General features: G+C 42.6%; 168 protein-coding genes, 1 tRNA gene, 1 other RNA gene and 1 pseudogene (1 of these 171 only partly in view). 80 read left to right on the top strand and 91 right to left on the bottom strand.

The annotated features are described in order from the left end of the window. Window positions 1-404: 404 nt before the first annotated feature. From BLP85_RS07540 to ftsY, 4 genes are all read right to left on the bottom strand, one after another. Window positions 405-1,070, bottom strand: coding sequence for a DUF2057 family protein (locus BLP85_RS07540; RefSeq protein WP_092819495.1), 666 nt, complete (start codon window positions 1,068-1,070; stop codon window positions 405-407). Between the two features lie 211 nt (window positions 1,071-1,281). Beyond that, window positions 1,282-1,875, bottom strand: a complete 594-nt coding sequence (locus BLP85_RS07535) for a nitroreductase family protein (RefSeq protein WP_092819494.1) — start codon at window positions 1,873-1,875, stop codon at window positions 1,282-1,284. A 188-nt stretch (window positions 1,876-2,063) separates the two neighbouring features. Continuing rightward, window positions 2,064-2,750 (bottom strand): nitroreductase family protein, encoded by a 687-nt coding sequence (locus tag BLP85_RS07530; protein ID WP_092819493.1) that lies wholly within the window; start codon window positions 2,748-2,750, stop codon window positions 2,064-2,066. A 174-nt stretch (window positions 2,751-2,924) separates the two neighbouring features. Continuing rightward, window positions 2,925-4,040 (bottom strand): signal recognition particle-docking protein FtsY, encoded by a 1,116-nt coding sequence (ftsY, locus tag BLP85_RS07525; RefSeq protein ID WP_092819492.1) that lies wholly within the window; start codon window positions 4,038-4,040, stop codon window positions 2,925-2,927. 252 nt (window positions 4,041-4,292) lie between these two features. On the opposite strand from ftsY, the gene BLP85_RS07520 reads away from it, so the two are divergent. Together BLP85_RS07520 and BLP85_RS07515 are read left to right on the top strand one after the other, a co-directional pair. Further along, window positions 4,293-5,606: a M16 family metallopeptidase gene (locus tag BLP85_RS07520; protein ID WP_092819512.1), complete on the top strand. Its 1,314-nt coding sequence runs from the start codon at window positions 4,293-4,295 to the stop codon at window positions 5,604-5,606. 11 nt (window positions 5,607-5,617) lie between these two features. Next, the gene (locus BLP85_RS07515) at window positions 5,618-7,198 is read left to right on the top strand and encodes a M16 family metallopeptidase (RefSeq protein ID WP_092819491.1); all 1,581 of its coding nucleotides are present in this window, start codon (window positions 5,618-5,620) and stop codon (window positions 7,196-7,198) included. On the opposite strand, the gene BLP85_RS07510 is transcribed toward BLP85_RS07515, so the two are convergent. Next, window positions 7,125-7,445 (bottom strand): hypothetical protein, encoded by a 321-nt coding sequence (locus BLP85_RS07510; RefSeq protein WP_092819490.1) that lies wholly within the window; start codon window positions 7,443-7,445, stop codon window positions 7,125-7,127. The genes BLP85_RS07515 and BLP85_RS07510 overlap by 74 nt on opposite strands. Before the next feature lie 109 nt (window positions 7,446-7,554). After that, window positions 7,555-7,914 (bottom strand): hypothetical protein, encoded by a 360-nt coding sequence (locus BLP85_RS07505; RefSeq protein WP_092819489.1) that lies wholly within the window; start codon window positions 7,912-7,914, stop codon window positions 7,555-7,557. A 221-nt stretch (window positions 7,915-8,135) separates the two neighbouring features. Between BLP85_RS07505 and BLP85_RS07500 the strand changes: the two genes are divergently transcribed. The 3 genes from BLP85_RS07500 to BLP85_RS07490 all read left to right on the top strand — a co-directional run bounded on the left by BLP85_RS07500 (window position 8,136) and on the right by BLP85_RS07490 (window position 9,447). Then, window positions 8,136-8,369 carry an SEL1-like repeat protein gene (locus BLP85_RS07500; protein WP_086196293.1) on the top strand — a complete coding sequence of 78 codons (234 nt, stop codon included), beginning with the start codon at window positions 8,136-8,138 and terminating at the stop codon, window positions 8,367-8,369. Window positions 8,370-8,508: 139 nt separating this feature from the next. After that, the gene (locus BLP85_RS07495) at window positions 8,509-8,883 is read left to right on the top strand and encodes a DUF2750 domain-containing protein (protein WP_092819511.1); all 375 of its coding nucleotides are present in this window, start codon (window positions 8,509-8,511) and stop codon (window positions 8,881-8,883) included. Window positions 8,884-9,015: 132 nt separating this feature from the next. Further along, window positions 9,016-9,447, top strand: coding sequence for a CBS domain-containing protein (locus BLP85_RS07490; RefSeq protein ID WP_092819488.1), 432 nt, complete (start codon window positions 9,016-9,018; stop codon window positions 9,445-9,447). A 414-nt stretch (window positions 9,448-9,861) separates the two neighbouring features. Here BLP85_RS07490 and trpB read toward each other — a convergent pair whose 3' ends face one another. The 9 genes from trpB to BLP85_RS07445 all read right to left on the bottom strand — a co-directional run bounded on the left by trpB (window position 9,862) and on the right by BLP85_RS07445 (window position 17,582). Then, entirely contained in the window at window positions 9,862-11,070 is a 1,209-nt protein-coding gene (gene trpB / locus BLP85_RS07485; protein ID WP_092819487.1) for a tryptophan synthase subunit beta, read from the bottom strand. 57 nt (window positions 11,071-11,127) lie between these two features. Continuing rightward, the gene (locus BLP85_RS07480; protein WP_092819486.1) at window positions 11,128-12,315 is read right to left on the bottom strand and encodes a vWA domain-containing protein; all 1,188 of its coding nucleotides are present in this window, start codon (window positions 12,313-12,315) and stop codon (window positions 11,128-11,130) included. A 13-nt stretch (window positions 12,316-12,328) separates the two neighbouring features. Next, on the bottom strand, window positions 12,329-13,180 hold the full coding sequence (locus BLP85_RS07475) for an AAA family ATPase (RefSeq protein ID WP_092819485.1): 852 nt from the start codon (window positions 13,178-13,180) through the stop codon (window positions 12,329-12,331). Between the two features lie 21 nt (window positions 13,181-13,201). Next, window positions 13,202-13,585: a hypothetical protein gene (locus tag BLP85_RS07470; protein WP_092819484.1), complete on the bottom strand. Its 384-nt coding sequence runs from the start codon at window positions 13,583-13,585 to the stop codon at window positions 13,202-13,204. Between the two features lie 22 nt (window positions 13,586-13,607). Next, window positions 13,608-13,916, bottom strand: a complete 309-nt coding sequence (locus tag BLP85_RS07465; RefSeq protein ID WP_092819483.1) for a YcgL domain-containing protein — start codon at window positions 13,914-13,916, stop codon at window positions 13,608-13,610. Between the two features lie 129 nt (window positions 13,917-14,045). Beyond that, the gene (locus BLP85_RS07460) at window positions 14,046-15,188 is read right to left on the bottom strand and encodes a ribonuclease D (protein WP_092819482.1); all 1,143 of its coding nucleotides are present in this window, start codon (window positions 15,186-15,188) and stop codon (window positions 14,046-14,048) included. Between the two features lie 226 nt (window positions 15,189-15,414). Then, a complete protein-coding gene (gene recR / locus BLP85_RS07455; RefSeq protein WP_092819481.1) occupies window positions 15,415-16,011 on the bottom strand; it encodes a recombination mediator RecR in 597 nt (198 codons plus the stop codon). Window positions 16,012-16,023: 12 nt separating this feature from the next. Then, window positions 16,024-16,353 carry a YbaB/EbfC family nucleoid-associated protein gene (locus tag BLP85_RS07450; RefSeq protein WP_086196303.1) on the bottom strand — a complete coding sequence of 110 codons (330 nt, stop codon included), beginning with the start codon at window positions 16,351-16,353 and terminating at the stop codon, window positions 16,024-16,026. A 41-nt stretch (window positions 16,354-16,394) separates the two neighbouring features. Further along, complete coding sequence (locus BLP85_RS07445; protein WP_092819480.1) at window positions 16,395-17,582, bottom strand: O-succinylhomoserine sulfhydrylase; 1,188 nt, start codon at window positions 17,580-17,582, stop codon at window positions 16,395-16,397. Between the two features lie 135 nt (window positions 17,583-17,717). On the opposite strand from BLP85_RS07445, the gene BLP85_RS07440 reads away from it, so the two are divergent. The 10 genes from BLP85_RS07440 (at window position 17,718) to BLP85_RS07395 (ending at window position 25,715) form a co-directional block, all read left to right on the top strand. Beyond that, complete coding sequence (locus BLP85_RS07440) at window positions 17,718-18,809, top strand: alpha/beta fold hydrolase (protein WP_092819479.1); 1,092 nt, start codon at window positions 17,718-17,720, stop codon at window positions 18,807-18,809. Window positions 18,810-18,819: 10 nt separating this feature from the next. Further along, entirely contained in the window at window positions 18,820-19,692 is an 873-nt protein-coding gene (locus BLP85_RS07435) for an NAD(P)-dependent oxidoreductase (protein WP_092819478.1), read from the top strand. A gap of 81 nt (window positions 19,693-19,773) precedes the next feature. Beyond that, on the top strand, window positions 19,774-20,043 hold the full coding sequence (locus BLP85_RS07430; RefSeq protein ID WP_092819477.1) for a YARHG domain-containing protein: 270 nt from the start codon (window positions 19,774-19,776) through the stop codon (window positions 20,041-20,043). A gap of 32 nt (window positions 20,044-20,075) precedes the next feature. Further along, complete coding sequence (locus BLP85_RS07425; protein WP_092819476.1) at window positions 20,076-20,489, top strand: HIT family protein; 414 nt, start codon at window positions 20,076-20,078, stop codon at window positions 20,487-20,489. Between the two features lie 303 nt (window positions 20,490-20,792). Next, on the top strand, window positions 20,793-21,890 hold the full coding sequence (locus BLP85_RS07420) for a porin (protein ID WP_092819475.1): 1,098 nt from the start codon (window positions 20,793-20,795) through the stop codon (window positions 21,888-21,890). Window positions 21,891-22,348: 458 nt separating this feature from the next. Next, window positions 22,349-22,540, top strand: a complete 192-nt coding sequence (gene cydP / locus BLP85_RS07415) for a cytochrome oxidase putative small subunit CydP (RefSeq protein ID WP_092819474.1) — start codon at window positions 22,349-22,351, stop codon at window positions 22,538-22,540. Further along, complete coding sequence (locus tag BLP85_RS07410; RefSeq protein WP_092819473.1) at window positions 22,540-24,144, top strand: cytochrome ubiquinol oxidase subunit I; 1,605 nt, start codon at window positions 22,540-22,542, stop codon at window positions 24,142-24,144. Before cydP ends, BLP85_RS07410 begins: the two co-directional genes overlap by 1 nt. Then, window positions 24,144-25,289 (top strand): cytochrome d ubiquinol oxidase subunit II, encoded by a 1,146-nt coding sequence (gene cydB, locus BLP85_RS07405; protein ID WP_092819472.1) that lies wholly within the window; start codon window positions 24,144-24,146, stop codon window positions 25,287-25,289. Before BLP85_RS07410 ends, cydB begins: the two co-directional genes overlap by 1 nt. A gap of 24 nt (window positions 25,290-25,313) precedes the next feature. Further along, window positions 25,314-25,415, top strand: a complete 102-nt coding sequence (gene cydX / locus BLP85_RS07400; RefSeq protein WP_002120988.1) for a cytochrome bd-I oxidase subunit CydX — start codon at window positions 25,314-25,316, stop codon at window positions 25,413-25,415. 3 nt (window positions 25,416-25,418) lie between these two features. Beyond that, entirely contained in the window at window positions 25,419-25,715 is a 297-nt protein-coding gene (locus BLP85_RS07395) for a cyd operon YbgE family protein (protein ID WP_092819471.1), read from the top strand. Between the two features lie 40 nt (window positions 25,716-25,755). Here BLP85_RS07395 and BLP85_RS07390 read toward each other — a convergent pair whose 3' ends face one another. The 7 genes from BLP85_RS07390 to BLP85_RS07360 all read right to left on the bottom strand — a co-directional run bounded on the left by BLP85_RS07390 (window position 25,756) and on the right by BLP85_RS07360 (window position 32,701). Beyond that, window positions 25,756-26,418 (bottom strand): DUF6988 family protein, encoded by a 663-nt coding sequence (locus BLP85_RS07390; RefSeq protein ID WP_092819470.1) that lies wholly within the window; start codon window positions 26,416-26,418, stop codon window positions 25,756-25,758. A gap of 62 nt (window positions 26,419-26,480) precedes the next feature. Continuing rightward, window positions 26,481-27,617 (bottom strand): rod shape-determining protein RodA, encoded by a 1,137-nt coding sequence (rodA, locus tag BLP85_RS07385; RefSeq protein WP_092819469.1) that lies wholly within the window; start codon window positions 27,615-27,617, stop codon window positions 26,481-26,483. Between the two features lie 101 nt (window positions 27,618-27,718). Continuing rightward, on the bottom strand, window positions 27,719-28,417 hold the full coding sequence (gene ispD / locus BLP85_RS07380; RefSeq protein ID WP_228143264.1) for a 2-C-methyl-D-erythritol 4-phosphate cytidylyltransferase: 699 nt from the start codon (window positions 28,415-28,417) through the stop codon (window positions 27,719-27,721). Continuing rightward, window positions 28,407-28,811 carry a septum formation initiator family protein gene (locus tag BLP85_RS07375; protein WP_092819468.1) on the bottom strand — a complete coding sequence of 135 codons (405 nt, stop codon included), beginning with the start codon at window positions 28,809-28,811 and terminating at the stop codon, window positions 28,407-28,409. Before BLP85_RS07375 ends, ispD begins: the two co-directional genes overlap by 11 nt. Window positions 28,812-28,820: 9 nt before the next feature. Further along, the gene (eno, locus tag BLP85_RS07370) at window positions 28,821-30,110 is read right to left on the bottom strand and encodes a phosphopyruvate hydratase (protein WP_092819467.1); all 1,290 of its coding nucleotides are present in this window, start codon (window positions 30,108-30,110) and stop codon (window positions 28,821-28,823) included. 60 nt (window positions 30,111-30,170) lie between these two features. After that, window positions 30,171-31,028: a 3-deoxy-8-phosphooctulonate synthase gene (gene kdsA / locus BLP85_RS07365; RefSeq protein WP_092819466.1), complete on the bottom strand. Its 858-nt coding sequence runs from the start codon at window positions 31,026-31,028 to the stop codon at window positions 30,171-30,173. Between the two features lie 32 nt (window positions 31,029-31,060). After that, the gene (locus BLP85_RS07360) at window positions 31,061-32,701 is read right to left on the bottom strand and encodes a CTP synthase (protein ID WP_092819465.1); all 1,641 of its coding nucleotides are present in this window, start codon (window positions 32,699-32,701) and stop codon (window positions 31,061-31,063) included. Between the two features lie 226 nt (window positions 32,702-32,927). On the opposite strand from BLP85_RS07360, the gene BLP85_RS07355 reads away from it, so the two are divergent. The 3 genes from BLP85_RS07355 to BLP85_RS07345 all read left to right on the top strand — a co-directional run bounded on the left by BLP85_RS07355 (window position 32,928) and on the right by BLP85_RS07345 (window position 34,700). Beyond that, window positions 32,928-33,344 carry an internalin gene (locus BLP85_RS07355; RefSeq protein ID WP_092819464.1) on the top strand — a complete coding sequence of 139 codons (417 nt, stop codon included), beginning with the start codon at window positions 32,928-32,930 and terminating at the stop codon, window positions 33,342-33,344. Between the two features lie 253 nt (window positions 33,345-33,597). Continuing rightward, on the top strand, window positions 33,598-34,074 hold the full coding sequence (locus BLP85_RS07350) for a CinA family protein (protein ID WP_092819463.1): 477 nt from the start codon (window positions 33,598-33,600) through the stop codon (window positions 34,072-34,074). A gap of 2 nt (window positions 34,075-34,076) precedes the next feature. Further along, window positions 34,077-34,700 carry an aminotransferase gene (locus BLP85_RS07345; RefSeq protein WP_092819462.1) on the top strand — a complete coding sequence of 208 codons (624 nt, stop codon included), beginning with the start codon at window positions 34,077-34,079 and terminating at the stop codon, window positions 34,698-34,700. A gap of 33 nt (window positions 34,701-34,733) precedes the next feature. Here BLP85_RS07345 and prpC read toward each other — a convergent pair whose 3' ends face one another. After that, on the bottom strand, window positions 34,734-35,870 hold the full coding sequence (gene prpC / locus BLP85_RS07340; RefSeq protein WP_092819461.1) for a bifunctional 2-methylcitrate synthase/citrate synthase: 1,137 nt from the start codon (window positions 35,868-35,870) through the stop codon (window positions 34,734-34,736). 37 nt (window positions 35,871-35,907) lie between these two features. After that, window positions 35,908-36,783 carry a methylisocitrate lyase gene (gene prpB, locus BLP85_RS07335; protein ID WP_092819460.1) on the bottom strand — a complete coding sequence of 292 codons (876 nt, stop codon included), beginning with the start codon at window positions 36,781-36,783 and terminating at the stop codon, window positions 35,908-35,910. A 246-nt stretch (window positions 36,784-37,029) separates the two neighbouring features. On the opposite strand from prpB, the gene BLP85_RS07330 reads away from it, so the two are divergent. The 3 genes from BLP85_RS07330 to BLP85_RS07320 all read left to right on the top strand — a co-directional run bounded on the left by BLP85_RS07330 (window position 37,030) and on the right by BLP85_RS07320 (window position 39,284). Then, a complete protein-coding gene (locus tag BLP85_RS07330) occupies window positions 37,030-37,680 on the top strand; it encodes a TetR/AcrR family transcriptional regulator (RefSeq protein ID WP_092819459.1) in 651 nt (216 codons plus the stop codon). A gap of 112 nt (window positions 37,681-37,792) precedes the next feature. Then, the gene (argF, locus tag BLP85_RS07325) at window positions 37,793-38,713 is read left to right on the top strand and encodes an ornithine carbamoyltransferase (protein ID WP_092819458.1); all 921 of its coding nucleotides are present in this window, start codon (window positions 37,793-37,795) and stop codon (window positions 38,711-38,713) included. A 100-nt stretch (window positions 38,714-38,813) separates the two neighbouring features. Then, window positions 38,814-39,284, top strand: a complete 471-nt coding sequence (locus tag BLP85_RS07320; RefSeq protein WP_228143263.1) for a hypothetical protein — start codon at window positions 38,814-38,816, stop codon at window positions 39,282-39,284. Between the two features lie 25 nt (window positions 39,285-39,309). On the opposite strand, the gene BLP85_RS07315 is transcribed toward BLP85_RS07320, so the two are convergent. The 8 genes from BLP85_RS07315 to rpiA form a co-directional block, all read right to left on the bottom strand. Next, entirely contained in the window at window positions 39,310-39,663 is a 354-nt protein-coding gene (locus BLP85_RS07315) for a YnfA family protein (protein ID WP_092819457.1), read from the bottom strand. Window positions 39,664-39,767: 104 nt separating this feature from the next. Then, a complete protein-coding gene (gene clpA / locus BLP85_RS07310; RefSeq protein WP_092819456.1) occupies window positions 39,768-42,044 on the bottom strand; it encodes an ATP-dependent Clp protease ATP-binding subunit ClpA in 2,277 nt (758 codons plus the stop codon). A 9-nt stretch (window positions 42,045-42,053) separates the two neighbouring features. Then, complete coding sequence (clpS, locus tag BLP85_RS07305; RefSeq protein WP_092819455.1) at window positions 42,054-42,476, bottom strand: ATP-dependent Clp protease adapter ClpS; 423 nt, start codon at window positions 42,474-42,476, stop codon at window positions 42,054-42,056. An 18-nt stretch (window positions 42,477-42,494) separates the two neighbouring features. Further along, window positions 42,495-43,256, bottom strand: coding sequence for a DUF6776 family protein (locus BLP85_RS07300; protein ID WP_171259681.1), 762 nt, complete (start codon window positions 43,254-43,256; stop codon window positions 42,495-42,497). A gap of 72 nt (window positions 43,257-43,328) precedes the next feature. Next, window positions 43,329-44,384 (bottom strand): N-acetyl-gamma-glutamyl-phosphate reductase, encoded by a 1,056-nt coding sequence (gene argC / locus BLP85_RS07295; protein WP_171259673.1) that lies wholly within the window; start codon window positions 44,382-44,384, stop codon window positions 43,329-43,331. A 189-nt stretch (window positions 44,385-44,573) separates the two neighbouring features. Next, window positions 44,574-45,356 carry a hypothetical protein gene (locus tag BLP85_RS07290; RefSeq protein WP_092819453.1) on the bottom strand — a complete coding sequence of 261 codons (783 nt, stop codon included), beginning with the start codon at window positions 45,354-45,356 and terminating at the stop codon, window positions 44,574-44,576. Window positions 45,357-45,442: 86 nt separating this feature from the next. Next, window positions 45,443-46,111, bottom strand: coding sequence for a M48 family metallopeptidase (locus BLP85_RS07285; protein WP_092819452.1), 669 nt, complete (start codon window positions 46,109-46,111; stop codon window positions 45,443-45,445). A gap of 107 nt (window positions 46,112-46,218) precedes the next feature. Beyond that, window positions 46,219-46,890, bottom strand: coding sequence for a ribose-5-phosphate isomerase RpiA (gene rpiA, locus BLP85_RS07280; RefSeq protein WP_092819451.1), 672 nt, complete (start codon window positions 46,888-46,890; stop codon window positions 46,219-46,221). A gap of 107 nt (window positions 46,891-46,997) precedes the next feature. Between rpiA and ilvA the strand changes: the two genes are divergently transcribed. After that, window positions 46,998-48,536 carry a threonine ammonia-lyase, biosynthetic gene (gene ilvA / locus BLP85_RS07275; RefSeq protein ID WP_092819450.1) on the top strand — a complete coding sequence of 513 codons (1,539 nt, stop codon included), beginning with the start codon at window positions 46,998-47,000 and terminating at the stop codon, window positions 48,534-48,536. 57 nt (window positions 48,537-48,593) lie between these two features. Here ilvA and BLP85_RS07270 read toward each other — a convergent pair whose 3' ends face one another. Then, window positions 48,594-49,139: a hypothetical protein gene (locus BLP85_RS07270; RefSeq protein ID WP_092819449.1), complete on the bottom strand. Its 546-nt coding sequence runs from the start codon at window positions 49,137-49,139 to the stop codon at window positions 48,594-48,596. 292 nt (window positions 49,140-49,431) lie between these two features. On the opposite strand from BLP85_RS07270, the gene BLP85_RS07265 reads away from it, so the two are divergent. Further along, on the top strand, window positions 49,432-50,082 hold the full coding sequence (locus BLP85_RS07265) for a potassium channel family protein (protein WP_092819448.1): 651 nt from the start codon (window positions 49,432-49,434) through the stop codon (window positions 50,080-50,082). Between the two features lie 3 nt (window positions 50,083-50,085). Beyond that, window positions 50,086-51,426 (top strand): TrkH family potassium uptake protein, encoded by a 1,341-nt coding sequence (locus BLP85_RS07260; RefSeq protein WP_092819447.1) that lies wholly within the window; start codon window positions 50,086-50,088, stop codon window positions 51,424-51,426. 54 nt (window positions 51,427-51,480) lie between these two features. On the opposite strand, the gene BLP85_RS07255 is transcribed toward BLP85_RS07260, so the two are convergent. From BLP85_RS07255 to BLP85_RS07245, 3 genes are all read right to left on the bottom strand, one after another. After that, window positions 51,481-52,635: a phospholipase A gene (locus BLP85_RS07255; RefSeq protein ID WP_092819446.1), complete on the bottom strand. Its 1,155-nt coding sequence runs from the start codon at window positions 52,633-52,635 to the stop codon at window positions 51,481-51,483. Between the two features lie 29 nt (window positions 52,636-52,664). Then, on the bottom strand, window positions 52,665-55,604 hold the full coding sequence (locus tag BLP85_RS07250; RefSeq protein WP_092819445.1) for an insulinase family protein: 2,940 nt from the start codon (window positions 55,602-55,604) through the stop codon (window positions 52,665-52,667). Between the two features lie 372 nt (window positions 55,605-55,976). Further along, entirely contained in the window at window positions 55,977-56,426 is a 450-nt protein-coding gene (locus BLP85_RS07245) for a GNAT family N-acetyltransferase (protein WP_092819444.1), read from the bottom strand. 136 nt (window positions 56,427-56,562) lie between these two features. Here BLP85_RS07245 and BLP85_RS07240 point away from each other — a divergent pair, with 136 nt between their 5' ends. From BLP85_RS07240 to BLP85_RS07230, 3 genes are read left to right on the top strand one after another with little or no spacing between them, the layout of a single operon-like run. Next, window positions 56,563-57,567, top strand: a complete 1,005-nt coding sequence (locus tag BLP85_RS07240) for an adenosine kinase (RefSeq protein WP_092819443.1) — start codon at window positions 56,563-56,565, stop codon at window positions 57,565-57,567. A gap of 14 nt (window positions 57,568-57,581) precedes the next feature. Beyond that, a complete protein-coding gene (locus BLP85_RS07235; protein ID WP_171259680.1) occupies window positions 57,582-57,893 on the top strand; it encodes a Rieske (2Fe-2S) protein in 312 nt (103 codons plus the stop codon). A gap of 17 nt (window positions 57,894-57,910) precedes the next feature. After that, window positions 57,911-58,528: an OB-fold-containig protein gene (locus BLP85_RS07230; protein WP_092819507.1), complete on the top strand. Its 618-nt coding sequence runs from the start codon at window positions 57,911-57,913 to the stop codon at window positions 58,526-58,528. 75 nt (window positions 58,529-58,603) lie between these two features. On the opposite strand, the gene BLP85_RS07225 is transcribed toward BLP85_RS07230, so the two are convergent. Beyond that, window positions 58,604-59,248, bottom strand: a complete 645-nt coding sequence (locus tag BLP85_RS07225; protein WP_092819441.1) for a YidB family protein — start codon at window positions 59,246-59,248, stop codon at window positions 58,604-58,606. Window positions 59,249-59,345: 97 nt separating this feature from the next. Beyond that, entirely contained in the window at window positions 59,346-59,816 is a 471-nt protein-coding gene (locus tag BLP85_RS07220; RefSeq protein ID WP_092819440.1) for a DUF6231 family protein, read from the bottom strand. 34 nt (window positions 59,817-59,850) lie between these two features. Between BLP85_RS07220 and BLP85_RS07215 the strand changes: the two genes are divergently transcribed. Beyond that, entirely contained in the window at window positions 59,851-60,723 is an 873-nt protein-coding gene (locus BLP85_RS07215; protein ID WP_092819439.1) for a DUF2797 domain-containing protein, read from the top strand. Between the two features lie 60 nt (window positions 60,724-60,783). Here BLP85_RS07215 and BLP85_RS07210 read toward each other — a convergent pair whose 3' ends face one another. The 3 genes from BLP85_RS07210 to BLP85_RS07200 all read right to left on the bottom strand — a co-directional run bounded on the left by BLP85_RS07210 (window position 60,784) and on the right by BLP85_RS07200 (window position 63,683). Beyond that, window positions 60,784-62,652: a SurA N-terminal domain-containing protein gene (locus BLP85_RS07210; RefSeq protein WP_092819438.1), complete on the bottom strand. Its 1,869-nt coding sequence runs from the start codon at window positions 62,650-62,652 to the stop codon at window positions 60,784-60,786. A 131-nt stretch (window positions 62,653-62,783) separates the two neighbouring features. Next, the gene (locus BLP85_RS07205) at window positions 62,784-63,056 is read right to left on the bottom strand and encodes an HU family DNA-binding protein (RefSeq protein ID WP_004651791.1); all 273 of its coding nucleotides are present in this window, start codon (window positions 63,054-63,056) and stop codon (window positions 62,784-62,786) included. A 159-nt stretch (window positions 63,057-63,215) separates the two neighbouring features. After that, window positions 63,216-63,683 carry a phasin family protein gene (locus BLP85_RS07200; protein WP_092819437.1) on the bottom strand — a complete coding sequence of 156 codons (468 nt, stop codon included), beginning with the start codon at window positions 63,681-63,683 and terminating at the stop codon, window positions 63,216-63,218. A gap of 190 nt (window positions 63,684-63,873) precedes the next feature. On the opposite strand from BLP85_RS07200, the gene BLP85_RS07195 reads away from it, so the two are divergent. The 8 genes from BLP85_RS07195 (at window position 63,874) to fdx (ending at window position 70,054) form a co-directional block, all read left to right on the top strand. Then, window positions 63,874-64,521, top strand: a complete 648-nt coding sequence (locus BLP85_RS07195; RefSeq protein WP_092819436.1) for a hypothetical protein — start codon at window positions 63,874-63,876, stop codon at window positions 64,519-64,521. A 112-nt stretch (window positions 64,522-64,633) separates the two neighbouring features. Further along, the gene (locus BLP85_RS07190) at window positions 64,634-65,107 is read left to right on the top strand and encodes an Rrf2 family transcriptional regulator (RefSeq protein WP_086197843.1); all 474 of its coding nucleotides are present in this window, start codon (window positions 64,634-64,636) and stop codon (window positions 65,105-65,107) included. Between the two features lies 1 nt (window position 65,108). After that, the gene (locus BLP85_RS07185) at window positions 65,109-66,326 is read left to right on the top strand and encodes an IscS subfamily cysteine desulfurase (protein WP_092819435.1); all 1,218 of its coding nucleotides are present in this window, start codon (window positions 65,109-65,111) and stop codon (window positions 66,324-66,326) included. 105 nt (window positions 66,327-66,431) lie between these two features. Continuing rightward, the gene (gene iscU / locus BLP85_RS07180) at window positions 66,432-66,818 is read left to right on the top strand and encodes a Fe-S cluster assembly scaffold IscU (RefSeq protein WP_092819434.1); all 387 of its coding nucleotides are present in this window, start codon (window positions 66,432-66,434) and stop codon (window positions 66,816-66,818) included. A 38-nt stretch (window positions 66,819-66,856) separates the two neighbouring features. After that, window positions 66,857-67,177 carry an iron-sulfur cluster assembly protein IscA gene (iscA, locus tag BLP85_RS07175; protein ID WP_086196349.1) on the top strand — a complete coding sequence of 107 codons (321 nt, stop codon included), beginning with the start codon at window positions 66,857-66,859 and terminating at the stop codon, window positions 67,175-67,177. A 105-nt stretch (window positions 67,178-67,282) separates the two neighbouring features. Then, complete coding sequence (gene hscB / locus BLP85_RS07170) at window positions 67,283-67,798, top strand: Fe-S protein assembly co-chaperone HscB (RefSeq protein WP_092819433.1); 516 nt, start codon at window positions 67,283-67,285, stop codon at window positions 67,796-67,798. Between the two features lie 41 nt (window positions 67,799-67,839). Next, a complete protein-coding gene (hscA, locus tag BLP85_RS07165) occupies window positions 67,840-69,702 on the top strand; it encodes a Fe-S protein assembly chaperone HscA (RefSeq protein ID WP_092819432.1) in 1,863 nt (620 codons plus the stop codon). Window positions 69,703-69,715: 13 nt separating this feature from the next. After that, window positions 69,716-70,054: an ISC system 2Fe-2S type ferredoxin gene (gene fdx, locus BLP85_RS07160; RefSeq protein ID WP_092819431.1), complete on the top strand. Its 339-nt coding sequence runs from the start codon at window positions 69,716-69,718 to the stop codon at window positions 70,052-70,054. A gap of 70 nt (window positions 70,055-70,124) precedes the next feature. Here fdx and BLP85_RS07155 read toward each other — a convergent pair whose 3' ends face one another. The 5 genes from BLP85_RS07155 to aspA form a co-directional block, all read right to left on the bottom strand. Then, a complete protein-coding gene (locus BLP85_RS07155) occupies window positions 70,125-71,585 on the bottom strand; it encodes an adenylate/guanylate cyclase domain-containing protein (protein WP_092819430.1) in 1,461 nt (486 codons plus the stop codon). A 65-nt stretch (window positions 71,586-71,650) separates the two neighbouring features. Then, on the bottom strand, window positions 71,651-72,085 hold the full coding sequence (locus tag BLP85_RS07150) for an HIT domain-containing protein (protein ID WP_092819429.1): 435 nt from the start codon (window positions 72,083-72,085) through the stop codon (window positions 71,651-71,653). Window positions 72,086-72,318: 233 nt separating this feature from the next. Further along, window positions 72,319-75,777, bottom strand: a complete 3,459-nt coding sequence (gene mfd / locus BLP85_RS07145) for a transcription-repair coupling factor (RefSeq protein WP_092819428.1) — start codon at window positions 75,775-75,777, stop codon at window positions 72,319-72,321. Between the two features lie 133 nt (window positions 75,778-75,910). Further along, a complete protein-coding gene (locus BLP85_RS07140) occupies window positions 75,911-76,282 on the bottom strand; it encodes a hypothetical protein (protein ID WP_092819506.1) in 372 nt (123 codons plus the stop codon). Window positions 76,283-76,422: 140 nt separating this feature from the next. Continuing rightward, entirely contained in the window at window positions 76,423-77,871 is a 1,449-nt protein-coding gene (gene aspA / locus BLP85_RS07135) for an aspartate ammonia-lyase (protein WP_092819427.1), read from the bottom strand. A 474-nt stretch (window positions 77,872-78,345) separates the two neighbouring features. Between aspA and putP the strand changes: the two genes are divergently transcribed. After that, the gene (gene putP, locus BLP85_RS07130) at window positions 78,346-79,884 is read left to right on the top strand and encodes a sodium/proline symporter PutP (RefSeq protein ID WP_092819426.1); all 1,539 of its coding nucleotides are present in this window, start codon (window positions 78,346-78,348) and stop codon (window positions 79,882-79,884) included. 66 nt (window positions 79,885-79,950) lie between these two features. Here putP and BLP85_RS07125 read toward each other — a convergent pair whose 3' ends face one another. Next, window positions 79,951-80,436: an Lrp/AsnC ligand binding domain-containing protein gene (locus BLP85_RS07125; protein ID WP_092819505.1), complete on the bottom strand. Its 486-nt coding sequence runs from the start codon at window positions 80,434-80,436 to the stop codon at window positions 79,951-79,953. Window positions 80,437-80,554: 118 nt separating this feature from the next. Here BLP85_RS07125 and putA point away from each other — a divergent pair, with 118 nt between their 5' ends. The 3 genes from putA to BLP85_RS07110 all read left to right on the top strand — a co-directional run bounded on the left by putA (window position 80,555) and on the right by BLP85_RS07110 (window position 86,207). Further along, window positions 80,555-84,325 carry a trifunctional transcriptional regulator/proline dehydrogenase/L-glutamate gamma-semialdehyde dehydrogenase gene (gene putA, locus BLP85_RS07120; protein WP_092819425.1) on the top strand — a complete coding sequence of 1,257 codons (3,771 nt, stop codon included), beginning with the start codon at window positions 80,555-80,557 and terminating at the stop codon, window positions 84,323-84,325. A gap of 325 nt (window positions 84,326-84,650) precedes the next feature. Continuing rightward, window positions 84,651-85,733: a tRNA (uridine(54)-C5)-methyltransferase TrmA gene (gene trmA / locus BLP85_RS07115; RefSeq protein ID WP_092819424.1), complete on the top strand. Its 1,083-nt coding sequence runs from the start codon at window positions 84,651-84,653 to the stop codon at window positions 85,731-85,733. Window positions 85,734-85,976: 243 nt separating this feature from the next. Then, window positions 85,977-86,207: a hypothetical protein gene (locus BLP85_RS07110; RefSeq protein WP_092819423.1), complete on the top strand. Its 231-nt coding sequence runs from the start codon at window positions 85,977-85,979 to the stop codon at window positions 86,205-86,207. Between the two features lie 80 nt (window positions 86,208-86,287). Here BLP85_RS07110 and BLP85_RS07105 read toward each other — a convergent pair whose 3' ends face one another. Then, on the bottom strand, window positions 86,288-87,046 hold the full coding sequence (locus BLP85_RS07105; protein ID WP_092819422.1) for a phosphodiester glycosidase family protein: 759 nt from the start codon (window positions 87,044-87,046) through the stop codon (window positions 86,288-86,290). Window positions 87,047-87,208: 162 nt separating this feature from the next. Here BLP85_RS07105 and BLP85_RS07100 point away from each other — a divergent pair, with 162 nt between their 5' ends. Then, complete coding sequence (locus BLP85_RS07100; protein ID WP_092819421.1) at window positions 87,209-87,742, top strand: lecithin retinol acyltransferase family protein; 534 nt, start codon at window positions 87,209-87,211, stop codon at window positions 87,740-87,742. Between the two features lie 162 nt (window positions 87,743-87,904). Here BLP85_RS07100 and BLP85_RS07095 read toward each other — a convergent pair whose 3' ends face one another. Then, window positions 87,905-88,366: an SRPBCC domain-containing protein gene (locus BLP85_RS07095; RefSeq protein ID WP_092819420.1), complete on the bottom strand. Its 462-nt coding sequence runs from the start codon at window positions 88,364-88,366 to the stop codon at window positions 87,905-87,907. Window positions 88,367-88,656: 290 nt separating this feature from the next. Further along, window positions 88,657-90,375 (bottom strand): glutamine--tRNA ligase/YqeY domain fusion protein, encoded by a 1,719-nt coding sequence (locus tag BLP85_RS07090; RefSeq protein WP_092819419.1) that lies wholly within the window; start codon window positions 90,373-90,375, stop codon window positions 88,657-88,659. 165 nt (window positions 90,376-90,540) lie between these two features. On the opposite strand from BLP85_RS07090, the gene BLP85_RS07085 reads away from it, so the two are divergent. Continuing rightward, window positions 90,541-91,050 (top strand): peptidylprolyl isomerase, encoded by a 510-nt coding sequence (locus tag BLP85_RS07085; RefSeq protein ID WP_092819418.1) that lies wholly within the window; start codon window positions 90,541-90,543, stop codon window positions 91,048-91,050. 186 nt (window positions 91,051-91,236) lie between these two features. Then, window positions 91,237-91,956: a UDP-2,3-diacylglucosamine diphosphatase gene (locus tag BLP85_RS07080; protein ID WP_092819417.1), complete on the top strand. Its 720-nt coding sequence runs from the start codon at window positions 91,237-91,239 to the stop codon at window positions 91,954-91,956. A 264-nt stretch (window positions 91,957-92,220) separates the two neighbouring features. On the opposite strand, the gene hpaI is transcribed toward BLP85_RS07080, so the two are convergent. Then, window positions 92,221-93,018: a 4-hydroxy-2-oxoheptanedioate aldolase gene (hpaI, locus tag BLP85_RS07075; protein ID WP_171259672.1), complete on the bottom strand. Its 798-nt coding sequence runs from the start codon at window positions 93,016-93,018 to the stop codon at window positions 92,221-92,223. A 250-nt stretch (window positions 93,019-93,268) separates the two neighbouring features. On the opposite strand from hpaI, the gene nfsB reads away from it, so the two are divergent. Beyond that, window positions 93,269-93,922, top strand: coding sequence for an oxygen-insensitive NAD(P)H nitroreductase (nfsB, locus tag BLP85_RS07070; RefSeq protein WP_092819416.1), 654 nt, complete (start codon window positions 93,269-93,271; stop codon window positions 93,920-93,922). A gap of 878 nt (window positions 93,923-94,800) precedes the next feature. Here nfsB and BLP85_RS07055 read toward each other — a convergent pair. The 4 genes from BLP85_RS07055 to BLP85_RS07040 all read right to left on the bottom strand — a co-directional run bounded on the left by BLP85_RS07055 (window position 94,801) and on the right by BLP85_RS07040 (window position 98,529). Further along, window positions 94,801-95,664: a DMT family transporter gene (locus BLP85_RS07055; RefSeq protein ID WP_092819413.1), complete on the bottom strand. Its 864-nt coding sequence runs from the start codon at window positions 95,662-95,664 to the stop codon at window positions 94,801-94,803. 97 nt (window positions 95,665-95,761) lie between these two features. Continuing rightward, on the bottom strand, window positions 95,762-96,799 hold the full coding sequence (fba, locus tag BLP85_RS07050) for a class II fructose-bisphosphate aldolase (protein ID WP_092819412.1): 1,038 nt from the start codon (window positions 96,797-96,799) through the stop codon (window positions 95,762-95,764). A 122-nt stretch (window positions 96,800-96,921) separates the two neighbouring features. Beyond that, window positions 96,922-97,194 carry a hypothetical protein gene (locus BLP85_RS07045; RefSeq protein WP_092819411.1) on the bottom strand — a complete coding sequence of 91 codons (273 nt, stop codon included), beginning with the start codon at window positions 97,192-97,194 and terminating at the stop codon, window positions 96,922-96,924. A 147-nt stretch (window positions 97,195-97,341) separates the two neighbouring features. After that, complete coding sequence (locus BLP85_RS07040; RefSeq protein ID WP_092819410.1) at window positions 97,342-98,529, bottom strand: phosphoglycerate kinase; 1,188 nt, start codon at window positions 98,527-98,529, stop codon at window positions 97,342-97,344. 141 nt (window positions 98,530-98,670) lie between these two features. Here BLP85_RS07040 and BLP85_RS07035 point away from each other — a divergent pair, with 141 nt between their 5' ends. The 3 genes from BLP85_RS07035 (at window position 98,671) to BLP85_RS07025 (ending at window position 101,063) form a co-directional block, all read left to right on the top strand. After that, window positions 98,671-99,054, top strand: a complete 384-nt coding sequence (locus BLP85_RS07035; RefSeq protein WP_092819409.1) for a DUF2237 family protein — start codon at window positions 98,671-98,673, stop codon at window positions 99,052-99,054. Beyond that, a complete protein-coding gene (locus tag BLP85_RS07030) occupies window positions 99,054-99,647 on the top strand; it encodes a Maf family protein (protein ID WP_092819408.1) in 594 nt (197 codons plus the stop codon). The genes BLP85_RS07035 and BLP85_RS07030 overlap by 1 nt, the downstream gene beginning before the upstream one ends. Before the next feature lie 246 nt (window positions 99,648-99,893). Beyond that, entirely contained in the window at window positions 99,894-101,063 is a 1,170-nt protein-coding gene (locus BLP85_RS07025; RefSeq protein WP_092819407.1) for a ribosomal protein uL16 3-hydroxylase, read from the top strand. Window positions 101,064-101,300: 237 nt separating this feature from the next. On the opposite strand, the gene BLP85_RS07020 is transcribed toward BLP85_RS07025, so the two are convergent. The 5 genes from BLP85_RS07020 to BLP85_RS07000 form a co-directional block, all read right to left on the bottom strand. Continuing rightward, a complete protein-coding gene (locus BLP85_RS07020; protein WP_092819406.1) occupies window positions 101,301-103,181 on the bottom strand; it encodes a sensor histidine kinase in 1,881 nt (626 codons plus the stop codon). After that, window positions 103,178-103,867, bottom strand: a complete 690-nt coding sequence (locus BLP85_RS07015) for a response regulator (protein ID WP_092819405.1) — start codon at window positions 103,865-103,867, stop codon at window positions 103,178-103,180. The genes BLP85_RS07020 and BLP85_RS07015 overlap by 4 nt, the downstream gene beginning before the upstream one ends. A gap of 311 nt (window positions 103,868-104,178) precedes the next feature. Beyond that, window positions 104,179-104,958 (bottom strand): glutathione S-transferase N-terminal domain-containing protein, encoded by a 780-nt coding sequence (locus BLP85_RS07010; protein WP_092819404.1) that lies wholly within the window; start codon window positions 104,956-104,958, stop codon window positions 104,179-104,181. A 23-nt stretch (window positions 104,959-104,981) separates the two neighbouring features. Continuing rightward, window positions 104,982-105,494, bottom strand: a complete 513-nt coding sequence (rraA, locus tag BLP85_RS07005; RefSeq protein WP_092819403.1) for a ribonuclease E activity regulator RraA — start codon at window positions 105,492-105,494, stop codon at window positions 104,982-104,984. Window positions 105,495-105,497: 3 nt separating this feature from the next. Further along, complete coding sequence (locus BLP85_RS07000; RefSeq protein WP_092819402.1) at window positions 105,498-106,172, bottom strand: NAD(P)H-binding protein; 675 nt, start codon at window positions 106,170-106,172, stop codon at window positions 105,498-105,500. A gap of 215 nt (window positions 106,173-106,387) precedes the next feature. On the opposite strand from BLP85_RS07000, the gene rpsT reads away from it, so the two are divergent. Next, window positions 106,388-106,654: a 30S ribosomal protein S20 gene (gene rpsT, locus BLP85_RS06995; RefSeq protein WP_039622003.1), complete on the top strand. Its 267-nt coding sequence runs from the start codon at window positions 106,388-106,390 to the stop codon at window positions 106,652-106,654. A gap of 180 nt (window positions 106,655-106,834) precedes the next feature. Here rpsT and BLP85_RS06990 read toward each other — a convergent pair whose 3' ends face one another. Together BLP85_RS06990 and BLP85_RS06985 are read right to left on the bottom strand one after the other, a co-directional pair. After that, window positions 106,835-107,572, bottom strand: a complete 738-nt coding sequence (locus tag BLP85_RS06990; RefSeq protein WP_092819401.1) for a histidine phosphatase family protein — start codon at window positions 107,570-107,572, stop codon at window positions 106,835-106,837. A 58-nt stretch (window positions 107,573-107,630) separates the two neighbouring features. After that, entirely contained in the window at window positions 107,631-108,485 is an 855-nt protein-coding gene (locus tag BLP85_RS06985) for a 3'(2'),5'-bisphosphate nucleotidase CysQ family protein (RefSeq protein WP_092819400.1), read from the bottom strand. 13 nt (window positions 108,486-108,498) lie between these two features. Here BLP85_RS06985 and BLP85_RS06980 point away from each other — a divergent pair, with 13 nt between their 5' ends. The 4 genes from BLP85_RS06980 to BLP85_RS06965 all read left to right on the top strand — a co-directional run bounded on the left by BLP85_RS06980 (window position 108,499) and on the right by BLP85_RS06965 (window position 111,487). After that, window positions 108,499-109,185: an HAD-IA family hydrolase gene (locus BLP85_RS06980; protein ID WP_092819399.1), complete on the top strand. Its 687-nt coding sequence runs from the start codon at window positions 108,499-108,501 to the stop codon at window positions 109,183-109,185. Next, window positions 109,178-109,615, top strand: coding sequence for an RNA-binding S4 domain-containing protein (locus tag BLP85_RS06975; protein WP_092819398.1), 438 nt, complete (start codon window positions 109,178-109,180; stop codon window positions 109,613-109,615). Before BLP85_RS06980 ends, BLP85_RS06975 begins: the two co-directional genes overlap by 8 nt. Before the next feature lie 156 nt (window positions 109,616-109,771). Next, window positions 109,772-110,815: a recombinase RecA gene (recA, locus tag BLP85_RS06970; protein ID WP_092819397.1), complete on the top strand. Its 1,044-nt coding sequence runs from the start codon at window positions 109,772-109,774 to the stop codon at window positions 110,813-110,815. 75 nt (window positions 110,816-110,890) lie between these two features. Then, a complete protein-coding gene (locus BLP85_RS06965; RefSeq protein ID WP_092819396.1) occupies window positions 110,891-111,487 on the top strand; it encodes a regulatory protein RecX in 597 nt (198 codons plus the stop codon). A gap of 397 nt (window positions 111,488-111,884) precedes the next feature. On the opposite strand, the gene ffs is transcribed toward BLP85_RS06965, so the two are convergent. Further along, window positions 111,885-111,981: signal recognition particle sRNA small type (ffs, locus tag BLP85_RS06960), an RNA gene on the bottom strand. A gap of 294 nt (window positions 111,982-112,275) precedes the next feature. Between ffs and BLP85_RS06955 the strand changes: the two genes are divergently transcribed. Continuing rightward, window positions 112,276-113,136 carry a YbgF trimerization domain-containing protein gene (locus BLP85_RS06955; RefSeq protein WP_092819503.1) on the top strand — a complete coding sequence of 287 codons (861 nt, stop codon included), beginning with the start codon at window positions 112,276-112,278 and terminating at the stop codon, window positions 113,134-113,136. Between the two features lie 47 nt (window positions 113,137-113,183). On the opposite strand, the gene lpxA is transcribed toward BLP85_RS06955, so the two are convergent. From lpxA to rimO, 12 genes are all read right to left on the bottom strand, one after another. Continuing rightward, on the bottom strand, window positions 113,184-113,972 hold the full coding sequence (lpxA, locus tag BLP85_RS06950) for an acyl-ACP--UDP-N-acetylglucosamine O-acyltransferase (RefSeq protein WP_092819395.1): 789 nt from the start codon (window positions 113,970-113,972) through the stop codon (window positions 113,184-113,186). Next, window positions 113,969-114,454, bottom strand: a complete 486-nt coding sequence (gene fabZ / locus BLP85_RS06945; protein WP_171259679.1) for a 3-hydroxyacyl-ACP dehydratase FabZ — start codon at window positions 114,452-114,454, stop codon at window positions 113,969-113,971. The genes lpxA and fabZ overlap by 4 nt, the downstream gene beginning before the upstream one ends. A gap of 6 nt (window positions 114,455-114,460) precedes the next feature. Then, on the bottom strand, window positions 114,461-115,528 hold the full coding sequence (lpxD, locus tag BLP85_RS06940) for a UDP-3-O-(3-hydroxymyristoyl)glucosamine N-acyltransferase (RefSeq protein WP_092819393.1): 1,068 nt from the start codon (window positions 115,526-115,528) through the stop codon (window positions 114,461-114,463). A 3-nt stretch (window positions 115,529-115,531) separates the two neighbouring features. Next, window positions 115,532-116,029 carry an OmpH/Skp family outer membrane protein gene (locus tag BLP85_RS06935; protein WP_092819392.1) on the bottom strand — a complete coding sequence of 166 codons (498 nt, stop codon included), beginning with the start codon at window positions 116,027-116,029 and terminating at the stop codon, window positions 115,532-115,534. A 36-nt stretch (window positions 116,030-116,065) separates the two neighbouring features. Next, window positions 116,066-118,549 carry an outer membrane protein assembly factor BamA gene (gene bamA, locus BLP85_RS06930; RefSeq protein WP_409449181.1) on the bottom strand — a complete coding sequence of 828 codons (2,484 nt, stop codon included), beginning with the start codon at window positions 118,547-118,549 and terminating at the stop codon, window positions 116,066-116,068. An 86-nt stretch (window positions 118,550-118,635) separates the two neighbouring features. Next, window positions 118,636-119,991 carry an RIP metalloprotease RseP gene (rseP, locus tag BLP85_RS06925; protein WP_092819390.1) on the bottom strand — a complete coding sequence of 452 codons (1,356 nt, stop codon included), beginning with the start codon at window positions 119,989-119,991 and terminating at the stop codon, window positions 118,636-118,638. A gap of 3 nt (window positions 119,992-119,994) precedes the next feature. Continuing rightward, complete coding sequence (ispC, locus tag BLP85_RS06920) at window positions 119,995-121,191, bottom strand: 1-deoxy-D-xylulose-5-phosphate reductoisomerase (protein WP_092819389.1); 1,197 nt, start codon at window positions 121,189-121,191, stop codon at window positions 119,995-119,997. Beyond that, window positions 121,192-122,016, bottom strand: coding sequence for a phosphatidate cytidylyltransferase (locus BLP85_RS06915; protein ID WP_092819388.1), 825 nt, complete (start codon window positions 122,014-122,016; stop codon window positions 121,192-121,194). It abuts the gene before it with no gap. A gap of 3 nt (window positions 122,017-122,019) precedes the next feature. Then, entirely contained in the window at window positions 122,020-122,772 is a 753-nt protein-coding gene (gene uppS / locus BLP85_RS06910; protein ID WP_092819387.1) for a polyprenyl diphosphate synthase, read from the bottom strand. 6 nt (window positions 122,773-122,778) lie between these two features. Continuing rightward, window positions 122,779-123,333 (bottom strand): ribosome recycling factor, encoded by a 555-nt coding sequence (frr, locus tag BLP85_RS06905; protein WP_092819386.1) that lies wholly within the window; start codon window positions 123,331-123,333, stop codon window positions 122,779-122,781. A 78-nt stretch (window positions 123,334-123,411) separates the two neighbouring features. After that, window positions 123,412-124,140: a UMP kinase gene (gene pyrH, locus BLP85_RS06900; protein ID WP_092819385.1), complete on the bottom strand. Its 729-nt coding sequence runs from the start codon at window positions 124,138-124,140 to the stop codon at window positions 123,412-123,414. Window positions 124,141-124,198: 58 nt separating this feature from the next. After that, window positions 124,199-125,542, bottom strand: a complete 1,344-nt coding sequence (gene rimO / locus BLP85_RS06895; RefSeq protein WP_092819384.1) for a 30S ribosomal protein S12 methylthiotransferase RimO — start codon at window positions 125,540-125,542, stop codon at window positions 124,199-124,201. 361 nt (window positions 125,543-125,903) lie between these two features. Between rimO and glnL the strand changes: the two genes are divergently transcribed. Beyond that, window positions 125,904-127,013, top strand: a complete 1,110-nt coding sequence (gene glnL, locus BLP85_RS06885; RefSeq protein WP_092819382.1) for a nitrogen regulation protein NR(II) — start codon at window positions 125,904-125,906, stop codon at window positions 127,011-127,013. After that, window positions 127,000-128,478: a nitrogen regulation protein NR(I) gene (glnG, locus tag BLP85_RS06880; protein WP_092819381.1), complete on the top strand. Its 1,479-nt coding sequence runs from the start codon at window positions 127,000-127,002 to the stop codon at window positions 128,476-128,478. The genes glnL and glnG overlap by 14 nt, the downstream gene beginning before the upstream one ends. 69 nt (window positions 128,479-128,547) lie before the next feature. On the opposite strand, the gene BLP85_RS06875 is transcribed toward glnG, so the two are convergent. From BLP85_RS06875 to mnmG, 3 genes are all read right to left on the bottom strand, one after another. Next, complete coding sequence (locus tag BLP85_RS06875; RefSeq protein WP_092819380.1) at window positions 128,548-128,874, bottom strand: hypothetical protein; 327 nt, start codon at window positions 128,872-128,874, stop codon at window positions 128,548-128,550. A gap of 115 nt (window positions 128,875-128,989) precedes the next feature. Continuing rightward, window positions 128,990-130,195, bottom strand: a complete 1,206-nt coding sequence (mhpT, locus tag BLP85_RS06870) for a 3-(3-hydroxy-phenyl)propionate transporter MhpT (protein WP_092819379.1) — start codon at window positions 130,193-130,195, stop codon at window positions 128,990-128,992. A gap of 319 nt (window positions 130,196-130,514) precedes the next feature. Further along, window positions 130,515-132,395 carry a tRNA uridine-5-carboxymethylaminomethyl(34) synthesis enzyme MnmG gene (mnmG, locus tag BLP85_RS06865; protein WP_092819378.1) on the bottom strand — a complete coding sequence of 627 codons (1,881 nt, stop codon included), beginning with the start codon at window positions 132,393-132,395 and terminating at the stop codon, window positions 130,515-130,517. A 254-nt stretch (window positions 132,396-132,649) separates the two neighbouring features. Between mnmG and BLP85_RS15150 the strand changes: the two are divergent. The 20 genes and pseudogenes from BLP85_RS15150 to BLP85_RS06765 all read left to right on the top strand — a co-directional run. Continuing rightward, a pseudogene (locus BLP85_RS15150) lies at window positions 132,650-132,994 on the top strand (hypothetical protein); the annotation flags it as partial. Window positions 132,995-133,278: 284 nt separating this feature from the next. Next, complete coding sequence (locus BLP85_RS06855) at window positions 133,279-134,169, top strand: bile acid:sodium symporter family protein (RefSeq protein ID WP_092819376.1); 891 nt, start codon at window positions 133,279-133,281, stop codon at window positions 134,167-134,169. A gap of 297 nt (window positions 134,170-134,466) precedes the next feature. Beyond that, window positions 134,467-135,342 (top strand): bile acid:sodium symporter family protein, encoded by an 876-nt coding sequence (locus BLP85_RS06850; protein ID WP_092819375.1) that lies wholly within the window; start codon window positions 134,467-134,469, stop codon window positions 135,340-135,342. A gap of 127 nt (window positions 135,343-135,469) precedes the next feature. Continuing rightward, window positions 135,470-136,375 carry a 50S ribosomal protein L11 methyltransferase gene (gene prmA / locus BLP85_RS06845; protein WP_092819374.1) on the top strand — a complete coding sequence of 302 codons (906 nt, stop codon included), beginning with the start codon at window positions 135,470-135,472 and terminating at the stop codon, window positions 136,373-136,375. Between the two features lie 16 nt (window positions 136,376-136,391). Beyond that, window positions 136,392-137,267 carry a DUF3426 domain-containing protein gene (locus BLP85_RS06840; protein WP_092819373.1) on the top strand — a complete coding sequence of 292 codons (876 nt, stop codon included), beginning with the start codon at window positions 136,392-136,394 and terminating at the stop codon, window positions 137,265-137,267. Between the two features lie 390 nt (window positions 137,268-137,657). Beyond that, on the top strand, window positions 137,658-137,927 hold the full coding sequence (gene fis, locus BLP85_RS06835; RefSeq protein WP_001086304.1) for a DNA-binding transcriptional regulator Fis: 270 nt from the start codon (window positions 137,658-137,660) through the stop codon (window positions 137,925-137,927). A gap of 88 nt (window positions 137,928-138,015) precedes the next feature. Next, complete coding sequence (gene purH / locus BLP85_RS06830) at window positions 138,016-139,590, top strand: bifunctional phosphoribosylaminoimidazolecarboxamide formyltransferase/IMP cyclohydrolase (RefSeq protein WP_092819372.1); 1,575 nt, start codon at window positions 138,016-138,018, stop codon at window positions 139,588-139,590. A gap of 130 nt (window positions 139,591-139,720) precedes the next feature. Further along, complete coding sequence (gene purD / locus BLP85_RS06825; protein ID WP_092819371.1) at window positions 139,721-141,004, top strand: phosphoribosylamine--glycine ligase; 1,284 nt, start codon at window positions 139,721-139,723, stop codon at window positions 141,002-141,004. Between the two features lie 957 nt (window positions 141,005-141,961). After that, window positions 141,962-142,834 (top strand): MetQ/NlpA family ABC transporter substrate-binding protein, encoded by an 873-nt coding sequence (locus BLP85_RS06820; protein WP_092819370.1) that lies wholly within the window; start codon window positions 141,962-141,964, stop codon window positions 142,832-142,834. A 73-nt stretch (window positions 142,835-142,907) separates the two neighbouring features. Further along, a complete protein-coding gene (locus BLP85_RS06815) occupies window positions 142,908-143,933 on the top strand; it encodes a methionine ABC transporter ATP-binding protein (RefSeq protein WP_092819369.1) in 1,026 nt (341 codons plus the stop codon). Further along, window positions 143,930-144,625 (top strand): methionine ABC transporter permease, encoded by a 696-nt coding sequence (locus tag BLP85_RS06810; RefSeq protein WP_092819368.1) that lies wholly within the window; start codon window positions 143,930-143,932, stop codon window positions 144,623-144,625. Before BLP85_RS06815 ends, BLP85_RS06810 begins: the two co-directional genes overlap by 4 nt. 407 nt (window positions 144,626-145,032) lie before the next feature. After that, window positions 145,033-148,602, top strand: a complete 3,570-nt coding sequence (dnaE, locus tag BLP85_RS06805; protein ID WP_092819367.1) for a DNA polymerase III subunit alpha — start codon at window positions 145,033-145,035, stop codon at window positions 148,600-148,602. A 34-nt stretch (window positions 148,603-148,636) separates the two neighbouring features. Next, window positions 148,637-149,494, top strand: coding sequence for an RNA methyltransferase (locus BLP85_RS06800; RefSeq protein ID WP_092819366.1), 858 nt, complete (start codon window positions 148,637-148,639; stop codon window positions 149,492-149,494). Further along, a complete protein-coding gene (cysE, locus tag BLP85_RS06795) occupies window positions 149,487-150,296 on the top strand; it encodes a serine O-acetyltransferase (RefSeq protein ID WP_092819365.1) in 810 nt (269 codons plus the stop codon). The genes BLP85_RS06800 and cysE overlap by 8 nt, the downstream gene beginning before the upstream one ends. A 111-nt stretch (window positions 150,297-150,407) precedes the next feature. Continuing rightward, entirely contained in the window at window positions 150,408-151,322 is a 915-nt protein-coding gene (locus BLP85_RS06790; protein ID WP_092819364.1) for an ABUW_2363 family tetratricopeptide repeat lipoprotein, read from the top strand. A 131-nt stretch (window positions 151,323-151,453) separates the two neighbouring features. Further along, on the top strand, window positions 151,454-153,463 hold the full coding sequence (locus tag BLP85_RS06785; protein WP_092819363.1) for an esterase/lipase family protein: 2,010 nt from the start codon (window positions 151,454-151,456) through the stop codon (window positions 153,461-153,463). 327 nt (window positions 153,464-153,790) lie between these two features. Continuing rightward, window positions 153,791-156,427: a DNA mismatch repair protein MutS gene (gene mutS / locus BLP85_RS06780; protein WP_092819362.1), complete on the top strand. Its 2,637-nt coding sequence runs from the start codon at window positions 153,791-153,793 to the stop codon at window positions 156,425-156,427. A gap of 200 nt (window positions 156,428-156,627) precedes the next feature. After that, window positions 156,628-156,951: a ferredoxin FdxA gene (gene fdxA, locus BLP85_RS06775; RefSeq protein ID WP_067729501.1), complete on the top strand. Its 324-nt coding sequence runs from the start codon at window positions 156,628-156,630 to the stop codon at window positions 156,949-156,951. Between the two features lie 143 nt (window positions 156,952-157,094). Then, window positions 157,095-157,808, top strand: a complete 714-nt coding sequence (locus BLP85_RS06770; protein WP_092819361.1) for a D-Ala-D-Ala carboxypeptidase family metallohydrolase — start codon at window positions 157,095-157,097, stop codon at window positions 157,806-157,808. A gap of 134 nt (window positions 157,809-157,942) precedes the next feature. Next, entirely contained in the window at window positions 157,943-158,608 is a 666-nt protein-coding gene (locus BLP85_RS06765; protein ID WP_092819502.1) for an O-methyltransferase, read from the top strand. A gap of 142 nt (window positions 158,609-158,750) precedes the next feature. Here the strand turns inward: BLP85_RS06765 and BLP85_RS06760 are convergent, their stop codons facing one another. The 8 genes from BLP85_RS06760 to BLP85_RS06725 all read right to left on the bottom strand — a co-directional run bounded on the left by BLP85_RS06760 (window position 158,751) and on the right by BLP85_RS06725 (window position 164,504). Beyond that, a complete protein-coding gene (locus BLP85_RS06760) occupies window positions 158,751-159,593 on the bottom strand; it encodes a universal stress protein (RefSeq protein ID WP_092819360.1) in 843 nt (280 codons plus the stop codon). Window positions 159,594-159,726: 133 nt separating this feature from the next. Then, window positions 159,727-160,344: an acyltransferase gene (locus tag BLP85_RS06755; RefSeq protein WP_092819359.1), complete on the bottom strand. Its 618-nt coding sequence runs from the start codon at window positions 160,342-160,344 to the stop codon at window positions 159,727-159,729. After that, window positions 160,337-160,936 (bottom strand): IMPACT family protein, encoded by a 600-nt coding sequence (locus BLP85_RS06750; protein ID WP_092819358.1) that lies wholly within the window; start codon window positions 160,934-160,936, stop codon window positions 160,337-160,339. The genes BLP85_RS06755 and BLP85_RS06750 overlap by 8 nt, the downstream gene beginning before the upstream one ends. A gap of 161 nt (window positions 160,937-161,097) precedes the next feature. Beyond that, complete coding sequence (lptB, locus tag BLP85_RS06745; protein WP_092819357.1) at window positions 161,098-161,844, bottom strand: LPS export ABC transporter ATP-binding protein; 747 nt, start codon at window positions 161,842-161,844, stop codon at window positions 161,098-161,100. Then, window positions 161,844-162,410 (bottom strand): lipopolysaccharide transport periplasmic protein LptA, encoded by a 567-nt coding sequence (gene lptA / locus BLP85_RS06740; protein WP_092819356.1) that lies wholly within the window; start codon window positions 162,408-162,410, stop codon window positions 161,844-161,846. The genes lptB and lptA overlap by 1 nt, the downstream gene beginning before the upstream one ends. Further along, complete coding sequence (gene lptC, locus BLP85_RS06735; protein ID WP_092819355.1) at window positions 162,394-162,942, bottom strand: LPS export ABC transporter periplasmic protein LptC; 549 nt, start codon at window positions 162,940-162,942, stop codon at window positions 162,394-162,396. The genes lptA and lptC overlap by 17 nt, the downstream gene beginning before the upstream one ends. 41 nt (window positions 162,943-162,983) lie before the next feature. Further along, the gene (locus BLP85_RS06730; RefSeq protein WP_092819354.1) at window positions 162,984-163,523 is read right to left on the bottom strand and encodes a KdsC family phosphatase; all 540 of its coding nucleotides are present in this window, start codon (window positions 163,521-163,523) and stop codon (window positions 162,984-162,986) included. 3 nt (window positions 163,524-163,526) lie between these two features. Beyond that, window positions 163,527-164,504: a KpsF/GutQ family sugar-phosphate isomerase gene (locus tag BLP85_RS06725; RefSeq protein WP_092819353.1), complete on the bottom strand. Its 978-nt coding sequence runs from the start codon at window positions 164,502-164,504 to the stop codon at window positions 163,527-163,529. A 270-nt stretch (window positions 164,505-164,774) separates the two neighbouring features. Here BLP85_RS06725 and BLP85_RS06720 point away from each other — a divergent pair, with 270 nt between their 5' ends. The 5 genes from BLP85_RS06720 (at window position 164,775) to BLP85_RS06700 (ending at window position 168,793) form a co-directional block, all read left to right on the top strand. Continuing rightward, window positions 164,775-165,470: a DUF1826 domain-containing protein gene (locus tag BLP85_RS06720; RefSeq protein ID WP_092819352.1), complete on the top strand. Its 696-nt coding sequence runs from the start codon at window positions 164,775-164,777 to the stop codon at window positions 165,468-165,470. 341 nt (window positions 165,471-165,811) lie between these two features. Then, a complete protein-coding gene (gene cysS, locus BLP85_RS06715; RefSeq protein ID WP_092819351.1) occupies window positions 165,812-167,233 on the top strand; it encodes a cysteine--tRNA ligase in 1,422 nt (473 codons plus the stop codon). 65 nt (window positions 167,234-167,298) lie between these two features. Next, window positions 167,299-167,374 (top strand) — tRNA-Gly (locus tag BLP85_RS06710). Window positions 167,375-167,661: 287 nt separating this feature from the next. Next, a complete protein-coding gene (locus BLP85_RS06705) occupies window positions 167,662-168,114 on the top strand; it encodes a universal stress protein (RefSeq protein ID WP_092819350.1) in 453 nt (150 codons plus the stop codon). Between the two features lie 292 nt (window positions 168,115-168,406). Further along, window positions 168,407-168,793, top strand: a complete 387-nt coding sequence (locus BLP85_RS06700) for a carboxymuconolactone decarboxylase family protein (protein WP_092819349.1) — start codon at window positions 168,407-168,409, stop codon at window positions 168,791-168,793. 81 nt (window positions 168,794-168,874) lie between these two features. Here BLP85_RS06700 and BLP85_RS06695 read toward each other — a convergent pair whose 3' ends face one another. The 5 genes in view from BLP85_RS06695 to moaCB are tightly spaced (at most 33 nt apart) and all read right to left on the bottom strand, a layout consistent with a single transcriptional unit that may run on beyond the window. Then, window positions 168,875-169,531 (bottom strand): ATP-binding cassette domain-containing protein, encoded by a 657-nt coding sequence (locus BLP85_RS06695; protein ID WP_092819348.1) that lies wholly within the window; start codon window positions 169,529-169,531, stop codon window positions 168,875-168,877. Window position 169,532: 1 nt separating this feature from the next. Continuing rightward, entirely contained in the window at window positions 169,533-170,216 is a 684-nt protein-coding gene (gene modB, locus BLP85_RS06690) for a molybdate ABC transporter permease subunit (protein ID WP_092819347.1), read from the bottom strand. 33 nt (window positions 170,217-170,249) lie between these two features. Beyond that, entirely contained in the window at window positions 170,250-171,008 is a 759-nt protein-coding gene (gene modA / locus BLP85_RS06685; RefSeq protein ID WP_092819346.1) for a molybdate ABC transporter substrate-binding protein, read from the bottom strand. A 14-nt stretch (window positions 171,009-171,022) separates the two neighbouring features. After that, complete coding sequence (locus tag BLP85_RS06680) at window positions 171,023-172,252, bottom strand: molybdopterin molybdotransferase MoeA (RefSeq protein WP_092819501.1); 1,230 nt, start codon at window positions 172,250-172,252, stop codon at window positions 171,023-171,025. Between the two features lie 8 nt (window positions 172,253-172,260). After that, window positions 172,261-172,805: the 3' portion of a bifunctional molybdenum cofactor biosynthesis protein MoaC/MoaB gene (gene moaCB, locus BLP85_RS06675; protein WP_092819345.1), read on the bottom strand. Its footprint extends 379 nt past the window's final position; 545 of the gene's 924 nt are visible here — the last part of the coding sequence; its start codon lies beyond the right edge, outside the window; the stop codon is at window positions 172,261-172,263.

The following is a 172,805-nucleotide window of genomic DNA, read 5'->3' as shown; positions in this document are numbered from 1 at the left end:
TCGAGTAATTTCTACCATCAATCAATGAAAATAATTTCGATCGATCAACCAGTAAAAATCCACACAAGTTGTTCTTCATAATCTCTTAATGATCTTACTTAAAACCTCGTCAGTTTTAAGTTTAACGCTCAACACAACGCTTCGTTTCTTGTGTCTCGTCGGGATGAAGCGTATTCTATAGAGTTTTTAAACCAACGCAACCCCCATTATAGAATTTTCTATAATTTTGCATTCGAGTGTTTGTTTTTTAACCCAAGAAGTTATTTTTAACATGTTTCAAGACTGTTTTGCGTGTTTTTTACACATTGCAACATTCATTTTTTAGATCATTTTTCTCATTTTAATTTTGATTATTTTGCCTTAAGACAATAAAACCAGCTTTATGCTAGTTTTATTTGAATTTATTAATTAGCCTGCTCTGCCAGCCATGACATAAACTTCTGACGTTCTGCCTTATTTGCTTTTTGCCATAATTGAATCAGTTGCTGATCAGCAGTTACTCCTGAAGGTGACTCACTAGAAGGAACTGCCACCACTTTTGATTGCACTGCTGCTGGTGTATATACAGGTGCTGGCTGATTTTGCAAAGCTGTTTTCTTTTGAGTCAAATCTGTAGTTTTTGAGAATATGCCTTGTGCCAACCATGGTTTTGGCTCAGTGTTTGCACCCACCTGCTGCACCAACATCTCATTATTTTTATCAAACAATGCCACTATAGGTTGTTCAGCATATTTTTTGGCAGCTTCAAAATTTGCCGGTGCATTGACCAACTCCAGTCGATATTCTCCACCCTCTTGTAAAATGGGCGTGCGTATAGTTACTACCGATGATTTTACAATATCGTGTTCACCATTTAAATGTTCAAAATACTGAGTGTAACGCACACTAATATTGCTAGTACCTGCATCCACCTTGTATTGATTGTTCTTGGCACGGAATAATCCCGTATTAACTTCCTGATCATTCACCGCTAGAATTTTAATTTCTTCTGGTGCTGAAATAGTGACTGCTGAAAATGCAGCACCACTTACCATCAATGCAGCTGCAGCAAAAGTTAATTTTAGACTCATTCCACCATCTCTTCTTTGAATATTAAACATAAATTGCACTATGCAATTAACAAATGACAATTTTATGACAAAGCTATTTTTAATACAGCTGTATTTTCAAGACTTTGTTGAGATAAGCTTTGCAGCTTAATTGATTTATCTATCATTCGCTTTATCAATAAAAAGAGTGCCGTTTCAGCACTCTCTTAACCTCACTTAAATGAAACATACATTAGTCAAATCTTTTGAAACGAATATTATCATCAAGAAATGTTTTTTCTCCCGCTGGGGCTTCAATTGAACCAAACACCAGTTCAGCACGTAATTTCCAGTTTTTAGGAATATCGAAGGTGGCTGCCACTTCCTCATCAATCACAGGATTGTAATGCTGCAATGAGGCACCGATATGCTGCTCTGCCAATGATGACCATACTGCAAATTGTGCAATGCCGGTAGAATGCTCTGACCATGCTGGAAAATGCTCAGCATATAAGGGAAATTGTTCTTGTAGCGATTTTACCACGTCTTGATCTTCATAAAACAATACCGTGCCATAACCTGCTGCAAAACCGTTAATCTTTGCATTGGTATTTTCAAATGCTTCTTCTGGCACAAGTTTACGTAATGTTTCACGTACAATATTCCAGAATTTCGCATGTGAATCACCATATAAAGTCACGACACGTGAAGTTTGTGAATTGAAAGCAGAGGGACTATTTCGTACCGCATCTTTAATGACCTCTTCTATTTGATCAGCTGTGATTGGAACGTTTTGACCAATTGCATAAATAGTACGGCGCTGTTTCATATGGGCTAAAAATGACATGATTTCACCTTTTTTAAATTTTATTAAGCATGATTGGAATAAATTGATCTTACTTTCATTTTAGGAGCATTACATGATTATAAAAGTGACATTGTGTTTTATTTATAGAACAGTTTGATAGCTGATTTTCAATAGATATAAAATAAAAAAGCACCCCTCAAAGGTGCTTCATTGATACGATGATCTGATTAATTCAAAATTCTAAACCGTTCAGCGGTCTGAGATTCCTGTTTGATGTCTGCTTCTTGTTCAATGGAACCGAATACCAGTTGTGCCCGTAACAACCAGGATTCATCAATATGAAAATGTTCCGAAACTGCCTTATCTATACTCGGATTATAATGCTGCAAACAGGCACCAATACCTGAATCCGCCAAGGCCGTCCACACTGCATATTGCGCCATACCCGACGTCTGTTCTGACCAAACGGGAAAATCATCCGCATTAAAAGGAATTTTCTTTTGCAATTTTTGAATAATGTTCTGATCTTCATAGAACAGTACCGTTCCATACCCTGCCACGCATTGATCAATTTTCATTGCTGCACCGGCAAATACATGTACAGCAACTAATTTACGTTGCACCTCTTTGACAATTTCCCAAAATTGCTGATGGGAATCCCCAAATAACACCACAATTCTTGAGCTCTGAGAATTTAATGCGGAGGGACAGCTTCGCACAGCTTCTTGAATCAATTCTGCCAAATAGGCTTGACTAAAAGGAACCTTTTTGCCGAGAACATAAATGCTGCGACGTTTTTTCAATTGATCGACAAATGTTAATTCATTTACCTCTTCAGCAGCTCTTTTTTTAAATTTTAGTTCTTTCGTAATATCTGCCGTAAGGACATGACCAATTTTCTCTAATAATGCCACAACAGTACTCCCCAATAAGAATGCTAAAGCTTTTAAGATTTTTTCATATTCTAGCGGTTTTATAAGGAGGTTCTTTAGATACGGGATTCTTGAATGTTGGTTTTTAAATCAAACAATTCTCACTAAAACAACAAACTCCGCATTTAGCGGAGTTTGTGTGAAATATCATGCATTTTACTTTTCAGTTTCAAATAAGGCTGCAACAAATGATTTTGCCGAAAATGGACGCAGATCATCAATTTTCTCGCCCACACCAATAAAGCGAATAGGTACATGGGTACGACTGGCGATATTAAATAACACCCCCCCTTTAGCAGTTCCATCCAGCTTGGTAATGGTGAGTCCGGTCAAGCCAACGGCTTCATCAAACATTTCAACCTGATTAATTGCATTTTGACCAGTACCCGCATCTACCACCAGCATAATTTCATGCGGTGCTGTGGCATCAATTTTTTGCATCACGCGTTTTACTTTGGTCAACTCTTGCATTAAGTGACCTTTGTTATGCAAACGGCCTGCTGTATCTGCAATCAGGACATCCACGCCTTTGGCACGTGCACTTTCGAAGGCATCAAAAATAACGGATGCACTATCTGCCCCATGCCCCTGGGCAACCACTGCAATATTGTTGCGTTCGCCCCAAATTTGTAATTGTTCTGTTGCTGCCGCACGGAAAGTATCGCCCGCAGCCAGCATGACTTTTTTGCCTTCGCCTTGCAAACGTTTTGCCAACTTGCCAATTGTGGTGGTTTTACCCACGCCATTGACACCAACCACCAAAATCACAAATGGTTTTTTATTGGGATCAATATGTAAAGGTTTAACACGCGGAGCCAGCAATGCGACCAATTCTTCTTGCAACGCTTTGTACAGCGAATGTGAATAAATCAGATCACCACGTGCAGTACGTTCAGTTAAATTGGCAATAATGGTTTTGGTTGCATCGACACCAATATCTGCAACCAGTAATTGCTCTTCCACCTCTTCAAGCAATTCATCATCGATTTCTTTACCACCAATGAGAATGTTGACCATACCGTCGGCAAGGTTTTTACGGGTTTTGGTTAACCCTTCTTTCATGCGGCTAAAAAAGCCACCTTTAGGCGTATGGTCTTGCTCTATTTCTGTTTGCTCTGTTTCTGTGGCTACAGGCGCAGAAACAGCAACTTGTTCATTTTGAGTTTCAACAATAGGGATATTTACCGCGGGTAAATTCGGTAAAGTGACATCGTCATCCCCGATATCAGCATCAATCAAAAATTTATTTTGCCCATTAGATTGCTGTTGCATGCCGAATCCTTGAAAAGCATAGCGTTAAAAAACAAGGATTCTAGCATAGTTTTGTCCTGCGTTTTCCAATAGACACTGAACACACCAAAAACCAACAACTTAACCTTTGCTTTCAGGCAGCAGTTTCTGAAAAATGATCATAAATATAATTTATGACTGGGGGTAAATCTTGTGCTCAAAAGCAGCTACCCACTTTTTTTAAAACCGTCTTTTTTTAAAAATCATATTTTAACGCTCACGCTGGCTTTATTGATGCTTCAAAGTGGCTGGGTACATGCAGAAACTCGCAGCAAATTGGCACGTACGACCTTTGAAACTACGCTCAAAAACGGTCTAAAAGTGATTATTCGGGAAGATCACCGTTCTCCCATGGTCATGACGCAAATCTGGTACCGGGTGGGCAGTAGTGATGAATCGGGGAATTTATTAGGCATTTCGCATGTACTGGAACATATGATGTTTAAAGGTACGCAAAAAGTTCCCAATGATGAATTTACCCGCTTAAGCCGTATGTATGGCGGACGCATCAATGCCTCAACTTTTACCAATTACACCAATTATTACCAGCTCTACCCTAAAACCTATCTACCCATGGCTTTAGAACTTGAAGCAGACCGGATGAGCAACCTGCTGTTACGCCAGCAGGATTTTGATCCTGAAATTAAGGTGGTGATGGAAGAACGGCGCTTACGCACAGATGACAATCCCAGATCCCTGGCTTTCGAACGATTCAAATGGATCACCTATCCAACCAGCCATTATCGCCAACCGGTGATCGGCCACATGAAAAATCTGCAAAACCTTCAGCTTGAAGATGTCAAAAAATGGTATCGCGACTGGTATAGTCCCAATAATGCCCTTCTGGTGATTGTCGGTGATGTCGATGCTGAACAGACCGTATTGCAAGTGCAAAAGTATTTTGCTGATATTCCTGCCAGAAAAACCCCGCCACGCAATGACGTATTAGAATTTGACCGTATTGGCTATCGCCATATGGAACTGAATTTTCCTGTGAAAGTACCCAACCTGTTTATGGCATGGAACGTGCGCTCACTGGTCACAGCCAAAAATCCGCAAGATGCTTATGCCTTAACAATTATCAGGAACATACTGGACAGTGGAATTTCTTCACGGCTGCAAGATCGCCTGGTTCGGGACAAAAAAATATTGACTGCAGTGAGTGTGTCTTATGATCCTTATAGCCGTGGTGACAGCTTATTGAGCATTTCTGCCCTGCCCGTTGATGGGAAGAGTTTATCGGAAGCTGAACAGGCCATTCAGACCGAAATCGAGCTTCTCAAAACCGAATTGATTCAACCCGAAGAAGTCGAGCGGGTGACGGCTAAATATGTCTCCAATTTAATCTATAGCCAGGATGACATTGCCGGACAGGCACGGATGATCGGCAATCTGGAAATTAACGGCTTAAGTTTTCGCTTGATGGACGGACTGCCCAAACATTTTGAAACGGTCACCCCACAAGATATACAACGCGTGGCGAATGCTTATTTTAGTCGTGACAATCTGAGCACCTTATATCTTTCTCCTGAAAATAAAGCCCCATAGTGGAATTTGTTATGTTCAAGCTGCATTCTTTTTTTATTTTTGGTTCTATGCTCTGGACCCAAGCCGCATTGGCGGACATTGACTTAAATAACCTACATGATGACAACCCGGCACAGCTCAAATCTATTCCCCTGTTACAAAGCTTGCAAATCTCCCATGCACAAACTCAATTCAACGCCCCCTATGTACATGAGCTGAAAAACAGATATCAAGTTCGTACGCTGTTTGTCGAATCACAGGATTTACCCATGGTCGATATTCAACTGACCTTTAATGCAGGTTCGGCACGGGATGAAGAAATCGCGCCAGGTCTATATGGTATTGCCAATATGGCAGCAAAACTGATTGATGAAGGAACAGAAAAATATACAGCTAATGAAATTGCCAGTACTTTTGAACGTGTAGGCGCTCAATTTAGTGCCGGTGCTTATCGGGACATGTTTATCGTTAAATTACGGGTATTGTCTGACCCCAATAAACTTGAACCTGCTTTAGGCATGCTGCTGGAAGTGCTAAACCATTCAACCTTTAAAAAATTCAGTATCGATCTGGTATTAAATAATACTCAAGTCGGCCAGAAACAGATCCAGGAAAGTCCTGGCCGCATGATGAATATCCTGTTTTACCGTGCTTTATATGGAAAACATGCCTATGCCGAACCCATTACCGGGACTCAGCGCAGTATTAGCAAAATCACACCGGCACAATTGCAGCAGTTTAGTGACCAATTTTTGGTGGCACAAAACCTGAACATTGCCATTACCGGTCAACTCAGTCCCAAACAGGCGCAGCAACTTTCTGAACGTATCGCGGGCAACCTAAAACAGGGAAAAAAGGCCCTACCCTTGGCTCAACCCGTCGATAAATCAGGTTTCGATATTCGCCACATCAAGTTTAACTCCAGTCAGGCGCATGTCATGATGGGACAATTGGGTCCTACACGCTTTGATCCGGATCGGCTCGCTTTAGAAGTGGCTAACCAGATGTTTGGTGGAAGTGGTTTTAATTCTATTTTAATGAAAGAACTACGGGTTAAGCGCGGTTTTACCTATGGCGCTTATAGTTCATTTACATTTAGCCAGGCACCAGGAACGTTCAGTTTTAGTTATTCCACCCGACAAGACCAGTTGCTCGACAGCATACAGGTTGCTCATCTGGCCTTGGTTAATTTTGTCAGCCAGCCCATTAACCAGAAACAGCTGGAAGAAACCAAGGCTGGCATGTTGCGCGCTTTTCCAAACAACTATAGTAGCAATGCCAATATCAATGCACAGTTAGGTTCTATGGGATTTTACAATCAACCTGCTGATTACCTGAGAAATTATCCAAAATTATTAGAAAAAATTACTGTACAAGATGTTCAGAAGGCCCTTCAAAAAAATTTGCACCCTGAACGTCTCACGATCATTGTAGTCAATGACAAATTAGACAAACCCGCGTTGGAGGCAGTATTAAAACAAGATTTAAATCCACCCGCTCCCGCATACACGCCTTCAGTTAAACCAGCTCCCAAAACAATTATTGCTCCGCTTGTAAAGGAGGCAATTGATGAGCCTGTGTCATCTCCAGATGATGCGCCTGCATCAATTTAAAATATTGGGCATAAGGAATCTGAGGTTGCTGCATCAGCAGCAGAGCCATTTCCTGAGTCGCTGGGTAATTGGCTTGAGCTGAAAGCTGTACGACATTTTCAAATTGTTTGACCGTAATGGGTCGGTGCAGCGCAATGAAAGCAAGAATCAAGATAATAGCAATGATGGTAACGACAAATCCGTTATAAATATCTTCCAGCTTTATTTTAGATTTTAAGTGAACAATTTTTTGTAAAGCAATATGCATAACCTACCTCGAATTCAAGGTAGTGTAGGATGCAGCATAAAGAAGCACAAGCAGATTTGCTCAATTTCACTGTATTTGTAACAGAAATTGAGCAAATCAAAATCGGCGATTAGACAATGACATTCCGGATTACTGCAAAGTAAAGCACAAATGCGATAATCCCCAATACCAATAGAATTGCGAAAGCTCCCACCCCTCTTTCAGCATGCACGGGATGCAGCTCATCATCGTCCGCTATGCGCAGCAACTCACCATTATAGACATTATAAAAATCCTCACGTTGCTGTATATCCAGCTGGCGAGTAAAATCATAAACTCTCTTACGCTGGGCTAAACAATAATTACCCAGGTGAATTTCTTGATGAAAAATAGCTTCGTCTAAATTTTTACGGTGCTGATGTGCAAGTTCAATGATTTGGTCTGTAGTGGGAGGCAAATCAAACGTAAAACCATCTAATGTTTTTGTCATGTTATTCTCCTTATATGTCAAGTTCCTCTATTAACATACTAAGCAAAAATCATTTTGTACATTGTTTAATCATGTAACCTTGATTTTAACAATACAGCCCATAGATATTGTTTGACAATTTAGGTTCGATGTAATATTACTTTAACAAAGCCTAGTTAAATTAGTATCAAGACAAACTTAATAGTCTATCTAGCAATCATAATTACAATAAGGAGTTTAATATGATTCAACAAATCTCTCATCAAGACCTAGAACATGCATATGCAGATGCAGTGAATACAATTCAGTCTCAAATGAATTTTGCAGATGCGGTTCAAAAACTGGAAGAAGTCGCTCGTGCCGGACATGGTAAAGCAGCCTTGTTTTTAGCAGAACTTTACTATCAGGGTTTCCGCGTAGAACGCGACTCACTCAAAGCCCAATACTGGCAGAAGCTGGCCACCATGCAAGCTTAATCAAACGTCACCAAGGTGGCGTTTTTTAATGCCTTCTCTTTTTAAATACATATTCATTTACATTATTTCTCAAAGCTTACACTGAACTTTCATCTTGCTTCCTTACAATAACTGCTGAATTCACTACATGTATTCTGGTATGAATCAAATTAATTCATTACAGCCTATTCCTAAAGATTTATTTTTTAAGATCACGATTTTAAAATCTATGATGTACTGTGGTGTACTTTGGGGTTTATATCATCAGCAGGGTTGGGCCATGATGTCCGATCATGAAGATTTTATTTTCCCATTCTGGTTAAACGGTATGCAGGCTCAAAAATATGCTGAACGTCATTGGCCAAATTATACGCCGCGTAAAATTACCTCTGCAGATTTTCAGGAATCGTTGCTGCCCACATTAACCCGTTTAAGTGTAACCCCCGCACTGTGTAATTCATCTAGTCAAAAATTTAAATTGACCACACAACAGATGCGGCATTTCTTTTTTGCCGAATCTTTACAACCCGCTTAAAGGGTTGTTCACAGAGTTAAAAATGAAATATTGAAAAATGTAAATTTTTATTAATGACCTGAAAAGTATTTGCATTTTTCTTTTTTCGCGCTAAGTTTAAAGTCAAATAAAGAACAAGAAGGATGATAATAAATGACCAACGTTGCACAAGTCATTCACGACAAAATTGAGAAAACGATTTTTACGATTCGTCCAGAATCAACGGTACTTGAAGCAATTACACTTATGGCGGATAAAGGCATTGGTGCGCTCGTGGTCACGCAAGATGAAAAAGTTGTGGGTATATTTTCTGAACGTGATTACACTCGTAAAGTCATGCTGATGGAGCGAACCTCTAAAGAAACCACAGTCAGCGAAATCATGACTGCCAAAGTACTGACCGTGACGAAATCTACCAGTGTTGAAGACTGTTTGGATTTAATGACCGATCGCCATTTACGTCATCTTCCTGTGGTTGAAAATGAAAAACTGGTGGGTTTGATCTCTATTGGTGATTTGGTTAAAGCCGTGATGGATGACCAACGCAAACTCATTGATCAATTACAACAATATATTGCCAGTTAAGACTGAAAATACATAAAAAAACCTCTCGATATGAGTAATGCGGATCAGTTAAGGAGTTTAGAAATAAACTCCTTAATTTTTTAGTGATTCATGGCGGAGTCTTACCGTTTTAAATCAAACTCTTGTAGCTCATTTGTTACTTTGGTTTCGCCCAAAGTAACCAAAGGCATTTGTAATCCGCAAAACTCGTCAGCCACTATCAACTAGCAAATCTGTCGCAGAAACAATCATTTTTTAATGTAGTCCTGCCTCAAACAGTTGCGGATGACTTTCCCACATATTAAATACAATCATAAATTTAAAAAAGAAAATGCCAGTCAGTTTGTTAACTGACTGGCATTTTCTCGATATGAGAGGTTTTTTAATTTTTCCAGCCAGAAATTAACCCTTATCTTAAAAAATAGGGACATATCTTTAGTTCAAGCCTAATTTCTCTGCCACATAATCCGAGTCTTTATCGCCACGCCCCGAAACGTTCACGACAATTTTCACATCTTTCGCCATTTTGGGTGCTTCACGTAAAGCCCAGGCAACTGCATGTGAACTTTCCAGTGCAGGGACAATCCCCTCTACCCGTGAAAGTGTCATAAAGGCATCCAGACATTCCTGATCCGTTGCCGTGGTATATTCCACACGGCCCAAGTCTTTAAGCAAGCTATGCTGTGGACCTACACCCGGGTAATCCAGACCCGAAGCAATCGAGTGTACCGGTAAAGGCTCGCCTTGCTCATCTTCAAGGACATAACATGCCATCCCGTGAAGCTGGCTTGGTTTACCCAAAGTCAAGGTTGCCGAGTGCATCGTGGTATCTAAACCATGGCCCGCAGGTTCCACACCGACCAGCTTGACATCAGCATCATTCAAGAAGGCTGTGAAAGCGCCCATGGCATTTGAGCCACCACCGACACAAGCTACGATGTAATCCGGATTTGAACCAAAACGGTCATTGGTCTGAACTTTGATTTCATCGCCAATAATCGCCTGAAAGTCACGAACCATTTTCGGGAAAGGATGTGGACCAACCACTGAACCAATGGCATAAATGAAGCTTTTCGGATCTTTCAAGTATTCTTCAAATGCGCTGTCCACGGCATCTTTTAAGGTCGCTGTGCCGCGTGTGACAGAAATCAGGTTGGCACCCAGAATTTTCATTTTGACCACATTCGGATGTTCTTTTTCAATATCCACTTGTCCCATGTGAATTTCACAGGGAATACCCACTAGAGCACACGCTGTTGCCAATGCCACACCATGCTGCCCTGCGCCTGTTTCCGCGATTACTTTCTTTTTGCCCATATATTTGGCAAGTAAAGCTTCACCAAGACAGTGGTTAATCTTATGTGCACCGGTGTGGTTTAAATCCTCTCGTTTCAGGTAAATTTGCGCTCCACCCAATTGGTCAGATAAACGCTTGGCATGAAACAGTGGACTTGGACGACCAACATAATTGGCAAATAAATCTGCCAATTCATTCTGGAATTCAGCAGTATGGCGAATTTGCTCATACGCCACATTAATTTCGTCCATCGCCTCTTTTAAATGAGGTGGAATAAACTGACCGCCATATGCGCCAAAGAAACCTTCTTCATTCGGTAATGGGATGCCATTAATTTGATGCGTCATATTGAATTCCTTCATTTAAAACAAGCACTTTGCTTTATGATGCTGTGATCAAGCAATTTATCGAGCCAAATATTTTGTCATATCTTCCACGCCTTTCAAGGTCATGGGATACATATGATCTTCAAAAATCTGCTTAATTTGACCAATAGTGTGGGTGTAATGCCAATAACGGTCTTCTTCAGGATTCAGCCAGGCCGTTTTTTCAAAATGTTGGCGCAGGCGCTGCAACCAGACAATACCGGATTCATCATTCATGTATTCAACCGAGCCGCCCACCGAGTTCAGCTCATAAGGTGCCATACTGGCATCTCCTACCACAATTACCCGATAGTCGCGCCCATAGGTATTGAATAGATCCCAGGTATTCATGCGGGTACTGGAACGGCGGATATTGTCTTTCCAGACATAATCATAAAGACAATTATGGAAATAAAAATATTCCAGGGTTTTGAATTCGGTCTTGGCTGCACTGAACAGTTTTTCACATTGCGCAATGTACGAATCCATCGATCCACCGACATCAAACAGCATCAACACTTTAATACGGTTGCGACGCTCCGGCACCAGCTGCACATCCAGAATGCCCTGCTTGGCGGTTTCACGAATCGTGCCGTTAATATCCAGCTCTTCAGCTGCACCCTGACGGGCAAACTTGCGTAAACGGCGGAGTGCCATCTGCATTTGCCGGGTACCCAAAATCTGTTCGTCATCGAGGTTTTGGTATTTGCGCTGTTCCCAGACTTTAACGGCGGAGCGTTTACGTCCCGGCCCACCAATCCGCACACCTTCAGGATGATCACCATAGGCACCAAAGGGCGATGTGCCACCGGTACCGATCATCTTGTTCCCGCCTTGATGCTTCTTGTGCTGCTCACGAAGACGCTCTTCCAGCATCTTCATCAGCTCTTCCAGTGAACCGGCTTTTTTCAGTTCTTCCCGCTGTTCAGGCGTGAGATGCTTTTCCAGAAGTTCCAGATCAAACCAGTCTTTTGGTAACTTATGCACCTGATTAAGCAAATCATCCAGATCAAAAGTGGAGATGCCATCAAAGTAATCTTTCATGGCTCGGTCAAACTTGTCAAAGAAACGCTCATCTTTAACCATAATCGTTTTTGCGAGTCCATAGAACTCTTCCTGATTGGCAAACACCAGCCCTGAAGCCACGGCTTCATTCAGATCAATCAGTTCACGCGTGGATACCGGCACACCGTATTTGCGTAAGGTATAAAACAATCGCACAAACATGCGTGTTTCTCCCCTAGCGACGTGACATAAAGGCTAAACGTTCAAGCAGCTGTACATCTTGCTCGTTTTTAATCAGCGCACCGTACAAGGGTGGAATCGCTTTGGATTTGTCATGATTGCGCAGAATATCTTCCGGCATGTCATCAGCCATCAGCAGACTGAGCCAGTCAATCAGTTCAGAGGTTGATGGCGGTTTCTTTAAGCCCGGTACCTGGCGAAGCTTGAAGAACACCTGTAAGGCTTCGTTGACCAAAGCGGCAGACACTTGCGGAAAATGCACATCAATAATTTCGCGCATGGTCGCTTCATCCGGGAATTCAATATAATGGAAGAAACAGCGGCGCAAGAACGCATCCGGCAATTCTTTTTCATTATTTGAAGTAATAATCACGATTGGACGTTGTGTCGCCGTGATGGTTTCCCCGGTTTCATAAACAAAAAACGACATTTTGTCGAGTTCATGCAATAAGTCATTCGGAAACTCGATGTCTGCCTTGTCAATTTCATCAATCAACAATACACAGCGTTGTTCACTGGTGAAGGCTTCCCACAATTTTCCAGGTTTGATGTAGTTTTTAATATCATAAACACGATCGTCGCCTAGCTGGCTATCACGCAAACGCGATACAGCATCGTATTCATACAAGCCTTGCTGTGCTTTGGTGGTCGACTTGATATGCCAGGTGAGCAGCTTAAGTCCCAGGCTTTCCGCAACTTGCTCGGCAAGTAACGTTTTACCCGTTCCCGGCTCACCTTTAACTAAAAGCGGCTTTTGCAAGCTACGTGCTGCCTTGACAGCAAGTTTCAAACTATCAGTCGCAATGTACTGATCTGTACCTAGAAATTGTTGAGTATCCACAGACATGATCTAACCTTATTGTTTTACTTAAAGCGGTGAACTATTTTTGTTTGCGGCAAATCTTGCCTTGTTGGCCATATATTTTGACCATAATGCTCCAATCACCAAGCCCAGCCCGACCACAAAGAGAATCAGAGAGGCATTTGACCAGATCAAGGCTTTTTCTTTGGTTAAAATGCCAAATAGCAGTCCAAAAAAAGCTGGGGCAATAGAAGCATTATTTCCTTCAGAAACTGTAGGCGTCAGTAGAATGGCAAAGCCGATGAGCCATGTCATTCCACCTAGCGGCTTAGGCAAACGTCTGGCAATCAGGTACCAAGCCCAGAGAATAATCACACTTCCTACCAGATATACCGTGACAGCAATGCTATCTTCAGGAATTGAATCCAGTAGTGAAAGAAAACTATTCATCGTTACAACTCCCGATTAACCATTAAGCACCGCGCAGCCCTTCAGGTGCAACAGCATTTGGATTGATTAATCCTTCTGGAGGAACTTGAATAAAGAAACCTTTCGTTTCAATAGAGTCAATCACATGCAATACATTTACACGCGCCAGTTTACGGCTTTCGGTTAACTCCAAATCCATGACAAAAGTTGCACGTCCAAATGCGACGCGCATCGCTTCCGGTAAAACTTCCAGCGGATTGACTGCCTCTGCTTCATTTTCAGTGGCTTCCGGACGGGCGATGTAAAGATACATTTCATCTTTTTTGCTAGATTTAAAAATTGAACAATGCATAGTTGAAACAGTACTCATAAAACTCAGGACAAAGCATACAGCAAAAAAAAGACTGAGACATTAATGATTATTAACGCATCAGTCGTGATTGTGTATAAATGTTAATTCTTTCAACAGAATGTTTAAAAATTAATCTGTTACTTTCATTTGCGTAGACAGATACTTTTCATCTGCATGCAGAACGTCAATCAGTGGCTTGGTCAGGACCTCATAACGCCAGCCAAGCAGATAAGCAGGCAAATCCTGCTCATCATTATGAAAAACCACATGCTGGTACAGTGCATTCAGCCATTTTTTACGCATCAGCACTTCTTTGGGTACGGTAGTTTCCTGCGCCACAGACTGAATGAAATGATCCACTTTTTCACCAATCTCTTTGGATGAGTGACGAATTGGACGTGCCATACGCAGTGGCCATTCTGCCTGTTCAGGCAAAAACTTAAGTAGGTCCAGAATGGTTTTACCATACTCACGCACAATATTTTGACGAATATCTTTAATACTAGACAACTGGAAATGATTACGCGGATTTTTTTCCACCAGATCAATCAGGGTGGAATTTTTCAGAATAAAGCTGCGAGGATAATTCAAGGCTTTGACCATCTGTTCGCGCCACACAGCCAGTTGTTGCAACTGCATCAATTGACGGCGTGAATGCCGGTAGTTTCCAATATCGTGATAAAGCAACTCTAGAGGTGTTTCCTGACCAATTTCATGGGTCAGATGACGGCAATCTTCCAGGGCAAAATCCAGTAAGTGCTTATCGCCTAATTCCTGCTGGATCTTATTCGATAGATTCATCAGATATAGTACGTCATTCGCCGCATAGGTGAGTTGCTCAGAGCTTAACGGACGCGCCAACCAGTCAGATCGGGTCTGGTCTTTATCAATGTCCACATCCAGCATGTGCTTTAACGCATTTTGATAGCTTACCTGTAGCCCATGACCTAAAAAAGACATGCCAATCTGGGTATCAAAAACATTGCTTAGGCTTTTTTGCTGTGAGTAATGATAAATTAAATCAATATCTTCACTGCAGGCATGGAAAATATTCTGCTGGGCCTGAAACAATTTTTTCCAGAATGCCGACAAATCCAGACTTGTGCCATCGAGTAAAAAAACCTGACCTGCAACATTAATTTGAAATACACCGAGTTTAGGCCAAAGAGTATCCACCTTGATGAATTCGGTATCCAATCCATAAATGGATGTCTGCCCCATCAAGTGCAGAATATCTTCTAAATCTTTTTGTTGATGAATGAACTGAAACATATTACCGAGTCTAAAAGCAGATTCTCTTGAAAAGTATATTAACCGATATATAACATTTAGATATAACAAAATCTACATCTAGCGTATATATTCACCATATTTTAATATTTAAATAAAAAATCAACATTTTTTTATATTTTTTTTGTATAAGTTTAAGACTATTTTTCTCGTAAATGCCACCCAGTTCTTATTCTTGTCAAAAATAATGAAATAAGCACCTGGGTACTTATTTCATACGCATACGATTATGCACCGCCTGACTTAAAGTATGACTATCCACATATTCAAGTTCTCCCCCTTGAGGAACACCTTGAGCTATGCGGGTCATTTGAATCGGTAAATGCTTGGTTGCTTCAACCAGATAATGTGCTGTCGCCTGACCTTCTACAGTAGCATTGGTTGCCAATATAACTTCTGAAACCGTGCCCTGACTCAGGCGCTGAATCAGATAGGGAATCCCGATTTCTTCCGGCCCAATTCCGTCCAGTGGAGACAAATGTCCACCCAACACATGGTATTTACCCCGAAAACTGCCACTTTGTTCAATCGCCATCACATCTGCTGGTGATTCCACCACACAGAGCAGCTGATCATCACGTTCATGCGAAAGACAGATATCGCAGACTTCATTTTCAGTGAGCGAATGACAAACGCTACATTCCTGAATATAGGTAGCTGCTTCATTTAAAGCATGTGCCAGCCCGACTGCACCTTCCCTGTTTTTCATGATCAGGTGTAATGCCATGCGCTGAGCCGATTTCGGCCCAACACTTGGCAAAATCCGTAAGGCTTGAACCAGTTGATCAAATCGATCACTAAACACTGGACGTATTCCTTAGAATAAACCTGAAAGACCTGGTGGCAAGCCCATACCAGAATTTGCCGCTTTCATTTTTTCCTCAGAAATCGCTTCAGCCTGACGTGCAGCATCATTCATTGCAGCCGCGATTAAATCTTCAATCATGTCAGCATCATCTTGCAGCAATTCAGGGCTGATTTCGATACGTTTTACCACGTTGCGGCAAGTCATAGTAACTTTCACCAGACCGCCGCCTGCTTCAGCATGAACTTCAGTTTGCGCAAGCTGTTCTTTGGCCTTTTTAACATTGGCTTCCATATCTTTTTGCATGCGCTGTGCTTGCTGCATCAACATGTTAATGTTCATAAAATACTCCGAACACAAAACTTAAAAAATAAGACAAAAAATTAAATTAAATCTAAACCACGACTAATGTCACGAATAATATCATCAATATCTTCCAAACCAACAGATACACGGATTAATCCTTCACGAATCCCTGCAGCTTCTTTGGCTTCTGCTGAAAGCTTACCGTGAGTTGTAGTTGCTGGATGAGTAATAGTTGATTTCACATCGCCCAGGTTACCGGTAATGGAAATAAACTGGGTATTGTCGATAACTTTCCAAGCCCCTTCACGCCCACCTTTGACTTCAAAGGACACAATACCGCCGAAACCGCTTTGCTGTTTGGCTGCAAGCTCATGACCAATATGTGAAGGCAAACCAGCGTAATACACTTTTTCTACTTTGTCGTGCTGATTTAAGAATTCAGCCAGTTTTTGTGCATTTGCTGAATGTTCACGCATACGTAAACGCAGAGTTTCCAGACCTTTCAAAAAAACCCAGGCATTAAATGGACTCATTGACGGGCCAGTGGTGCGGACATAACCAAATACTTCTTCAAGCAGTGTGTGATTACCTACCACAGCACCACCCAAAGCGCGACCTTGACCATCCAGATATTTGGTTGCTGAATAGACAACCAGGTCAGCCCCTAATTTAATTGGCTGTTGCAATGCCGGCGTACAGAAGCTGTTGTCAATCGCCAGTAATGCACCATTGGCATGAGCCAGATCAGCCAAAGCCTGAATATCGGCAATTTCAGCCAGTGGATTGGATGGAGATTCGACAAAGAGTAATTTTGTTTCAGGTTTGATGGCATTTTTCCAGGCTTGCACATCTGTCAAATCAACAAAATCGACGCTTACACCAAATTTAGCCACATACTTTTCAAATAACGAAACCGTTGAACCAAACACCGCACGTGAACAGATAACATGATCACCCATTTTCAGATATGACATGGCAACAGCCATAATCGCAGCCATACCAGAACTGGTTGCCACCGCACGTTCTGCACCTTCCAAGGCAGCCAAACGCTTTTCAAACATCGCCACGGTCGGATTGGTAAAGCGCGAATAAATGTTGCCAGGTTCCTGACCAGAAAACTTGGCTGCAGCTTCTGCTGCATTTTCATAGACAAATGAAGATGTCAGGAAGATTGGCTCGCCATGCTCACCTTCAAAGCTACGTGTATGACCTGTACGAATGGCTAAAGTATCTAATTGGTATTCAAGGTCGTCTTGTTGGCTCATCGTTGCTACCCAGTCCTGATGCCTTTGCTAATAATTGCCAACATTTTGAGCGCCTATGGCATTTAAGGTCAAGGTATAATGCATAAATATCGCCTACACTTCGATCAATTCACCTAGATATTCGTACTCACAGCAATGATTCAAGTTAAAAATAAAATTGCAAAACACAAAAGCAAACTCAAAAACCTATCGACGACTTTGTTCAATTCCAAATCACTGGTTTTATCGCAAACCACACCCTATGAAGTCATTGCAGAGTACAAACAGACCCGGGTGCGCTATTACGCCTCACCAGATAAGCAATATCAAGAACCCCTGGTTTTTGTTGCCCCCCTTGCAATCAACATGGCCATTTACGACCTGTATCCTTACCGCTCATTAGTCAAACACTTTCAGCATAGTGGCTTTGATGTCTATTTAATGGAATGGGGTCGATATAACTATAAAGATCGCTTTCTCAATTTCATGTCATTTATTGACGATGCCATTCCGCATTGTATAGACCAGATCCGGACTCACTCACATAGTGATCAGATTTCACTGCATGGCTGGAGCATGGCCGGTGTATTTGTCATGCTCTATTGCGCATTGCACAAACCGAACCACGTCAAGAATTTAATGGTATTGGGCAGTCCGGTAGACAGTCATGCCTCGGGTCGTACCGGTAAACTTTTTCAAAAGGCCAATCAACTGATTGCAAAAAATAAGACCCTGCAAAACAAGATTTATTCGGGCACCGTACCTAAGCATCTAATTCATAGCCCGGGTATACTTAACTCGCTCGGATTTAAAATGATTGATCCTGTGGGGTGGATACAAAGCCAAAAGCAGCTTTTAGCCAACCTCGATAACCCGCAAGCTTTGTACGAACATGCCACCATGGGCAATTTCCTGAACCAGATGATTGACTACCCTGGCGGTATCAATCAGGACATGATTTTCAATGTCTGGCTACAAAATCCGCTTAAAAACGGTGTTATTACCTTACAAGATAAACATATCGAATTAAAAAATATAGAGTGCTCTTTACTGGTGGGTGCGGGTCGTAGCGATCAGATTGTTTCTGAAGATGCTGTTAAGCCTTTAATTGGATTGACAAATAGCAAGGATGTCACGTTTACTCTTATTCCCGGCGGTCATCTGGGACTTATGTCTAGCCAGTCCAGTGCCAACGAGTTCTGGCCTTTCATGACCACCTGGTTAAAACAGAGATCGAGCAAAATATAAAGGAAACATCATGATTCAGTCAGTTGCATTTATCGGCTTGGGCGCAATGGGTTACCGCATGGCAGCACATTTACCTCAACATTTTGATACGGTCTATGTATGGAACCGTAATTTCGAAAAAGCCAAGCAGCATGCAACTGAATATGGCACGCAAGCCGTAGAACTCGAGCAAGCCGTTCAGGCCGATATCATTTTTTCATGCCTGCCAACCAGCCAGGAAGTCGAAGACCTCATTGCAACGGTTCAGATTAAATCGGGCGCGGTATGGGTCGACTGCACCAGTGGTGTTCCTGAATCTGCCAAAAAGCTGAGCCAGCAATTAAAAGCCTCAGAGGTTGATTTTCTTGATGCTCCAGTGAGCGGACAAACCATTGGTGCAGAAAATGGCACTTTAACCGTGATGATTGGGGGTGAAGCTGCTGCTTTTGAAAAAGCCCTGCCTGCAATTCAAGCCTTTGGGAAACTGATTAAACATGTTGGCGACTCAGGTGCAGGTTTCGCAGTCAAAGCTGTCAACAATATGCTCCTGGCCGTCAACCTCTGCTCAGTGGCTGAAGGTTTTACCACATTAAAAGCGCATGGCGTAAATCTGCATGAAGCTTTAGACTGCATTAATGCCTCCAGCGGTAAAAGTGGCGTGACTGAAACCGTGTTGCCGCAGCGGGTACTAAACCGCGAATTCCCGCTGACCTTTGCCCTGCCGCTATTAGCCAAAGATACAGGGATTGCATTAGACCTGGTACGTGATGCTAAACTGTCAGCGCCAGTGATTGCCTTAACCCAAAGCCTGATTCAGGCAGCCAGCAATTTAGCAGAAAAAGACAGTGACTTTTCTAGTGCTGTGAAAATGTATGAGTCTTGGAGTAAAATTACACTTGAGTAATTACTCGCCATTGAATAATAATAAATAAACCTAATATTGTGTAGAAACGTTCTACACAATGTTCTCACAGAGGAAACCCTCATGACCAAGCTTAGTGTTGCAGTTTTGGCTAGTTTTATCACTTTCTTTGGGGCGAATGCTTTTGCAGCGACAGCAGAGCAAGAGTGCCAACAATTAAAAAATGACCACGATGTCATTTATGCCTCTAAAGGTTTTTGCTTTAAAGACCCTGAAGCCAAGGCCAAGTTTGGCAATGACAATTGCTATACAACCAAGCCAAAATTTTCAGAAAAAGAGCAACAACGACTTGACGCCATCAAAGATCGTCAGAAAGAATTGAACTGTAAATAATTACAGTACCCAATCACTTTCAAGGACTCGACATGCTTTACGATGATCAAAATATTTTTGCACGAATTATCCGTAATGAACTTCCTGCAATAAAAGTGTATGAGGACGAACAGGTTCTGGCTTTTATGGACATTATGCCCCAGGCAGAAGGTCATACATTGGTCATCCCGAAAACACCTGCAATTACATTACTTGATCTGCCCCCTGACGCTGCTGCCTATACCATTCAGATTGTGCAAAAAATTGCACAGGCTATGAAAGTAGCACTGGATGTTCAAGGTATCGTACTGATGCAACTTTCAGGCGCATCTGCTGGTCAAACGGTTCCACATGTACATTTTCACCTCATTCCAAGTTCGGTTCATGAGCTCGGAAAACACGCATTGTGTATGGGTGACCAGGAAAGAATTAAAGCCCTGGCTGAAAAAATTAAAGCTGAACTTTAAAATTCACTAGAATTTTAACTTGTCAAAAATGGAGCTTCTGCTCCATTTTTTATGTCCGGGAATGCATTAATCTATCTTTCAAATTATAAGTAAAAATTAAATTACTGAAAAATAATAAAAAATATTAAATTTATCAATATCTCCCGTCATCAAAATGTCATATAGCTTTCACTTCTCTGTCACAAAGTTTGCAGATACTGCTTAGCAAGTTGGTGAGCTTTTGTAAGTTTTTGTACACAAGCAAACTATAAAAAGAGTCAACAGGGCAACCGCCCCATAAAAGTGTTTTTTGGAGAAACTTCAATGAAAAAATTGCTTCTCGCTGCTACAGTAGCAACCTTAAGCATCAGTGCAGCGCAAGCAGCACCAACATTGTACGGCAAGCTCAATGTATCTTTAGACCAAATTGACAATAATGGTTTCAAGGATGAAAACGTAACCAAATTAAACTCTAATTCTTCACGTATAGGCATTAAGGGTGAAGAAAAACTAACTGATAAATTATCTGCTGTTTATTTAGCTGAATGGGCAATTGCAACTGATGGTTCAGGTTCAGATGTAGACTTGAATGCACGTAACCGTTATATCGGGATCAAATCAGATGGTATCGCTACTTTAAAAGTAGGTAAATTCGATTCTTACTTTAAAACTGCTGCGGGTAATAACCAGGATATTTTCAACGACCACACTGAACTGGATATGACTTCAGTTTTAGCCGGTGAAGATCGTTTGAACAACGTCATTGGTGTTGAAATCGACAAAAAATTATTAGGTGGTTTAGGCTTCAACATCATGTTCCAGCAAGGTGAAGAATCTTCGGCTGCAAACAGTGCGACAACAGGTTATGAAGGCAGCCGTGATGGTTTTGGCGACGGTGTTTCAACATCGCTTACGTATGACAACAAAAACCTAGGCTTGGCTGCTGCTGTAGCTGGTAACTTTGGTGTTGCTTCTAAATATAGCGCTTATAGCCTATCCAACATTTATTCAGATGCCATCCGTGTGACTGGCTCTGTAGATCTAACTAAAGCCGGTGTTGATGGCCTGGTTTTTGGTGCGCTTTGGCAGACAGCTCAACCAACTGACGATACAGTAACAACAACGGCGGGCACACCTGCTGTCGTAACTTCCTATAAAGGCCTTCAAGAAGATGCTTATGGCCTGACTGCTGCTTACGTCATCCCATCTACACCAATTAAGTTGAAAGCAGAATATATTTCTGCAACCACTCAATCTGATGGTCGTGATGATCGTAAACAAGACCTTTATGGTTTAGGCGCTGATTATCAAATTAATAAACAAGCCCGTGTCTATGGTGTTGTTGGTCAACAAAAGCGTGATTGGTTAGCAAAAGATGATACGAAAACTGTGATTGGTTTAGGTATGGAATATAACTTCTAATCTAGATATCCATTAAGAGACCGCTATAACAGCGGTCTTTTTTGTATGTTTGGATTGCAAACATGTTTATCTCAACATCTGGTCACAGCCACTTTATAATCATTCGTTAATGATATTCGACTCGCAAATATAAATAAAAATTAATCTCATTTATTAATTCAAGTGCATTAGATACAAATATAACTTTTTAGGAATTTTAAAATTAAATATAAGTATTTTAGTCAGAATTAACAATTTAAATATAAGCATTTTAGTCAGGATTAAAAATAGAATACAAAGCAATTTACTCAACTTAAAAATCATAAAAATTTAGTTTATTTTTTAACATTTAACCACAATATCTTATTGTTTTTCATCAATTAAATAATATATTTTTATTTTAACTGTTCAATCTATTTATTTTTAGTTATTTTTTGTTTAATAATACATATTAAGTTTAAAAAAATAGGCTTATTTGTATGAGCTTAATACCCAAAGATTTCAACCAGCGATTAGTCCGAGAGATTGCAATCATATTAATAATCAAGATTGTGCTCTTAATGATGATTAAACAAATCTGGTTCGACGCCCCGACTATCCCTCAAAATTTTGACAATCAAGTTGCCGAGCGTATTGCTGGCAGCCCTTCCCCAATCAAGGAGACACGTTGATGATTTCTGAAAGCGTGGTCGATCTTTCGCGGTTCCAATTTGCAATGACCGCGTTGTATCACTTTATATTTGTACCTCTTACTCTTGGTCTGGCTTTTATTCTTGCCATTATGGAAACCACCTATGTGATTTCTGGCAAAGAAATTTATAAGGACATGACCAAATTCTGGGGAAAACTTTTTGGTATTAACTTTGCCTTAGGTGTAACCACAGGCTTAACCATGGAGTTCCAGTTTGGTACAAACTGGGCGTACTATTCACATTATGTCGGTGACATTTTTGGTGCGCCACTCGCTATTGAAGGATTAATGGCGTTTTTCCTGGAGTCGACTTTTATTGGTCTATTCTTCTTCGGCTGGGACAGGCTTTCTAAAGTTCAGCATTTGGGCGTGACCTGGCTGGTTGCACTTGGCTCCAACATGTCGGCACTTTGGATTTTAGTCGCCAATGGCTGGATGCAAAACCCAGTAGGTGCAGCGTTCAACTTTGAAACCATGCGTATGGAGCTGGTTGACTTCGGTGCACTGATCTTCAACCCGGTGGCTCAGGTTAAATTTGTTCATACCGTATCTTCAGGTTATGTGACTGGCGCAGTGTTCGTTTTGGCCATTTCAAGCTACTACTTGCTCAAAAAACGTGACTTGCCTTTTGCACGCCGTTCTTTCGCAATTGCTGCAATCTTTGGTCTGGCTTCTACACTTTCAGTAATTCTGCTTGGCGATGAGTCAGGTTATGAACTGGGTGATGTACAAAAAACCAAATTGGCTGCAATTGAAGCAGAATGGGAAACTCACCCGGCACCTGCTCCATTTACATTGTTTGGTATTCCAAATCAGGAAGAACAACGTACTGACTACGCCATCAAAATTCCATATGTGATGGGTATTATTGCAACACGTTCTCTTGATAAAGAAGTAACAGGCCTGAAAGATCTGATGGTGCAACATGAGCTTCGTATCCGTAATGGTATGACTGCATATGCCGAACTTGAAAAACTTCGTGCAGGCGACCGCTCTCCAGAACTTATGGCTTCATTCAAAGAAAACCAGAAAGACCTGGGGTATGGCTTGCTTCTTAAAAAATACACACCAAATGTCGTAGATGCTTCTGAAGAACACATCAAAGCAGCAACCAAGGATACCATTCCTAATGTGACTGCCCTGTTCTTCTCGTTCCGTGCCATGGTCGCTTCAGGTTTCTTGATGCTGCTTCTGTTTATCCTTGCTACTTATGCAGTAGCTAAACGCAATGCAGAAAACAAGCCTTGGTTGCTTAAGTTTGCACTTTTCGGCCTGCCATTACCGTGGATTGCTACACAAACTGGCTGGTATGTGGCTGAAGGTGGCCGTCAACCGTGGACCATTGGTGAGGTTTTACCTACACACCTCTCTGCTTCAAGCTTGAGCACTGGTGATATTTGGGGTTCAATCCTGGCACTTGCAGCGTTCTATACAGTACTTCTGATTATCGAAATGTACTTGATGGTTAAATTTGCTCGCTTAGGTCCAAGTTCTTTACATACTGGCAAATATCATTTTGAAAAATCAAATGCCGGACAAGACGACATTGTTCTTCCACAACGCGTATCTGGAGAGGCTCAATAATGATTGAATACGAACTCCTCAAAATAATCTGGTGGGTCTTGGTGGGCGTATTGCTCATTGGCTTTGCCCTCACCGATGGCTTCGATATGGGCTCTATGGCAATCATGCCATTCGTGGGCAAAAACGATGAAGAACGTCGTGCGGCAATCAATACTATTGCTCCGCACTGGGACGGTAACCAGGTCTGGTTCATTACGGCTGGTGGCGCACTGTTTGCTGCATGGCCAATGGTTTATGCAACCGCTTTCTCCGGCATGTACTGGGCACTCTTACTGGTACTGTTCGCCCTGTTCTTAAGACCGGTAGGTTTTGACTATCGCTCTAAACTTGAGAACAAAAAATGGCGTAACTCTTGGGACTGGGGTTTAGCTGTGGGTGGTGCAGTTCCTGCTTTAGTCTTCGGTGTTGCCTTCGGCAATATGTTCCTGGGTGTACCGTTTACCTTAGATGAAACCGTACGTTCAACTTATACGGGTAGCTTCTTTGCCCTACTTAACCCATTTGCCCTGGTTTGCGGTATCGTCAGCTTATCCATGCTGAGTGCGCATGGCGGTGCCTGGTTGATGCTTCGTACCGATGGCGATTTGCATGCGCGTTCTGCCAAAGCAACTCAATTGATGGGTGTGGTATTCCTGGTCTGCTTCCTAGGCGCTGGTGCATGGTTATACTTCGGTAATATTGAAGGCTATACTTTAGCTCAACCATTTGACACTAACGCTGTAGCCAACCCTCTTGCCAAAGAAGTCATTACCAATGGCAACCATGGCTGGATGAATAACTACTCGACTTATCCAATCACCATGATTGCACCGATCATGGCAATCCTGGGTAGCCTGATTGTGATTGCAGCTGCTGCGAAAGCCAAAGCCGGTTTAAGCTTCCTGGGCACATCGCTCATGGTCATTGGGGCAATTTTAACTGCAGGTTTTGCGTTGTTCCCATTCCTTATGCCTTCAAGTATCAATCCTGTTGCCAGCTTGACCATGTGGGATGCGGTATCAAGTAAAAATACACTGACTGTAATGACTGTTGCGGCCTGTATTTTTGTTCCAATCATTTTGAGCTACACCACTTGGTGTTACTATAAGATGTGGGGCGTGATTACCAAGAAACATATTCAAGAGAATTCACACAGCCTGTACTAAGGCTGTGTTTTAGGAGATAAAATTATGTGGTACTTCGCATGGATTCTCGGGATTTTAATGGCGTGCTTTGCAGGCGTATTAAGTGCCCTCTATATCGAACATCATCAAGATTTGGATGAGGAATAAACAATGACGGAAATCGCAATGACAGCAGAAGAAAGCAAGCCAAATAAATTTGTAATGGCCATTTCATTTTTGATGGCATTGCCACTTGCTACCGTGCTATTAATTCACCCTGCCCTCATGCTGGATGCCAATGGTCACTATAACCACAGTGCATTAATGATGATCATGATTGGCATTTCAGGTGGATTTATTTACGGCGTAGGATTTCTGCCAAAGTTCTGGCTGTGGAAATGGCTATTTAGTCCATATATCGCATGGCCATTGATGATCTGGGGTTATTACACCTGGCTCCTCACCTAATGACCAAGAAGTGATAAAAAGCCCGCAATTGCGGGTTTTTTTAATCATGCCTTTTATACATTGCATCAATTCTCTGCTTCTCTTCTGGCCTAATGTCTTCTTCCATTTGAAAGCATTCCCGGTATTTAGCATGAAGCATATGAATCCATTTTTCCTTTCCTGCGTGCCGCAATAATATCTGTGCTACCATCGAAACAAATCCATTTGATTGTTTCATGACATCAGAAGATTGTTTTTGAGTCAAACCAACTGCGTTTCTTATAATCGAATGTTTCCCCGTATGAACGATAGAGTTGAGATGCGTTAATGAATAAAATTTGAACTCTTCAAATTGCAAAGCTATAGTTTTTATTTCCTCTATATTTTTCAACTGTTCAATCATTTCGGAAACCATTGGCATTTTTTCATTTTTAAAAAGCTCACTCACATTTAAAGTCTGCATTTTCAAAATTTGGTCATTGGATGCCCTAAGTAATACCCAGTATGCCCGCACAACAGACTCAAATTGAATACGAAACAATGCAAGTGCTGATGTATAAAGTTTTTCTTTTAATAATGACTGAACAGCCACACCATGTTCCATTGAAATATAACAGCACTGATAAACCAGATCTAATCGAATAAGCCCATCCATTAATTCAGAATTTTCCAGTTCCCTATTTAGCTCATCCATCATCAACAAAGATTGTTCAAATAAATCCATTCATTCCCTCGAAAAACAAAAAAAGCCAGATCAAATCTAGCTTTTCAATATTAATATCATCATCAACGATGGGTATGAATCGACATCACAATCCCCATACTCGCCAGCAAGGAAATGACGGCTGAGCCCCCATAACTCATCAGTGGCAATGGATCTCCAGTCACAGGTAAAATTCCGCTGGCCATCCCTGAGTTTAAAAACACGAAGAAGAAGAACGTCAGTCCTATCGCACCCGCATACAATCGTCCAAAATTATGGAAGCTGTTCAAGCCAATCATCAAGCAACGAATAATAATGGCAGCAAACAGGCTAAATAATAAAAACACCCCGATAAAGCCATATTCTTCAGCATAGGCCGACATAATGAAGTCGGTATGGTGTTCGGGTAAGTAGCCTAAATGCGACTGAGTGCCGGTCAAATATCCCTTCCCGGTTAAACCGCCAGAACCAATGGCAATTTTGGACTGGATGATGTTCCAGCCAGCACCCAAGGCATCCGACTCAGGATCAAACAAGGTCAAGATACGTTTCTTTTGATAGGTTTGTAGTACAAACATCCACAAAACCGGTGCTGCAACCGCCAAAGCCGTGAGTGCACCCAAAATCAAACGCCAGGACATGCCACACAGGAACAAGACAAAAACACCGGGAATAATCAAACCAATATTCAAGTCGGGTTGTAGTGCCACCAGTACAAACGGAATCATCATCAAAATGAGTCCAGTCACAATTTGCAGGAATGTAGGTGGAAATGCACGACGCGAGAAATACCATGCCATCATCAGCGGCATGGCAAATTTCATGATTTCACTGGGCTGCATACTGCCAATGCCCGGAACGGTCAGCCAGCGCTTTGCCCCTAAACGCGTATCGCCAATCACCAGAACCAATGCCAAGAGCACCATGCCCAGCACATAGAAATATGGACTCACCGCCTGGTAAACTTTTGGCGGAACCTGGGCGCAAAGAAACATGATGATAAAGCCTACACCAAAACTGGTCGCCTGGCGGATCACCATACTGCTATCCTGCATGGTGGCACTATAAACCACCATCAATCCCAGCATTGAATTCAATAACAGAAATGCAAGCAGCCACGGATCCAGGTGCAGTTTGGCCCATCTGGATGAGTCATGTTTAATGCTTCTACCATCACGTAATGAGTGACGTAAAAAACGATACTGGGGGGATGGTATCATTTGAAATATTTGAACAAGCTAGAGACAGCGCAAATTATAAGTTTAAAGTGTTTAAATAACATCATTAAGTCCCATATTTCTGCATTTTTATCTTGTAGACTTTAAACTGCTTGCTGGGAAACCAAGATTAAACGTGCCAGTTCCAGATCATCGGCATAAGTAATTTTAATATTATCTGATCGGCCCTGTACCACTTTCACCTGCTCCCCCACGTATTCCAAAGCACTGGCTTCATCGGTAATGGTCATGCCATCCTGCAAGGCTTTTTCAATCGCATGCTTTAAGATGCCTAATCTTGAAATTTGGGGGGTCTGCGCTTGCCATAAATGGTCGCGGCTGACCGTCTTCGCAATCGCATTGTCCTGTGTCACATATTTTAAAGTGTCACGCACGGGAATTGCCAAAATCGCACTGCAATTGTCCTGAATGGCCGTATTGACCAAACGCTGCAAGCAGTCTTGGGTTACACAAGGACGTGCGGCATCATGGACAAACACCCAATCCTCTGCAGCTGCAAATGCTTCAAGATAGCTTAAAGCATTGAGAACCGAATTCACCCGCTCTGCGCCGCCCGGACAAAAATGGGCCTTTTCAGGATGGGAGAATGTTAAGGTTTTTGCCACATCGTCCTGTGCCCCAATAGCAAGAACATAACCTGCCAGCGGCAACTGGTTCAGACGTGCAACGGTATGTTCAAGGACGGTTCGACCTTGAATCTGCTGATATTGTTTAAGTTCAGTTTTAGAAAAACGGCTTCCGGAACCAGCGGCAGGAATCACTGCCCAAATTTTATGGTCCACTTTCTACGGGTGCTCCAGTGTCATTTTCATTGGTTCTTAAATCAACTTTGGCATTGGGGTCAATATAAATCGGTTTATAGTGAGTACCAATGGTGCTCATTTGCACAAAAGTTTCATGTGGCTTAATCAAGCCCAAGTCTAAACGCGCATGCTCTTCAATGGCTTCAATACCATTTTTCAAGTCATAGACTTCAGCAGCCAGAACCCGGTTACGTTCTTTGAGCTCCGTATTTAATTCTGTTTGTTGTTGAATTTTTTGGGCCAGTTTTTGATGGTCATGGTAACCACCTTCACCAAACCAGAATAAGTACTGAAACCCTGCGATCAAAATGATCGCAAGGCCCAATAATGCTTTACTCACTTTGGAGTCAAATACATTGAATAGAGATAGCATGATATGTGCTTAGTTCAAACCTTTGAACTCAGCTTTACCGCGATATGCAGCATTCGTCAATTCTTCGATACGAAGTAATTGGTTATATTTTGCTACACGGTCAGAACGACAAAGTGAACCTGTCTTGATTTGACCCGCTGCTGTACCTACAGCAAGATCCGCAATAGTCGAATCTTCAGTTTCGCCTGAACGGTGAGAAATTACTGTAGAGTAACCATTTGCCTTAGCAAGGTAGATGGCATCTAGAGTTTCAGTCAAGGTACCGATCTGGTTGTATTTGATCAGGATTGAGTTAGCAACTTTCTCGTTGATACCTCGTTGTAGAATCTTAGGATTGGTTACGAACAAGTCATCACCCACCAACTGGATTTTGTCGCCAAGGATAGAAGTCAGGTAAGACCAGCCTTCCCAGTCAGATTCGTCCAGACCATCTTCAATCGAGATGATTGGATATTGGTTTACAAGACCAGCCAGGTAGTCAGAGAACTGGTTGCTTGTGAATGCTTTGTTGCCTTCGCCAGCAAGGATGTATTGACCATTTTTGTAGAATTCTGAAGATGCACAGTCAAGCGCAAGCATAATGTCAGAACCCGCTTTGTAGCCAGTTTTTTCAATTGCTTCAAGAATAACCGTGATCGCTTCTTCGTTTGAGCGAAGGTTTGGCGCGAAACCGCCTTCATCACCTACTGCAGTGTTTAAACCTTGTTTCTTTAAAACTGATTTTAAAGAATGGAAAATTTCAGCACCCGCGCGAAGCGCTTCAGAGAATGAAGTAAAGCCCACTGGCTCAATCATGAACTCTTGAATATCAACGTTATTGTCCGCGTGTGAACCACCGTTCAGGATGTTCATCATTGGAACAGGCATGGTTAAAATGCTGTTGTTACGAAGGTCTGCGATATATTGGAAAAGAGGAATTTTCTTTTCGTCAGCAGCAGCGCGTGCAGCAGCCAAAGATACCGCTAGAGTTGCGTTAGCACCTAGTTTTTCTTTGTTTTCCGTACCGTCAAGCGCGATCATGGTGTTATCAATATCTTTTTGTTCAAAGACTGATTTACCCAATAATGCATCACGAATTACTGTGTTAACGTTGTTAACAGCAGTTCTAACGCCTTTACCCAAGTAACGTGATTTATCACCGTCACGAAGTTCTAAAGCTTCACGAGAACCAGTTGAAGCACCCGATGGTGCACATGCACGGCCAACTACGCCAGATGCCAAGATTACGTCTGCTTCGATGGTTGGGTTACCACGAGAGTCCAAAATTTCACGTGCACGAATGTCAACGATTTGACTCATGAACAATTCCTCAGTTGATGAATAACGCGATGCTTTAGAAGGCATCAAGGTGTATATAATTTAGTGTGTATCCAGCTTTTTGAAACCTTTGACCAAGGTATCCAATTCTTTCAGCTGTGCCAGGAATGGCTCAAGTTGCGACATACGAAGTGCGCAAGGACCATCACATTTGGCATGTTCAGGATCTGGATGAGCTTCCAGGAATAAACCGGCAAGACCAGTGGCCATACCCGCACGAGCCAGAGTGGTAATTTGCGCACGGCGACCGCCCGCAGAATCCGCACGACCGCCCGGCGTTTGCAGCGCGTGGGTGACATCGAAGAATACCGGCACATTCATTTCTTTCATGATGTCGAAGCCCAGCATGTCTACAACCAGGTTGTTATAGCCAAATGCCGAACCGCGTTCACAAAGAATCAGCTTGTCATTTCCGGCTTCCAGACACTTATGCAGAATATGACGCATTTCGTGTGGCGCCAGGAACTGGGCTTTTTTGATGTTAATGATGGCTTGGGTTTTTGCCATGGCTTCAACCAGGTCAGTCTGACGGCTCAAGAATGCCGGAAGCTGGATAATGTCCGCCACTTCAGCCACAGGCGCGGCCTGGTAAGGTTCATGTACATCGGTAATGATGGGTACATTGAAGTGTTTTTTAATGTCCGCTAACCACTCGATCCCTTTTTCCAAGCCTGGGCCACGGAAAGAGTTCAAGCTTGAACGGTTGGCTTTATCAAAACTTGCCTTAAACACGTAAGGAATTTCCAGACGCTTGCAGATATCCACATAAGTTTCTGCAATTTCAAAAGCAAGGTCTTTTGACTCAAGTACATTCATTCCGCCGAATAATACAAATGGCAAGTGATTTGCCATTTGTATATCGCCTAAACGTACAATTTCTTGTGGTTTTAATTGCGACATTTAAACTTTCCTAGTTTAGTCTTGCCCAGCCATTATTTGGTTTTTTGGTACTGTTTTTTCGCAGCATCAATAAAGCTGGCAAATAACGGATGCCCATCACGTGGTGAACTTGTAAATTCCGGGTGGAATTGTACAGCAATAAACCAAGGATGTTGAGGAATTTCAACTGTTTCTACCAAATGTTGTACTGGTGAATAACCTGAAATCTTCATGCCTTTCTCTTCTAGAGCAGGAATGAAACGGTTGTTCATTTCGTAACGGTGACGGTGACGTTCGATAATTTCATTCGAACCATACACTTCTGCAGTTTTTGTACCTGCAACCAGTTCAGATTTTTGCGCACCTAGACGCATGGTGCCGCCAAGATCAGAATCTACAGAACGCTGTTGAACTTCACCGCGCTCATCCAGCCATTCAGTGATCAGACCAATCAACGGTGATTTGGTTGAACGGTTGAATTCTGTTGAAGACGCATCAGTGATACCTGCTACGTTACGCGCGTATTCGATTACTGCCAACTGCATACCTAAACAGATACCCAGGAATGGTACACCGTTTTCACGTGCATATTTGATTGCCAGCATTTTGCCTTCAGTGCCACGCTCACCAAAACCGCCTGGAACCAGAATGGCATCTGCATCTTTAAGCGCTTCATTTACATCTTGGCTTTCAAGATCTTCAGCATTGACATAGTCAATTTGGACTTTGACGCGGTTTTTAATGCCCGCATGAAGCAGCGCTTCGTTTACAGATTTATATGCATCTGGAAGCTCAACATATTTACCAACCATTGCAACACGAACTGTGTATTCAGGGTTTAATAAAGCTTCTACGACATTGTCCCAGTCTGAAAGATCCGCTTCAGGCAGGTCGTTATAACCAAAACGTTCACAAATTAAATCGTCAACATCCTGTTCATAGAAAGTGCGCGGGATTTGATAAATAGTACGTGCATCTTTACAGACCACAACCGCACGCGCTTCCACGTTAGTGAATAGTGCAATTTTACGGGTTGTATCTGCATCTACATCATGCTCGGTACGGCAGATCAAGATGTCAGGTTGAATACCAATAGACAACAGCTCTTTCACAGAGTGCTGGGTCGGCTTGGTTTTGAGTTCTGCTGCTGACTTGATGTATGGAAGCAAAGTCAAGTGCATCAGCATGGTGCGTTTATGACCAAGTTCTACCATTAACTGACGTACAGATTCCATGAATGGGAGAGATTCGATGTCACCTACTGTTCCGCCAATTTCCACAATTGCAACGTCATAGCCTTCACCAGCGCGAAGAACACGTTCTTTAATATTATCGGTAATATGTGGAATAACCTGAACTGTACCACCCAGATAGTCACCACGACGTTCTTTATTTAAAACGTCCTGATAAACACGACCTGATGTGAAGTTGTTCAGTTTGGTCATTTTCGCACGACGTAAGAAACGTTCGTAATAACCCAAGTCTAAGTCAGTTTCAGCACCATCCTCTGTGACAAAAACTTCACCATGTTGGAACGGACTCATCGTCCCTGGATCGACATTAATGTATGGATCCATTTTGACCATGGTCACTTTTAAACCACGGGCTTCTAAAAGCGCAGCCACAGATGCAGCTGAAATACCTTTACCTAGTGATGATACAACACCACCAGTAACGAAAATAAAATGGGTCATTAAGTTTCTCGTACAATGGAGCCTAAATTGGCCTACAATGTTGTGCGATTTTACTTTACTCTGTACCAATAAAGCAAAGTCATTCCGCATCAATTCATAGAACAATAAACAATTGGTTATTCTATCAGCATTTCCGATAAAAAATTAGGGTAAGCTGATAGGATTTTTAAATTCGTATTTGCTGTTATAATGGCGACATCCAATTAATGCTTTATTTTGTGCGATTATGAATAACAAACTTTTACTTTGTGGTGCTATTGCAGCAAGTTTACTTTTAACAGCGTGTGTAAAAAAAGAAAGCCCTGAAGATGAGCAAGAACAGGTTGAAACAACTCAACAAACCGAGCAAGTGAATCAGCCTGCACAAGCTGTACCTTTGGAAGCTGTTGAAGATAATGACACCCAGGTTCCAGCACAAGTAGAAGTTGAACGTGAAGAAACGCCAAATACGACGACAACCATTCGTCGTGAAGTGCGTGAAGCCCCTCAACCAACTGCGGCTGAAACGGCTAAACCTGAAGCACCAAAAGCTGAACCAAAACCTGCTTCAGAAGCCCCGGCCAAATCAAATAATGAAGCTCAGACTGAGGATGATGCTGTTGCTGCTGCAATTGCTGCTGCAACACCTGCACTGGATCAATAATCCAGTCAGTTTCAACAACCCGTCTTTATGGCGGGTTTTTTATTGTGGTGTATGAGAGATCAATAATAATTTATAGATTCTAAATAAATTTTTTATTTAAAAATAATCGAGATAAAGTTAAACACAAAATAAGATGGTTTAAAAAGTACGATCCAAAAATGAAAAATTGGTTTCTGTCTTTAGTCCATGTAAGGGATGTTTCCCCAAGACTAAAAAGCAGAACGAATAACCATTTATCTTGAGACATAAACCCATGCTAAAACAATGTTGTGATTTACTCGAAACACGTCAGTTAAAAATTGCTTTTATCGAAAGTGCCAGCTCGGGCTATCTTTCCAGTCAGTTTTCTATTTGCAAAAACAGTGGCGCCGAGATTTTACTGGGTGGACTGGTCAGTTATGACCCCTCAATCAAGATTGATATCCTGCATATTGATGCTGAGCTGATAGAAAAATACACCGCCGAGTCTGCTGAAGTCACAGAAGCAATGGCAAGGCAAGGAAAAAATCTGTTTACTCAAGCCGATATTATTGTGGCTTGCACGGGTTTACTCAAACCTGGCGGTAGCGCAACACAAAGTAAACCTGAAGGCACATTTTTCACCTCAATTTTATATTTAAATAAAATACACAATTTTCAATATTTTATTGAGGGTACGCCTTTAAAACGTCTTGAGGTTTTAACTCAATATATTGCAGATGAAGTCACCCAACTCATTCAGGGAATTTAAGCATGTTTAACAGTAAAACTTTCGCATTGAGTCTGATACTGCTGCCCTGCACCTGTTTTGCAACCGTAGGTGGCCCTCAAAATCTTGAAGTGTTGGGCTATGAAAGCAAAGAGCAAAAAGTCTATCTGCTTAAACATTATCTGGATGGTCGTGGTCGCCTGCCGCAGCTTTATTATTATCAGTTTAAAAACACCAAATACCCAGAAAAGCTGATTCAGGTGAATTCGCTGTATATCAATCCTAAAACCAGGAAAATTGATTATGACCAAGATAGTCGGCAGTTCGATAAGGAAATAGCAAAAATTAAAACGCGGCTTAACCCTCTTGCCCCACTCCCTCAATCGGGCATCAAAATTCAGGTATTAAAGAAAATCACCTCTAAAGAGAAATCCTGGTATGACCCGAAACAATATATTCCGAAATATACTTATACATACCAACTCAGCAGTCAAAACTTGAAAAGCCAGATCCATCAGGCAATCATTTATCGCTACGGATTAAGCATATCCCAAGCCTACAAGATTCCCCAACAACAGAAGATTCTAGCGGTAGTTAAATACCTGGGCATTCCTTTTGAAACAGGTTACACCATTGAAGATCCGGTTTTACTGACTGTAAAAAAATAAAGCCTCTTACGAGGCTTTATTCATGCTTTTATCTTAAGCTGCAGTTCGCTCTGCAATTGGAACCACTTTACGCAGTTCAGGACCAGTATAATCCGCGCTTGGACGGATAATACGGTTGTCTGCACGCTGTTCCATCACATGTGCTGCCCAGCCTGTTACACGACTCATCACAAAGATTGGCGTGAACAGTTTGGTTGCAATCCCCATGAAGTGGTAAGCAGATGCATGGAAGAAGTCCGCATTACAGAACAGTTTCTTCTCGCGCCACATCACTTCTTCACAGCGTACTGATACCGGATAAAGTACGGTATCACCTACATCTTTAGCCAGACGCTCAGACCAGATCTTGATGATGCCATTACGTGGATCATTGTCTTTATAGATGGCATGACCAAAGCCCATGATCTTTTCTTTACGCTCCAGCTTGCCCAGCATTTCGCGTTCAGCTTCTTCTGGAGATGTCCAGTTTTCAATCATTTCCATCGCTGCTTCATTGGCACCGCCGTGTAATGGACCACGCAGTGAACCAATGGCACCGGTAATACATGAGTGCATATCAGACAAGGTCGATGCACACACGCGCGCAGTAAATGTAGATGCGTTGAATTCATGCTCTGCATAAAGAATCAGCGATACATTCATCACCTGCTCATGCAGTTCATTCGGTTTTTCACCACGAAGTAAGTGCAGGAATTGTGCACCGATTGAATCATCATCAGTATTTTCTTCAATGCGCACGCCATCGTGGCTATAACGATACCAATAGCAGATGATTGCAGGTAAAGTCGCCAAAATACGGTCGGCAACATCTTGCTGCTCATCAAAAGATTTTTCAGTTTCCAGATTGCCTAGCATGGACACACCGGTACGCATCACATCCATCGGATGCGAATCTGCCGGAATGCGCTCCAATACTTCTTTCAATGCTTGTGGAAGCTGACGTAAAGATTTCAATTTGGCCTTATAAGCCGCAAGCTGTTCAGTCGTTGGCAATTCACCAAAGAAGATAAGATAAGCCACTTCTTCAAATTGGCAATTTTCCGCCAGATCCTGCACATCATAACCACGATAGGTTAAGCCTGCGCCACTCTTACCAACAGTAGAAAGTGCGGTTTTACCTGCAACCTGTCCACGTAATCCTGCACCTGTCAGTACTTTTCCTTCAGCCATTTTTAATTCTCCATTTTGAATTATTTATTTAAAAAACTTATTTAAACAGTTTATCTAAAGTGTTCTCAAACGTATGATAATCAAGAAACTCGTAAAGCTCTTTACGCTGTTGCATCTTGTCCAGTACATTCACTTGCGTACCGTTTTCACGGATAGAACGCATCACTTCCAGTGCCGCTTTCTGCATTGCACGTGTCGCAGACAGTGGATACAGCACCATACGAATGCCTTGCTCACCCAATTCGTCTACAGTGTAATAAGGCGTATCACCAAATTCGGTAATATTTGCCAATACCGGCACGCCTACTGCATCGCAGACAGTTTTATACATGGTAATGTCGGTCATTGCCTCAGCAAAAATCGCATCTGCACCCGCTTCCACACATGCACATGCACGGTCAATTACCGCTTGCAAACCTTCTTTTTGCAAGGCATCGGTACGTGCCATCACCACAAAGTTCGAATCGGTTTTGGCATCCACTGCCGCCTTAATACGGTCGACCATTTCCTGCTGTGACACGATTTCCTTGTTTGGACGGTGACCACAACGCTTTTGTGCAACCTGATCTTCGATATGAACTGCTGCTGCACCAGCCGCAATCATCTGTTTAATGGTACGGGCAATGTTAAATGCGCCCCCCCATCCTGTATCAATATCTACAAGAAGCGGTGTGTCTACACGTTCGGTAATACGACGTACATCTTCAAGAACATTGTCTAAACTGGTCATACCCAGGTCAGGCAGGCCATAAGAATAGTTGGCAACGCCTGCGCCCGATACATAAATGGCTTTATAACCTACTTCTTTTGCCATCATGGCTGCATAGGCATTCACTGTGCCGATAATTTGTAATGGCTTTTCCACTTCCAGTGCTTGTCTAAATCTTAAGCCTGCAGACATTTGTTGTGTCATCTTCCTTTCCACAGTTTCACTTTATTTATCGAAGTTTGAGTATATCCATAAACCCCTGTGTGACCATGACTATTTAGAATCTTTACTCTATAACTTTAGTCAAATATTCAGCAAAACTATAGTAATATTTCGTTTCTTCATAATTGTTTCAAAATAAGACAACGCCTTTATTTCAAGAAATGTGTGCATATTTTTGCTATGATTGCAATTGATTTCATTTTTTAATTATTGAAGCCAATACGCCCTATGCAAGAACTCGCTCAATTAGAACCACTCGCTCGTGATACACCGCAAACAAAACGTGGTCATGAACGATGTCTGGCGCTTTTACTCAGTGCCAATGAGCTATTTTTGAAACATGGTTATGATGCTGTGTCTCTGGATGATATTGTCAATCATGCAGGCGGTTCCAAAGCTTCAATTTATAAATTTTTCGGCAATAAAGAAGGCCTATTCACCGCGATTTGCGATTATCGTCGGGAACAGTTTTTTAAAGACATTTGCATCCCGTTTGAACACGGCAAAGATGATCTTCGTGCCTATTTAATTCAAACCCTGATGAATGTTAAACAGCACTTGATGCTTCCAGAGAATGCTGCCTTCCTTCGCTTAATCATTGAACAGACACAGCGCAGCCCACAACTCGCCCTCTACATTCACGAACAGGGTCCAAAGCATATTCAAATTGCTATAGCCAATGCGCTAACCAAAGCAGATGAAATCGGGATGATTCACTGCAAACAACCGATTTATTCTGCTCAACTGTATTTTGGCATTATCCGTAATATTGAATGGTGCGTGCTCATGGGTGTTCCAATCGGTGAAAATGATCAAGAAACCATCAATTACATCACTTATTGTGTAGATCGCTTCCTGGAAGGTCATCAACCTCATTAGATTTTTTGCAATTTGTCTCGCATATAGTATATTAGCCGATTCCGTATTTTTTCTTAACCAACCAGCAACTAATTGCTGATGATTTTTTTCAGCGGTTATTGTGGAGTAAATGATGGCTCTCCGTCACTTTCTGACTTTACGTGATTTATCGACTTTAGAACTTAACCAGATTTTGCAACGCGGGATTGAACTCAAGCGTAAGCAGCATAACAATGAAGTTTTCCAACCTTTCGTTGGTAAAGTCATGGGTATGATTTTTGAAAAATCCAGTACTCGTACACGCGTTTCGTTTGAAGCTGGCATGAGTCAATTCGGTGGTAGCGCAATTTTCCTTTCTTCACGCGACTCCCAACTTGGTCGCGGTGAGCCAGTTGAAGATTCGGCACGCGTGATATCGAGCATGCTGGATATCGTGATGATCCGTACTTTTGGCCATGACATCGTTGAGCGTTTTGCTTCTTATTCAAAAGTACCTGTAATCAATGCATTAACAGATGATCACCATCCTTGCCAATTATTGGCTGACATGCAAACTTACCTCGAACATCGTGGTTCAATTGAAGGTAAAACCGTTGCCTGGATTGGTGATGGCAATAACATGTGCAACTCTTATATTGAAGCTGCGCACATGTGGGGCTTTAAACTTAAAATTGCAGCGCCTAAAGGCTATGAGCCGCAAGAAAAATTCCTGACCGAATTTGCGCATTGTGTCGAACTTGTCGATTCGGCTGAAGATGCAGCGGTAAATGCCGACCTGATCGTGACTGATGTCTGGGCGAGCATGGGCCAGGAAGAAGAGCAAAAAATCCGTGAAAAAGCCTTTGCTGATTATCAGGTCAATGAGCGTTTAATGGATCTTGCACACCCGGATTGCCTGTTCATGCACTGCTTACCCGCTCACCGCGGCGAAGAAATTTCAGAAAACATGCTCGACCACAAAAATGCCGTGGTTTGGGATGAAGCTGAAAACCGCCTGCATGCACAAAAAGCGCTGGTTGAATTCTTGTTAAACGAGAATTTAAAACAAGATTAAATTTTCGAACTAAAGTTTTCTAAAAAAGTACCTTCGGGTGCTTTTTTTATGCCTATAAATTGTTTAATTTAGATCATAAACATTTTAAGTGATGATGATCATGCCATTTAAAACAATATTTTTTTGTTTCAGTACTTTTCTCATATTCAATACCGCACATGCCAAAGCCACCGAACTTGATCAATATTTTGTTAAAAAGCAGATTCTGGATTCATCTTATAAAATTAAAGACCGCAAAGCCCTAAATGAAATTTTAGATGTAATCAGTGATGAAGATTCGCGCACCCTGCCTTTCCAGATCGATCAAAACATGTTGATGGAAAAGTACCAAATGAGCGCGAATGAAGTAAAGATTGAAAGCATTATCACCACGCCTGATTTTGCCCAGTTTGCTCAGGATGTGGGGGATAAGGAAGTCAAAAAACTGCTGAGAAAAAATATCCTGCAAAACTGCAGCTTATTGTTTGAAAACGAATTTCAGCGTGTCAATCCCTACCATGTTGAATTAAAGTTGTCATCAGAAAGTAAAAACTATGACTTTAAAATTAAAAATAGTGAATGTTCTTTTTAAGAGAGTATCTTGATACGTTAGTTGACTAACGTATCAAACCTTGCGGCTGTAAAATAATAAGCATCGCACCCAGTATGACCACCAATCCTCCTAGCATATCCCAACGTGTCAGAGTGACATGATCAACAAAACGTAGCCACATTAAAGCGGTAAAAATATAAATGCCGCCATAGGCTGCATAAATTCGCCCCGAGGCAGCAGGATGCAAAGTCAGCAACCAGACAAATACCGCCAAAGCCAAAGCCGTAGGCAACCATAACCAATGGGATTTTCCTTGATTCAGAATCAGATAAGGGAAATAACAGCCTAAAATCTCCATCACAGCAGTGACTAAAAATAATAGGCATGTGGTAATAACCTTATTCAGTTGAATATCCATAATTTTAAATTTTCAGTTTTTCTATCTTCAGGAAAGGATCAGAATGCGAGCAAGTAAAATAAAATAACCCGTGCAAACACGGGTTATTTTATTCATTGGCTTGATTAAGCAGGTTCCGCTGTTTGATCTTCAAACACTTCCAGTTTCAGGCCGACCGCTTTACCATTTTCTTTCTTCACAGAAACCGCAACATTACCGCCATGTTCTGCCAATTCACCAAATAGAATCATTTCAGCAAGCGGTTTTTTCAGGTGTTCCTGAATCAGGCGTTGCATTGGACGAGCACCCATCAAACGATCATAGCCATTTTCAGCCATCCATTCACGTGCACTCTTATCCACTTCAAGAATGACTTTTTTGTCATCCAGCTGTGCTTGAAGTTCAGTCAGGAATTTATCCACGACATTTTCAATAATTGTGGTTGGCAATGCCTTGAATTGGATCACCCCATCCAGACGGTTACGGAATTCTGGAGAGAATGCGCGTTTCATCGCTTCCTGATTGTCATTGCTGTTGTCTTGCTCTCTAAAACCGATGCTGACGCGTGAAATGCTCTCCGCACCGATATTGGTGGTGAGCACCAGAATCACATTACGGAAATCTGACTTGCGACCATTATTATCTGTTAAGGAGCCATGATCCATAATTTGCAACAATAAGTTGAATACATCCGGATGTGCTTTTTCAATTTCATCCAGCAGCAATACACAATGTGGACTCTTATGAATCGCATCGGTCAGCAAACCACCCTGATCGAAACCCACATATCCCGGAGGTGCACCAATTAAACGCGAAACTGCATGACGCTCCATATATTCCGACATATCGAAACGGACCAGTTCTACGCCCAACAGTTTTGCCAATTGCTTGGTTACTTCAGTTTTACCTACCCCGGTTGGACCTGCAAAAACAAAGCTACCAACCGGTTTATCCGGTGATTTCAAGCCGGCACGTGATAATTTAATCGCTGAAGACAATGCCTCAATCGCTTCATCCTGACCAAACACCACACGTTTAAGATCACGCTCAAGATTGGAAAGCACCGTTTTGTCATCTTTGGATACGGTTTTCGGTGGAATACGCGCAATCTTGGAGATTATATCTTCAATGTTTTCAACCGTGATTAACGTATCGTCTTGCTCAGCTTTCAAACGGCGCTGAGCCCCTGCCTCATCAATCACATCAATAGCTTTGTCTGGCAAGAAACGGTCATTAATAAACTTGGCTGATAACTCCACTGCAGAAACCAAAGCTTTATCTTCATACTGCACGTGATGAAAATCTTCAAACTTGGATTTTAAGCCACGCAAGATATCAATGGTTTCTGGAATAGAAGGTTCATTGACATCAATTTTCTGGAAACGGCGAGACAATGCATGATCTTTTTCAAACACCTGACGGTATTCCTGAAAAGTGGTTGAACCGATGCAACGTAAAGTTCCATTCGATAATGCCGGCTTGATTAAATTTGATGCATCCATGGTGCTGCCCATACTTGAGCCAGCGCCAATAATCATGTGAATTTCATCAATAAATAGCACCGCTTCCGGTTTCTTTTTTAACGCATTCAGCAATTGTTTCAGGCGCTTTTCAAAGTCACCGCGATATTTGGTTCCTGCAACCAAGGCACCAATATCCAGACTATATACTTCTGCATTTGCAAGTGGCTTAGGTGCTTTACCGTTAACGATCAACCAAGCCAAGCCTTCTGCAATTGAGGTCTTACCCACACCCGGATCACCGACCAGCAAGGGATTGTTTTTACGGCGACGGCATAAAATTTGTGCCGTACGTTCGATTTCTTTTTCGCGCCCGATCAAAGGATCTGTTTTGCCTTTTTGCGCTTCCACATTCAAATTGGTGGTGTATAAATCCAGTGGACCTGCATTTGACGAACTTGATGTTTCTCCATCCAGCTCTTCCACTTCCTCTTCAGCCTGTACGTCTTCTTTACGTGTACCGTGAGATAAATATTGAGTTAATGTTAAACGGTTAATTTGATGGCGTTTAAGCAAGTAAACCGCAAAAGAATCACGTTCAGAATACATTGCAACAAGAATGTCTGCACCTTCAACCGTACGATCACCACCGCTGGATTGCACATGGAAAATTGCACGTTGCAGAATACGGTCAAAACTTTCAGTCGGATGTGGCGCCTGATCGCTATGTTCGCCTAATTTAGGGGTGTGTTGCTCAACATATTCTTCCAGTTCTTTACGAAGAACGATAATGTCTGCTCCACATGCTTTCAGCGCATTTACCGCAGAGTCATTATCCAGTAAAGCCAACAATAAATGTTCAACCGTGAGAAACTCATGTCTCTTTTGACGAGCCATGCTGACAGCCAAACGTAAGGATACTTCTAATTGACGACTGAGCATGTAATCCCCTTAATCTTTTGGCTCAATCTGGCAAAGTAATGGATGACCTTGAGACCGAGCATAATTATTGACTTGGTTCGCTTTCGTTTCCGCAATGTCTCGTGGATAAACGCCTGCAACACCTTTCCCTTCATAATGTACAGTTAGCATTACTTGGGTCGCTTGGTCAAGATTCAAAGCAAAGTATTGTTGTAAAATTTCAATTACAAAGTCCATAGGGGTGTAATCGTCATTCATTAAGACGACAGCATACAAGGGTGGACGTTTTAATTCAGGGGGAGCGGTTTGTACCGCAATATCCCCGTCAGTCCCTTCTGAATCATCCTGCGAGTCATTACTTAAGCGTGGACTAATATGCCAGTCGACATATCCCGATTGATGAAAAGAATTCTTGAGGGTGTTTAAACAATGATGACGCTTATTCATTCGCATAGGATTTTTAATTCACATTTATTGTGCATTTGCTTCTGCTTGAGGAATTTCAGAAATAAATGCCGATTGACTCTCTATCGGTTTGCCACGACCCCAACTAAAACGTTTAATCACTGGTGTACTTGTTGCACCGCTTAAACGCACTTCAATGAATTGTGGCGTAAAGCCTTTAGGCATGGTCCAGCGTCCGGTTAAGCGTTCATAATCTTCAAAGTTAAAGTTTTTGTCTTCCATAGGAACCACTAAAACTTCAGTGCCTTGAATCAAGCGCAACTCTACAGTTCCGGAAATCCCCCGTCGATTCGGACTGACTTGAACCAGATCAAGTTGATATTCATAAGCATTTTCCGGCAAGGGCTTAATGCCGATATTTTGTATGGTCAGGCTTAAACCACCACGCTGGCGTAACACTTCCCGGTAGATTGCAGCCAAACCTTCAGACTGGGCCTTATCTTCACGAGCCTGATTCAAAGCAACAAACAAATCATTTGAATTGCTGACTGCAACATCACGTTCCTGTACAGCCAGATTCAAATTCTTGTTCAGTGTTTGCAAACTGCTCTTTTGCTTTTGTACCACTTCGACCAGCTGTTCTGCATCTGCTTCATAGCCCACTGCAGTCAAACCTTGCCGATGCCCAACCGAATAACCCAATAAACCACTGCCTGCTACCAAAATGGCAGCACCAATTGCCAACGGCAAATTCCCTTTTAAAAAAGGTTTTTTACTCAGGAAAGACAGCTGTGACGGAGTATTTGATTCAGTATTCGGCATCGTCATCTCTAATTTTGATTCATTCAAAGCACACATTTAAATCCAAATCCAAATGTGTGTGAAGTCGAAAAACGTTTTTTATGGTAATAAACCAATTCCAGCAAGACCTGCATTTTCAGCAAAGCCAAACATCAGGTTCATATTTTGTACCGCCTGTCCTGCCGCACCTTTCACCAGATTGTCCTGTACAGATAACACAATCAGTTTTTTCGGTTGCGGTTTATACAAGGCAATTCGGAGCTGGTTCGCACCACGCACCGAACGTGTTTCTGGCGAGCTGTTGGCAGGCATTACATCCACAAACTGTTCATTGGCATAAAACTGTTCATACAGGCTTTGCAAGTCCGCAGCATCCCCTGCATCTGTCAAATCAATATAGATCGTGCTGAGCATGCCACGGATCATCGGCACCAAATGCGGTACAAAGACGATGTGATCGAACACGCCCTTTTGACCGGAAATATTTTCCAGTGCTTCCACAATTTCAGGATGATGACGGTGACCTGCAACGCCATAGGCCTTAAAGTTATCGGCATTTTCAGAATAAATCATGCCCAGGCTGGCTTTACGACCTGCACCAGACACCCCGGATTTCGCATCAATAATAATGCTTTCCGGTTTCACCAATGCTTCAGTTTGTTTAAATAATGGTGCAAGACCAAGTTGCACAGTGGTTGGATAGCAACCCGGGTTACCAATCACCTTGGCATTTTTAATTTTGTCACGGTTCAGTTCTGACAGACCGTAAACGGAATCTTTTAAAATATCTGGGCAGGAATGCTCAAGACCATACCATTTTTCAAATTGTGCCAAGTCCTGTAAGCGGAAATCTGCCGCCAAGTCGATGACTTTAGTATTCGCTGCCACCAGTTCTTCCGCATGTTTCATGGCTACACCATGTGGGGTTGCAAAGAAAACCACATCGCATTTTTTCAGCTCATCAATGTTCAAATCTGAATACTGAAGGTCGGTATGACCACGCAAGCTTGGGAACATGTCATCGACACGGCGACCATTTTCGGTACGTGATGTCAGTACATTTACCTGTACATTTGGGTGTCGTAGTAAAAGACGCAACAATTCAACGCCTGTATAACCTGTACCACCGACAATACCAACAGTAATCACGATCACTACCTCAAATCAAAAGTTTCCATTTCGTAACTGCGTAGTATGACAGGAAGTTCACGTTTTCTAAACTGTTTTGCTCGGTGTTGGTGGTTTTTTATCATGTTATCTTCATATAATTTTTTTTGCGTTAAGTTTGCAAACACACTTCAAGGTTAACTATTTTGATTAGAAAAAAATGGACTGTACTACCCTTCATCTAATGGATAATTCAGAAACCTTATTAGCAGTAGAAGAAAAAACCAAATCATATGATCTGCAATCATATTTATAAATATTATAAGAAGTAAAAAGTTCCGCATATTTACAATCGATTAAAAATTTATTTATGATTTTCTCATCGAGTTTAAAATCTACAGGAATACCAATTTTATTATAATCAAATGACCAATCATTCTCTAAAAATCCAGATTCATGTATAAATGTCGTATGCACTTTATCTTCAAATCTGTATATAAGTACATAGCTAAAATTGCCTGAATGAACAATACCATTAAACTTTGAAATAGATTTCATTATTCTTCTAAAATCGCTATTTAGCAAATTTCTATTATAAAAATGAGATTTACACTTTATTAAACCATTTACAGACTCAATTAATATTTCAGCATCAATATATTCAGGATAATATGCATCAGCCCCAATAAATAAATTACTATAAGCTTCAGTATTAACAGCAATAGACTCATAAGGTTTAAGAATTAATGGTGGATTACATTCACACAATGTCAACAACAACTCTTTATCAAAAACGGCATGAATTGCATATATAGGTACTGGCTTATCTTTTTTGTTTGTTAAGACAAGATCATCAATTCTAGTAGAAGATAATCTATCACTGCTCACCTTAAAACTACATACAATATTATTTCCTATTTTTTTCCAATAAAAAAATAGCGCCAATAAAGTACTTATCAAAACAATTAATGGACGAAAGTTAGTATCTATGTAACTAATAAATTGCTGAAATATTTCCATTTTATCTTTAATTCTTTAAGGTTTATCAGTATATTAATCGAAAATATAAACATAAAATATCAATTTTCATATCTTAACTTATTAACTCACCACCAATACGGCATTGGAGTACTTTTTAAAATTTTGCGATGTTGCTGATAATTGGCATCATGTTTCCCCACCTCTGCCCAAAACCTTGGACTATGGTCAAAATGCCGGGTATGTGCCAGCTCATGCACACAGACATAACGGATCACCTGTTCAGGAAACAACACCAACCCACCATTCAACATAATGTCATGTTTGGCCGAGCAACTCCCCCAGCGCGTTTTCGGTTGTCGGATTGAACATTTTCCAAAATTCAGCTGACATTCCTGGCTGGTTTGCTCTAAGTAAATGGGCAAATGCTGCTTGGCATAAGCAATTACGAAAGCTTTTAAATATTGTTCAGGCTGACGGTCACTAATGAATAGCTGTAAATTCTGATCATCGAAAATAAATGAGTGTTTTTGAACTTGATAAATAATCTGTAAAGGTTGCTCTAAATTAAAAAGCTTTAGTTCATTCGGCAATATCTGCTGCTGTATATGCTGTGCTTGCTGTTGCCAGGTTTTCAGCAACCATTCTTCAGCCTGATCCAGAAAGTTTTGAATTTTTTGCTTGCTGCACAGTAACGGCACAGTTAAACGAATTTGGGCCGAGTCAACACGCAAGCGCAAACGTTTCGCTCGCGCATGACGGATAATCTGGATTTCAGGTAGATTGTTTAGGGTCATTTGTTTTTTTAATCTCCCCCCAACCCCTCTTTTTCAAAGAGGGGCTTTTAAAAGTCCCCCTTTAGCAAAGAGGGATTTAGGGGGATTCTATCTATTGAATTAATGGATTAAACCGCAGTACGCTCTTCAATGCCGTTGTCTGTGGCAACTACAGCAATATCGGCTTTATTCAACGCAAAAATACCGTTACACACCACACCTGGAATGTTGTTAATGGTTTTTTCAAGTTCAAGCGCATTCAAGATATTCAGGTTGTGCACATCTAGAATCACATTGCCGTTATCTGTCACTACACCTTCACGGTAAACCGGGTCACCGCCGAGTGAAACAATTTTACGGGCTACCGCAGAACGCGCCATTGGAATGACCTCTACAGGAAGCGGGAAATCACGGCCCAATTGCTCAACCCATTTTGAATCATCCACGATACAGACAAATTTCTTTGCAATCGATGCCACGATTTTTTCACGGGTCAGTGCAGCGCCGCCGCCTTTAATCATATGCATGTGACGGTCAATTTCGTCAGCGCCATCTACATAGGCATCCAGACCACCTACAGAGTTCATGTCGACCACTTCAATGCCCAATTTTTTCAGACGCTCGGCAGTCGCTTCAGAACTTGCAACCGCAGCTTCCAGTTGCAATTCTGGCAATAATTCAATGAGGAAGTTCACTGTACTTCCTGTACCTACTCCCAAAATCCCGCCTTTAGGCAAGTGTTTTAAAGCGGCTTTTGCAGCAGCTTGTTTCTTTTCATCTTGGGTAGCATACAGACTCATAACTTGGCTCAACTATTTTTTGACATTTGTTGCTGATTTAACAGCCCAAATGTACAGGGGTTTGTTACAATAAAGGCCTATTTTAAACTGTTAGATGGAAAATTAACATGCTGTCTCGTTTGGTTCGACAAATATTACAAGCAACGGTGTATGACGTTGCAATCGAAACTCCACTCGAAGCAGCGCCACGAATTAGTGAAAAGCTAAACAACAACATTCGCTTTAAACGCGAAGATTTGCAACCTGTCTTTTCCTTTAAACTACGCGGTGCCTACAACCGTATTAGTCAATTACCGAAATCTCAGTTGGAACGTGGCGTTATTACGGCTTCAGCAGGTAACCATGCACAAGGTGTGGCCCTATCTGGTAAAAAACTGGGAATTCGCGCCATTATTGTCATGCCAAAAACCACGCCTGACATTAAAGTCCAGGCAGTAAAACGTTTGGGTGGTGAAGTGGTCTTGCACGGCGATTCTTTCGATGTGGCCAACAGATATGCGATTCAACGCGCTACCGAAGATGGCATGACCTTTATTCCACCTTATGACGATGAACTGGTGATGGCCGGTCAAGGCACCATTGCCAATGAAATTTTGCGTCAATGGCGTGATGTGGAATATGTATTTGTTGCCGTTGGCGGTGGCGGTTTGATTGCCGGTGTTGCAGCTTACCTGGGCGATGTTGCGCCACACGTAAAAGTCATTCCGGTGGAATATGATGAATCGGCATGTTTAAAAGCTGCATTTGAAGCCAATGAACGTGTGATTTTACCTTCGGTAGGTTTATTTGCTGATGGTACTGCGGTCGCTCAAATTGGTGAAAAACCGTTTGATGTGATTCGCATGCAAAAATCAGACAATTCGGGTCCAATTGTTGAACCTGATGTAGTACTGGTGAACACAGACGAGATCTGTGCTGCAATTAAAGATACCTATGACGAATGCCGCAGCATTGTAGAACCTTCAGGTGCCATGGCACTGGCGGGAATCAAGAAATATGTAGCTGAACATAAACTTGAAGGCAAAAACATGGTGTCGATCGTTTGCGGTGCCAACATGAACTTCGACCGCCTGCGCTATATTGCCGAACGTACAGAGCTCGGTGAACGCAAAGAAGCCATTTTTGCCGTGACCATTCCAGAAGAAAAAGGTTCATTCCTGAATTTCTGCCGTGCCCTGCAAGGCCGTAATATCACGGAATTTAACTATCGCGCCAGTGATGCCAGTGCTGCACAGGTTTTTGTCGGCATCAGCTTGAAAGGTGGTGAAAAAGAACGTCACGACATTTATGAAACCTTGAAAGTTCAATACGATGTAGATGACCTGTCTGATGATGAAGTGGCAAAACTGCATATCCGCTATCTGGTCGGTGGTCATGCAGACATTGAAAATGAACGTCTGTTCCGTGTGGAATTTCCAGAACGCCCAGGTGCCTTACTCACCTTCCTGGAACGTTTAGGACCTACCCACAACATTACCCTGTTCCACTACCGTAACCACGGTGCAGCCGAAGGTCGTGTACTTGTAGGACTTGAAGCAGAAGATGCTCAACAAAATCCAGATGGTTTAATCGAAACCTTGGAAAGTATCACCTATCCATATGCAGAAATTACCAACAACCTCGGTTATCAGCGTTTCTTGAAATAAGCCCACTCATTAAAAAAGAGCCATTCATTGGCTCTTTTTTTAGAATTCAAATGGTTTTCAAGTCGATCTTAAGCAGTCCAGTTTTATATAATGTTCTATACAAATCCCTTCATGCTTAAATTGTTTTGAGAAGGACTTACAGAATTTATGGATTCTGACATCTTCATCGGGCACGGCCATCCAATAGGCCGTTTCGGCATAAATAATCAACAATTCAAAATTTTGCAACTTTAAAAAAGTATAAATTTCCTCAAAAACAATATCAAAAACATGGGCATTTACATTGTAGTATTTTCCAATGACCTCTTTATGCTTCTGATAATGCTGATATAAAGGCGTGGCCCTGTTACGAATGCTTTGCTGGATTAACCCCATATCAATATTTTTATGCTGCAACATTGCGCATCGTTCCAATCCATTTTCATAAGGATTTTCAACGTCTATGGACATTAAATAGGCATGCTCATGCTGGCCTGCCTGTTCAGTGGAAAGCCATGTCCGAAATTGCTGAAAATCACCTCTATATTTTTTCTTTGGAATTTCCTGATGTTTCAGCAATGGATACCATCCCTGTAATATCTTAAAAATCTTTTTATCATCCATTTTCATTCCCTATAAAAATAGAATTATGCCTATAAAGATATAGCAGTTTTTTGACCATCTCATGACATACTGCAATTCACACTCTTCACAATTAATCACAATTCACCAATTTATAGATTTATGCCTAAAAACATTCGGGTCATACAGGTCAATGCTTTTCAAAATAAGCCTTTGTTATTAATAATTTTGTAAGCTGGATAGCTGAACGAACCATAAAATTATAAAATTAGTGTATAGATCCATAACACCTCATGAATCAAAACCATATAAAAATGGATAAGGAATACGTTGCATGGCATTATTTGCAGTCATTGGTTTAGGTAGCTTTGGTTCCACCATTGCAACCCAGCTGGTCAGCTTAAATCACGATGTGATTGGTATCGATAACAACAAAAGAAATGTTGAGAGCATTTCAGATCAAATCACCCATGCTGTCATTGCAGATGCCACTGATGAACATGTACTCAGAGAACTGAATATTCAAAACTGTGAAGCCGTGGTAGTAGCGATTGGCGAAGACATTGAAGCCAGTATTCTATGTGTGCTGCATCTGAAAAACATGGGCATGAACAAAATTTGGGCCAAAGCCAAATCCAAAGCGCATCACATGATTTTGACCCATCTGGGCGTCAGTAAAATTATTCACCCGGAAGAAGATATGGGTACCCGCGTAGCCCAGTCATTAAGCTACCCGATGGTCAGCCGTTATATGGGTCTGGAAGACAATCACTTCATTGTCAAAATCGAGATTAAAGCCAGCTTGAAGGGTGAGCGCTTCAATCACCTGATGGGCAATATTCCGGCAATTAAAACCATTCTGCACAAACGCGGCAAGGAAATTTTATATAACATTGATCCTAATTTAATCCTGCAAGAAGGTGATATCTTAGTCGTGGAGGGTGAACTTGAACCCTTAAGAAAACTGTCTGCCCGGTTTAAATAAAATATGAATCAAGCGCAAAACAAAAGCCCTAACACGATTAACCTGAGCCCTCCAAGCTTACTGGCGCTGGGTTTCTTGAGCTTTATTATAGTCGGAACCTTATTGCTCAAACTCCCCATTTCGCATCATGGTGAATTAAGCTGGCTCAATGCCCTGTTCACTTCAACCTCTGCCGTGACCATTACCGGGCTGTCTGTGGTCAATGTTGGAGAAGCCTATACCACCTTTGGCAAGATCGTCATTATGCTGTTACTGCAAAGTGGCGGCCTGGGTTTTATGACCTTTGCCATACTGGCTGCGCTGAGTCTTTCCTCTAATATCAGGCTCAAACAGCAAATGATGGCACAGGAAACCATCGGCCAGACCAGCCTGGCCAAAGTGTCATTCACCATTAAAGGCGTGCTGTTATATTCTCTGTTTTTTGAGGCGATTGGCACATTTATTTTAACCATTGCCTGGATGCAGGAATACGATTTTTCCCGTGCCTTTTTTTATGCGGCTTTTTATAGTGTTTCCGCGTTTAATAACGGCGGGTTTTCCCTGTTTCCCAACAGTTTGATGAGTTTTGCGGATCATTACCTGATTACCTTTACCATCAGTATGCTTTACATTATTGGCGGTATTGGCTTTGTGGTGCTGATGGATATCAAGCGTGCCCGACGCTGGAAAACATTAAGCCCCAATAGCAAACTGATGCTCTCCACCATTGCAGGCTTGAACCTGTTTGCTTTTATTGTGATTTGGGCTTTGGAAGCCAATAATCCGCTCACCCTATCCAGCATGAGCCTGGGGGATCAAGCCTTGAATGCCTGGTTCCATGCCACCGTACCACGCTCATCCGGGTTTAACAGTTTAGATGTAGCCAGCATGACAGATGCCTCTACACTGGTGACCATGATTTTGATGTTTATTGGGGGTGGTTCTTTAAGTACCGCTGGGGGTATTAAAGTCGGGACTTTTATTATTGTGATTTTAAGCGTGATTACCTTCTTACGCCGTTCTGAAGAATTACGGGTATTTAATCATTCTGTTTCAAAAGCGACTTCATTTAAGGCGTTTGCCGTCCTGTCCATTACGGCGATCTTGATATTTTTAGGATCGTTTACACTTCTTATTCTGGAGCCGAACAAAGACTTTCTGGATTTACTCTTCGAAGCGGTTTCAGCCGCCTGTACAGTCGGACTATCACGGGGCATCACCAGTGAATTACAGCCTGCTAGTCTGTTTGCTTTAATTTTGCTGATGTTCGCGGGTCGTTTGGGACCTCTGACGCTGGCCTACCTGATTGCCACCCCGAAAAAGAGCCGTTTGAAACATCCACCAGCAGATATTCAAATCGGTTAAACCCGATTCAATAAAAAACCACTCATAAAGAGTGGTTTTTTAAGCATCAGTGATTTAGTACCAATTCATCAAGGACACACCCAAACCGACATACGTCGCACGATGGTTATAATCAATCAGGCTTTCACCATAGCCATCAAACAACTGGAAATGACCACGCAATTTACCGCTAATCGGGAATGCCCAGTCAAACTGCGCTGCCCCATGCGCATCATTACCGCCTTTCAGCGAGTGACGCAGCATCAGCGAAAACTCATGATCATTCTTGCGGTAGAATGCAGTTAAATCACCACGCCCCATATAGTTTTTAATATCCGGGTTATTATCGTCTTTTGCATTTTCTTCAATGCGATACCAGGGACGTAACATCAATGCAAAGTTGTCCCGCTCCAAACCGATATTAAAGATCATGCGGTTCCAGCTACGCGATAAAGGATCGGCACGACCATTGGACTGATGGTTAAAGGTCACACCCAGCAAACGTGCATTTAAGCCCAAAATTTCATAATTGGTACGAAAAACCAGACTGGCTTCAGGTTCATAGTTGGTTTCACGGAAAGGACGCGAAGCATCTGCATTATAGACCTGCCAGCGTGATGACTGGGTATAACCCAGCCAGACATCACCATTATCCCCAAACAGGTTTTCTACTGCTTTGGTTTTTAAAGACAGCTGGAACTTGGCTTCCATCGATTTCAGGTTTTGCTCATCACCTAGCTGTACCGTGTTGTTTTCATTCGGACTGGAAGGACGTTCATTTTTGTCCGAAGTCCAGAATCCTGGCAGTAAATAAACCGGCTGGTGCGCACGAATATTCCAGGTTCCAAGCTTGCTTTCAGGTGACAGCTCCCAACGCTTGTCCAGCAAGGACGTATTGGGATCAATTTTTGGCCCCTCAACCGCAAATATGTTACTTACACCATGACTGATTTTATCTTTTATCGTTTCCGGTTCAGTCGGTGCAGGTGCGATTTGATTGGCTGCCTGACGTTCAGACACCAGTGCCATTTTTTCTGTCTCCGGCACTTTGAACAAGGTGTCATAACAGGCCAGACGATCCGCATTGGATTCTAAGGCGACACATGCTTCCGGACTTGCGGGAGTAATCAATGATTGTGGGGTTTGTGCATGAATATTCGTCACATACAAAGAACTGAGCATGATCATGCTCAGTTGCAGCGTAGTGCGTTCAAACATTTTGAACGCCATAGGGTCTTACCTCAAATGATGTTTTTTTATTAGTTCACTTGTTTAATATCAAAACCAAGTTCAAGCAGCGCTTCACGTTTTGCCACAGGTGCAACCACCGCTTTCACCGGTTTTTGCTGAACCAGATATTGTTCTGCAACCCGTTTCAGATCATCCAGAGTTACAGCAAGTAAACGTGCACGTAATTGCTTGCGCACCGCAGGTGTACGTGCATGCAATAATGCATAGCAGGCAGTAATCGCCTCACCGGCAGGAGAACCCGGTTTATCCATGCTCGCAATTAAGCCCAAAATTGCTTCTTCAAGTTGATGCGGTTTGTGTTCACTATTCAACAACCACTGGATACTGGCATCAAAGTCCTTAAAAGTCTCTGCCAGGCGCGGATCACGATAGCTATAGAAACGGAACGAGCAGGCATTGCCGTCGTAGCTTGCGCCACCGCCGTAAGCCCCACCTTTTTCACGAATTGCACTGTGCAAAAAGCCATTGCGTAAATAAGCTGCCAACACCATAAGAGGTGCAGCATCGGGATGAGACATTTCTACCGCAGGATAAGCCGCCGCACAGAATTGGACATTGGCCTGAATCAGCCATGCTTCGTCAAGATTGCTATTTTCTGTGATGATTTGCGTTAATTCTACTGGAGTTTGATCCACACTCAATTTATCCCAAACCGTCTGGATTTCTTCAATCAGACGATCGGACTGCTGTTCTTCACACACCAGCAGGAATTGTTTGGGTGCCTGTAACAGCAGACGATGAATGGCTTTTAATTCCGCGATTAACGCCTCATAAGCAGCTTCATCAGTTTCAATTTTATTCACCAGATTACCTAACCAGTTCAGCGCTCCCAAACCGGTATTCTGATAGTCACGTTGTGCCAAGGCACTGTGGTTACGTCCTGCAATTTGCATGGCATAACTATGCCCCGAACCAGAAATACGTGAAGTCCAGCGTGTTTTACGTTGCTGCAATAATTCAATAATGCGATCTTTCTCATCAAAACGCAGCTGTTCAAATGCCAGTTTCAACAGGCGGATGGCTTCAAAATTATTTACCAGCGATTTGGTGGTCAAGGTGAGCCAAGCACTAATCTTGTTTTTATCATCAATTTTTGAACGTAAAGATGCACCCATCCCCACGCCACCACTCACTGCAGTTTGCAGTTGTTGCAGTTCCAGATAGTCGTACTCGCCCGCACCGACTTCACCCAGCAAAATTGACAGTAAATTGAAATATGGCGACTGAACCACCTGATTCGGAATTTTGACCAGCACCTGCTGATAGTAAATGCCATTGGTCCCGGCATGATACAAATTCAAAGGCGTATCCAGGTTATTGCTGATAATTTCACGCAATTGACCTTGTACGATGTGCAAATCTGCAGGAACGTCTTCCAGACCGACTTTTGGCAACAGGTTCAAATCATCCGGCGAATCTTGACGTTCTTTTAAGGCTTCGGTTTGCTTGATAATTTCCGCTTTTTGCTCATCCGTCAGTTTGGCACCAATGGCAGCCAGACGCGCTTTTTCCGCTTCAGCTTCTCTTGCCGACTTGGTTGCATCAGGCACCAAAGTCATTTGTACACGATGGGGATTATCCAGCAGATATTCTTGAATCAGGTTCGACAACCACATTGGGTCTTTGAGTTCTTCTTTCACCTGTTCAATGGCTGTATCGACATCCCAGACCTGAATTGGATCGCTATGATGAATCACGCTGCTTAATCCATTTAAAATCAAGCTTAAACCGTAAGGCATGCCATCGCCATTGATTTCACGCTGATGCAATTCAATCTGATGCAAAATGGCATCGACCATTTCAGTGTCGACCGGTTTGGAAGCCACTTCTTCAAGCACCTTAAACACACCGTCTTTAAATTCCTGGGCATGTTCAGGATTTGAACCTTGTACACCACAGAAGAAAGTCATTTCAAAGTTGGAATCATCCACGCCCATAATTGGACCGGTCGACTGGGCATAACCACAGGTTTCCAGATAATGACGCAAAGGCGAAGCTGAATCTTCCAGCAAAATTCCTTCAACCAGGCGCATCCCCAAGCGTAATTTAATATCGCTGGCTTGCGGCAACAGCCATGCAATCACGTGATAGGTTTTATCCTTCAAGTCTTCCGCATCTACCGCATAGGTTTCTGTGACTGCAAGCGGTGCAGTTAAACGGGTTTCGGGCGTTGAATGCAGGGTTTGGCCTTTTTCAAATTTAGACAAGGCTAAAGTTTCAAACTGTTCCTGCAAGTAATAAGCCGACTCATTGCCAAAAGTCATAAATACCGCATTACTTGGATGGTAATGTGATTTATAGAAATTAACTAACTCTGGGTAAGTTAAGTCCGGAATATCCTTGGGATCCCCACCAGAATTGTAATGATAGGTGGTATGCGGAAATAAATGGTGCGCCAGTTGATGATAGAGCTGATCTGAAGGAGAACTCATGGCCCCTTTCATTTCATTAAACACCACGCCTTTATAGACCGGTTCGCCATTTTCCAGCTCAATGCGAATCCCTTCCTGGGCAAAATCCAGTTCATTCAAGTTCGCAGCAAAAGCGGCATCCAGATACACTTCCAGCAGGTTCTGAAAATCTTTTTTGTTTTGCGTCGCGAAAGGATAAGCGGTCCAGTCCGCTGAAGTGAACGCGTTCATAAAGGTATTGAGTGAACGGCGAATCATCAGGAAGAATGGGTCACGAACCGGAAATTTTTCAGAACCGCAGAGTGCGGTATGTTCTAAAATATGCGCCTCGCCTTTTGAATCCATCGGCTGGGTACGAAACGCCACCAGAAAGACATTTTCATCCAGATCGCTGGCCAGATGATAATGTATGGCCCCCGTGACTTTATGCTGATATTCTGACACCCGAATATCTAGGGCTTCAACATGGTGTTGACGTATCAACTGAAACGCAGGATGAACAGTTTGAGAAATGGTTTCAGTGACATCTACAGTCATGTGATCTCCAACATTTACATATTTATAAGATGGTTTTGATTATACCTGAATATTGCACCATTTGAATTTGTACTGTTACGAAATTCCAAGCATTTTAGTCCAGTTTTAAGAACGTCATAGTTTAAGCAAAGAAGCACAATTTTTTAATGTAACCTGATTAAAAATGAATTCTGGCTAGGACTCATTCCGTATTTAAAATCAGTGCAAAACAAAGCTATCCACACAATCAACAAGAGATTGAATTGAAATAATTTTTAATTATTTTTGTAGACTGGTATCAGCAAAATAAAAAGCTTTTAAATTAATAAATTGCTTCAGCATGACACCATCAAGCCCACCTGGACTAAACAGTGTCATAGTCAAAGACCAAAACTAGATCAGATATTTGAAATAACTATAGTTGGGATGATTCTCTACAAACACATAGTTTTGTTTTTGATAGAAATGTGCTGCATTTTTGGTGTCGGTATTCAGGCACAGGGCTGAAAAGTTGGCACGAGCCTCTTTTTCCAGCTGTTGTAACAGTTGTTTGCCTACACCATGCTTGCGATATTCAGGCAAGACATAAAAACGACGTACCCGGCCAATCCGGCTATCTATTTCGTTTTCATTCCATTGCTGGTTTAAACCGCCACAAGCCACAAGCTTGTCATCATGATAGCCCAACAACAGGAATTCACCCGGTTGATCAAACCTGTTCTTGCCACTTTCAAACTCTTCAATCAATCGATCAACAAACTGAAATCCTTCTTGCTGTGCCTGCTTGGCTAATTCCTTGATTTGTTCAGGTAATTGTTCAGCTTTATCAATCGTGATATTCATCTAACCTTCCTTATTCTGTCCTATAGGGTATTTTGAACGAATAAATTGACTATATATTGAATTTTATTCATCAATCTACAGCAATCATGAGCATTGGTGTAAACTTAGCGTTTTAATTTAAATGTGAATGAAAGACATGACAACTGTTGATCTTTTTGCAATTGGTAATGCATTAATCGACCAAGAATTTAAAGTCTCTGACGATTTCCTGATTCAACAAAATTTGCAAAAAGGCACTATGCAGTTGACTGATGGTGAAACGCAAGCAAATTTATATAATAATTTAAAAGAAACACAACTATACAAAGGTCAAGCCTCGGGTGGGTCTGCCGCAAATACCACCGTTGCTTTTAGTGCCTTGGGCAGCACTGCATTTTATGCTTGCCGCGTAGGCAACGACGAACTTGGTCAGATTTATCTGAAAGGTTTAAACGAAGCAGGTATTCAAACCGCCGAGCAATCCGTCAGTGAAGGTGTGACAGGTACCTGTATGGTTCTGGTGAGTCCGGACTCTGAACGCACCATGCAAACTTACCTCGGCATTACCGCTGAACTGAGTGAAGCTCAAATTAATTTTGAACCTTTAAAAACCGCAAAATGGCTGTATATTGAAGGCTATTTGTCCACCAGCGATACTGCACGTCAAGCGGTTAAACAGGCCCGTGCAATTGCAAAAGCACATGGGGTAAAAATTGCCTTAACCCTTTCTGATCCTGCAATGGTGCAGTATGCACGTCAAGGTCTGGATGAGCTTTTGGATGATGGCGTGGATTTATTGCTGTGCAATTATCATGAAGCTTTAATGTACACAGAAACCGATTCAATTGAAGCAGCACTGGCTAAATTGCAACTAAAAAGCAAATACACTGTCATTACATTGTCAGCTGAAGGTGCCTTAATTTCCGATTCTGAACAAACCTTGAAAGTTCCAGGCCGTAAAGTGACTGCGGTAGATGCCAATGGTGCCGGTGATGCCTTTGCAGGCGCATTCCTGTATGCATTGAATGCAGGCTTAAGCCTTAAACTGGCTGCTGAACTTTCAATCCTGATTTCAAGTGAAGTGGTTTCACAGTTTGGCCCGCGCCTGAGTGTAGAAAGTTACGCAGAATTATTAAATAACTTTCAGAAGGAATGTGCATAATGATTAAAATTGCCATGATGGAAGAGATTCCTGAACGTGAAGCACGTTCATACGAAACGCCAAATGGTGACAATATTTTCATTACCCAGCGTGACGGCTCATTCTATGCCTATCAGAATCTCTGTCCTCACTTGCAGGTCGAGCTGGAATTTCTGGAAAACCAGTTTCTAGACCGTGATCAGGAATATATTGAATGCTCCACGCATGGAGCCCTGTTTCTGGTTGAAACCGGTGAATGTGTTTCTGGTCCCTGCCAGGGGCAATCACTTGAAAAAGTTGAAATTACCGTGCATTCTGATGGTGGAATTTACCTGAAAGAAGAATAAACCCAATGGAATTTGCCATGCTTGAGTTTCTACAAGACTATAACTTGATCCCGTTTCATTTAAGTTTATTGGCCTTAATTGTACTCAGCATGGCAGAAACCATTGGCTATTATTTTAACATTCGCCCGACCGAGTTTCTAAAAACGCTTTCACCAAAGAAACTGACTGACTCACCACTGCTCAACGTCAAATTCTCCAAAACACTGATTGTGGTGTTTTTACTCATGAACTTCAGTTTTGCAGGCTATTTTCTGCAACTTTGCGTATTTGCACAACAGAAGGCATTCTTGCCTGCTTATTATCTGATGATCCCGGCGCTGATCATTGCGGTGTTTTTCACTGTATTTATGATTCATTGCCTTGACCAGGTCATCAAGCCGACACTGACCAAGCAACAGGTCAGTCTACTGGGACGTTTGGCGACCATTTCCAGTGGCAATGCCCGTCCGGGATTTTCCGCACAGGCACGGGTACGGGACAGTTTTGGACAATTACATTATGTACAGGTTGAGCCTGAATTTGGTGAACTGGAATTTCAATCGCAGATTATTTTGATTCGCCTAAAAAAGTCCCACTATATTGCTAAAAAAATTTCCAAATCCAATAATTTATTTAACATGGAAAATCATCAGTAGCATTTATTTAGCATAGGCTATTTTATTTTAAATGCTTAACAACCAGCTGAGCCAGCCACTCAGCCGGTTAAAATCTTAACGTTTCAAAAAGCCGGACACCAGGTTCATCACCTGCTGAATATCAGCATTGGCTTCCTGCTTATTGGTTTGTTCGCCTTGAGGCGTCAGTGAATCAATAATTTGCGGCAAGACTTTTGAAATCGCAGCGTAAATATCCTGTTTGGGTACGTGGGTTTCCTGTGCGACCTGCTCGACTTCCTGATCATCAAACAGACCCTGTACCTGCTGCTGGTCCACACTGGCATTTTCACCTGGACCTGTAGAAACCCAATCATCCACCTGGCGACTGAGTCCCATACCTTTTAGTTTATCCAGCGCACCCTGCAAACCGCCTTGCTTCTGAATCCAGGCAAGCACCAAAGGAAGCACCGCAATCAATAAGGTCTTACCTACATTACTTCGCTGTTGGTTGTACTGAGGTTGCTGATTTTGTTGACCACTCAAATGTCCCAGCACTGATCCCAAAATTCCGCCCAACCCACCTTGTTGTCTTTGCTGGTTCTGCTGGTTTTGTTGTTGACTTTGCTGAGTATCATTCGCACTCATCTGGCCAAATACCGAAGCTAAAATATCTCCTAAACCACCCTGCCGTGATTGTTGCTGATTGCCACCTAAAGCCTGTTTAGCCAGCATTTCAACAATATTACTAAGATTCGTCATCGCACTATCCTTTTATGAGCCTAATAAAAGAATACGATGCTTTGAACGTAATAAATAAATCGCTATTGTTAAAATTTGCAATGACAACAAACAATTATTACCAGCGAAATTTATTCCAGTTTTCAGGGTTTGCCCAGAATTTGGAGTTAAACCAGTCAGGCACATGTTTATAGGTTAAAATATTGAATTGCCACAGTGCAAAATCACTGTCATGACGGGTTTTATCAATCAGCTGGGTAAAACCCAAGGCACGCAACAATTTTTCATCCTGTAATCGACTGACCACAACAATTCGTTTTGCCATCAGGTCACGTAATCTCACTAACAGCTGAGACTTCTGCACATCAGAAAGTAGCGCCAACTCTTGTGCATCCATCACCACAAAACCCAGATCATATCGCTGGGTAAAAGGCAGATTTAAAAACTCAGTTACGTTAAAATAGTGCCATTGAATTGATTGATTATTGTCGTATTGTGCAAGATTTTGACCAATACATAATGCAGTTTGGATAGGCTGTTCCTGAGATAAATCGTCTAGCATTGAAGTAATGACATTTTGTTCAGCCATAACTGCATCCTTATTATTGAAGAGAGTATTCTGTATGGAACTACAAGGCATTTGCCATAAAATGCATGCAGGTCTTAAGGACCTTAGTGTAACTGATCAACATACACACAAGGCAAATGTTGAATATAAATTTATTCTAGATCGTTCAGAAGTTGACCTGCCATTCAATTTAGGCCAGGAAATTGAAATCGAATGGACCGGCAATATCTACTGTGTATCCTGTGGTAGCAAAACCAGTAAATCCTTTTCACAGGGTCACTGCTTTAAATGTTTCAAAACCAAAGCATCCTGTGACATGTGCATTATGAAACCGGAAACCTGTCATTATCATCTCGGGACTTGCCGCGAAGATAGCTTTGCTCATGATGTGTGCTTCCAGCCGCATATTGTTTATCTGGCCAATTCAAGTGCATTAAAAGTCGGCATCACCCGTCTTGGACAAATGCCAACGCGCTGGCTGGACCAGGGTGCAACCCAGGCTTTGCCGATTATGAAAGTAGGTTCCCGCCGTCTCTCAGGCCAACTGGAAATTATGTTTGGCACTCAGGTTGCAGACAAGACGGATTGGCGCAAACTACTCAAAGGCGAAGCTGAACCGCTCAATTTAATAGAAGTGCGTGAACAGCTGATAGAAGAATTTGCACCGAAAATTCAAACCATTCGGGATGAATTTAGCCAGAACCTCGAATTTAACGAAACAATTGAAGTCATGGAAAATGAGCTGCCACGCGAGTTTGTTTATCCGGTCGAGCAATATCCCGAAAAAATCAAGTCACACAATCTGGATAAAACACCGATTATTCGTGGCAAATTACTGGGTATTAAAGGACAATATCTAATCTTGGATACCGGTGTCATTAATATCCGCAAATATTCAGGCTATGAACTGAAAATACGTGCTGAATAAGCTTCAATTCAGCCATAAAAAAACCTGCGTTAACGCAGGTTTTTTTTATTTCACTTAAGATTACTTAATCTTCGCATGTGACTTTAGATATTGCGTGTAATCATCCAGTTCCTGCTGACCACGAAGCTGTTGATACAACTTGGACAATTCACCCAACTGTTCATTGGTTAAGGCATTCGAAGTTGTCTTGTTCACATTTGATACAGCAACCACCACCAATTCATTAGGCAAAGAAGCAGTCGTGACTGACCACATGCCTGCTTTCGGTGCCGGAACACTGAATGCCGCACGTTCAATCTCACGTTTTAGGCCTTGTGAACGGGTAAATACACCAGCATTTTCAAAAGTAATCTGACTTTGTGCCACAACGCTAACAGCTGGTTGTGATTTAAAGTTATTCAATGCGGTCTGGATTTTCGCTTTCGCTGCATCACTTGCTTTCTGTTCGATGAGTTTTGCTTTTACACGTGGTGTTGCTTCAGCCAAAGTCTGCACACCAGCCGCATGATAATTACGTACTTTTACCCAAACAGTATTGCCATTTGCCATTTGAATGCTGCTAGATGCATTGCGATCGCCATTTTTCACATCATCATTAAACAGCTTGACCTTGACATTGGCATCGCTCAGTACAGGATGCTGTGTAGCCAGGGTCATACCTTTCACAGACTGAACCGTTACACCTTTAACTTCCTGCGCCACCACATCTAGCGCATCGCTCCCTACAACCAGCTCATTCAGGCTATTTACAGCATCCGAGAATGAATTTGCGGCTTTATTCTTTTGCAACTCAGCCAGCAAGCGCGGTTTTTCAGTCTCAAATGAAGGCAACTTCATTGCAGCGGCTTCGGTTTCAATTAAATGATAACCATACTGGGTTTTAACCGGTGCTGAAACTTGTGCGGGTTTTAAAGAAGCTACGCTTTGATCAAATGCATCACCAAACACGCCTTTTGCATAGGCTTCTACCACACCACCCTTAGATTTCGATTCAGTATCATCCGAATACTGTGCTGCAGCTTGGGCAAAAGACATGCCTGCTTTAATTTTTGCAGCGACCTCATTGGCTAATTTTTTCGCCTCAGCGTCCGAACGGGTGTCTGCCGTAATTAAAATATGTTTGACCAATGGCTTAACATTCTGCTTTTGCGCATCAACAAATGCATTATAAGCTTGCTGCAATTCAGCATCTGTCACTTGAGTATTGGCAGGTGCAACATCAGCAGGCGTAAGCACAACGTAGTCCACATCTACACTTGCAACCTGCTTAAACGCATTTTGATGCTTGTTGTAATAAGCTGCTATTTCTTGCGGTGTGACTTTGATATTTTTCTTGTATTCATCCAGTTTAATGCTGGCAAGATGCAAGGTGCGTTGTTCAGTTTGCAAGTTGGCAATTTGCTGAATATCAAGCTTGCTCACCAATGCATAGTCCATAAATGTTGAAGTCAACATTTTCAAGGCATGGTCTTTACGCAAGTTGGCAATCAAAGCCTGACTGGTCATGCCAACTGAACGCAAATAATTTGAGTATAAGGCTTCAGAAAATTTACCGTTTTCCTGGAAGCTTGGTTGCTGGGCAACCATCTGTTCAATTTGTGCATCACTTAATGAAATGCCCAGCTCTTCTGCCTGCTGTAACAACAAGGTTCGAGCGACCAGACTATCCATCGCCTTGTTTTCAATGAAAGATTGATTCAGTAAAGTTTCGTCGCCGTTGGCATAAGCCAAATATTGTTCTTTAAATGTTTGGGTCAGCGACTCCAATTCTTTTTTAGAAATTTCCTGGCCATTCACCAGTTTTGCTGTGTCTTCTGACTTACCACCACTAAAATATCCTTCAATACCTACAAGTGCTAAAGGGGTCAAAAACAAAATGAGCAACACTTTGCCCAACCAGCCCTTAATAACTTTACGAAAAGATTCCATAAGTATTCCAATATTTTATTTCTGGGGGATTTTACCCGAAAACCTCAGCTGAATGAATGTGTTCACACTGTAAATCGGCATTATTAATAAAAAACGCGCCTATAGGGCGCGTTTATCGGCTTTAAGAAAGATTAAGCTACAGAATCTTTTAAACCTTTACCTGCTTTAAAGCTTGGTACTTTGCTTGCTTTAATTTCTAAAGCTGCGCCAGTTTGCGGGTTACGACCTGTACGTGCCGCACGTTCTTTAACGTTGAATGTACCAAAACCAACAAGTGTAACAGTATCACCAGATTTAAGTGCTTCAGTAATTGAAGCAATTGTTGCATCTAAGGCTTTACCTGCATCAGTCTTAGACAATCCCCCTTTCTCTGCAATTGCATCGATTAATTCTGATTTATTCATGAAGATTACGTCCTCTTAATATCGTTTATTTAAGGTCTAAGGATTCCATAACACCTTTATATCAATGCTTTGGGGCAAAACGCAATACTCTCAATCAGCTTTTCTATAAAATAATTGCGAAAAAAATTGTTGAAAAATGCAGAAAAACTAAAAAAAGTTTCATTTTTGTAACATTTGTGCCTTTAACTGCTTATTTTCTTCAATCAAAAAATCGACTTTATTATGGAGTTGTAACATGAGACTTTCTAAATGTTGAATATCTTTTACGGTAACCAGACCAATTCTGTTTAAAGAGTGGTTAACACTATGGTCAATGAGTTTTTCGACCTTGTCTTTAGTATCGCTCACCGATTCTTTGGCTTTTACCGAAACTTTTTCTACGGTTTGATCGGCAATTTCAGACGTCTTGGATTCCAGTTCTTCACCGACCTTGACTAAAGAGTCAAAGAGTTTGTTGCCTTCCTCTTCCGCACGCGAAAAAGCCCCCAGGCCAGCAAGCCATATCTGCTGAGTATATTTACGAAAATCCAGACCCGATTTACGACCTGAACGTGATTTATTCTTTGTTTTATCAGTATTTTCATTTTTTAGTTGATCAATCTCTTGATCTTTTATTGATTTATCCATTCAGCCAATCTCCTGCTTATTTTCCATACAACTTAAATATAATTACTCAAAAAATACAGCTATAATAACAAATTAAATACTTGATCGATTTGCTAAACTGTTCTACAAAGCAAGATTAATATATTTGTTGATAAGTCCTGAAACACATTTTCGAGCATGGGATGCTCCTTTCAGGTAAGGATTAAGTTTTATGAGTGAATCGCAACAAGGTCAAAAACAACCGCATTTGTTGCTCACAATGACCATGATTGTTTTAGAGACAATCTTTACCTTCATCTTAAAACATGATCGGGTCGTTGGCTTGCAGGCTAAAAAATTTATAGATCAAAAAATAACCATTAAAATTAATAGCTATTTACCTTATTTTGATTTTTATGTGGTTTTTACTGAACACGGCATACTCTTTGACACCAAGGCACCAGCAAAAGTAGTCGATTTGGATATTCGCACCACGCTTATGGATTTAATCAAAGTATTTGTCTTTGGCAATCGACGCAGCATCAAAAAAATGCGTATTGATGGTGACAGTACCTTAAAGGATGAGTTTCGCGATTTAGCCTTGCTGTTCAGCTTTCCAAAAGTTTTATCTGACTGGAAACAGTGGCTTAGCGAACCCACTGATGAACAGGAGATTATTGCTTCCAAAAAACGTATTGCTCCCCTATTAGAAAAAATTGATCAACAACGTTCAAAGATCAATACCTTAGAGGTAGAAGTTAAACAATACAAGAATCGTATTCGTCGCATGCAGCAAAAACAAAAAAGAATGAATATCGCTTTTAGTCTAACTATCGTGCTATTAGTTGCGTTATTAGTGTATAATTGGTGGATTGTATAAATATATAATTTTCCTATAAAACAAAATAAGTTAAAGCCCCACAAAAAAACTTGACTATTTTAGTCAGGATTCATAAAATCGACACATCTAGTCTTAATATGTGTATCGAATCATGCGTCTTACTACTCGCGGTCGTTACGCAGTGACTGCTCTACTTGATTTAGCTTTGCAGCCAACTGAACAAACGATCACGCTTGCTGAAATTGCAGCTCGTCAAACTATTTCTGTGGCTTATCTTGAGCAGTTATTTGCGAAATTAAAGCGCCACGGCTTAGTTTCTAGTGTTCGTGGAGCCAACGGTGGTTATCATCTGGCACGTAACGCTGAAGAAATCACAGTATTAGAAATTATTGAAGCTGTAAACGAAACAGTTGACGCAACGCGTTGTGACCATAAAGGTAACTGCCAAAATGGTGCAATGTGCTTGACTCATGATTTATGGCAAGAACTCTCCCACCACATTGCCGATTATTTAGCAAAAATCACCCTTGCTGACCTGGTAGCACGCGACAACGTTCAAACCGTTGCAATTCGCCAAAATACAGCATCATTTGATTCAGCCCTTTTATCGGTTACAGGTATTTGACATGAAACGTCCGATTTATCTTGATTATGCAGCAACCACTCCTGTAGACCCACAAGTTGCAGAACGCATGATGGAGTGCTTAACTTTCGACGGTACTTTCGGTAATGCTGCATCTCGTTCTCATGCTTACGGTTGGCAGGCTGAAGAAAAAGTAGAATATGCACGTGAACAAGTTGCGAACTTGGTCAAAGCAGATCCACGCGAGATCGTTTGGACTTCAGGTGCTACGGAATCTGATAACCTGGCACTGAAAGGTGTGGCTCAATTTTATGCCTCTAAAGGCAAACACATCATTACAAGTAAAATTGAACATAAAGCAATTTTAGATACTTGCCGTGAATTAGAAGCAGAAGGTTTCGAAATTACTTATCTTGAACCACTGCCTCAAACAGGTTTAATTACTCCGGAAATGGTTGAAGCAGCAATTCGTCCAGATACCATTCTTGTGTCCCTGATGATGGTGAACAACGAAATTGGTACCATCACTGACGTTGCAGCGATTGGTGAAATTACTCGTGCCAAGAAAATTTTCTTCCATGTGGATGCGGCTCAGGCTGCAGGTAAGGTAGAAATTGATCTTTCAACTTTAAAAGTTGATTTAATGAGTTTCTCTGCGCACAAGATTTATGGCCCTAAAGGTATCGGCGCATTATTTGTTCGCCGTTCACCACGTGTCCGCCTTAAAGCACAAATGCATGGTGGCGGTCATGAACGCGGCATGCGCTCAGGTACACTTGCAACTCACCAAATTGTAGGTATGGGTGAAGCATTTGAACTTGCAGGCAAAAACCTTGAAGCCGAACAAAAACGTCTACGTGTACTGCGTGACAAATTATGGAATGGTCTACAAGGTTTAGAACAAGTGTTCTTAAACGGCCATCCAACTCAAAACGTTGCAAACTATCTCAATGTCAGCTTTAACTTCGTTGAAGGCGAATCATTGATGATGGCCCTGAAAGATGCAGCTGTATCTTCTGGTTCAGCATGTACTTCTGCAACGCTTGAACCGTCTTATGTACTTCGTGCACTTGGTCTTTCTGACGAGCTTGCCCACAGTTCAATCCGTTTCAGCTTCGGTAAATACACCACTGAAGAAGATATCGATCATGTTCTTGAAATCACTAAAGCTGCTGTTGAGAAATTGCGTGAACTTTCTCCGCTTTGGGATATGTATAAAGAAGGTATCGACCTTTCAACAGTTGAATGGGCTGAACACTGATTCATGTCCTGGAGATAGCTTTAAAATTTAAAGCTATCTCGTTGATAAACGTAATTTCACCCCCATATTAATCTTAAGGCTGACCCCGAGGTTTGGAGAAGCATCATGGCTTATAGCGAAAAAGTAATTGATCATTACGAAAACCCTCGTAATGTTGGCGTTTTAGACAAAAATGCTGAAAATGTTGGTACAGGTATGGTCGGTGCACCGGCTTGTGGTGATGTCATGCGTCTTCAAATTCAAGTGAATGATGAAGGTGTGATTGAAGAAGCACGTTTTAAAACTTATGGTTGTGGTTCTGCGATTGCCTCTAGCTCGCTTGTAACTGAATGGCTAAAAGGTAAAACCCTGGACGAAGCTCAAGCGATCAAGAATATCGATATCGCGAACGAACTGGCTCTTCCTCCAGTAAAAGTACACTGCTCTGTACTGGCTGAAGATGCAATTAAAGCTGCTGTTGAAGATTACCGCAGTAAAAAAACAAAAGCTTAAGTGTTTCAAGTTTTTGATGAAAAATTAACGGAGTTTTCATGATCCATTTAACTGAAAATGCTGCAACTCATATCAGCAATTACCTAAAGAATCGTGGTAAGGGTGAAGGCATTCGCGTTGGTGTGAAAACTTCAGGCTGCTCTGGTTTGGCTTATGTACTCGAATTCGTGGATGAAGTCGATACACATGACCAGATGTTTGAGCAGTTTGGTGTTAAGGTTTTCGTTGACCCGAAAAGCCTGGTTTATCTTGAAGGTATGGAGATGGACTACGTGAAAAACGGTCTCAATGAAGGCTTCGAATTTAACAACCCCAATAAAAAAGGCGAATGTGGCTGTGGTGAATCTTTCACCGTTTAAACACTCCATTGTCTCTCTTTTGGTGATTAAAACAGTGTAAAATGCACTGTTTTAATTGCATTTATAGCAGTCACTTTTGCATATCTATCGTGGATCCTGTCTCCCATGAATCATTTTGAGCTGTTCAACCTCCCTGTAGCACTCGATATTGATTTAGCAGCCTTAAAAACTGAATTTTTGAAGTTGCAGCAACAATATCATCCAGATAAAGCCGAAGAAAAAGATCAGGCCCTGATTAAATCGAGCGAGATCAATCAGGCATTCAAAGCTTTATCCAATGTTGATAGCCGCGCTGCCTATCTCTTGAGTCTAAAAAAACAGGATTATCACCTGGATCAGTCGATCAGTGATTTTGAATTTCTTCAGGATGCGCTGGAAATTCGTGAACAGCTCGACGATGCTGCATCTGCCGACGACCTGCAATCTTTAAAAGTTGAAGTCCAGCAATGGATTGACGGTTTAGTCCGTGAATTCAAAATCGACTATGACGATGAGGACTGGGGCGAAGCCCGTGATACCGTGCGTAAATTGCGTTTCTTTGTGAAAGTGATGGCTGACATCGACAAAGCTGAAGATCGTTTCCTGGATGACGACAGCTTTGATTTAGATGATGATTTTTAATTTGATTTTATTTTTAATTTTAGTTCTAAGGATGTAACACAATGGCTCTCTTGCAAATTGCAGAACCCGGTCAATCAAGTGCACCGCATGAACACCGCATTGCCATTGGTATCGACCTGGGTACGACGCATTCATTGGTTGCCACGGTACTTTCAGGTCAAGCCAAAGTCCTCAACGACGAACAAGGTCGCGTGTTACTTCCGTCCATTGTTCACTATAGCCATAACAACACGCATTATGGTGATGAAGCCAAGCCTTTTATTACCACAGATCCCAAAAATACCATTGTTTCAGTAAAACGTTTTATGGGGCGTTCCAAAGCGGACATTAAATTTCAACACCCTTATACCTTGGTGGGTGAAGACAACCAGATGCCTGCTTTTGAAACTGCACAAGGCCGTAAAACACCTGTGGAGATTTCAGCAGAAATTTTAAAACAGCTGAAAGACCGTGCAGAAGAAAGTTTAAAAAATGAAGTGAATGGTGCCGTGATTACGGTTCCAGCCTATTTTGATGAGGCACAACGTCAGGCAACACGGGATGCTGCACAACTGGCGGGTCTGAATGTTTTACGTCTACTCAATGAACCCACTGCCGCGGCTGTAGCTTATGGTCTGGATCAGGAAACCAATTTAGCTCACGATCAAAACTATGTGATCTATGACCTGGGTGGCGGTACTTTTGACGTATCAATCCTGCGTTTCTCACAAGGTGTTTTTGAAGTTTTGGCGACTGGCGGACATACTGCTTTAGGTGGTGATGACCTGGATCGCCTGATTGTGAAATGGGCTAAAAAACAGCTGAATATTGAAACCCTAGATGATGCCGAATATGCACATTTTATTGTTTCTGCACGTAAAGCCAAAGAAGCCTTGTCAGATGCCGACTCAGTTGAGCTGAAAGTATTAGATCAGGTTCTGAGTTTAGACCGTGCTACATTTGAGGACATCATTAAAGTGGCTTTGGATAAAACCATCAGCGTATGTAAGCGTGTGATGCGTGATGCCAAACTTGAGCTGGATGATATTAAAAATGTCGTGCTTGTGGGCGGGTCTACCCGTTCTTATGCAGTGCAAAAAGCGGTTCGTGAAGTCTTCAATCAGGAACCGCTATGCACAATTAACCCGGATGAAGTGGTTGCGATTGGTGCATCAATTACAGCGAATCAACTGATTGGCAATTCCAAAGATGGTTCTTTGTTATTGGACGTTACTCCGCTTTCTCTTGGTCTGGAAACCATGGGTGGTCTGGTTGAACGTTTAATCTCACGCAACACTGCCATTCCAGTCGCGCGTCGCCAGGAATTTACCACCTATCAGGATGGCCAGACCGCCATGCTGATTCATGTGGTACAAGGTGAACGTGATCTGGTGGAACATTGCCGTAGCTTGGGTCGCTTTGTCTTGCATGGCATTCCACCAATGACGGCTGGTCAGGCACGTATTGAAGTCACTTTCCAGGTTGATGCCGATGGCTTGTTGACTGTTTCGGCTAAAGAAACCACGTCTGGTGTACATGCGCAAATCGACATTAAACCTTCTTATGGTTTATCCGATGCCGATACCGAACGCTTACTGATTGACGGTTTCAAATATGCTGAAGAAGATAAGAACCTTCGTCATTTACAGGAAACCAAGGTTGAGGCAAAACGTGAACTGGAAGCGTTGGAACAAGCCCTGAAAGTGGATGCCCAGCTATTAACTGCTGAACAGTTAGCCTCATTGAATCAAGCCAAGGCTCAACTTGAGGCTCAACTCGAAACTACCGATATCAAAGCGATTGAACAGGCTGTAGAACAGCTTAAAATACACAGTGATGCTTTTGCTGCTGCACGTATGAATCAACATATTGATGCAGCCCTGAAAGGCACTAAACTTGATGACTGGTCAAACTCGGACAACTAAACAGGAAAAAATTATGCCACGTATTAAAGTTCTTCCACATGCGCAAATTTGCCCGAATGGTGCCGAGTTTGAAGTCGAACAGAATGCCAACCTGTGCGAAAGCCTGTTAAAAAATGGCATTAAGATTGAACATGCATGCGATATGTCCTGCGCATGTACCACGTGCCATGTCGTGGTTCGAAAAGGTTTTGACAGCCTTGAAGAAATGTCTGATGTTGAAGCAGATTTACTGGATCGTGCCTGGGGCTTGGAACCGGATTCACGTCTTTCATGCCAGGTAAAAATCGTGGATGAAGATCTAGAAGTGGAAATTCCAAAATATACCATTAACCATGCTTCAGAAAATCATTAAGATTTTAAACCATAAAAAACCACGCAATTGCGTGGTTTTTTCATCTTTAGACTGCATCTAAATTACGTTTTTAGTGATACTGCTCGTCTTTCTCATCTTCAACTACATCTTCCAGATTTAGCCGGACTATACCTTCTGAATTGGTCATTTTTTGCTGCTTTTCAATACGCTTGATCATCTTCTCCAGCACTTGAATCAATTCCGGATATTCATAGTTTTGAACTTCATCCAGATTCAGCAATAAATGGAAACCCTTGTACTCATAATCAAACCAGCGCTGATAATCCGATTTGCGCGAAGTATATTTTTCCATGACTTGCCAGGTCTTCACCGGACCTTGAATGCCTTTAAGCCGAATCGGTGCTTTAGGCGCACATAAATAATCATTTTTAATTAAATTATAGGTCTCATCAGAAATCAGGATTTCGTCGACTGCTGCTGCACTTTGCAGACGCGCGGCCAAATTGGCATCACGCCCCACAATGGTATATGCCATACGATGTGCTGCGCCATAGTTCCCTACGTGACAATATCCGGTACTGATCCCCATACGGATATGTAAGGCCGGATAGCCCATCTTGATCCAGCGCTCACGCAGCAGCTTCATTTGCTGACGCATATCGATCGCCATGTCCAGACAGGTTTTTGCATCTTGCTCCACACCTTGCGAGATAGGGTCACCAAAGAAAATCAGAATGGCATCCCCCATGAACTTGTCGACAGTCGCTTCATACTGCCTGGCAATTTCAGTCATATGACTTAAATAGTCATTCAGCAGGAAGGCTAAATCGTCTGGAATCAGGGTTTCTGAAAGCTCGGTAAAACCTTGAATATCTGAAAAGAAAATGGTCATTTTCTTACGTTTGTATTCAATTTTGGCTTCCGATTCCCCTTTCATGATTGACTGCCACAACTGCACTGGTGCATAGCGGCTCAGCTGATTTGCGAATTCCATATAACGATTCATTTGATCGTAATAATAGGTCCGGCGATTACTGATATGTTGAATCTGGCTGCTTTGGTAAAAACTGCCTACACCAAAAAAGGTGATTAAACAGATAAAACCTAATACGGTTAACTCACCGGTGGTTTGTTCAAAATACTCACCAAAACCAAAAATCAGAATATTACACAGATAAAAATTTGCGATTCCAATCAGGCTTGCCAATGACACCGCTAAAAATGAAATCTTGTTGGTAATTGCGGTATATAAAATGACAAATAGTGAAATAAAAGTCAGAACCAGGTTTAAATGAATGGCAGATAAAATAACCGAAATAACAACGACATCGGTAATAAACAACACACTGCGTTTTATATTGGAATTAAAGCGATACTGGAGCCAGTTCGATAATCTCGGTGTAACCAGAAAAACCAGCAGCAGGAAAAAAGGAATATAAATCTGATATTGGGTGTCAGAAGCCGTGTAATGGTAGACAATCACAAGTAAAGACAACATCATATATCCCATCAAGCGATGGAAATATTCAAATTGTCTGGGTTCTTTTCTAATCCAGTCGTCTAATGACACTCAATCACTCCTGATCCGAGTCTTTACACCATAAATTCCATACTATGGCTTTCAATAGGCAGGAATTAATCCATACGCCAGTCAAATGGCATATCACCCTGACCACGTAGTGCCAGCATCAAGGTTTGACGCATATGTGCAAGAACTTCATTGGTATAAGGAACTGCTGGAGTACCCCAGACCGGTTTTGGCCAAGCCACGTCATTCTGGTAACGCACGACATGATGAAAATGCAATTGTGGAACCATATTTCCAAGGGCTGCCACGTTCATTTTGTCTGCGCGAAATACGCGTGAAAGCTGACTCGATAACCAGCTAGATTCACGCAGGAACTGTTCCTGGTCAGCCTGACTTAATTCATATAACTCGCTCACGCCTGGTACGCGTGGAATTAATATGAGCCACGGAAATTGCATATCATTCATTAAACGACATGTTGACAGTGGAAAGTCGCCTACAAAAAAAGTATCTTGAGCAAGTTGTGGATGCAAACTAAACATATCTTTATAAATTATGCAAAATTAGAATGATGGCTAATACTATCACATACAATGGGACGTGAATATTCTATGCAATGTGTTTCATTACAAATAAACCACTATTTACAGCGAATACGTGAACATTCACGAATTTAATAAATTTCTTTAAAAAATCAAGCGCTTCATCGCACTATCTTTTAAAATCCGATCAAATTGCAAAGGGAATGCGTAAATATTATGCACTCCCTGTCAAATCAATGAATGTCTTTTAACAAACTGTCCATTAAATCGACAATAAACTGAATACGTTTTTGGTAATCTTCCAGCATAACCATGATTTTCAGGCGTTGCCCGCCATCCATACGGAAAAAGGTCGGATGTTTTTGCATCATTTGAATAATACTGATGGCTTGTACCGGTGTTTCGGGTGAAAATTCGATATGTCCACCATGAGAACCAATATCAATCTTGGTGATGCCCAGCTGCTCCGCTTTTAAACGGATTTGATGCACAGCAAACAGCTGCTTCACTGGCTGCGGCGGCACGCCAAACCGGTCAATCAGTTCCATCCGGATATTGTCGAGTTTTTCCTGGGTATCGGTATTACTGATGCGTTTATAGAACAATAAACGCTGATGCACATCCCCGAGATATTCATCTGGTATCAGGGCTGGCATATGCAGGTTGATTTCCGCAATGAGGGACAAGGGTGCATCGAAATTCGGGGTTTTGCCTTTTTGAATGGCTTTGGTGGCTTTTTCCAGCATTTCCATATACAGGCTATAACCAATGGCCTGCATCGAACCACTTTGCTGTTCGCCCAACAATTCACCCGCTCCGCGAATTTCCAGATCTTCGGTTGCCAACATGAAACCTGCGCCTAAATTGGATGCGCGCTGAATCGCATCCAGACGTTTTTCCGCATCCCCTTTTAGACCTTTAATGGAAGGTACCAGTAAATAGGCATAGGCTTGATGATGTGACCGACCAACACGCCCACGCAACTGATGCAACTGTGCCAGACCCAACTTGTCTGCACGCTCAATCAGAATGGTATTGGCATTGGGAACGTCAATCCCGGTTTCAATAATGGTGGAACAGACCAGCACATTGTATTCTTTGTGATAGAACTGCTGCATGACCTGTTCCAGTTCACGCTCCCGCATTTGTCCATGTGCCACTGCAACACGTGCTTCTGGCACCAGTTCACGGATATTTTCTGCGGTGCGTTCAATGGTATCCACTTCATTATGCAGGAAATACACCTGCCCACCACGCAGCAATTCACGCAAAATGGCTTCTTTAATCGATTCGCCAGTCTGCTCCTGCACAAAGGTTTTCACGGCCAGACGACGTGCAGGCGGTGTGGCAATAATCGATAAATCGCGCATCCCGCTAAAGGCCATATTCAGGGTTCGGGGAATAGGAGTCGCGGTCAGGGTGAGCATATCAACATCTGCACGCATGGCCTTAATCCGCTCCTTGTCACGCACGCCAAAACGGTGCTCTTCATCGACAATCATCAGCCCCAAATTTTTAAACTGGACATTTTCCTGCAAAATTTTATGGGTACCAATCACAATATCCACTTTACCTTCTGCCAGATCTTCAATGGTTTTCGTGTGTGATTTACTCGAACCAAAACGTGACAACACTTCTATGCGCACAGGCCAGTCAGCAAAACGGTCTTTAAATGATTCATAGTGCTGCTGTGCCAACAGTGTGGTCGGAACAAGAACCGCCACCTGTTTATTGTTCTGTACCGCCACGAATGCCGCGCGCATCGCAACCTCAGTCTTACCAAAACCGACATCGCCACACACCAGACGATCCATGGGTTTTGCCATTTGCATGTCGTGCAAAGTCGCTTCAATGGCATTGGCCTGATCCAGGGTTTCTTCATAGGCAAAGCCGCTGGCAAACTGCATATAAGGACTTTGTTCCAGTTCAAAGCTAAAGCCCGGTTTAGACTGGCGACGCGCCTGAATATGCAACAGTTCTGCTGCCACATCATGAATCTGTTCCAGCGCTTTACGTTTGGCCTTGTTCCAGGCATCGGTGCCCAATTTATGTAATGGCGCCAGATCAGGATCACCACCACTATAACGGCTGATCAGATGCAAGTTGGTGACCGGAACATAGACCTTGGCAGCGTCGGCATAATCCAGCTGTAAAAACTCATGTTCCTGATCATCAATATTCAGGGTAATCAGACCAGCATAACGCCCCACACCGTAATCGATATGGACCACCGGCGCACCAATACTGAGTTCAGTAAGGCTACGGATCAGGAACTCTTCTGAAACTTCCTGCTGACGCTTGCGGCGGCGCTGTACCACACGATGTTCATAAAGCTGGGTTTCCGAAATGACGCTGAGATGACCGGGAATCACCAGACCACGATCAAGTGGTGCACTGGTAATCGCGATTACATATAAGGATTTTCTAAACTCTGCAAAATTTTCTATATTCGGAATATCACCCAAAGCTGGACGTAAAGCATCTTTTAAGGTTTCACGCCGACCTGCACTTTCAGCGACCAGCAGGACTGGATGATTGGCAGCCTCAATATACTTTTTGACAGCAGAAAAAGGCTTTTCCTGTTTAGGCTCAACCGGTAAACGAGGAGGTGCTTCGGTATTGAGATTAATCACCCCGGCTTTTTCGACAAACTCTTCAGATGAAGCGATTATTCGTGCAAAGTGATTCAGCTGTTCCAATACCTGATTGGGCATCAGGAAAAGGTCTTCCGGCGGTAAAATGGGGTGGTCGACATTATGACGACGATCTTCATAACGGCGCAGTACATCATTCCAAAAATTGCTTAAACCTTCATCCAGATGCTTGTCTGTAATGACAATGCCATTCTTGGGTAAGTACGCCATGAGCGTGCTTTGGGTTTGCATCGCTTCTTTGCTGAAGAATAAAGGGAAATAAAACTCCAGTCCCGGCGATGCAATGCCTTCAAGTACATCCTGATAAAGCGGATTCTTTTTGGGATTTGCATGAGGAAAACTTTCAGCATAGCGGTCACGGAAGGTTGCCCGTCCTTCTTTAAGCGGAAATTCCTTGGCGGGCAATACAGAAAACTGTGGTAAGTTTTGAGTGGTTCTTTGGGTTTCAGGATCAAAAAATTTTAAGCTTTCAATTTCATCATCAAATAAATCGATACGGATGGGCGCGCTTTGACCAGACGCGTAAATATCCATAATGCTGCCACGCATGGCAAATTCACCATGATCATAAACGGTATCGACCAGATGATAACCGGCCTGAACCAAACGCAGTTTCTGCTGTTCCAGTTCAAATTTCTGTCCCACCTGAATATCAAAATGTTCACCCAGCAGCCATGAAGTCGGTGCGACACGCTGTACTAAAGTGGACGCAGATACAAGCAGCACCCCCTGCTTCGGCATATTGGATAAAATGGAAAGCCGTTCAGACACGATATCCTGATGCGGAGATAAACGGTCATAAGGCAGAATTTCCCAATCGGGGAAAATGGTGGGTTTAATCCCGTAAAATTCCAGTTCACTTTCCAACTGTCCCAAATGCTGATTATTTCTGGCAACAACAATGAACAATTGCTTACTTTGTGTGGCAATTTCTTTGAACAATAAAGCGGCCGAAGAGCCTTGCAAATTGCCGACCCAGCGTTTTTCGCCTGCCTTAAACTGTTGCAGATTTAATTGGGAAATTTCTTGTTGGAACATGTATATAGCTTTTGGTCTAAATGACATGGACCGTATATTAACATGGGTTTTTTCTTGGTTGAGTTATTTTTATATACAGCACAGGATTGCACCTAAATCCTTTTAGATGCCGAATATGCAGCTGATGATACGATTATTTTTCACGCAGAAAATTGCGATAATAGTCATTCAGTTTCTGAATGATCTGCTTGAACTGTAACAGGTTTTCTTCGGTGTTGCCCAAACGTGCAACAAAACGCTGACTGGCTATTTCCAGGTCAATTTTTTCATTAATCAGGATGGCAGTAAAATATAAAGTTTTTAAATCATCAAAGTTGTTCAGTTTACGATTGGAAAAATAAGCCAAACGTTCAGACAGCTGATTGACCACAATTCCGTCCACGATATAACCCTGCTCCAGATCAAACTGGATATTGTTTTCTTGAAGATACAGCTGTTCAGGAGAAGGTTTTGAACTTTTAAGCAGTCCTGAACCTGTAAATAGTCCGGCAAGTTTGTTCAGCATGGGCATGACACATCGAAAAAAATCCTGAACATTTTAACCCTGTGCTGCAGCATATTCACGACTATTTTTCATATAAAAAGCGAGCCGTTTAAACAGCTCCCTTTTCTATTGCTGTCATGATTAAATTGTTGTAGCAGCAGTTAGCCGACCTGTGCCAAAGCTTCATGCTGTAAAGTGACTTCTGAAACCAGATTGCTAAAAGCAAAAATTTCATCCAGCTGTTCTTGGGTCAGTAATTCCTGCTCTAAAACCACCTGCTGAATGGTTTTATTTTCAGCAATGCACTGTTTCCCAATTTCATCGCATTTGGCGTGTCCCAAAATCGGATCCAGCAAAGTGACAATGCCGACACTGCGCATTACAGCGTCGTAACACACCTGCTCATTGGCCTGAATACCTTGAATGCATTTACGGTCAAGGCTGACAACCGCTTGGGTGAGCAGTTCAATCGACTCATTAATTGCAACCGCAATTACCGGCTCCATGACATTGAGTTGCAATTGTCCCGCTTCTGCTGCCATGGTCACGGTTAAATCGTTGCCAATGACCTTAAAGGCAATCTGGTTCACCACTTCAGGAATCACCGGGTTGATTTTGGCCGGCATAATGGACGAACCCGCCTGTAATTCAGGTAAGCGAATTTCGGCCAGACCGGTACGCGGTCCCGAACTTAAGAGGCGTAAATCGTTACAGATTTTTGAAAGCTTGACTGCCAGCCGTTTCAAGGTGCTGGATAAAATAATGAATACGCCGCAATCGCTGGTGGCTTCGACATAGTCTTCTGCACCCGTTAAATTCAGCCCGGTAATTTTATTTAAAGACTGAATTGCAGCATGCGCATAACCTTGAGGAGTATTTACCCCGGTACCAATGGCTGTGGCACCTAAATTCACTTCCAGCAAAAGCTCACGGGTACGCTGAATTAGACGTATATCCTCCTTTAATAAGGTAGCAAATGCACGGAACTCTTGCCCCAAAGTCATCGGTACGGCATCTTGCAGCTGGGTACGTCCCATTTTTAACACAAATTGAAATTCGGCAGCTTTGATATGCAGGCTATCCACCAGTTTCTGGATCGGAAGCAATAAATCATCCAGACTATAATATGTGGCTAAACGTAAAGCCGTGGGATAGACATCATTGGTGGATTGCGACTTATTGACATGATCGTTGGGATGGATATGTTCATATTGCCCCTTATGAAAACCTAAATGTTCCAGGGCAATATTGGCCAGGACTTCATTGGTGTTCATATTGATGGAAGTGCCTGCTCCGCCCTGATAGACATCTAAGGGAAAAGCCTGACTCCATTTTTCAGGTTCTGCAATTAAGCTATTGCAGGCATGCTGAATAGCCAGACTGACCTGTTCTGAAATTGTATTAAATTTAAGATTGGTTTGTGCTGAGGCTTTTTTGACTTGAGCCAGGGCCCGAATAAAATGGGACTGACTTCCCACTTTCTGATTCGAGATCTGAAAATTCTCCAGAGCACGTAAAGTATGAATACCGTAATAAGATGCGGCCGGAACTTCCTTTGCTCCCAGCAAATCACGTTCTATTCTTGTATTGTCGGGTTGAACTGTTGTCACTTTAAATATACTCACATGTATGCACCAGAATTGTGCGATTGAAAAAGTATTAAGGCTTTGCCTTATTTTAAATATTGTAAAAAGATATTTATTTGGCAATGCTCTTTAACCAAATACATCGACTCTGTAGCGAGTGTAAGCACTTGTAACTATCTCATGAAACTATCTTAGCGCTTCCAATTTGCATCATTAAAAAATCAGGCATAAAAATCTTTCAGCGTCATTTTCAATTCACAGTAGACAATTATCCGAACAAGATGAATGACATTAAGTACCATGCTTATAAATTATTTATTTTCTTAAATTTTTATCAATTGTATCTAAAAATACATTCCGCTACATAACACGTCATGAAATCCCTTAGAAATGTTACAGAAGGTAATTTCAATTTTATGTTTGAATCAGCGCCTGACTGAACCTGCACAAAAATTCATCTCGGAAAGATGGTATTCATAAGGACATAAGGATGCGCCCATGAGTCAACTGAACCCCACCCTCATCACATTTATTTTTTATATTATTGCCATGGTCGGTATAGGACTGTATGCCTATAAAGCCACCTCCGACTTTTCAGATTACATTCTGGGCGGACGCAGTCTGGGCAGCGTGGTCACCGCCCTTTCCGCAGGCGCTTCCGATATGAGTGGATGGCTGCTCATGGGCTTACCCGGTGCAATCTATCTTTCAGGCTTGTCGGAAGCCTGGATTGCAATTGGCCTGATTATTGGCGCATGGCTGAACTGGCTGCTGGTCGCCGGCCGCTTACGGGTGCATACCGAAGTACAGAACAATGCCTTAACCCTGCCGGACTATTTCACCAGTCGTTTTGGGGATCGCAAGCGTATATTACGGATGATCTCGGCTCTGGTGATTCTGGTGTTTTTCTCCATTTACTGCGCGTCAGGCATGGTGGCAGGTGCACGATTATTCGAAAGTATTTTTGGCATGTCTTACACGACGGCACTCTGGATCAGTGCAATTGCCACCATCAGCTATGTATGTATCGGCGGTTTTTTAGCGATTAGCTGGACCGATACCTTTCAGGCAGGACTGATGATTTTCGCGCTGCTGCTGACGCCGATCATGGCCTATATGGCCATCGGTGATCATAGCCAGCAGTTTGCCACAATGATTGAAACGGCTCGCCCGCATGCCACCAATATGCTTTCAGGATTAAGTACGGTCGCCATTTTATCATCACTGGCGTGGGGCTTAGGCTATTTTGGACAGCCGCATATTCTGGTGCGTTTTATGGCAGCAGATTCAGTCAAGACCATTCCGGCAGCACGTCGTATTGGCATGAGCTGGATGATTCTATGTCTAGGGGGTGCAGTCGGAGCCGGTTTTATTGGCATTGCCTACTTCCAGCATCATGCAGAACTTGCAGGCGTGGTTTCCCAGAATCCTGAAACCATCTTTATGGAACTGACCAAAATTCTGTTTAATCCCTGGATTGCAGGCGTGATTTTGGCCGCCATTTTAGCTGCGGTGATGAGTACCCTGAGCTGTCAGCTTCTGGTCTGCTCCAGCACCCTGACGGAAGATTTGTATAAAGCATTCTTACGCAAAAATGCTTCGCAAAAGGAACTGGTTTGGGTTGGACGCTTGATGGTACTGGCGATTGCCATACTTGCCATTATTCTGGCAAGCAATCCAAACAGTAAGGTTCTAGGTCTGGTTGCCTATGCCTGGGCCGGTTTCGGTGCTGCATTTGGCCCGCTGATTATCCTGTCCTTGTTCTGGAAACGCATGACCTTAAACGGCGCGATTATGGGGATTATTGTCGGTGCAATTACCGTGATTGTGTGGAAAAACACCATGGCCAGCACCGGTTTGTATGAAATTATTCCCGGTTTTATTCTGTCATTTACAAGCATTGTCGTGGTCAGCTTATTAGAAAAAGCACCTTCGCAAGAAGTGATTCAGCGTTTTGAACAGGCAGACGAATTGTACAAGAAAGAAATGGCAGAATTGCAAAATGAGCTGCCTACCCAGTCCGAGAATGCTAGATAAGTATTGCAGGATAATTTCTTTCACCGGATAAACATCAAGGGGCATTAAGCCCCTTTGTTTTATTTTTTATCCTTTGGTTTTCAGATAAATTTTGGAACTTTCCTTAATCACTTCCATCACCGGATAGCTTCGTGTTTCCTTAATTCCGGGAAGCTGCCACAGTACCTGCCCTGAAATTTTCCGAAATTCTTCCATATTGGCACAGCGGATTTTCACCACAAAGTCGAATCCGCCACTGATCATGTGACATTCCACAATTTCAGGATATTGCATGATCGCATCAGAAAATTCTTCCAAAACATTGGGGGTGGTTTTGTCCAGTAAAATCTCGACAAAAACCACAAAACTGGCATTCAGCATGTCAGGATTCAGCTTGGCTTCATAGCCCAGAATAAACCCATCTTTGGCCAGTTTCTGTACCCTGGCCAAGGCCGCAGTCGGGGACAAATTCACCGCTTCGGCCAGTTTGATATTCGAAATCCGACCATCATTTTGCAGAATATCTAAAATTTTGATATCTGTTCGATCCAGGGTAAAAATCGGGCTGCGCATCAGCATTATTCTCTAAAATAAACCAAAATTATAGTGAGTTATTCGGCATTCTTTCTGTAATCATAAATTATATAAAGCATTTTACTCAACAAAAATTTGGCAGTCACAGGATGTTGGCATGAATATGATGGACACTGAAACCCGCTTTGACCAGGCAAAACCTCACTTTGGATATATTACCGAATTCAAAGAAAAAAATGATTATGAAGTTGAGGTAAATACTGCCTGGCGCCGTGCTGAACCTGACTGTATTGAACATTTACTCGAACATAGCCAGATTTCTGAACAGCTGAACCAGCGCATTTATGATCTGGCATTCGACCTTGCCCACACCCTGCGCGAACGCAAAAGCTCGAATGGTAAAGCCGGGATCGTACAGGGATTATTGCAGGAGTTTTCACTTTCCTCTCAGGAAGGCATTGCCCTGATGTGTCTGGCGGAAGCCTTGCTGCGAATTCCGGACAGTGCCACTCGTGACTTGCTGATTCGTGACAAAATCAATCAGGGTAACTGGAAAGAGCATGTGGGGCAAAGCAGCCTGATGTTTGTCAATGCGGCTGCCTGGGGCCTCATGCTGACCGGCAAACTGATGGAAACGCCTAAACAAAAAAGTTTATCTGGCATCCTGACCGGTCTTTTGGCACGTAGTGGCCGCGGGATTATCCGCAAGGCTGTGGATGTCGCCATGCGTATGATGGGCGAGCAGTTTGTTACCGGTGAAACCATTCAGGAAGCGCTAGAACATGCAGAACCTTTAGAAGATAAAGGTTTCCGCTATTCCTATGACATGCTCGGTGAAGCCGCGCTGACCGAACATGATGCTGAACGTTATTTTCAGGATTATAGCAATGCCATCCATGCCATTGGTCAGGCTTCCAAAGACAAAGATGTTTATGATGGCCCGGGCATTTCCATCAAGCTTTCCGCCTTGCATCCACGTTATCAGCGCGCGCAGATAGACCGTGTGCATGATGAGCTGTATCCAAAAGTGCTGCAATTGGCAGAACTGGCAAAACGCTACAATATTGGCCTGAATATTGATGCCGAAGAATCCGAACGTCTGGAAATTTCTTTAGAATTACTGGAGCGACTGTGTTTTGAGCCTGGCCTTGCCGAATGGAAAGGCATTGGCTTTGTAATTCAGGCCTATCAGAAACGCTGCTTCTACGTGGTGGACTATGTAGTGGACTTAGCCAAACGCAGTCAAAAACGCCTGATGATCCGTCTGGTCAAAGGTGCTTACTGGGATAGTGAAATCAAAAAAGCCCAAATTGAGGGCATGACCGATTATCCGGTATTTACCCGTAAAGTGCATACCGATCTTTCCTATATTGCCTGTGCGAAAAAACTGTTGGCTGCGCCAGAGCAGATTTACCCGCAGTTTGCGACGCATAATGCCCAGACTCTGGCAACCATTTACCATCTGGCCAATCCGGACCAATATTACAACGGTCAATATGAATTCCAGTGCCTGCATGGCATGGGCGAACCGCTGTATGAACAGGTGGTGGGCAATAAAACGGATAACAAGCTGGGGGTGCCGTGCCGTATCTATGCCCCTGTAGGCAATCATGAAACCTTACTGGCTTATCTGGTGCGACGTTTACTGGAAAATGGCGCCAATACCTCTTTCGTGAATCGCATTGCCGACAAAAGCCTAAAAATTGAAGATCTGATTGAAAATCCGCATGCAGAAATTTTGAAAAATGCAGCCAAAGAATCACAGGTGGGTCAGAAGCACCCTGCTATTCCCCTGGCCCCTGATTTATACGGCGATAAACGTCCAAACTCGGCGGGTCTGGATTTAGCCAATGATCATGACCTGACCGACCTTAACCAGACTGCACACAACCTGAGTCAGCATCAATGGCAGGCCAAAGCCTTGGGGAAAAACCTCGGTCTTGAAAATGGCTCAACTGAGACAAGCTCACAGTCACTTCTTATTGTGAATCCTGCCGATCATCTAGATATTGTGGGTCATGTACAGGAAGCAAGCGCTGATCAGGTCAATCAGGCCCTGGATCAGGCCGTGAATGCACAAGCTGAATGGAGCAATCTACCGAAAGACATGCGTGCTGCTTGCTTACAGCGTGCAGCGGATATCATGCAATCGCGTTTGCAGAAATTGATGATTTTACTCTGCCGTGAAAGTGGTAAAACCTATGCCAATGCCATTGCAGAGGTTCGCGAAGCAATCGACTTCATGCGTTATTACGCCGCTCAAATCATCGATCTGGATGATGACGCCCTGATTCAGCCCCTAGGCACGGTGTTATGCATCAGTCCTTGGAATTTCCCTTTGGCGATTTTCACCGGGCAAATCTCAGCGGCACTGGTGGCCGGAAATACCGTGATTGCCAAGCCGGCTGAGCAAACCCCTCTTATTGCTGCTCAAGCGGTTCAAATTTTGTGGCAAGCCGGCGTTCCTCAAGATGTGCTGCAACTTCTTCCGGGTCAGGGTGAAACCGTTGGTGCGCAATTAAGTTCAGATAAGCGTATTCAAGGCATCATGTTTACCGGTTCTACCGAGGTTGCCAAAATTTTGCAAAAAACCCTGGCTCAACGACTCAGTACGTCGGGCCAGCCTATTCCACTCATTGCGGAAACAGGCGGTCAAAATGCCATGATCGTGGACTCGTCCGCATTGACCGAACAGGTGATTCTGGATGTGGTCAGCTCGGCTTATGACAGTGCCGGTCAGCGCTGTTCAGCCCTGCGTGTGCTTTGTGTGCAGGAAGACAATGCCGATAGTGTCATTCAGATGCTGAAAGGCGCGATGCAGCAACTGCGCGTAGGCAATCCGTTGCTGTTAAAAACCGATATCGGCCCGGTGATCGATCTTGAGGCACAAAGCAATATTCAGAAACATATTGATCAAATGCGGAGTAAAGGTCATGCCGTACATCAGCTGATGTTGAATCCCGGACAGGATCAAGCTCTGGCACAAGGGACTTTCATTCCGCCTACCCTGATTGAATTGCCGAATCTGGACGATTTGCAGCGTGAAGTATTTGGTCCGGTTTTACATGTCATCCGCTACAAATACGGTCAACTGGAACAGCTGCTTGAACAGGTCAATGCCAAAGGTTATGGCCTGACCATGGGACTGCATACCCGTATTGATGAAACCATTCAGACCGTGATTGCACATGCAGAAGTCGGCAATTTATACATCAACCGCAATATTGTCGGTGCGGTGGTCGGTGTTCAGCCTTTTGGCGGTGAAGGCTTGTCCGGTACGGGTCCTAAGGCCGGCGGCCCAATTTACCTGTATCGTTTGATGCAGCACTGCTCTGCGAAAAAACTGGTTCAACCATTTGCGACTCAGACACAGGTTACACAGCCAGCGCATCAGCCTTTATATGACGTGTTTTACACCTGGGCAGAAAAAACCTTCCCGCAATATCAATTGCAACCGTGCCCTGCATTCTGTTCTGGCCATCATTATGAATTGCAAGGCCCGACTGGTGAAAGCAATCAATATGTGGTGTTGCCAAGAAAACGTGTGCTGTCTCTGGCAGAGCAGGAACAGGATCAGATTCAGCAACTGGCGGCAATTTTTGCGGTTGGCAGTCAACCAGTGGTGCTGGCCGAGAATACCTTTGTGCTCAAATATCTTTCTAAAATGCCCAAAGAAATTGCACAGCGTTTTGCCGTAATCCGGAACATCGAAAGCGGCGATTTTGATGCGGTACTGCATCACGGCACCCAAGCCCAACTGCAACATTTGCAAACTCAAATTGCTGGCCGTTCCGGGGCAATTATCGGCGTCACGCATTTAAAACCGCTGGATCATGATATTCCTTTAGAACGATTGGTGATTGAGCGCGCGATCAGCATCAATACCGCAGCTGCAGGAGGCAATGCCAGCCTGATGACCTTAAATTAAAAGTTTAAATTAAAAGCTCTACTTCAACTTAAATTTAAATAGCTTTAGCGCTGGACAACAGATCCAGCTGTCGTTTCCTCTTTGCCAAGTCAACTTCTCCCTGGTCTGGTTGACTTGGTTTCTTTTTGATTCCGGAACCGTTCCAATACTGCTGATTTTTGTCTTTTAATCAACCTCCGCCTTGATCATACGCAAGATCAAAAAACATATTTGAATTTAAGTTCAAACTGTATATTTGTGCTGCTTATTAGGGAATAAGTTTAGTCATCTGATGCAAACTTTGTTACCATCCCTGTTTTCAATGTGTTTGTGATTTTTACTGCATATGACTTCAGCTTATCAGTTACAACTTGATGCCAAGATTGCACGTATTTCTGCTCAATTTGCCGAGTTTAATCCTCCTTCTTTAGAAGTATTTCCGTCGCCTGAACAAAACTTCCGTATGCGTGCAGAATTCCGTATTTGGCATACTGAGGACGATATGTTTTATGCGATGTTTGAACGCAGTGAAGATCAGCAAAAACAGGTCATTCGCATTGACGAATTTCCGATTGCAGATAAAAGCATTAATCAGCTGATGCCAATTTTGCTGCAAGAACTGAAAAGCAATGCGGTATTGTCTAAACGCTTGTTTGAAGTTCACTTTTTGGCGACATTAAAAGGCGAAATGCTGGTTTCATTGGTTTATCGCTGTCCCCTGGATGCCGAATGGGAAAGCTTGGCAAAACAGCTGGCTGAAAAACTGAAAATCAAAATTATTGGCCGTAGCCGCGGTCAAAAAGTGGTCTTAAGTGATGAGTTTGTCGTAGAAGAACTGCAAGTATTGGGTCGTACCTATCAATACAAGCAAATCGAAAGCAGCTTTACCCAGCCCAATGCTCAAGTCTGTCAAAAGATGCTGGAATGGGCTTGTAACGCGGCCAAACAGTCAGATAAAGACTTACTGGAATTGTACTGCGGTAACGGTAATTTCACCCTGCCACTATCCACCAGGTTCAATCGCGTACTGGCAACCGAACTGGCCAAATCATCGGTCTATGCGGCACAGTGGAATATTGAACACAACCAGATTGACAATATTCAGGTAGCCCGTTTGTCGGCTGAAGAATTTACCGAGGCCTATAATGGAGAACGTGAATTCCGCCGCTTGCAGGAAGCGGAAATCGACATCACCAGCTATGACTTCGATACGGTATTTGTTGATCCGCCACGTGCCGGCATTGACAATGAAACATTAAAACTGCTGCAGCGTTTTGAACGGATCATTTATATCTCATGTAATCCGGATACTTTAGAGGACAATTTAAAGACCTTATCGCATACGCATAAAGTGACCAAATTTGCGATGTTTGACCAGTTCCCCTACACCCATCACGTCGAGTCGGGTGTGTTGCTGGAAAAGATTTAAACAATTTATTTCATTTTTAGTTTTATATACAAATGAAGCTCAACTGAGCTTCATTTTTTATGATATTGAAAATTAAATGTTTACAAACCTTCATCTGGCAGTAACTGTCATAATCCCGTTAAATTATTGTGTCAGAATCGGAAAAATTTGTGTCTAATTGCTGCTTTTATCACTGTTATAGGCTTGTATTCCTCAAAAAACTGGATATATTTCGATCTATGTTAGGTTGCATATGAAGGCTCTATGAGTTTTTGGCAAAAGCTGTTTTCTGCTAATCAACAGCACAACGAACACAAGAATCAGATTTCCTGTGTCGAAAATGATTGCTCTTGTAAATCGAATGAACAATTGATCGAAGCTTTAACGAAAGCAACAGATGAAAAAGTCATCATTGGAATTAAGAAAGTCTTAATTTCAAGAGGTTATAGCCGTAAAGAGTTAAATGAATTACAGCATCTACCACTTCAACAATAGAGTCTAAACCCTCTAAATAAAGGCATTTAGTTCACTGAATGCCTTTTTATTTGCCCTTTTTTAATGGCTGGCGAATTTCATTATTCAGTAGAACAGTTCTGTTGATCGATATAGGCCACCATCGGCCCTAAATGAAACAATGAGTCTGAACGCTTTAACTGCGGAATATAGGCACTTGAGATTGAACCATCCAGATACAAGGCATTTTGCACCTTAAGCTGTTGTTGAAAAAATTGTGCAAATTGATAAAAACTGACTGCATTGCGACTGATCACAAAATATAAGCTTTGATCTTTAATCCCGACAGCGTTACGGATTTTTAACGAGTCTGAATCTTTTAGAAAATTGGGATTTATCTGCCCGTCAATCACCAGCATCGGTCCCGATTGCGTCGCATATTCGGCATTAAAATTGAGCTTTTGATAATCTTCGGTCTTGGTAATCAGGCTGTGATGTCGATTCCATGCCAATACCCCATTGGGTTGCAGATGAAAATTGCCATATGCCTGCTTTACCGTGTTGAGTTTTTGCTGTTGCCGAGCTGCTTCAATATATAAGCCGACCGGAGAATAGTCCGCATGATACATCCCGGCATTCATGGCAAAGAGCAGCTTTTCACATCGCTTCAGCTGCTTTGCCACAGCCTGGAATTTAGCTAACGGTTGATGGGTCTGGTTATCATTTAAAAACAGGCGCAAGTTTTGTGGCTGATCTATTTTGACCACATCAACATCTACCCCTTCATTTTGCCAGCGCTGGATATGAAGGTCGGCATAAGTGAGGTTGCTAAAACTGAGTAAAGCGACAACTGCACATTTTATTAACAATACTTTCTTCATGTTGCTGTGGCTCATGAGGTATGCTGAGTCCTGACATTGTATACTGCGATGTAATGGATATATAAAAGTCTGTCAGCTTGGTGAAATAGTCGATTCTTTTATAAAGAAGCAGTAAACTACATCAACAAAACATATTTGTAACTTTATTGGCTAAACGTCAACATGCAACAGCAGAAAATACGATTTCCTTTAGGGGCACATCTTATCGTTAAACACTTTGGATATTCTCATCACGGCATTTATGCAGGTCGTGGCCGGGTTATTCACTATTCCGGTTTTGCTCATTTATTTAAGAAACGCCCCATTGAAATCACCTCACTGGAAAAATTCAGTTTTGGTAAAACCATTATTATCCAGCAATATAACAATCCTAAATTTCGCGGCCGTAAAGTGGTACGGCGTATGCGTTCTCGCATGAACGAAAACCAGTATCATCTGATTATTAACAATTGCGAACACTTGTGTACCTGGGCCATTACCGGTGTAGAAAGCAGTCCTCAAGTCATCCGCATGATGAACCGTTTAACCACCATCGGTTATGTCAGCTCACTCATGAGTTTTATGAACAGCATGTTGCTGACCCTCACCACCACCTGTTTTGCATTGGTGCTGTACATCAAGAAAAAGTTACGTGATAAGGCAAAAAAACGGATTCCGCATTATCTCTGGCTAAAAGAACAGAATCCCAAGCAGTGATTGCACCGGCTCGTTTCTCATTGCAGGATAAAATTTAAATTACCCATAGACATGCAGATCTTTTAGCTGGTTTTAACTTCAAGGAGATGACTTCTCCATATACTCCATATACCCCATCTGCATAGCAACGAATCACCAATCCATAACAGTTGATTAGTAGGTTTAGATCACCCCCATTTCGACAAAGGGCGGAAACTTGTCATTGACCAGATTTAACTGCGCTCCATATTCCAGATAAGCTTTGCAGCCATCCAGCACAGTGGTGAAACCGCCTGTTTGCTCAATCACAAAAGCAATTAAGTCTGAGCCTTGCAAGGGAATATCATAATTGCGAATGCGAAGATAAGTTTCTTGTACGGTTAATTTCTCAAAAATAAAGTCTACCGTACTCTTGGGCTCTCCCCAGATCATCTGGATCAGTTCATTGTTAATCAGCTGTTCGACATACACACTGCTGGTCACTTCATATTTTTCCCAATACCAGTCTACTGTTGTGTTTTCAATCAAGGGTCCTGTAGATGAAGTAAACCAGAACTTGCTGGTGATTTCGGGATCAGCAAAGGCATTAAACACCTCTGCAACGGGTTTACGAATTAACATTTGGGTTTCTATGACAACGCTCATTTTTATTCCCCTCAGCCTGTTGTTTTAGTGATCGCCATGCTTACGTTCTTATTGAATATTATTTTTCCCAGAATAAACAGTCCTGGTTAATAAGATCACACAATAAAGTGACTACCGTCAGGACTGGTCATTTTATGCTTACGAAAAAGCCCAACCGAAGTTGAGCTTTTAGCATATTTATTTCAATTCATTTTTAACTGTATCACAGATAGCTTGTTAGTCACAGCTTCATCTCTTGCGGCCGGCAAATGCGCCTTATCTGGCGCAAGATGAAAGGGTGTAACTTATCCTTACTTAGGCTTAAAGCTGTCTTTTAAGTCCAGAATACGGTTAAACACTGGTTTCACTGCTGTGTGATCATATTGATCTGCTACGAAGTAACCTTCACGTTCAAACTGGAAACGGTCTTCAGGCTTCGCTTCAGCCAGTGCAGGTTCAATCACCGCTTGAACTGTCTGTAATGAGTCAGGATTCAAGTTGGCAAGGAAGTCATCGCCCACTTCCGGATCAGATTCATTGAATAAACGGTCGTAGATACGGACCTCAGCAGGCACACCCTTGGTTGCAGAAACCCAGTGAATTACGCCTTTCACCTTACGGCCTTCCGGGTTCTTGCCTAAAGTTTCCGGATCGATTGAACATTTCAGTTCAACCACTTCACCGTTTTCATCCTTAATCACTTCATTGCATTTGATCACGTAAGCATGACGTAAACGTACTTCACCATCTGGAATCAAGCGTTTAAAGCCTTTAGGCGGTGCTTCTTCAAAGTCTTTACGGTCAATGTAAATTTCAGACGTTAATGGAATGATACGGTCACCCATGTCGACGTTCGGATGACGTGCATGAGTCAAATCCATATCTTCAGGCAAGTTGGTTAAAGTCACTTTCAGCGGATTCAACACTGCCATGCCGCGTGCAGCGGTATTTTCCAAAGACTGACGAATGCAGTATTCCAGCATTGCCACATCGACAATACCGTCAGACTTCGACACCCCCACACGTTTACAGAAATCACGCAGACCTTCAGGCGTGAAACCGCGGCGGCGCATACCGACTACGGTTGGCATACGTGGATCGTCCCAACCATGTACAAAGCCGCCTTCTACCAGTTTACGCAGCTTACGCTTCGAGGTAATGGTGTAATCGACATTTAAACGGCTCGATTCGTACTGGTGTGGAACGGCTGGAGATTTCACCTTCTCCACAATCCAGTCATAGAATGGACGGTGATCCTGGAATTCCAAGGTACATAAAGAGTGAGTCACACCTTCAATGGCATCGGATAATGGATGCGCATAGTCATACATCGGGTACATTTTCCATTTATCACCCGTCTGATGATGTTCAGAGTGCAATACCCGATACATGATTGGATCACGCATATGTACGTTTGGAGATGCCATATCAATTTTGGCACGCAGTACTGCCTGACCTTCGCCCAGCTCGCCATTACGCATTTGTTCAAAACGCGCCAGGTTTTCTTCTACAGTCGCGTCACGGAATGGAGAGTTTTTGCCCGGTTCTACAAATGAACCGCGGTTTAACTTGATTTCTTCAGGTGTTTGCAAATCTACATAGGCATCGCCCTGTTCAATCAGTTGCACTGCCCATGTGTACAGTTGATCGAAATAGCTTGATGCATAGCGAGGTTCACCATTCCAGTTAAAACCGAGCCATTTTACGTCGTTGGCAATACCATCCACATATTCTTGTTCTTCTGCGTCCGGGTTGGTATCGTCAAAACGCAAGTTACATAAACCGTCAAATTCTTGCGCAATACCGAAGTTCAAACAAATCGCTTTCACATGACCAATATGCAGATAACCATTCGGTTCCGGTGGAAAACGCGTGATCACTTGCTGGGTACGGCCTGCTGCCAAATCGTCAGTAATGACCTGGCGTACAAAATCTAAGCCAGGCTGTTGTTCTTGCTGCGCAGCATCGACAGGTTGAGTACTTGTTGTCGGGTTATTTGGCAGGGATGAAACAACATCATTCGGCTTCATAGTTGATAAATCACTTCTATAAGATAAAATAGGATAATTAAAACGCTTTTCTCCATTTTTAACAAAGAAAATAACGTTTTTGCTTGCCTTGTAGTTTACAGTTTGCTTATGCTTCTCTCAACCAAAAACCCATGGCTTTTTTGTCCATGATCAGGAGATTATAGAATGAGTTTTCCTCAAGTCGAATTAAACACCAATAAAGGACGCATTGTTCTTGAACTTAACTCAGAAAAAGCACCTAAAACTGTTGCTAACTTTTTGGAATATGTTCGTGATGGTTTTTATGATGGCGTAATTTTCCACCGTGTTATTGACGGTTTCATGATCCAGGGCGGTGGCATGGATGAAAATTTCAAAGAAAAAGCAACGCGTGATTCAATTGAAAACGAAGCAGACAATGGTCTAAGCAATGACGAAGGTACAATCGCTATGGCGCGTACCCAAGCTCCTCACTCTGCTTCTGCTCAGTTCTTCATTAACGTGAAAAACAACGCTTTCCTTAATCACACGGGTAAAACAGCTCAAGGTTGGGGTTATGCCGTATTTGGTAAAGTGGTTGAAGGTATGGATGTCGTGAATGAAATCAAAGGCGTTCGCACAGGTAACCGTGGCTACCACGCTGACGTTCCTCTAGAGAACGTTGTGATTGAATCTGCAAAAATCATTGCTGAATAAAAATCCCTCCTAACCTCCCTGAGCGAGTTTTAAAGCACTGCTTTTAAATCGAAGCGCAAGAAAGGGAGGAACTTTCCTCCATAAAATAAAGGTTTATTCCTTTATTATAAAAGTTGGGAAGTCCCTCTTTATCAAAGATGGGTGAGGAGCATTGCTCCGCAAGGGAGATTACAAAAAGGAATATACGTGACCTATCTGTTTATCTCTGATTTACATTTGTCACCTGAACACCCTCGACTCGTTCGGGGGTTTTTGGATTTATTGGACAGTTATAAAGATAAAAATACCCAGCTCTATATTTTGGGTGACTGGTTTAATGCCTGGATTGGCGATGACTACACTGCGCCCTGGCTGGATGACATTGTCCATGCCCTGCAAAAGTTTCATCAGGCCGGCAATCAGGTATATTTTCAGGCTGGCAACCGTGATTTCGCACTCGGCAAAAAATTCTTAAAACAATTCCAGGGCACATTGCTGTCTGAACCCGCCATTTTAAAAATATCCGACACCACATACCGTTTAGAACATGGCGACCTACTCTGCACCGATGATGTGTCTTACCAAAAATTCCGCAAGATCATTCGCAATCCATTGCTGTTAGGTTTTTTAAAACGTATGCCTTTAAGTTTTCGGCAAAAACTGGCCAATGGTTTCCGTAAAAAAAGTGCTGAAACCAAGCAAGTCAAATCTTATGACATTATGGATGTAAATCAGTTCGCGGTGAACGTTGCCTTAGAACATGTTGACGTATTAATTCATGGTCATACACATCGCCCCGCGATACATGATATTCAGGCTAAAAAAAGGATTGTACTGGGGGACTGGCGCGAACATTCGGCACAGATTTTAGAGATCAATCCTGAACAAAAAAATGTAAAATTAGAATTAAAGACCTGGGCTTATTAAATATAAATTTCCATTATCAGCTTTTATCCCTCGACTATGTCATTCACAATCTGTCGGGAACTACGCTGTAATGTTTCTGCGATGAAAAAAATTTAGCTGACCAAAAGTAAAACCGGTTTTGTGAATGACAAATGCCTTGGGTTTCAAGCGGCCATACTTTTCAAGGCAAAACCAAAAAAGCACCCACAGAACTCCTGACTCTATAATTACAGTTGCTGGGAGTCCCTCAGGTACAATTTAGAAGCCGATATAAAATATTAAAAATTAATAGCCACCTTCAGATTTAACCACTTCAGTACCATCTTTGTATTTGGCTAAAAGTTCACGCAGAGAGTTCATCAAGACACTGGTATCTACACCCACCGCAACAAACTCGGTACCCAAATCAATATATTTTTGCGTCACTTCATGCGCAGTCGATAGAATTCCCGCTGCTTTACCTGATGCCCGAATGCGTTGAATGGCATCTATTACGGCTTTTTGTACTTCCGGATGATTCGGATTACCCTGATAACCCATGGTCGCAGACAAATCTACAGCGCCAATAAACACGCCATCAATGCCATCCACTTTTAAAATCTCGTCCAGATTTTCTAAGCCTGTCACTGATTCAATCTGAATCAGCAGGCAAATATTTTCATGCGCTTTGGCATAATAGTCAGGAATGCTGTTCCAGCGCGTCGCACGTGCCAGTGCCGCTCCCACGCCACGAATCCCCTCTGGCGGATAACGTACCGCTTTCACCATCAGCTCAGCCTGCTCAACCGTTTCCACCATGGGAATCAATAAAGTTTGTGCCCCAATATCCAAAAGCTGCTTAATCAGCTGTACGCTGCCAATGGGTGGACGCACCACGGCTTGTGAAGGATAAGCCGCTATACTTTGCAATTGAGAGAGTGTGGTTCTTAAATCGCTCGGTGCATGTTCACCGTCAATCAGCAACCAGTCATAACCGGCATTGGCCGCAATTTCAGTTCCATAAGCATCGGCCAAACCCACCCATAAGCCAATCTGCTGTTGGGTTTTTAATTTTCTTTTAAAATGGTTTGTATCATCTATCATTGTCTGACTCGGTCTACAGGCGATGTAATTATTCGATTAAACGTGATTTAACAAAAAGTACCAATATAGATTTCGTATTTTATCATTGTATATAGCTATTAATAATTCATTTTATTAAGTTTTTATTCTATACCAACCTCAATACCGACATTCTTTATCTTAGGATATAAATTATCTAAAAATTCTTCCAAGCCATTTCAGCCAAGAATCAGGTAAAATCATTAAAAATTTAATAGTGGAAATGTCACTCATGGATTTATTAAACATTTCAAAAACACGTTACACCACCAAAGCATATGATGCTTCCAAAAAAATTCCACAGGAACAATTTGAACGTTTACTGGAAATTCTGCGTCTCACGCCATCCTCCATCAATATTCAACCCTGGCATTTTTTTATTGCCGATCATCAAGCTGCCAAAGAGCGCATTGCCAAGGCTTTAGTGGGTAAATATGCTTATAATGCCCCTAAAGTCTTAGATTCTTCTCACACCATTCTGTTCTGTACCAAAGCAGATATCAGTGAACAGCATTTAGATACCCTGCTTACTCAGGATGATGTCAGTGGCCGTTTTAAAGATGAAAAAGCCAAACAGGGTCAGAAAGACAGCCGCAGCGGATATGTGGATTATTACCGTAATGAAAAAGGTGATATTCAGCGCTGGGCAGAAAATCAGACCTTTATTGCGTTAGGTCAACTACTGCTGGCCGCAGGTATTGAAGGAGTTGATGCCACGCCTATTGGCGGATTTGATGAACAGATCATCCGCCAGGAACTGGAATTAGATGAAAAAGGTTTAATTCTGTCGGTGATTATGACCCTGGGTTACCGTAGTGAAAATGATTTCAACGCTCAATTACCCAAGTCACGTCTGAGCCGTGAAGAAATTTTCACCAAGCTGTGATTAAAAAAAATTACAATAAAAGGGGCTTATGAGCCCCTTCCATGTCATTTCGGGACTTATTTTTGCAACAGGACTCAGGTATATTGGCAAAAAAATAAACGGTAGTCCCTATCATGCTTTCAGCTATTAAAATGCCGATAAAATTTGAATGTCCCTCTTGCCAAACGGTTTACATGCACAAATACAGCCCAGATGCTATTTTGACCTCTTATCCTACATGCCCTGATTGTCAGCAACCCGGTCAACTTCAGGGCACAATTGAAATGCAAGATCTATTCAAACATCCTGTTGTTCTGGTCAACTACTATTGGAAAGATACCTTACAGCGCTTTCAACGCTCGTGATTGATTCGATAGATCTCTTTCATAAATCAAAAAATGTTCAATATTGGATTTTTTAAATCAGCACGGCCTCATTTGAATGATTTAATTTTTTGTACCTTCTCGTAGGCAATCTCTCTACTTTTGAAAGGTCAAAAGTAGACAAAAACCTTTTGTTTCCCATACACGACTTCCTTGTCGTGATGGGAAACGTGTGGCATCCATGCCACACTCATGAATCTAATACCAACTAAAATCTATTTTAAATTTTAGCTTTACGAACAATTTTCATTTATTTGCTGACGATTTTATGGTCTGCTTTTTGCTTCAAACCTATTTATAACGATTAAAATTTTTAAGAGATTCCGCATGTCTTTATTTATTCCATGCCAATGAAATTTGAGTGTCCTCATTGCCAGCAATATTATCTTCAGCTTTATCAGCAAGAAAATCATCACTATCCTGCCTGCCCTGTCTGTCATCAAAATGGCTTATTATTGGGTATGGCAGAAAAGCAAGATTTTCTGCAGCACCCTTTCATTTTTGTATCGAGCTATATCAGACAGACATGGTATAAGCTAAGCAAATAACGCTTACCAAACCTAAAGCCAGACCGAATGCTGTTGCAGGTTTCAATTTTTCTTTAAACAGCATTAAGCCACTGAAAGTACCCAAGATCACCACCAGAATATTCATGCCTGCAAACACAATTGCAGGCGTGTCTTTTAACAACATATGCGCCTTGACATACAGGGCTATATTGGCAAAATTTAAGATTCCCAGCCCCAATCCAGCCAGAATATTTTGACTACTTCCTGCTGTTTTCGTGGTCATGGCAATATACGCCAATGACAGAATGAAGGCACAGATAAACATCAAGTTTAGTGCCACGGCAAACTGCACACCCAAGCCAGTAGTATACTTGAGCAGCACATCAATCAGCGCATAGCCACACCAGACCAAAGCCAGATAGAGCAAGCCTTGCTTTGAAAATGGCTGCCCTTGCGCTGCCGTTTGATGTGAAAATAAAATACTGAGTACAGCCGAAATTCCCAATCCGATCCCGATGATTTTCAAGCCATTAAACTGTTCCTGAAAAATAAAGAATGCTGCCAGCAGGGATAACACCACCGATAAGCGCTGGGCAATTTCCGTTTTGATAATACCGGCATATTGCAGTGATTTCGCCAAGCACAGGAAAATACTCGGCAATAGCATACCCAGCACCACAATCAGCCACCACGGCGTATCAATGACTGATATATGCTGTAAATCGGGCTTAAACCATAAAAAACAGAGTACACTTGCAGACGCATAGTTCCAGACAATCATCTGCAAGACATCAAAACCTTTGGCCTTGCATAATTTCAACAAAATTGAGATGACGACACTACAGCATGCTGCAGCCAATATAAGTTCCATCTTTTGCCTTATTTCCCCTATTTATCATGCTTTAGCAATTAGATACAGAAAAGCCCACAATTGATGTGGGCTTTTGATTATAGATAATCTTTATGGATTATTTATAACGACTGACCATTTTCTCCAAAGAAATTGGACGAATCTTGTCTGCATGACCTGCAGTACCAAACGCTGTATAACGATCTACACAGATTTGTTTCATTGCAACAATAGTTTCTGCAAAGAATTTACGTGGATCGAATTCGCTTGGTTTTTCAGCCATCATACGGCGCATTGCACCAGTCGATGCCAAACGCAAGTCCGTATCGATATTGATTTTACGAACACCGTGTTTGATTGCTTCAACCAGTTGTTCAACAGGCACACCATAAGTTTCTTTGATGTCGCCGCCAAATTCATTGATTACAGCCAACCATTCTTGTGGCACAGAGCTTGAACCGTGCATGACAAGGTGGGTATTTGGTAATGCCGCATGAATTTCTTTAATACGGTCAATCGCCAGGATGTCGCCTGTAGGTGGACGCGTGAATTTGTAAGCACCGTGTGAAGTACCTACCGCAATCGCCAACGCATCTACATCGGTATCGGCAACAAAGGAACGTGCTTCTTCTACAGAAGTCAGCAGTTGAGAATGGTCAAGTACGCCTTCTGCGCCTACGCCATCTTCTTCACCCGCCATACCGGTTTCAAGGCTACCCAGGCAGCCAATTTCACCTTCAACCGAAACGCCACAAGCGTGCGCCATTTGAACAGTACGGCGAGTCACGTCTACGTTGTATTCGTATGAAGTTGGGGTTTTGCCATCTTCACCCAAAGAACCGTCCATCATGACAGATGAGAAGCCCAACTGGATAGAACGTTGACATACGTCAGGACTTGTACCGTGGTCTTGATGCATTACCACTGGAATGTGTGGCCATTCTTCAATCGCAGCTAAAATCAGGTGACGTAAGAATGGAGCACCTGCATATTTACGGGCACCCGCGGATGCTTGCACAATGACAGGTGAATTTGTTTCGTCTGCGGCCAACATAATTGCACGCATTTGTTCTAAATTGTTTACGTTGAACGCTGGTACGCCGTAGTTGTGTTCTGCAGCGTGATCCAAGAGCTGGCGCATTGAGATTAGAGCCATAATATCCTCCCAGGTAATGCGCCATATTCTACATGGACTCAGGTTTCAATTCAGCAACTAAACACACTATTTCAAAAAAAATCCCTGCTTATGCAGGGACTTTTAGATCAAAAAACACAAACTTACTGTGCAGTTGCTGTAGAAGCAGCCTCATCGGTAGCGGCAGTCGCTTCATCTGCTGGTGCATTTGCCACTTCAGCAGGTACATCGGTATTTTTTTCATCCAGGACAGGCTTATCCAAGGCATCAATCGCTTTTTGCTGTTCTGGTGTGGTTTGCTCATCTACTGCTGCAGAAGCGGCAGTTTCAGTTTTAGGTGCTTCATCTTTCTTGGCACAGGCAGTCAAAGCCAAAGGTAAAATCACAAGTGCTGCAAGTGTTAATTTTAGGTTCATCACATTTTCCTACCACAGGAGATTTAATGACCGGAATTTTATTGCAGTTATATTGCATTTTTATGACTAAAAAATGAATCACTGAAATGAAAGAGGAATGAAAAAAGGCTGACCGCAGTCAACCTTTTTTACTTTTAAAAGAATGTATTAAGCACGTTCTAAAAGCACAGCAACCGCTGGAAGTGTTTTACCTTCAACAAATTCAAGGAATGCACCACCACCAGTAGAGATATAGCCAATCTGGTCTGCAACGTTGTATTTATCGATTGCCGCTAAAGTATCGCCACCACCTGCAATAGAGAAACCGTCAGATTCAGCAATCGCCAGTGACAAGGCTTTAGTGCCTTCACCAAACTGATCTACTTCAAATACGCCAACAGGACCATTCCAGAGAATCGTTTTAGAGGTTTTCAGGATTTCAGCAAATGCTTTTGCAGTTTCCGGACCCACGTCTAAAATCATGTCGTTGTCTGCAACATCTTCAACTTTTTTCACAACGGCTTTAGCCGCAGCCAATGAACCCAGGAAGTCGTCGAAGTTGATTTCAGAAGCATCTGCAACCACAACGTCAGTTGGAAGCGGGATAGATACTTTTGCTGCAATGGCTTTTGCAGTATCAATCAAATCATTTTCGCACAGTGATTTACCCACGTTGTAACCAGCCGCAGCCAGGAAGGTATTGGCAATACCACCACCTACGATAATTTGATCGCAAATGTCTGAAAGTGAAGTGAGTACGTCAAGCTTAGTTGATACTTTAGAACCCGCAACAATGGCAACCATTGGTTTTTCAGGGGTTTTAAGTGCACGGCCTAAAGCATCCAGTTCTGCTGCAAGTAAAGGACCCGCTGCTGCGACTTTTGCAAAACGTGCCACGCCTTCAGTTGAAGCTTCTGCACGGTGTGCAGTACCGAAGGCATCCATCACAAATACATCGCAAAGTGCTGCATATTTTTGTGCAAGTTCAGGGTTGTTTTTCTTTTCACCTACATTGAAACGGCAGTTTTCAAGCAATACCACTTGACCTGCTGCAACTTCAACACCATCTAAATAATCAGTGAAAAGTTTGACTTCCTGGCCCAAAGCTTCAGTTAAGTACGCTGCAACTGGCGCCAAAGACTGTTCAGGTTTTGGTTCACCTTCAACTGGACGACCAAGGTGTGAATAAACCATTACTGCTGCACCTTTTTCCACGGCCGCTTTAATGGTTGGTAATGCTGCGCGTAAACGTGCATCACTGGTAATTACACCGTTTTTAACAGGAACGTTTAAATCTTCACGAATTAGTACACGCTTACCTGCCAAATCCAGGTCAGTCATACGCTGAAAGTTCATGTATAGCTCACTTTATAGATATAAAAAACGCCCCGATTTTAAATGATTATGTAGAAAAAGGTTAGCATCTTTTGCAGAAAAGCTGTCGAAAGACAAAGTTTTGATTATCATAGTCAAAAGCCACACAATGATTTAGAACTTATGTCTATTCACCCAGATCCAAATATCAATCGCCTGAATGTATTAGGCGAACCCTTGGCAAGCTGTTGCTACTCTCCTATTACCGGCTATTTTCGTAACGGCTTTTGTCATACGTCCACCACAGATCTCGGACAGCATACAATGTGTGCACAAATGACCGCTGAGTTTCTGAATTTTTCGCAAAAAGTAGGGAATGACCTGATCACACCTCTTCCGGAGGTTGATTTTCCAGGTCTAGAACCGGGGGATTTCTGGTGTATTTGTGTGACCCGTTGGGTTGAAGCGTATCAGGCTGGTATTGCTCCGCCTATTAAAATACAAGCTTGCCATCAGGCTGTGCTCTCCTATGTTCCGCTTGATGTGCTTATGGAATATGCAGTGTAATGAGTACTCCCAAAATTATTTTGGCTTCAAGCAGTCAAACCCGTAAAGACTTGATGAATCGTCTTCGTATTGATTATCAATGTATGGTGCCGGATATTGATGAATCCCCTCGTGGTGAAGATCATGCCGATCATTTGGCCCAGCGACTGGCTTTTGAGAAGGCCAAAACGATTGCAGAACAGTATCCCGAAGCAATCGTGATTGGTTCCGATCAGGTGGCCTGGCGTGAAGGTGCTCCCGATATCTTTATTGGCAAACCATTGACCGTGGAAAAAGCGATCAAGCAGTTACAGGCCAATTCGGACAAAATCGTTTATTTCAGTACCGCATTAAGTGTGCAACAGCAGTCCACTGGCTTTGAAAAAACACTGGTTGAACACTATAAGGTCAAGTTCCGTAAACTCGGTCATGCTGAAATTGAACGTTATATTGAAGTCGATCAACCTTTAATGTGCGCAGGCAGTTTTAAGTGTGAAAGCCTCGGCATTAGTCTGTTCGAACAGATGACCGGGCAAGATCAAACCACTTTGATGGGTATGCCGATGATTCAGTTGTGTCATATCCTGCGTCAGTTGAATGTGCTGGTGCCTTAACCCTAATTCTGCTTAGGCCAATCTTTCCATGACTTGAAAGGTTGGCTTATTTGAGGGTTCCACCCTCCTTGTTCAAACTTTTCCTGTCCAGGATTCATGCCTAGCATTGCGCTATTATCAATAAAAAATTCCCCCATGATTTCACTCCCGTAACACAGTACAAGAAGTCTTGCCAACTGATTTACAACTTGCTCTCACCTGCAACTCCATAGACAATAAGCATAAATTTATAGGTGCTTTTATCTTATGTCCCAGCCTCTAGATGTACTCGGCGGCATCACTGCCGAACAATTCCTTGCCGAATATTGGCAAAAAAAACCTCTCCTTGTTCGTAACGCACTTCCTGAAATTGAAAATATTTTAGTCCCTGATGATGTCATGGAACTGGCGTTAGATGAAAACATTACCGCACGCCTCATCAAGCAAAAAGATAAAGATCCAAACCAATGGTCAGTCAAATCTTCACCTTTGATTAAGGCAGACTTCCAGAAGATGCCAAAACTCTGGACCCTACTGGTTCAGGCGGTAGATCATTATTCATTTGATCTGGCAGAACTGTGGAAGAAATTTCCTTTTATCCCGCAGTGGCGTCGCGATGACATCATGGTGTCATATGCACAAAAAGGAGGTTCTGTCGGTAAACACTTCGATTTTTATGATGTGTTCCTTGTACAGGGTTACGGCCACCGTCGTTGGCAACTGGGACAAATGTGTGATGCCGAAACTGAATTCGTTGAAGGGCAACCTTTAAAGTTACTCCCGGACATGGACGTCAATTTTGATGAGGTGCTTGCCCCGGGTGATTTGCTATACGTACCACCGGGTTTATCGCACTACGGCGTAGCGGAAGATGACTGCCTGACCTTCTCTTTCGGTTTCCGCATGCCGAACGTGGCAGAAATGATGGATCGTGTCAGTGATAAATTTGCTGCTGATCAATTGCTCAAGAACCCGTTAAAAGACATTCTGCGTGACAAAATCAGCCCGATTGGTCAAATCACACAGAATGAACTTGAGTACTTAAAAACTGAACTTTTGGCGCAATTGCAAAATCCGGCCGTGCTTGAAGATGCCCTGATGAGCCTGATGTCAGAACCAAAATATCCTGAAAATATTCCAGAGGCGGAAGCCATTGGTACAGGTGACCTGGAAGAAGCGTTGGATCAGGGCTATTCACTCATGCTCGAGCCGGCATCTCGCCTGCTCTATACTGAAGCTGAAGGTGAACTGCTGTTCTGGGCCAATGGTGAAGGCATTTGTATTTCTGAAGCTTTTTCCCCAATTTTAAAACAGTTGGCGGATGGCGGTTCAGTATTGCTGGATGAAAATCTGTATGATCCAGACATGCTGGAAGACATTGTGAATTTGCTCAATGAATCCATTCTGATGCTGTTACCTGCCGCAGAAGAAGAGTAAACAGCACATAAGGGGGGAAATTCATTTCCCCCCTTATTTTATATTGCAGCATTTCAGATATACAGATTAAAATTTCTCACCGTTCCCAAAAGAAAAATCATTATTCATATTCCCGTTTTTTAATTTAATTTGGGAAAAATCAAAAGTAAAAGCGCTGAAAAAATTCTAATTTTTTGCCGATTTTATAAAATGATGGCATAGCGAATGCTATCTAAAAATCAAGGAAAATTGAATTGCTTATTTCAGCTGAACAATCGCCTGAATGATGGTGCAACCCGGCTCAGAAGATAACTTCAATTCCGCCCCTATGCGCTCCAAACGCATTTTCATACTGCGCATGCCAATACTTAATCCCTGTTGCGCTACACTATCCGCATCAAAACCGACACCGTCATCTTCTATACTCAAAATAAACTGGTTTTCCCGAATATAGACCATCACTATTTTTACCTGCTTGGCCTGACTATGTTTAATAATATTGGTCAGGCTTTCTTCCAGTACCCGTATTAAAGTGAGACACTGCAAAGCACTCGGCACGGCTTGCCATTCATGCGGGAAAATCCATTTAGAACGGATATCCAGCTCATCCATAAGCTGACTAAAACGATGCCTAACGGGTGCCACCCACAATACCGGACTGACTGGAATTTTATTATCCGCAGATGAACCACTATCGATAATTTGTCGGAGATCATCCCTTAATAATTTAAGCATCGATAAAAATTGCTTGTTAGAAATATTATGCGTACTTTGATCCACTAAAATCATCGAGCGAACCAATGATGCACCCAAACCATCATGCAAATCATGGGATAAATTGATTCTTTCTTGCAGCTTGACATTTTTAAGCTCTAATTGATGTTTTTCATTTAAACTGGAGCTTAAATCATTACTGACCTGCTGAACTTTCATTTCCAACTGGGCATTAAAAGTTTCAATTTTTTTAACATTACGGGCCAATCTTGAACCTAATATAATCACCATAAAAAAGGTAATCACCGGTCCAGTATAGGGAGATAATGGTCGAATATCCGTTACAATCTCACCGGATAATAATAAAAGGTCAAAAATCATAAAAATGACAATAGCGCTTAGGCAAATGGCCAAAAAGATATAATCTGTTCTTTTCGATTGAATGGCTTGGTAACAGACATATAAATAACCACTCAGAAGTACGCCAACATAGATTAAAAATATCAGTCCAAAAACCCAGGAAACGGACTGCTGTGGGGTGAGGAAAATACCTGCAATAATCAGTCCCGTCATTCCCCCAAAAAACGTCTCAACTTTAATAAAGCACTTCTGGATAAACCTGAATAAATAAATACAGAAACTTAAGACATAAAGAACAAAAAAAGCCAAATTGGCCTGTGCTGCAATTAATACATTGGGATAGGGAAATGTTTCTGTGCTTAGTATATTGGAAATAAAGAGCACCCATAAAAAGGAACTTAAGGCAAACCACCCAAAAGTGCTCTCTTTTCGACGCAAGAGCCAAATCACAAAACAGATCACGCCAAAGGTAATGGATAAAATGAGATTAATTAAAAATAAAGTTCGACGATTCCATACCTGACTTTGATATGACTCGTAAATGTTTTGTACATTATTAAAAGAAATCTGGCCAATACCCGGAGACTGGAAAGCCAAGCCATTCACATAAATTAAAATTTCATTTTCGCCGCTGTTTAATCCTGCTATCGGTAAAACCCAGTAACGCGGCATATTCCAGCTTTTTGACAGCGGCTCCTGTAAATGCTTATCTTTCCAGAGTAAATCGCCGTTTAAATAAACTGCACCCGCAGAATTAATATAATGAATGAGAAAAGCAATCGGCTCGGCAAGTCTGGCCTGATTCTGACATGACCAGCTCCATTGAATCTTATACCAGACTCCGCCATTATAATTTGGCCACCGCTTATTCCATTGATCGGGTAAATCCACAGACTCCCAGCCTTGCTTGGGTAAAATGCTGACAGAACTGGTTTTAACGGTATCAATAGAATGAATGTGCACTGCACATTGCGCATTGATATTTTCAGTTCTTTCCGCATGACTGACTTGACTCAGCAGGCTAAGAACAAAAATTAAAAAATAATGCACAATCAACCGCTTCATAAAATCCCTAAGGATCGTGCTGCACTGACGGCTTTTGTTCTTTTGCTCACCGACAATTTCCGGTAAATATGCTTGATATGACTTTCAACCGTATATTTAGAAACAAAGAGCTGTTCGGCAATTTCCCGGTTACTCATACCTAGAGCCACCAGATTCAAAATCTCAGTTTCCCGGCTGGTTAACAGTTCCGTATCGGCATCCATGATTTTCTGATCATCCGCTGGCGGTATGATCGCAGCCGATATCTGTTTTAAAATTTCTTGGGCAATAAAAGGGTCAATTGGCGCACCGCCGCGTAAAATACTGCGAATAGACAACAGTACTTCTGCATCATCACGTTCTTTCAGGACATAACCTGTCGCACCTGCCTTGATTGCTGAAAATAAACTTTCCTGAGTACTCCAGGCCGATATCACCAAGATCATGGCATTGGCATTGCTATCCAGTGCACGCAGCTTTTCAATCAGCTCTATGCCATTGCCGTCAGGAAGCCCCAGATCTACCAAAGCCAGGGAAACAGGTTGCTGCTCTATTTCGGTAAACGCCTGCTGCAAGTTTTTGGCAAAAATGAGCATCTCTTTGCTATAGCCCAGTTCTGTCAATATATTTTTTAACCGTTCTTGAATCAGTCCTTCATCTTCAACAATTAAAACTGGAACGGGTAAAATCGTTTCTAATTCTGACACACACCACCCCCCTGTTATAACCGCTGACTATAACGAAAAAAACAATCTCAACGATATCCCTAAAACTAGGTAATTTAATGACTTTTATATTAATAATTCATCAATTTTATTTACAATGCTACTGTCTAGCGGTTTAAATAAACACCATAGAATAAAAACTTTAAAGTTTCAATCGATGATTGATCCATCATTGATTCATTCAATATTCTGACTATATTACAGCGTATAACTTACTTTAAATTTAGCTTAACTTAATCAGCTGTAGGGCAAAAATAAACCGCTGCTTGAGCGGTTTATTATTTCGGGCTGGATTAGTGACCATATTGCTGGTTTAAGTATTTCACAATTTGTGCCGACTCAAACATTTTCACCCCGGTATTCGGATCAATCAAATAAGGAACCTGAATATCTCGCCCCATAATTTCAACAGTCTTTTCACGTTTACCACCGGCTAAGGGTTGATATTTTCCGGGTTTTAAACGCAGTACTGCCGGTCCCATATCCTGCCAGCGCTCTTTAGCCACATTATGGTAAACATACGGCAGCTCGAGCTCGGTTAATACCGCTCGTACCACACGGGTAAAAGGACTGGCTTCAAAGCCCCATAACTCCAACAATTGCTCAGGTGCTGCACGATCTTTAATTTTCCGGTTAATCCAGACGCCGCGTGCACCATTAATAATGGTTCCAGCTAAAGCTACGACAGGAATTTTAGGATAATGGGCAAATTTTTTCGGTGTGGTTCCCGTTCGGCCATAATGCTTAAACAGATAATGGATAATGTCCTGAGATTCATACATCTGAACCCCGGTATTTTCATCGATAAAAAATGGAAACCGGTTTTTTCCACCTTTTTCTTTGACAATTTTCCGGTATTTCTGTCCACCCTTCGGGCAAGGATAAACCTCATAATCCAGATTTAACAAAGTTAAAACTTCACGCACACGACGGCAAAATGGCGAACCTTCAAACTCATAAAGTTTCAGCGATTTTTCTGGCTGCTTGGGAAAAGCAGTACCGCTCACGCCACGTCCACCTTCAGTCAAAGATGAAGCTAAAGCCTGTATCACTTTCATTTGATGATTCACCATTTTTTATCCTTGTATCTCTATCTTTATAAATCGACTAATTTTTCTTTTGCCACCACAATGCCATTGTTGTCAGCATAGATGTAATCGCCAGAACTGATGCTTACACCACCAAAATACAAAGTTAAATCCACTTCGCCTATGCCTTTGCGATTGCTTTTTTGTGGAATTGCAGCCAATGCATGCACACCCAGATCCAGTTCGGCAATGGCATCCACATCCCGTACACAGCCATAGATCACCACCCCATTCCAGTGATTCTTAACCGCTGATTCAGCAATCATATCGCCCATCAAGGCACAGCGCATGGATGCTCCACCGTCTACCACAAGCACTTTACCGGTACCATCGGTTGCGAGGAGTTCTTTGACACGTGAATTATCTTCAAAACATTTTACGGTGACTGCCTGACCACCAAAGCTTTTACGTGCGCCATAACTTTTAAAGAATTTTCCATCCATTGATGGGGCGACTACCTGAATTTCTTTTTCTGGATTGTCATCAAGTAAATCACAGGTTACGAATGCTGGATTAGACACTTTTTATTTCCCTCGTTTGGAATTTTGTATGCATAAATTATCATAAATTTCAAACTTTTCAGTTTGAGTTTGTGCAGCCTCGACCATAGTATGAGCCACTTGCGCTGCTGTCACTGGCTTATATTTAAATGTATCAGGAACCCAATGCGAGAGTTTTTGATACAACTTTTGCGTCATATCTTCCAATAGGCGTCGTTCTGGTCGTTCACCCAGTAATAATGACGGGCGCAGAATGGACACATATTCCAGATTTAAGCCCTGGATATGCTGTTCCAGCTCACCTTTGACTTTATTGTAAAAAATTCTGGATTTTGCATTTGCGCCTAGCGCACTAATCAATAAATAGTGGGTCTGGGCCGATTCAAATAAATCGGCAAAATGTGCATTGATTTCATAATCAATAATATAAAAATTCTGTTTTGAACCGGCCTTTTTTAGTGTCGTGCCTAAACAACTGAAGGCATGGCTATAGCCATTTACATCTTCATCGTTCAGTAACAGAAAATCTTCCAGTATAAACTGCTGTACTTTTTTCAGGCTGTTAAGCTTTGGATCTTCATGCCGAACCACAGCGGTAATTTTTTCACAGTCTTGTATCTGGTTAAGCTGCTGCAAAAGTTCCCGTCCCACCAAACCTGTTGCACCAATCACAATTGCACTTTTAATCGATTTAGTCATTTTTTAAGCAATCTCTTTAGGTTATTACTAATGTAACGGTTTCTTTATACTTTTTATGCATCTAAAATGTTGCCGAATCAAGTCAAGACTTGACTTAACGCCATAGTTTAATCACAATATGGCACTTGTTTACGGGCTGGTGATAATTCTTCTGATGAAGGTTTTCAGTTGCAATTTCAGCCCGCCCAGACCAATCTAATTCAAGGAGTGCACGAGTGGCAAACTCTGCTCAAGCTAAAAAACGTGCTCGTCAAAACGTTAAAGCACGTAAACACAACGCAAGCTTACGTTCTATGGTTCGTACTTATCTTAAACGCACAGTAGCTGCAATCGCTGCTGGTGATTATGCTGCTGCTACAGAAGCATACAAAACTGCGGTTCCTGTAATTGACCGTATGGCTGATAAAGGTATCATCCATAAAAACAAAGCTGCTCGTCATAAGAGCCGTTTGAATGCACAAGTTAAAGCTTTAGCTAACTAAGTTGTTGCATTGAAAAAAGCCCGTTTAGGGCTTTTTTTTACGCTTATAAAAAATTATTCAGTCTAAAAATAGCACATTATAAAAATATAAAGTGCTTCAAAACTCTTATTAAAAACTGTTTTTAGGATTATTTCTTCAGGAAGAGAATCCAGACGGCATTTCTTTAAAGCCAATGCTATTTTATTTTTCCAGGTTCTGGAACTCCCGGATTGACAGCTCATTCACTTGGCCACGCCAAATCCATTTCAGTTTGGATTCTAGAAATACATCACCTTCAAACCAGACAAACAGGCCTTCCATCATTTTTGGCCAGTCTTCCCGGCTAACAGTATTACGACCGGAAATCACCGCAATAATGGCTGCCAAAATAGTATCGTGACTCACGGCCAGACTTAAACCAAAATGATCTTGCGGATGGGTATTATAAATCAGCTCCAGCACATCGACCACACCGGTAATCGGATGTTTCATTCCAGGCAAGGCATTATTGACAAAACTGTTAATAAAGCCCAAAGCACCCTGTTTCTGAAAATAAGGCCCCGCCTGTTTAATATCCAGCACAAAACTTCCCGGCTCGACCAGCAAGCCTTGCTGGACAATTTCAATATGATGGGTATTTTGTGCCAGCGTACTCGTATCGGCACCCTGAATCATTAAAGCAGCAGTATCGACACAGCGCTGGATCGGACTTGAAATGCAGTGCTGGATGCTACGGTCCGTATTATCGATTAAATAGCTTCCCCACGCCTGTGCCAAGTCACGGCCTTGTTCGGTTAACTGCAAATCATAGCCAGCCAGACCCTGCCCTGTAACGACCTCACGAATAGAATGACGGGTAAACAGGGTAACAGGGGTTTTGGCATCAGGCAGCAAATCGAGTGCCTTCAGCATACTTGTAGGGAGTAGATTTAACGCCATGAAGCAGCCAAAATTAAACATGGGTACATAGCACACTATAGCATGTTAATGCATCAGCTCAATGTATGTTCGCCATAAGTCCTAGGGTCTGGAATGCCAATTTTTTCATCTCGACATTACGAAATGCGATAAAACCACCGTTCAGCAAACTCTCCCGTTGATTATATACAAAGGGTCTGCCCTTAAAATCGACTAGACCGCCCCCGATACGCTCAATTAGACATTGTCCTGCACTGGTATCCCACTCGCTGGTCGGATGGAAACGCGGATACATATCGACTTTCCCCTCCAGCATCATGCAAAACTTATAGGCGCTTCCCGCCCTAAACTCTACAATATCGACCTGCTGTTTCAGGATGTCCAGATATTCGGCATATCTGGGCTTGTTCTGGCTACTTTGACTTAAACCCACCTGAACAGTTTTAGACGGCAAATCATCGACATAGTGCAGCCATTGCCGGGTTTGGATTTCAAATTTTAAAGGTACGCCCTGCTTGGGACAAAAATATATGCTTTGCTCACCCGGTATAGCCAATAGCGCAAAGGTGGTATTGGCACCCTCTACCAGGCTCAGGTTGATGGTAAATTCAGGACGCTTATGCAGAAATTCTTTGGTGCCATCCAGGGGATCGAGCAACCAGAAGTTCTGCCATTGCTTGCGTTGACTATTGTCGCCTTCTTCCGACAATAAAGGGATGAGCGGAAAAGTCTGTTTTAATGCATGGGTGATAAATTCATTGACCCGATAATCCGCTTGGGTGACTGGAGACTGGTCCTGCTTATGCTCCACATCAAAATTTTTACCCGCACAGTAGGCCTGATATTCTGCTCGCAAAATTTCACATGCCTGTGTCACAATGGGAACCAACTGTAAAATCAAGGCATCTTGCGGTGCCGTGGTCGCTTTAAACATAGATTACCTTCATATGCCGAATTATTCAGAAAAACCCACCATCATCTTTGATATGGATGGTACCCTTCTTGATCTTGCTTACGATGATTTTATCTGGAATCATCAGCTTCCTATTCGCTATGCAGAACAGCATAACTGTACACTCGAACAGAGTACCCAAGCGTTATTTCAGTTTTACCAGCAACACAATCATACCTTAAATTGGTATTCCACACGCTTCTGGAGTGCAAAGGTAGGGGTGGATACATTGGCGCTGCAACAGGAATTTAAGCACAAGGTGGCTTTACGTCCAGGGTGTATTGAACTGCTGGAATATCTTAAAGCCCACGGCTATGCCTGCTGGATAGCGACCAATGCCGATTGTGAAGGTTTAAAATTCAAACTCGAACAGACCCGGATTGCACATTACTTTGATGTCATTATCAGCAGTGAAACCATCGGTTATGCCAAAGAGTGCGTCGAATTCTGGCAAAAACTCCATTCACTGCACCCCTTTCAGGTCGAACACACCTATTTTATTGATGACACTGAAAAAGTGCTCAAAGGTGCAGAAAAATTTGGTATCCAGCATTTAATTACCATTGCCCAGCCCTCATCTCAAAAAGAAATAAGGACTGAAAGTTCCTATCCTATTTTACAAGAGCTGACCGATTTAATGGTGATCTTAAAACAAGCTGAGGATCTGAAAAAATATGCCTAATTCTTCTCAACAGAACCATGTTGAAAGTATGCGTGTTGACAAATGGTTATGGGCAGCACGTTTTTTTAAAACACGTTCAATATCCAAAGCTGCCATTGAAGGCGGCAAGGTGCATCATAATGGTGAACGGGTTAAAGTCTCCAAAGATGTTCGGGTTGGGATGGAACTCACCATTCAGCAGGGTTTTGACCGTAAAACTGTCGTCATCAAGGCCTTATCTGCAGTTCGTGGTGCCGCACCGATTGCCCAGCAGCTTTACGAAGAAACCGAAGTGAGCGTTGCAAGACGAGAGTTGATTGCCACCCAAAGAAAGTTGCATAATCTAGCGCGACCTGAACATCGGCCGAGTAAAAAAGATCGAAGACAAATCAGTAAATTCAAACAAGATAATGATCAGCAGTTCGATCAGCACTGGTCATATCATGATTAGAAGCTGTTGATATTTAAGCGTCACATTCTGTCGCATTCGACTGAATTGATATAGTACATAAAGAATGAATCTGTCACTATACTTGGGTGGAACACGTTTGAAAGCAACACATCCACTTAAGTGAATATTTTGGTGACATCGTTTTGAGGTTGTGAGATGGATGATAATAAAAGCAAGGCGCTGAATGCTGCCCTAAGCCAGATTGAAAAACAGTTTGGTAAAAATACAGTAATGCGTCTTGGTGACAACACTGTACAAGCCGTTGAAGCGGTCTCTACAGGTTCTTTAACCCTGGATATCGCACTGGGTATCGGCGGTCTGCCTAAAGGCCGTATCGTTGAAATTTACGGTCCTGAATCTTCAGGTAAAACCACCATGACGTTACAGGCGATTGCAGAATGTCAAAAAGCGGGCGGTACATGTGCCTTCATCGATGCCGAACATGCGCTTGATCCGCAATATGCCCGCAAGTTAGGGGTAGATATCGACAACCTGTTGGTATCACAGCCTGACAATGGTGAACAGGCCCTGGAAATTGCCGACATGCTGGTACGCTCTGGCGCGATTGACCTGATCGTCGTCGACTCCGTTGCAGCCTTAACACCACGCGCGGAAATTGAAGGTGAAATGGGTGACTCGCACATGGGTCTGCAAGCCCGTTTAATGAGCCAGGCACTGCGTAAAATCACCGGTAATGCAAAACGTTCTAACTGCATGGTAATCTTCATTAACCAGATCCGTATGAAGATTGGCGTGATGTTTGGTAGCCCTGAAACCACTACGGGTGGTAATGCGCTTAAATTCTACGCTTCTGTACGTCTGGATATCCGCCGTATTGGCCAGGTGAAAGAAGGTGATGAAATCATCGGTTCCGAAACCCGCGTAAAAGTCGTGAAGAACAAGATGGCTCCTCCATTTAAAGAAGCCGTGTTCCAGATTTTGTATGGTAAAGGCGTGAACCATTTAGGCGAATTGATCGACCTGGCAGTACAGCAAGAGATCATCCAGAAAGCGGGTGCATGGTATTCTTATCAGGGCGATAAAATCGGCCAAGGTAAAAACAACGTCATTCGCCATCTGGAAGAAAATCCACAAATTGCAGTGGAAGTTGAAAAACTGATCCGTGAACAGCTCCTCACTACCGGTACAGCACCGGCAGAAGACCATGACGAAGCTGAACCAGACTTTTTAGATGCTTAATTTCCAGCACAATAAAAGTTAAACTGTAAAACGCCCTACGGGGCGTTTTATATTTGATTCGATATAGACCACCTTATGAGCAATCCCAAATTTCCCAACATGCTGGATTACGCAGCACTCAAGCAACAATTTGATGAGTCGCCTGGCGAATTGCCCGTCTGTTCGAATCCATCTCAAGACTCAGATGCTTTGCACTTTGAAACTGAAACCCAGCCCAAACCTCAAGGCCTGACGGGCACACGCTTACGCTCCTACGCTTTTGCTGTATTGACCCGTAAGGAATACTCAAAGGCAGATTTGATCGAGAAACTTGCACTTTATGCCCTGGATCGCGGTGAAGTGCTAAAACTGGTGGATGAACTGGCAAAAGAAAATTATCAGAGTGACCAGCGTGTCGCTGAAATGATGCTGTCGAGCCAGAAACGTAAAGGTAAAGGTCCAAACCGCATCAAGATGGCGTTAAAATCAAAAAAAATTGATAGCAGTCTGATTCAGGACGAATTGAAAGAAACTGACTGGAATGAACAGGCCTATCAACTGAAAGTGAAAAAGTTTGGTCTGGAGGTTGAAAAAGAGCCAAAACTGAAAGCCAAACAAATACGCTTTTTGATGTATCGCGGGTTTGAAATGGATGCGATTATGCAAGCGATTAGCCGCAAAGCTGAGGATTAATCCCCTGCATTCATAAAATTCGAAATTTTGGTCAATCCCGCTCACGATATGAATAGTTCGCTAGAAAATAACGACGAAGCTCATCATATTGCGCTAAGTCAATGATTATCGTTTTTTAAGCTACGAACCGTTAAATGTTGATCATCTAAAAGATGCCTATAACGCCATAAATGAATGATATAGACGGAAGATAGACGGCAAATTATACTGACAATAATACAATGAAGATTTTAATCTTAAGTGGTTGAAATTTAATAAATAACAATCTTATTAAGATAGAGACAAGCAAAGTCATCACATAGAACATTCGATGTGTAATTTTAAAATATATAGAATGATAGATTAGACAAAAGGAAGGCAGGTTAAATTATTTTTTTAATTATAAATATGGTGGCAACCCTACCAGCAAAGCTTCGGCACATCATAGTTCTAGTACCGTTGCTACCTTCCGGTCCTGGCGGGGTTCGTAGAGTACAATTGCGAAGTAACCGGCAGGGCTACCATTGCAAGAACAGAGTATAGAGATTTTTAGTTAACTTGCAAGTACCCCAAGCTGTTTTCCAGCAACATTGCTTTTATTTGATTATTAAAAAAACAATATTAATTAAAAACAGCATTTTTGGATGTTTTTTATCTGCACAATCAATTACTTTAAAACTATGACAAGATTGTAAACACATATTGCATTTCATGGGCCGGACGTTTTTAATGTCGTCATGTCTTTTAAATGGTTACGCTCTAAAATCTTGCGTTTAGAAAGTACCGAAAAATACAAAATGGATGTTTTTATGATGCTCAAACAGCATGCTTTATGTGTACTCACCCTGTTGGGTTCCGCTTCACTTTATGCCAATGTCCCGATTGAATCACGCGGCTTGAGTCAAAACAACAGCATTGACCTCAGCGCCAATAATGTCGCCATCAATTCAGGTGCAGCAGTTGCCAATGTACCCACCAATCTGAATTGGCAACTCATGCAGAAAAACCAGCAATTAGAAAATGACCTTCGCACATTGCGAGGAAAAATTGAAGAACAGGACAACGAAATTGAACAGCTGAAACACGAGCTGACCAATCGCTATACCGATCTGGATCAGCGACTCGAACTGCTGCAACAGAAAGTGGATCCGGAAAGTGCAGCTCCAGAGGAGGATAACCAACAGGATACTTCTCCCAGCAGCACAAACAGCCCAGCCCCAGTAGCCTCTAATACAACCGTCAAGCAAGCGGCTTCTGTCCCCGCAAAACAGGCCGCTCCTACCAGTGCTCAACCCTCTTCAGCTGAACTGGATAAAGCCGCCTATACTGTAGCGCTGGATGCTTATAAACAAGGTGGTGCCAAAAAAGCCATTGCTCCAATGCAAAACTTTATCAAGAATAATCCCAATAGTGTCTACATCAGTAATGCTTATTTCTGGCTCGCTGAATTTAATCTGGCCATTGAACCGACCAATTATGCAGAAGCGAAAAAGAACTACAATATTGTGGTCAATCAATATCCCAATTCTGCAAAGGCATCACGCTCTTTATATCAACTCTACAATATAGCCAAAGATGTCGATCACAATACAACGCTTGCCAACCAGCTTAAAACCAAACTGCAAAAAAATTATCCCAAATCTGAAGAAGTGGGATATTTAAAACAATAAAAAAAAGACACCTTAACAGGTGTCTTTTTTTATTGTAATAGATTCGATTAACGAACAATACCGCGTTTGGATTGCTCTAAAGAATCAATCAACAGCTGTGCTTCTGGCGCTTCTGGCAAAATATCTTCACGAATCTGCTGAATTGCCTGTTCAGTGGTTAAACCTTCTTTATAAATCAATTTAAAGGCTTGACGTAATGCCTGGATGACATTTTTAGACCAGCCTTTACGACGCATGCCTTCAACATTCATTGCAAAAGCATGCGCTGGATTACCAGATACCATGACATAAGCAGGCACATCTTTTAAAATTAAAGAAGCACCACCAATCATGCTATAAGAATCGATTTTACAGAATTGATGAATACCCGAGTTTCCACCAACCACCACATAATCGCCAATACGTACATGTCCAGCAATACCGACATTATTGGCAAAAATATTATGATCGCCCACCACACAGTCATGTGCAATGTGAGTATTGACCATCAATAAATTATGGCTACCAATTTTGGTAAGTCCATGATCTTGAACCGTACCACGATGCAAGCTGCTATGCTCGCGAATTGAGTTATGATCGCCGATTTCAAGCCAGGTTTCTTCGCCAGCATATTTTAAATCCTGACAAACTTCACCCACACTCGCAAACTGGAATATTTCGTTGTTCTTCCCAATACGAGTATAGCCACCAACCACTACATGTGAATGCAGCTTGGTGCCCTCACCAATGGTGACTTGTGGCCCAATAATACAATAAGGACCAATTTGTACATCTGCAGCAATGACTGCAGATGAGTCAATAATGGCGGTTGGGTGAATTAAATCGTTATTACTCATGCCTGCTCTATTTTCTGATGCGAAACCATAATTTCCGCGGTTGTTGCTACAACGCCATCCACTGTGGCTATACAATTATATTTGTAAATGCCACGTTTGTGCATAACCAATTCTGCTTTTAATACCAATTGGTCACCAGCAACGACTTGCTTTTTAAAACGGACTTTTTCTGCGCCCGCAAAAAGAAACAATGAACCTGGACCCGGTTTTTCATTATTCATGATAAAGCCAAGTATACCAGAGACTTGAGCTAATGCTTCAACAATCAAAACACCTGGCATAATCGGATAATCCGGAAAATGTCCCTGTAAAAACTCTTCGTTGATTGAAACATTCTTATAGCCCACAATGCCATTATCAGTCACTTCAACAATACGGTCGACCAATAAGAAAGGATAGCGGTGAGGTAAATATTCACGAATTTGTTGAATGTACATTGGCAATTCAGGCTTCGTAAATGCAGCAGTATTCGACTCAGTCATCATAATCTATTTACGCTTAAAAGTTGATTCAAGGGACTCGATTTGAGCCTGTATATGATCAAGCCGTTTGAGTAATTGGGTCAATGGCACATCTGCTAATTGTTTAAAGCGTACCGCAGCCCGTTTCCAGTGCAAACTTTCCAGCATTGGTGTACCTGAAGAATAGCTTCCCGCCTCAGAAATACTTTTTGTGACCATTGACATCCCGGTAATCGTCACGTTATCAGCGATATTAATATGGCCTACTACCCCAACGGCTCCAGCCAATACACAGTTTTTGCCAATTGTGGTACTTCCAGCAATACCACATTTTGCAGCCAGCGCTGTATTTGCACCAATTTTTACGTTGTGGGCAATTTGCACAAGATTATCAATAATAACCCCATCTTCCAGAATGGTGTCATCGAGTGCACCGCGGTCTATGCTGCAATTTGACCCAATTCGGACATCATTACCGATTTTAACTGAACCCAATTGTGCAATACGATGCCATTTACCTTGGTAAGGCGCAAAACCGAAGCCTTCTCCGCCAATCACGGTATTGGCATGAATACGGACACGGTCACCGATTTTTGTATCACCGGTTAAAGTGACATGTGAATCAATAAAGCAGTGCTGACCAATTTCAATATCATGATCAATTTTAACGTGTGACTGAATAATGGTGTGATCACCCACTACGCAATGCTCACCAATAACAACATAATGCCCGATATAGGCACTATCAGCGATCATGGCTGAAGGATGAATTTGTGCTGTGCTTTCTATTCCCTGATGCTGATTTTTCTTTTCAAATACATGGGTCAGGATGGCAAAAGCAAGATAAGGATTATCCACTACAATAAAATTATTGTGCGTATCTAACTGATTTTTTAGAGTTGGAGTAACAATCAAGGCACCCGCTTTTGAAGCACGTGCCTGATCCAGATATTTATCAGCGTTTACAAATGCAATATGTTTCGCTTGAGCCGCATCTAAGCTGGCCAATCCTTCCAAAATTAAATCAGATTGACCTACGTGCTCGCCTTGTACTAAACGGGCGAGATATTCTAAGCGAAATTGTTTAGGATTCATTGATTACTTAATAACGTTAACCTTTTGAATCATTTTATCAGTTAAATCATATTTAGGGTCATACGCAAGCGCGGAATTTTTATTCAAAACAATATCCAAGTTGTTTTCTTTACGCAATTGTTCTGCCACCTGCTTGACTCGATCCCCTAAAGTCTTGTTCATCAGCTGAATCGTAGATTGAACGGTTGACTGTACACTTTGCTGCAGCGTATTAAACTCTTTTAGCTGCGTCTGAAATTGTGCAGACATTTTCTGCTTTTCAGCATCGGATAAATTAGGTGTTTGCTGAGCACGTTGCTGTAGAGCTTCCAGCTCTTTAGCCAACTGTTCCAGCTTGGTGGTTTGCGGCTTGACCTTTTGCTGTAAAGAAACGTTCTGCTGTTTTAAATACATGCTGTTTTCGACCACTCTTTCCAGATCAACCACGCCATAACCCGCAGCATGTACCACTGAGGTACTCGCCAAACCAGCAAAAACCAGGCTCATTAATATTTTTTTCATGCAAATATCCTTTTTTAAACCCATTGAAGGTCGTACTTAGAAAGTACGACCAATTTCAAACTGGATATTTTTAGTATCATCACCGTCTTTTTCATTTAACGGATAAGCATAGCTGAGAGATAATGGACCAATCATGGTAATCCAGGTAAAACCTGCACCTACGCTATAACGCATATTGCCTGCATCAAAGCCGAAGTTATCTTCACAATACTGTTTCGCATTGACTTGAGTATTACTCGAATTCAGGTATAAGTTTCCTTTTGGAATATCACACTGAGTATCAAATACCTGTGCACCTTCAGCAAACAGCACTGGACGAACCTGACGTGTCCAATCCCCTTTAAATGGTAAAGGGAGTGCAAGCTCGGCACCAAATTGAACTAGAGCATTACCACCGACTTCTTCAGGACCATAATCTTGGGTTTGAGTTTCATTAAACGTCACCCCAGGATATTTAGGACCTAAAGTACTATTGTCATAACCACGAACCGAGCCAAAACCGCCGGCATAGAAGTTTTTATAGAATGGCAGGTCATTACCATAACCCAGCTTACCATAACCACGCAGTACAAAGCCCTTGCCTAAAGGCTGGAAGGCTTGGGCATCATAAGTCACTTTTTGATATTCCACATCACTGCCTGGCAATGCAATTTCACCATTCACACGATGTGACATACCTGATGTCGGGAAGACAGGTCGGTTTAAGGTATTGTAAGACCAACCTAAATTAAGATTATAGGTTAAGAAATCACCATTAAATTTATTATCAAAATCGACTGTTTGTCCGTTACAAGTATAGCTTGTTACTTTAGTTGGATTAGCCGGATCACCATATTGTGCGACTTGCTCACCAATACAAACATCTGTAGCACGTCCAGTCGCTTTACCACCATTCGCTAACAAATAATCGCGAACGTAAGTCGAAACGTATGGACCAGTCGTCACTTCTGTCTGGTCGATATTTAAACCTGCACTCACACTCTGGTTTTCATCAATTGGATAACCAAAGTTGATCCCACCCCCAAAACTGTCCGTCACATAGTTATTGACGTTATAATCACTATCCAGCTTGGTTTTACGGTAGTACATGTTATAACCGCGACGCACACCATCAATGGTGAAGTACGGATCGGTTACACTTAAATTATAATAATCTTGTGTTTCTGAACGGGATAAATCAATCGAAACACTATTACCCGTACCCAGGAAGTTGGTTTGACTTAAGCCCGCCTGGAAGGTTACACCACCACTTTGCGAGAAACCGACTGCCAGTGTACTGGTCCCTGAATGCTGCTCTTCAACATTGACGTTCAGATCTACCTGATCAGGGACATTCGGAATACGTGCCGGTTTAATATCAACCGTTTTAAAGAAACCTGTACGCTCCAGACGAACTTTAGATAAATCAATTTTTTCATTGCTCGCCAATGCACCTTCCATCTGGCGCATTTCACGACGCAATACTTCATCGGCAGTTTTGGTATTACCGGTAAAATTGATACGACGCACCGTAACTTGTTGACCCGGATTAATATAATAATTCAAATCAACCAGTTTAGTTTCTTTATTAATTTCAGGAACAATATTGACTTCAGCATAGTAATAACCGGCATTACCATACTTGCGCAGTAAGAGCTGTTTAACTGCATTGACTTTTTCTTGCGAATAAATCTCGCCATCTTTATAAATTTGCAGCGCTTTTAATTCTTCAGGCTGGTAAAGCGCATCACCCAAGAACTTGCTTTGGCCAAATTTGAATTGCTCGCCTTCATCTACAGACACTTCAACAAAGATATTCTTTTTATCTTCACTCAAGTTTAAACTTGAGTTGGTGATATTGAAATTGATATAACCCTTGTTTAAATATAAAGCACGCAAAGCTTCAAGGCTGGCTGCCATCTTTTCACGCGCATAACGGTCATTTCGGGTAACAATTGAACTCCAGCCGCTTTCTTTAACCGCAAAAGCCTGCTTGATTTCGCTTTCTTTAAAAACAGTATTGCCAATAATGTTGATATCAACAACTTTGGCTGCCTTACCTTCAACAAAATCAATGGTTAAATCAACACGGTTATTCGGTCTGGCAGTCGTGATTACCTTAACATCGGCATCGTAACGACCTTGCTGCATATACTGCTGTTCAAGTTCAGTTTCGATGGTTTGCAAAGCAGATTTTTTCAAAACCTCGCCTTCTGCAATCCCCATCTTTTTAAGCCCTTCTTCCAGGGCTTCTTTAGGAATAAGTTTATTTCCCTTAAACTCGACCTTGGAAATAACCGGACGTTCTACCACGGTAAAAACAAGCGTATCTGCTTGTTGTGATGCCTTGATATCATCAAACAGGCCTGTGGCATACAAAGCACGAATGGCATTTGCAATGGTCGCATCATTGACACGATCGCCAGCATTGACAGGCAACATCCCATAAACATTTTCTGGCGTTAAGCGAACAAGTCCGTCAATTTTGATATCGCGGACAATGAATTCATCTGCTGCATATACTTGTTGTACTGCTGCCATTGCACTAACGAGTGCCAAAGGCATAAATAAATGTGTGTGCTGCATGCCAGTCTTTTCCGATGTTAATTTATTACATATCTACGTTGTTATAAACGCATGAAGTCATTGAATAATGCAAGGAGCATCATGCTACCGAGCAGTACCATACCAATTTTTAAACCAACCAATTGTATTTGTTCAGAAACAGGTTTACCACGAATTAACTCAATCACATAGTAAACCAAATGTCCACCATCCAGCATTGGTATAGGCAATAAATTTAAAATACCCAAACTCACGCTCATTAAAGCCATAAATGAGATAAAGGTTTGCCAACCCATTTCCGCACTTTGCCCTGCGACTTTAGCAATAGTGATTGGTCCAGATAAATTGTCCAGCCCAATTAAACCACGTACCATTTTGACGATCGAATTCAAGATCATACCTGAAATTTGACCCGTTTTATCAACAGCCATCACCAGTGCTTCAGTCGGGCTGTATTGAATGGTTTGCTTATATTCTTCCGGAATGGTTATTTTTCCAGGGGCATTTTGTACACCAAGCATACCTGAAACATTACCCATGCTGTCACGTTTGGCTTGTGGCATCACCTGTAAATGTACCAGTTGATTTTGACGTAATACATCTATTTTTAATAATTTTTCCGGGGAAGCCTGGACAACATTCACAACATCGAACCAGTCATTCATTTTCACGCCATCAATGGCCACTATTTTATCGCCTTCTTTCATTCCTTGACGAATGGCCGCACCATCTTCACTCAGCTTACTGACCACGGGAGCAATATATGGACGGTATGGCAAGAAGCCTAAACTGTCTAATGCAGACTGGTTCTGATTTTTGAGGAAGTTCTGGATAGGCAAGTGAAAGGTTTGCAACTGACCATGACGGTCTGCCTGAATTTCAATTGAACCGGTTTCACCAACGCGGTCCACCAAAGCAAAATTTAACTTTTCCCAGGTTGTAACTGGCGTTCGGTCAACTGTTGTAATTTTGTCACCAACCTGCATTTGAACTATCGCAGCCGGTGTATCCGGTAACACTTTACCTACACGAGTGTTCAATTGTTCTTGCGATGGAATAAACAAAACCCAGAACAATAACACTGCAAAAACCAGATTGATTAGCGGCCCTGCAGCAACAATCGCAATCCGTTTCCAAGGATGCTGACGGTTGAATGCCTTGGGTAAATCCTCTTCAGCAACACTGCCTTCCCGTTCATCTAGCATTTTCACGTAGCCACCTAATGGCAAGGCTGAAAGCTGATATTGAATGCCCGATTTTTTTGAGGTCCACTTGAGCAATGTAGGACCAAAGCCAATGGAATAAACTAAAACTTTAACACCCAGTTTACGCGCAACAATATAATGTCCAAACTCGTGAATCGCAATGAGCGGTCCCAGGAGTAAAATTGCTGCCACAATAATAAACAAGGCACTCATATTTTAGCTTCCTTTATTGATGACAATTTGCTGGGCAGCAGAACGGGCCATTTGATCGACCTGTAAAATACGTTCAATCGATTCTGCAGCGCCACCTTCAACCTGATTTAGAGTCTGTTCCACCACTTGAGAAATTTCTGTAAAGCCAATGTCATTTTTCAAGAAGGCAGCCACAGCAATCTCATTGGCAGCGTTTAGAATTGCAGGAGCCAAACCACCCGTTTGCATGGCTTGACGCGCAAGCTTTAATGCCGGAAAACGCAGTGTATCAGGTTCCTGAAAATCCAGTTGCTGATTGGCAAACAGGTTGAGTGCAGGCACATGCGTTTGAATACGCTCTGGCCATGCAAGTGCATGCGCAATTGGCGTACACATATCAGGATTGCCCATCTGTGCCAAAGTCGACCCATCCACATATTGAACCATAGAATGAATGATACTCTGTGGATGTACCACCACTGTTACAAACTGTTCTGAAATTGCAAAAAGATGACAGGCTTCAATCAGCTCCAAGCCTTTATTCATTAAAGTTGCTGAATCAACAGAAATTTTCTGCCCCATAGACCAGTTCGGATGCTTGCAGGCCTGTGCAGGCGTCACGCTTTGCAGTTGCTCCAGACTATGGTTTAAAAATGGCCCGCCAGATGCAGTCAGCAGAATGCGCGACACACCCTGTTTCGGCTGTCCATTGCGCTCTGCCTGAAAATAACCCACAGGCAAGCACTGAAAAATCGCATTATGCTCGGAATCGACCGGAAGCAATTCAGCGTGATAATCATGTGCTGCCTGCATCATGATGTCACCCGACATTACCAGGGCTTCTTTATTGGCCAGCAAAACACGCTTACCGGCTTTAACCGCAGCCAAGGTCGGCAATAAGCCTGCAGCACCGACGATTGCCGCCATCACCACGTCCACATCTGCATGTTCGGCAACAGCAATCAAGCCTGCTTCATCGGTTAAAATTTCAATATCAGTTAAGCACTGATCATGAAAATATTGCTGTAATTCCTTAACCTGACTGGAAGGAACAACCACGACTTTTGGTCGGTACTGTTTGCATATTTCAACAAGCTCTAAAATTCGGCTATGCGCCGTGACTGCAAAAACAGAATACTTTTCAGGATGCTGTTGCAGAACTTTTAAGGTACTTTGACCAATTGAACCCGTTACACCTAATATACAAACAGATTGTGACATCTATAGATCTACACCAATAAATTTTAAAATATACATGCCTGCGGCAAAAATTGGAGCAGCAGCAAGCAATGAATCAATACGGTCAAGCACCCCACCATGCCCTGGCAGAATACGACCTGAATCTTTAATTCCAGCACGACGTTTGATCATGGATTCGAACAGGTCGCCCAGAACCGAACTGAATACCGTAATCACAGATAAAATTAAAAATAAAATATGTTGTGCCAGGGTTAAATCCAAATATAGGATTTCTACTGCCACGACAATCAGCATGGCGGTAAAAATACCCCCGTACAAACCTTCTACCGATTTATTGGGACTGACATCCGGAGCAAGTTTTTTCCTGCCCAGTTTACGCCCAACAAAATAGGCACCGCTGTCTGCCCCCCATACCAGTAAAAACAGGTACATGAGCCACCATGGCGAGCTATGCCATACAGAGAAAATTGCAGTGACTGCAGCAGAAACCAGAATAAATCCAATAATCTTTAAGCTGGGATTGTACCACCCATCATAGTCTGGATATGATTTAACCCAAAAGATACTGCAGATCCAGCAAAGAATGGAAGCAGCCCAAAGCAGCAGAGCGATATCATTAAAATACAATGCTAAAGTTGCTAAAGCAGCAGTGGCAAGTCCATAAACCCACGCTAGCGGTTTAACAAGATTTTTATTTTTTCTTGGCATAAGCTTAAACCACTCATACCCTGCAACCCCTGCTGCAACAATCATCAGCATAAACATTGGATACTGAGACTGTGTAGCAAACATACAACTCAGTACGACTGCTACCAATACCAATGCGGTTATAATCCGCTCTAACATTTATTAATTCTCAAGTTTCTCTTGTTGGATTTGCTCTGAAGTTTTACCAAAACGACGTTCACGCCCAGCAAAGACCGCGAATGCATCATCTAATTCTTCTACGGTAAATTCAGGCCACAAGGTTGGGGTAAAATATAGTTCAGCATATGCCGCTTGCCACAGCAAGAAATTCGACAAGCGATAATCACCCCCTGTACGGATCAGTAAATCCACAGCAGGTAAATCGGCCATGCAGACATGCTGCCCAAACAGTTCAGCATCAATATCTTCAAGCGCAATTTTTTTCGCCAACACGTCTGCCGCAATCTGTTTTGCAGCCTGAGCCATATCCCACATACCACCATAACTGATGGCAATGGTTAAAGTCATGCTGTCGAACTTAGCAGTCCTTTGTTCAGCTTGCAACATTAACTCGCGTAAACGGTCAGACAAACGTGAACGGTCGCCAATAAAACGTAAGGCGATATTGAATTTTTCCATCCGTGGCAATTGCTCATGTATGGTTTCTTCCAACAATGCCATGAGTAAATCGACCTCAAACTGAGGACGATTCCAGTTTTCACTGGAAAATGCAAAAACGGTTAATGCTTGAATGTGATTTTTTCTACAGTGCTCAACAATCGGATCCAGGACATTCTTCCCTTCACGATGGCCTGCACCTTTTTGCATTTGCTTTTTTTTTGCAAAACGATTGTTGCCATCCATGATGATGGCAACATGTTTTGGAAGAAGCATACTGTCTTCTGATACGGTCATTAAATCTTAGACCTTCATCAATTCAGCTTCTTTAGCAGCCAGACGCTTTTCAACTTCAGCAACAAATTTATCGGTGATTTTTTGGATGTCATCACCTGCACGGCGCTCATCATCTTCAGAAATTTCTTTTTCTTTCAACAATGCCTTGATGTCACCCAATACGTCACGACGAATGTTACGGATGGCGACTTTGGCATTTTCCGCTTCATTACGTGCCACTTTCTGCATGTCACGACGTGTTTCTTCAGTCAGCGCCGCCATCGGTACACGAATCGCGTCAGCGGTAATCGGGTTAAGACCCAAGTCCGATTCACGGATCGCTTTATCAATTGCAGAGACCATTGAACGCTCAAATGGCTGAACAAGCAATGTACGCGAGTCTTCAACACCCACGTTCGCCACCTGGTTTAATGGCACATCCGAGCCATAGTAAGGAACCATAACACCGTTTAAGATTGATGGATGCGCGCGTCCTGTACGAACCTTGGCAAAACCATGCTCCAAAGACTCAAGCGTCTTGTTCATACGGTCTTCAGCGTCTTTTTTAAGATCGTTAATCATGTGATCTTCCTTACTTAATTCTAAGAGATGTAATAACTAAATAGCGTGTAGTATAAAGAGCTTTCAGGCTCACGTACATTAATTCGTAACGTGAGTCCCTTCTTTTTCACCCATCACGACTGAAAGCAATGAACCTGCTTTGTTCATGTCGAAAACTTGAAGTGGCACATTATGGTCACGGCACAGACAGATTGCAGTCAAGTCCATCACACCTAATTTTTCATCAAGTACCTGATCGAAAGTCAGGGTTTCGTATTTCACCGCATCATCGTATTTGCTTGGGTCTTTATTATAAACACCGTCCACTTTGGTTGCTTTCAAGATCAGGTTGGCTTCAATTTCAATACCTCGCAAGCAGGCTGCTGTATCTGTGGTAAAGAACGGATTACCTGTACCCGCAACAAATACGCAGACTTCACCTTGAGTCAGATGACGAATCGCATCACGGCTAGAGTAAGACTCAACCACAGCACCAATCGGTAATGCAGACATTAAACGGGTTTTAATGTTACGGCGCACCAAAGCATCACGTAATGCCAGACCATTCATTACCGTAGCCAGCATACCCATCTGGTCACCGGTTACACGGCCAACCAGACCATCTTTTTGCAATTGGCTACCGCGGTAAAGGTTGCCGCCGCCAACCACAATACCCACCTGCACACCCAAACCGACCAAGTGCGCAATCGCTAGGGACATTTGATCAAGCACGGTTGCATCAATGCCCATATCTTTATTTCCAGCCAGTGCTTCACCAGAAAGTTTCAATAAAATACGTGCATAGCGGGGCTTTTTTGAGTCCAACATCAGGAAATCTCCGAATCTTTCAATATCTAAAATTTTATTCGTGTCGTTAAATTAAAAATCAGGCTGATTTAATCCGAATTAACTTTGCATATAAATCATATTCATCTGCATCGGTAATTTCGACTTCAAGCAAATCACCTGCTTTAATCTGACTTTTATCAATATCTTCAACAAAGACATTGCCATCAATTTCAGGCGCATCGGCATAAGAACGTGCAACGGCTACCGGGAATTCTTCTTCCAGATCATCCACCAGTACAGTCATGGTTTGGCCAATGCGTTTTTGCAGTTTGGCTGCAGAAATTTCCTGCTGAACCTGCATGAAACGTTCATAGCGGTCTTGCTTGATTTCTTCCGGCACATGATCCGGCAAGTCATTTGCTGTCGCGCCCTCAACTGGTGAATAAGTAAAGCATCCGACGCGATCAAGCTGGGCTTCTTTGAGCCACTCTAACAAAATTTGGAAATCTTCTTCGGTTTCCCCCGGGAAACCCACCACGAAGGTTGAACGAATCACCAGATCCGGACATTTTTCACGCCACAATTTTAAACGCTCCAGTGTATTTTCACTGTGCGCAGGACGTTTCATCAATTTTAAGATACGCGGACTGGCATGCTGGAATGGAATATCCAGATAAGGCAGGATTTTACCTTGTGCCATCAAGTCAATCACGGCATCTACATGCGGATAGGGATAGACATAGTGTAAGCGTACCCAAATACCGAGTTGACCCAATGCTTCACACATGTCATAGAATTTGGTTTTAACCGGCTGGCCGTTCCAGAAGTCCAGCTTGTATTTGGTATCCACGCCATAAGCAGAAGTATCCTGGGAAATCACCAGCACTTCTTTTACCCCGGCACGTTTCAGCGCTGCAGCTTCCTCAAGCACAGAACCGACCGGACGTGAAACCAGATCACCCCGCATGCTTGGAATAATACAGAAAGTACAACGATGATTACAGCCTTCTGATATTTTTAGATAGGCATAATGTTTAGGGGTTAAACGAATACCCTGTTCAGGTACAAGGTCAATAAACGGATTATGTTTTGGTGGTTCAGGCACGTACTGGTGTACGGCTTCCATCACTTCCTGATATGCCGCAGCACCTGTCACTTTGAGGACATTCGGGTGCATCTGGCGAATTTTGTCTTCATCTTTACCCAAACAGCCAGTCACAATCACACGACCGTTTGCGCTCATGGCTTCGCCAATCGCATCTAAAGATTCTTGTACTGCAGATTCAATAAAACCACAGGTATTCACAACAACTAAATCGGCACCGTCATAATCCGATGCCACATCATAACCTTCAGTCTTTAACTGAGTTAAAATTCGTTCGGAATCTACCAATGCCTTAGGACAACCTAAAGAAACAAAACCGACTTTGGGGGATTTCATGAATCTGCGCTCCACTATAATGCGCGTATTGTATGTCTTTTCGAATCATAAAAACAGGTGGAATCCGGACTCTTTACATTGCGCACCAAAATACGGCTATATTTTTAGCAAATAATTCAAACGCACCATTTTGGTTCACTAATAATTCCATTTCTATTACTATGGAATTGAAATTCTGTTATCAAAAACAAAAAAAGCACACTTTTATAGCGACAGAATTTATATTTATACCCATGCTCAAAGTTGGCGTGCATTTTGCTTTATTTCGACAACGTTTAACTCGTTGAATGTCCCATAACAGGGAGAAATGACAAGAAGTGCAGATGCCATTGCGCTATTTTAACACAGGATACTTTCGCTAATGGATCAACCCGTCGCTATCGACTACCGCCTTTTAGTGGACAATTTAACCACCGCAATTTTATTGGTCGACAGTAACCTTAATATTTTTTATTTAAATTCTTCTTGTGAATCTTTGTTCGACATTAGTTTACTGCGTGCGGCGGGACAACCGGTTTTAAATTTGCTGCATATGCCCGATGATGAGTTTAATACCGAAGAAGCCCTATTAAATACCTTTAAAACCGGACAGCCTTATACCCGTCGTGAAGCGACCATTAGCGTCAATTTTAAAGATATTCATGTGGATTATACGGTTTCGCAAATCAACTCGGAAAAACCCTATCACCCGCTTCTATTGATTGAATTGAACCAGATCGACCGGATGCTGAAAATATCCAAAGAAGAAAACCTGATTCAGCAGCATCAGGTGGCCCGGCAACTGATTCGTGGTGTCGCACATGAAATCAAGAATCCTTTAGGCGGCATCCGTGGTGCCACCCAGTTACTGGCGCGCAGCCTGAACGATCCACAATATGAAGAATTTACCGACATCATTATTAGTGAAGTAGACCGTTTACGCAATCTGGCCGACACCATGCTGGGTTCCCGCCAGCTACCAAGTTATGAACTGGTCAATGTGCATGAACCTTTAGAACGTGTGCGTTCACTGATTACCAATCAAACCAAGAAAAAAATCAAAATTACCCGGGATTATGATCTGTCCTTGCCCGAAGTGCTGGCGGATCGTGACCAGCTCATTCAAGTCATGCTCAATATCAGCGTCAATGCCGTACAAGCCATGATGGAAAACAAGGAATTCTTTGTTGATCATCAGCCGGAACTGATTTTAAGAACCCGGATTCAACGCCTGGTCACCATTAATGGTGTATTAAAACGCTCTGCGGTACGAATTGATATTGAAGATAACGGTCCGGGTGTACCGGAAGAAATTTTAGAATCGGTGTTTTATCCCTTAGTCACAGGGCGTGCCAAAGGCACCGGGCTCGGTTTGAGCATTGCACAAAACATCATGCATCAACATAGCGGAATGATTGAATGCCAATCCGTTCCAGGAAAAACAGTATTTAGCTTATATTTACCTTGGGAGTCTAACCATGTCGCGAAATAAAATATGGGTCATTGATGATGATCGTGCCATGCGCTGGGTTTTGGAAAAAACCTTTAAAGAAGAAGGTTTCGACGTTACCAGTTTTGAAGAGGCACAGTCTGCACTGGATCAGCTCAGCATAGATGCCCCCGATGTGATTTTAACGGACATTCGCATGCCAGGCATCGATGGTCTGACTTTCCTGGGCAAAGTCAAAGGCACGCATCCTGATCTACCTGTCATTATCATGACTGCACATTCAGATCTGGAATCTGCTGTTTCCAGCTACCAAACCGGTGCTTTTGAATATTTACCTAAACCGTTTGATATTGATGAAGCCCTGGCACTGGTCAACCGCGCCATCCTGCATATTGCCAAATTGCAGCAGCAGGAATCTGCCAAAGCCACCCCGGCCATTCAGTCGACTGAAATTATTGGCGAATCGCCTGCCATGCAGGAAGTATTCCGTGCCATTGGGCGTTTATCCCAGTCGCACATTACCGTACTGATCAACGGTGAATCGGGCACAGGTAAAGAGCTGGTGGCACATGCGCTGCACCGTCATTCGCCACGCAGCAGCAAACCTTTTATTGCTTTAAATATGGCAGCCATTCCGAAAGACCTGATTGAAACCGAACTTTTCGGTCATGAAAAAGGTGCTTTTACTGGTGCCAACTCGCAGCGTCAAGGCCGTTTTGAACAGGCCAATGGCGGTACGTTATTTCTAGATGAAATTGGTGACATGCCCTTTGAAACCCAGACCCGTTTACTGCGTGTTCTGGCAGATGGCGAGTTTTACCGTGTCGGTGGACATATCCCGGTTAAGGTCGATGTGCGTATTGTCGCGGCAACGCATCAGGATCTGGAAAAACTGGTGCATGACGGACGCTTCCGCGAAGACTTGTATCATCGCCTGAATGTGATCCGTATCCATATTCCCAAACTGGCCCATCGCAGTGAAGACATCCCTATGCTGGCGCAGCACTTCCTGGCCCGTGCGGGTAAAGAACTGGGCGTAAATCCTAAAATCTTGCGTCCAGAAACCCAGGAATACATGCAACAGCTACCGTGGCAAGGCAACGTGCGTCAGCTCGAAAATACCTGTCGCTGGCTTACGGTGATGATTACCGGCCGTGAAGTTTATCCTGAAGATCTGCCTTCGGAACTGAAACAGATTCCAATTCAGCGTTCAGCCGAAGATACACAACCACACAACACCTTTGACCGTATTTCCCTACATCATTGGGATGAGTTATTGGGTCAATGGGCCATCCAGAAACTGAAAAATGGTGAAATGAAGATTCTGGACATTGCCACACCAATGTTTGAACGCACGCTAATTACTGCCGCTTTGCAGCAAACCCGCGGGCGTAAACGTCATGCAGCTGAATTACTGGGCTGGGGACGCAATACCCTGACCCGCAAACTGAAAGAACTAGGCATGGATACTGCCGATGATGATGTAGAAGAAGAAATAGAAAACTAAACTTTTCTGTCCATAAAAAAGCGCCTCAGGGCGCTTTTTCATTATGGTGTTTTCAAGGGGTCAATATACTTATGCGGTAAAACCCACGTAGCGGAAATATCCCTCAATCCCCAGATCAGATTTAAAAATCAGATAATCCGGATAAGTGGATTTGACAATTTCTGCAAACATATTCACCTGATCATCATGGGCATGCAGATCATCCACAGAACGCGGCATAGTCTGCTCAAATTCATCAGTCATATATTCAAAGCCAATATCCATAGCGATAAACAATACATGCTCACAGGGTTGTATATATTGCTCTTCCGCCCAATTGATCACGTGCTGCTGACAGTGTAGACATTGGATATTATCTGTGGCTTGAATATCGAGTTCGATCAGTTGATAGCTCATAACATTTTAAATTCAGTTTTCTATCCGACTATATTAACAAACTCAAAAGTGAATCCTTAAAAATAATCAACAAAAAAGGGAATCCTCAAGATTCCCTTTTTAAAGCGTTATACTTTTATTTATGTGCGGCTTTATAACGCGAGAGTGCAGTTACTGCTACTGCCGAGACAGCCACGGCAGGTAAACTTGCCATTAAAATCCCCGTGGTTCCCAAACCAATCGCCAAGATTTTTCCTGTCAGTAATGGTCCTGTCATTGCACCTAATCGACCTAAAGAAATCGCACTGCCTACGCCTGTAACTTTACCTGTACCCGAATAGAAAATTGGGGAAATACCATATAGAATTGATTGTCCGCCTGTCGAGAAAATCCCGCCCATAAACCCTGCAAGAATAAGTACTGGAATAGAGGTAGAGGTAAATAACAATACAAGGGCAATAAATAAGCCAGTATAGATAATTGCCGCCATCTGCCACAATTTTAAACGGTCCAGCAAATAACCCAAAGCCAGTGTACCAATGACAGCACCTACCTGGAATACCAGCATCACCATGAAAGCCTGTGGCTTTTCCAAACCTTGTTCCATCAGCAGATTAGGTAACCAGCTAATCAAGATATAATTGATCATCAGGGTAAAGAAGAAACCCACCCAAAGCGGCATCGTATATTTATATTGCTGATGCTTAAATAATACCTGCACCATAGATGGAACAGCTTCAGTCGCAGCTTGCTCAACAGCGACTTTCTTAGGCTTGTCTTTAAGAATAATCGCCATAAATGGCAACAGAACCAAAGGGGTTAAACCACCAATTAAAAACAAGGTATGCCCAGAAATATCTTTAAATAAGATGGCCAAGCCCGCAACAAAGATAGCCCCTACCGGTAATCCGCAATACATCAAGCTGTTCAGCTTGCCGCGGTTGGCTTCTGTCGCCTCATCTCCCACCACGGAAATCATAGTTGGCATTGCCGCACCCAGACCTAAGCCGGTAAAGAAACGTGCTGCGTATAAAATTTCAACGCTCGGTGCGATTGCGGTAAGCGACATAAATAGGCCGAAAATTGCAATTGAAAGCATTAAAACTTTCTTCTGTCCCAAATAGTCGGCAACACGTCCACCAAAGAACGCACCAAACAACATCCCAAAAACACCCAAACTAAATACATAGCCCATTTGCACCTGGTCGAGAGCAAATGTTTCAGCAATTCCTTTTGCTGCAATACCCGGGGCTTGGAGATCAAAACCCTCAAAAAATGCGACCCAAAAACACAAGAACACTGTTAAGAATTTTTGCATTTTACCTGTTTGTATTTGTGCCATGATTGAACTCCGTCCATAGTAAGCAAATTAGCCAGCAGCAATTTGCTTCACTATTTTCAGATCAATCTGTTGAAATAAATACCACTACAATGGTCGGGTTTATTGAGCATCCGCCTGGCAAACAGCGATTGAATTAGACGTAAAAGATTACATAAATAGACTTTTTAAATCTTACAAATATAAATTAAATAATATTTTCAAAAACTTATATTTTCGGTAGTTATTTATGATTAAACCATAGTCAAAAGCAATGGTTTAAAATTAAACGATAAAAAAGCCCGCATTTAGCGGGCTTTTTACCAACTTAACTCACATTGTATTAAGCAGATTTTTTCGCCTGATTATTCTTACGAATCGTAATCATCACCAGTTGAACTGCTGCTGGCGTTACACCCGGAATACGACTTGCCTGAGCAAGCGTTTCAGGACGAACATCTTTCAGTTTAAGCGTAATTTCACGCGATAAGCCTGAAACCACATCATAATCAAAGTCTGCAGGAATACGGGTTTCTTCCAGACGCTTCATTTGCGCCACATCTTCTTGTTGACGGTTGATATAACCTTCGTATTTCACCGCAATTTCAATTTGTTCACCAACAAATGCAGAAACTTCTGAACCCGTAAGTTCAGCAATTTGCGCGAAGCTGATGTTAGGACGTTTGAGCAAATCAATAGCAGAACATTCTTTAGACAGATCTGCACCGGTCATTTCAACGAATTTTTTGCCCATTGGATTGTTTGGCGCAGCCCAAAGGTGTTGCAAGCGGCCTTTCTCAGTTTCTACTGCTTCCATTTTTTCACAGTAAGATGCCCAGCGCGCATCATCCACCAGACCCATTTCACGGCCAATTGGAGTTAAACGTTGATCCGCATTATCTTCACGCAGCATCAAACGGTATTCCGCACGTGAGGTAAACATGCGGTACGGTTCTTTGGTCCCCAAAGTAATCAGGTCATCAACCAGTACACCCATGTACGCTTCATCACGTTTCGGTGTCCATTGTTCCTGATCCCATGCACGGCGCGCAGCATTCAAACCTGCCAATAAACCTTGTGCGCCAGCTTCTTCATAACCGGTGGTACCGTTAATCTGACCTGCAAAGTACAGGTTATTAATGGCCTTGGTTTCCAAAGAGAATTTCAACGCCTGCGGGTTGAAATAGTCATATTCAATGGCATAACCCGGACGCAGAATGTGTGCATTCTCCATACCGCGGATTGAGCGAACCAGTTCAAACTGCACATCGAAAGGTAATGAAGTCGAAATACCGTTTGGATAAAGCTCATGTGTATCCAGACCTTCAGGCTCAAGGAATACCTGGTGCGAATCTTTATCGGCAAATTTGTGAATTTTATCTTCAATTGACGGGCAGTAACGTGGACCTACACCTTCAATCACACCAGTATACATTGGGGAACGGTCGAGTCCGCCGCGGATAATGTCGTGGGTTTTTTCATTGGTATGCGTGATATAGCAGTTGATCTGTTCCGGATGCATGGATGCATCACCCATGAATGACATGGTCGGAGACGGGAAATCACCGGGCTGCGGAGTCATGACAGAAAAATCCACTGAACGTGCATCAATACGCGGTGGTGTCCCTGTTTTTAAACGGCCTACAGGAAGTTTCAGTTCACGAAGGCGCGCAGCCAGTGAAATTGAAGGCGGATCACCGGCACGACCACCAGAGGCATTATTCAAGCCGATGTGAATCACACCGCCCAAGAAGGTACCGGTCGTCAACACGACAGTTTTCGCGTCAAAGCGGATGCCCATCTGGGTGACTACACCTTTAACGGTATCGCCTTCAACAATCAGGTCGTCTGCCGCCTGCTGGAAAATATCCAGATTCGCCTGGTTTTCCAGGGTATGACGAATTGCTGCCTTAAAGCGTACACGGTCAGCCTGGGCACGTGTTGCACGTACTGCTGCACCTTTACGCGAATTCAGGATACGAAACTGAATACCGCCCTTATCGGCAGCCAATGCCATTGCACCACCTAGGGCATCAATTTCACGGACCAGATGTGATTTCCCAATACCACCAATGGCCGGGTTACAGCTCATCTGCCCTAAAGTCTCAATGTTGTGAGTCAAGAGCAGAGTCTGTCGACCCATACGCGCTGCAGCAAGGGCTGCTTCGGTACCTGCGTGACCGCCACCGATAACAATGACATCGTAAACTTTAGGATAATGCATAATGGTTTGAGAGATAAAAAATGATGACGGAGCATTATATCAAAATTAAGCAAAATAAGTTGACAAAATGAGTCGAATTTCATGAGGAAGATTGAAACGATTTTCAGCGTTTTAATGTTGCAATGTAATCCGGCTTTTCAGACTCGCTATAGAAATTAAACATTTAAGTAAATTTTTTTACTTGATTAGCATTGTTTAAATTTGATTACTTTTTAAGCTATAGGTTGGGTACATTACGAACAAAGGTATAAAAGATGAATAAGAATATTTTCCTCTCATCCATGCTCTGCGGTTTATGTTTCGCACCATTTGCAGCTTCCGCAAATGATAAGGTCGAAAAAGTATATGATTCTCAAAGGTACCAAAAGGTGTGTAAAGGTAAAAGTCAGGGTGCACCGGTCAGTTTTGCATATCGAGGCATTATCTGGAATGGTACCTGCGAACCTCAATTCTTTCCTTCAGCAAAAAACTCATCCATTGCCGGAGATGAACCCGAGTTAACCAGTGCATGCAGTGGAGATACTGGCGCGACATCTGTAAACATCAACGGGACTGAAGTTAAAGGTAAATGTGCTTTAGGTTTTATGGCTCCTCGTCCTTCTCAATCACAAATGCAACAATCCCAACCACAAATGCAACCACAAAATCAAATGCAACCACAACATCAAATGCACATGCAGCAGTCTCAACCGGAAATGCAAACCCAGCCTCAAATGCGGCCCCAACCTGAGATGCAGCCACAACAATCTCCATAAAAAGTTAATTTTATTCAAATAATTAACGGGTAAAATACTTGGTTTTTACCCGTTTCATATATTGCTTATTTAAAAATCTTGTTTAAACTCTAAGAATATCAAAGGATAAAAACAATAAAGGATATTCCATGGATTCAGGACTCTTTACCCTTTTTTTACCTCTTATACTTGCTTTTATGATGATTGGTTTAGGGCTTGAACTTACAGTTAAAGATTTTCTTCGTATCCGTCATCATCCTAAAGCCATTTTTTTAGCTTTATTTTCACAACAAGTCATTTTGGTGGGTGTCGCATTTTTTATTTGCATTTTATTTAAGCCTTCTCCACTTTTAGCGGTTGGCTTAATGTTGCTTGCCGCTTCTCCTGGTGGCCCTACAGCAAATTTGATTAGCTATATTTTTAAGGGAGATGTGGTCTTAAACCTTACCCTTACAGCCCTTAATTCTATTATTTGCACTTTTACCCTGCCTTTTATTGTCAATTTATCCATGCTTTATTTTTTAGGCGAGTCGCAAAGCATTACCATGCCTGTTGAAAAAATCATTCAGGTGTTTTTAATTATTTTGGTTCCGGTGGGTTTAGGGATGCTGATTCGTTCGATTGTCCCACAAATAGCATTGCAGCTGAACAGACCTATGCGGTTATTTTCTGTGATTTTTTTAGTTGCGCTTTTCTCGTACGCCCTCTATAGAGAACGATTTAATGTTACCGAATACTTTGCCGAGATTGGCGTTGCCATAGCACTGTTTTGCTTCATCAGTTTTTTAGTGGGTTATCTGGTTCCACATTTATCTGGAATTTCCGATCGGCAGGCTCGTGCATGCACATTTGAAGTCGGCATTCACAATACAGGCATTGCACTGACTATTGCGCTTTCCGTGTTATCGAATACCACAATTGCCATTCCCGCAGGAATTTATACTATTTTTATGTATATTTTTGCCTTTGCATTTGGTTATATCCTGAACAAAAATCCACAACTGCTCCATAAAGACAAGGTACGCACGCTAAATGGCTAAGATACAACTGCCCTGTTGAGAACATACTTATACAAAAATAGTTATATAAAAAGCAGTTATACAAAAAAAATCTCATGCATAAGTCACAAAGTGATCATTAAGTGTCAATAAACTTGGGATTAAAAGCTCCTTCTCTCTTTGAAAGAAGAAAAGGATAAAGGGATTTTCACGATTGATTCACTGTTTAAAAAATGACTGCTGAAAAAAGTCTATTCATACATCTATATTGCCAGTAAAGTTGCATAGAAAAAATCACTAAAAACTCAGCTCAACAAGAATAAATATAGGAGACTTGAAATGAATTCAGGAATCATTACCATTTTACTGCCTTCGGCACTTGCTATTATTATGGTGGGCCTGGGTCTGGAGTTAACCCCCAAAGATTTTGCCAGAGTCACCAAACACCCTAAAGCCGTTTTAATTGCGTTATTTTGCCAATTGGTACTTTTAGTAGGGATTGCATTTATTCTATCTAAGGTTTTAGCCTTATCTCCCTTATTAGCCGTTGGTTTAATGTTACTTGCGGCTTCTCCGGGTGGCAGTACAGCCAACCTGTTTAGCTATCTGTTTAAGGGCGATCTGGCTCTGAATATTACCCTTACTGCAATGAATTCCGTGATTGCAGCCATAACACTGCCTTTAATTGTCAATTTTTCTATTGCACATTTCATGCAAGACGCGCAGCAGATCCATCTACAATTCGGTAAAACTGTCCAGGTTTTTGCCATTATTATTATCCCGGTCAGTATAGGCATGCTGATTCGGCATTATTCCCCGCTTTTCACGGAAAAACTGAATAAACCGCTACGCATATTCGCTGTCATATTCTTAATCGCAATTATTATTGGTGCGATTGCCAGTGAACGTCAAAATATTGCTGAATACCTGACTCAGGTGGGCATTGCGACTGCTTTGTTTTGTATGTTCAGTCTGTGTATTGGCTACTTCATACCCAGGCTGTTCGGCATCAACAGTACCCAGGCGCGTGCCTGCGCATTTGAAATTGGTATTCACAATAGTGTGCTGGCCATGACCATTGCACTGACCGTTCTGGCAAACTCCACTATTGCCATGCCTGCTGCGGTATATTCCATTTTTATGTATATCTTTGCCACACTATTTGGCATGCTTTTAAATAAATTCGCCGCTCACCCAGCAGCCATAGCCACCTGATACAGCTTAAATAAATAGAGGACGGGGCTGCACGTCCTTTTTCAAGATAGTTTTTATCAATATGTAGTGGTTTCCACCTGAGTTCCGTTACAATGGCGTTTTTATAAAACAAATTTAGGTTATCTCCGTGAAGTGGTTACAAATTCATATTACTGTCGAGCAGGCTCAAGTCGATTTTACTGAAACACTCTTAAATTCATTAGGTGCAGTGAGCGTAACTTTAGATGATGCTGAAAATCAGGACTTGCTTGAACCGCTTCCAGGTGAAACTCCGCTGTGGAATAAAGTCATTGTGACAGGTATCTATGCGCAGGAAGATGAAGAAGAAATTGATGTAGATGCGTTAATTACCTTTATTACTGCACAAATGCCTGAAGCACCATTACGTTATGAATTTCTTGAAGACCAGGAATGGGAACGCACCTGGATGGATGCCTACGAGCCCATTCAAATTGCTGAAAAATATTGGATTGTCCCTGAATGGATGGAGGCTCCCGAAGCCGATGCGGTCAATATCAAGCTTGATCCAGGCCTAGCTTTTGGTACCGGCAACCATGCTTCAACTTTCCTTTGCCTGCAATGGCTCGGCAAAACCGATCTCAAAGATAAAATTGTGATCGACTACGGTTGTGGTTCAGGCATTTTAGGGGTTGCCGCTTTATTGCTGGGCGCAAAAAAAGTTTATGCCACGGATATCGATCCGCAAGCTGTGTTGGCGACCCAACAAAATGCTGAACTGAATGGTGTGCTTGAAAATCTGTACGTAGGTCTACCAGATGAGTTCAATGAAGAGCTGAAAAACCAGAAAGCCGATGTATTTGTCGCAAACATTCTGGCAGGCCCTTTAATGGCACTTGCGCCGGAATTCGCAACTTTGGTCAAATCTGAGGGTGAGTTCGCACTTGCTGGTATTTTAGAAGAGCAAGTTGCTGATGTTTCTAGTGTTTATTCTGAATTTTTTGATATACTGCAAATCGAAAAACGTGACGAACATTGGTGTCGAATTTCGGGTAAACGCCAAACTACCCCCTAAAAATCTTGAATAGACTATGAGCGAAAAACAAACCTACTGCCCTAACTGTTTGACCAAGTACAAAGTCTCTGTGGCTCAACTTACAGTTGCTCGCGGTATGGTTTGTTGTGCAAAATGCTCAACCAATTTTAATGCATTGACCCATCTGGTCGTAGAGAAAGAAGAAACTTTCTCTCCCGCTCAAACGGCTTCTTCTTCAGATCCATCCCAGCAAACTTTTGTATCCAATGCACTCGTTAAAGAGCAGTTGATTACGGAACAGAAACCGGTACAACATTTATTGGAGATTTTCGACCGTAAAGTTGAAAACTCGAATATCGATTTAAAGACCTATCTCAATAACCTGAATTATTTTAGTACAGAACCCATTGGCAACTACCCTGCACTGAACTGGTCAGAAAAAGCTGAACAAGAGAAAACATATGGTACGCGGCATTATGTTTTATGGGGAACCATTAACTTATGTCTGGCCAGCTTGCTGATTTTGCAATTTTTTTGGTTTAACCCGAAAATTTTAAATAACAGTCCGGTATTCAGTGCTTTATTTAATACGGCATGTCAGGCCTTTAATTGTTCGGTGATGGAAGAAAATTATCGCCTGATCTCCACCAACAAGTTAAAGGTTAAACAGATTTCCAGACAAGAAACCCAGTTTACTGGAGAACTGATTAACTATCATACCGAAAGCCTGGCTCTTCCAATGATCAAGGTAAATCTGAAAGCAAATGGGGAAACCGTATCAACTTATTTATTTAAACCTTCTGAATATTTGATTACCAGTCTCCAAGGAATTCAACGAATCCCTCAGAATAGTCCTTTTAAATTCAAATTTAGCGTTCCTATGCCACGCAAAAGCTTTGACACTTATAGTTTAGAAATAATTCGTCCGTAATATTGAAAAAAACTATTAAAAAATACAAAAAAATGTAAAAAAAATGCAGTTTTCTTGCTCACTTTTTCTTAGACAATGCTATGATACGCGCCACAAAAGCTTAGTGCTGCAAACTCCTCGAAAATTTTTACAACAAAATCGTCTAATTGAAATGCGCTTTATTAAATATAGCGTATAGAGTAGATTTTTTTGTTTTGATTTTGGGTGGTAACAAATATTAATCTATTGTTACGCTTAAATTTCGATCAGAAACGTCGAGTTGTGGCAAGCTAAATGATCAAGTTTTAGAACTTCCGTTTTAGGATCTAAAACGGGGTTCATTGAATTTCTATAGACCACTTTTATATATCTCTTTACCCAAGTGATATTTGATTTTTCGGATTAATTCGCATGAATAGCAAGTCTCCTATTTTTACTGCACAATCTGATGTCGCTCTTCGTATTCACGTAGATCGCGCAGTTCGCCACTACTTTGCACAATTGCAAGGCGAGCAACCCTCTCAGGTGTATGACATGGTGCTGGCAGAAATGGAGAAACCTCTTTTATCTGTTGTTTTAGAATACACTCGTGGCAACCAGACCCGCGCTGCTGAAATTCTAGGCCTTAACCGCGGTACTTTGCGCAAAAAGTTAAAAGCTCACGGTTTAATGAGTGAATAAGTGATAAAATGCTTGCGGTTTCCGCAGGCATTTTTTTTGGCCTGCTATTTAGCTTTTTGATTTAATTCTTGATAACTGTGACGACATCATGACTATTAAACGCGCTTTAATCTCTGTTTCTGACAAAACTGGCATTGTCGAATTTGCACAAGACCTTGCTGCTCTTGGGGTAGAAATTTTATCTACTGGTGGTACTTACAAGTTGTTAAAAGACAACAATATCGCTGTAGTTGAAGTTTCAGAGCACACCGGTTTCCCAGAGATGATGGACGGACGTGTAAAAACACTTCACCCGAAAATCCATGGTGGTATCCTGGCTCGTCGTGGTCTAGACGAAGCTGTCATGGCTGAACACAACATCGATGCAATCGATCTGGTTGTGGTTAACCTTTACCCATTTGCTGCTACTGTTGCAAAACCGAACTGTTCACTTGCTGATGCAATTGAAAATATTGACATTGGTGGTCCGACAATGGTTCGTGCTGCGGCGAAAAACCATGCGTCTGTAGGTATCGTTGTGAATGCTTCTGATTATGCCACTGTAATTGCCGAGCTTAAAGCTGAAGGCGGCTTGTCTTATGCAACACGTTTTGACCTGGCGGTTAAAGCATTTGAACACACTGCACAATACGACGGCATGATCGCATCTTATTTAGGCGCTCGCGTAGGTAAGGAAGAAGGCCAAGCAGACAAATTTGCACGTACCTTCAATACGCAATTGAACAAAGCGCAAGACCTTCGTTACGGTGAAAATCCGCATCAATCTGCTGCATTCTATGTAGAAGCTGATGCAACCGAAGCATCTGTTTCAACTGCTAAACAGCTTCAAGGTAAAGAGCTTTCTTATAACAATATCGCAGATACTGATGCAGCACTTGAATGTGTGAAATCATTTGCGAAGCCTGCTTGTGTCATCGTAAAACATGCCAACCCTTGTGGCGTTGCAGTATCTTTAGACGGCATTAAAGCTGCTTATGACCTTGCTTATGCAACTGACCCTGAATCTGCGTTCGGTGGCATCATTGCATTCAACCGTGAATTGGACGTTGCAACTGCACAAGCGATTGTTAACCGTCAGTTCGTTGAAGTAATCATTGCACCAAGCGTTGCTGAAGGCGTGCTTGAAGTGACTGGCGCGAAGAAAAACGTTCGTGTTCTTGTATGTGGCGAATTGCCAGCAATTGATGAGCGTAAAGCACAGCTTGACTACAAACGTGTAAACGGTGGTTTACTGGTTCAAGATCAAGACTTGGGCATGATCACTAAAGATGACCTTAAAGTTGTGACTAAACGTGCTCCAACTGAACAGGAAATCGACGACATGATCTTTGCCTGGAAAGTTGCGAAATATGTGAAGTCTAACGCGATTGTTTATGCGAAAAACCGTCAAACCATTGGTGTCGGTGCAGGTCAAATGAGCCGCGTGAACTCTGCTCGTATTGCTGCGATCAAAGCTGAACATGCAGGTTTAGTGGTTGAAGGTGCAGTCATGGCATCTGATGCATTCTTCCCATTCCGTGACGGTATTGATAACGCTGCGAAAGCGGGTATCAAGTGCATTATCCAGCCGGGCGGTTCTATGCGCGATGAAGAAACCATTGCTGCTGCTGATGAAGCCGGTATTGCAATGGTGTTCACTGGCATGCGTCACTTCCGTCACTAAGTGATTGGATATTAATGTAATGACAAAGTCATCTACATTTAGACAAATAGATTTCTAATCTTGCATAAAGTCCTCTCCTATTTTTAGGCTGAGGACTTTATGTCATTTTCGATTCATGGAGTATGAACCGATGAATATTTTAGTTTTGGGTAATGGCGGTCGTGAACATGCACTTGCATGGAAAATCGCACAAGATGACAAAGTCGCAAAAGTATTTGTAGCACCGGGTAATGCAGGTACTGCAACAGAAAATAAATGCGAAAATGTTGCCTTAAATATTTTAGATAATGCGGCAATTATCGACTTTGCAAAAAACAATGCAGTTGACTTGATCGTGGTTGGTCCAGAAGCACCCCTGGTTAATGGTGTGGTTGATGCATGCCGCGCGGCTGATCTTAAAATCTGGGGTCCAACCCAATTTGCTGCACAGCTTGAAGGTTCTAAAGCCTTTGCCAAGCACTTCTTAAAACGCCATAACATTCCAACAGCTTTCTATGACGTATTTACTGAAGTCGATGCAGCCAAAGCTTTTGTTGAGAAAAACGGCGCACCGATCGTCATTAAGGCCGACGGTCTTGCTGCGGGTAAAGGCGTAATCGTTGCCATGACCAATCAAGAAGCTTTCGACGCCATTGATGACATGCTTGCAGGCAACAAATTTGGTGATGCCGGTTCTCGCGTGGTGATTGAAGAATTCCTTGCTGGTGAAGAAGCATCATTCATTTGTATGATTGATGGCAACAACATTCTACCAATGGCAACTTCACAAGATCACAAACGCATCTTTGAAGGTGACCAAGGTCCAAACACTGGCGGTATGGGTGCTTACTCTCCTGCTCCGGTGGTAACTGCCGATGTCTTTGACAAAGTCATGAAAGAAGTGATGCGTCCTACCGTTGACGGCATGAAAGCGGATGGTCATGTCTATACAGGTTTCTTGTATGCAGGCTTGATGATTGATGAACAAGGTCAACCTAAAGTGATCGAGTTCAACTGCCGTTTTGGTGATCCTGAAACCCAGCCGATCATGATGCGTTTAAAATCATCACTGGTTGATTTAGTTGAAGCAGGTATTGCGGGTAACTTGCCTGCGGAAGCTGAATGGGATGAGCGTAAGACTGTAGGCATCGTGCTTGCATCGAAAGGCTACCCTGAAACGTCTAGCAATGGTGATGTAATTTCTGGCCTAGACACTGAAATGACAGATACCAAAGTATTCCATGCAGGCACAAAAGCCAATGAAAATGGCGAGATTGTGACTGCTGGCGGTCGTGTACTTTGTGTGACTGCACTCGGTAATACCATTGGTGAAGCACAAGCCAAAGCTTTGGAACTTTGCCAAAAAGTGACTTTTGATGGTGTTCAATACCGTAAGGATATTGGTTACCGCGCGATTGCACGTGAAAATGCTTGATTGATTTAATTCAGCAAAAAACCCGCCGAGTGCGTAATGCCAGTCAGTTAAGAAATTGACTGGCATTTTCTTTTTTAAATTCATGCCTGTATTTGATATGTGGGAAAGTCATCCGCAACTGTTTGAGGCCGGACTCCATTAAAAAATGATTGTTTTTGCGATAAATTTGCTAGTTGATAGTGGCTGACGAGTTTTGCGGATGACAAATGCCTTTGGTTACTTTGGGCGAAACCAAAGTAACAAATGAGCTACAAGAGTTTGATTTAAAACGGTAAGCCTCCGCCATGAATCACTAAAAAATTAAGGAGTTTATTTCTAAACTCCTTAACTGATCAGCATTACGCCGAGTGCGGGTTTTTTGCTTGCTATAGGACGCTTGTTCACCAACATTTTTACAGCATATAGAAATGAACGTGCACATGGAGAAATCAATAAACAATATAAAAAGCAAATACGAGAATTTATGTTAATTAATGAACTTTATCTTTTAGAAAATGAATCAATACCAAACAATTAAAATTTTTTTATCATTATCCCTTTTTCAGCTTTGTATTTTCAAAAAATTTATATAGAAACAAAATTCTTTTAATTATCCCTTTTATTCATTTCAATAAATTTAATCTATTGTTTTATGAGTTAATTTATAAAAACAGCTCACTTTCTTATGCAAAATTAAGCTAAATATCAGATTTATAATCACTATTATGTATAAAAAAAAATTGTTATGATGTGTCCAATTTTTAGGAATAAGTCATCATGAAAATTGTTTGATTACAGCAATTTGCCTTATTCAAACATAAAAGCTCTTCATGATGCTACCGATCTCTAATTGCATTGATGAGCGGGACATTTTAAAGTCATCTGCATCAATCAGTTGATCTGATTCACACTTGATTTAATCTCTCCAATGACATATTCGTAAATTTATCGCCAAATTAAATTTACTAGGACATATACATGAAAAAGCTCCTTGGTCTTGTTTTAGGTCTTTCAGTTGGCTTGTCTGGCTGTGGTAAACAAGAAGCGCCTGCAAATGATGCAGCTCAAACAAAAGATGCCAACGGTCTGCAGACGGTCACTATGGCTTCAACAGGTTCGGATGCTGAAGTCTGGCGTTATATTGCCACGCTTCCAGAAACCAAAGCTGCCGGCATTAAGCTTGAAGTGAAAAACTTCACCGATTATGTGTCTATGAACACAGCGGTAGCGAATAAAGAAATTGATGTGAATGCATTCCAGTCTTATGCCTATCTGGTTGCTTTCAATGAATCCAATAAAGACAAGATTGCTCCGCTTTCTACCACTTACCTGGAACCAATGGGTATTTACTCAAGTAAAGTGAAGAAACTGGATGAGTTCAAAACCGGTGCAACCATTGCCATTCCTAATGATGGCGCAAATGAATCACGTGCGCTATTGCTGCTTCAATCTGCCGGTCTGCTCAAATTAAAACCTAATTTTGACAACGTAAAAGGCACCCCTGCCGATGTTGTTGAAAACAACAAAAAAATTGTAATCAAACCGATTCAGATGGCCACTGCTGTACGTGTTAAAGACGAAGTCGATGCGATTGTCCTGGGCAATACCCTGGCAATGGAAGGCGGCTTGAATGTGCTTAAAGATTCTATTTATTATGAGCCAATCGACCAAAGCACCAAAATGAATGTCAACATTCTTGCAGTTGCAGAAGGTCGCCAAAATGACCCGGTGTTGAAAAAAGTCGGTGCGCTGTACCACACTGAAGCCGTGAACAAATTTGTTCAGGAAAAATTTGGCGGTACTAAAGTTGACGTAAATAAACCGATTAGCTATCTCACTGAAGCAAAATAGTAATATAATTGGTTCATCTAAACAGGCAAAGTCTCTTTGCCTGTTTTTCTTTTTATAGATAGTTTTTGACCATATGATTGAATTTAAAAATATTTCAAAACACTATCAGCTTAAAGGTCAAACAATTCGTGCCCTGGATCAGATTAATTTACAGATTCCAGATGGCAGTATTTTTGGCATTATTGGCTATAGTGGTGCAGGTAAAAGTACCTTAATCCGCCTGATTAATTTGCTCGAACGGCCAAATGATGGTCAAGTCATCATTCATCAAAAAGATTTTACTGCATTGGATGCACGCTCGTTACGTCAGGAACGTGCCAACATCGGGATGATCTTTCAGCATTTTAATTTGTTGCAGAGCAAAACTGTCGCAGCCAATATCGAAATGCCAATGAAATTATTGGGCTGGAGCAAAGCCGAGCGTGAAAAACGTTTGGCGGAATTGCTCGAGTTTATTGATCTTAAGCATAAAAAAGACGCTTTTCCGGATGAACTGTCTGGCGGGCAAAAACAGCGTGTGGGAATTGCCCGTGCCCTCGCCAATCATCCTAAAATTTTACTCTGTGATGAAGCGACCTCGGCACTGGATCCGCAAACCACCAAGTCTGTGTTAGATTTGCTTAAAAAGATTAATAAAGAACAAGGCATTACCATTGTCATGGTGACCCATGAAATGGACGTAATTGAATCTGTGTGTGATTATGTTGCGGTAATGGAACAGGGTAAAGTGATCGAAACCGGTTCGACGCTGGAAATTTTCAGTCAGCCCCAGCATCCTACCACCAAAAGCTTTATTCAAACCGTGCTGCAACAACAGTTACCGGTGAATATTTTAAATAGCCTGGAAAACAAAAATCATAACAGCATTTATAGTCTGCAATTCCTGGGTACTTCTGCACAAGAGACTGTGGTACAGGCGGCCATTAAGCAGTTTGATATCAGCCTGAATATTCTGTTTGCCAATATGACTGAAATTAATGGCTCTGTGATTGGACAAATGTTTGTCCAGCTGCTAGGTGACCCTGCAGTGATTGAGCAAACCGTTGCGTTTTTCAAGCAAAACGGCGTCAAAGTTGAACAGTCTGGAGTCAGTGCATGAGAGATTTAATTGTTCAATGGCTGACAGAAATCACGGCACCTTACTGGAAAAGCTCACTGTCGATTGACCAGTTTGTTACCGCGCTGCAAGAAACCATGCATATGGTGTTTTTTGCCCTGCTGTTCGGTTGTATCTGGGGCTTTATCCAGGCCATCATTTTATTGGTGACCCGTCCTGAGGGCATTTTGCCGAACCGGGTGATTTATCATGGCTTAAACCCGATTGTAAATGCGCTGCGTTCATTGCCGTTTATTATCTTGCTGATTGCCTTTATTCCTCTGACGAAATTACTCGTAGGGACATCAATTGGTACATGGGCGGCAATTGTGCCACTAACCATTTATATTGGTCCGTATATGGGCCGATTGATTGAGACTTCATTGCTTGAAGTGAATGAAGGCATTATTGAATCAGCACAAGCGATGGGTGCTTCGCCCATGCAAATCATTTTCAGGTTTATTTTGCCTGAAGCACGCAGTTCTCTCATTTTAAACCTGACCACTGCCACCATTAGCCTGATTGGTGCAACGGCGATGGCAGGTGCTGTGGGTGCAGGCGGTATTGGTGACCTCGCCATTTCTTATGGTTATCAGCGTTTTGACACCAGTGTAGTCATTTTGACCGTGATTGTGCTGTTATTGCTGGTGCAATTTGTTCAGACCTTTGGCGAATGGCTGTCACGATTAAGATAAAAATACACTTAAACCCTCTTCGGAGGGTTTTATTTTAGTGAATAAAGAAAAGATTCGAAATTTACGGATTTTTCCAGAAAGCTTCCCATAGAATCCATCTTGTCATGCGCTATACAGAATGACATCTGGATGTCATCCGTTGGCTTGTCTTGCCTTCAGCTGTAACGCTGTGCCTAAAGTTTTTTCAGGATCTATCATCAAGCCAATAAAAGATTTTTGTTGCCTTGCACAGCAGTACGGCTCATCTTTTAAAAGTAAAAGACCCTGTCTCCTCACTTATAGCCAAATGATCAGTCCAAAAAATCAAATCCAGACTTGACCTAAAAGTTAGCCATTTCCCCTCAATTTCAAACTGAAACAATAAATCCCGTGCTAAACTATCCAGTGGTTTTTGCAGGGACTCATTTATGCACTTTGTTCATCTTGGTATACATACAGAATTTTCAATTACAGAATCTATCGTACGTGTATCTGATCTTATTAAAGCTGCTGCAAATGACGAAATGCCAGCATTGGCCATTACCGACTTGTCCAACCTGCATGCTGCGGTAAAATTCTATAAAAAATGTCTGGATAAAGGCATTAAACCGATTTTTGGTTCTACCCTGCGTCTGAATGATGCAGAGCACAAAGTTACTTTGCTTGCCATGAGCAAAAAGGGATGGCGCAGCTTAACCGAACTGGTTTCTGAAGGCTATATCAGCGGGCAACAGCTGGATATTCCCTGTGTGCAAAAAGAATGGATTTTAAATCAGCAGGAAGATTTAATCGTTCTACTCGGCCAGCACAGTGATGTCGGCAAAATGCTGCTGACTTCCAACCCGCAAAAAGCAGAACCGCTATTGCAGGAATGGATTGAGAAATTCGGCAACCGTGTTTATTTGGCCTTAACCCGTACCAACCGCCCAGGTGAAGAAGACTTCATTCAGGAAGCGGTCAAACTTGCGAAAAAATACAATATAGGCGTGGTGGCGCATAACGACGTGCACTTCATTACACGGGATGATTTTGAAGCGCATGAAGCCCGGGTCTGTATTGCCGATGGTTATGTATTAGGCGATGACCGTCGCCCGAAAAATTACAGTCCTGAACAGTACTTTAAAACTGCCGCAGAAATGACGGAACTATTTTCAGATATTCCGACCGCCATTGAAAATACCTACCATATTGCCAAACGCTGCAACGTCAGCCTGCGTTTAGGCTTTAATGACTTGCCGGACTACCCGATTCCGGAAGGTCATACCATTGATACCTACTTTGCGCATTTGTCCGAACAAGGTCTGGAAGAACGACTCAACTTCCTGTATCCGCCCGAAAAGCGCGGTGAAGACTGGCCTGAAATTCGCAAACCCTATGACGAGCGTTTAGCCTTCGAAGTGAAGATTATTCTCGACATGGGCTTCCCGGGTTACTTCCTGATCGTGATGGACTTTATTCAGTGGTCCAAAGGCAACGGTGTCCCGGTCGGTCCGGGCCGTGGTTCAGGTGCCGGCTCACTGGTGGCGTATAGCTTGAAGATTACCGATCTGGATCCCCTGCGTTACGACCTGCTATTCGAACGTTTCTTGAACCCGGAACGTGTGTCGATGCCAGACTTTGACGTCGATTTCTGTATTGCCGGCCGTGACCGCGTAATTGACTATGTGGCACGGACTTATGGCCGGGATGCGGTATCGCAGATTGCCACTTTCGGGACCATGGCGGCCAAAGGTGCAATTCGGGACGTGGCACGTGTTTTAGGCAAATCTTATGGTCTGGCGGACCGTATTTCCAAAATGATTCCAACCAAGCCCTTGGGTTTGAGCCTGGAAGAATCGCTGGAAGCTGAGCCACAGCTCAAGGATATTGTCACCAATCCGTCCAACCCGGACAATGACGATGCCGCTGAAATCTGGGAAATGGCACTCAAACTTGAAGGCATTACTCGAAATACCGGTAAGCATGCCGGTGGTGTGGTAATTGCACCGACCAAGCTGACCGACTACTCAGCCGTGATGTGTGATGCCGACGGAACGAACCGTGTTGCCCAGTTCGATAAGGACGATGTCGAAGCGGCCGGTCTGGTCAAGTTCGACTTCCTGGGTCTGCGTAACCTGACCGTAATTGAAGATGCAATTAAGCATATCAACGCACGTGCGGATGTCACTGAACCGGTCAATATTTCCTATATTCCGCTGGACGATAAACCGGCCTACGAAATCTTTGCCAACGCCAACACCACTGCGGTATTCCAGTTTGAATCCGTCGGCATGAAAAAGATGCTGAAAGAGGCACGTCCAAGCAAGTTTGAAGAAATTATTGCCTTCGTGTCCCTGTACCGTCCGGGTCCAATGGATCTGATTCCTGACTTTATTCATCGTATGCATGGCGGTGAGTTTGAATACCTGCATCCCTTACTGGAAAAAGTTCTGGAACCGACCTACGGGATTATGGTGTACCAGGAACAGGTAATGCAGGCTGCACAGTTCTGTGCCGGTTACAGTCTGGGCGGTGCGGATTTGCTGCGCCGTGCCATGGGCAAGAAAAAACCTGAGGAAATGGTCAAACAGCGCCAGATCTTTATTAAAGGTGCTGCTGAAAAAGATATTGATGAAGCAACCGCCAACCATATCTTCGACTATATGGAAAAATTTGCCGGTTATGGTTTCAACAAATCGCATGCTGCCGCCTATGCCCTGGTTGCTTATCAGACGGCATGGCTAAAAGCGCATTATCCTGCAGAATTTATGTCCGCGGTGATGACCTCGGAAATGCAGAACACCGACAACATCGTGTTCCTGATTGATGACTGCCGTATTAATGGTCTGGAAGTTCTTCCCCCATCCATCAATATGTCCTTGTATAACTTCCATGCCAGCAGTCCGAATACCATTGTCTATGGTTTAGGCGCGATCAAAGGCGTGGGTGAAGCAGCAATGCAGTCGGTAATTGATTCACGCATGCAGGATGGTCCTTATAAAGACTTGTTTGATTTCTGCCACCGCGTAGACTTGAAAAAAATCAATAAACGCACCCTTGAAGCACTCATCCGTGCAGGTGCGATGGACTGTTTGGGCATTGAACGTGCCAGCCTGATGGCACAACTGCCTGAAGCGGTTCAAGCCGCAGAACAGGCTCGCTCTAACCGTGAAACCGGCATGATGGACCTGTTTGGTGAAGTTGAGGAAGTTCAGCGCAAACCCGCCAAACCGGTCAAACCGTGGTCAGATGAAGTTCGCCTCAAAGGTGAAAAAGACACCTTGGGACTGTATTTAACCGGACATCCGATTGATGTGTATCGCCCGGAACTCAAGTCTTTTATTCCTGCACGGATTAATGAACTCACGCCTACACGCCGTGGCGTAACTACCGTATTTGCCGGTCTGGTGGTGGATGTCGCCAACTTCCCGAACCGCATGATGGTGACTCTGGATGACGGCACTGCACGTATAGAAGTATCGGCCAATCACGAGCGTTTCCAGCGCTTTAAAGACATCATTCAAAATGAAAAAGTGGTGGTGATTGAAGGCGAGATTTACGAACGTGAAGGTTTTGACCGCCCTATGGGACGACTGACCAAAGCCTTTAGCCTGAATGAAATCCGTCAGAAACGTGCCAACAGCATTCAAATCAAGCTGAATGCGGAACACCTGAATGCTTCACTCAGTCAGGATTTACGCAAAATCTTAACGCCATTCTGCAATGTCGATATGTGCAATCATATCCCGATGCAATTACACATTGATTATCCTTATGCCTCTGCCGATATCAACCTGGGCTTAAACTGGAACGTGGCTCCACTGGATGAATTGCTGGCGAAACTACGTGACTATTTTGGTAAAGACGTGATTCACATTGAATATCAGGTCAAATCCAAAGCAGCCAAGGCCGTCAGTTACGAGCAGGCCATGCCTGCGAATGTCCCGCCGCCGCCAGCCAATGTGAGCATGGATGAAGCAATGGACATGTATCAGGCTGAAGCCACCCAATATTCCTAATTTTTTAAATATTTAAATTCAAATCGGACACCTTATGAGTCAAGTTGACAATGCTGTGGTTTCCGCACATCTCTCTCATGTGCGTATTGTCATGGTCAATACTACCTTGCCTGCCAATATCGGCAGTGCATTACGCGCCATGAAAACCATGGGCCTATCCAGGCTGGTACTGGTGCAGCCTAAAACCTATCCGCATCCGGATATTGATGCCCTGGCTGCAGGTGCAACCGATCTGATTGAACAGATTGAAATTGTACCGACGTTGCAAGAAGCGATTAAGGATTGCCATCTGGTGTTTGGCACCAGTGCACGTAGCCGCACCATTCCCTGGCCTTTACTGGATGCCCGTCCGGCTGCGGAAAAATCATTGCAGGCTGTAGTACAAAACCAGCAGGAAGTTGCGGTGATTTTTGGCCGTGAGGATCGTGGCCTGACCAATGAAGAACTGGCAATGGCCAACTATCATGTGACCATTCCGGTCAATAGCGATTATGGCGTACTGAATGTCGCCCAAGCCATTCAGGTGATTTGCTATGAAATGCGCATGGCTGCCATGGCATTGACTGAACAGAAGAAAGATCCGGAAGCCGCCATGCATGTCACCGATGAAATTGACATGCAGTGGGATGAGCCTTTGGTCACCCATGAACAGATGGAACAGTTTTACCCGCATATTGAAAAAATGCTGGCCGAAATTGAGTTTATGGACCCGAAAAACCCACGATTATTGCCTTTACGCTTGCGTCGTTTATTTGGACGTATACAATTAGATCGTATGGAATATCATTTACTGCGTGGCATCTTTAGCCGTGTACAGGCATTGAACAATGGTACATGGAAAAAATCTACAGACAAAACAACCGGTTCCTCAGAGGATCAATCTAATGCTTAAACAGCTCAAAGAAGACATCCAAGCTGTATTCGCGCGCGATCCTGCAGCACGAAACACTTTAGAAGTTCTCACTACCTATCCCGGCATTCATGCGCTGATCATGCACCGTATTGCCCATGAACTTTGGCAAAAAGAGTGTAAAGGCTCTGCCCGCCTGCTGTCTTCTTTTAGCCGTTTTGCCACCGGCATTGAAATCCATCCGGGTGCCAAAATCGGTCGCCGTTTCTTTATCGATCATGGCATGGGTGTGGTGATTGGCGAAACGGCTGAAATTGGTGATGATGTTACGCTTTATCACGGCGTTACCCTGGGCGGTACCACCTGGAACAAGGGCAAACGTCATCCTACCCTGGAAGATGGCGTGGTGGTGGGTGCAGGTGCCAAAATTCTGGGTCCCTTTACTGTCGGTAAAAATGCCAAAGTCGGTTCCAATGCCGTTGTCACCAAGGCAGTGCCTCCAAATACAACTGCTGTAGGAAACCCGGCCCGCTTCATTACCAAAGACCAGCCGAAAGATGCAGAAGAAGCCCGCCGTCGTGATTATGCAGAAAGTATTGGCTTCCAGCCGTATGCAGCCACACAGGACCAGTCAGACCCGATTCTGGATGGCATGCGTGTGCTGCTTGACCGGATTCAGCTCAATGAAAAACGCATGAACACCTTATGTCAGCGTTTATCCCTGCTCGATCCGACCTTTAAAAAACAGCAGCAAAAAGAACAGCCTTATAGTGTTGAAGAACTTAAAATTATTGAAGATGTGCGCCGTGAATGCGAAGCGCAAAGCAGCCAATCCAAAGCCTAATTGGCTGTTCTGAATATTAACAAGCCCTTACTTGTATGTTCCTGAGAGTTTTTTTAGACTGAGGAACATACCTATTTCCCAATTTTAAAATTAAATGAACGGATGATCTCTATGACCCTTAAGCCTTTGGCATGTACATTAATTGCTGTTGCTTTACTCTCAGCGTGTAGCTCGACACCGACAAAAGATAAAAAATCGAATGCACCAATCGTTTTCACTGAACCTGAATTAACCGCTCCATTTTATGCGCTAAATCCATTTAACTATGATGCACCGCCTCCATTTGAAATTGCCTTACAAAAAGCTGCTGCACAGCCTGTAACCAAAATGGAAGTCACACTTCCAGGTGACCCGAGTAAAAAAGTGACCCTGGATGTCAACAAGCTGATTATTCCTACCGTCAACAGCAAGCAGCGTAATGTAAAATATGCAGTCATGGCGGGTGAAAATGAATTTGATGTCACCGAAATTGATGATTTCTTGCAGTTGGTCGAAGGCAAGGCACGCCATTACCCGCCTCGTTTTACTGAACGTCAGGAACGTAAAGGCTTTGAAGCCAAGCTCAAACAAGTGACTCAGCAGCTTGATACCCTGGCTGCTAGAGACAATGCTTCTTTTGATGTATTGATTCGCGCATTTAAAGCCAGTGTTATGGCGCGTAACCTGGACCTGGGTTCAGTCTATACCACCAAGTCTTTAACTTACGCACAGCGCATTTTAAAAATTAACAAAGAAGATGCCGAGGCAAACTTCTGGTTCGGTTTTGGCCTGTCTGAAGGCGGTGGTCAACGTGAAGCCATTCCTTATTTGGACAAAGCCATGAAGGCAGGTGTGCAGGAAGCGTATTTATCTGCGGCAAACAATTACATTGCCATGGAGCAGAAGAAAAATGCGATTCAAGTCTTGAAAAATTACAAGGTGAAATATCCGCAGGAAGCTGAAGTTGCTGACCGTTTAATTGCTGAAATTGAAAAGCAAGGTCGCTGGAATGTATGGCAGGTACTTAACTCGGCTAAAGCACCTTAATTTTTGCTTTTTTAATGAGCTTTTTAAATAGACCGTTCAGAACGGTCTATTTTTTATGCACGAATTGAAAATTAAAACAAATATCGTATGATGAAGAAAAACTCAAACAAATACTCACGTAGACCATCTTTATGCCAAAACAAATATATAAAGTTTTATTTGCCTCGCTGCTGAGTAGTTATCTGCTCACTGGGTGTCAAATTGTCAGCGTCAAAAGCCAAGGCATTAATGTCACGATTGCCAATGAACGTGAAAGTATTCTTACCCGCAATAAATTGAGTGAAGCCAGTTTAAATGTACTGTCCATGACCGGTCGTGAAGCTAAAATCTGTTCCGACCAACCCGACCAGTGTATTCAGGAACTGCAACAGATTCCGCAAATTCAGGACGAACAGCTGCTCTCTACCTCCAGCGAAATCTACCTGGCCAAAGCCTTGGAATTTGAAAATTCTTCTGAGTGTAAAACCAGTACCTTAACCAGTACCCGATCCGAAGAAAAACAGAAACAGCAACAACTGACCTATGATAAATGTCTGGATCAGCAACTGTATATGCTGGATAAAAGCATCCGCTACAGCTATGCCTACATGTTTAAAACCAAACGTCAGCCCAAAGACCGGATTTTTGACAACCGGCAGGTGCAAATACGTGATTTTTATAATCTGGCACTGGCCAAACTGGTAACTGCTTATGCCTTGCGGCATAAACCTACTGTAGTTGAGCCGCAGGTCAAGGTCGGCAAAAGTATTTATCAGATCAACTTTGATTACTATCCACAGCTCAAAAATCAGAAAATCGAGCAGCTGCTTTCCAGTTATAACCTGAATTTTTCAGGTTTACGCTCCATTAACCGTCGTGATGGTTTTGGTTCAGAATTTGTCCTGGTTCTACCGCAGGTCAAGGATGATATCGGCGAAGGGAAAAATAAATATATTATCGACCCGATGAATTTCAGCTACAAAAACGGCGTCAATCCGAATATTCATCAGGCCCGCTATTTGGCTGCAACCCTGACCGCACAGCCCAAAGCGGCCAGCAATGTAGAAGACATTTTAAACAATGCAGAATTTGAAATAAAAGCCTTTGATCCGTACAAATATGATCAGGTCAATATGGCAGGCAAGACCTATCCGCTGGCTGGAAACTTTTCTACGCCTTATGGCTTATGGCTGGCACAGAACAATCTCGGCCGGGCAGCCTATTTAACCCTGATTGACCGAGATGACCATCTCACCATGCCGCATTTATATATGCTGGAACCGTATAATCCGAATAAAAAAGTGATTGTCTTAATCCACGGTCTGGCCAGTAGTCCCGAAGCATGGATTCGTCTGACGAACGACATTATGGGTGACACGGTACTGCGGGAAAATTTTCAGGTCTGGCAGGTGTTCTATTCAACCAATATGCCGATTATGGAAAGCCGCTTCCAGATTTATGCCCTATTGACCCAAGCCTTTGCGCAGGTCGATGCCAATGCCCCGGCCAAAAAAGATGCAGTGCTGGTTGGACATAGCATGGGCGGCATTATTGCCCGGCTTTTGGTCAGTGATGCAGACGTGACCAAAAAAGCGTTATCGATGATGAATAATCGTCAGTTAAACAAGTTTCAGAAATTACCGATTATTTCGCAGCGTCTGGTCATCAAGGACATTCCTAATTTCTCCCGTGCGATTTTTTTGGCCACTCCGCATCGGGGAACCGATTACGCCGATCGCTGGTTTACCAAGGCGGCACGTAAAATCATCCGTATTCCCGGTGCTTTCCTCTCTGCGATTAGCGATAGCATACAAACTCAGGATCTGGATTTGAAAGAGCTGTTACAGCAGATCGATCATGGCCTGATTCAAAATGGGCCGAGTGATTTAAGTTATCAGTCCAAGTTTATTGAACTGAGCAAAGACATTAGCCCGCGTAAAGGATTAGCCTTTCATTCCATTATTGGCAATATCACCGATAGTCGCGATATCAATGTGATCACGGATGACGTGGTGCGTTATAAGAGTGCCCATCTGGAGGGTGCCGTTTCGGAAAAAATTATTAAGGGGGGGCATTCCATTCAGGAAACACCGGAAGCCGTTTTAGAATTGCGCCGTATCTTGCGTCTGCATCTGACCAGGCTGGGCCTGCATCAGCCCTAATGTCCGCTTGAGTTTTCCAGCCACATCGACCGGCAGCGTCATGTTCATTGCCGGTCCGATGCCCCTGCTATGCCCGCATAACACTGTTCTTCTAATTTTTATCCATTTACTGCAAAGCATTTTTCGCAATTCATGCAAATTTGATAAGATGTCTGAGCGACTGAAACGCCGTTTTTTCATAGCTCGGTTTGGCTTGAAAATAACAATAATGCTCAAGCCAGCGTCTAGGATTTTACGATGAGCGTTTCATGCATAAATTTGAAATTGGTGAGACAGCCAAGTTTTTTAAAGATTCGATGTATTTAAATATTTAAGGATTTTACCTCAATGAGTTACCCGGAAATCATGGCTGATCTTTCCACTTTAACCCCGATGATGCAGCAGTACATGAGCGTCAAAATGCAGCATCCGCACTCCCTGATGTTCTATCGTATGGGTGACTTTTATGAACTGTTTTTTGACGATGCCCATAAAGCCGCCAAATTATTGGGGATTACCTTAACCCACCGCGGAAAGGCCAATGGTGAACCGATTCCCATGGCAGGCGTTCCCTATCATGCCGCTGAAGGCTATTTGGCCCGCCTGGTGAAAAAAGGCGAAACCGTGGTCATTTGCGAGCAGCTGGGCGAAGTGACTGGTAAAGGTCCGGTTGAACGCGGTGTGGTACGTATCATTACGCCTGGCACCCTGACCGATGATGCGTTATTGAACAGTCATCAGTCTTCCAATCTGGTTGCACTTTGCTTACATCAGGGGCAGATTGGTATCGCACTGCTGGATTTGAGTGCCGGTATTTTCAAGGTGCAGCAACAGGAATTTCAACAAGAGCAACTGGCAATTGAACTTTCACGCTTAATGCCAAGTGAAATTGTGGTAGATGAAGATATTGTCGATCCGAATATTATCGAGCAGATAAAAAAGCAGCTCGACTGCCCTGTGACCCGTCGTCCCAATGTCGACTTCAACTTAAATAATGCGCAAAAAACCTTATGTGACCAGTTTGCAGTCGCTACCCTTTCCGGTTTTGGAATTGATCATTTACCACTGGCCAAGGCTGCGGCAGCGGCACTGATTCATTATGCCAAAGAAACCCAGAAAACCGCTTTACCGCATATCCGCTCCATTCAGCTGGAACAAAGCAGTGACTTTATTGCTTTAGATCCGGTCACACGACGTAATCTGGAACTGGTGGAACCGTTATTCGAACATGGAACCTCCCTGTTCCAGCTCATTAATGACTGCCAGACTGCCATGGGCGCTCGACTGCTGAGCCGTACCCTGATGCAGCCCTTGCGTGATACCAAAATACTGGATGCCCGTCTGGATGCCATTGCCGCCATGTTGGGTGGTTATCATGAAGCACCGATTCGTCTGGTCCTTAAAGAGATCAGTGATATTGAACGTGTGCTGAGTCGCGTGGCTTTAGGCAGTGCACGTCCACGTGATCTGGTACAGTTACGTCAGGCCTGTGCGCAAATTCCTTTCTTGCGTCATGCCCTTCAGCCAATGGTACAAGCCAAGCAATCTGGTCTGATTCAGCAACTGACGGATGAACTGGGGGATTTTCATGGCCTGCATCAACGCCTGATGTCGGCCATTGTTGAAAATCCGCCGGTATTACTCCGTGATGGCAATGTCATTGCCGAAGGCTTTGACAGTGAACTGGATGAGCTGCGTAAAATCCGCGATCATGCAGGCCAGTTCCTGATTGATCTGGAAACTCAGGAGCGCGCCAACACCGGCATTTCAACCCTGAAAATTGGCTATAACCGGGTCAGTGGCTACTATATTGAACTGACCCGTGCCCAAGCCGAGCAGGCACCGGATCATTACATCCGTCGCCAGACTTTGAAAAATGCCGAACGCTATATCACGCCCGAACTAAAATCTTTTGAAGATAAAGTCTTGTCGAGTGAATCACGTGCCCTTGCGCGTGAAAAAATGCTGTTTGAAATGCTGCTGGATGAATTACGTCAGGACATCGGCAATTTACAAATGATGAGCAGCGCGATTGCACAGATAGACATGCTGGCCAATTTTGCCCATCAGGCCCGTTTACGCAACTGGTCCCGTCCAGAATTCAGCCCTGAAATTGGGGTCAAAATTGTGGCAGGCCGTCACCCGGTGGTGGAAGCCTTAAGCAAAACCACCTTTACTCCGAATGACACCAGCTTAGATTACAATCACCGCATGGCCATTGTGACCGGGCCGAATATGGGCGGTAAATCGACCTTTATGCGCCAAACCGCGTTGATCAGTTTACTGGCCTATTGCGGTTCCTATGTGCCTGCCAAGTCCGCAGTATTAGGGCCTATTGATCGGGTGTTTACCCGTATCGGTTCAGCAGATGACTTATCCACCGGAAAATCGACCTTTATGGTGGAAATGACCGAAACTTCGCAAATTCTGCATCATGCCACCAACCAGTCTTTAGTGCTAATGGATGAGGTCGGACGCGGAACCAGTACTTACGATGGCCTGTCGTTGGCCTGGGCCTGTGTAATTGACCTGAGCAAACGGATTAAATGCCTGTGCTTGTTTGCCACGCATTATTTTGAACTCACTGAACTGGGCAAGGAATCGGGAATTGATAACTATCATGTCACGGCCAAGGAACTGAACGGTAATTTAATCCTGCTGCACAAGGTTCAGCATGGCCCTGCCAGTCAAAGTCATGGCTTACAGGTGGCAAAACTGGCCGGTATTCCTGCCAGCGTAATCAAAGAGGCGCAAAACCGCTTGAAGATTCTGGAAAAGCAGCAGCAGCAACAGGTCAATAAAGTGATACAGAATGATCTGTTTAGCGCAATCGATGAACCAGCTGTAGAAGTTATTGAACGTGTAGTGGAAATTGAAAAAGATGTGCCTGCACTGAATCTGTTAAGGTCGCTGGATGTGGATAATCTTTCTCCTCGCGAAGCCTTGCAACAGATTTATGCCTTAAAAGATGCCCTGGAAAGCTAATTTAAATCTGTGCCAGAAAAAGACTTCTAAATAGAAGTCTTTTTCATTTACTACATATATTTAAATAAATATTCAATTTTTATTAAAATTAACAGCCTTATATATAATAAATATCAATAAAAGCAATTGTTACTTAGCCGCATTTTTGCCTAAAATACAGCAAGAGTAACTAGAACCATATTTTTTAGGTAGCTGTCGCCATGACCTTTGTTGTCACTGAAAATTGTATTAAATGTAAATACCAAGACTGCGTAGAAGTTTGTCCGGTAGATTGTTTCTACGAAGGTCCAAATTTCCTCGTGATTAATCCAGATGAATGTATTGACTGTGCATTATGCGAACCTGAATGCCCGGCAAATGCTATTTTCTCGGAAGATGAGTTACCTGAAGGTCAGGAAGTCTTTATTGAACTGAATGCTGAACTGTCGCAAAAATGGCCAAATATCACTCAAATTGGTGACCAGCCTGCCGATCGTGAAGAATGGAACGGTAAAACAGACAAGTTACAGTATCTGGAAAAATAAGACTGTTCCTGGACTTGCAAAAAAAGATCAGCATTTGCTGATCTTTTTTTATACTTAAAAAAACATTTGATTGCAATATTTTCAAATTTTATCCTTCAAATTGGATTAAAATAGCTCGTATTTATAAATATTTGATTTCTATAATGAAGCATGTTTTAAAGGGCTTACTGGGCTTAAGCCTAGTCCCACTTGTCATGATTGGATGTAGCACATCTCCTCATAAACAAGGGCAAATACCCGATGGAAAACGGATCTTCATTCCTCAAGAACGTATTAGCCTTGAGCGCCCAATTCCACCTAAAACAGTACCTTATGTTTATAATTCATGGATTGCCATCGGCGATAATTTACATCGTGTCCGTGAATATGAAAGTTTTCTGGAACGCAATGGGGTCGGCAATATTATTCCGAGTTTCGAATTGTTGCGTTCTGCTCGTGACTGGCAAAAATGTGGCCGTGCCCAATACATGATTCCAAATCGTGAATTGTGGAACAATCAAATTGCAACCTTACGCGTCTTTAAATATCTGGTTGCCGCCAAAGTGCTTACCGACTTTGAAGTGACCTCCGTTTATCGTGATTTGCCGCTTAACCAGTGTGCCGGTGGTGCAAATTCATCACGTCACTTATTCAATTCGGCAATCGATTTTCGCATTGGACCTGCAGTTCCCCAAGCTGAAGATTTTGCTTTTATTGAAAACACCAAATTTAAATTGTGCCAGTTTTGGGCCCAGTACGGACAAAGCCTGAATATGGGGTTGGGCTTGTATGCTTCTGGTCAAATTCATATTGATACCCAAGGTTACCGTACCTGGGGACCAGACCTGTCACGCCACAGCTCGATGTGTAATTTTTAAAACCGTGTATTGCAGTAAAAAAGAGATCTTGCTGATCTCTTTTTTATTTCCTCTTTTCAATAAATCAAAACGATAAATTGCACTCTGAAAGGAAAGGTTTAAAATGCATGCATCGCAACACAGGTGACCAGACTATGCAACAAATGTGGACAGAGATTGATGCTTACATCGATGCACATTTAATTCCAGAAGACCCCATTCTGCTACAGACATTAAAAAACACTGAAGATAAAGGTTTTCCAGATCACCTCGCCGTCGCGCCCAATCAGGGCATGCTGCTGCAAATGCTGATTCAGATGAACAAATGCAAGCGCGTGCTTGAACTGGGTACTTTTGCTGCCTACAGCACCATGTGGCTGGCTCGTGCCCTGCCTGATGATGGCTACATTCTGACCATTGAAGGTCGTGATACCCATGCAGCTTTGGGTCAGGAAAACATTGATCGTGCCAAACTTCCGCAGACCATTGATCTTAAAGTCGGTCGTGCTGCAGATGTATTAAAGGCATTACCTGCCGATTTTGAGCCCTTTGACTTTGTGTTTATTGATGCCGACAAACAAAGCTATGCAGAGTATCTAGAACTCAGCTTAAACCTGTCCCATTCAGGAACCATTATTGTGCTGGATAATGTGATTCGCGCCGGTGAGATCATTAATCCGGACAATCACAAACCAAGTATTGAGGGCATTCGCGATATGTTTGCGGCCTTGCAAGACCATCCTCGAATTCTCTCGTGTACCGCATTACAAACCGTTGGCAGCAAAGGCCATGATGGATTTGCCCTGGCCATAGTGAAATAATATGACACAAAGGTTAAAAAACAGTCTTTTTGTTTTTCTATTTTTTTATTAATAACTTACAAATACTGTCCATATAGTTATCCACAAGTTATGCGGATAACTATGTACAATTATTCTTCACAATGATCAAGTGCGGATGAACTTATTTCACCACCAGTAAGGGTACGGTTGAATTTCGGAAGATACTGGTTGCCACGCTTCCCAAAAAGAACTGGCGAATTTTACTGTGACTAAATGCACCGAGCAATATCAGTTGTATGCCATGTTCGCTTTGGTATTCCAGTATATTTTCCGAGACATCGCCATAACGGTATTCAGTCACCACATCCATTCCGGCATCACGTAAATACTGTGAAGGCTCATTCAGTATTTCCGGATGATCACCTACATATAACAGGTGACATTGCAATAATCTGAGTAAATCACTTTGTGCGACACGTTTCATCAGATTGACGCAGGTCGGTGAATATTCATAGGCAAAAATAAATCGTGTGGGTGGCTTAAACTGTTCCCCCACGGTCATGATGGTACATTTTGCGCCACGGATAAAATTTTCCACATTACTGCCTATCGGTTTGTTACGTTCCGCAGAACGCTCTCCGACCCGGCCAATAATGGCAATGTCATCTTCTTTAAGCACATGAAAACTTTGTTCCAGGAAATCGCCTTTTTCCTGAAGATGCGAGGCGCTAATCTGATACTTCTGCTGAATCATGTCAGAAATATGATTTAAAAGATTGTTGCTGTAATCCAGTGCCAGTTCACTTTGTTTCTGTTCAAGTTCTGCCAGTTCTTTCAGTAACATTGCATTACTTTCAAACCCAATCACCCCACTGATTTCACCCAAATGATAACTTGCTGGGTAATAGTCTAAAACCTGTAATAATACCAATTCACGTTGTGTCTGCTTTGCGACCCATGCTGCAGCTTCGGCAACTGCATTTACGCATGGAGAAGAATCAATACAAGCGATTACACGTTTCATTTTCGCCTCGCTTTTCGCCTATACAGGCTTTAAGTCTAATTGTTATTTTTAACTTAGCATAACTCTTCACGACTGTGCATGCTTTTATGTAATTAAACTTACTGGCTGATTCATATTCATTTTATTGGATTTTTTAATCCCGATGACGAATAAACTTCGCCGGATTCCCGGCAACAATAGTCGCCTTTTCAACATTTTTTGTGACCATGCTATTCATGCCCACAATGGCATGAGCATCAATCTTTACCCCATCTTTGACACCGACATGCGCGCCCAGCCACACATCCTGCCCAATCTCGATGCCCTGAGAACGTACCGGTTGCTGGTAAATGGGCTGTGCAAGCTCCATGCCGTGGTCAAAGGCATACAAATGACAGTATGCCGCCATACGCACCTGGTCATGCAGCTTAATGCCCATACGTCCACCATCCAGAATGCAGTGATGGTTGATGGCCACTTCATTGCCAATTTCTAAAGGGCCATGCAAGGTACAGTCTGCGGCAATAAAGGCATTATCGCCAATCGTTATTTTCCGGCCCGGCTCGGCAAAAATATGGGCCAGCGGTGAAATAAAACAATTTTCACCAATTTCGACGGTTTCCATTTCCATCAAATAAGCTTGATATTCTTTTTGCCATTGCTCTGCCCAGCCGCGATTTTTCGGTTTTAATGACCAGTACAGCCAGGGCATGTAATTCAAACGGTGCTTATGCTGTTCACGATATTTTAAAAGCGGGTCTTGCTCAGTCATGTTCAGACTCTTCTATAATTTTGAGTTGTTCGCGCCCGCGGGTCACATCCTGTATTTTCAGTGTCAAAGGCTGAATCTGATGGACTTGTAATAGGGCTTCGACCTGTACGCCTGTGGCGGTATATTGTTCCTGAAATTCGATGTGTTGCTGGTTCAGCTCATATTGAAAAATAGCCCACTCATTAAACTGGCAGGCAAAACTGATTTTTTTCTTTTCAATCAGCTCAATTTTTTCCGCCAGTAACAGGCACTGCCCGGCACAACCGCCATAGGCGCGAACCAGACCGCCAGTTCCCAGTTTAATACCACCATACCAGCGGTTGACCAGAACAATGACATTGGTCAATTCATTGCCTTCAATCGTGGCCAGAATCGGTCGGCCTGCTGTGCCGGACGGCTCTCCAGCATCATTAAAACGGACATTGTGACCAATTTTCCATGCCCAGCACTGATGTGTCGTGGTGATATCTTTATGCAGTTCTAAAAAATCTTTTACTGCCTGTTCATTTTCTACAGGAGCAGCAATCGCCTGAAAGCGACTTTTCTTAATGTCTTCTTCAAAAGTAACGGATGAGGCTATGGTAAATGGCATAAATCTGGAATAAATAACAACACAACGGCAGTATAGCCTGTTTTGAACGGCTTGCAGATACAAAAAACCTCCTAAGCTCAGGAGGTTTTAAATTAAAAAAAGTATTTTAAGTTATATGATTCTGTAATTTATAAGATTAGATCATTCTGATTAAACTTTAATTAAACGGTAAAGTCTTCACCCAGATAGACTTTACGCACAGTGTCATTTGCAAGCACTTCTTGCGGTGTACCCTCTGCAATGACCGCACCTTCACTGACAATATAGGCATGCTCACAAATCGCCAAAGTTTCACGGACGTTATGATCGGTAATCAGCACCCCAATTCCACGGTCTTTAAGATCACGAATAATATCCTTGATGTCTCCGACAGAAATAGGATCGACCCCGGCGAAAGGTTCATCCAGCAGCATAAACTTGGGATCGGCAGCCAAAGCACGGGCAATTTCGGCACGGCGGCGTTCACCACCGGACACACTCATCCCCAGTGAATCCTTGATATGACTGATTTTAAAGTCAGCCAGCAATTCATTTAAACGCTGTTGACGCTGCTGTTTGTTCAAATCCTTACGGGTTTCAAGAATCGCCATAATATTTTCAGAAATCGTCAGTTTTCTAAAAATGGAAGCTTCTTGCGGCAAGTAACCAATGCCCTTACGCGCACGCTCATGCATGGCCAAGTCGGACAAATCAAGATCATCCAAGTGAATCTCGCCCTTGTCCATTCGAACCAAACCCACCACCATATAGAAACTTGTGGTTTTACCTGCACCATTTGGACCAAGCAGGCCTACAATCTGCCCACTCTGCATCTGGAAAGAAACATCCTTGACGACCCATCTTTTACTATAGTTTTTTGCCAGATGTTTAATACACAAGGTTTGGGGTTGATTTAGCGATTGATCCATTAATCACGTGCTCCCGGGAATGATTTTGAGCTAGATGGCGGAATAACAATTTGTACGCGACCTGAAGATGAACCGGTACTGTTTGGTGTGCCCGTTGCCTCAACATCACCCTTATTCATGCTGTATTTCAAAGTATTACCGCGGATACTTGCCCCATCCTGCTGTAAAAATGCATTGCCAGACAAGGTGATAATGCCAGTTTGGGCATTATAAACAATTTTCTGCGCCTGACCTTTTGCCAAACCCTTATTCACCTCGGTTTGTTGTTGAAAACGTGCCGGACCGCCTGTCGCCGTAATGCTACTGATCTGTTTTTGACTGTTCAGATTGGCAACAATAGAGTTGGCTTGCAATCTCATGGTGCCCTGTTCGATGATGACATTTCCGCTATAGGTCGTCACCCCGGATTTTTCATTATAGGTAGCACGGTCAGCAACCAGTGAAATAGGCTGATTTCGGTCAGATGGAATGGCAAACGCCGCTGCCGACGAGAATACAACCAAACCGGCTAAAGCTGCCTGTTTAAGCAAAGTTTTAGACAATGTAAGCTTAAGATTGTGGTTCATATTTTCCTCGAATATTAAAAAATTCGTATTGACCGTCATTTAGATTGGCTTTCAGACCCTGGCTTACAAATTCAGCTTGCGGAGATTGCACATTGACCTGTTTATCTGTCTCAATTTCCCGGGTTTCGGGATATCCGGTTAATTCCTGGGTCTGAAACTGCATTTTGCCCTGTGGCATCAACTTGGTCGCCACGACATTTCCCGACAGAACCACCCGTTGATTGTCATCATAACTGTTCGCCACTTTGGCATAAAAAGTGGCATCAACTGCGCCATTTTTATACAGCGAGGCATTCAGGTTTTCCAGTTTGGCCGTTTCTTTTTGCATGTCCTGTTCCATACGGTCGACCTGAGCACGGGCATACAAATTACCGTTGTCATCGGTTTGAGTCAGGTTAATTTTTTCAGCGGAATAGGTCATGCTTCTGGCTGAATCAACCTCGAGCTTGTTGCCCTTACCACTGTAATAGTAGTAACCACCACTTATAGCTGCAATTGCTATAGCAGTCAGGTATAAAACTTTTGTATCCATAAGTGTGGCACTTAACTCAAATTCAATGAATTGTTTAACAATTAATGTGGGGCAGCGGTATAGGTTTCAAGCAGCTGTTCATAAGCCCCTTTGGCCGTCAGAATCATGTCACAGATTTCACGCACTGCACCACGACCACCCATGGCCTGAGTGACAAGGTCAGCACGGCGTCGAACTTCGACATGACCATTCGGAACAGTCACTTTCATACCGGCAATGGCAAATGCCGAAAGGTCAGGCCAGTCATCGCCCATATATAAACAGTCTTCTGGAGCAACATTCAATTGGGCACAGGCTTCGCGTAATGCGGTGCCTTTATCTTCACGGCCCTGGAAAACCAGGTCTACGCCCAGGTCAGACATGCGCTTTTCTACAATATTGCTTTTACGTCCAGTAATAATAATGACTTTTACACCAGCTTTCTGTACGAGTTTCATACCTAAGCCATCACGGATATCAAAGGACTTGATTTCATCCCCGGTATTGGTCAGGGTGACAAAACCATCACTCAGAATTCCATCGACATCAAGAACCAAAGCTTCAACATGGCGCGCCTGTTCCAATAAAATATAAGATGCCATTTATTAATTTACCCCGGCTTGAATCAGGTCATGCATGCTAATCACGCCAATGACCTTGTTTGCACTATCTACTACAACAAATTGATTAATTTTCTTTTCGTTCATGCGCTCTAGGGCTTCAACGGCACGTGCCTCTTGCGAAATGGTTAATGGATTTTTTGTCATAACCTCAGAAACCGGCAAGTTCACATCAAAGCCTTGTTGTTTATCAATTAAACGACGTAAATCACCATCGGTAAAAATACCCAATAGAACGTCATTTTGATCGACAATTGTGGTTAAACCTAGGCGTTTATTTGAAATTTCGTATAAAACCTGGTTCATTGGTGTATCTGGAGACACTTTTGGCAATTCTGCACCTGTGTGCATGAGGTGTTCGACATGCAACAACAAGCGTTTACCCAAGGCACCAGCAGGATGAGACAGCGCAAAATCATCGGCAGTAAAGCCACGTGCATCTAGCAAGGCAACCGCCAAGGCATCGCCTAAAGCCAGAGTTGCCGTGGTGCTTGAGGTCGGTGCCAGACCCAGTGGACAGGCTTCCTGAATATTCCCCAAAGTTAAGGCCACATCGGCATTTTGCGGCATAGGGCCTTTGTTGTCGCCACTAATGGTAATTAGAGGAATTTCCAGACGCTTGATTAATGGCATAAGCATCATGATTTCATCACTCTTGCCCGAGTTAGAAATGGCAATCAGCACATCGCCAGGAACCAGCATGCCTAAATCGCCATGTCCCGCTTCACCTGGATGCATAAAGAATGACGGTGTACCTGTAGAAGCAAAGGTTGCTGCCATTTTACGGCCGATATGCCCTGACTTCCCCATACCGGTAATGACTAAACGCCCTCGACACTTCAAGATGATTTCACAGGCACAACTAAAACGATCATCAATTTGTGTCGCCAATATTTCCAGTGCTTGTTCTTCTATACGCAAAGTTTCTAATGCAACTTTTTGAAAGTCTATTTGATTTGGCATATTTGGTGGGTTCAAAATAGGTTTACCTTTACTCTATACAGAGTTGATTCAATCAAGCAAAAAATAATTTTCGCAATTTTATCATATCTATGCAAATGTCACGTTTCTAAATTACAAGATTTCAATAATTGTGCAGAAATTATGGTGAGTGAACCTAGGTTTATCGCGAACTTCATCCTTACTCTCTTCAGGTCATGTGTCATGAATCATTCTGCATTTATGTAAAGCTGAGTGTATATTATTAGACTTGGTTGATTATTTAATTCTCATATGAAAAATACGCTTTCTGATCACAAGCAAATTGGTGTGGTTGCCACTTTTCCTGAACTGGTCAATTCCAAGTTTCAAGGAAATATAAATGCCATGTGCTGGTATAGAAATCTGGCTGGTGATTTTAAAGAAATCGTGACTAAACTTGAATTAAAAGAGAATATTACAGAAGTTTCTGTGGAAGATCTTTTAGCGCTGCAACTTTCAGAACAAGGTCATCTGGCTCGGGAAGTGATCTTAAAAGATATCCAGCTATTAACCGATTTCGGAGCCTCCCCATCTCTTAACTTACTTAAAAGTTATGAACGGGATGAAGAGCTGGATTTCATTGCAACAGATGTGTATTCCTATCACGTGGACCGCTCACCCATAGAAACCGATACTTTTTTATGTACTTATGCTGGTTGTGCCAGTGATATTTTGCCAAATGATCAGGTTGAGCAAAAGATTTTGATTCCCGAAATAAGAGCAAAGCTGAAAGACTTACATGATGGTCCAGAAGCCGAGTTCGAAAATTTCCTGGAAGAATATTTCTTTGATTTGCATTATGCACCCAAAGCGGATGCAACACCGATCAATTTAGGCCAGGGACATCTTTGGCGTTTGGCTGTCGATCATCCAACGCAGCCCGTTTTGCCTTGTGTGCATAGAGCGCCTGCTGAAGCAGGTGAATATAGACTTCTCTTGATCTGTTAAATATTGATGAGATAGAGAGCTCACTTGAGCTATAAAATCTGGATGTTACATCTATCTATTCAATGCTCTTCTTAAATGCTCTAGAGGAACGGGACAGATCGGTCCGTATGAACTCACATTCCCGCTATACAACCGTTTTGCTTGCTCAATTGTTATTTCTCAGGTATCACTGATTATTTTCATGAGCAGTGAGCTTTCTTAAGCCATAAGTAATGACATTAAATTTTCATATCGAGTTTTATATTCCCTAAAAAACTTCTGCATTTTTTCGTTTTAACTTTATGAAAAAAAATGCTTAGGTTAAGATGAGCCATCTTTTGTAAAAGCATCTTAGAAGACCTATGCAGCCATTTGTTCTATATAACTCAGAGCAACGTAAAAAAGTAGAATTCGTACCTCGTAAAGAAGGTCATATCGACATGTATGTCTGCGGTATGACCGTATATGACTACTGTCATATTGGGCATGCTCGAGTGATGGTTGCATTTGACTACATTATCCGTTTCCTGCGCAGTCAGGGCTGGAATGTAAAATACGTACGTAACATTACCGATATTGACGACAAAATTATTAAACGTGCCAATGAAAATGGGGAAAGCATTACAGCTTTAACGGATCGTTTCATTCAAGCGATGAATGAAGATGCTGAAAACTTGGGTTGCCTACATCCAGATGAAGCTCCACGTGCGACAGATTACATTGACCAGATGCAAAGCATGATTGGTAACCTGGTCAATAAAGGTACTGCTTATCCATCATCAAATGGCGATGTCTATTTTGAAGTTGAAAAATTTGCCAAATATGGCCGTCTTTCAGGCCGTAAACTGGAAGATATGCAGGCCGGTGCTTCTGAACGCGTTGATGTTGAAGTAGAGAAAAAACATCCATTTGACTTTGTGCTGTGGAAACATGCCAAAGAAAATGAACCGTCTTGGGCTTCACCTTGGGGCAATGGCCGTCCAGGCTGGCATATCGAATGTTCGGCAATGTCAACTTGCTGCCTAGGCAATCATTTTGACATTCACGGTGGCGGTTCAGACCTGATGTTCCCGCACCATGAAAATGAAATTGCACAGTCTGAAGCATCTACGGATGAACAGTATGTAAATTACTGGATGCATGTCGGTTTCATTAATGTTGATGGCGAGAAAATGTCGAAGTCTTTAGGCAATTTCTTTACCATCCGTGATGTGATGGAAAAATTCCACCCTGAAGTGATCCGTTACTTTATTGTGTCTTCACATTACCGTAGTCCGGTGAACTTCTCGGATGTGGCATTAAAAGAAGCCAAAACAGCCCTTTCTCGTTTCTACCATTCATTTAAGGCTTATCAGCAGGTCTACTGTGAAAAAACCGTAGAAACTCTGGATGAAGCATTGGTTGAACGTTTTAATACTGCTATGCGTGATGACTTCAATACAGCAGAAGCCATTGCTGTACTGTTTGAAATCAACAAAGAACTCAACCGTGCAGTGAAAGACGAAAACCAGGAGCAGGCAGCGGTTTATTATTCAACTTTACGTCACCTTACCAATATTCTGGGTCTGGTTCAGCACAATGTTGATGACTTCTTGAAGTCTGATATTGGTCAGGAAGCATTAGGTTTATCTGAAGAACAGATTGAAGATTTGATTCAGCAGCGTAAAGATGCGAAAAAGGCCAAAGAATTTGCCAAGGCTGATGAAATTCGCCAGTCTTTACTGAACCAAGGTGTGGTTCTGGAAGATACACGTCAAGGCACTATTTGGCGTCGTGCTGATTAATTAATCATTTGGAAGCATAAAGAGTTGACAGTTAAAAGAAACTCTCTATAATTCACTTCCATATTGCGGGAATAGCTCAGTTGGTAGAGCATAACCTTGCCAAGGTTGGGGTCGGGAGTTCGAGTCTCCTTTCCCGCTCCAGAATATGAAAAGCCCAGATCAATTGATCTGGGCTTTTTTTATCTATGAATCTCATTAAATTTTAAGCTGAATATACGCCAAACCTATAATGATAGTTCCACTTAAACTTCTTAGTAAAATACACAAGATCGTTTGCCCTCGCATAGAGGGTTTAGAAAATTAATTAAAATAATTTACAGGCTCAATAACAAATCATAAAAGATACATTTTTATCCTTTTTCCTTTCCACATTCCGGCTATGTTAAGCTTTGAACAAATAATAAATATTGAAACAAGAGGACAGCATCATGGAGTATTACCAGCACATTCTAGTTTCTGTCGATGACTCGCCCATTGCTGTAGCCGCAGCTGATCAGGCCATGGTGTTAGCCAAAGTTTTTGGCAGTAAAGTGACCATTGTGAGCGTGGTGATTATTGATCCTTTAACCAGTGTCAGTTTTTATAAAAATGTCCCCGGCGTCACTGATTATTTTATGGAAGCTCAAGCTCATGCTAAAAATATATTGGCCGAGCTAGGTGCCAGATTTTCCGAAGCAGGCATTCCAGCAGAAACCAAGCTTTTAGCCAAACAATCCCCTAGTGAGGCCATTGCTGAACTTGCCGATGAACTAAAGGCCGATTTGATTGTGGTTGGATCGCATGGCCGAACCGGTTTGAAAAAAACCTTCATTGGCAGTATTGCCCAAGATATTCTGACCGCCAGTCATGTTCCTGTGCTTGTGGTTAAACATACCCAATAACCCTTTTACTCTGCTTTTTTATGCCATTAACCTATCACTTCTGAGTTAATGGCTTTCACGCAATTGGGCTTAAAAACTGTCTTTTAAGGATTTGTGTTCTGCTCAGCTGACCTTATTACTGCTCTCTCTTTTAAACACTTAGATTAGCATTTAAAAACATAGACATGAGCCAAGCAATCATCTCGCAGATTCTATAAAAAACATCAAACTACGACCATAAACCTATACGCATAAACGTGATTAAGACATAAACTTTGTTCACAATTTTTTATAGACATTCAAAGAGCAAAACATGTCACAACAAGATTTTGAAAATGGTTTAAAAGTTCGCACCGAAGTCATGGGCGAAGCTTTCGTAAAACGTGCACAGGACAATACGGTACCCTTTACCCAGCCTTTACAGGACTGGATTAATGAACATGCCTGGGGTTCAACCTGGCAACGCGAAGGCGTTCTTCCACGTAAATATCGTTCACTGATCACCATTGCTTTTTTAACCGCACAAAAAAGCCCCACAGAACTTAAGGGACATGTTCGTGGTGCACTCAATAACGGTGCAACAGTAGAAGAAATTCAGGAAGTGTTATTACACAGTTTGCCCTACTGTGGCGCTCCTGCCACCCAGGAAGCCTTTCGTGCTGCACTTGAAGTCATCAATGAATATCAAAAAACTGAATAATATAATTTGATATTTATAGAAATGGTTTAAGCAGTTTAGCATTTAAATTGCTTAGGCTATTTTTATTGTTGACGATCTGATTCAACCGCAATCCATTGAATTGCGCTGTAATTGACCTTGACTTAACTGCAAAGTTTCCGCTTCCAGATATTCCAGTTCTTCGGGATGATGTGTGACATAAATCACTGGCAAATCCAGCTCCTCTTTTATCCGTTTAAAAAACGGTAAAATTTGCTGTTTTAAGCTACGGTCCAGTCCCGTTAAGGGTTCATCCAGAAGCAATAAATGGGGGGAAGATAGCAGTGCCCGCCCAATCGAGACCCGCTGTGCTTCCCCACCAGAAAGCTGATGGGCCTTACGTTGTATCAAGGTGGTCAAATCCAGCAATTCGACAATGTCATCAAACTGGAACTTTCGTTCTGACTTATCTACTAATTTCTCTGCATAGCGTAGATTCTGCTGCACATTCATATGTGGAAACAGCAAAGCATGCTGGAAAATTAAAGCGATTTTGCGCTGATACATCGGGATATGAATATTCTGCCGGGTATCCATTAACAGCTGTTCATTCAACTGGATATAGCCTTGCTGTGGCTTGAGCAAACCCACAATATTTTTTAGCAAGGTACTCTTGCCACTCCCCGATGCTCCGACAATGCCTAACAGTTGCTGCTGCATCTCCAGTTCAACGTTCAGGCTGAAATCACCCTGCTGATAGAGAAAATCACATTTCAACATTTCAGGCTCCCAATTTCCGTTGATACTTTTGCAAAATGAAATAGTTCGCAATCAGGGCTGAAAATGCCAGAAATAAAGATAAGACCACCACCCGCATGGCAAATTCTTCGCCATTGGGTTGTTGCAGCAAGGAATAAATCGCGATTGGAATGGTGCGGGTCTCATCTGGAATATTACCGACAAAGGTAATGGTGGCACCAAACTCTCCCAGACTTCGGCTAAAACACAGAATGCTCCCGATCAGCATGCCCGGCAGTGCCAAAGGCAGGCTAATACTGCAAAACACCCTGAACGGGCTTGCCCCCAACGAGCCGGCCACCTGTTCCAATTGCCGGTTAATCAATTGAAAAGACAGGCGAATCGGCTGCACCATCAAGGGAAATGCCACAATCATTGATGCCAGTACCGCCCCTTTCCAGTTAAAGGCCAGTTCAATCCCGAGCGCATTCAGATATTGTCCAATCCAGCCTTTATTGCCAAACAGCAGCAACAGTAAATAGCCCAAAACCACAGGCGGCAGCACCATCGGTAATTGCAAACATGCTTCAAACAAAAATTTCAGCCTGAATTCATGGCGTGCCAATGTCCAGGCCAAAGCTACTGCAAACGGTAAACAGATGACCGTTGCCCATAAGGCGACTTTTGCCGAAAGATATAAGGCACTCAGTTCTTCGGGACTGAACATTGCGTGGCGATCTCCCTATGGTTGATTCATGGATTAATTCATGCGAAATCCGTATTTTTGAAAGATGCTTTTTGCCTGTGGACTGCTTTTCACAAATTGTTCGAACTGGATTGCCTCTGCATTTTTCTCGCCCTGTTTGGTCAAGGCAATCGGATAAATAATGGGATGATGTGAATCTGCCGGGAAGGCTCCGATTATTTTCACTTTCTGGCTAATCAATGCATCCGTTCTATAAACAATGCCTAGCTCACACTCGCCCCGTTCTACAAAAGCCAAGGCTGAACGAACATCATCGGTCCCTACAATGCGGCCTTTGAGCTGAGCCAGCCAATTCAGCTTGGTCAAACTCTGTTTGGCATATTTACCCGCAGGTACAGACTCCATTTGTCCTGTGCATAAATGCCCTTTAAAAGCCTGGGCAACATTAAAATCGGACTGTGGCTTAAATGTAATATTTAAATTTTTCGGGCTAATGACCACCAGCTGATTGAACAATACGGGCTTGGCCCTGTTGTGATGAATGAATTGCTTTTTAATCAGATAATTCATCCAGTCCAGATCTGCAGAGAAAAAGAGGTCACTGCTGGCACCAGCTTCAATCTGTTTGGCCAGCGCTGAGGATGCACCAAATACCGCTACAACATCCGTTTTCGGATGCTGCTTTGCATACAATTTTTTAATGTCGTTAAGGGCATTACTCAGACTCGCTGCTGCGTAGATTTTTACCGTGCCTGCATAGGTAGAGGAAAATGTAACTGACAAGCACGCTGCTAAAAACAGGGATTTTTTCATCGGCATTTTCCTTCTCAGTGAATAAACAGACCTTGCACGATTTGCCCTTTAGATAAAGCAGCTCCCGCAGGAATCCTGACCAGACAATTGGCCTGCATTAAATTGCTCAGCATATGTGACTGCTGTTTGGACAAGCTCCAGACTTTGAGCAGTCCCTGATCAAAACTGGCCGACATTCTTAAAAAACGTTCTCGGCTATCCATTTTTAGCTCATGGGTCAACACGGCGCTAAACCAGTCCGGTTGCTGTTTCTGTCCTTGCAAAGCCCTTAACAGGGTTGAAGTATAAATTTGCATGCCTACATAAACTGCTGCCGGATTGCCCGGCAGTCCAAGCAGATAACAACGTGTGCGATCAGGGCGTGTTAATTCTGCAAAGAACATCGGCTTGCCCGGCTTTTGTTTCACTTTCCAGAACAGCTGTTCAAACCCCAAATCGAGGGCTACCGGTCGAATAAAATCATAATCTCCAACGGATACGCCACCGGTGGTTAAAATCACATCATGGCTGTCCGATAATTCCTGGATTAAGGCTTTCACGGCATCTTCTGTATCAGCCACATGGAACACTTCAACCTGCTGTCCTGCATTTTGAAACCAGGCCTGAATCAAGGGAGCATTGGCATCAAAAATTTTTCCTGCTGCAAAATCCTCGATGCTGCTCGCGACTTCATCTCCCGTAATGACCACTGCAACTTGGGGATAGCGAAAAACTTCAACGTTTTGGATGCCTGCCATACTTAAGGATGCAATTGCGCCGACTGAAAGGAACTGTCCTTTGTGGGCCAATAATTGTCCAACCGAAATTTCTTCACCCACATTGCGAATATCGACATTGGCATGTAAGTGTTCAGTGATTGCAATTCGGGTTGAATCAAGAACATTGACCATTTCCTGACGTGCCACCGTAGTGGTGCCAAACGGAATCTTGGCCCCGGTAAAAATCCGTACGGCTTGCCCTGCCTTGAGCTGTAATTCGGACGAATGTCCAGCTTGAATTTCACCGATCAGTTTAAATTCGCTATGCGGCTCAATGGCAGATTGGGCGCAAATTGCATAGCCATCTACAGCGCTTTGCGAAAATAAGGGCAGATTAATGGCAGAATAAACCTCTTGCGCCAAATAGCGGTTCAAAGCTCCATTTAACTCCAGACTTTCCGTGGCCAGTCCCTGAGTATGCTGCAAAATTAAATCCAGGGCCTGATCTACCGTAATCAGGCCATGCTCTGCTCCACATCCAGACATGATGCTATTCATTGGTACCCCCCTGGATGGGGAATATTTTTCTGCACATCAAATAAATGTACCAATGCCGGCAAGACTGCAATCAAAGATTCTTTCGCCCCCTGACGGCTACCCGGCAAAGTCATCACCAGACTGTTATCAATATAACCGGCTACACCGCGACTTAAAGCCGCATAAGGCGTTCGTTTTTGGCCAAAACTGCGCGACGCTTCCATCAGTCCGGGAATTTCACGTTTTAATAAAGGCTGCAGGGTTTCCACGGTTAAATCTTTTGGTCCCAGACCCGTTCCCCCAACGGTTAAAATTAGCGGATAGTCATTTTTTTGCTGTTCAATCAAGGCCAGTAATTGTTCCGGACTGTCAGGAATGACATGGTAAGCAATATCGCTAAAATTGGCTTCCTGCAAAATTTCCCGCACATTCTGTCCGGCCGTATCCGGTTTCTTTCCTGCAGCCACGGTATCCGACAGCACAATGATAGACGCAGGCAGCGCTTCTTTTAATACACGGGTAAAATGGGATTTGCCGCCTTTTTTCTTTTGTAACTTGACCT

The organism is Acinetobacter kookii, assembly GCF_900096895.1.
Lineage (GTDB): Bacteria > Pseudomonadota > Gammaproteobacteria > Pseudomonadales > Moraxellaceae > Acinetobacter > Acinetobacter kookii.
Note: the sequence above shows the minus strand (reverse complement) of the source record. Positions and strands in the feature narration are given on the sequence as shown.

What these genes read in the sequence shown, in the direction of transcription:
- BLP85_RS07540 (WP_092819495.1), bottom strand. Translation starts at nt 1,070, where the DNA reads ATGAGTCTAAAATTAACTTTTGCTGCAGCTGCATTGATGGTAAGTGGT.
- BLP85_RS07535 (WP_092819494.1), bottom strand. Translation starts at nt 1,875, where the DNA reads ATGTCATTTTTAGCCCATATGAAACAGCGCCGTACTATTTATGCAATT.
- ftsY (WP_092819492.1), bottom strand. Translation starts at nt 4,040, where the DNA reads ATGCAACAGCAATCTAATGGGCAAAATAAATTTTTGATTGATGCTGAT.
- BLP85_RS07520 (WP_092819512.1), top strand. Translation starts at nt 4,293, where the DNA reads ATGCTTCAAAGTGGCTGGGTACATGCAGAAACTCGCAGCAAATTGGCA.
- BLP85_RS07515 (WP_092819491.1), top strand. Translation starts at nt 5,618, where the DNA reads ATGTTCAAGCTGCATTCTTTTTTTATTTTTGGTTCTATGCTCTGGACC.
- BLP85_RS07510 (WP_092819490.1), bottom strand. Translation starts at nt 7,445, where the DNA reads ATGCATATTGCTTTACAAAAAATTGTTCACTTAAAATCTAAAATAAAG.
- BLP85_RS07505 (WP_092819489.1), bottom strand. Translation starts at nt 7,914, where the DNA reads ATGACAAAAACATTAGATGGTTTTACGTTTGATTTGCCTCCCACTACA.
- BLP85_RS07500 (WP_086196293.1), top strand. Translation starts at nt 8,136, where the DNA reads ATGATTCAACAAATCTCTCATCAAGACCTAGAACATGCATATGCAGAT.
- BLP85_RS07495 (WP_092819511.1), top strand. Translation starts at nt 8,509, where the DNA reads ATGAATCAAATTAATTCATTACAGCCTATTCCTAAAGATTTATTTTTT.
- BLP85_RS07490 (WP_092819488.1), top strand. Translation starts at nt 9,016, where the DNA reads ATGACCAACGTTGCACAAGTCATTCACGACAAAATTGAGAAAACGATT.
- trpB (WP_092819487.1), bottom strand. Translation starts at nt 11,070, where the DNA reads ATGACGCATCAAATTAATGGCATCCCATTACCGAATGAAGAAGGTTTC.
- BLP85_RS07480 (WP_092819486.1), bottom strand. Translation starts at nt 12,315, where the DNA reads ATGTTTGTGCGATTGTTTTATACCTTACGCAAATACGGTGTGCCGGTA.
- BLP85_RS07475 (WP_092819485.1), bottom strand. Translation starts at nt 13,180, where the DNA reads ATGTCTGTGGATACTCAACAATTTCTAGGTACAGATCAGTACATTGCG.
- BLP85_RS07470 (WP_092819484.1), bottom strand. Translation starts at nt 13,585, where the DNA reads ATGAATAGTTTTCTTTCACTACTGGATTCAATTCCTGAAGATAGCATT.
- BLP85_RS07465 (WP_092819483.1), bottom strand. Translation starts at nt 13,916, where the DNA reads ATGCATTGTTCAATTTTTAAATCTAGCAAAAAAGATGAAATGTATCTT.
- BLP85_RS07460 (WP_092819482.1), bottom strand. Translation starts at nt 15,188, where the DNA reads ATGTTTCAGTTCATTCATCAACAAAAAGATTTAGAAGATATTCTGCAC.
- BLP85_RS07450 (WP_086196303.1), bottom strand. Translation starts at nt 16,353, where the DNA reads ATGAACATTAACATGTTGATGCAGCAAGCACAGCGCATGCAAAAAGAT.
- BLP85_RS07445 (WP_092819480.1), bottom strand. Translation starts at nt 17,582, where the DNA reads ATGAGCCAACAAGACGACCTTGAATACCAATTAGATACTTTAGCCATT.
- BLP85_RS07440 (WP_092819479.1), top strand. Translation starts at nt 17,718, where the DNA reads ATGATTCAAGTTAAAAATAAAATTGCAAAACACAAAAGCAAACTCAAA.
- BLP85_RS07435 (WP_092819478.1), top strand. Translation starts at nt 18,820, where the DNA reads ATGATTCAGTCAGTTGCATTTATCGGCTTGGGCGCAATGGGTTACCGC.
- BLP85_RS07430 (WP_092819477.1), top strand. Translation starts at nt 19,774, where the DNA reads ATGACCAAGCTTAGTGTTGCAGTTTTGGCTAGTTTTATCACTTTCTTT.
- BLP85_RS07425 (WP_092819476.1), top strand. Translation starts at nt 20,076, where the DNA reads ATGCTTTACGATGATCAAAATATTTTTGCACGAATTATCCGTAATGAA.
- BLP85_RS07420 (WP_092819475.1), top strand. Translation starts at nt 20,793, where the DNA reads ATGAAAAAATTGCTTCTCGCTGCTACAGTAGCAACCTTAAGCATCAGT.
- cydP (WP_092819474.1), top strand. Translation starts at nt 22,349, where the DNA reads ATGAGCTTAATACCCAAAGATTTCAACCAGCGATTAGTCCGAGAGATT.
- BLP85_RS07410 (WP_092819473.1), top strand. Translation starts at nt 22,540, where the DNA reads ATGATTTCTGAAAGCGTGGTCGATCTTTCGCGGTTCCAATTTGCAATG.
- cydB (WP_092819472.1), top strand. Translation starts at nt 24,144, where the DNA reads ATGATTGAATACGAACTCCTCAAAATAATCTGGTGGGTCTTGGTGGGC.
- cydX (WP_002120988.1), top strand. Translation starts at nt 25,314, where the DNA reads ATGTGGTACTTCGCATGGATTCTCGGGATTTTAATGGCGTGCTTTGCA.
- BLP85_RS07395 (WP_092819471.1), top strand. Translation starts at nt 25,419, where the DNA reads ATGACGGAAATCGCAATGACAGCAGAAGAAAGCAAGCCAAATAAATTT.
- BLP85_RS07390 (WP_092819470.1), bottom strand. Translation starts at nt 26,418, where the DNA reads ATGGATTTATTTGAACAATCTTTGTTGATGATGGATGAGCTAAATAGG.
- rodA (WP_092819469.1), bottom strand. Translation starts at nt 27,617, where the DNA reads ATGATACCATCCCCCCAGTATCGTTTTTTACGTCACTCATTACGTGAT.
- BLP85_RS07375 (WP_092819468.1), bottom strand. Translation starts at nt 28,811, where the DNA reads ATGCTATCTCTATTCAATGTATTTGACTCCAAAGTGAGTAAAGCATTA.
- eno (WP_092819467.1), bottom strand. Translation starts at nt 30,110, where the DNA reads ATGAGTCAAATCGTTGACATTCGTGCACGTGAAATTTTGGACTCTCGT.
- kdsA (WP_092819466.1), bottom strand. Translation starts at nt 31,028, where the DNA reads ATGTCGCAATTAAAACCACAAGAAATTGTACGTTTAGGCGATATACAA.
- BLP85_RS07360 (WP_092819465.1), bottom strand. Translation starts at nt 32,701, where the DNA reads ATGACCCATTTTATTTTCGTTACTGGTGGTGTTGTATCATCACTAGGT.
- BLP85_RS07355 (WP_092819464.1), top strand. Translation starts at nt 32,928, where the DNA reads ATGAATAACAAACTTTTACTTTGTGGTGCTATTGCAGCAAGTTTACTT.
- BLP85_RS07350 (WP_092819463.1), top strand. Translation starts at nt 33,598, where the DNA reads ATGCTAAAACAATGTTGTGATTTACTCGAAACACGTCAGTTAAAAATT.
- BLP85_RS07345 (WP_092819462.1), top strand. Translation starts at nt 34,077, where the DNA reads ATGTTTAACAGTAAAACTTTCGCATTGAGTCTGATACTGCTGCCCTGC.
- prpC (WP_092819461.1), bottom strand. Translation starts at nt 35,870, where the DNA reads ATGGCTGAAGGAAAAGTACTGACAGGTGCAGGATTACGTGGACAGGTT.
- prpB (WP_092819460.1), bottom strand. Translation starts at nt 36,783, where the DNA reads ATGACACAACAAATGTCTGCAGGCTTAAGATTTAGACAAGCACTGGAA.
- BLP85_RS07330 (WP_092819459.1), top strand. Translation starts at nt 37,030, where the DNA reads ATGCAAGAACTCGCTCAATTAGAACCACTCGCTCGTGATACACCGCAA.
- argF (WP_092819458.1), top strand. Translation starts at nt 37,793, where the DNA reads ATGGCTCTCCGTCACTTTCTGACTTTACGTGATTTATCGACTTTAGAA.
- BLP85_RS07320 (WP_228143263.1), top strand. Translation starts at nt 38,814, where the DNA reads ATGCCATTTAAAACAATATTTTTTTGTTTCAGTACTTTTCTCATATTC.
- BLP85_RS07315 (WP_092819457.1), bottom strand. Translation starts at nt 39,663, where the DNA reads ATGGATATTCAACTGAATAAGGTTATTACCACATGCCTATTATTTTTA.
- clpA (WP_092819456.1), bottom strand. Translation starts at nt 42,044, where the DNA reads ATGCTCAGTCGTCAATTAGAAGTATCCTTACGTTTGGCTGTCAGCATG.
- clpS (WP_092819455.1), bottom strand. Translation starts at nt 42,476, where the DNA reads ATGCGAATGAATAAGCGTCATCATTGTTTAAACACCCTCAAGAATTCT.
- BLP85_RS07300 (WP_171259681.1), bottom strand. Translation starts at nt 43,256, where the DNA reads ATGACGATGCCGAATACTGAATCAAATACTCCGTCACAGCTGTCTTTC.
- BLP85_RS07290 (WP_092819453.1), bottom strand. Translation starts at nt 45,356, where the DNA reads ATGGAAATATTTCAGCAATTTATTAGTTACATAGATACTAACTTTCGT.
- BLP85_RS07285 (WP_092819452.1), bottom strand. Translation starts at nt 46,111, where the DNA reads ATGACCCTAAACAATCTACCTGAAATCCAGATTATCCGTCATGCGCGA.
- rpiA (WP_092819451.1), bottom strand. Translation starts at nt 46,890, where the DNA reads ATGAGTCTGTATGCTACCCAAGATGAAAAGAAACAAGCTGCTGCAAAA.
- ilvA (WP_092819450.1), top strand. Translation starts at nt 46,998, where the DNA reads ATGCTGTCTCGTTTGGTTCGACAAATATTACAAGCAACGGTGTATGAC.
- BLP85_RS07270 (WP_092819449.1), bottom strand. Translation starts at nt 49,139, where the DNA reads ATGGATGATAAAAAGATTTTTAAGATATTACAGGGATGGTATCCATTG.
- BLP85_RS07265 (WP_092819448.1), top strand. Translation starts at nt 49,432, where the DNA reads ATGGCATTATTTGCAGTCATTGGTTTAGGTAGCTTTGGTTCCACCATT.
- BLP85_RS07260 (WP_092819447.1), top strand. Translation starts at nt 50,086, where the DNA reads ATGAATCAAGCGCAAAACAAAAGCCCTAACACGATTAACCTGAGCCCT.
- BLP85_RS07255 (WP_092819446.1), bottom strand. Translation starts at nt 52,635, where the DNA reads ATGGCGTTCAAAATGTTTGAACGCACTACGCTGCAACTGAGCATGATC.
- BLP85_RS07250 (WP_092819445.1), bottom strand. Translation starts at nt 55,604, where the DNA reads ATGACTGTAGATGTCACTGAAACCATTTCTCAAACTGTTCATCCTGCG.
- BLP85_RS07245 (WP_092819444.1), bottom strand. Translation starts at nt 56,426, where the DNA reads ATGAATATCACGATTGATAAAGCTGAACAATTACCTGAACAAATCAAG.
- BLP85_RS07240 (WP_092819443.1), top strand. Translation starts at nt 56,563, where the DNA reads ATGACAACTGTTGATCTTTTTGCAATTGGTAATGCATTAATCGACCAA.
- BLP85_RS07235 (WP_171259680.1), top strand. Translation starts at nt 57,582, where the DNA reads ATGATGGAAGAGATTCCTGAACGTGAAGCACGTTCATACGAAACGCCA.
- BLP85_RS07230 (WP_092819507.1), top strand. Translation starts at nt 57,911, where the DNA reads ATGCTTGAGTTTCTACAAGACTATAACTTGATCCCGTTTCATTTAAGT.
- BLP85_RS07225 (WP_092819441.1), bottom strand. Translation starts at nt 59,248, where the DNA reads ATGACGAATCTTAGTAATATTGTTGAAATGCTGGCTAAACAGGCTTTA.
- BLP85_RS07220 (WP_092819440.1), bottom strand. Translation starts at nt 59,816, where the DNA reads ATGGCTGAACAAAATGTCATTACTTCAATGCTAGACGATTTATCTCAG.
- BLP85_RS07215 (WP_092819439.1), top strand. Translation starts at nt 59,851, where the DNA reads ATGGAACTACAAGGCATTTGCCATAAAATGCATGCAGGTCTTAAGGAC.
- BLP85_RS07210 (WP_092819438.1), bottom strand. Translation starts at nt 62,652, where the DNA reads ATGGAATCTTTTCGTAAAGTTATTAAGGGCTGGTTGGGCAAAGTGTTG.
- BLP85_RS07205 (WP_004651791.1), bottom strand. Translation starts at nt 63,056, where the DNA reads ATGAATAAATCAGAATTAATCGATGCAATTGCAGAGAAAGGGGGATTG.
- BLP85_RS07200 (WP_092819437.1), bottom strand. Translation starts at nt 63,683, where the DNA reads ATGGATAAATCAATAAAAGATCAAGAGATTGATCAACTAAAAAATGAA.
- BLP85_RS07195 (WP_092819436.1), top strand. Translation starts at nt 63,874, where the DNA reads ATGAGTGAATCGCAACAAGGTCAAAAACAACCGCATTTGTTGCTCACA.
- BLP85_RS07190 (WP_086197843.1), top strand. Translation starts at nt 64,634, where the DNA reads ATGCGTCTTACTACTCGCGGTCGTTACGCAGTGACTGCTCTACTTGAT.
- BLP85_RS07185 (WP_092819435.1), top strand. Translation starts at nt 65,109, where the DNA reads ATGAAACGTCCGATTTATCTTGATTATGCAGCAACCACTCCTGTAGAC.
- iscU (WP_092819434.1), top strand. Translation starts at nt 66,432, where the DNA reads ATGGCTTATAGCGAAAAAGTAATTGATCATTACGAAAACCCTCGTAAT.
- iscA (WP_086196349.1), top strand. Translation starts at nt 66,857, where the DNA reads ATGATCCATTTAACTGAAAATGCTGCAACTCATATCAGCAATTACCTA.
- hscB (WP_092819433.1), top strand. Translation starts at nt 67,283, where the DNA reads ATGAATCATTTTGAGCTGTTCAACCTCCCTGTAGCACTCGATATTGAT.
- hscA (WP_092819432.1), top strand. Translation starts at nt 67,840, where the DNA reads ATGGCTCTCTTGCAAATTGCAGAACCCGGTCAATCAAGTGCACCGCAT.
- fdx (WP_092819431.1), top strand. Translation starts at nt 69,716, where the DNA reads ATGCCACGTATTAAAGTTCTTCCACATGCGCAAATTTGCCCGAATGGT.
- BLP85_RS07150 (WP_092819429.1), bottom strand. Translation starts at nt 72,085, where the DNA reads ATGTTTAGTTTGCATCCACAACTTGCTCAAGATACTTTTTTTGTAGGC.
- mfd (WP_092819428.1), bottom strand. Translation starts at nt 75,777, where the DNA reads ATGTTCCAACAAGAAATTTCCCAATTAAATCTGCAACAGTTTAAGGCA.
- BLP85_RS07140 (WP_092819506.1), bottom strand. Translation starts at nt 76,282, where the DNA reads ATGCTGAACAAACTTGCCGGACTATTTACAGGTTCAGGACTGCTTAAA.
- putP (WP_092819426.1), top strand. Translation starts at nt 78,346, where the DNA reads ATGAGTCAACTGAACCCCACCCTCATCACATTTATTTTTTATATTATT.
- BLP85_RS07125 (WP_092819505.1), bottom strand. Translation starts at nt 80,436, where the DNA reads ATGCGCAGCCCGATTTTTACCCTGGATCGAACAGATATCAAAATTTTA.
- putA (WP_092819425.1), top strand. Translation starts at nt 80,555, where the DNA reads ATGAATATGATGGACACTGAAACCCGCTTTGACCAGGCAAAACCTCAC.
- trmA (WP_092819424.1), top strand. Translation starts at nt 84,651, where the DNA reads ATGACTTCAGCTTATCAGTTACAACTTGATGCCAAGATTGCACGTATT.
- BLP85_RS07110 (WP_092819423.1), top strand. Translation starts at nt 85,977, where the DNA reads ATGAGTTTTTGGCAAAAGCTGTTTTCTGCTAATCAACAGCACAACGAA.
- BLP85_RS07105 (WP_092819422.1), bottom strand. Translation starts at nt 87,046, where the DNA reads ATGAAGAAAGTATTGTTAATAAAATGTGCAGTTGTCGCTTTACTCAGT.
- BLP85_RS07100 (WP_092819421.1), top strand. Translation starts at nt 87,209, where the DNA reads ATGCAACAGCAGAAAATACGATTTCCTTTAGGGGCACATCTTATCGTT.
- BLP85_RS07095 (WP_092819420.1), bottom strand. Translation starts at nt 88,366, where the DNA reads ATGAGCGTTGTCATAGAAACCCAAATGTTAATTCGTAAACCCGTTGCA.
- BLP85_RS07090 (WP_092819419.1), bottom strand. Translation starts at nt 90,375, where the DNA reads ATGAAGCCGAATGATGTTGTTTCATCCCTGCCAAATAACCCGACAACA.
- BLP85_RS07085 (WP_092819418.1), top strand. Translation starts at nt 90,541, where the DNA reads ATGAGTTTTCCTCAAGTCGAATTAAACACCAATAAAGGACGCATTGTT.
- hpaI (WP_171259672.1), bottom strand. Translation starts at nt 93,018, where the DNA reads ATGATAGATGATACAAACCATTTTAAAAGAAAATTAAAAACCCAACAG.
- nfsB (WP_092819416.1), top strand. Translation starts at nt 93,269, where the DNA reads ATGGATTTATTAAACATTTCAAAAACACGTTACACCACCAAAGCATAT.
- BLP85_RS07055 (WP_092819413.1), bottom strand. Translation starts at nt 95,664, where the DNA reads ATGGAACTTATATTGGCTGCAGCATGCTGTAGTGTCGTCATCTCAATT.
- fba (WP_092819412.1), bottom strand. Translation starts at nt 96,799, where the DNA reads ATGGCTCTAATCTCAATGCGCCAGCTCTTGGATCACGCTGCAGAACAC.
- BLP85_RS07045 (WP_092819411.1), bottom strand. Translation starts at nt 97,194, where the DNA reads ATGAACCTAAAATTAACACTTGCAGCACTTGTGATTTTACCTTTGGCT.
- BLP85_RS07040 (WP_092819410.1), bottom strand. Translation starts at nt 98,529, where the DNA reads ATGAACTTTCAGCGTATGACTGACCTGGATTTGGCAGGTAAGCGTGTA.
- BLP85_RS07035 (WP_092819409.1), top strand. Translation starts at nt 98,671, where the DNA reads ATGTCTATTCACCCAGATCCAAATATCAATCGCCTGAATGTATTAGGC.
- BLP85_RS07030 (WP_092819408.1), top strand. Translation starts at nt 99,054, where the DNA reads ATGAGTACTCCCAAAATTATTTTGGCTTCAAGCAGTCAAACCCGTAAA.
- BLP85_RS07025 (WP_092819407.1), top strand. Translation starts at nt 99,894, where the DNA reads ATGTCCCAGCCTCTAGATGTACTCGGCGGCATCACTGCCGAACAATTC.
- BLP85_RS07020 (WP_092819406.1), bottom strand. Translation starts at nt 103,181, where the DNA reads ATGAAGCGGTTGATTGTGCATTATTTTTTAATTTTTGTTCTTAGCCTG.
- BLP85_RS07010 (WP_092819404.1), bottom strand. Translation starts at nt 104,958, where the DNA reads ATGGTGAATCATCAAATGAAAGTGATACAGGCTTTAGCTTCATCTTTG.
- BLP85_RS07000 (WP_092819402.1), bottom strand. Translation starts at nt 106,172, where the DNA reads ATGACTAAATCGATTAAAAGTGCAATTGTGATTGGTGCAACAGGTTTG.
- BLP85_RS06990 (WP_092819401.1), bottom strand. Translation starts at nt 107,572, where the DNA reads ATGGCGTTAAATCTACTCCCTACAAGTATGCTGAAGGCACTCGATTTG.
- BLP85_RS06985 (WP_092819400.1), bottom strand. Translation starts at nt 108,485, where the DNA reads ATGTTTAAAGCGACCACGGCACCGCAAGATGCCTTGATTTTACAGTTG.
- BLP85_RS06980 (WP_092819399.1), top strand. Translation starts at nt 108,499, where the DNA reads ATGCCGAATTATTCAGAAAAACCCACCATCATCTTTGATATGGATGGT.
- BLP85_RS06975 (WP_092819398.1), top strand. Translation starts at nt 109,178, where the DNA reads ATGCCTAATTCTTCTCAACAGAACCATGTTGAAAGTATGCGTGTTGAC.
- recA (WP_092819397.1), top strand. Translation starts at nt 109,772, where the DNA reads ATGGATGATAATAAAAGCAAGGCGCTGAATGCTGCCCTAAGCCAGATT.
- BLP85_RS06965 (WP_092819396.1), top strand. Translation starts at nt 110,891, where the DNA reads ATGAGCAATCCCAAATTTCCCAACATGCTGGATTACGCAGCACTCAAG.
- BLP85_RS06955 (WP_092819503.1), top strand. Translation starts at nt 112,276, where the DNA reads ATGATGCTCAAACAGCATGCTTTATGTGTACTCACCCTGTTGGGTTCC.
- lpxA (WP_092819395.1), bottom strand. Translation starts at nt 113,972, where the DNA reads ATGAGTAATAACGATTTAATTCACCCAACCGCCATTATTGACTCATCT.
- fabZ (WP_171259679.1), bottom strand. Translation starts at nt 114,454, where the DNA reads ATGACTGAGTCGAATACTGCTGCATTTACGAAGCCTGAATTGCCAATG.
- lpxD (WP_092819393.1), bottom strand. Translation starts at nt 115,528, where the DNA reads ATGAATCCTAAACAATTTCGCTTAGAATATCTCGCCCGTTTAGTACAA.
- BLP85_RS06935 (WP_092819392.1), bottom strand. Translation starts at nt 116,029, where the DNA reads ATGAAAAAAATATTAATGAGCCTGGTTTTTGCTGGTTTGGCGAGTACC.
- bamA (WP_409449181.1), bottom strand. Translation starts at nt 118,549, where the DNA reads ATGGCAGCAGTACAACAAGTATATGCAGCAGATGAATTCATTGTCCGC.
- rseP (WP_092819390.1), bottom strand. Translation starts at nt 119,991, where the DNA reads ATGAGTGCCTTGTTTATTATTGTGGCAGCAATTTTACTCCTGGGACCG.
- ispC (WP_092819389.1), bottom strand. Translation starts at nt 121,191, where the DNA reads ATGTCACAATCTGTTTGTATATTAGGTGTAACGGGTTCAATTGGTCAA.
- BLP85_RS06915 (WP_092819388.1), bottom strand. Translation starts at nt 122,016, where the DNA reads ATGTTAGAGCGGATTATAACCGCATTGGTATTGGTAGCAGTCGTACTG.
- uppS (WP_092819387.1), bottom strand. Translation starts at nt 122,772, where the DNA reads ATGACCGTATCAGAAGACAGTATGCTTCTTCCAAAACATGTTGCCATC.
- frr (WP_092819386.1), bottom strand. Translation starts at nt 123,333, where the DNA reads ATGATTAACGATCTTAAAAAAGACGCTGAAGACCGTATGAACAAGACG.
- pyrH (WP_092819385.1), bottom strand. Translation starts at nt 124,140, where the DNA reads ATGTTGGACTCAAAAAAGCCCCGCTATGCACGTATTTTATTGAAACTT.
- rimO (WP_092819384.1), bottom strand. Translation starts at nt 125,542, where the DNA reads ATGAAATCCCCCAAAGTCGGTTTTGTTTCTTTAGGTTGTCCTAAGGCA.
- glnL (WP_092819382.1), top strand. Translation starts at nt 125,904, where the DNA reads ATGGATCAACCCGTCGCTATCGACTACCGCCTTTTAGTGGACAATTTA.
- glnG (WP_092819381.1), top strand. Translation starts at nt 127,000, where the DNA reads ATGTCGCGAAATAAAATATGGGTCATTGATGATGATCGTGCCATGCGC.
- BLP85_RS06875 (WP_092819380.1), bottom strand. Translation starts at nt 128,874, where the DNA reads ATGAGCTATCAACTGATCGAACTCGATATTCAAGCCACAGATAATATC.
- mhpT (WP_092819379.1), bottom strand. Translation starts at nt 130,195, where the DNA reads ATGGCACAAATACAAACAGGTAAAATGCAAAAATTCTTAACAGTGTTC.
- mnmG (WP_092819378.1), bottom strand. Translation starts at nt 132,395, where the DNA reads ATGCATTATCCTAAAGTTTACGATGTCATTGTTATCGGTGGCGGTCAC.
- BLP85_RS06855 (WP_092819376.1), top strand. Translation starts at nt 133,279, where the DNA reads ATGGATTCAGGACTCTTTACCCTTTTTTTACCTCTTATACTTGCTTTT.
- BLP85_RS06850 (WP_092819375.1), top strand. Translation starts at nt 134,467, where the DNA reads ATGAATTCAGGAATCATTACCATTTTACTGCCTTCGGCACTTGCTATT.
- BLP85_RS06840 (WP_092819373.1), top strand. Translation starts at nt 136,392, where the DNA reads ATGAGCGAAAAACAAACCTACTGCCCTAACTGTTTGACCAAGTACAAA.
- fis (WP_001086304.1), top strand. Translation starts at nt 137,658, where the DNA reads ATGAATAGCAAGTCTCCTATTTTTACTGCACAATCTGATGTCGCTCTT.
- purH (WP_092819372.1), top strand. Translation starts at nt 138,016, where the DNA reads ATGACTATTAAACGCGCTTTAATCTCTGTTTCTGACAAAACTGGCATT.
- purD (WP_092819371.1), top strand. Translation starts at nt 139,721, where the DNA reads ATGAATATTTTAGTTTTGGGTAATGGCGGTCGTGAACATGCACTTGCA.
- BLP85_RS06820 (WP_092819370.1), top strand. Translation starts at nt 141,962, where the DNA reads ATGAAAAAGCTCCTTGGTCTTGTTTTAGGTCTTTCAGTTGGCTTGTCT.
- BLP85_RS06815 (WP_092819369.1), top strand. Translation starts at nt 142,908, where the DNA reads ATGATTGAATTTAAAAATATTTCAAAACACTATCAGCTTAAAGGTCAA.
- BLP85_RS06810 (WP_092819368.1), top strand. Translation starts at nt 143,930, where the DNA reads ATGAGAGATTTAATTGTTCAATGGCTGACAGAAATCACGGCACCTTAC.
- dnaE (WP_092819367.1), top strand. Translation starts at nt 145,033, where the DNA reads ATGCACTTTGTTCATCTTGGTATACATACAGAATTTTCAATTACAGAA.
- BLP85_RS06800 (WP_092819366.1), top strand. Translation starts at nt 148,637, where the DNA reads ATGAGTCAAGTTGACAATGCTGTGGTTTCCGCACATCTCTCTCATGTG.
- cysE (WP_092819365.1), top strand. Translation starts at nt 149,487, where the DNA reads ATGCTTAAACAGCTCAAAGAAGACATCCAAGCTGTATTCGCGCGCGAT.
- BLP85_RS06790 (WP_092819364.1), top strand. Translation starts at nt 150,408, where the DNA reads ATGACCCTTAAGCCTTTGGCATGTACATTAATTGCTGTTGCTTTACTC.
- BLP85_RS06785 (WP_092819363.1), top strand. Translation starts at nt 151,454, where the DNA reads ATGCCAAAACAAATATATAAAGTTTTATTTGCCTCGCTGCTGAGTAGT.
- mutS (WP_092819362.1), top strand. Translation starts at nt 153,791, where the DNA reads ATGAGTTACCCGGAAATCATGGCTGATCTTTCCACTTTAACCCCGATG.
- fdxA (WP_067729501.1), top strand. Translation starts at nt 156,628, where the DNA reads ATGACCTTTGTTGTCACTGAAAATTGTATTAAATGTAAATACCAAGAC.
- BLP85_RS06770 (WP_092819361.1), top strand. Translation starts at nt 157,095, where the DNA reads ATGAAGCATGTTTTAAAGGGCTTACTGGGCTTAAGCCTAGTCCCACTT.
- BLP85_RS06765 (WP_092819502.1), top strand. Translation starts at nt 157,943, where the DNA reads ATGCAACAAATGTGGACAGAGATTGATGCTTACATCGATGCACATTTA.
- BLP85_RS06760 (WP_092819360.1), bottom strand. Translation starts at nt 159,593, where the DNA reads ATGAAACGTGTAATCGCTTGTATTGATTCTTCTCCATGCGTAAATGCA.
- BLP85_RS06755 (WP_092819359.1), bottom strand. Translation starts at nt 160,344, where the DNA reads ATGACTGAGCAAGACCCGCTTTTAAAATATCGTGAACAGCATAAGCAC.
- BLP85_RS06750 (WP_092819358.1), bottom strand. Translation starts at nt 160,936, where the DNA reads ATGCCATTTACCATAGCCTCATCCGTTACTTTTGAAGAAGACATTAAG.
- lptB (WP_092819357.1), bottom strand. Translation starts at nt 161,844, where the DNA reads ATGGATCAATCGCTAAATCAACCCCAAACCTTGTGTATTAAACATCTG.
- lptA (WP_092819356.1), bottom strand. Translation starts at nt 162,410, where the DNA reads ATGAACCACAATCTTAAGCTTACATTGTCTAAAACTTTGCTTAAACAG.
- lptC (WP_092819355.1), bottom strand. Translation starts at nt 162,942, where the DNA reads ATGGATACAAAAGTTTTATACCTGACTGCTATAGCAATTGCAGCTATA.
- BLP85_RS06730 (WP_092819354.1), bottom strand. Translation starts at nt 163,523, where the DNA reads ATGGCATCTTATATTTTATTGGAACAGGCGCGCCATGTTGAAGCTTTG.
- BLP85_RS06725 (WP_092819353.1), bottom strand. Translation starts at nt 164,504, where the DNA reads ATGCCAAATCAAATAGACTTTCAAAAAGTTGCATTAGAAACTTTGCGT.
- BLP85_RS06720 (WP_092819352.1), top strand. Translation starts at nt 164,775, where the DNA reads ATGAAAAATACGCTTTCTGATCACAAGCAAATTGGTGTGGTTGCCACT.
- cysS (WP_092819351.1), top strand. Translation starts at nt 165,812, where the DNA reads ATGCAGCCATTTGTTCTATATAACTCAGAGCAACGTAAAAAAGTAGAA.
- BLP85_RS06705 (WP_092819350.1), top strand. Translation starts at nt 167,662, where the DNA reads ATGGAGTATTACCAGCACATTCTAGTTTCTGTCGATGACTCGCCCATT.
- BLP85_RS06700 (WP_092819349.1), top strand. Translation starts at nt 168,407, where the DNA reads ATGTCACAACAAGATTTTGAAAATGGTTTAAAAGTTCGCACCGAAGTC.
- BLP85_RS06695 (WP_092819348.1), bottom strand. Translation starts at nt 169,531, where the DNA reads ATGTTGAAATGTGATTTTCTCTATCAGCAGGGTGATTTCAGCCTGAAC.
- modB (WP_092819347.1), bottom strand. Translation starts at nt 170,216, where the DNA reads ATGTTCAGTCCCGAAGAACTGAGTGCCTTATATCTTTCGGCAAAAGTC.
- modA (WP_092819346.1), bottom strand. Translation starts at nt 171,008, where the DNA reads ATGAAAAAATCCCTGTTTTTAGCAGCGTGCTTGTCAGTTACATTTTCC.
- BLP85_RS06680 (WP_092819501.1), bottom strand. Translation starts at nt 172,252, where the DNA reads ATGTCTGGATGTGGAGCAGAGCATGGCCTGATTACGGTAGATCAGGCC.